The organism is Agrobacterium leguminum (assembly GCF_015704895.1).
Lineage (GTDB): Bacteria > Pseudomonadota > Alphaproteobacteria > Rhizobiales > Rhizobiaceae > Agrobacterium > Agrobacterium leguminum.
In genome coordinates this window covers 57,672-281,845 of the sequence record NZ_JADQWB010000001.1, presented here as the reverse complement: position 1 = coordinate 281,845, position 224,174 = coordinate 57,672, and the positions used below count along the sequence as shown (strand labels likewise).

The 224,174-nt window shown below is 59.9% G+C and carries 223 protein-coding genes, 6 tRNA genes and 1 pseudogene (1 of these 230 only partly in view); 88 read left to right on the top strand and 142 right to left on the bottom strand.

Annotated elements, in window-relative coordinates:
• From I3J13_RS01410 to I3J13_RS01370, 9 genes are all read right to left on the bottom strand, one after another.
• Positions 1-56, bottom strand: the beginning of a protein-coding gene (locus tag I3J13_RS01410; protein WP_003502598.1) for an FtsB family cell division protein. It extends 262 nt beyond the left edge of the window; the window shows 56 of its 318 coding nt (coding positions 1-56); it begins with the start codon at positions 54-56; its stop codon lies beyond the left edge, outside the window.
• A 313-nt stretch (positions 57-369) separates the two neighbouring features.
• Complete coding sequence (gene eno / locus I3J13_RS01405; RefSeq protein WP_003521367.1) at positions 370-1,644, bottom strand: phosphopyruvate hydratase; 1,275 nt, start codon at positions 1,642-1,644, stop codon at positions 370-372.
• Positions 1,645-1,784: 140 nt separating this feature from the next.
• Positions 1,785-2,630 (bottom strand): 3-deoxy-8-phosphooctulonate synthase, encoded by an 846-nt coding sequence (gene kdsA / locus I3J13_RS01400; RefSeq protein ID WP_196377777.1) that lies wholly within the window; start codon positions 2,628-2,630, stop codon positions 1,785-1,787.
• Positions 2,630-3,499, bottom strand: a complete 870-nt coding sequence (locus I3J13_RS01395; protein WP_196377776.1) for a VOC family protein — start codon at positions 3,497-3,499, stop codon at positions 2,630-2,632. The genes kdsA and I3J13_RS01395 overlap by 1 nt, the downstream gene beginning before the upstream one ends.
• A gap of 126 nt (positions 3,500-3,625) precedes the next feature.
• Positions 3,626-4,063, bottom strand: a complete 438-nt coding sequence (gene derI, locus I3J13_RS01390; RefSeq protein WP_003521371.1) for a D-erythrulose-4-phosphate isomerase — start codon at positions 4,061-4,063, stop codon at positions 3,626-3,628.
• A 61-nt stretch (positions 4,064-4,124) separates the two neighbouring features.
• Positions 4,125-4,769 carry a dihydroxyacetone kinase subunit DhaL gene (gene dhaL / locus I3J13_RS01385; protein WP_196377775.1) on the bottom strand — a complete coding sequence of 215 codons (645 nt, stop codon included), beginning with the start codon at positions 4,767-4,769 and terminating at the stop codon, positions 4,125-4,127.
• 11 nt (positions 4,770-4,780) lie between these two features.
• Positions 4,781-5,773 (bottom strand): dihydroxyacetone kinase subunit DhaK, encoded by a 993-nt coding sequence (locus I3J13_RS01380; protein ID WP_142779128.1) that lies wholly within the window; start codon positions 5,771-5,773, stop codon positions 4,781-4,783.
• A 69-nt stretch (positions 5,774-5,842) separates the two neighbouring features.
• The gene (locus tag I3J13_RS01375; RefSeq protein ID WP_196377774.1) at positions 5,843-6,718 is read right to left on the bottom strand and encodes a sugar phosphate isomerase/epimerase family protein; all 876 of its coding nucleotides are present in this window, start codon (positions 6,716-6,718) and stop codon (positions 5,843-5,845) included.
• Positions 6,719-6,869: 151 nt separating this feature from the next.
• A complete protein-coding gene (locus tag I3J13_RS01370) occupies positions 6,870-7,757 on the bottom strand; it encodes a LysR substrate-binding domain-containing protein (protein WP_196377773.1) in 888 nt (295 codons plus the stop codon).
• Positions 7,758-7,926: 169 nt separating this feature from the next.
• Here I3J13_RS01370 and I3J13_RS01365 point away from each other — a divergent pair, with 169 nt between their 5' ends.
• The 8 genes from I3J13_RS01365 to I3J13_RS01330 all read left to right on the top strand — a co-directional run bounded on the left by I3J13_RS01365 (position 7,927) and on the right by I3J13_RS01330 (position 15,606).
• A complete protein-coding gene (locus I3J13_RS01365) occupies positions 7,927-8,688 on the top strand; it encodes an SDR family NAD(P)-dependent oxidoreductase (protein ID WP_035262426.1) in 762 nt (253 codons plus the stop codon).
• A 60-nt stretch (positions 8,689-8,748) separates the two neighbouring features.
• Positions 8,749-9,621, top strand: a complete 873-nt coding sequence (locus I3J13_RS01360; protein WP_196377772.1) for a transketolase — start codon at positions 8,749-8,751, stop codon at positions 9,619-9,621.
• Positions 9,618-10,649 (top strand): transketolase family protein, encoded by a 1,032-nt coding sequence (locus I3J13_RS01355; protein ID WP_196377771.1) that lies wholly within the window; start codon positions 9,618-9,620, stop codon positions 10,647-10,649. The genes I3J13_RS01360 and I3J13_RS01355 overlap by 4 nt, the downstream gene beginning before the upstream one ends.
• A gap of 121 nt (positions 10,650-10,770) precedes the next feature.
• Positions 10,771-11,778, top strand: a complete 1,008-nt coding sequence (locus I3J13_RS01350) for a TRAP transporter substrate-binding protein (protein WP_196377770.1) — start codon at positions 10,771-10,773, stop codon at positions 11,776-11,778.
• Positions 11,779-11,898: 120 nt separating this feature from the next.
• Positions 11,899-12,432, top strand: coding sequence for a TRAP transporter small permease (locus I3J13_RS01345; protein ID WP_196377769.1), 534 nt, complete (start codon positions 11,899-11,901; stop codon positions 12,430-12,432).
• Entirely contained in the window at positions 12,429-13,688 is a 1,260-nt protein-coding gene (locus I3J13_RS01340) for a TRAP transporter large permease subunit (RefSeq protein WP_196377768.1), read from the top strand. Before I3J13_RS01345 ends, I3J13_RS01340 begins: the two co-directional genes overlap by 4 nt.
• A 248-nt stretch (positions 13,689-13,936) precedes the next feature.
• Positions 13,937-14,659, top strand: a complete 723-nt coding sequence (gene lexA, locus I3J13_RS01335; RefSeq protein ID WP_196377767.1) for a transcriptional repressor LexA — start codon at positions 13,937-13,939, stop codon at positions 14,657-14,659.
• 269 nt (positions 14,660-14,928) lie between these two features.
• The gene (locus I3J13_RS01330; RefSeq protein ID WP_196377766.1) at positions 14,929-15,606 is read left to right on the top strand and encodes a glutathione S-transferase family protein; all 678 of its coding nucleotides are present in this window, start codon (positions 14,929-14,931) and stop codon (positions 15,604-15,606) included.
• A gap of 20 nt (positions 15,607-15,626) precedes the next feature.
• Here the strand turns inward: I3J13_RS01330 and I3J13_RS01325 are convergent, their stop codons facing one another.
• The gene (locus tag I3J13_RS01325) at positions 15,627-18,056 is read right to left on the bottom strand and encodes a ComEC/Rec2 family competence protein (protein ID WP_196377968.1); all 2,430 of its coding nucleotides are present in this window, start codon (positions 18,054-18,056) and stop codon (positions 15,627-15,629) included.
• A 307-nt stretch (positions 18,057-18,363) separates the two neighbouring features.
• Between I3J13_RS01325 and gltA the strand changes: the two genes are divergently transcribed.
• Entirely contained in the window at positions 18,364-19,653 is a 1,290-nt protein-coding gene (gene gltA / locus I3J13_RS01320) for a citrate synthase (RefSeq protein WP_003502585.1), read from the top strand.
• 75 nt (positions 19,654-19,728) lie between these two features.
• Here the strand turns inward: gltA and I3J13_RS01315 are convergent, their stop codons facing one another.
• From I3J13_RS01315 to I3J13_RS01225, 19 genes are all read right to left on the bottom strand, one after another.
• Positions 19,729-20,463, bottom strand: a complete 735-nt coding sequence (locus I3J13_RS01315) for an amino acid ABC transporter ATP-binding protein (protein ID WP_196377765.1) — start codon at positions 20,461-20,463, stop codon at positions 19,729-19,731.
• Positions 20,441-21,100, bottom strand: a complete 660-nt coding sequence (locus I3J13_RS01310; protein WP_080817113.1) for an amino acid ABC transporter permease — start codon at positions 21,098-21,100, stop codon at positions 20,441-20,443. The genes I3J13_RS01315 and I3J13_RS01310 overlap by 23 nt, the downstream gene beginning before the upstream one ends.
• Positions 21,097-21,768: an ABC transporter permease subunit gene (locus tag I3J13_RS01305; RefSeq protein WP_196377764.1), complete on the bottom strand. Its 672-nt coding sequence runs from the start codon at positions 21,766-21,768 to the stop codon at positions 21,097-21,099. The genes I3J13_RS01310 and I3J13_RS01305 overlap by 4 nt, the downstream gene beginning before the upstream one ends.
• Before the next feature lie 82 nt (positions 21,769-21,850).
• Positions 21,851-22,636: a transporter substrate-binding domain-containing protein gene (locus I3J13_RS01300; RefSeq protein ID WP_035261717.1), complete on the bottom strand. Its 786-nt coding sequence runs from the start codon at positions 22,634-22,636 to the stop codon at positions 21,851-21,853.
• A 6-nt stretch (positions 22,637-22,642) separates the two neighbouring features.
• Complete coding sequence (locus I3J13_RS01295; RefSeq protein ID WP_065653922.1) at positions 22,643-23,353, bottom strand: GntR family transcriptional regulator; 711 nt, start codon at positions 23,351-23,353, stop codon at positions 22,643-22,645.
• A 163-nt stretch (positions 23,354-23,516) separates the two neighbouring features.
• A complete protein-coding gene (lpxB, locus tag I3J13_RS01290; RefSeq protein ID WP_196377763.1) occupies positions 23,517-24,701 on the bottom strand; it encodes a lipid-A-disaccharide synthase in 1,185 nt (394 codons plus the stop codon).
• Positions 24,698-25,564 (bottom strand): LpxI family protein, encoded by an 867-nt coding sequence (locus I3J13_RS01285; protein WP_174024916.1) that lies wholly within the window; start codon positions 25,562-25,564, stop codon positions 24,698-24,700. The genes lpxB and I3J13_RS01285 overlap by 4 nt, the downstream gene beginning before the upstream one ends.
• 3 nt (positions 25,565-25,567) lie before the next feature.
• Positions 25,568-26,383, bottom strand: coding sequence for an acyl-ACP--UDP-N-acetylglucosamine O-acyltransferase (gene lpxA / locus I3J13_RS01280; RefSeq protein ID WP_174056725.1), 816 nt, complete (start codon positions 26,381-26,383; stop codon positions 25,568-25,570).
• Positions 26,380-26,847: a 3-hydroxyacyl-ACP dehydratase FabZ gene (gene fabZ, locus I3J13_RS01275; RefSeq protein WP_003521400.1), complete on the bottom strand. Its 468-nt coding sequence runs from the start codon at positions 26,845-26,847 to the stop codon at positions 26,380-26,382. The genes lpxA and fabZ overlap by 4 nt, the downstream gene beginning before the upstream one ends.
• Complete coding sequence (lpxD, locus tag I3J13_RS01270; RefSeq protein WP_196377762.1) at positions 26,840-27,907, bottom strand: UDP-3-O-(3-hydroxymyristoyl)glucosamine N-acyltransferase; 1,068 nt, start codon at positions 27,905-27,907, stop codon at positions 26,840-26,842. Before lpxD ends, fabZ begins: the two co-directional genes overlap by 8 nt.
• Before the next feature lie 49 nt (positions 27,908-27,956).
• A complete protein-coding gene (gene bamA, locus I3J13_RS01265) occupies positions 27,957-30,281 on the bottom strand; it encodes an outer membrane protein assembly factor BamA (protein ID WP_196377761.1) in 2,325 nt (774 codons plus the stop codon).
• 199 nt (positions 30,282-30,480) lie between these two features.
• Positions 30,481-31,602: an RIP metalloprotease RseP gene (gene rseP, locus I3J13_RS01260; RefSeq protein ID WP_003521404.1), complete on the bottom strand. Its 1,122-nt coding sequence runs from the start codon at positions 31,600-31,602 to the stop codon at positions 30,481-30,483.
• A 49-nt stretch (positions 31,603-31,651) separates the two neighbouring features.
• Entirely contained in the window at positions 31,652-32,485 is an 834-nt protein-coding gene (locus I3J13_RS01255) for a phosphatidate cytidylyltransferase (protein WP_003521405.1), read from the bottom strand.
• Positions 32,485-33,228 (bottom strand): isoprenyl transferase, encoded by a 744-nt coding sequence (locus I3J13_RS01250; RefSeq protein ID WP_059752791.1) that lies wholly within the window; start codon positions 33,226-33,228, stop codon positions 32,485-32,487. The genes I3J13_RS01255 and I3J13_RS01250 overlap by 1 nt, the downstream gene beginning before the upstream one ends.
• A 65-nt stretch (positions 33,229-33,293) precedes the next feature.
• Positions 33,294-33,851 (bottom strand): ribosome recycling factor, encoded by a 558-nt coding sequence (gene frr, locus I3J13_RS01245; RefSeq protein ID WP_003521407.1) that lies wholly within the window; start codon positions 33,849-33,851, stop codon positions 33,294-33,296.
• Between the two features lie 63 nt (positions 33,852-33,914).
• Positions 33,915-34,637 carry a UMP kinase gene (pyrH, locus tag I3J13_RS01240; protein ID WP_003502561.1) on the bottom strand — a complete coding sequence of 241 codons (723 nt, stop codon included), beginning with the start codon at positions 34,635-34,637 and terminating at the stop codon, positions 33,915-33,917.
• A gap of 97 nt (positions 34,638-34,734) precedes the next feature.
• The gene (gene tsf, locus I3J13_RS01235; RefSeq protein ID WP_003521408.1) at positions 34,735-35,661 is read right to left on the bottom strand and encodes a translation elongation factor Ts; all 927 of its coding nucleotides are present in this window, start codon (positions 35,659-35,661) and stop codon (positions 34,735-34,737) included.
• Between the two features lie 358 nt (positions 35,662-36,019).
• Positions 36,020-36,787, bottom strand: coding sequence for a 30S ribosomal protein S2 (rpsB, locus tag I3J13_RS01230; RefSeq protein ID WP_035262376.1), 768 nt, complete (start codon positions 36,785-36,787; stop codon positions 36,020-36,022).
• Between the two features lie 192 nt (positions 36,788-36,979).
• Positions 36,980-37,822 carry a cell envelope integrity EipB family protein gene (locus I3J13_RS01225; protein ID WP_125146970.1) on the bottom strand — a complete coding sequence of 281 codons (843 nt, stop codon included), beginning with the start codon at positions 37,820-37,822 and terminating at the stop codon, positions 36,980-36,982.
• 116 nt (positions 37,823-37,938) lie between these two features.
• Here I3J13_RS01225 and I3J13_RS01220 point away from each other — a divergent pair, with 116 nt between their 5' ends.
• From I3J13_RS01220 to I3J13_RS01205, 4 genes are read left to right on the top strand one after another with little or no spacing between them, the layout of a single operon-like run.
• The gene (locus I3J13_RS01220; RefSeq protein WP_003521410.1) at positions 37,939-38,409 is read left to right on the top strand and encodes a RidA family protein; all 471 of its coding nucleotides are present in this window, start codon (positions 37,939-37,941) and stop codon (positions 38,407-38,409) included.
• Positions 38,406-39,146 (top strand): glycerophosphodiester phosphodiesterase, encoded by a 741-nt coding sequence (locus I3J13_RS01215; RefSeq protein WP_162935879.1) that lies wholly within the window; start codon positions 38,406-38,408, stop codon positions 39,144-39,146. Before I3J13_RS01220 ends, I3J13_RS01215 begins: the two co-directional genes overlap by 4 nt.
• The gene (locus tag I3J13_RS01210; protein ID WP_196377760.1) at positions 39,143-40,336 is read left to right on the top strand and encodes a GNAT family N-acetyltransferase; all 1,194 of its coding nucleotides are present in this window, start codon (positions 39,143-39,145) and stop codon (positions 40,334-40,336) included. The genes I3J13_RS01215 and I3J13_RS01210 overlap by 4 nt, the downstream gene beginning before the upstream one ends.
• Positions 40,337-40,358: 22 nt before the next feature.
• The gene (locus I3J13_RS01205) at positions 40,359-40,790 is read left to right on the top strand and encodes an HIT family protein (protein ID WP_003496252.1); all 432 of its coding nucleotides are present in this window, start codon (positions 40,359-40,361) and stop codon (positions 40,788-40,790) included.
• 177 nt (positions 40,791-40,967) lie between these two features.
• Here the strand turns inward: I3J13_RS01205 and I3J13_RS01200 are convergent, their stop codons facing one another.
• The gene (locus I3J13_RS01200) at positions 40,968-41,819 is read right to left on the bottom strand and encodes an urea carboxylase-associated family protein (protein WP_196377759.1); all 852 of its coding nucleotides are present in this window, start codon (positions 41,817-41,819) and stop codon (positions 40,968-40,970) included.
• 110 nt (positions 41,820-41,929) lie between these two features.
• Between I3J13_RS01200 and I3J13_RS01195 the strand changes: the two genes are divergently transcribed.
• Entirely contained in the window at positions 41,930-42,793 is an 864-nt protein-coding gene (locus I3J13_RS01195) for a LysR substrate-binding domain-containing protein (RefSeq protein WP_196377758.1), read from the top strand.
• 17 nt (positions 42,794-42,810) lie between these two features.
• Here the strand turns inward: I3J13_RS01195 and I3J13_RS01190 are convergent, their stop codons facing one another.
• The 6 genes from I3J13_RS01190 to I3J13_RS01165 all read right to left on the bottom strand — a co-directional run bounded on the left by I3J13_RS01190 (position 42,811) and on the right by I3J13_RS01165 (position 50,282).
• Positions 42,811-43,155 carry an AzlD domain-containing protein gene (locus tag I3J13_RS01190; protein ID WP_020810566.1) on the bottom strand — a complete coding sequence of 115 codons (345 nt, stop codon included), beginning with the start codon at positions 43,153-43,155 and terminating at the stop codon, positions 42,811-42,813.
• Entirely contained in the window at positions 43,152-43,910 is a 759-nt protein-coding gene (locus I3J13_RS01185) for an AzlC family ABC transporter permease (RefSeq protein WP_020810567.1), read from the bottom strand. Before I3J13_RS01185 ends, I3J13_RS01190 begins: the two co-directional genes overlap by 4 nt.
• Positions 43,911-44,079: 169 nt before the next feature.
• On the bottom strand, positions 44,080-46,593 hold the full coding sequence (gene clpA / locus I3J13_RS01180; RefSeq protein WP_003521419.1) for an ATP-dependent Clp protease ATP-binding subunit ClpA: 2,514 nt from the start codon (positions 46,591-46,593) through the stop codon (positions 44,080-44,082).
• Positions 46,594-46,603: 10 nt separating this feature from the next.
• The gene (clpS, locus tag I3J13_RS01175; RefSeq protein WP_196377757.1) at positions 46,604-46,960 is read right to left on the bottom strand and encodes an ATP-dependent Clp protease adapter ClpS; all 357 of its coding nucleotides are present in this window, start codon (positions 46,958-46,960) and stop codon (positions 46,604-46,606) included.
• Between the two features lie 283 nt (positions 46,961-47,243).
• On the bottom strand, positions 47,244-49,829 hold the full coding sequence (cckA, locus tag I3J13_RS01170; RefSeq protein ID WP_196377756.1) for a cell cycle histidine kinase CckA: 2,586 nt from the start codon (positions 49,827-49,829) through the stop codon (positions 47,244-47,246).
• Between the two features lie 174 nt (positions 49,830-50,003).
• Positions 50,004-50,282, bottom strand: a complete 279-nt coding sequence (locus I3J13_RS01165; RefSeq protein ID WP_196377755.1) for a hypothetical protein — start codon at positions 50,280-50,282, stop codon at positions 50,004-50,006.
• Between the two features lie 234 nt (positions 50,283-50,516).
• On the opposite strand from I3J13_RS01165, the gene I3J13_RS01160 reads away from it, so the two are divergent.
• Positions 50,517-51,767: a flagellar biosynthetic protein FliO gene (locus I3J13_RS01160; RefSeq protein ID WP_196377754.1), complete on the top strand. Its 1,251-nt coding sequence runs from the start codon at positions 50,517-50,519 to the stop codon at positions 51,765-51,767.
• A 109-nt stretch (positions 51,768-51,876) separates the two neighbouring features.
• On the opposite strand, the gene dksA is transcribed toward I3J13_RS01160, so the two are convergent.
• Positions 51,877-52,296: an RNA polymerase-binding protein DksA gene (dksA, locus tag I3J13_RS01155; protein WP_003496274.1), complete on the bottom strand. Its 420-nt coding sequence runs from the start codon at positions 52,294-52,296 to the stop codon at positions 51,877-51,879.
• Positions 52,297-52,598: 302 nt separating this feature from the next.
• On the opposite strand from dksA, the gene I3J13_RS01150 reads away from it, so the two are divergent.
• The 4 genes from I3J13_RS01150 (at position 52,599) to I3J13_RS01135 (ending at position 56,449) form a co-directional block, all read left to right on the top strand.
• Positions 52,599-53,075, top strand: a complete 477-nt coding sequence (locus I3J13_RS01150) for a SixA phosphatase family protein (RefSeq protein ID WP_236000799.1) — start codon at positions 52,599-52,601, stop codon at positions 53,073-53,075.
• A gap of 129 nt (positions 53,076-53,204) precedes the next feature.
• Complete coding sequence (locus tag I3J13_RS01145) at positions 53,205-54,683, top strand: YcjX family GTP-binding protein (RefSeq protein WP_059752773.1); 1,479 nt, start codon at positions 53,205-53,207, stop codon at positions 54,681-54,683.
• Positions 54,680-55,759: a YcjF family protein gene (locus I3J13_RS01140; RefSeq protein WP_020810822.1), complete on the top strand. Its 1,080-nt coding sequence runs from the start codon at positions 54,680-54,682 to the stop codon at positions 55,757-55,759. Before I3J13_RS01145 ends, I3J13_RS01140 begins: the two co-directional genes overlap by 4 nt.
• Positions 55,760-55,888: 129 nt before the next feature.
• Positions 55,889-56,449 (top strand): hypothetical protein, encoded by a 561-nt coding sequence (locus tag I3J13_RS01135; protein ID WP_003521427.1) that lies wholly within the window; start codon positions 55,889-55,891, stop codon positions 56,447-56,449.
• A 14-nt stretch (positions 56,450-56,463) separates the two neighbouring features.
• Here the strand turns inward: I3J13_RS01135 and folK are convergent, their stop codons facing one another.
• The 3 genes from folK to folP all read right to left on the bottom strand — a co-directional run bounded on the left by folK (position 56,464) and on the right by folP (position 58,213).
• Positions 56,464-56,979, bottom strand: coding sequence for a 2-amino-4-hydroxy-6-hydroxymethyldihydropteridine diphosphokinase (gene folK, locus I3J13_RS01130; RefSeq protein ID WP_196377967.1), 516 nt, complete (start codon positions 56,977-56,979; stop codon positions 56,464-56,466).
• A gap of 4 nt (positions 56,980-56,983) precedes the next feature.
• Complete coding sequence (gene folB, locus I3J13_RS01125) at positions 56,984-57,349, bottom strand: dihydroneopterin aldolase (protein ID WP_003502532.1); 366 nt, start codon at positions 57,347-57,349, stop codon at positions 56,984-56,986.
• A gap of 78 nt (positions 57,350-57,427) precedes the next feature.
• Positions 57,428-58,213, bottom strand: a complete 786-nt coding sequence (gene folP, locus I3J13_RS01120) for a dihydropteroate synthase (protein ID WP_196377752.1) — start codon at positions 58,211-58,213, stop codon at positions 57,428-57,430.
• Positions 58,214-58,392: 179 nt separating this feature from the next.
• Between folP and I3J13_RS01115 the strand changes: the two genes are divergently transcribed.
• Positions 58,393-59,019, top strand: a complete 627-nt coding sequence (locus I3J13_RS01115) for a DUF922 domain-containing Zn-dependent protease (RefSeq protein ID WP_196377751.1) — start codon at positions 58,393-58,395, stop codon at positions 59,017-59,019.
• Between the two features lie 310 nt (positions 59,020-59,329).
• Here I3J13_RS01115 and I3J13_RS01110 read toward each other — a convergent pair whose 3' ends face one another.
• Both I3J13_RS01110 and I3J13_RS01105 read right to left on the bottom strand, forming a co-directional pair.
• Positions 59,330-59,650 carry a 2Fe-2S iron-sulfur cluster-binding protein gene (locus tag I3J13_RS01110; RefSeq protein ID WP_059752764.1) on the bottom strand — a complete coding sequence of 107 codons (321 nt, stop codon included), beginning with the start codon at positions 59,648-59,650 and terminating at the stop codon, positions 59,330-59,332.
• Between the two features lie 130 nt (positions 59,651-59,780).
• Entirely contained in the window at positions 59,781-60,149 is a 369-nt protein-coding gene (locus I3J13_RS01105) for an Hpt domain-containing protein (protein ID WP_196377750.1), read from the bottom strand.
• Between the two features lie 479 nt (positions 60,150-60,628).
• Between I3J13_RS01105 and I3J13_RS01100 the strand changes: the two genes are divergently transcribed.
• Entirely contained in the window at positions 60,629-66,979 is a 6,351-nt protein-coding gene (locus I3J13_RS01100; RefSeq protein WP_196377749.1) for an apolipoprotein A-IV repeat region-like domain-containing protein, read from the top strand.
• A gap of 113 nt (positions 66,980-67,092) precedes the next feature.
• Here the strand turns inward: I3J13_RS01100 and I3J13_RS01095 are convergent, their stop codons facing one another.
• Complete coding sequence (locus I3J13_RS01095; protein ID WP_196377748.1) at positions 67,093-68,010, bottom strand: PhzF family phenazine biosynthesis isomerase; 918 nt, start codon at positions 68,008-68,010, stop codon at positions 67,093-67,095.
• A 303-nt stretch (positions 68,011-68,313) separates the two neighbouring features.
• On the opposite strand from I3J13_RS01095, the gene I3J13_RS01090 reads away from it, so the two are divergent.
• Both I3J13_RS01090 and I3J13_RS01085 read left to right on the top strand, forming a co-directional pair.
• Entirely contained in the window at positions 68,314-69,087 is a 774-nt protein-coding gene (locus I3J13_RS01090) for an NAD kinase (RefSeq protein WP_003521437.1), read from the top strand.
• Between the two features lie 21 nt (positions 69,088-69,108).
• Positions 69,109-69,609: a hypothetical protein gene (locus I3J13_RS01085; RefSeq protein ID WP_196377747.1), complete on the top strand. Its 501-nt coding sequence runs from the start codon at positions 69,109-69,111 to the stop codon at positions 69,607-69,609.
• A gap of 27 nt (positions 69,610-69,636) precedes the next feature.
• Here I3J13_RS01085 and I3J13_RS01080 read toward each other — a convergent pair whose 3' ends face one another.
• From I3J13_RS01080 to I3J13_RS01065, 4 genes are all read right to left on the bottom strand, one after another.
• Entirely contained in the window at positions 69,637-70,107 is a 471-nt protein-coding gene (locus tag I3J13_RS01080; protein WP_196377746.1) for a cysteine hydrolase family protein, read from the bottom strand.
• 75 nt (positions 70,108-70,182) lie between these two features.
• Positions 70,183-71,314, bottom strand: a protein-coding gene (gene prfB / locus I3J13_RS01075) for a peptide chain release factor 2 (protein WP_161987956.1) whose coding sequence is annotated in 2 segments (ribosomal slippage) — positions 70,183-71,244 and positions 71,246-71,314 — 1,131 coding nt in all. Because the reading frame shifts where the segments join, the coding sequence is not laid out codon by codon here.
• Between the two features lie 98 nt (positions 71,315-71,412).
• Positions 71,413-73,860: a penicillin-binding protein 1A gene (locus tag I3J13_RS01070; protein WP_196377745.1), complete on the bottom strand. Its 2,448-nt coding sequence runs from the start codon at positions 73,858-73,860 to the stop codon at positions 71,413-71,415.
• A 328-nt stretch (positions 73,861-74,188) separates the two neighbouring features.
• Positions 74,189-75,448, bottom strand: a complete 1,260-nt coding sequence (locus tag I3J13_RS01065) for an N-acetylmuramoyl-L-alanine amidase (protein ID WP_196377966.1) — start codon at positions 75,446-75,448, stop codon at positions 74,189-74,191.
• 645 nt (positions 75,449-76,093) lie between these two features.
• Here I3J13_RS01065 and I3J13_RS01060 point away from each other — a divergent pair.
• Complete coding sequence (locus I3J13_RS01060; RefSeq protein ID WP_196377744.1) at positions 76,094-78,988, top strand: Rne/Rng family ribonuclease; 2,895 nt, start codon at positions 76,094-76,096, stop codon at positions 78,986-78,988.
• Between the two features lie 148 nt (positions 78,989-79,136).
• On the opposite strand, the gene I3J13_RS01055 is transcribed toward I3J13_RS01060, so the two are convergent.
• The 3 genes from I3J13_RS01055 to I3J13_RS01045 all read right to left on the bottom strand — a co-directional run bounded on the left by I3J13_RS01055 (position 79,137) and on the right by I3J13_RS01045 (position 80,657).
• Positions 79,137-79,841: an SDR family oxidoreductase gene (locus I3J13_RS01055; protein WP_196377743.1), complete on the bottom strand. Its 705-nt coding sequence runs from the start codon at positions 79,839-79,841 to the stop codon at positions 79,137-79,139.
• A 127-nt stretch (positions 79,842-79,968) separates the two neighbouring features.
• Positions 79,969-80,334 (bottom strand): antibiotic biosynthesis monooxygenase family protein, encoded by a 366-nt coding sequence (locus I3J13_RS01050; RefSeq protein WP_196377742.1) that lies wholly within the window; start codon positions 80,332-80,334, stop codon positions 79,969-79,971.
• Positions 80,331-80,657, bottom strand: coding sequence for an NIPSNAP family protein (locus I3J13_RS01045; RefSeq protein ID WP_196377741.1), 327 nt, complete (start codon positions 80,655-80,657; stop codon positions 80,331-80,333). The genes I3J13_RS01050 and I3J13_RS01045 overlap by 4 nt, the downstream gene beginning before the upstream one ends.
• Positions 80,658-80,731: 74 nt before the next feature.
• Here I3J13_RS01045 and I3J13_RS01040 point away from each other — a divergent pair, with 74 nt between their 5' ends.
• The gene (locus tag I3J13_RS01040) at positions 80,732-81,415 is read left to right on the top strand and encodes an ArsR/SmtB family transcription factor (RefSeq protein ID WP_196377740.1); all 684 of its coding nucleotides are present in this window, start codon (positions 80,732-80,734) and stop codon (positions 81,413-81,415) included.
• 28 nt (positions 81,416-81,443) lie between these two features.
• Here I3J13_RS01040 and I3J13_RS01035 read toward each other — a convergent pair whose 3' ends face one another.
• On the bottom strand, positions 81,444-82,601 hold the full coding sequence (locus I3J13_RS01035) for a pyridoxal phosphate-dependent aminotransferase (RefSeq protein ID WP_003521454.1): 1,158 nt from the start codon (positions 82,599-82,601) through the stop codon (positions 81,444-81,446).
• 173 nt (positions 82,602-82,774) lie between these two features.
• Here I3J13_RS01035 and I3J13_RS01030 point away from each other — a divergent pair, with 173 nt between their 5' ends.
• The 6 genes from I3J13_RS01030 to I3J13_RS01005 all read left to right on the top strand — a co-directional run bounded on the left by I3J13_RS01030 (position 82,775) and on the right by I3J13_RS01005 (position 87,155).
• Positions 82,775-83,542, top strand: coding sequence for a DsbA family protein (locus I3J13_RS01030; RefSeq protein WP_003521455.1), 768 nt, complete (start codon positions 82,775-82,777; stop codon positions 83,540-83,542).
• A gap of 125 nt (positions 83,543-83,667) precedes the next feature.
• Positions 83,668-84,105: a type II 3-dehydroquinate dehydratase gene (gene aroQ / locus I3J13_RS01025; RefSeq protein ID WP_077982408.1), complete on the top strand. Its 438-nt coding sequence runs from the start codon at positions 83,668-83,670 to the stop codon at positions 84,103-84,105.
• A gap of 25 nt (positions 84,106-84,130) precedes the next feature.
• A complete protein-coding gene (accB, locus tag I3J13_RS01020; protein ID WP_059752742.1) occupies positions 84,131-84,622 on the top strand; it encodes an acetyl-CoA carboxylase biotin carboxyl carrier protein in 492 nt (163 codons plus the stop codon).
• Positions 84,623-84,634: 12 nt separating this feature from the next.
• Positions 84,635-85,981, top strand: coding sequence for an acetyl-CoA carboxylase biotin carboxylase subunit (gene accC, locus I3J13_RS01015; RefSeq protein ID WP_080817145.1), 1,347 nt, complete (start codon positions 84,635-84,637; stop codon positions 85,979-85,981).
• A 6-nt stretch (positions 85,982-85,987) separates the two neighbouring features.
• The gene (gene aat, locus I3J13_RS01010; RefSeq protein WP_196377739.1) at positions 85,988-86,632 is read left to right on the top strand and encodes a leucyl/phenylalanyl-tRNA--protein transferase; all 645 of its coding nucleotides are present in this window, start codon (positions 85,988-85,990) and stop codon (positions 86,630-86,632) included.
• A 79-nt stretch (positions 86,633-86,711) separates the two neighbouring features.
• The gene (locus tag I3J13_RS01005) at positions 86,712-87,155 is read left to right on the top strand and encodes a hypothetical protein (protein WP_236000791.1); all 444 of its coding nucleotides are present in this window, start codon (positions 86,712-86,714) and stop codon (positions 87,153-87,155) included.
• 17 nt (positions 87,156-87,172) lie between these two features.
• Here the strand turns inward: I3J13_RS01005 and I3J13_RS01000 are convergent, their stop codons facing one another.
• The 5 genes from I3J13_RS01000 to gatB all read right to left on the bottom strand — a co-directional run bounded on the left by I3J13_RS01000 (position 87,173) and on the right by gatB (position 90,935).
• A complete protein-coding gene (locus I3J13_RS01000) occupies positions 87,173-87,610 on the bottom strand; it encodes a DUF2155 domain-containing protein (protein ID WP_003521462.1) in 438 nt (145 codons plus the stop codon).
• A gap of 132 nt (positions 87,611-87,742) precedes the next feature.
• Positions 87,743-88,141, bottom strand: a complete 399-nt coding sequence (locus I3J13_RS00995) for an NADH:ubiquinone oxidoreductase subunit NDUFA12 (RefSeq protein ID WP_003521463.1) — start codon at positions 88,139-88,141, stop codon at positions 87,743-87,745.
• A 109-nt stretch (positions 88,142-88,250) separates the two neighbouring features.
• Entirely contained in the window at positions 88,251-88,724 is a 474-nt protein-coding gene (locus I3J13_RS00990; RefSeq protein ID WP_196377737.1) for a GNAT family N-acetyltransferase, read from the bottom strand.
• Positions 88,721-89,218 carry a GNAT family N-acetyltransferase gene (locus I3J13_RS00985; protein WP_196377736.1) on the bottom strand — a complete coding sequence of 166 codons (498 nt, stop codon included), beginning with the start codon at positions 89,216-89,218 and terminating at the stop codon, positions 88,721-88,723. The genes I3J13_RS00990 and I3J13_RS00985 overlap by 4 nt, the downstream gene beginning before the upstream one ends.
• Before the next feature lie 211 nt (positions 89,219-89,429).
• Positions 89,430-90,935 (bottom strand): Asp-tRNA(Asn)/Glu-tRNA(Gln) amidotransferase subunit GatB, encoded by a 1,506-nt coding sequence (gatB, locus tag I3J13_RS00980; RefSeq protein WP_196377735.1) that lies wholly within the window; start codon positions 90,933-90,935, stop codon positions 89,430-89,432.
• 151 nt (positions 90,936-91,086) lie between these two features.
• On the opposite strand from gatB, the gene I3J13_RS00975 reads away from it, so the two are divergent.
• Complete coding sequence (locus tag I3J13_RS00975) at positions 91,087-91,419, top strand: DUF1294 domain-containing protein (RefSeq protein WP_196377734.1); 333 nt, start codon at positions 91,087-91,089, stop codon at positions 91,417-91,419.
• On the opposite strand, the gene I3J13_RS00970 is transcribed toward I3J13_RS00975, so the two are convergent.
• Positions 91,401-91,910, bottom strand: coding sequence for a GNAT family N-acetyltransferase (locus I3J13_RS00970; protein ID WP_196377965.1), 510 nt, complete (start codon positions 91,908-91,910; stop codon positions 91,401-91,403). The genes I3J13_RS00975 and I3J13_RS00970 overlap by 19 nt on opposite strands.
• Before the next feature lie 274 nt (positions 91,911-92,184).
• Here I3J13_RS00970 and I3J13_RS00965 point away from each other — a divergent pair, with 274 nt between their 5' ends.
• Positions 92,185-92,442: a YjhX family toxin gene (locus I3J13_RS00965; protein WP_003521470.1), complete on the top strand. Its 258-nt coding sequence runs from the start codon at positions 92,185-92,187 to the stop codon at positions 92,440-92,442.
• Between the two features lie 69 nt (positions 92,443-92,511).
• Here I3J13_RS00965 and I3J13_RS00960 read toward each other — a convergent pair whose 3' ends face one another.
• From I3J13_RS00960 to I3J13_RS00945, 4 genes are all read right to left on the bottom strand, one after another.
• Positions 92,512-92,979, bottom strand: a complete 468-nt coding sequence (locus tag I3J13_RS00960) for a GNAT family N-acetyltransferase (RefSeq protein WP_196377733.1) — start codon at positions 92,977-92,979, stop codon at positions 92,512-92,514.
• Between the two features lie 20 nt (positions 92,980-92,999).
• A complete protein-coding gene (gene gatA, locus I3J13_RS00955; RefSeq protein ID WP_196377732.1) occupies positions 93,000-94,481 on the bottom strand; it encodes an Asp-tRNA(Asn)/Glu-tRNA(Gln) amidotransferase subunit GatA in 1,482 nt (493 codons plus the stop codon).
• A gap of 53 nt (positions 94,482-94,534) precedes the next feature.
• Complete coding sequence (gatC, locus tag I3J13_RS00950) at positions 94,535-94,822, bottom strand: Asp-tRNA(Asn)/Glu-tRNA(Gln) amidotransferase subunit GatC (protein WP_003496362.1); 288 nt, start codon at positions 94,820-94,822, stop codon at positions 94,535-94,537.
• A 127-nt stretch (positions 94,823-94,949) separates the two neighbouring features.
• A complete protein-coding gene (locus I3J13_RS00945) occupies positions 94,950-95,654 on the bottom strand; it encodes a metal-dependent hydrolase (RefSeq protein WP_196377731.1) in 705 nt (234 codons plus the stop codon).
• Between the two features lie 84 nt (positions 95,655-95,738).
• Here I3J13_RS00945 and I3J13_RS00940 point away from each other — a divergent pair, with 84 nt between their 5' ends.
• Complete coding sequence (locus tag I3J13_RS00940; protein WP_196377964.1) at positions 95,739-96,041, top strand: alkylphosphonate utilization protein; 303 nt, start codon at positions 95,739-95,741, stop codon at positions 96,039-96,041.
• Between the two features lie 14 nt (positions 96,042-96,055).
• Positions 96,056-96,535 carry a Holliday junction resolvase RuvX gene (ruvX, locus tag I3J13_RS00935; protein ID WP_003521476.1) on the top strand — a complete coding sequence of 160 codons (480 nt, stop codon included), beginning with the start codon at positions 96,056-96,058 and terminating at the stop codon, positions 96,533-96,535.
• Here the strand turns inward: ruvX and I3J13_RS00930 are convergent.
• From I3J13_RS00930 to I3J13_RS00905, 7 genes are all read right to left on the bottom strand, one after another.
• On the bottom strand, positions 96,487-96,804 hold the full coding sequence (locus tag I3J13_RS00930) for a DUF6105 family protein (RefSeq protein WP_003521478.1): 318 nt from the start codon (positions 96,802-96,804) through the stop codon (positions 96,487-96,489). The genes ruvX and I3J13_RS00930 overlap by 49 nt on opposite strands.
• Positions 96,801-96,962 carry a hypothetical protein gene (locus I3J13_RS25650; RefSeq protein ID WP_020808936.1) on the bottom strand — a complete coding sequence of 54 codons (162 nt, stop codon included), beginning with the start codon at positions 96,960-96,962 and terminating at the stop codon, positions 96,801-96,803. Before I3J13_RS25650 ends, I3J13_RS00930 begins: the two co-directional genes overlap by 4 nt.
• Before the next feature lie 248 nt (positions 96,963-97,210).
• Positions 97,211-97,855, bottom strand: a complete 645-nt coding sequence (locus I3J13_RS00925; protein ID WP_003521480.1) for a TetR/AcrR family transcriptional regulator — start codon at positions 97,853-97,855, stop codon at positions 97,211-97,213.
• Positions 97,856-98,009: 154 nt separating this feature from the next.
• Entirely contained in the window at positions 98,010-98,384 is a 375-nt protein-coding gene (locus I3J13_RS00920; protein ID WP_020808935.1) for a type II toxin-antitoxin system RelE/ParE family toxin, read from the bottom strand.
• Positions 98,381-98,677 carry a type II toxin-antitoxin system ParD family antitoxin gene (locus I3J13_RS00915; RefSeq protein ID WP_020808934.1) on the bottom strand — a complete coding sequence of 99 codons (297 nt, stop codon included), beginning with the start codon at positions 98,675-98,677 and terminating at the stop codon, positions 98,381-98,383. The genes I3J13_RS00920 and I3J13_RS00915 overlap by 4 nt, the downstream gene beginning before the upstream one ends.
• Before the next feature lie 165 nt (positions 98,678-98,842).
• Positions 98,843-99,454 carry a GNAT family N-acetyltransferase gene (locus I3J13_RS00910; protein ID WP_196377730.1) on the bottom strand — a complete coding sequence of 204 codons (612 nt, stop codon included), beginning with the start codon at positions 99,452-99,454 and terminating at the stop codon, positions 98,843-98,845.
• Between the two features lie 137 nt (positions 99,455-99,591).
• Positions 99,592-101,244, bottom strand: coding sequence for an acyl-CoA dehydrogenase family protein (locus I3J13_RS00905; RefSeq protein WP_142844892.1), 1,653 nt, complete (start codon positions 101,242-101,244; stop codon positions 99,592-99,594).
• Positions 101,245-101,567: 323 nt separating this feature from the next.
• On the opposite strand from I3J13_RS00905, the gene I3J13_RS00900 reads away from it, so the two are divergent.
• The 5 genes from I3J13_RS00900 to dprA all read left to right on the top strand — a co-directional run bounded on the left by I3J13_RS00900 (position 101,568) and on the right by dprA (position 106,297).
• The gene (locus tag I3J13_RS00900) at positions 101,568-101,999 is read left to right on the top strand and encodes a DUF6841 family protein (RefSeq protein ID WP_196377729.1); all 432 of its coding nucleotides are present in this window, start codon (positions 101,568-101,570) and stop codon (positions 101,997-101,999) included.
• Positions 102,000-102,237: 238 nt separating this feature from the next.
• Entirely contained in the window at positions 102,238-103,179 is a 942-nt protein-coding gene (locus I3J13_RS00895; protein ID WP_003521487.1) for an aspartate carbamoyltransferase catalytic subunit, read from the top strand.
• Complete coding sequence (locus I3J13_RS00890) at positions 103,176-104,468, top strand: dihydroorotase (protein WP_196377728.1); 1,293 nt, start codon at positions 103,176-103,178, stop codon at positions 104,466-104,468. The genes I3J13_RS00895 and I3J13_RS00890 overlap by 4 nt, the downstream gene beginning before the upstream one ends.
• 48 nt (positions 104,469-104,516) lie before the next feature.
• Positions 104,517-105,134 carry a glycerol-3-phosphate 1-O-acyltransferase PlsY gene (gene plsY, locus I3J13_RS00885; protein ID WP_020808929.1) on the top strand — a complete coding sequence of 206 codons (618 nt, stop codon included), beginning with the start codon at positions 104,517-104,519 and terminating at the stop codon, positions 105,132-105,134.
• A 20-nt stretch (positions 105,135-105,154) separates the two neighbouring features.
• A complete protein-coding gene (gene dprA, locus I3J13_RS00880; protein ID WP_196377727.1) occupies positions 105,155-106,297 on the top strand; it encodes a DNA-processing protein DprA in 1,143 nt (380 codons plus the stop codon).
• Here the strand turns inward: dprA and I3J13_RS00875 are convergent.
• Complete coding sequence (locus tag I3J13_RS00875) at positions 106,250-106,483, bottom strand: hypothetical protein (RefSeq protein WP_003521491.1); 234 nt, start codon at positions 106,481-106,483, stop codon at positions 106,250-106,252. The two genes, dprA and I3J13_RS00875, sit on opposite strands and share 48 nt — an antisense overlap.
• A 258-nt stretch (positions 106,484-106,741) precedes the next feature.
• Here I3J13_RS00875 and topA point away from each other — a divergent pair, with 258 nt between their 5' ends.
• The 6 genes from topA (at position 106,742) to rpmG (ending at position 114,395) form a co-directional block, all read left to right on the top strand.
• The gene (gene topA, locus I3J13_RS00870; protein ID WP_196377726.1) at positions 106,742-109,426 is read left to right on the top strand and encodes a type I DNA topoisomerase; all 2,685 of its coding nucleotides are present in this window, start codon (positions 106,742-106,744) and stop codon (positions 109,424-109,426) included.
• Positions 109,423-111,777 (top strand): ribonuclease R, encoded by a 2,355-nt coding sequence (rnr, locus tag I3J13_RS00865; protein ID WP_196377725.1) that lies wholly within the window; start codon positions 109,423-109,425, stop codon positions 111,775-111,777. The genes topA and rnr overlap by 4 nt, the downstream gene beginning before the upstream one ends.
• 44 nt (positions 111,778-111,821) lie before the next feature.
• The gene (locus I3J13_RS00860; protein ID WP_059752697.1) at positions 111,822-112,265 is read left to right on the top strand and encodes a DUF983 domain-containing protein; all 444 of its coding nucleotides are present in this window, start codon (positions 111,822-111,824) and stop codon (positions 112,263-112,265) included.
• 62 nt (positions 112,266-112,327) lie between these two features.
• On the top strand, positions 112,328-112,954 hold the full coding sequence (locus I3J13_RS00855; RefSeq protein ID WP_003521495.1) for an NUDIX hydrolase: 627 nt from the start codon (positions 112,328-112,330) through the stop codon (positions 112,952-112,954).
• Positions 112,955-112,971: 17 nt separating this feature from the next.
• A complete protein-coding gene (locus I3J13_RS00850) occupies positions 112,972-114,138 on the top strand; it encodes an MFS transporter (protein WP_196377963.1) in 1,167 nt (388 codons plus the stop codon).
• Between the two features lie 89 nt (positions 114,139-114,227).
• Entirely contained in the window at positions 114,228-114,395 is a 168-nt protein-coding gene (rpmG, locus tag I3J13_RS00845) for a 50S ribosomal protein L33 (RefSeq protein WP_003496403.1), read from the top strand.
• Between the two features lie 897 nt (positions 114,396-115,292).
• Here rpmG and I3J13_RS00840 read toward each other — a convergent pair.
• Both I3J13_RS00840 and I3J13_RS00835 read right to left on the bottom strand, forming a co-directional pair.
• Positions 115,293-116,663, bottom strand: coding sequence for a PleD family two-component system response regulator (locus I3J13_RS00840; RefSeq protein WP_020810655.1), 1,371 nt, complete (start codon positions 116,661-116,663; stop codon positions 115,293-115,295).
• Between the two features lie 18 nt (positions 116,664-116,681).
• Entirely contained in the window at positions 116,682-117,053 is a 372-nt protein-coding gene (locus I3J13_RS00835; RefSeq protein WP_003521498.1) for a response regulator, read from the bottom strand.
• Positions 117,054-117,184: 131 nt separating this feature from the next.
• On the opposite strand from I3J13_RS00835, the gene I3J13_RS00830 reads away from it, so the two are divergent.
• The gene (locus I3J13_RS00830; RefSeq protein WP_003521499.1) at positions 117,185-117,493 is read left to right on the top strand and encodes a DUF3572 domain-containing protein; all 309 of its coding nucleotides are present in this window, start codon (positions 117,185-117,187) and stop codon (positions 117,491-117,493) included.
• Between the two features lie 21 nt (positions 117,494-117,514).
• Here I3J13_RS00830 and I3J13_RS00825 read toward each other — a convergent pair whose 3' ends face one another.
• Positions 117,515-117,775, bottom strand: coding sequence for a BrnA antitoxin family protein (locus I3J13_RS00825; RefSeq protein ID WP_003502419.1), 261 nt, complete (start codon positions 117,773-117,775; stop codon positions 117,515-117,517).
• A complete protein-coding gene (locus I3J13_RS00820) occupies positions 117,741-118,028 on the bottom strand; it encodes a BrnT family toxin (protein ID WP_196377724.1) in 288 nt (95 codons plus the stop codon). Before I3J13_RS00820 ends, I3J13_RS00825 begins: the two co-directional genes overlap by 35 nt.
• Positions 118,029-118,207: 179 nt before the next feature.
• On the opposite strand from I3J13_RS00820, the gene I3J13_RS00815 reads away from it, so the two are divergent.
• Both I3J13_RS00815 and I3J13_RS00810 read left to right on the top strand, forming a co-directional pair.
• Positions 118,208-119,491 carry a DNA polymerase IV gene (locus I3J13_RS00815; RefSeq protein ID WP_196377723.1) on the top strand — a complete coding sequence of 428 codons (1,284 nt, stop codon included), beginning with the start codon at positions 118,208-118,210 and terminating at the stop codon, positions 119,489-119,491.
• A 169-nt stretch (positions 119,492-119,660) separates the two neighbouring features.
• Positions 119,661-120,899, top strand: a complete 1,239-nt coding sequence (locus tag I3J13_RS00810; protein ID WP_196377722.1) for a L,D-transpeptidase family protein — start codon at positions 119,661-119,663, stop codon at positions 120,897-120,899.
• A gap of 22 nt (positions 120,900-120,921) precedes the next feature.
• Here I3J13_RS00810 and dnaE read toward each other — a convergent pair whose 3' ends face one another.
• The 26 genes from dnaE to I3J13_RS00680 form a co-directional block, all read right to left on the bottom strand.
• Positions 120,922-124,422 (bottom strand): DNA polymerase III subunit alpha, encoded by a 3,501-nt coding sequence (gene dnaE / locus I3J13_RS00805; protein WP_142779077.1) that lies wholly within the window; start codon positions 124,420-124,422, stop codon positions 120,922-120,924.
• Between the two features lie 540 nt (positions 124,423-124,962).
• A complete protein-coding gene (locus tag I3J13_RS00800; protein ID WP_003521506.1) occupies positions 124,963-125,646 on the bottom strand; it encodes an ABC transporter ATP-binding protein in 684 nt (227 codons plus the stop codon).
• A 15-nt stretch (positions 125,647-125,661) separates the two neighbouring features.
• Positions 125,662-126,969 carry a lipoprotein-releasing ABC transporter permease subunit gene (locus I3J13_RS00795; RefSeq protein WP_003521507.1) on the bottom strand — a complete coding sequence of 436 codons (1,308 nt, stop codon included), beginning with the start codon at positions 126,967-126,969 and terminating at the stop codon, positions 125,662-125,664.
• A 124-nt stretch (positions 126,970-127,093) separates the two neighbouring features.
• Positions 127,094-128,416 carry a proline--tRNA ligase gene (gene proS, locus I3J13_RS00790; protein WP_196377721.1) on the bottom strand — a complete coding sequence of 441 codons (1,323 nt, stop codon included), beginning with the start codon at positions 128,414-128,416 and terminating at the stop codon, positions 127,094-127,096.
• Between the two features lie 655 nt (positions 128,417-129,071).
• Entirely contained in the window at positions 129,072-129,377 is a 306-nt protein-coding gene (locus I3J13_RS00785; protein WP_035262821.1) for a DUF1467 family protein, read from the bottom strand.
• Positions 129,378-129,510: 133 nt separating this feature from the next.
• Positions 129,511-131,178 (bottom strand): ribonuclease J, encoded by a 1,668-nt coding sequence (locus I3J13_RS00780; protein WP_174039075.1) that lies wholly within the window; start codon positions 131,176-131,178, stop codon positions 129,511-129,513.
• Between the two features lie 203 nt (positions 131,179-131,381).
• Positions 131,382-132,122: a biotin--[acetyl-CoA-carboxylase] ligase gene (locus I3J13_RS00775; RefSeq protein ID WP_196377720.1), complete on the bottom strand. Its 741-nt coding sequence runs from the start codon at positions 132,120-132,122 to the stop codon at positions 131,382-131,384.
• A 26-nt stretch (positions 132,123-132,148) separates the two neighbouring features.
• Positions 132,149-133,591 carry an NADH-quinone oxidoreductase subunit NuoN gene (gene nuoN / locus I3J13_RS00770; RefSeq protein ID WP_003521512.1) on the bottom strand — a complete coding sequence of 481 codons (1,443 nt, stop codon included), beginning with the start codon at positions 133,589-133,591 and terminating at the stop codon, positions 132,149-132,151.
• A gap of 18 nt (positions 133,592-133,609) precedes the next feature.
• A complete protein-coding gene (locus tag I3J13_RS00765) occupies positions 133,610-135,121 on the bottom strand; it encodes an NADH-quinone oxidoreductase subunit M (protein ID WP_196377719.1) in 1,512 nt (503 codons plus the stop codon).
• On the bottom strand, positions 135,121-137,118 hold the full coding sequence (gene nuoL, locus I3J13_RS00760) for an NADH-quinone oxidoreductase subunit L (RefSeq protein WP_196377718.1): 1,998 nt from the start codon (positions 137,116-137,118) through the stop codon (positions 135,121-135,123). Before nuoL ends, I3J13_RS00765 begins: the two co-directional genes overlap by 1 nt.
• Before the next feature lie 7 nt (positions 137,119-137,125).
• On the bottom strand, positions 137,126-137,434 hold the full coding sequence (gene nuoK, locus I3J13_RS00755) for an NADH-quinone oxidoreductase subunit NuoK (protein ID WP_003521516.1): 309 nt from the start codon (positions 137,432-137,434) through the stop codon (positions 137,126-137,128).
• Between the two features lie 28 nt (positions 137,435-137,462).
• Positions 137,463-138,077: an NADH-quinone oxidoreductase subunit J gene (locus tag I3J13_RS00750; RefSeq protein ID WP_003521517.1), complete on the bottom strand. Its 615-nt coding sequence runs from the start codon at positions 138,075-138,077 to the stop codon at positions 137,463-137,465.
• A 136-nt stretch (positions 138,078-138,213) separates the two neighbouring features.
• Positions 138,214-138,705, bottom strand: coding sequence for an NADH-quinone oxidoreductase subunit NuoI (nuoI, locus tag I3J13_RS00745; RefSeq protein ID WP_003496449.1), 492 nt, complete (start codon positions 138,703-138,705; stop codon positions 138,214-138,216).
• A 36-nt stretch (positions 138,706-138,741) separates the two neighbouring features.
• The gene (gene nuoH / locus I3J13_RS00740) at positions 138,742-139,788 is read right to left on the bottom strand and encodes an NADH-quinone oxidoreductase subunit NuoH (RefSeq protein ID WP_003521518.1); all 1,047 of its coding nucleotides are present in this window, start codon (positions 139,786-139,788) and stop codon (positions 138,742-138,744) included.
• 13 nt (positions 139,789-139,801) lie between these two features.
• Positions 139,802-141,883 carry an NADH-quinone oxidoreductase subunit NuoG gene (nuoG, locus tag I3J13_RS00735; protein ID WP_196377717.1) on the bottom strand — a complete coding sequence of 694 codons (2,082 nt, stop codon included), beginning with the start codon at positions 141,881-141,883 and terminating at the stop codon, positions 139,802-139,804.
• A 149-nt stretch (positions 141,884-142,032) separates the two neighbouring features.
• Entirely contained in the window at positions 142,033-143,337 is a 1,305-nt protein-coding gene (gene nuoF / locus I3J13_RS00730) for an NADH-quinone oxidoreductase subunit NuoF (RefSeq protein WP_020012329.1), read from the bottom strand.
• Between the two features lie 10 nt (positions 143,338-143,347).
• On the bottom strand, positions 143,348-144,445 hold the full coding sequence (locus tag I3J13_RS00725; RefSeq protein WP_196377716.1) for an NADH-quinone oxidoreductase subunit E: 1,098 nt from the start codon (positions 144,443-144,445) through the stop codon (positions 143,348-143,350).
• 16 nt (positions 144,446-144,461) lie between these two features.
• Positions 144,462-144,722, bottom strand: coding sequence for a hypothetical protein (locus I3J13_RS00720; RefSeq protein WP_003521522.1), 261 nt, complete (start codon positions 144,720-144,722; stop codon positions 144,462-144,464).
• The gene (locus tag I3J13_RS00715) at positions 144,722-145,912 is read right to left on the bottom strand and encodes an NADH-quinone oxidoreductase subunit D (protein WP_003496461.1); all 1,191 of its coding nucleotides are present in this window, start codon (positions 145,910-145,912) and stop codon (positions 144,722-144,724) included. Before I3J13_RS00715 ends, I3J13_RS00720 begins: the two co-directional genes overlap by 1 nt.
• A 1-nt stretch (position 145,913) precedes the next feature.
• Positions 145,914-146,342: a GFA family protein gene (locus I3J13_RS00710; RefSeq protein WP_035217672.1), complete on the bottom strand. Its 429-nt coding sequence runs from the start codon at positions 146,340-146,342 to the stop codon at positions 145,914-145,916.
• A complete protein-coding gene (locus tag I3J13_RS00705) occupies positions 146,339-146,941 on the bottom strand; it encodes an NADH-quinone oxidoreductase subunit C (protein WP_020810740.1) in 603 nt (200 codons plus the stop codon). Before I3J13_RS00705 ends, I3J13_RS00710 begins: the two co-directional genes overlap by 4 nt.
• Before the next feature lie 20 nt (positions 146,942-146,961).
• The gene (locus tag I3J13_RS00700; protein ID WP_003521524.1) at positions 146,962-147,546 is read right to left on the bottom strand and encodes a NuoB/complex I 20 kDa subunit family protein; all 585 of its coding nucleotides are present in this window, start codon (positions 147,544-147,546) and stop codon (positions 146,962-146,964) included.
• Positions 147,537-147,902, bottom strand: coding sequence for an NADH-quinone oxidoreductase subunit A (locus tag I3J13_RS00695; protein WP_035259670.1), 366 nt, complete (start codon positions 147,900-147,902; stop codon positions 147,537-147,539). The genes I3J13_RS00700 and I3J13_RS00695 overlap by 10 nt, the downstream gene beginning before the upstream one ends.
• Positions 147,903-148,338: 436 nt before the next feature.
• Positions 148,339-148,415 (bottom strand) — tRNA-Asp (locus I3J13_RS00690).
• A 39-nt stretch (positions 148,416-148,454) separates the two neighbouring features.
• Positions 148,455-148,531 (bottom strand) — tRNA-Asp (locus I3J13_RS00685).
• A gap of 98 nt (positions 148,532-148,629) precedes the next feature.
• The gene (locus I3J13_RS00680; protein WP_196377715.1) at positions 148,630-148,959 is read right to left on the bottom strand and encodes a hypothetical protein; all 330 of its coding nucleotides are present in this window, start codon (positions 148,957-148,959) and stop codon (positions 148,630-148,632) included.
• A gap of 17 nt (positions 148,960-148,976) precedes the next feature.
• Between I3J13_RS00680 and I3J13_RS00675 the strand changes: the two genes are divergently transcribed.
• Together I3J13_RS00675 and I3J13_RS25925 are read left to right on the top strand one after the other, a co-directional pair.
• Positions 148,977-149,052: transfer RNA gene (locus I3J13_RS00675), tRNA-Val, on the top strand.
• A gap of 330 nt (positions 149,053-149,382) precedes the next feature.
• Entirely contained in the window at positions 149,383-149,508 is a 126-nt protein-coding gene (locus tag I3J13_RS25925; protein WP_256364472.1) for a hypothetical protein, read from the top strand.
• Between the two features lie 205 nt (positions 149,509-149,713).
• Here the strand turns inward: I3J13_RS25925 and I3J13_RS00665 are convergent, their stop codons facing one another.
• The 5 genes from I3J13_RS00665 to clpP form a co-directional block, all read right to left on the bottom strand.
• Positions 149,714-151,912, bottom strand: coding sequence for an esterase-like activity of phytase family protein (locus I3J13_RS00665; protein ID WP_196377714.1), 2,199 nt, complete (start codon positions 151,910-151,912; stop codon positions 149,714-149,716).
• 353 nt (positions 151,913-152,265) lie between these two features.
• On the bottom strand, positions 152,266-152,541 hold the full coding sequence (gene hupB / locus I3J13_RS00660; RefSeq protein WP_006312721.1) for a DNA-binding protein HupB: 276 nt from the start codon (positions 152,539-152,541) through the stop codon (positions 152,266-152,268).
• 288 nt (positions 152,542-152,829) lie between these two features.
• Positions 152,830-155,247 carry an endopeptidase La gene (lon, locus tag I3J13_RS00655; RefSeq protein ID WP_059752644.1) on the bottom strand — a complete coding sequence of 806 codons (2,418 nt, stop codon included), beginning with the start codon at positions 155,245-155,247 and terminating at the stop codon, positions 152,830-152,832.
• A gap of 415 nt (positions 155,248-155,662) precedes the next feature.
• Positions 155,663-156,940, bottom strand: a complete 1,278-nt coding sequence (gene clpX, locus I3J13_RS00650; protein ID WP_059752638.1) for an ATP-dependent Clp protease ATP-binding subunit ClpX — start codon at positions 156,938-156,940, stop codon at positions 155,663-155,665.
• Between the two features lie 293 nt (positions 156,941-157,233).
• The gene (gene clpP, locus I3J13_RS00645; protein WP_003521529.1) at positions 157,234-157,866 is read right to left on the bottom strand and encodes an ATP-dependent Clp endopeptidase proteolytic subunit ClpP; all 633 of its coding nucleotides are present in this window, start codon (positions 157,864-157,866) and stop codon (positions 157,234-157,236) included.
• A gap of 452 nt (positions 157,867-158,318) precedes the next feature.
• Between clpP and I3J13_RS00640 the strand changes: the two genes are divergently transcribed.
• The 4 genes from I3J13_RS00640 (at position 158,319) to I3J13_RS00625 (ending at position 161,603) form a co-directional block, all read left to right on the top strand.
• Positions 158,319-159,566 (top strand): GGDEF domain-containing protein, encoded by a 1,248-nt coding sequence (locus I3J13_RS00640; RefSeq protein ID WP_196377713.1) that lies wholly within the window; start codon positions 158,319-158,321, stop codon positions 159,564-159,566.
• An 83-nt stretch (positions 159,567-159,649) separates the two neighbouring features.
• Positions 159,650-160,903: a cytochrome P450 gene (locus I3J13_RS00635; RefSeq protein ID WP_196377712.1), complete on the top strand. Its 1,254-nt coding sequence runs from the start codon at positions 159,650-159,652 to the stop codon at positions 160,901-160,903.
• 29 nt (positions 160,904-160,932) lie between these two features.
• Positions 160,933-161,220 (top strand): hypothetical protein, encoded by a 288-nt coding sequence (locus tag I3J13_RS00630; protein ID WP_206696061.1) that lies wholly within the window; start codon positions 160,933-160,935, stop codon positions 161,218-161,220.
• Complete coding sequence (locus I3J13_RS00625) at positions 161,217-161,603, top strand: type II toxin-antitoxin system VapC family toxin (RefSeq protein WP_059752628.1); 387 nt, start codon at positions 161,217-161,219, stop codon at positions 161,601-161,603. Before I3J13_RS00630 ends, I3J13_RS00625 begins: the two co-directional genes overlap by 4 nt.
• 7 nt (positions 161,604-161,610) lie before the next feature.
• Here the strand turns inward: I3J13_RS00625 and I3J13_RS00620 are convergent, their stop codons facing one another.
• From I3J13_RS00620 to I3J13_RS00610, 3 genes are all read right to left on the bottom strand, one after another.
• On the bottom strand, positions 161,611-161,952 hold the full coding sequence (locus I3J13_RS00620; RefSeq protein ID WP_196377710.1) for a cupin domain-containing protein: 342 nt from the start codon (positions 161,950-161,952) through the stop codon (positions 161,611-161,613).
• A gap of 114 nt (positions 161,953-162,066) precedes the next feature.
• The gene (locus I3J13_RS00615) at positions 162,067-162,579 is read right to left on the bottom strand and encodes a hypothetical protein (RefSeq protein ID WP_196377709.1); all 513 of its coding nucleotides are present in this window, start codon (positions 162,577-162,579) and stop codon (positions 162,067-162,069) included.
• A 154-nt stretch (positions 162,580-162,733) separates the two neighbouring features.
• A complete protein-coding gene (locus I3J13_RS00610; RefSeq protein ID WP_196377708.1) occupies positions 162,734-163,198 on the bottom strand; it encodes a hypothetical protein in 465 nt (154 codons plus the stop codon).
• 268 nt (positions 163,199-163,466) lie between these two features.
• On the opposite strand from I3J13_RS00610, the gene I3J13_RS00605 reads away from it, so the two are divergent.
• Positions 163,467-163,823 carry a MarR family winged helix-turn-helix transcriptional regulator gene (locus tag I3J13_RS00605; protein WP_236000790.1) on the top strand — a complete coding sequence of 119 codons (357 nt, stop codon included), beginning with the start codon at positions 163,467-163,469 and terminating at the stop codon, positions 163,821-163,823.
• Positions 163,824-163,974: 151 nt separating this feature from the next.
• Here the strand turns inward: I3J13_RS00605 and I3J13_RS00600 are convergent, their stop codons facing one another.
• On the bottom strand, positions 163,975-165,258 hold the full coding sequence (locus I3J13_RS00600) for an O-acetylhomoserine aminocarboxypropyltransferase (RefSeq protein ID WP_196377706.1): 1,284 nt from the start codon (positions 165,256-165,258) through the stop codon (positions 163,975-163,977).
• Between the two features lie 74 nt (positions 165,259-165,332).
• Positions 165,333-165,767, bottom strand: a complete 435-nt coding sequence (locus tag I3J13_RS00595) for a CoA-binding protein (RefSeq protein WP_020810502.1) — start codon at positions 165,765-165,767, stop codon at positions 165,333-165,335.
• 906 nt (positions 165,768-166,673) lie between these two features.
• Here I3J13_RS00595 and I3J13_RS00590 point away from each other — a divergent pair.
• From I3J13_RS00590 to I3J13_RS00555, 8 genes are all read left to right on the top strand, one after another.
• Complete coding sequence (locus I3J13_RS00590; RefSeq protein WP_196377705.1) at positions 166,674-167,510, top strand: EamA family transporter; 837 nt, start codon at positions 166,674-166,676, stop codon at positions 167,508-167,510.
• Between the two features lie 253 nt (positions 167,511-167,763).
• Positions 167,764-168,228 carry a 50S ribosomal protein L13 gene (gene rplM / locus I3J13_RS00585; RefSeq protein WP_003502335.1) on the top strand — a complete coding sequence of 155 codons (465 nt, stop codon included), beginning with the start codon at positions 167,764-167,766 and terminating at the stop codon, positions 168,226-168,228.
• A gap of 2 nt (positions 168,229-168,230) precedes the next feature.
• Positions 168,231-168,698 carry a 30S ribosomal protein S9 gene (rpsI, locus tag I3J13_RS00580; protein ID WP_003521540.1) on the top strand — a complete coding sequence of 156 codons (468 nt, stop codon included), beginning with the start codon at positions 168,231-168,233 and terminating at the stop codon, positions 168,696-168,698.
• A gap of 116 nt (positions 168,699-168,814) precedes the next feature.
• On the top strand, positions 168,815-169,180 hold the full coding sequence (locus I3J13_RS00575; RefSeq protein WP_196377704.1) for a type II toxin-antitoxin system RelE/ParE family toxin: 366 nt from the start codon (positions 168,815-168,817) through the stop codon (positions 169,178-169,180).
• 28 nt (positions 169,181-169,208) lie between these two features.
• Positions 169,209-169,502 carry an XRE family transcriptional regulator gene (locus I3J13_RS00570; RefSeq protein ID WP_236000789.1) on the top strand — a complete coding sequence of 98 codons (294 nt, stop codon included), beginning with the start codon at positions 169,209-169,211 and terminating at the stop codon, positions 169,500-169,502.
• Positions 169,502-170,455, top strand: coding sequence for an agmatinase (gene speB / locus I3J13_RS00565; protein ID WP_196377703.1), 954 nt, complete (start codon positions 169,502-169,504; stop codon positions 170,453-170,455). The genes I3J13_RS00570 and speB overlap by 1 nt, the downstream gene beginning before the upstream one ends.
• Before the next feature lie 70 nt (positions 170,456-170,525).
• Positions 170,526-171,458, top strand: coding sequence for an N-acetyl-gamma-glutamyl-phosphate reductase (gene argC / locus I3J13_RS00560; protein ID WP_035217708.1), 933 nt, complete (start codon positions 170,526-170,528; stop codon positions 171,456-171,458).
• A 10-nt stretch (positions 171,459-171,468) separates the two neighbouring features.
• Positions 171,469-172,314 carry an aminoglycoside phosphotransferase family protein gene (locus I3J13_RS00555; protein ID WP_196377702.1) on the top strand — a complete coding sequence of 282 codons (846 nt, stop codon included), beginning with the start codon at positions 171,469-171,471 and terminating at the stop codon, positions 172,312-172,314.
• A gap of 6 nt (positions 172,315-172,320) precedes the next feature.
• Here I3J13_RS00555 and I3J13_RS00550 read toward each other — a convergent pair whose 3' ends face one another.
• A complete protein-coding gene (locus tag I3J13_RS00550) occupies positions 172,321-173,424 on the bottom strand; it encodes a COX15/CtaA family protein (RefSeq protein WP_196377962.1) in 1,104 nt (367 codons plus the stop codon).
• 143 nt (positions 173,425-173,567) lie between these two features.
• Between I3J13_RS00550 and I3J13_RS00545 the strand changes: the two genes are divergently transcribed.
• Both I3J13_RS00545 and uppA read left to right on the top strand, forming a co-directional pair.
• Complete coding sequence (locus I3J13_RS00545; protein WP_020811154.1) at positions 173,568-173,780, top strand: DUF2842 domain-containing protein; 213 nt, start codon at positions 173,568-173,570, stop codon at positions 173,778-173,780.
• A gap of 97 nt (positions 173,781-173,877) precedes the next feature.
• Positions 173,878-175,104: a polysaccharide biosynthesis GNAT family N-acetyltransferase UppA gene (gene uppA, locus I3J13_RS00540; protein WP_196377701.1), complete on the top strand. Its 1,227-nt coding sequence runs from the start codon at positions 173,878-173,880 to the stop codon at positions 175,102-175,104.
• 18 nt (positions 175,105-175,122) lie between these two features.
• Here uppA and uppB read toward each other — a convergent pair whose 3' ends face one another.
• Entirely contained in the window at positions 175,123-177,393 is a 2,271-nt protein-coding gene (uppB, locus tag I3J13_RS00535; RefSeq protein WP_196377700.1) for a polysaccharide biosynthesis protein UppB, read from the bottom strand.
• A gap of 210 nt (positions 177,394-177,603) precedes the next feature.
• On the opposite strand from uppB, the gene uppC reads away from it, so the two are divergent.
• From uppC to I3J13_RS00505, 6 genes are all read left to right on the top strand, one after another.
• Complete coding sequence (gene uppC, locus I3J13_RS00530; protein ID WP_003521548.1) at positions 177,604-178,176, top strand: polysaccharide export protein UppC; 573 nt, start codon at positions 177,604-177,606, stop codon at positions 178,174-178,176.
• A gap of 16 nt (positions 178,177-178,192) precedes the next feature.
• Positions 178,193-179,335, top strand: coding sequence for a polysaccharide biosynthesis type 4 glycosyltransferase UppD (gene uppD / locus I3J13_RS00525; RefSeq protein WP_196377699.1), 1,143 nt, complete (start codon positions 178,193-178,195; stop codon positions 179,333-179,335).
• 223 nt (positions 179,336-179,558) lie between these two features.
• Positions 179,559-181,112 carry a polysaccharide biosynthesis glycosyltransferase UppE gene (gene uppE / locus I3J13_RS00520; RefSeq protein WP_080852228.1) on the top strand — a complete coding sequence of 518 codons (1,554 nt, stop codon included), beginning with the start codon at positions 179,559-179,561 and terminating at the stop codon, positions 181,110-181,112.
• A complete protein-coding gene (uppF, locus tag I3J13_RS00515) occupies positions 181,109-182,350 on the top strand; it encodes a polysaccharide biosynthesis O-antigen ligase family protein UppF (RefSeq protein ID WP_059752598.1) in 1,242 nt (413 codons plus the stop codon). The genes uppE and uppF overlap by 4 nt, the downstream gene beginning before the upstream one ends.
• 79 nt (positions 182,351-182,429) lie before the next feature.
• Positions 182,430-182,579 (top strand): hypothetical protein, encoded by a 150-nt coding sequence (locus I3J13_RS00510; protein WP_003521552.1) that lies wholly within the window; start codon positions 182,430-182,432, stop codon positions 182,577-182,579.
• 172 nt (positions 182,580-182,751) lie between these two features.
• A complete protein-coding gene (locus tag I3J13_RS00505; protein WP_196377698.1) occupies positions 182,752-183,402 on the top strand; it encodes a hypothetical protein in 651 nt (216 codons plus the stop codon).
• A 71-nt stretch (positions 183,403-183,473) separates the two neighbouring features.
• On the opposite strand, the gene I3J13_RS00500 is transcribed toward I3J13_RS00505, so the two are convergent.
• Positions 183,474-184,010 carry a DUF1269 domain-containing protein gene (locus I3J13_RS00500; protein ID WP_003521556.1) on the bottom strand — a complete coding sequence of 179 codons (537 nt, stop codon included), beginning with the start codon at positions 184,008-184,010 and terminating at the stop codon, positions 183,474-183,476.
• A 218-nt stretch (positions 184,011-184,228) separates the two neighbouring features.
• Here I3J13_RS00500 and I3J13_RS00495 point away from each other — a divergent pair.
• The 3 genes from I3J13_RS00495 to I3J13_RS00485 all read left to right on the top strand — a co-directional run bounded on the left by I3J13_RS00495 (position 184,229) and on the right by I3J13_RS00485 (position 185,011).
• Positions 184,229-184,305: transfer RNA gene (locus tag I3J13_RS00495), tRNA-Pro, on the top strand.
• A gap of 138 nt (positions 184,306-184,443) precedes the next feature.
• On the top strand, positions 184,444-184,704 hold the full coding sequence (locus I3J13_RS00490; RefSeq protein ID WP_196377697.1) for a hypothetical protein: 261 nt from the start codon (positions 184,444-184,446) through the stop codon (positions 184,702-184,704).
• Between the two features lie 103 nt (positions 184,705-184,807).
• Positions 184,808-185,011: a hypothetical protein gene (locus I3J13_RS00485; RefSeq protein ID WP_196377696.1), complete on the top strand. Its 204-nt coding sequence runs from the start codon at positions 184,808-184,810 to the stop codon at positions 185,009-185,011.
• A 212-nt stretch (positions 185,012-185,223) separates the two neighbouring features.
• Here I3J13_RS00485 and I3J13_RS00480 read toward each other — a convergent pair whose 3' ends face one another.
• Both I3J13_RS00480 and I3J13_RS00475 read right to left on the bottom strand, forming a co-directional pair.
• Positions 185,224-185,778: a dual specificity protein phosphatase family protein gene (locus I3J13_RS00480; protein ID WP_196377695.1), complete on the bottom strand. Its 555-nt coding sequence runs from the start codon at positions 185,776-185,778 to the stop codon at positions 185,224-185,226.
• A gap of 138 nt (positions 185,779-185,916) precedes the next feature.
• Complete coding sequence (locus tag I3J13_RS00475) at positions 185,917-186,504, bottom strand: YqaA family protein (protein ID WP_059752579.1); 588 nt, start codon at positions 186,502-186,504, stop codon at positions 185,917-185,919.
• Between the two features lie 510 nt (positions 186,505-187,014).
• Here I3J13_RS00475 and I3J13_RS00470 point away from each other — a divergent pair.
• On the top strand, positions 187,015-187,659 hold the full coding sequence (locus I3J13_RS00470; protein WP_003521567.1) for an exopolysaccharide biosynthesis protein: 645 nt from the start codon (positions 187,015-187,017) through the stop codon (positions 187,657-187,659).
• 3 nt (positions 187,660-187,662) lie between these two features.
• On the opposite strand, the gene I3J13_RS00465 is transcribed toward I3J13_RS00470, so the two are convergent.
• Entirely contained in the window at positions 187,663-187,941 is a 279-nt protein-coding gene (locus I3J13_RS00465; RefSeq protein WP_020811139.1) for a hypothetical protein, read from the bottom strand.
• Positions 187,942-188,117: 176 nt separating this feature from the next.
• On the opposite strand from I3J13_RS00465, the gene I3J13_RS00460 reads away from it, so the two are divergent.
• Positions 188,118-188,192: transfer RNA gene (locus I3J13_RS00460), tRNA-Asn, on the top strand.
• An 85-nt stretch (positions 188,193-188,277) separates the two neighbouring features.
• Here the strand turns inward: I3J13_RS00460 and I3J13_RS00455 are convergent.
• Positions 188,278-188,637: a DUF2934 domain-containing protein gene (locus tag I3J13_RS00455; protein ID WP_059752573.1), complete on the bottom strand. Its 360-nt coding sequence runs from the start codon at positions 188,635-188,637 to the stop codon at positions 188,278-188,280.
• A gap of 168 nt (positions 188,638-188,805) precedes the next feature.
• Here I3J13_RS00455 and I3J13_RS00450 point away from each other — a divergent pair, with 168 nt between their 5' ends.
• Positions 188,806-189,045, top strand: a complete 240-nt coding sequence (locus I3J13_RS00450; RefSeq protein WP_196377694.1) for a hypothetical protein — start codon at positions 188,806-188,808, stop codon at positions 189,043-189,045.
• Positions 189,046-189,114: 69 nt separating this feature from the next.
• Here I3J13_RS00450 and I3J13_RS00445 read toward each other — a convergent pair whose 3' ends face one another.
• The 3 genes from I3J13_RS00445 to I3J13_RS00435 form a co-directional block, all read right to left on the bottom strand.
• The gene (locus I3J13_RS00445) at positions 189,115-189,558 is read right to left on the bottom strand and encodes a TIGR02594 family protein (RefSeq protein WP_080817213.1); all 444 of its coding nucleotides are present in this window, start codon (positions 189,556-189,558) and stop codon (positions 189,115-189,117) included.
• Between the two features lie 113 nt (positions 189,559-189,671).
• Positions 189,672-190,229 carry a methylated-DNA--[protein]-cysteine S-methyltransferase gene (locus tag I3J13_RS00440; RefSeq protein WP_196377693.1) on the bottom strand — a complete coding sequence of 186 codons (558 nt, stop codon included), beginning with the start codon at positions 190,227-190,229 and terminating at the stop codon, positions 189,672-189,674.
• Positions 190,230-190,366: 137 nt separating this feature from the next.
• A complete protein-coding gene (locus tag I3J13_RS00435; RefSeq protein WP_003521573.1) occupies positions 190,367-190,636 on the bottom strand; it encodes a DUF982 domain-containing protein in 270 nt (89 codons plus the stop codon).
• A gap of 189 nt (positions 190,637-190,825) precedes the next feature.
• Between I3J13_RS00435 and I3J13_RS00430 the strand changes: the two genes are divergently transcribed.
• The 4 genes from I3J13_RS00430 to sseA all read left to right on the top strand — a co-directional run bounded on the left by I3J13_RS00430 (position 190,826) and on the right by sseA (position 195,613).
• Positions 190,826-192,265 (top strand): cryptochrome/photolyase family protein, encoded by a 1,440-nt coding sequence (locus I3J13_RS00430; RefSeq protein ID WP_196377692.1) that lies wholly within the window; start codon positions 190,826-190,828, stop codon positions 192,263-192,265.
• A gap of 122 nt (positions 192,266-192,387) precedes the next feature.
• On the top strand, positions 192,388-193,425 hold the full coding sequence (locus I3J13_RS00425) for a cysteine synthase A (RefSeq protein WP_035217756.1): 1,038 nt from the start codon (positions 192,388-192,390) through the stop codon (positions 193,423-193,425).
• Positions 193,426-193,437: 12 nt separating this feature from the next.
• On the top strand, positions 193,438-194,175 hold the full coding sequence (locus I3J13_RS00420; RefSeq protein WP_196377691.1) for an alanyl-tRNA editing protein: 738 nt from the start codon (positions 193,438-193,440) through the stop codon (positions 194,173-194,175).
• A 16-nt stretch (positions 194,176-194,191) separates the two neighbouring features.
• The gene (gene sseA / locus I3J13_RS00415) at positions 194,192-195,613 is read left to right on the top strand and encodes a 3-mercaptopyruvate sulfurtransferase (RefSeq protein WP_142779048.1); all 1,422 of its coding nucleotides are present in this window, start codon (positions 194,192-194,194) and stop codon (positions 195,611-195,613) included.
• A gap of 163 nt (positions 195,614-195,776) precedes the next feature.
• Here sseA and I3J13_RS00410 read toward each other — a convergent pair.
• Both I3J13_RS00410 and I3J13_RS00405 read right to left on the bottom strand, forming a co-directional pair.
• Positions 195,777-195,890 (bottom strand): annotated as a pseudogene (locus tag I3J13_RS00410) (DNA-binding protein); the annotation flags it as partial.
• A gap of 54 nt (positions 195,891-195,944) precedes the next feature.
• Positions 195,945-196,832, bottom strand: coding sequence for a DUF4344 domain-containing metallopeptidase (locus I3J13_RS00405; RefSeq protein WP_196377690.1), 888 nt, complete (start codon positions 196,830-196,832; stop codon positions 195,945-195,947).
• 164 nt (positions 196,833-196,996) lie between these two features.
• Here I3J13_RS00405 and I3J13_RS00400 point away from each other — a divergent pair, with 164 nt between their 5' ends.
• From I3J13_RS00400 to I3J13_RS00390, 3 genes are all read left to right on the top strand, one after another.
• Positions 196,997-197,464, top strand: a complete 468-nt coding sequence (locus I3J13_RS00400) for a DUF1203 domain-containing protein (protein ID WP_196377689.1) — start codon at positions 196,997-196,999, stop codon at positions 197,462-197,464.
• Positions 197,465-197,561: 97 nt separating this feature from the next.
• Positions 197,562-197,897: a PilZ domain-containing protein gene (locus tag I3J13_RS00395; protein ID WP_003502271.1), complete on the top strand. Its 336-nt coding sequence runs from the start codon at positions 197,562-197,564 to the stop codon at positions 197,895-197,897.
• A 207-nt stretch (positions 197,898-198,104) separates the two neighbouring features.
• Entirely contained in the window at positions 198,105-200,093 is a 1,989-nt protein-coding gene (locus I3J13_RS00390) for a bifunctional 2',3'-cyclic-nucleotide 2'-phosphodiesterase/3'-nucleotidase (protein ID WP_059752563.1), read from the top strand.
• Between the two features lie 44 nt (positions 200,094-200,137).
• On the opposite strand, the gene I3J13_RS00385 is transcribed toward I3J13_RS00390, so the two are convergent.
• The gene (locus I3J13_RS00385) at positions 200,138-200,680 is read right to left on the bottom strand and encodes a DUF2087 domain-containing protein (protein WP_196377688.1); all 543 of its coding nucleotides are present in this window, start codon (positions 200,678-200,680) and stop codon (positions 200,138-200,140) included.
• Positions 200,681-200,952: 272 nt separating this feature from the next.
• Positions 200,953-201,921: a LysR family transcriptional regulator gene (locus tag I3J13_RS00380; RefSeq protein ID WP_174024997.1), complete on the bottom strand. Its 969-nt coding sequence runs from the start codon at positions 201,919-201,921 to the stop codon at positions 200,953-200,955.
• 149 nt (positions 201,922-202,070) lie between these two features.
• On the opposite strand from I3J13_RS00380, the gene I3J13_RS00375 reads away from it, so the two are divergent.
• Complete coding sequence (locus I3J13_RS00375; protein WP_080856228.1) at positions 202,071-202,688, top strand: FMN-dependent NADH-azoreductase; 618 nt, start codon at positions 202,071-202,073, stop codon at positions 202,686-202,688.
• 42 nt (positions 202,689-202,730) lie between these two features.
• Here the strand turns inward: I3J13_RS00375 and I3J13_RS00370 are convergent, their stop codons facing one another.
• From I3J13_RS00370 to ilvA, 3 genes are all read right to left on the bottom strand, one after another.
• Complete coding sequence (locus tag I3J13_RS00370; RefSeq protein ID WP_020811124.1) at positions 202,731-203,996, bottom strand: GGDEF domain-containing protein; 1,266 nt, start codon at positions 203,994-203,996, stop codon at positions 202,731-202,733.
• Between the two features lie 117 nt (positions 203,997-204,113).
• Positions 204,114-204,425 carry an HlyU family transcriptional regulator gene (locus I3J13_RS00365; RefSeq protein WP_020811123.1) on the bottom strand — a complete coding sequence of 104 codons (312 nt, stop codon included), beginning with the start codon at positions 204,423-204,425 and terminating at the stop codon, positions 204,114-204,116.
• 75 nt (positions 204,426-204,500) lie between these two features.
• Positions 204,501-205,775 (bottom strand): threonine ammonia-lyase, encoded by a 1,275-nt coding sequence (ilvA, locus tag I3J13_RS00360; RefSeq protein WP_196377687.1) that lies wholly within the window; start codon positions 205,773-205,775, stop codon positions 204,501-204,503.
• Positions 205,776-205,855: 80 nt separating this feature from the next.
• On the opposite strand from ilvA, the gene I3J13_RS00355 reads away from it, so the two are divergent.
• Complete coding sequence (locus I3J13_RS00355) at positions 205,856-207,313, top strand: TrkH family potassium uptake protein (protein ID WP_196377686.1); 1,458 nt, start codon at positions 205,856-205,858, stop codon at positions 207,311-207,313.
• A gap of 106 nt (positions 207,314-207,419) precedes the next feature.
• Positions 207,420-207,674 (top strand): heavy-metal-associated domain-containing protein, encoded by a 255-nt coding sequence (locus I3J13_RS00350; protein ID WP_003521591.1) that lies wholly within the window; start codon positions 207,420-207,422, stop codon positions 207,672-207,674.
• Positions 207,675-208,067: 393 nt separating this feature from the next.
• Here I3J13_RS00350 and I3J13_RS00345 read toward each other — a convergent pair whose 3' ends face one another.
• The 16 genes from I3J13_RS00345 to I3J13_RS00270 all read right to left on the bottom strand — a co-directional run bounded on the left by I3J13_RS00345 (position 208,068) and on the right by I3J13_RS00270 (position 223,982).
• Entirely contained in the window at positions 208,068-209,561 is a 1,494-nt protein-coding gene (locus tag I3J13_RS00345; protein ID WP_196377685.1) for an ABC transporter substrate-binding protein, read from the bottom strand.
• 230 nt (positions 209,562-209,791) lie between these two features.
• Positions 209,792-210,802, bottom strand: coding sequence for an ABC transporter ATP-binding protein (locus tag I3J13_RS00340; RefSeq protein ID WP_196377684.1), 1,011 nt, complete (start codon positions 210,800-210,802; stop codon positions 209,792-209,794).
• Positions 210,803-210,814: 12 nt separating this feature from the next.
• Complete coding sequence (locus I3J13_RS00335) at positions 210,815-211,897, bottom strand: ABC transporter ATP-binding protein (protein ID WP_196377683.1); 1,083 nt, start codon at positions 211,895-211,897, stop codon at positions 210,815-210,817.
• Between the two features lie 139 nt (positions 211,898-212,036).
• A complete protein-coding gene (locus tag I3J13_RS00330; RefSeq protein WP_196377682.1) occupies positions 212,037-212,942 on the bottom strand; it encodes an ABC transporter permease in 906 nt (301 codons plus the stop codon).
• Entirely contained in the window at positions 212,932-213,876 is a 945-nt protein-coding gene (locus I3J13_RS00325) for an ABC transporter permease (RefSeq protein WP_020810438.1), read from the bottom strand. Before I3J13_RS00325 ends, I3J13_RS00330 begins: the two co-directional genes overlap by 11 nt.
• Positions 213,877-213,948: 72 nt before the next feature.
• On the bottom strand, positions 213,949-214,437 hold the full coding sequence (cueR, locus tag I3J13_RS00320; RefSeq protein WP_003520818.1) for a Cu(I)-responsive transcriptional regulator: 489 nt from the start codon (positions 214,435-214,437) through the stop codon (positions 213,949-213,951).
• A gap of 11 nt (positions 214,438-214,448) precedes the next feature.
• Entirely contained in the window at positions 214,449-215,459 is a 1,011-nt protein-coding gene (locus I3J13_RS00315) for a 2Fe-2S iron-sulfur cluster-binding protein (RefSeq protein ID WP_196377961.1), read from the bottom strand.
• Positions 215,460-215,471: 12 nt separating this feature from the next.
• Positions 215,472-217,976 (bottom strand): heavy metal translocating P-type ATPase, encoded by a 2,505-nt coding sequence (locus tag I3J13_RS00310; protein WP_196377681.1) that lies wholly within the window; start codon positions 217,974-217,976, stop codon positions 215,472-215,474.
• A gap of 154 nt (positions 217,977-218,130) precedes the next feature.
• Positions 218,131-218,216: transfer RNA gene (locus I3J13_RS00305), tRNA-Leu, on the bottom strand.
• 235 nt (positions 218,217-218,451) lie between these two features.
• Entirely contained in the window at positions 218,452-219,180 is a 729-nt protein-coding gene (locus tag I3J13_RS00300; RefSeq protein WP_196377680.1) for a nuclease, read from the bottom strand.
• Between the two features lie 163 nt (positions 219,181-219,343).
• On the bottom strand, positions 219,344-219,877 hold the full coding sequence (locus I3J13_RS00295) for a MerR family transcriptional regulator (protein ID WP_003520813.1): 534 nt from the start codon (positions 219,875-219,877) through the stop codon (positions 219,344-219,346).
• A gap of 274 nt (positions 219,878-220,151) precedes the next feature.
• Entirely contained in the window at positions 220,152-220,490 is a 339-nt protein-coding gene (locus I3J13_RS00290; RefSeq protein WP_035260182.1) for an integration host factor subunit alpha, read from the bottom strand.
• Positions 220,491-220,734: 244 nt separating this feature from the next.
• Positions 220,735-221,706, bottom strand: a complete 972-nt coding sequence (locus I3J13_RS00285) for a beta-ketoacyl-ACP synthase III (RefSeq protein WP_196377679.1) — start codon at positions 221,704-221,706, stop codon at positions 220,735-220,737.
• Between the two features lie 4 nt (positions 221,707-221,710).
• On the bottom strand, positions 221,711-222,772 hold the full coding sequence (gene plsX, locus I3J13_RS00280) for a phosphate acyltransferase PlsX (RefSeq protein WP_035261625.1): 1,062 nt from the start codon (positions 222,770-222,772) through the stop codon (positions 221,711-221,713).
• Positions 222,773-222,870: 98 nt separating this feature from the next.
• Complete coding sequence (locus tag I3J13_RS00275) at positions 222,871-223,434, bottom strand: YceD family protein (RefSeq protein WP_080857003.1); 564 nt, start codon at positions 223,432-223,434, stop codon at positions 222,871-222,873.
• 8 nt (positions 223,435-223,442) lie between these two features.
• Positions 223,443-223,982 (bottom strand): ubiquinol-cytochrome C chaperone family protein, encoded by a 540-nt coding sequence (locus I3J13_RS00270; RefSeq protein ID WP_080856221.1) that lies wholly within the window; start codon positions 223,980-223,982, stop codon positions 223,443-223,445.
• Positions 223,983-224,174: the final 192 nt, after the last annotated feature.

Sequence of the window (224,174 nt, the reverse complement as noted above, 5' to 3'; positions counted from 1 at the left end):
ATGGCCGGAACGATCAAACGGCCGAATCGTCTCTTTTTATGATGTCTGGTCCACATGCCGCAGAGAAGCCTTAAAACGCATAACGTGAGTCTCGAGACTAAGGCGGATTGTTTAACTATCCGTTGACCTTAAATTGTCTTTGGCGAATAGGCGCAAAAAAGCCCGCCGGAGGGCGGGCTAAGAATGGCAGCGACGTCAAAAGAACCCTCGTCATGCCGGACTTGATCCGGCATCCAGCCACAGCGCGTCTGCGCTGTGGGGAGAGTCTTTCGCGATCAAGTCCGGGGTGACGAAATGCGGATGCTACCGCTCGTCCCTGAATGAGCCCGCCAAGGCGGCGGGCCGCATCACAAACCAATACTGCCGGAATTACCCGCGCAGGATCGAACGACCGGCGTAAGCGGCCTGCGGGCCCAGCATTTCCTCGATGCGGATCAGCTGGTTGTACTTTGCGAGCCGGTCGGAACGGGCGAGCGAGCCGGTCTTGATCTGACCGCAGTTCGTCGCAACAGCGAGATCGGCGATGGTGGAATCTTCGGTTTCGCCTGAACGGTGCGACATGACGGCGGTGTAACCAGCCTTGTGTGCGGTCTCAACCGCATCCAGGGTCTCGGAGAGCGAGCCGATCTGGTTGACCTTGACGAGGATGGAGTTTGCAACGCCCATCTTGATGCCGTCGCGAAGACGCGCGGAGTTGGTGACGAAGAGATCGTCGCCGACGAGCTGGCACTTGTTGCCGATGAGATCGGTCAGCGTCTTCCAGCCTTCCCAGTCGTCTTCGGCCATGCCGTCTTCGATGGAAATGATCGGGTACTTGGCGACGAGTTCCGCCAGATATTCCGCCATCGCGCCCGATTCCAGCGTGCGGCCTTCGCCTTCGAGAACGTATTTTCCATCCTTGAAGAATTCGGTCGAGGCACAGTCGAGACCGACGAACATGTCGTCGCCCGGACGGTAGCCGGCCTTTTCAATCGACTTCATGATGAAATCGAGCGCGGCCGGTGCGCTTTCGAGACCCGGTGCGAAACCGCCCTCGTCGCCGACATTGGTGTTGTGGCCCTGTGCCGCCAGTTCTTTCTTCAGCGTATGGAACACTTCAGAACCCATGCGCACGGCTTCGCGGATGTTTTCCGCGCCGACCGGCAGGATCATGAATTCCTGGAAGTCGATGGGGTTATCGGCATGCGCGCCGCCATTGATGATGTTCATCATCGGAACCGGCAGCAGATGCGCGTTCGGACCGCCGACATAACGGTAAAGCGGCAGGCCGGAAGCTTCGGCGGCAGCCTTGGCGACGGCAAGCGATACGCCGAGGATGGCGTTCGCGCCGATGCGCGACTTGTTCGGCGTGCCGTCGAGCACGATCATCGTCTGGTCGATCTGGATCTGGTTTTCAGCGTCGAAACCGCCGATGGCGTCGAAGATTTCCGTATTGACAGCTTCGACCGCCTTTTCCACGCCCTTGCCGAGATAACGCTTGCCGCCATCGCGCAGCTCAACCGCCTCATGCGCGCCGGTGGAGGCGCCCGAAGGAACGGCGGCGCGGCCCATGGAGCCGTCTTCGAGGTAAACATCGACTTCAACGGTCGGGTTGCCGCGGCTGTCGAGGATTTCGCGCGCGATGATATCGGTAATGGCAGTCATGGTCTCTCCCTTGGGAATGGAACAGATATTTTCCGTCGCCTGTCTTAGACGATGGCGAAGAAATTACAATGACGACGGGCGGCAGAAACGGCCCGCCCGCCATTAAAATCGATTGGCACAGACAGTGCCCGCCTCGCCGCTCAGGCCTTGGTGATGGCGTCGAAGGCGAGCAGCTTTTCCAGCAGTTTCGGCATGTCCTTCAGATGGACCATGTTGGGGCCGTCGGACGGTGCATTGTCCGGGTCCTCATGGGTCTCGATGAAGAGGCCTGCGACGCCGACAGCAACCGCCGCCCGCGCCAGAGTCTCGACGAATTCGCGCTGGCCGCCCGTGGAACCGCCCTGCCCGCCCGGCTGCTGAACCGAATGGGTGGCGTCAAAGACAACAGGCGCGCCGAGCGAAGCCATGATCGGCAGCGAGCGCATGTCGGAAACAAGCGTGTTGTAACCGAAGGAGGCGCCGCGCTCGCACAGAAGCACATTCGGATTGCCGCTCTCGTTGAGCTTGGCCAGCACATTCTTCATGTCCCAGGGGGCGAGGAACTGGCCCTTCTTGACGTTGATGACGCGGCCGGTTTTCGCAGCGGCGACGAGAAGATCGGTCTGGCGGCTAAGAAAGGCCGGAATCTGCAACACATCCACCACTTCGGACACGATGGCGCATTGTTCTTCGGTGTGAATATCGGTCAAAACAGGAAAGCCGAATTCCTTCTTGAGATCGGCGAAAACCTGCATGGCGTTCTCAAGGCCGATGCCGCGCTTGCCGGAAAGCGAAGTACGGTTCGCCTTGTCGAAGGACGACTTATAAACGAGGCCGATCCCCAGCTTGTCGCAAAGCTCCTTCAGGACGCCCGCCACCATGAAGGCGTGCTCCCGGCTTTCCATCTGGCATGGGCCGGCGATCAGGGAAAATCGCTCTGTATTGGAAAAGGAAACCGAATTGGCGCCGTCGCCGGCGGTGACTTTGAGATTGTTCGTAACGCTCATCATTTTTCCTCGAAGGCGAATGCAACGCCCTGACCGGGCGCAGCGGACACCACCAGACGGCCGCCCGCTTCTGCGCTGGAGACGCCATTAGCAGCAAGCACCGCTTCTGTCACGGCAAGATCGTCAACGGAAAAGACGATGCCTGCGCCGTGCAGTCCATTGGGAGGATTGAGCAGGCTTTCGCTGAAGGCCCGTTTTTGGTTCAGCCTGATGCGCGCATTGCCGGTCGCAAAAAGAATATCTCCATCTGGAGACATCTCCTCCTCACAGGCAAATACCGTTTCGATCAGACGTACAGCGTTGGGATCGCCGCCGGAAAACAGAACGATCTCGCTGAGACCGGAAGCACCATTGGCGTGACGCTCCAGCGCCGCCCGGTCACTCGGCAAAGCCTGCAATCGCTGGCAACTGAACAGAAAGAAATCCGAAGCCGCGCCGCTCGCTGCGAATGCCAGCCGGAATGCCGCCTCACTCTGTGAGCCGTCCGGCATCCGCACGGGCCGTGAAAATTCAAAGATATCGCCTGCCGAGAAGCCGGACTCGGAAAACCTGTCATGATCGGCAATGGCGCTTTCGCTTCTTGCCACCAGGGCTGAAAAACCGTCCTCGCCATGACGCTGCCGAAAGGCCCGATCCCTACCGGTGAACACGTCGCGCCTGTTCACCGAGTCATTATATTTAGCCGGATCAGCAATGGCGAGCGGTTCCAGATAGGTGCCGTCCGCGAAGAAAACGCAGGCATTCTGCGTGCCGAAGGGATGGAGGGCCTCCGGCGCGACGGTGAAGCCGAGAAGCTCAAGGCGGTCTTTCGCCACGGCAAGAGACTGTACCGGCAAAACGAGATGATCGACACTATTTCGGTTCGCCATTTTCGAGCCCCTGTTCTGCGCGGCAGGGCGTCAAGCCGAGCCGGTTTGTGCGTGACCAAAGCACAAATGACGCCAGCAATGCAAACGATCAGCTTCGCCGGGCCGGCCTAGCCACGCACCTATGGCTTACCGGCATGCATCGAGACGGTTGATGGCCTCCACATTTTTCGCCGAAGATCCTTTCGGATCGAAATCCGATGCCAGCCAGGTGTCGACGATGGCTTTCGCCAGTTCCGGGCCGATCACGCGGGCGCCCATGGTGATGATCTGGGCGTTGTTGGATTTCGCCGCTCGTTCGGCGGAATAGGTATCATGGGTCAAGGCGGCTCGGATGCCAGGCACCTTGTTGGCGGAAATGCAGACGCCGATGCCGGTTCCGCAAAACAAGAGGCCGCGATCGAATTCGCCGGCGATGATGCTGCCGGCCACGGCTTCGGCCAGATCGGCATAAAATCCGTCCTGACTTCGATCCACGACGGTCAGCCCTTGCCTGCCGGAAAGATGGGCGAGCACCGCATCCAGCAGGGGTTTTCCGGCGCTGTCGGCGCCCGCGACAATTCTCATTTCCAAATCTCCCGTTAGTCGCGCGTAAGCCCCGACGGGCTGCGGCCGCTATCTTCTGTTTTCAAGATTGCAATCTGGCCTGTGCGCCTTCGGCCAGGCTGCGCAGGATGAGCGCGCAGGAGGTGGCGCCGGCATCGAGAACACCGAGCGAGCGTTCGCCGAGACGGCTGGCGCGGCCGATCTTCGCCACGAGATTGATGGTCGAATCCCTGCCGGTTTCGGCGGCGGCCACAAGGGCTGCGGCAGCATCGTGGAATGACGCGCCCGAGGCGGTGGCGGTGTCGAATGCCGTAACGGCCGGCACCAGCGTATCAAGCAGCGTCTTGTCGCCCACCTTGGCCGAACCGATGGAACTGACGCCTTCGAGGCCGGCATGCAGCATTCTGCTGAAGGACGGTGCATCAATAACGTCGGCATTTTCGATTTTCTCGGCGAATTCCGTAAACATCACCCCATAAAGAGGCCCCATGGAGCCGCCGATTTCCGTCATCAGGATCGTGCCGAGCGTATCGAGTGCCTTGGCAAGCGAGGCGTCCTGCCCTCTCAGCCGGTCTGCGGCCATGCCGAATCCCTTGGCCATGTTCACGCCATGGTCGCCATCGCCGATCTTGCCGTCGATCTCGCTGAGATAGGCGCGGTTTTCGATGATCCTTTCGGCCATGGAGAGAACGATGTCGCCGGACTTGGCGTTCTGAAAAGACTGCATGAATTTTCTCCTCACAGCATAACGGTGCAAAGCGCCTCGGCATCGAGCAGCGGTTTCAGCTCGTCATCCAGCGCCATCACGGTCAAAGTCGCGCCCACCATCTCAAGCGACGTGAAATAGTTGCCGATATAGGTTTTGTGGATTTTCAGGCCACGCGCCGAAATCTCGGATTCTATCGTGTCGTTGAGGATGTAGAGTTCGTTGACGGGCGTCGCACCAAGCCCGGAGACCAGCACCGCCACCTCGCTGCCGGCCGGCAGGTTGTGATCGTCGAGCACGATCTTGCACATGTCCTTCGCCACCTCAGCAGCGGATTTCAGCTTCTCAACGCGAACGCCGGGTTCGCCATGGTGGCCTATTCCCACTTCCATCGCGCCCGGTTCGATCTGGAAGTTGGGATGGCCGACCGCCGGCAGGGTGCAGGGGCCGAGACCGACGCCGATGGAGCGGCAATTGTCGATAGCCTTCTGGGCGGTGGCCCGCACCTCCTCCAGCGAAGCGCCGCTTGCCGCCTTGGCGCCGCCGATCTTCCACATGAAGATTTCGCCGGCGACGCCGCGGCGTTTCTCACGCTCCTCGGGGGCAGCGGAACACACATCGTCATTGGCGACGACGGTAGCGATCTCGATGCCGTCTTTGGCGGCGAGCTTTGTCGCCATCTTCACATTCATATTGTCGCCGGCATAATTGCCGTAGAGCACGATCACACCCCTGCCGCCATTGGCCTCGCGGATGGCGTCGTGAAAGCTCTTGGCCGTGGGTGATGAAAACAATTCGCCGACGGCGACGGCATCCAGCATGTTGCGGCCGGTGTAACCGATAAAGGCCGGCTCATGTCCGGAGCCGCCGCCCGTGACCACGCCGACCTTGCCGGCGACCGGCGCGCCCCTGGCAACGACGACACGCGGATTTTCGGCAAGTCGCACGATGTCGCGATGGGCCTTGACGAAGCCCTTCACCGTATCCTCGACCACCTCGTCGGGGTTATTCACAAATCTCTGCATTACTCTCCTCCTTTATGCCGTCTACGCGCCAGCCCCTACCGCTTCTCGGGCCGCTTCTCGGGCCGCCTCTCAGGCGACAGCGGCCGAGCTTTCGGCTCCGCCCCCGGCCAATCCTCTTTTGACCGCGTCAAGCGAAACCGTCAGCGCCTGCTCTATTTCCCGAAGCGATGCGGGGCTGATACGCCTTACCGGCTGGGCATCCGCGCGACGGTGAAGGCGCGCTGGAAACTCGATGCTGATCGGCATCTCCGGCTTTTTGGCAATCTCACCGAGCAACTTGCGGCAATCGATATTGCCCTCGCCCACCGGCACGAAAAACCAGCCTTCCGGTGTGCGTTTCACATCCTTGATATGGGCGTGAACCGAGGCGGGCAGCGCCGCCACCGCGTCATCGGCAAAATTTTTGAGTTGCGGACGATGGGACGCGGTGTTGGCAGCGTCATAATTCAGCCCCAGCCATGGGGAACCGAAACGACGCGTGAGCGCGACGCCCTCCTGCGCGATGTTGAAAAGGTTGTCGCTGCCATCGCCGGGATTTTCCAGCCCGATCACGATGCCGAAGGCCTCGGCACGGCGCAGAAGCACCTCGATATTGCGCAGGAACCGGTCTTCGCGCTGTCGAGCCGATGCATTGGTGGCGATTACCTTCGCGCCGATTCCCGCCGCAAAAGCCATTCTACCGGTGAAAATTTCTACGGAATCGTCCAGTCCAAGATCGATATGCGACGACATGGCATGGCAACCGAGCCCGGCATCGCTCAGCGAGCGGCGCCATGAGGCCATTTCAGCCGGCAGGAACGCGCTTTCGTCGAATGGTTCGGTGTAACCGACGATAAAGGCTGGCTCCACATGGCGAAAACCGATCCTGGCGATGCTCTCCAGCATCTCCTCGCGCCCATAGCCGTCATATGGCGCGCCGGACGCCGATATGATGCGATCTTTCATGCAATCCTCCCCTTGAGCCGCAGCCGAAGGGACGATGCCGATCACGCTGCAACCTCATTATTCCGACCGGAAAATGACGGAGAGGTCCGCTCGTGAGCAAGCGGAAAAAATTAACGCGCCAGTGAATTCAATTCACGTAACAACCGCATTCCTATTCAAATGCAGGATCCTGCAGGTCTTCGATCAGCCAGTCGGCAAACCGTCTTGCCAGCCTGCGCTGGCTGCCGGATTTGGGATAAGCGAGATAATGGCCGACATAGTGGAGGTCCTGCGTCGCGCCGCTCAAGGGTGCGACCAGCCGCCCGGATTTTATCTCGCGATGGGCAAGCCGTGTCGATTCCAGCGCCACGCCGACGCCATTGGCGGCGGCATCGATCGCCAGAAAACTGCGGTCGAAACTCATGGCCTGAATGGGCGGCTTGCCCAGCCCATTGGCCTCGAACCAGTCCGGCCATTGCAGACGTTTGTTGTCGCTTCGAATAAGCAATTGCCGGTTCAAATCCCGGGGTGTCCTGATCTCGTCCGCAAGCGCCGGCGAGCATAGCGGCGTGACACGCTCTCTGCCCAGCGGAATGATGATGAGATCGTCTCCCTGCGGTTCGCCATAGATGATATCGGCATCGAATTCACCATCGACGAAACGCACATAGGCGGTGCTGGCCGCCAGCCGCACCTCGATCCCCGGATTGGCGTTCAAGAATTGCGGCAGGCGCGGAGACAATACCTGCGCCGCATAGCTGGGCGCGCAATGCAGGCGCAGAAGATGCGAGCGGTTGGAGGACACCACCTCGATGCCCTGCCGCAACTCCTCGAAGGCGTTCGATGCATGTGTCAGAAGCGTCTGCCCCGCCGCCGTCAGGCGCACGGTTCGCGTGGTGCGCTCGAAAAGCGGCGTACCGAGCACCCTTTCGAGCTTGACTATGGCGTGGCTGACGGCGCTCGCCGACAGGTTGAGCTCATCGGCAGCGGCCCGGAATGAGCCGAGCCGGGCGGCGGATTCAAAGGCGCGGATGGAGGTGAGTGAAATGCCGTTCAACATTCGATTACTGAAGCAGATTCATGAGATGATGTAAACTTCGCGTTTGAAGCGCCCTCTGCCCATCTGCAATATCGAGGCTGCATTCGTCGCAGGACTGGATGCGGCGGCAGGTCGGGAGCACCGCCGTCAAGCGTATGGAGCCGGCCCGCCCGGCTGGGGAGGATTGCTTATGTTGTTGAATGGGAAGACCGCGGTTATTTCAGGCGCCGCCAGCAAGCGTGGCATCGGCCGCGCCACGGCGGAACTTTTCGCCCGCCACGGCGCCCGCGTCGCCATCGTGGATCTGGATGAAGCCGGCAGCATCGAAGCCGCGGCCTCGCTTGAGAAAGTGGATGGCGGCGAGCATCTCGGCGTCGGCGGCAATGTGGCGGACCGCGCCTCCTGCGAGGCGGCCGCGCAAAAAGTCATCGCCGCTTTCGGCAAGATCGATATCCTCATCAATAATGCCGGCATTACCCAGCCGGTGAAGACGCTCGACATTACCGGCGCAGACTGGCAGCGCATCGTCGATGTCAACATGACCGGTGTGCTGAATTTCAGTCAGGCCTTCATTCCCAATATGCGCGACAATGGCGGCGGCTCGATTGCCTGCATGTCGTCGGTCTCCGCACAACGTGGCGGCGGCATTTTCGGCGGGCCGCATTATTCGGCGGCCAAGGCAGGCGTTCTCGGTCTCGCAAAGGCCATGGCGCGCGAATTCGGTCCTGACGGCATTCGCGTCAATTCCGTCACTCCCGGCCTGATCCAGACCGACATTACCGGCGGCAAGCTGACCGACGACATGCGCCGCGACATTCTCAAGGGCATTCCGCTCAACCGTCTCGGCGATGCCATCGATGTCGCCAATATCTATCTTTTCCTTGCCTCGGATCTCTCGTCCTACGTCACCGGCGCGGTTGTCGACGTGAATGGCGGAATGCTCATTCACTGACAGCGCCCCATTCGAAGCCGGGAAGCCGGCTTCGATTTTTCTGACCGGGAGGAGGAAACCATGGCTCAGGGATATCGGCACGCAGATGCAACGAAGGAAGCGGCGCTGGCGAATGTATCGCTGGCGGAACGCGCCTGGCGCATCCGGCGCAACGCCCTTTTGATGGGTGAGGTGCAGGGACAGGGTTATGTCGGCCAGGCGCTCGGCATTGCCGATGTTCTGGCGGTGGCCTGGTTTCACACCATGCGTTACCGGGCGGACGATCCGCACTGGGAAGGCCGCGACCGGTTTCTGCTCTCCATCGGCCATTATGCGATTGCGCTTTACGCAGCGCTCATCGAGGCGGGCGTCATACCGGAAGACGAGCTGGAGACCTATGGCTGCGACGGGTCGCGCCTGCCCATGTCCGGCATGGCCTCCTATACGCCGGGCATGGAAATCACCGGCGGATCGCTCGGCCATGGGCTTGGCATTGCGGTGGGCATGGCTCTCGGCCTCAAGCGCAAGAATTCCGACCGATTCATCATCAACCTGATGTCGGATGGCGAGTTAGGCGAAGGTTCGACCTGGGAGGCCGCCATGGGCGCATCCCATCACAGGCTCGGCAATCTCATCAATCTCGTGGATTTCAACAATCAGCAGGCGGACGGCCCTTCCCGCGAGACGCTGTCCTCCGAACCTGTGGACGCCAAATTCGCGGCCTTCGGCTGGCACGTGCAGCGCGTGGACGGCAACGATATCGACAAGGTTCGCGAGGCCTTCGATATCGCCATGTCACTTGCCGATGACAGGCCGCGCGCCATCATTTTCGATACCCGGATGGGCCGCGGCGTGCCCTTTCTCGAAAACCGTGAAATCACCCATTTCATTCGCGTGGAAGCGCATGAATGGAAACTGGCGCTCGACGCTCTTGAGGAAGGACGGCCGCAATGAGTGCAGCAGCCCCCCAGAAGCGCCTCACCACATCGGCGATGATCGCCTCCATCGCCGCCGAAGGCCAGCCGACACGGCCTGCTCCCTTCGGTCACGCTCTTGTTCAGCTGGCGAAGGAACGCGAGAATATTGTCGGCCTCACCGCCGATCTCGGCAAATATACCGACCTGCATATTTTCGCCAAAGCCTTTCCCGAGCGCTTTTATCAGATGGGCATGGCCGAGCAGCTTTTGATGAGCACCGCCGCCGGTCTGGCGCGCGAAGGTTTCGTACCCTTCGCGACCACCTATGCGGTCTTTGCCGCCCGCCGCGCCTATGATTTCATCGCGATGGCGATTGCCGAGGAAAACCTGCCGGTGAAGATCGTCTGCGCCCTGCCCGGCCTGACGACGGGTTACGGCCCCAGCCATCAGGCAACCGACGATCTGGCGATTTTTCGCGCGCTGCCGAACATGACCATCGTAGATCCCTGCGATGCGACCGACATAGAAGGCGCTGTGCCGGCGATTACGGATTATAACGGCCCCGTTTATATGCGCCTGCTGCGCGGCCAGGTGCCGGTGGTGCTCGAAGAATATGGCTATCGGTTCGAACTCGGCAAGGCGAAGCTTATCCGCGATGGTGCGCAGGTCCTTTTCATATCGTCCGGCATATTGACGATGCGGGTTCTCGAAGCGGCTGCCCTGCTTGAAAAGGAGGGCGTCGGCTGTGCCGTGCTGCATTCCCCCACCATCAAGCCGCTCGATACCGCCTCGATCTTCGCGGAAGTGGACCGGGCTGATCGTCTGGTCATCGTGGCGGAAAACCACAGCGAAATCGGCGGGCTTGGAGAGGCCGTGGCAATGGCGCTGATGAAAAGCGGCCGTGCGCCGCGCCTGCGGCAGATCGCCCTGCCCGATGCTTTTCTGGATGCGGGTGCGTTGCCCACCCTGCATGACCGCTACGGCATCTCGACGGCGATGATCGTGGCGCGCGCAAGGGCGTGGCTGGAGAATGAAAGTTTTGAAGTACCGCGCGGTTCGGTCTAAAGGCTGAAGCTGAAACATGGTGCGGAATCAGCCGGAGGGAGCCGGCGGTTTCAAGGGAGTGGAGCGCGTTATCCGCGTGTTCGGACAACGCCGAGGGTATTTAAATCCAGGGAGGAGAAAAATGAGTATTTCCATCAACAGGCGTATGTTCCTGACCGGTACCGGACTGGCACTGGCGGCGCCGGCCATTCTGACGACGGCCCGCAACGCCCGGGCCGCCACAACGTTGACGCTCGGCCACGGGGCTGCGCCGGGCAATCCGCGTACGCTCGCGGCCGCGAAATTCGCGGAACTCGTTGCCCAGAAAACCGAAGGCCGCGTGGCGATCAATGTCGCCGGTTCGGAAACGCTTGGCAGCGACGCCGCCATGCTGACCAGCCTGCGCACCGGGGCGCTGGATTTCACCGCCAACAGCCAGGGTCCAGTTTCGAGCGTTGTTCCTGAACTTGCGGCACTCGGCCTGCCCTTCCTGTTCAGCAACGCCGATCAGGCGATCAAGGTGCTCGAGGGCGATGTCGGCGCATCGCTCGATGCGCGCTTCCAGAAGGTCGGCATCGTGCCGCTCGACTGGTGGGACAACGGCATCCGCCATGTCTCCAACTCCAAACACGCCATCACCAAGCCGCAGGACGTCGCGGGCCTGAAAATCCGTACCCCCGCCGACCCGATGACCATGGATATTTTCAAGGCGCTCGATGCGGCGACGGTTCAGATCGCGTTTGGCGAACTCTACATCGCGCTTCAGCAGGGCGTCGTCGACGGGCAGGAAAATCCGCTGGTGAATATCGAAAGCTCCAAGCTTTACGAGGTCAACAAGCATATCAGCCTCACCGCCCATAAATGGGAGTCTACCCCGTTCCTGATGTCCAAATTCGCCGAGGGGCGGCTGGGCAAGGATTTCGAGGCGGTCAAGGCGGCTGCGAAGGAGGCAGGCGCGCTTCAGCGCAAACTCTCGGCTGAAAAGGCAAGCGCGTCTCTGGCCGCCTTCAAGGCCAATGCCGCCATCAAGGTGGTGGAAGACATCGACCACGCCGCTTTCGCGAAGGCCACCGCGCAGGTGCTGGAGACATGGAAGCAGAAGCCCTTCGGCGATTTCGTCGCCGAGCTGGAAAAGGCCGCCAAGGGCTGACGATCAGGATGCCGGGCCGGTTCATGCCGCCCGGCCTCACCTTCATGTCCACCGACAGGATCGGCGGGAGCCTCGCTCACGCCGACATTCATACGGTTTCAGTTTTCAGGAGATGCGCCAATGCTCGAAGGAGCCTTGTCCGCCGCCAATCGCGTTGACAGTTTCATCGCCATCCTCTGCCGCATCATCATCGTGGCAACCGGCATTCTGCTCACGCTCATCATGACCGCAAACGTCATCGTCCGTTATCTATCGACATCCGGCGGGCTGGATTTTGCGGAAGAATTGCCGACCATGCTGTTTCCATGGTTCATCGTCGCCGGCATTACCCTTGCCGCGCAGAGCGGCGCGCACATGGCGGTTGAATGGATTTATGACAAATTCGACGAACGCGGCAAGGTGGCGGTTCTGCTGTTCGCCAATCTCGTGACGGTCGCAAGCTTCGTCATTCTCGCGCAGCAGGCGCTTGTCGTCGCCGAGATCGCCGGCGCGGAAATCAGCCCTGTGCTGCAGCTGCCCAACAGCATCGGATATTATTCCATCGCCTTCGGCGCGGCGCTGGTCTCGGTCACGACCGCAACCGCGAGCCTGCGCATTCTCTCCGGCGGCTGGCATGCCCGCCCGCACGGTGCAACCGAGGAGATGCCGCTATGACCATCGTGATGATCATCGCATTTTGTATTCTCATGATGATTGCGGTTCCGGTCGGCTATGCGCTGATCATCTCTGCCGGCGTCGCCGTGCTGTGGAACGGTTATGTGCCGCTTTCGATCGTGGCGCAGCAGGTTTACGACCAGACGCAGTCTTTCCCGATGCTGGCGCTGCCGTTCTTCATGCTCGCGGGAACGCTAATGCTCGGCGGCAAACTTGGAACCCAGCTTCTCGAACTCGCCTCCAAGGCCATGCAGCGCTGGCGCGGCGGCCCGCTTTCCACCACCGTCATTTCGTCGGTCGTGTTCGGCGGCGTTTCCGGCTCGGCGGTCGCCAATGCGAGCGCGCTCGGTTCGGTGCTCATTCCATGGCAGAAGCGCCAGGGCTACCCCGCTCCCCTCTGTGCGGCCAACAATGCCACCTCGGCCGTCATCGACGTGCTCATTCCGCCGTCGATCCCGATGATCCTCTATTCGCTGGTCAGCGGCGTCAGCATCGCCAATCTGTTCATCGCCGGCATTCTGCCGGGCCTGCTCATGGCCGTCGGCTTCATCTTCGTCTGCTGGGCCATTGCCGTGCGGCGGGGCTATGCGGTGCGTGACGAAAGCATCCGCAAGCGCGATCTGGCGATGCTTGCATTCCGCAGCCTGCCGGCGATCCTCCTGCCGATCCTCATCATCCTCGGCCTGCGCTTCGGCTTTGCGACGCCGACCGAAGTGGCTGTTCTTTCCGTCGTTTATTCGCTCGTGCTCAGCATCTTCTTCTACCGCGATCTGACGTGGAAGCGTTTCTGCGACAATTTCGTCGAGGCAGGCTCTGCAACCGGCGTCGTCATGCTGGTCATCATGGGCAGTGCGGCGGTGGGCTGGGTGCTTACCTTCGACCAGGCGCCCCAGCATTTCGCCACTTGGGTGGCCGAGAATATCTCCAACCCGATCCTGATCATTCTCATGATGAACATCCTGATGCTGATCATCGGCATGCCGCTCGATCTGCCGCCGTCGATCCTGCTGCTCGGACCGATCTTCGTGCCGCTCGCTGACATGATCGGGCTCGACCGGGTGCAGCTCGGCATGATGATGGTGATCAATCTCGGTATCGGGCTCTATACACCGCCCATCGGCACCACACTCTTCATCTCGTCCTCCATCGCCAGAGCGCCGCTCGGCGCGACGACGAGGGAATTGTGGCCGTTCTTCACCATGGCGATGCTGCTCCTTATCGCGGTCAGCTTCATTCCTGCGCTCACGATCTACTGACGTTCGGCGCGTAGCAAATCGGCAGCCAGAAACCACCGGCCGGGTCTCCCCGGTCGGTGGTTTTAGTATTCAAGATGTGCCGCTTACATCGTTCAATCTGCTTTGTTCATGGTTTCGACGATCAAATCACGATCTGCGATGCACCCTTCACGAAATTTTAGGGGATTGCGGAACACATATGGAACATATAGTGTTCGTTCTGTATTTGTTTCGCGACTTCAACGACGATTCTCAAGGGTGTTTTCCTCATGCTCACGCGCAAACAGCAGGAATTGCTTCTCTTCATTCATGAAAGAATGAAAGAGTCCGGCGTGCCGCCCTCCTTCGATGAAATGAAGGACGCACTCGATCTTGCCTCCAAATCCGGCATCCACCGGCTGATCACCGCACTCGAGGAGCGCGGCTTCATTCGCCGGCTACCTAACAGGGCGCGGGCGCTGGAAGTGATCAAATTGCCTGAGGCCTATGCGCCGGGTGCAAGGCCGCAGCGCGGCTTCTCGCCGAGCGTCATTGAAGGCAGCCTTGGCAAGCCGAAGACGCCGGATCCGGCCCCGGCCCCCAAGGCGCCCGCCAATGATCTCAGCGGCGCCGTCACCGTGCCGGTCATGGGCCGCATCGCCGCCGGTGTGCCGATTTCCGCCATCCAGAACAACACCCATGATGTGGCTGTGCCGGTAGACATGCTCGGTTCGGGCGAACATTACGCTCTTGAGGTCAAGGGCGACTCGATGATCGAGGCCGGCATTTTTGATGGCGATACCGTCATCATCCGTAACGGCAATACGGCCAATCCGGGCGATATCGTCGTAGCACTGGTGGATGATGAAGAAGCGACCCTGAAGCGTTTCCGCCGCAAGGGAGCCTCCATCGCTCTGGAAGCGGCCAATCCCGCCTATGAGACCCGCATTTTCGGACCGGACCGGGTGAAAATCCAGGGCAAGCTGGTTGGACTGATCCGCCGTTACCATTAATTGGCAACCCGCCTTTTTTCGCTAGGGGCGTCATCGAGATGATGGCGCTCCCTTTGAGGCATATTGGCTTGTTCCCTGGAACAATGCGGCCCTGCGGAAGTAAAGGGGGTGTTTCTCCTCATCTCCGGGCGGTGACTTGGATATGCCTCCTTCTCCCTGCCCTCAACTTCCCATTCATCAACGCGGCTTATGGGAGCCATGGATTATTTGCAATATTCCAAGGCCCATCCGCCAGTATAGAAATGCGCGTCATATCGGGGAAACACGTCATGTACGATCTTTATATCGCCAACAAGAACTATTCCTCATGGTCGCTGCGGCCCTGGGTATTGATGCGCACGCTCGGCATCGCCTTCGATGAAAAACTCGTTCCCTTCGGCGAAGGCGTTTCCTTCTCCACCTTCTCGCCGACCGGCAAGGTGCCCTGCCTTGTCGATGAGGGCGTGACAGTTTGGGAATCGCTGTCGATCGCCGAATATCTGGCGGAAAGACATCAGGGCGTCTGGGCGAGCGACAAGCAGGCAAGGGCCTGGTCACGGTCGGCGGCGAGCGAAATGCATGCGGGCTTTTCCTCGCTGCGCAATCTCTACCCCATGTCGGTCGGCATTCGCGTAAGACCGAAGGGTGGCGATGCCGGGCTTGCGGCCGATATAAAGCGCATCGATACGCTGTGGAGCGAAGGCCTCGCGAAATTCGGCGGGCCTTTTCTTGCCGGCCAGAAATTTACGGCGGTCGATGCCTTCTTCTGCCCGGTGGCATTTCGTTTCCAGACTTATGGCGCGGAACTTTCCCCTGCGGCGAAAGCCTATTGCGACCGGCTGCTAGCCCTTCCCGCCATGCGCGAATGGTACGAGGCCGGGCTGAAGGAAGTCTGGCGCGACGCGGCACATGAAGAGGAAATTAGCGGGATCGGCGAATTGACCGCGGATCTGCGCATCAAGACCTGACGACCCATGCTGGCGGCACTTTATTGCGATGCCGCCAGCAACCGCATGATGGCATCGGGCACGTCGCGATCGAAACGGCCGCTTTTCCAGTCGTAATAGCGATGTTCGCTCCAGGGCCTGTCCATTCCGACGATTGCGGCGCGCAGCCTGCCGACTACCCCTGCCTGATCGCTGCCGGCGAAGTCCATTTCCAGCGAACCGATCCGCCGCAGAATATCGCGGTTCAGCAGAAGTGCGCCCGAGCGGCATTGGGAGAAGGACGTTCTGCGGGAGACGATAACGATATCGGCAATATCGCAAGCCTTTCCGGCAAAGCGGCCATCTTCCAGGACGATGATCCATTCGCCGCTTCCCGCGCGCGCAGCGCACCATGTGCCTTTGCTGCAAGTGAAAACACCGGGCTCGGCGTCTTTCAGGGCCGCCGTCATCTGCCGTGCAATTGCGCTCATCTCTTGCGGATCAAGCTTCGCCTTAGGGGCCAAAGCCACGGTTTTTGCCATGGCCTCGGTCTTGAGAAAGACCGGCGGCACAGGCTGTTCCGGCAAAAGCAGCGCCCTTTGCCACTGGCCATAAACGAAACCCTGCGGCTGAGCCTTCGTCGTGTAGGCTTTGCCGTCCTCCAGCAGCGCCACCAGTTCGCCATCCTCATGAACAAGCAAATCGGGCGGATCGCGATAGGCCGTGGCGGACGACAGGCTGAAGGCGAGGAACAGAAGCGGCATGCCCAGAAGCGCAAGCCGGCTGCGCAGCAAAGTCAGCAGCAGAAAACCAGCCGAGGCGAGCCCCAGAAACCACCCGTGCGGCCGGCCCGTCGCAGCGCTTCCGCCCCAGGACGCCACCTCCTGCGCAACCTCGATGACGAGGGCCATGCCGTATCCCATGACCTTCAGGAATGGTGCGTCTAGCCCGAAAGGCATCAGCAGCATGGCGACAAGGCCGAAAGGCATGACGATCAGCGACATCAGCGGCATGGCGGCCAGATTGGCGAAAAGTCCATAGGTGGTGACACGCTGAAAATGCTCGACCGAATAGATCGCCGTCGAAAGACCACCGATCAGCGACGTCGTGATGACACCGCCGATAATGGCGCCCGCCGTTTGCGCCACCGTCATCCATGCCGGTTTGCGTCCGATGAACAGACGCTCGCGATCGATACGCCAGCGGCTCCAGGCGGCGTAGGAGGCGACGAGCGCGATGGTCGCGGCAAAAGACATCTGAAAGCTTGGGCCCATGATTTCCGAGGGCGAAAAAGCGAGAATGACCAAAGCGGAAAGCGCGACATTCCTGAGGCTGAGCGAGGGTTGATCGAACAGCACCGCGATCAGCATCACCGACATCATCAGCCAGGCGCGTTCGGCGGAAACGGCGAAACCTGAAATCAGATAATAGGCGAGTGTCATCAAGAGTGCGGCGAAAGCCGAAATCTTCTTCACGGGCCAGCGCTGCGCAAATGCCGGAAAAAGGCTGAAGGCAAGCCTCAGCCCCACGAAGAATATGCCCGACGCCAGCGCCATGTTGAGCCCGGATATGGCGACGATATGGGCAAGGCCGGAAAGCCGTAACGCTTCCATCGTTTCGGCGGATATGGCCTGTCTCTCATCGGTGACGATGGAGGCGGCAAAGGCGCCGGCATCGCCGCCGATGGTGTTGCGGATGCGCTCGGCAATGGCGGTGCGAAGGCCATAGAGCCGCATGTCGGCCCACTCCAGCCAGTCGGTCTTCGCGTCGATGCCGGGTGGAGTGAGCGTCTGTGGCGGCTTATAGAAGAATCCGGTCGCGCCTATGCCCCTGAAATAGGAGGCGAAGGCGAAATCATTGAGCCCCGGCAAGGCCGGGCCGGATGGTGGCGAAAGCCGCGCCTTGCCACGAATGGTCGCGCCGAGTGCGGCGGGCTCGCCTCCCCCGCGTGACAGGAGCGAGACCTTGCCCGGCGGCCGCGACAATGCCGGCGCTTCCGTCGTGGTGAGTTGCACCACATATCGCCAGTCCCCGCGCGCATCCACCTCCCGGCGGGTCACCGTGCCGGTAATGGTGGTGGTGACGGGCGTATCCAGCACGACCGTTCCCGCACGCCACGTTTCGACCCCGGCGAAAAGCATGCCCAGCAAAAGCAGCGCGAAAAGGCCGCAGGCCGTCGCTGCGAAGCCCGAGCGATATTTCGCGAATAAAGCCAGACCGGCGGCGATGAGACATGTAATCGCCAGAACGGAGAATGAAGGCGAGGTATTGAGGGAAAACCAGAGGATCGCACCGCAGCCGATGAAAACCGGGACGAAAAGAAAATCGTGGCCGAATGCGCGCTCCTCGGCGACGCATGCGGCGATTTTTTGAGAGGCGACAGCTCGCAGGTTCGGCTTGCTGACAAGGGCGGGCGTATCATATGTCGCGACATCGCCGGTTCTGCGAAGCGGATAAAGGATTTCCGCCGTGCCGGGCAAATCGCCCTGCATCGTTTCGGCATATCTGAAATGCTGTTTTTCCCCTTGACCGAGCAATCCGCGCCGCGCCCCTGCCGCACCGGGAACAGGTTTGCAGGCGGATGCGAGGGATTGCAATCCTTTCCTTTAACCCTGCGTTGACTGAGATTGAATTGCCATCACCGGGAAAGACGGAAGCAGAGCAATTGCGTTTGCCGCAATGCACAATTTGACCTTTGGATAGCTTGGCATCTGCGCAAGGATCATATAGCTAATCGGTAGACGCTTAACCGCGGGGCGTGTCTCAACGCCCCCACCCGCATGTTTTCGGAGGATCAGTATGACGGAAAAAAGCGCTACAGTGACACTTGGCGAAAAGCAGGTCGAACTCCCGGTCAGGGAAGGCACGATTGGACCAAGCGTCGTCGATATCGCCACGCTGTACAAGCACACGGGCTCTTTCACTTATGACCCGGGTTTCACGTCGACGGCCTCCTGCGAATCCAAGATCACCTATATCGACGGTGACGAGGGCGTTCTCCTGCATCGTGGTTTCCCCATCGAGCAGCTCGCCGAACAGGGCGACTTCCTGGAAACCTGCTATCTGCTGCTTTACGGCGAACTGCCGACTGCGGCTCAGAAGAAGGACTTCGACACCCGCGTCACGCGCCACACCATGGTGCATGAGCAGATGAGCCGATTCTTCACCGGCTATCGCCGCGACGCGCATCCGATGGCCGTCATGTGCGGTACGGTCGGCGCTCTTTCGGCCTTCTATCACGACTCGACCGACATTACCGATCCGCACCAGCGCATGGTCGCTTCGCTGCGCATGATCGCCAAGATGCCGACGATCGCCGCCATGGCTTACAAGTACCATATCGGCCAGCCCTTCGTTTACCCGAAGAACGACCTCGACTACGCCTCCAACTTCCTGCACATGTGCTTTGCTGTGCCCTGCGAGGATTACAAGGTCGATCCGGTTCTGGCCCGCGCCATGGACCGCATCTTCATCCTGCATGCCGATCACGAGCAGAACGCTTCCACCTCCACGGTGCGGCTTGCCGGTTCTTCGGGTGCGAACCCGTTCGCCTGTATCGCGGCTGGCATTGCCTGCCTCTGGGGCCCGGCTCATGGCGGCGCCAACGAAGCGGCGCTCAACATGCTCAACGAAATCGGCACGGTTGACCGCATTCCGGAATATATCGCCCGCGCCAAGGACAAGAACGACCCGTTCCGCCTGATGGGCTTTGGTCACCGCGTCTACAAGAACTACGATCCGCGCGCCAAGATCATGCAGAAGACGATGTACGAAGTGCTGGAAGCCACCGGCAATTCCGACGATCCGATCATGCAGGTCGCGCTGGAACTGGAAAAGATCGCCCTTTCCGACCCATACTTCGTCGAAAAGAAGCTTTACCCGAATGTCGACTTCTATTCGGGCATCACGCTGAAGGCGCTCGGCTTCCCCACGACCATGTTCACCGTTCTCTTCGCTCTTGCCCGCACCGTCGGCTGGATCGCACAGTGGAACGAAATGATCGAAGATCCGCAGCAGCGCATCGGCCGTCCGCGCCAGCTCTATACGGGCGCCGGCAAGCGCGACTACGTTCCGGTTTCCAAGCGCTAAGCCGCGAAACCCCATAAATCAAAGGCCGGCAGGTTTTCACCCGCCGGCCTTTTTTGTTGGGCATCCGAACAGTCCTCAGTGGCGTGCAGCAACGCCCAGGAACTGCTTGAGTTCGGCTGTTGCGGGATTGGAGAACACCTCTTCCGGCGGGCCTATTTCATGCACCCTGCCCTCATGCATGAAGACGACGCGGGAGCAGACGTCGCGCGCAAATTTCATTTCATGCGTCACCATCAGCAGCGTCATGCCTTCAGCGGCAAGTTCACGTACCACGGCCAGCACTTCCGCGACGAGTTCGGGATCGAGCGCCGAGGTGATTTCGTCGCATAGCAGCGCGATGGGCTGCATGGCGAGCGCGCGAGCAATGGCGACGCGCTGTTGCTGGCCGCCGGACAATTCATCGGGATAGGCATCGAACTTGTGCGCCAGCCCGACACGTTCCAGCATCTTGCGGGCAACGGCTTCGGCTTCCGGTTTCGGCGTCTTCTTCACCACGGTCTGCGACAGCATGACGTTACCGCCAACGGTCTGGTGCGGGAAGAGATTGAACTGCTGGAAGATCATGCCGACCTTCAGCCGCAGGGCTTTCAGATGCAGATCGTCTTCGAGAAGCTGCGCGCCGGCGACCGATATGGAACCGGCCGAAATCGTCTCCAGCCCGTTGATGCAGCGAAGCAGGGTCGATTTGCCCGATCCGCTCTTGCCGATGATGGCGATGACCTCACCGGGCTCGACATCGAGGTTGATGCCCTTCAGAACCTCGTTGCTGCCATAGCTTTTGCGGACTTCAGTGATTTCGATGAGCGACATTGAGCTTCCTTTCGAGTATCTGGCTGCTCTTCGACAGAGGCCAGCACAGCGCGAAATAGATGAGGGCGACGAGGCCATAAACGGTAAAGGGCTGGAAGGTGGCGTTGGTGACAACCGTGCCGGCCTTGGACAATTCCACGAAGCCGATGATCGAGGTCACGGCCGTTCCCTTGATGACCTGCACGAAGAAACCGACGGTTGGCGGAATGGCGACCCGCATGGCCTGTGGCAGGATGACATAACGCATCTGCTGCAGGCGTCCCATGGCAAGGCTTGCCGATGCCTCCCATTGGCCCTTGGCGACGGATTCAACGCAGCCGCGCCAGATTTCGGTGAGGAAGGCAGCTGCCCACAGGATCAGCGTCAGACCTGCCGCCAGCCAGGCCGGCACATCGATGCCGAACAGGCCGAGGCCGAAAAAGGCGATGAAGAGCTGCATCAAAAGCGGCGTGCCCTGAAAAAGCTCGACATAATAGCGTGCGAAAGCCCGCATCGATTTTTTCCGGGAAATGCGCATGAACAGCAGAAGCAGCGCCACCATGCCGCCGCCGGCAAAGGAGACAAGCGAGAGCAACACCGTCCAGCGCGTGGCGAGCAGCAGGTTTCTGAGAATATCCCAGGTGGAGAATTCGATCATCGGACACTCCTGCGCGGAAAGATGAGGTTGCCGCCCATCACCAGCACCTGCCGGAGAAGGATGGCCAGCACGAGATAAATGACGGTGGAGACCATATAGGCTTCGAAGGCGCGGAAGGTGCGCGACTGGATGAAATTGGCCGCGAAGGTCAGATCCTCGGCGGCGATCTGCGAGACGACCGACGAGCCGAGCATGACGATCACCACCTGCGATGAAAGCGCCGGCCAGATGCGTTGCAGCGAGGGCACCAGCACCACATGCCGGAAGGTTTCGAAACGGGTCATGGCAAGGCTTGCCTCCGCCTCGAACTGTCCCTTCGGCGTCGCCTGAATACCGGCACGGATGATTTCACAGCTATAGGCCCCGAGATTGACCACCATGGCGATGTTGGCGGCGGTCAGTTCCGACAATTGCAGGCCAAGCGATGGCAGGCCGAAAAAGATAAAAAACAATTGTATGAGGAATGGCGTGTTGCGAATGAGCTCCACATAGGTCGCGACCGGCGGCCGCAGCCATTTGGGCCCGAGCGCACGCACCCAGGCGCAGACGATGCCGAGGGCGATGCCGAGAACGCCGCCGATGGCAATCAATTCCAGCGTAACGGCGATGCCTTTGGCGATCTGCGGATAATAGTCGAGAAGCCATCCAAAATCGAATGTGTATTTCACCCGATGCTTCCTTTCGGCGAGGACAAACCATGCGCCGGTCCCGCCTCAAAGCGAGGCCGACGCATGCATTTTGCCGGGTTGCTCAGAGATCCTTGGGCAGGTCGGTTTTCAGCCATTTCTGCGCGATCGTGTTCAGCGAACCATCGGTCTTTGCGGTGGCGATGATGGCGTTGACCTTCTCCAGTAGCGCTGGCTGTTCCTTGTTCAGGCCGATATAGCAGGGTGAATTCTTGATCAGGAACTTCAGCTCGGGACGCTTTGGCGGGTTCTTGGCGAGAATGGCGGCCGCCACGACATTGCCCGTGGCCACGGCTTCCACCTGGCCGGCGAGGAAGGCGGAGATCGTGCCGTTATTGTCCTCATAACGCTTGATGGTCGTATCGGCAGGCGCCACCTTCGTCAGCTCCAGATCCTCGACAGCGCCACGGGTGACACCGATGGTCTTGCCGGACAAATCTTCCGCCTTGGTGACGGCAACAGAATCCGGAGCGAACACGCCGTTGAAGAAAGGCGCATAGGCGGTGGAGAAGTCGATGACCTTTTCACGGTCCGGATTCTTGCCGAGGCTCGAAATGACGAGATCGACCTTGTTGGTCTGGAGATAGGGAACGCGGTTTGCGCTGGTGACCGGCACGAGTTCAACCTTCACGCCCAGTTTCTCGCCGATCAGATTGGCGACGTCGATATCATAGCCCTGCGGGGCCATATCCGTGCCGACACTGCCGAAGGGCGGGAAATCCTGCGGAACGGCAACGCGGATCGTGCCGCGGGAGGTGATATCACCGAGCGCATCGGCAAAGGCTGCGGGCGAAAAACCAAGCGTTGCGGAAATCGCGGCAATGGCAAGCAATGAACGTCTGGAAATCATTGGGAATTACTCCTTGGGGCTTGAGGAAAGAGGCTGAAGTGAAAGGGAATTGCGAAGCTCGTAGAGCGGGTCCGGCCTGCGGGTGAGATCGAGACCGGTTTCGACTTCGTCGAGATGGCGGATGGCGAGTTCGGCGGCGCCATGAAAATCGGCAGCCTTGATCGCTTCGAAGATACGGCAATGTCCGTCATGCGATTGCTGCGCATGGAAATCGGACTGATAGAGCATGGAGATGAGGATGGTTCTGGCCGTCAGGTCGCGCAGCGTTTCGACGATGATGTCGTTGCCGGCGATTTCAGCGATGCGAATGTGAAAGTCGCCCATCAGGCAGGTCAGGCGCTGGCGGTCGCCTTTGGCAATCGCCGCCTTCTCCTCATCGAGATGATCGGCGAGGATGGCGATGCCTTCCGGGCTGACGCCGGAAAGATTGCGCAAGAGCCCATATTCGATGATGCGCCGTGCTTCATAGACCTTGATGGATTCTTCGGCGGAAGGCTCCACCACGAACCAGCCCCGGCGCGGGCTGACGGTGACGATGCCGCGCGTCTCCAGCCTCATCATCGCTTCGCGAATGCGCGTGCGCGACACGCTGAAGAGGCTGGCGAGCTGGTTTTCGCTGAGGCGGGTGCCCGGACGGATACGCGCGGAAAGAATGCCGGAGATGATGGCGTCTTCTACCGCGCTCTGGGCGCTTTCTGATGTATGGCTATCTTGCATACAAGATTGAAAGCAAGAGGTGTGCCAGACGGAAGTTTATGGGCCGGGAGCCATCCGATGGTCAGCCGTTTGCCGCCATAACGATCAAATGCAGTAAAATCGCGCCCTCGCCTGCCTGCATCGGCAGCAGGACGGCAGCCCGTGGGAGCGAGAGCCTATATGATTATTGTGAGGGACGAGCCTTGCTCTTCAGGACATCGAGAAGAATGCGCGCGCCGGTTTCGCCCGGAGGCACATCCGTATGCAAACGCTGCTGCACGAGTGCATAACCTTCGAGCATCGCCCGCCGCTCGGTGGTGCCGGAAGACAGACGCTCTGCCCAGCGCAGCATCGAACCTGCCCTTACCACCTCGTTGAAATATTCCGGCACGACGGCGTAATCGGCAATCAGGTTCGGCAGAGCCCCTGTCCAGGTCTTCACCCGCTTGCTCAGCATGGTGAAAATCCAATCGGTCTTGTAGACCGAGATCGTCGGTACGCCCGCTAGCGCGAGTTCCAGAATGACCGTGCCGGAAGCGGCAATCGCCGCATCGGCTTCAGCAAATGCATTCCATTTGAAAGCGGAATCGATACCTATTTCGGGCCTGATATCCTCCGGCCATGACGCCGCCAGTTCGCGGATGCGTTTTTCCTGACGCGGCACGGTGGGCAACAGAAACCGCGTCGGACCGTTGCGCTCAACAAAAGCTCTTGCCGCCGCCTGAAACGGCTCCATCAGCCGCGTCGTCTCCGTGGAACGCGACCCTGGCAGGAGGAGAATGGTCTTCGGTTCGCCATCTGCCGGCAGAGAACGTTCCGCCCGCTTCTGGCGCACTGCCAGCACATCGGGGTCGACGCTGAGGCGATGACCGACAAAAGTTGTCGGCGGACCGCCGAGACGGCGCATGGCTTCCGGCTCGAAGGGCAGCAGAGCCAGCACGTGATCGACATAGGAGAGCATCGCGGTGGCGCGATATTCCTTCCACGCCCAGACGCTGGGGCAGACATAATTGACGACCGGCAGATGCGGCAATTGCTGCCGGACTTTTTTCGCGACGCGATGGGTGAAATCCGGGCTGTCGATGATCAGCAGAATATCGGGCTTTGCGGCGGCGATTGCCTGAGCGGTCTGGTTGATCCGCGCAATCAGCTTCGGCAGTTTTTTCAGAACCTGCGTGAAGCCCATGATGGAGAGTTCGGAATAGTCGAACAGGGAAACCAGTCCCTGCGCTTCCAGCGCCTCGCCGCCGACCCCGACCAGCTCGACAGACCCCGTATATTGGGCCTTAAGCGAGCGGATCAGATCCGCACCCAGAAGATCTCCGGATACTTCCCCGGCTATGACCGCCACTTTTAATGCCGCCGTCATCCGATCATGTCTCCGCCAAGTGACGTATCGATGCCGCAGACGAATATGCCCGCCTCATCGGCCGCTTTCAACATCGCCTCGCGATCGAGTACCAGCGCCCGCCCGGCTTCGACGGCGATACCCGCCAGCCCGGCTTTTCGCGCATTCTCCACCGTTTCCACACCGATTGTCGGCAGGTCGGCGCGCACATCCTGCTGCGGCTTGCAGAGCTTTACGAGCACCCCCCTGCGGCGCGGGGATATCCGTCCTTCGGCGCGCAATGCCGCAACGCGCGCCAGCATGGCATCCGTGCCCTCAACGCCTTCCAGCGCGACGATACGGCCGCCGACGGCGACCGCGCCCTGCCCCACATCGAGCTTGCCGAGTGCAAGCGCGGCCTCAGCCGCCTTACGTATATCGCGCAGATCATCCTCGGCAGGTTTTTGCGCACCGAAAGGGCCTATAGCGGCCAGCAGGCCGGGGGCGATCTCGTGAGCGCCGATGACTTTTGCACCGAGCGTACCGATGATTTTGATGACCATCTGCAGAACGGCGTCGTCGCCGCTCGACAGCAGCGTCCTGACAATCGAAGGCAATTTGAGCAGTATGCCGACTGTAGGGCGGATTTCGCGCCATTCCGGCCGCCGCGCCACACCACCGGATAGCACGACGCGGTCTACCCGGTTTTCGCGCAGCAGACGGCCAAGCCCGGCGACATCGCCGACACTGATGACGGCATTGTCGAAACCGCTCCAGTCGAAACGGGAATCATCGCGCAACCGCACGATGAAAGGGTTCTCGCCCATCTCACGGGCGGCGGCCGCCACATAAAGCGGCAGCTGGCCGCTTCCGGCCACAATGGCGAGACGCCCGCCGCCTGTCACGGCTCACTTGCCCCGGTTGGGCGAAGAGATCGCGCGGTCGCTATCCGCACCGATGAAATCGATGACTTCAAGCGCCTGCGGGCAATCCAGATAGTCGTTACGGTCGATGGCCGCCGCATTGCCGCGGATCGTGCCCTCAGCCTCGAAAATCGCCTTGTAGACGCGTCTGACCTTATGGATATCGGCGCGCTCGATGCCGGCACGGGTCATGCCGACGACGTTCAGGCCGCCGAGGATGCCGGGATTGCCATTCAGCATGCCATAGGGAATGACATCGTAATTGACCGCCGAAAGTCCGCCGATAAAGGCCTGGCGGCCGATGCGGGTGAACTGGTGCACGGCGCAGCCACCGCCGAGAATAGCGCGGTCCTCAATGGTGACATGGCCCGCCAGCATGACATTGTTGGACAGCACGATGTGGCTGCCGAGGCGGCAATCATGCGCCACATGCGAATTGGCGAGGAAGAGATTATCGTTACCGATAACGGTCTTGCTGCTGCCATCGGAACTGCCGGCGTTCATCGTTACGCCTTCACGCATGATGCAGCGTTCACCGATTTCGAGGGTCGTTTCCGAACCGTCGTGGCGAATTGCCTGCGGCGTCCCGCCGATGACCGCCATGGGATGGACAACCGAACCACGGCCGATGACGGTCAGGCCGGAAACAACGGCGTGATTGTGCAGCTGGACATCGTCATGCAGCGTGACTTTCGCGCCGACATAGCTCAGCGCACCGATGACGACGTTTTCACCGATCACCGCGCCGTCTTCGATCACGGCGCTCGGGTGAATTCTGGCCGAGGCGGCAATCGTGCTCATTGCTGATCCTCGGGGATCATCATGGCGCCGACATCGGCCTCCGCCACCAGCGCGCCGTCCACCTTCGCTTCGCAATGGAATTTAAAGACATTGCCGCGCTGGCGCTGCTTGACGACATGGATTTCCAGACGATCGCCAGGGATCACGGGTTTGCGAAACCGCGCATTGTCGATTGTCATGAAGTAGACCAGGTGACCGCCCTCACCCTGGCTGCGAGCGCAGATCGCACCCGCCGTCTGGGCCATGGCCTCGACGATCAGAACGCCCGGCATGATCGGCCGGTCCGGGAAGTGACCGGTGAAATGCGGTTCATTGACCGTCACGTTCTTGATGCCAATCGCCGAGTTGTTACCGTCGATCTCGATGATCTTGTCGATCAGCAGGAATGGGTAACGATGCGGCAGAAGCTTCATGACTTCCAGAATGTCAGCCGCGCCCAGCGCCGTCTTCGTTTCTTCAGTCATTGTTTTTCTCTCCTGTTTTTTTATCACGCCCTTCAGCGCGCGCCAGAATTTCCGCCATGTCGCGCAGGAAATATTTCATCGGACGCGCGGGCGTGCCGCCATAACGGGCGCCTGCCGGAACGTCCGCCACAACGCCGCTCATCGCCGCGATCTGTACGCCGTCGCCAATGTTGATATGGCCATTGATGCCGGCCGCGCCGCCAATCATCACACCGTCGCCGATACGGGTGCTGCCCGCAATGCCGACCTTGCTGACGATGCCGCAATGGCGGCCGATGCGCACGTTGTGGCCGATCTGGACCTGATTGTCGATCTTGGTGCCTTCGCCGATGACCGTGTCATCCATGGTGCCGCGATCGATCGTGGTGTTGGCGCCAATCTCGACATTGTCCTGAATGATGACCCGGCCGATCTGCACGATCTTCAACATGCCGCGCGGACCGGGAGCATAACCGAAACCGTCCTGACCGATGCGCGCGCCGTTATGGATAATCACATTATTACCGATGAGGGCCGCAAGAACGCTTGCGCCGCCGGCAATGGTGCAATCGCGTCCGATCTGCACATCCTGCCCGATGATGACGCCGGGACCGATGCGTGTACCAGCGCCGATATGGGCGCCAGCTCCAATCACGGCGAGCGACTCGACGATGACGCCCGCCTCCAGCTTTGCGGATGGATCGACATGCGCAGCATGGGAAATTTCAGCCTCCATTCGCGCAATCGGACCCGGACGCATGGCGGAAGGATGCAGCAAGGCACCAACCTGCGCAAAAAGCGTGTGCGGGTTTTTCGATATCAGCGCAGGGGTGTGAGACGGAAGCATGTCGACAAATGCGGCGTCACAAATGACGGCGCCAGCGTCGCAGGTCTGCAACTCATCGCGGTTCTTGCGCGAAAGAATATAGCAGAGCTGATCGGGTTTTGCCCGGTAGACCGGCGCAACGGACCGAATGATCCGCTCTCCCGCTGCATCATCAGACAGTTCCGCCCCAAAACGGTCCGCGATATCTTTCAATCGCAGTCCCTCGTGGGGCGGAAAAAAGGCGTTGTATTCCATCAGCCGGAAACTCCAGAACGTTCAAAGTTGCAGTTCTGGACTGCCGATATCAGAAAGTGTTGGACATGCCAAACCGGAAACGCTGTTCCTCGTCGTAGTCTTCCTTGGCAATCGGCACGGCGTAGTCGACGCGGATCGGACCGAAGGGCGACGCCCACATCACGCCGATACCGGCGGATGCACGGATGGAGTTGTCGTCCTTCACACCTGCACTGTTGGCGACCTTGTTGCCATACAGCGTGCCGGCATCCACAAAACCAGCGAGACGCAGGCCGAAATCTTCCGGAACGCCAGGCATCGGAGCCGTGACTTCAGCAGAAGCGGCGAAATAGGTCGTGCCGCCGATGGAGTCGGAACCGATGCGCGGACCGATACCATCGTTCTTGAAGCCGCGAACCTGACGGCCGCCGAACTTGAACTGATCGAATACCAGCAGATTGTCGCCCGTCGGCATCACGTGGCCCGCCTGACCGGTGATCGAACCAATGACATCGTACTCGTCAGACAGCGTGTAGAAGAAGCGAGCCTTGGCGTAAATCTTGTAATATTCGGAATCGCCGCCGAGACCTGCAAATTCGTTCGTCAGAGCAGCCTGCCAGCCTTCGCGCGGCATGTTGCGGTCGTCGAGCGTATTGTAGTTCAGCGTGTTCGAAATGATGGACTGCGTCCAGTCACCGCCACGGATCAAGTCCTTGTAGGGCTCGGCAAGGTTGCTACCGGTTTCCCAGTCGCCCTCACCGTCATAATTGATCTGCTTGTAGGTGTACTTGAACGTCGTCGAGAGGTCTTCGGTGATCGGCGCGGTCACGCGCAGCGAGAAGCCCTGCTCGTCGTAGTCATAATAGTCTTCGCTGCGGCTCTGGCTCTTGAACAGGTCGAAACCTGCGGCAAGACGGTAGCCGAGGAAATAGGGTTCCGTGAAGGACAGCGTATAGCTGCGCGCATCATCTTCACCCGCACCGGCGGCGAGACGGATGTACTGGCCGCGGCCGAGGAAGTTCTTCTCCTCGATGGAGGCTTCGAGCAGCACACCGTCGTTCTGCGAATAGCCGGCGCCGATACCGAACGAACCCGTCGACTGATCTTCTACGTCGACAACGATGACGACGCGGTCAGGCGCGCTGCCGCCGGCGGTCGAAATATTGACCTTCGAGAAATAGCCGAGCGCTTCGAGACGGCGCTTTGCAGCCGTGATGACCGTCTGGTTGAACGCATCGCCTTCGGAAATATCGAACTCGCGACGAATGACATAGTCACGCGTACGGGTGTTTCCGCGGATTTCGATACGCTCGACATAGGCGCGCTCGCCCTGGTCGACGATATAGGTTACACCGATGGTGTTACCAGCCATGTCGCGGTCGCCGCGCGGCGTTACGCGGGCGAAGGGATAACCTTCGCCGGCCACGCGCTTGGAAATCGCTTCCATGCTCTGCTGAACTTCCTTGGCGCTGTAGCTTCCGCCCTGGTGGGTTTCCACGAGGCCCTGCAGCTCCGAACCGTCGACGCCCGGAACGGTCGATTCGACCGCAACGTTACCGAAGTTGTAACGCTGACCTTCATCGACCGTGATGGAGATGGTGTATTCGTTCTTGGACTCGTCCAGCACAGCCTCGGAGGACACGACACGGAAGTCGGCATAACCGCGGTTGTAGTAGAACTGGCGCAGCGCCTCTTCGTCGGCGCGCAGCTTGTCCTCGTTATAGACGTCCTTACGCGTCAGGAACGACAGCATGTTGGACTTCTTGGTATTTATGACGGCGGCCAGACGGCCATCGCTATAGGCATTGTTGCCGACGAAATCGATACGGCCGATCTTCGTGCGCTCGCCTTCATTGATGACGAAAGCAATGTTCACACGGCCCTGACCGACGGAAACGGTCTGCGTGGTGACTTCAACATCGCTACGGCCGATGGCGGCGTAGGCTTCCTTGATGCGGGCAATATCCGCCGTCACGATGGCCTGATTGAACGGGCCGAGGGACTGGGTCTGCACGACGCCGGCGAGCTTGTCGTCCTTGATCTTGCGGTTACCGTTGAAGACCACCTGGTTGACGAGCTGGTTCTCATTGACGGTCACGACCAGCGTGCTGCCGGAAACGCGCATGGAAACATTCGAGAAGTAACCGGTGGCGTAAAGACGCTTCACCGATTCATCGATGTCCGAATTGGAAAAGTTCTTACCCGGCGCAATGGTGATGTTGGAACGCACGGAGTCCGCACCGGACCTGTCGGCCCCGCGAACATCGATCCTGCTGATGACGGCCGCATTTGCAGCGCCAGCAGAGGCAAGCACGCCAAGGCCCGCAACCGAAGCAACACCGGCAGACAGAGCAACCGCCGACACAGCGTTCAAAAATCTTGAACCAGCCTTCATTTCAATTCTTACCTTTTTACGTTGTCCCTCAGCGGGCGGAACCCGACTCCGGCCATGTGCGTCGTTTTACCTGCTTTTCCCCTACAAGCAAGCGCGAACGTTAAATTCTGTTTACTTCGTGCTCCAGAGTGGCTCATTCGCCACTTCGGCATAAAAACAAGGTAAACAAATAACTAACAAAACCGTTAAAACACAATCCTCAGCCGATCAAGCTGCTGATATCATTCCATGTTGCAAAAACCATAAGACCCAAAATCATCATCATCCCGATACGGAACGCGACTTCCTGCGCGCCCGCGCCGAGCGGCCTGCCGCGAATGGCCTCGATGGCGTAGAACACCAGATGCCCGCCGTCCAGAACCGGCACAGGCATCAGGTTCAAAAGACCGATGGATACGGAAAGAACGGCGGCAAGCTGGATAACGGCGGAAATGCCGAGCGTCGCCATCTGGCCGGAGGCCTGCGCCACACGCACCGGACCGCCAAGCTGATCGGCATTCATGCGCCCTGTCACGAGATTGCCGATATAGTTGAATGTGCCGGTGATGACGTGACCTGTTTCGCGCACGCCTTCGACCAGCGCCTCGGACGGCGAATATTCGATATGGCGGAAATTGCCGCTGGTCTGGTCGGTGACGATGCCGATAATGCCCATTTCCAGCTTGTTGCCGAACTGGTCGGTGGTTTCGGTGCGGGTCGGGACCATCGGCAGCTTAAGCTCCTCGCCTGCCCTTTCAACAGTCACCGTGATCGGTGTGCCCGGCCGGATGCCGACGTAACGGCGGACATCCTCGAAGGTCATCACTTTTTCGCCATCGATCGCGATGAGCCGGTCGCCGGGCTGCACGCCCGCGGCGGCAGCCGCGCTGTTTTCACGGACTTCCGCCACGACCGGATCGGCGATCATCCGGCCGTAGATGCCGAAGAGCACCGCGAAGATGAGAATGGCGAGAATGAAATTGGCGATCGGGCCCGCGGCAACCGTGGCCGCTCTTTTCCACAGCTTTGCACCGGAAAGCGTCTGCGCCCTCTCCTCCAGCGACATATGCGACAGGCCGGAACTATCCGGCTTGCTCGCCGCATCCTCATCGCCGAAGAACTTGACGTAACCGCCGAGCGGGATCGCGGAAATCTTCCACCGCGTGCCGCGTTTGTCGGTGAAACCGATCAGCTCCGGGCCGAAGCCGATGGAGAATGCGGTGGAGCGGATGCCGCACCAGCGACCGACCAGATAATGGCCCATTTCATGGACAAAAACGAGCAGCGACAGCACCAGGATGAAGGGCACGATATAGCCGGTCAGAAAGCCGGTCGCCGCCATTACTGTGTTCATGACAATCTGCCCTTTGTGTCGTGACCTTTCGCGCCGCTCAGAAACCCGGCAACAGACCGCCGCCCGATCCGGGCACGTCGCCGGTTGCCGCCGCATGCACGAAAGCAATGAGGAATACCGTAAAGCAGGCGAAAACAAGACCGTCGACACGGTCCATGAAGCCACCATGGCCCGGAATGAGATGACTGGAATCCTTGACCTGGAAACGCCGTTTCACGAAGGATTCGAAGAGATCGCCGATCTGGCTGAACACCGAGAGGATAAGGGCGAGCCCCAGCACCAGCACGCTGATCCTGCCGTGATAGGCCATGGACACCGCGCCGCCGCCGATCACGGCCGCCACCGCCCCGCCGATGGCGCCGGACCAAGTCTTGCCGGGCGAGATCGAAGGCGCAAGCTTCGGCCCGCCAATGGCGCGTCCGACGAAATAGGCGAGAATATCCGTCGACCAGACGACGGCGAAGATAAACAGGATGGACACGAAGCCCGTCAGCTCGTCACCACGAATGGCTGCCAGCGATATGCCGCTCAGGCCCGCATAAAAAATGCCGCCCACCAGCCACCAGTTCCTGCCGCGCAAAATTGGAAACAGCGCCGCCGTCAGCGTGAAACCGGATAAGAGCGGCAGATCGAGCGAGGATTCTCCGAATATCGTATTGCCGGCGATGACGGCGACCGCGAACCAGCCCCAGGCATTGCCCGTCGAATTGGTCTCCGACAGCCGGGTAATCGTCGACCATTCATAATAGATGAGGATCGCCAGAAGGCCCGCGACGATGCGGAACAGAATGCCGCCATACCAGGTCGCGGCCAGAATGACCGCCGCCATGACGATTGCGGACACGATCCGCAGTCTGAGTTCACGGCTCATCAGGCGCCTGCCACGGCAACCTGCTCGGTGAGTGCACCGAAGCGGCGGTCACGCGTTGCATATTGCTCGATTGCGGAGAAGAATCGCTGGCGGTCGAAATCCGGCCAATATTCGGGAACGAACAGGAACTCGGAATAAGCGGCCTGCCAGAGCAGGAAGTTCGACAGGCGCTCTTCGCCGCTGGTGCGGATGATGAGATCCGGATCGGGCATCCCCGACGTGTCGAGTCTGGCCGAAATCATCTCCGGCGTAATGGATTCGGCATTAATCCTGCCTTCGGCGACATCGCGCGCAATCGCCGCTGTCGCACGCGCAATCTCGTCGCGGCTTCCGTAGTTGAAGGCGATCACCAGCGTCAGCTTGGTATTGTCCGCCGTCATCTGCTCCGCCTCTTCGAGGAGAGAACGTATGTCGTGCTTCAGCCCCTGCCGGTCGCCGATGATCCGCACGCGAACATTTTCGCGGTGCAGTTCCGCAAGGTCACGCCGGATGAAGGCCTTCAAAAGCCCCATCAGATCGCTCACCTCGGATTCGGGTCTGCGCCAGTTTTCCGACGAGAAGGCAAAGAGCGTGAGATAGCGTATTCCGCAATCGCCGGCCGCGCGCACGGTCTCGCGCACGGCCTCCACACCGCGGCGATGCCCCATCACGCGCGGAAGACCGCGCTGCTTTGCCCAGCGTCCATTGCCATCCATGATGATGGCGACGTGCTCGGGTATGGAGGAACGTGTCGTCGTCGGCATATCGATCCAGTAACAGGGCAGCGCGGAATTAAAACGAATAAAATACAGGTCTATCGCGAACGATATCAGACCTGCATGATTTCCTTTTCCTTCTCGGCAAGCAAGCGGTCAATTTCCGAAATCGTGTCATCGGTCATTTTCTGAACCTTTTCCGACTGTCCACGGCTTTCGTCCTGACCGATGTCACCGTCCTTTTCGGCTTTTTTCAGACCATCCATGCCATCGCGGCGCACATGGCGAATCGCCACCTTGGACTTTTCGGCGTAATCATGGGCGACCTTGACGAGCGATTTGCGGCGCTCTTCGTTCAGTTCAGGCAGCGGGATACGCAGGTTCTGGCCGTCGACGATGGGGTTGAGGCCGAGATTGGATTCGCGGATCGCACGGTCGACGGCGTTGACCATCGACTTGTCCCAGATGTTGACGCCGAGCATGCGCGGCTCCGGAACCGTGATATTCGCAACCTGGTTCAGCGGTACGCGCGAGCCATAAGCCTCGATGGTGACCGGATCGAGAATATTGGCCGAAGCGCGGCCGGTGCGAAGCGATGCGATATCGCTCTTGAATGCATTGATGGCGCCGTCCATACGGCGCTTGATATCGTTGAGGTCAACACCACTCATCTTGATACTCCATCTTGTCGGCCAAGTCGGCCGTAATCGCCCCTTGAGGCGGCATCGTTTTGATTATTTGTCGTGCACGATGGTCTTGCGGCCGCCGCCGGTCAATATCTGCGCAAAACCGCCCTTCTCGTGGATCGAGAAAACAATGATCGGGATGTGGTTTTCGCGGGCAAGTGCGACAGCTGCGATATCCATGACCGCAAGGCCCTTGCCGAGCACCTCGCTATGGGTCAGCTCGTCGAAACGGGTCGCCGTCGGGTCCTTCTTCGGGTCGGCGGAATAGATACCGTCCACCTGGGTGCCCTTGAAGATGGCTTCGGCGCCCATTTCCGCAGCGCGCAAGGCCGCGGCAGAATCAGTGGTGAAGAAGGGGTTGCCCGTACCGCCAGCGAAAATCACCACACGCCCCTGCGCGAGATGATGGAGCGCCGCACGCTGCGAGAAGCTCTCACAGATTTCAGGCATGGCGATTGCGGACAGAACGACGGTGTCGATGCTGAGCTTGCGCAGCGAGGTTGCGAGCGCCAGCGCGTTGATGACGGTCGCCAGCATGCCCATATGGTCGCCGGTAACGCGGTCGCCGCCTTTGGAGGCCACGGCAACGCCGCGGAAAATATTGCCGCCGCCGACGACAACGCCGACTTCGACGCCCATCGCCCTCGCCTCGGCGATATCGGAAGCGATGCGGTCAGCCACCGCCACATCGATACCGAAACCCTGATCGCCCATGAGGGCTTCGCCGGAAGCCTTGAGAAGAACGCGTTTGTAGATCGGCTTGGAAGACATCATGACTCCTCGGAAATGTAACCGAAACGCGGATACACGAAGGGCACCGCGTTGTCACGCGATGCCCTCCCGTTTTCCCAAGATTGGGTAAATATAATCAGCCCTTGGCGACGGCTGCGACTTCGGCTGCGAAATCGCTTTCTTCCTTCTCGACGCCATCGCCGAGCAGCAGGCGAACCATGCCCGTCACTTCGATGGAAGCGCCGGCTTCCTTTTCGGCTTCCTTGACGGCAGCGCCGACGGTCAGGTCCGGGTTGATGACGAAAGCCTGCGACAGAAGGGCGACTTCTTCGAAGAACTTGCGCATACGGCCATCGACCATCTTTTCGATGATGGCTTCCGGCTTGCCGGATTCGCGGGCCTGTTCGATGAAGACGTTGCGCTCGCGCTCGGCAACGGCGGCGTCGACTTCTTCAGCGCGGATGGCGAGCGGGTTGGTCGCAGCGATGTGCATGGCAACCTGACGGCCGATGGAGTTCAGGACAGCCTTGTCGCCTTCCGACTTCAGGGCAACGAGAACGCCGAGCTTGCCGATGCCGTCGCCGGCAGCGTTGTGGATGTAGGTCGCAACAACGCCGTGCGGAACTTCGAGCGCTGCCGAGCGGCGGAGCGTCATGTTCTCACCGATGGTGGCAATCGCGTCCTTGATGCTGTCGGCAACGGACTTGCCGGTTGCCGGATAGGTGGCAGCGGAAACAGCGTCAACGGTGCCGTTGGTGGTGAGGGCAACCTGGGCGATACCGCGGATGAGGTCCTGGAACGCATCGTTACGGGCAACGAAGTCGGTTTCGGAGTTCAGCTCAACGACGACAGCCTTGTGACCCATGGTGGCAACGCCGACCAGACCTTCGGCAGCAGTACGGCCGGACTTCTTGTCGGCCTTTGCGATGCCCTTGGCGCGCAGCCAGTCGATCGCCGCTTCCATGTCGCCATTGGTCTCAGCAAGAGCCTTCTTGCAGTCCATCATGCCTGCGCCAGACTTTTCGCGCAGTTCCTTCACCATTGCGGCTGTGATTTCGGTCATTGTTTGCCTCTTATCGGTTCGATCGGTCAGCCGGCGGAATTTGCCGTGCCGAAGTTCTGGGTGATGACTGTACCCGGCCGCACACCCTTTGAAACCGGAGAGGATTTCAGGAAAGGGGCATGCGCATTCCCAAGTGCTGCGGCGTCTCCATGCATCGAGATGATGGGTGCCGCTGAAGTATGACAGCGTTATGAAGACTGCCTTCCGTTTCAACCGCATCGGACGCCAGCGATTTCATAAAAACGTGGCGGAGCGCTTGAAACGAACAAGGCCGTCAACCCATTGAAGGTCTTTGACGGCCTTGTCATATCCTGGTCGAGGAGACGGCGACCGAGATCGCCGCCAGACAGGGCCTATATCAGGCGCCAGCCTCGTCTTCGAGAGCGGGCTCGATCGGAGCTTCTTCCGAAGCGCCGATGTCGCGGCCGGAAGCGCCCTGCTGACGGGCGATACCGTCGATGGCAGCGCGGGCGATCAGGTCGCAGTAAAGCGAGATGGCGCGCGAAGCATCGTCGTTACCCGGGATCGGGAAGTCGATGTGGTCCGGATCGCAGTTGCTGTCGATGATCGCAACGACCGGAATGCCAAGACGCTTGGCTTCTTCGATCGCGATCTTTTCCTTGTTGGTGTCGATGATGAACATCAGGTCCGGAACGCCGCCCATATCGCGGATACCGCCGAGAGCCTTTTCAAGCTTTTCGCGTTCGCGCTCGAGGTTCAGGCGTTCCTTCTTGGAGTAGCCGGACGCTTCCGAGTTCAGGATCTCGTCGACCTTGCGCAGGCGCTGGATCGAGTTGGAGATGGTCTTCCAGTTGGTCATCATGCCGCCGAGCCAGCGGGAGTTGACGTAATACTGGGCCGAACGCTTTGCGCTGTCGGCGATGATTTCCGACGCCTGGCGCTTGGTGCCGACGAACAGAACGCGGCCGCCGCGAGCGACGGTGTCGGACACGACCTGAAGGGCGCGCGACAGCATCGGAACGGTCTGAGCCAGGTCGATGATGTGGATGTTGTTACGGTCGCCGAAGATGTACGGCTTCATCTTCGGGTTCCAGCGGTGCGTCTGGTGGCCGAAGTGAACACCAGCTTCCAGAAGCTGGCGCATAGAAAAATCGGGCAATGCCATGCCTTGTTACTCCTTTTCCGGTTTAACCCCCGCGAAGCGAACAGCACCGATTTTCATCGATACCACCGGGCGGAACGGACCGGATTTCTCCCGGAACATCCCAAGCTTCGCGTGTGGAATGGTGAGCCGCATACAGTCGCCCGCATGAAAATGCAAGCATTTATGCGAAAAAACCGCAGAAACAGCCGCGTTTCAGCGGACAGGCTTGTTTTCGCAGGTTTCGGGCTTGAGAATATCGAGCTTCGCAAGCTTTCCCGTCAGAACGAAATCGCCGTAATCCATCGTCAGATCGCGGGTGATTCCGTTTTCGTAAAGCTTGAACGACATGCGGTAGATCGGCAAAGCGTCCGTGCCGGTCTTGTCGTTGTAATAGGCGATCGTTACCGGCCAGAATGCCGCCTTGGCGAATTCGCCCGCCTTGCCGGCGTCGGCATCGCCATCCTTCGGCATCTGCGACTTGCCGACAAGGGTGGAGGTGATCAGACTTTCATCGCCATCGTCCGAACCGTCGAATATGCGGGATTCGAAGATACGCTTTCCCTGTTTCGCATGTTCGATGACCTGAAACATATGCTGCGTCGGGAATTCGCTGGCGACGAGACTGACCTGACGGGCATCCGGGCGGGTCAGATCGACCTTCACGCCATCGGTGCCGTCGGTCGCAGCGCCCTGCACTTCCTTGTCCAGCTTGTCGTCGGTGTAGGACTTGGTTTCGAAGGTGAATTTCTTGGCCGTCAGATCCTCGAAGGTTGTGGTCTGCTGGTCGGTCATGCGCACGGCATCGCCGGTGTTGATCTGCGTCACGAAACGGAAATCCGTCTTGTAACCCTGACAGGCCGAGCCGGTGAACTCATAGACCATGCGGCCCGTCATGCCCTCGATTCCGGATCGATCGGACGCATCCTTGAGTTCGAGATCGTAGACGGCGCGGTGGGCGACGAGATCGGGAACCGTGACCGGCAAGGCATTGGCAGCGTTTGACAGGCCGGTCATAAGCCCTGTTGCGGCAGCGAAACCAAGCGTCCTGACAAACATGCAATATCTCCTGTTGGACTCGCCGCTCATATTGTACAAGCAACCGCCCGGCTTTTGGATCAACATCTTCTGAATGCCGGATTCTTGAAGGATTTACAACAAAACCGGAGACGAAAATGTCGGACGTCATCGAAGGCCGCCTCAAGGAACTTGGCTTTACGCTCCCCGTAGCCGCAGCACCAGCCGCAAACTACGTTCCATTCACCATCAGCGGCAATCTGCTTTATGTATCGGGTCAACTGCCGATGGAATCGGGCAAGATTGCGGTGACGGGCCTCGTTGGCCGCGATGTCGACGTGCCAGGCGCCCAGCGCGCGGCCGAACTTTGCGCCGTCAACATTCTCGCACAGGTCAAGGCCGCTTTGAATGGCGATCTCTCGAAAATCCGCCGCGTCATCAAGCTGAATGGCTTTGTTGCGTCGGTTCCGGAGTTCGTGGAACAGCACCTCGTCATCAACGGTGCTTCCAATCTCATTGCCAATGTTCTCGGTGAGCCCGGCAAGCATGCCCGCGCCGCCGTCGGCATGGCCTGCCTGCCCTTCAATGCCGCCGTCGAAATCGACGCCATCGTGGAAATCGACGTATGACGCTGAAACTCTCCTGGCTGACGGCTCAGCCCGTCGCCCATCGCGGTTATCACGATCTCAATAAAGCGGTCTGGGAAAACACGCTTTCCGCCTTTTCCCGCGCCATCGAGGCCGGTTTCGCCATCGAATGCGACGTGCAGCTGGCGGCCGACAGTGTGCCGGTGATTTTTCACGACGACGACATGGCCCGCCTGACCGGCATCAAGGGCGATGTGCGCGAACGCACATCGGCCGAGCTGTCGCTTCTTGCCGTCGGCCAGACCGGGGACCGGGTCCCTACCCTCAAGCAGCTTCTCACGCTCTGCGCCGGCAAGGTGCCGCTGGTCATCGAGCTGAAAGGCCGCGCCGGTGAAGGCGTCGACGACGGTTTTGCCGAGGCGGTGCTGGAAGACCTCGAAGGCTATAAGGGCCATGTGGCGCTGATGAGCTTCGACCACCATCTGCTGAAGGATCTGAAGGCGGCCGGCTCGCCGTGGCCGCTGGGTCTCACCGCCGAAGGCGACAAGCCGGAAGACTTCTTCAAACATGACGAAGCGATGCAGATGGGTCTCGATTTTATCTCCTATCATTGGGGTCATCTGCCCAACAGCTTCATCGAGGCGCAAAGAAAACTTGGCCTTCCGGTGATTACCTGGACGGTCAGGGATGAAAATGCGCGCGAGACTACCTATAAATATGCGGATCAGATGACATTCGAAGGTTTCGACCCGAGAGAGAACCCGTCCGCCACGGCATGACAGAAGACTATTCCATCAGCATTGCGCAATCCTTCAGGGATATCGATCCGGAAAGCTGGAAACGGCTTTCCGGAACCTCGCGCAATATGTCAGGAAAAATATACAACCCATTTATTTCCCATGAATTTTTATCATCCATGGAAGAATCGGGGTCGGCGACAGCCAAAACCGGCTGGCTCGGGCACCATCTGCTTCTCGAAAATGCCTCCGGCGCTCTCGTCGGCGCGGTGCCGGCCTATCTGAAGAACCACAGCAAGGGCGAATATGTTTTCGACCATGGCTGGGCGGATGCTTTCGAACGGGCTGGTGGTCATTATTATCCGAAACTGCAATGCTCGGTCCCTTTCACGCCGGCAACCGGACCACGGTTGCTCGTCTGCGAAAACGAGGACGAGACACGTTTCAAGGCGCTACTGGCCTCCGGTCTCGCACAGGTGACGGAAAAGATCGGCGTCTCCTCGGCACATGTCACATTTCTGGAAGAGAACGATCTTTCCGCCCTTCTGCCCCGCGATTTCCTGCACAGGACCGACCAGCAGTTCCACTTCATCAATGACGGTTATCGTGACCACGATGATTTTCTTGACGCCCTTTCCTCGCGCAAGCGCAAGGGGCTGAAAAAGGAACGCCGCGCGGCGCTGGAAAACGGCATCGAGATCGACTGGCTGACCGGAAGCGACCTGACCGAGGATATCTGGGACCAGTTCTTCGTTTTCTACATGGATACCGGCGGCCGCAAATGGGGCAGGCCCTATCTGACGCGGGAATTTTATTCGCTGATCGGCGAGCGCATGGCCGATGACGTGCTGCTAGTGATGGCGAAACGCGAGGGGCGCTATATTGCCGGTGCGATCAATTTCATCGGCTCGGATGCGCTTTATGGCCGCCACTGGGGCTGCATCGAGGATCATCCCTTTCTGCATTTCGAGGTCTGCTATCATCAGGCGATCGATTTCGCGCTTTCCAGGGGACTGAAACGGGTGGAAGCCGGCGCTCAGGGCGAACACAAGCTGGCGCGCGGTTACATGCCCGTCACCACCCATTCGGCGCATTTCATTGTCCATTCGGGCCTGCGCCGCGCCATTGCCGATTATCTTCAGCGCGAGCGCGAGGAAGTCGAGCATATCGGCGATTATCTTGATGAACACACGCCCTTCCGCAAGGGCGAGAGACAGGAACCGGACGTATAGTCCGCCATGAGGAGAGATCACGATGACGGCCAGCGCCTATGACGACAACAATATCTTCGCAAAAATCCTGCGCGGCGAAATTCCGAGCCACAAGCTTTACGAAGACGAGCATACGCTTGCTTTCATGGATGTGATGCCGCAGGCGCCCGGCCATCTGCTCGTGGTTCCCAAGACCGGCTCCCGCAACCTGCTCGATGCCGACCCGGAAGTGCTGGCGCGGACCATTCCCGTCGTGCAGAAACTCGCCGTGGCGGCCAAGGAAGCCTTCGATGCCGATGGCGTCTTCATCGCGCAGTTCAACGAGCCGGCGGCTGGCCAGACCGTTTTCCACCTGCATTTCCACGTCATTCCGCGCAAGGAAGGTGAGCCGCTGAAGCCGCATTCCGGCGTGATGGCCGATGGCGAGGTGTTGAAGGCCCATGCGGAGAAGATAAAGGCCGCACTTGCTTCGTGATGGTTGCGTAGCAGGCGCGTATCCTGCAAAGCCGTAGCACATCTCCACGCAATCACCCCGGACTTGGTCCGGGGTCCAGTGCAATCAAGTCATTGATCGCGAGAGAGTCATCTTACGGCACAGACGGGCCGTGGCTGGATGCCGGATCCAGTCCGGCATAACGAAAATGGTGTTTTTTCACTCCACAGGCCGATACGCATTCCGTTCCGGCCAAGGCCAGCTTTCAAGCACCGCCATATCGGGCCGGAATATTTCCACCTTCAGCGGATAACAGGCCGCCGTATCGCTCGAATGCGTGGCGCTGCAGTCACCGCCCGGGCAGGCGGAAAGCGCGCCGATAAGATCGATCTCGGCAAAAAGCTCCAGATAATCACCCGGCCGCACCGGGCTCGCCTTCATGAAATATTGGTGTGTGTCGCGGGTGAAACCCGTGCACATGAAGACGTTGAGGACGTCATGCACATGCGGCTCCGCCTGCCGGAATGACAGGCTCTTGGCGGAGGCCAGCGCATTGGTCAGATTGGAATGGCAGCAATGGTGGTAGTCGCCGCCACTCAGGAGCTTGTTGGTGTAGGGATCGCAGCGTGTACCGATCACGTCATGCACACCGCCGCCGTCTTCGTCGAAGCCATACCATGACAGCGTGTCGTGCGTGATCGTCGCCATCGGCCGCAGGGACGGCAGGTTGCTCCACAGCCGGTTGCCGACCGAAACATGGGTGGCGTGCAGGGCGCGAGTCTTGCCGCTGAAAAACCGCTCGGTCAGATCATGGGCGTTCCAGAGGTTCAGGTCTCCGACCTGCGGACCTTCAACGCTTACGATGCGAAAGAAATGCCCCTTCGGCACATGAAAGGTGCGGCCGTCACGCGGCGGCACGATGACCTCATCGATCTTTTCCATGCTTCGTTTGGCTTCTTCCAGACGCGCGAGGTCTGGCATTTCAAGCGTCCCGTTCGGATAAACGACAACAGGACGGATGGCGCGGCGTTCAGCGGCGTCGACGGGTTCGGCGGCGGGCATGGGGGTCATGAAATCCTCGGGCAATCAAAATCTCGAGGCGAAATTGCGCCATGTGTGCCCACCTGACAAGACGGGTTTTTCTTGCGCTCAGGCCAAGTCTTACTTACCCTTGAGACACCATGAAATTACCGCCGCTCACCACCCTCCGCGCATTCGAAGCCGCAGCCAGAAGAACGAGTTTTTCTCTGGCTGCGCAGGAACTCGGCATGACGGCAACCGCCGTCAGCCAGCATGTGCGCAATCTGGAGGCCTGGCTTGGCGTTGCCCTGTTCGAGCGGCATGCAAGGGGTGTGAGGCTTACCCCGTCCGGAAAGGAATTCGGCACGACGGTTTCGACTGCCTTACGGCAGATTGCCTCAGGCGCCGCCCGGATCCGTCAGGGCCATGACCGCATGACCGTCCGCCTTGCCAGCCTGCCCTCTGTCGTGGCGCATTTTCTGACGCCCCGCCTGCCCCGCTTTCGGGCGCTTTACCCCGATATACAGGTATCCATCAGCTATTCCGGCGCGCATCATGCAATACCGGCCGATCTCACCATAGGACATGGCATCGCCTCCGGGGAAAATGCGGTTGCGCTTTTCAGCGCGGAGACGCGGCCGACATGCGCGCCGGGCTATGTCGCTAAATTCGGTCCTTTCGACAATGTTGACAGCCTGTTACGAGCGGAATTGCTGCATGACGACACCGAGGCGGCTTGGCAGAACTGGTTCGCAGCCGGGGGAATATCCCTGCCCGATAACGCCGGTCCGGTTTTTGCGGATTTCAATCTGCTCGTGACCGCTCTCAAAGCCGGTCAAGGCATCGGCCTCTGCCCGACAGCGCTTCTTCACGACGAGATCGCCGAAGGTCGACTGACCGTGCTCTTCGACCGGGCGGCCGATACGGAGAAATATTACTGGCTGGTGGAAGGAGACGAGATGACCGCACCGGCTCGACTTCTTGCGGATTGGCTTGTTGCGGAAGCCCGAGAGAGCGGTCTCTGAGGTCGAATAAACCAGTCTCAGAAACCGAGCGCGAACAACCCACCCGCCAGAAGCAGGATCGGCACCGCCACGCCGACGATGACGCGCTGGCCTGCCATCAGAAAAGCGATGAAACCGAGCGCGGCAGCGCCGATGCGCAGCCACAGGGGGGATGCTTCCAGCGTTCCGGTTGGAAAGACGATCAGCTTGGCGGTGACGGCCATGACGAGTGCGGTGGCGACTGCCCTTACCCAGTGCAGCGCTTCGGAATCCTCCTTCAGGCGGTTACCGGCGAGAACGCCGAGCCAGCGCCAGAGATCGGTCGCCAGCCAGCCGGCAATCGCGATGAAGAGATAGGGCGCCCACCAATGTTCGGTCATCATGGTTCGCTCTCCGGTGAGACGGGTTTTATCCGGCGGCGGAACACGAGACGGTCGATCAGATAGGCCGCCGTGCCCCCGCCGATCCCGGCATAGAGAATATCGAATTCCGGTGCGATGACCGCAAAGGCAGGCCCGGCGATAACGCCGATGACGAAGGCGACCTTGACGACGGAATGCCGGGCCGAAGCCCATATCGATGCCACGAAATAGACCGGCGTGAGAAAAAACAGCACGCCGGCGACGAGTGGCGGAAAGGCGGCGACAACGCCGTAACACAGGCCGACGATGATGGCATTGACCACGGTGAGCGTCATGCCAAAACCGGCGAACCAAGCGGCGCGGGCTTCACGCGGTACCCTGGAAAGATTCTGCGTGGCAAAGACCCAGGCGGTGATTGCGACGAAATGCGAGAGAAACAGCAAAATCCATGTCGGGGTCTTCGCGCCGCGCATTTCCGGAACGATGGAGGCGACCATCGGCATCATCCGGACCGAGGACAGCGTCACCGCCAGAAAGCAGGCGGCAAGATTGGCGCCGCCGACCATGGAGCCGATCAGGATCATCTTGGCCGGCAGGGCCCAGATCATCAGCGTCATGAACACGGCTTCACCGCGCGCGACGCCCGATTCCAGCGCGAAGGCGCTGAAACCGACGAAAGATGTCATCAGAATGAGCGAGGGCAGCGAAAATATGCCCCGCATTCCCCGGAAAAACCAGCCGCTCAGGGGGATGGTATCGCTGTCGGCAGTCTGCATTGCTGACCCACTTGTGCATGTCACCCGAAATGTGCCGCAGCTTCGGGGTAACGTCATGCATAAAACAAAAAACAAAACGCGCCGGAGGTATCAGGGAAAACGCGGCGCGCTTCATACATGAAAATGCCGGGCTTTCGCCCGGCATCGGTTTATCGGTCGAAGACCTTGATCATTTCTTCTTCGGCACTTTCGGCACCGCATTGGTCTTGCGCCGCGGCTTGCTGTCCTCATCCGACTTGTCGGCCTCGGCAACAAGGACATCCGCCTCTTCATTGGCCTTCGCCGCCTTGGAAGCAGGTTTCGTCTTGGCCTTTGCCTTGCCGGGCGATTTGGCCGCCTTCAGTTCGGCCTCCGGCTGTGGCTTCACGGGTGCCGTCTCCGGCAGGACCTCGAGTATGAGACCTTCGGAGCCGTCGTCCTTCTTGCCGACGGTGACGCTGACGACGCCGCCCTTCTTGAGCTTGCCGAACAGGATTTCGTTGGCGAGCGGCTTCTTGATGTTTTCCTGGATCACGCGCGACAGCGGGCGGGCGCCCATCTTCTCGTCGTAACCCTTTTCCGCCAGCCAGGAAATCGCGTCTTCATGCAGATCGAAGGTGACGTTGCGCTCAGACAGCTGGGTTTCCAGCTGCATGACGAACTTCTGCACCACCTTGTGGATAACGGCAGTCGGCAGCGGCGAGAACGGAATGATCGCATCCAGACGGTTGCGGAATTCCGGGGTGAACAGGCGGTTGATCGCCTCTTCATCCTCGCCCGTGCGCCGCGAAGAACCAAAACCGATGGCGGATTTCGCCATTTCGGATGCACCCGCATTGGTCGTCATGATGAGGATGACGTTGCGGAAGTCGATCTTCTTGCCGTTATGGTCGGTCAGCGAGCCATGGTCCATCACCTGCAACAGAATGTTGTAGATGTCGGGATGCGCCTTTTCGATTTCGTCCAGCAGCACCACGGAATGCGGGTGCTGGTCGACGCCGTCGGTCAGCAGACCGCCCTGATCGAAGCCGACATAACCGGGAGGTGCGCCGAGCAGACGCGACACGGTATGGCGTTCCATGTATTCCGACATGTCGAAGCGCAGCATCTCGACGCCGAGCGAGGCGGCAAGCTGCTTGGCCACTTCCGTCTTGCCCACGCCCGTCGGGCCGGAGAAGACATAGGAGCCGATCGGCTTGTTCGGTTCGCGCAGGCCGGCGCGGGCCAGCTTGATGGCGGTGGCAAGCGCCTCGATGGCGATGTCCTGACCGTAAACGACCGAGCGCAGTTCCTTTTCGAGGTTGGCGAGAACCATCTCGTCATCCTTGGAGACCGTCTTCGGGGGAATGCGGGCCATGGTCGCGATGGTTGCCTCGATTTCCCGTTCGGTGATCAGCTTGCGGCGCTTGGAGGCCGGCAGCAGCATCTGCGCGGCACCGGTCTCGTCGATCACATCGATCGCCTTGTCCGGCAGCTTACGGTCGGAAATGTAGCGGGCAGACAGTTCGACGGCAGCCTTGATCGCCTCGTTGGAATATCTGAGGTGATGATAATCCTCGAAGTAAGGCTTCAGCCCCTTCATGATCGCAATGGCGTCATCGATGGAAGGCTCGTTGACGTCGATCTTCTGGAACCGGCGCACGAGTGCACGGTCCTTTTCGAAGAACTGCCGATATTCCTTGTACGTGGTGGAACCGATGCAGCGGATCGCGCCCGACGACAGGGCCGGCTTCAGCAGGTTCGATGCATCCATCGCGCCACCGGAGGTCGCGCCCGCACCGATGACGGTATGGATTTCATCGATGAACAGAACCGCGCCCGGATATTCCTCAAGCTCCTTGACGACCTGCTTCAGCCGCTCTTCGAAATCGCCGCGATAGCGGGTCCCGGCCAGCAGCGTGCCCATGTCGAGCGAAAAGATGGTGTCATTGGCGAGCGCTTCCGGCACCTTGCCTTCGACGATGCGCTTGGCGAGACCTTCGGCAATCGCCGTCTTGCCCACGCCCGGATCCCCCACATAAAGCGGGTTGTTCTTGGAGCGGCGGCAGAGGATCTGGATCGTGCGGTTGACCTCGTCGTGACGGCCGATCAGCGGATCGATCTTGCCGTTTTTCGCCTTTTCATTGAGGTTGATGCAATAGGCCTTCAGCGCATCCTGCTGCTTCTTGGCGGACGATCCGTCTTCCTCGGGATTGCTGCGGCTCGCCTTGTTTTCGCTTTCCGGTTCATCGGCACCGCGCGGCGTGCGCGTCTGCGACGTGCCGGGGCGCTTACCGATACCGTGGGAGATGTAGTTGACCGCGTCGTAACGGGTCATCTCCTGTTCCTGCAGGAAATAGGCGGCATGGCTTTCGCGCTCGGCGAAAATGGCCACAAGCACGTTCGCGCCGGTCACTTCCTCGCGGCCGGACGATTGAACATGGATGACGGCCCGCTGGATGACCCGCTGGAAGCCGGATGTGGGTTTGGAATCCTCGTCATAACCCGTGACGAGGTTCGTCAGTTCATTGTCGACGTAATCGCTGACAGTCTTGCGAAGCGCATCGAGATCGACATTGCAGGCGCCCATCACGGCGGCGGCATCCGCGTCGTCGATCAGCGCCAGAAGGAGATGTTCCAGCGTCGCATATTCGTGGTGACGCTCATTTGCAAAGGTCAGTGCCTGGTGCAGCGCCTTCTCGAGACTTGGGGAAAAAGTTGGCACGTTGCGATCCTCATTTCTTTTCCATGACGCATTGCAGCGGATGCTGGTGCTGTCGGGCGAAATCCATGACCTGGCTTACTTTCGTCTCTGCGACCTCATATGTAAACACCCCGCATTCGCCCACGCCGTGCTGGTGCACGTGCAGCATGATGCGGGTTGCCGCTTCGCGATCCTTCTGGAAAAAACGCTCCAGAATGTGGATGACGAATTCCATGGGAGTGTAGTCGTCATTCAGTAAAAGAACACGGTACAAATTCGGTCTTTTTGTTTTTGGCTTGACGCGGGTGATAACAGACGTTCCGCGGTTGGTGCCGCTGCCGTCTTCCCCTTCGCCCTCGCCCTGCATGTAGATCGGCCTAGCGATCATCTTTCATCATTCTCCAAACCGTTCTCAAACCGACAGTTCTTTGCCAGGAGGGAGAACTTCGCCTCTTCATATCTAGGTCGTTAAGACGCGATTTTAAGCCCCTTGCGAAACGGTGCAATCACTATTGCGTTTGCGAAGAGGCAAACCTCGGGAAAAGTGCGGATATGGGGGCAGCCAGGGCGCAAGAAGACACGAACCCGCAGCAGCGGCGCATTTTTCAGGCCGGATGCAAATGGATGCGACAGGTCGCGGCGCAGCCGAGTCCGGTTCGCCGCCTCAGGCCTTATTCCTTGTCGTCGAGCATTTCGCGAACGGCGATGGCGAGCTGTTTGAGCGAGAAGGGTTTCGGCAGGAAACCGAACTTGGCGTCCGCCGGCAGGTTCTTTGCGAAGGCATCCTCGGCATAACCCGAAACGAAGATGAATTTCAGGTCCGGATAGGATTTGCGCAGTTCTCTCAGCAGTGACGGACCGTCCATTTCCGGCATCACGACGTCGGAAACGACGATGTCGACCTTGCCTTCCAGTTCCTCCATCACCTCCAGAGCTTCGGTGCCCGAGCCGGCCTCATGCACGGTGTAGCCTCGGGTTTCCAGCATGCGCTTGCCGCCGCGCCGCACCGCTTCCTCGTCCTCCACCAGAAGCACGACGGCGGATTTGCCGGTGAGGTCCAGCGGCTCTTCCTTCACCGGCTCGGCTGCGATGACCGGAGCAAGCGCCGCCTCTCCGGGCTGCCCGTTGCTCTGAAAGGCCTCAACCACATGGCGCGGCAGATAAATGCGGAAGGCGGTGCCCTTGCCCACTTCCGATTCGGGATAGATATAACCGCCCGACTGCTTGACGATGCCATAGACCATCGACAGGCCAAGGCCGGTGCCCTTACCGACTTCCTTGGTGGTGAAGAAGGGCTCGAAAATCTTGTCCATGATCTCGGGCGGAATACCCGTGCCGTTATCGGCAACTTCCACCATCACCATGTCCTCGGCCGGGAATTCCGGACGGCCAAGCGCTGCGATTTCCTTCGCGTCGACGTTGCGCGTCCTGATGGTGATCTTGCCGCCGTCGGGCATGGCGTCGCGTGCATTGACGCAGAGATTGATGAGCACCTGCTCGAATTGCGACAGATCCGTCTTCACCGGCCACAGATCGCGGCCATAATCGACCTCCAGCTTGACATTGGTGCCGGAAATAAGCCTGTCCACCAGCATGCGCAGATCGCCGATCACATCCGTCAGGTTGAGGATGGCCGGACGCATGGTCTGCTTGCGCGAGAACGCCAGAAGCTGGCGCACCAGCACGGCCGCGCGGTTGGCGTTGCGCTTGATCTCCATGAGATCGGCGAAGCTCGGATCGGCAGGCCGCGCCTGTAGCAGAAGATGGTCCGACGACAGCAGGATGGCGGTCAACACGTTGTTGAAATCGTGGGCGATACCGCCTGCGAGGGTGCCAACGGCATTCATCTTCTGCGTCTGCGCCATCTGGGTCTCGAGCGCCTTCTGCTCGGTCACCTCTATGGCATAGACGATAGCCACCTCTTCCGGCGCTTCATCGTCCTGATCGATGACGGCGTTGACGTAGAAGCGGAAATGCCGGCCCTCATCGCTCGGGTGGCGAGAATCGAAAGGCGCGATATCGCCCTGACGGTCCTTGGCTTCAGCCAGCGCCTGTTCGAGCCGTGGTTTTTCATTGTCATGGATGACCGTCTCAAGCGCCACGCCGCGATCGATATCGTCACGACCGACAACGCCGGAGAACAATTTCAGGAAGGGCGCGTTGATCCGCAGGATGCGGCCTTCGCCATCGAGCGAGGCAATCGCCATCGGCGTGTTGTTGAAAAAGCGGGTGAAACGCATGGCGGAGGAGGATTCCGTATCCTCCTGCCCCTTTGGGCGCATCAGGACGATGGTGCGGCTCTCGCCGGGCGCGCCATCTTTCGAGGTGACCTGATGCACGAGGCGGGCCGGCATGCTCTGGCCGTTCACCCGTCGCATGTCGAGATCGAGGATTTCAGTGCGCTTCGCCGTGCCCTGCGGATGCACCGATTCGATCAGCGCCATGCCCTCGCCGGCGACGATATCGGAAACCGTCATCGAACCGGGCGAAAACTGCGCCAGATCGATGCCGAGCCATTCCGACAGGGTGGCGTTCAGATAAACGATCTCGCCCTTGCGCCCGGCGGAAAAGAAACCGGCCGGGGCGTGATCGAGGTAATCGATGGCATTCTGCAATTCGCGGAAGAAGCGCTCCTGATCCTCGCGCTCAGGTGTGATATCGGCGATCTGGAAGACGTGCAGCCCCTCGCCGCCCGCATCCTTCAGCACGCGGCCCTTCAGCCTGTACCAGTGCGGCCCGGTGTTAGAGTCCTCACCCAGCGGTTTGAGCAAGCGGAATTCTTCGTAACCGTCGCGGCCTTCGCGCAGCACGTTGATGAGCCGGTAAAGCGCTTCGGTCGATTCCCGGCTGCGCGACAGGAGCGTTTCGAGACTCTGGATATCGCTCGCCTTGGTGGTGCCGCTCATCCGGCAATAGGTAGCGTTGGCGTAGACCATATGCCCCTTGGCGTCGGTAATCAGCGTGCCTTCGGGATGGGCCGAGAGAAAGCGGCGGGCAAGCCCGTCCGATTGCGACTGCGGCATGACCTCGATGAAACCGATGATCGACGAGACCAGAAAGAAGATGCCCATCATGGCCAGCACGCCGAGAATGCCGAGCACGATTTCGTTTTCGAGCGAATCCTTGAAATAGACGAAGGCGGCGGCGGCGGCGATCAGAACCAGCGCCAGAAGCAGAATGCGCAAGACCGTGCCGGAACGGGCGCGCCTGTCCACCAGCGGAAGGTCGTTGTCGCTTGTCTCGCGCACCCGTGTCATCTTGGCCTCGCAGTCGTGCAGGTCGTCATTCGGTCAGCCCCATTTCCCTGACGGAATCGGGCAGTAAAATTTCTTGTAGCAACTCGCTTGACCGGCAAAAAGCTCCGCCAGGACACAAAGGCTTAAAAACGCACAGCGAAAACGGCCTGAAAGGTGTATAAAAGCCTTAAAGGACTACGGCCTGGTACAGGTCAGCGCCTTCACCTGACATTGAATGCGCGGCGCGGAACAGACGATCTTGCCGTCAGCGACGGTGCAAACCGAGCATCCATCCGTGAAGTCGACGCAGGAAGGGTTGTCGCGCACGAATTCCGCCATGGTCGCGGCGTTGTCCGGCACCTTGTCTTCGGCCCACGCCATCGAATTTGGAAACGCGAAAAACGGTGGCAATAGCAAAACAACACGCATCAAATGCCGTGCGAGGGAGCCGTTAATGCGCAATGACTGGGACATTCCGGAACGCTCCTTCGGCAAAGAATTGCAACTTTCACTGTCTTTCAGCATTGAAGGACGAGATATGGCGCTTCGGTGGCGTCGTTACGGTTAAGGCGGCAATCCTGTGGGGCGAAATGAATAAACCTTGTATCGCGCCCAAAAAAATCGTCTTTTCCTGCTTGACGTTCACTTTATAAGAACCGCGGCAATATTAATTGCCCAAGAAACGAAAAAGCCAAAAAATCTGAAGGGATGATCTCCATGATGGAAGATTTTATCGGCGCTTATGGAAACCGTCTCATCGTCGCCGTCGTCGGTGTGGGTGTGGCCCTGCTTGTTCTGGCGATTGCGCTGTGGCTTCTGCGCAGGCGCAGCGGTTCTGCCCCTTTCATCCGGGGCGGGCGCAACCGGCAGCCGCGACTGCAGGTTCTCGATGCAACGGCCGTGGACGCACGCCGCCGTCTGGTGCTGGTGCGCCGCGACAATGTCGAGCATCTCGTCATGATCGGCGGTCCGACGGATATCGTCATCGAAAGCGGTATAGGCGCGATCCCCATTGTCAGGGACGTGCAGGAGCCGGAATTGAGGGCGCTGCCGCGCCAGGAAAGCGAGCAGAAGAGAGCCGAGCCGGCGATCCAGCAGGAGCGTCGCCCCGCCCTGCCGCAACAGCAGCCCGTTGCGGCTGCGGCTCCCGTTTCCGCGCCTGAAGAACCCGTGAAGCAAGCACAGCGGCCGGAGCCGCCGGCACCTGTGCCCTCGCCGCGTCCAGCACCCGTTGCGGCGGCCGCCGCTCAGGTTCCGCCACGCCCTTCGACCCCGCCGCAACCCGTACCCACGCCTGTATCGGCGCGCGAAACCGCGCCGCCGGCAAGACAGGCGGCACCCGAGCGGGAGACAGCGCGCCCCACCCCGCCGCCAATACCGGTTGCAACGGCTCCGGTCGCTGCCGTCTTGCCGATGGCGGCTGCGTCGCTCGACATGGCTGCGGCCCGAACGGAACCCAGGCGTGCCGAGCCCGTCGTGCCGGCTCCGGCACCGGTCGCACCGCCGATCCCTGCACAGGCGCCCGTCGAGGCAAAGGCGGAAGAACGGACTGCGGAATTCGCCCCGCCGGTCTTTGCCGCGCGCGAGCCGGTGATCGATCAATCCATCGCCGCCGATTTTCTCGACGCTGCACGGGAGCGCGTTCTTCCCGACCTGAAGCCGGGACAGACAACGCCGCCCGCGCCTTTCCCGCCCAAGCCTGAAAATCCGGCTGTGGCTTCGAACGACGCCGAGCCGAAATTTTCCGATGAGCTCGCCAGCGATTTCGAAAGCTTCCTCGAGGCGGAAATCGCCAAGAGCAAGGAGGCGGATAACGAACCGTCCGTCGTCCCTGTCGCGGAAAAGCAGATCAAGCCGCAGCCAGCTTCCCCGCCTGTCACCGGCGCTTCACCGGATGGAGACATGCAGAAGGAAATGGCGCGTATCTTCGGAGAGCTTTCCGTCACCCGCGACCGCTGACGGGCGCGTGTCTTCCGACCAGGAATTCGAAATAGAAAAAGGGCACGGAAGCGATTTCCGTGCCCTTATTATTTGTCATGCGATTTGCCGACCTGCCGGCCGCAGCGCCTTATTCGTCGCGATAGACTTTTTCGCGACGCTCGTGGCGCTCCTGCGCCTCGATGGAAAGCGTTGCAATCGGGCGGGCGTCCAGACGCTTGAGGCCGATAGGCTCACCCGTTTCCTCACAGTAACCGTAAGTGCCGTCTTCGATCCGCTGAAGAGCTGCATCGATCTTTGAAATCAGCTTGCGCTGACGGTCGCGGGCGCGAAGTTCGATCGCCCGGTCCGTTTCGGAGGAAGCCCGATCGGCGAGATCGGGGTGGTTGGCGCTTTCTTCGGCGAGATGTCCGAGGGTCTCGCGCGCTTCTCTCAGGATGTCATTTTTCCAGGCGACCAGCTTCGCGCGGAAGTAAGCCCGCTGGCTGGCATTCATGAACTCATCGTCTTCCGAGAGCACATATTTGCTAAGATCGATCTTCTCACTCAACGCGATTCTCCTCGAAGAACATCTCAATGCGGCGGTGTATACTCCAATGATAGTGGCCGATTCAAGTCTGCAGATCAGTTTTCAGGCATTTTTAAAACTGACACAAAAATCATCTAAATGACTAATTTTTATCCTTTATTCGTATTGAAGCGAACTCTTCTTCAATCACTTCAACGCGACTTACCAACAGGAAAGAGGACTTGCGGTCCTGCAACCCTATCCTGTAGCATTCAACCCGTGCCCTGACATTCGAACGCCGGTCCCCGCCCTTGACAGCATCTTCCCCGAGCCGAGTTTATCTTCTGCGCCACGCCAAGGCCGCCTGGGCGGCGCCGGGAGAACGGGATTTCGACCGGGGATTGAACGAAGCCGGTTTTGCCGAGGCGGAAGTCATCGCCGACCTTGCCGCCGACCGGCATTACCGCCCCGATCTGCTTCTGTCATCCACCGCCGCGCGTTGCCGGCAGACCACGCAGGCCTGGCAGCGTGCCTTCAACGAGGGCATAGACATCTTCTACGTCGATGAGATGTATAATGCCCGCAGCGAAACCTACCTCTCCCTCATCGCCGCGCAGGCGCAGGCGCAGTCGGTGATGCTGGTGGGCCACAACCCCACCATGGAGGCGACGCTGGAAGCGATGATCGGCGAGGATTTGCTGCATGCCGCCCTGCCATCGGGCTTTCCGACATCGGGCCTTGCGGTTCTCGACCATGATGACATCGCCGCAAACGGTAAAAACAGCTGGCGGCTGGTCGATTTTCTCGCGCCGGGCAAGTAACCGCTGCGGTGTGCCAAAAAAATTCTGTAGAGAAGCCCTGCTGAAAATCCGCTGGAGCGCTTCTTTTTTGGGCAGCCATACCTTCCTATATTGCAGCCGTGACCGTTAAACACAGCCAGGAAACTGCCATTGCCGCCTTCTCTTACGTCCCTGACAGACAGCGCGCTTATCGCATTCGATAATCTGGCCGACCGTGCGAGCAACCTCACCCACCCGACATTGCGGCTTGGCGTCACCGGCCTTTCGCGGGCGGGCAAGACGGTTTTCATCTCTTCCCTCGTCCACAATCTCCTGAATGGCGGCCGGCTGCCGCTGTTCGAGGCCATGCGGTCCGGACGCGTCTCGAATGTGCGGCTGGAGCCGCAGCCGGATGACGCCATTCCCCGTTTTCAGTATGAGGATCATATTCAGGCGCTGGTGCGTGACCGGCTGTGGCCGGATTCGACACGGGCGATCTCGGAACTCAGGATAACGCTGGATTATCAGAGCGCCAGCGGCTGGGGCCGATGGTTTTCGGCCGGCAAGCTTTCCATCGATATCGTTGATTATCCCGGCGAATGGCTGCTCGACCTGCCGCTTCTGTCGCAGGACTATAAACAGTTCAGCGACGCGACCGTCGCCCTTGCCGGAAGCGGCATCCGCGCCGAACTGGCGCAGGAATGGCTGGCGATCGCCTCTTCGCTCGACATCAACGCACCGGCCGACGAGATGACGGCCCGGCGTTTGGCCGAAAGTTTCGCGGCCTATCTGAAGGCCTGCAAATCCGACGAGAGGTCACTCTCGACCCTGCCGCCCGGCCGCTTCCTGATGCCCGGCGATCTCGAAGGATCGCCCGCGCTGACCTTCGCGCCCCTTCCCGGCTTGACGGATGAGAAAGCGCCGAAAGGCTCGCTGCGCGCCATGATGGAACGGCGCTATGACGCCTACAAGTCGATTGTGGTCAAACCCTTCTTCCGCGAGCATTTCGCCCGCCTCGACCGGCAGATCGTTCTGATCGACACGCTGCAGGCGGTCAATCGCGGTCCTGAAGCCGTGCAGGATCTGGAGCGGGCGCTGGGCGATGTGCTTGCCTGTTTCCGCCCCGGCACCAACAGCCTGCTGTCGTCGCTGATCGGCCGGCGCATAGACAAGGTGCTGATCGCCGCCACCAAGGCCGATCACCTGCATCACGAAAGCCACGACCGGCTGGAGCGGCTGACCCGCCGTCTGGTGGACCGCGCCATCACCACCATCGGCATGAATGGCGCCGGCATCGAGGTCATGGCGCTCGCTTCCGTGCGCGCCACCAGAGAGGCAAGCGTGCGCCAGGACGGCCACGAGCTGCCCGTTATCGTCGGCACGCCCATGGCCGGTGAAACAATCAATGGCGAGACCTTCGACGGCAATCGCAAGACGGCGATCTTTCCCGGCGATCTGCCCGAGGATCCCGAGCCGCTTTTCCGCAGCATCGACAGGGATGGCGACAAGGCGTCGCTGCCGGACGTCAATGTCGTGCGCTTCCGCCCGCCGAATATAGACGAGCCGGGCAGCGGCGGCATCCGTCTTTCCGTTCCCCACATCAGGCTCGACCGCGCCATGCAGTTCCTGTTCGGAGACAAGCTCGCATGAAGCTTCCCACACAAAACGATCCGCAGGCGCGCCGCCCGGCCGCTTTCACGCTCGAAACAGAAGAGACGGCACGACCGTCCGCCGCACAGAAACGCGCGCCGCGCAGCTTCGACGCCGAGATTTCGCTGACGCCCGACGAGGACGATCCGTTTCTGGCGCCTGAGGAGATCGATGCCGCCGCGCTGCCGGTGGCGTCTCCGAAGAAAAGCCGCTTCTCCTTCGGCAAGCTTGCGCTCGGCGCGCTTGGCGTCTTGTTCTCGCTCGCCTTCGGGCTCTGGGCGGATCAGCTCATCCGCAACCTGTTCTCCCGTTCCGACTGGCTGGGTTACACGGCCACTACCGCTCTTATTGTGGCGCTTTTCGCCGTTCTCGTTCTCGTCGGCCGGGAAGTCTTCGGCATCATGCGGCTTAATGCCGTGCAATCCTTGAAGGCCGATGCCGAGACGGCGAGCCTCGACAAGAGCCCGAAACCCGCACGCGCCATCGTCACCCGCCTGAATGCCGTTCTCTCCCACCGGGCCGAAACGGCCAAGGGGCGTGCGGCGCTGAAGGAAACGGAAAACGATGTGATCGACGGCCCGCATCTGATCGAGCTTGCCGAACGCGAGTTGCTCGTTCCGCTCGACCGGCAGGCCCGCGCCCTCATTCTCAATTCGTCCAAGCGCGTCTCCGTCGTCACCGCCGTCAGCCCGCGCGCGGTGGTCGATCTCGCTTATGTGCTGTTTGAAGTGACGCGTCTGGTGCGCGCCATGGCGGAGCTTTATGGCGGCCGTCCCGGCACACTCGGTATGCTGAAGCTCCTGCGCGATGTCGTCGCCCATCTTGCCGTCACAGGCTCGATCGCCGTTGGCGACGGGCTCGCCCAGCAGGTTCTCGGCCACGGTCTTGCCTCGAAACTCTCGGCGCGACTCGGCGAAGGCGTCATCAACGGCCTGATGACGGCGCGAATCGGCATTGCCGCGATGGATCTGTGCCGTCCGCTGCCGTTCAGGGCGGTGAAGCGGCCGGGGATCGGCGATTTCATGTCCGACCTCACACCCGATTTAAGCGGTGGAAAAACCGGTGAAAAAGCCTGATTGCCCGGGCTTGGACGGTTCAAAAGGTTACGAACGAAGCCGCAAATGAGAGCGAAATAAACCAAGCATTAACCATTCCGCCGGTAGATTGCAGCCTATCGAACAGGCATCTTCGCCGGGGAAAGTATCATGTATTCGCGCTTCTTTTCGCTTGTGGGCGGGCTTGCCGCCATATTGTCCGTCAGCGGCGGTTTCGGCATGTCTGACGTCCATGCGGCATCGCGCGATCGCGACGACGTGTTCTTCCGCTCCGTGGCCGGTGTCTGGAAAGGCCCGGGCGAAATCGTCGCCGGCAAATACAAGGGCACGAAGTTCACCTGCGATCTGACGGGCGAACCGCTCGACGACAAGCAGACCGGCATCAAGCTCGGCGGCACCTGCCGCGTCGGCGTCTTCAGCCAGCCCATGTCTGCCGTCATCAGCCAGAAGGGCAACTCTTACGAGGGCAAATTCCTCGACGGCGCCGAAGGCAAGGGGCTGGACATCACCTCCGGACAGGTCAGCGGCGACAAGGTCGTCGTCGGCATCAACCGCGCCAAGCTCAACGGTGCGATGGTCGCCCGCGTCTCGAACGACAATTCGATGAACATCACCATTTCGGTCAAGGTCGCCGACCAGATGATCCCGGTCATCGGCGTGACGCTGGCGCGCGATATCGACCAGCTCGCCGTCGGTTCGATCAAGCCGTAAAAGCCATACTCTTCTCAGCCATCGCCAAGCGGGAGTGTCCACCACTCCCGTTTTTCGTTTGCGCTGACAATGCCGGTCTTGTCCGCCTGCTGAAGCCATTCCCACACGGGCTTGCCCTTTACCTCAAGGTCGGGCGCGATATCGGCAAGCGGCATCAGCACGAAAGCGCGCTCCGTCATGCGAGGATGCGGCACCTCGATGCTTTCCGTAACAAGAGAATCATTCCCATAGGTCAGCACATCGATATCGATGGTGCGCGGGCCCCAACGCTCCGTGCGCACCCGCTTCATGCCCTTTTCGATATCGAGGCATAATTGCAGCAGCGCGGGCGCTGAAAGCGAGGTTTCGACCAACGCACAGCAATTGAAGAAATCCGCCTGATCCGTCTTGCCCCAGGGCGGCGTGCGGTAAAGGTCTGAAACGGCCAGCAGGCGGCAATCGTCACGCGCATCGAGTTCGCGCAGCGCCCTTGCCATGGCGGCGGCAGGATCGCCGATATTGCCGCCGAGCCCCAAGGCGGCGACGGTCATCTTTTCAGGCACGGTGTTCAACGCTCACCTGCGCATAATCGAGAATGCCGGGGACCGGCGCCGAGGGTTTGCGCACCGTGATCCTGAGCCAGACGATCTGCGGATAACGGGCGCGCAGCGCCTTGGCGATGTCGTTCGCCAGCGCCTCGATGAGATAACGGCGCTGGCCGACGACGATTTTTTCGATGACGGCGAAAGCCACGCCATAATCGACGGTGTTTTCGATGTCGTCGGTTTCCAGCGCATCACCCGCCTCGACTTCCATCTCGGCATCGACGAAAAAGCGCTGGCCCAGCACCTCCTCCTGCTCGAGAAGACCATGACGGGCGAAAAAGGAACAGTTTTTCAGGATGATGGTATAGCGGCTCATCGCATCGCCTCCATGGCAGGACTGTTTCGCCAGAAAGCCGCACCATCTTCGGGACGCGGCGTTCCGGCACTTGTTGATCTACGCATCGGCCTTTGCCGACGTTTTGGCAAGAACCGCATCGGCGATTGCCAGCGCATCGCGGGTTGCGGCGACATTGTGCACGCGAAAAATCGAAGCGCCGGCAAGCCTCAGGATCGCGGTGGTCGCAGCCGTTCCGATATCGCGTTCATGGGCCGCATCCCGGCCCGTCAGCGACCCGATGAAACGCTTGCGCGACGTACCGGCCAGAACCGGCAGGCCGAAAGCGGCAAGTTCGCCGAAACGCGCCATCAGCGCGACATTTTCGCTCTCGTCCTTGGCGAAACCGAAACCGGGATCTAGCACGATGGCGTCGCGGCCAATACCCGCATCCTCGGCGATCTCCAGCGAGCGATTGAGGAATTCGAACTGGTCGGCGATGACATCGCCAAGCTTCTGCCGGTCGCGGCCGGTATGCATGATGCACACGCCGGCGCGGGTAGCGGCGACCACGCCCGCCATCTCCGCGTCTTTCTGCAGGCCGAAGACATCATTGACGATATGTGCGCCCGCCCCGACCGCCAGCCGCGCTGTCGAGGCGCGATAGGTATCGACGGAAATCAGCACATCCGTCTCGCGGCGCAATTTTTCGATGACGGGAAGCACCCGGTCCTGTTCCTCGGCTTCCGTTACTGCGGCCGCACCCGGCCGGGTGGATTCACCGCCGATATCGATGATGTCAGCGCCCTCTTCCACACAGGTCAGCGCATGGGAAAAAGCCGCATCGACGGCGAGATAACGGCCGCCATCGGAAAAGGAATCGGGCGTTGCATTGACGATGGCCATAATACGGCCACGCCCATCAAGTTTCAGGGAGCGGCCATGGGCCGCTTGCCACGCGTTGCTGCCGGCTGTTATCACGTAACACGCGCCTTTCGGGAATAACGGAGTGTTATGCCAATTCTTATAAGTTCCGCTCCGCCTATGCAGCAAACCTTTTTCAAGTTCAACCGGAAGGCCGGGTCATGACCAAATCATCACGTGCTCTTTGCGCCGCTTTAGCGGCCGCAGTGGCACTTTCCCTACCCGGATCGGCTTTTTCCGAAACCATCGTCCGCAAGACCTATTCCTATTTTTCAATCAACGGCAAAACCGCCGCCGACCTCGACCAGCAGCTTTCCAGGCACGGCCCGCTGACGCGCAATACCGGCGCGCGCCATCCCGGCGCCACCGAAATCAAATTCGGCGGCGAGCTCACCTATGTCGAGAAAAACGGCCTTTGCAGCGTCGGAACGGCCAAAGTGGTGCTGAATACCCGCATTCTCCTGCCGCAATGGAAAAACCGCCGCCGCACCACGGCGGAACTGGCCTTCATCTGGGATACGCTGCTTGCCGATATCAAGCGCCACGAGGAGCGCCACGCGGAAATCGCCCGCACCCATGCCCGCTCGCTTGAAAGACAGCTGACGTCGCTTCGCCCGCAGAAAAGCTGCGAGACGCTGCAGGAAATGGTCGGCAAGATCACCCAGACGGTGATGGACGAACACGACCGCGATCAGTTGCGCTTCGATGTGGTGGAATCGAAAAATTTCGATGCCCGCATGACACGGCTTTTGAAGAACCGGCTCGAGCAGGGCCAGAACCGCCGCTGACGGTCGCTGGACGTACCTCCCCCAAATCCAAACGAACAACACGGGACATGACGTAACGTCATGTCCGATATCACCCGTGAATTCTCGTCATGGTGCGGCCGGCAAGACTCATTGTAGCTTGTTCATACGGTTTGAAATGGTTGCGGCCCACGGCGGGTCCGACGGTTGCAACCGTCTCCGGTTCTCCCGGTGCGCGCTTGAGGGCTCGCAGGTGTTTCCTCCCTCGCCTGCATGCTGCGTACCCGCCTCGCCCCGCTCCCCGCTACCAGGTGAGCGGGGCTTTTTCTGCGTTTAGCAATGACGAAAGATTTCAGCCCTGACGTTCGGGAACATGAACGACGAGACCATCGAGCTCGTCGTTCATCTTGATCTGACAGGAAAGGCGCGAGGTGGGGCGCACGTCGAAGGCGAAGTCCAGCATGTCCTCTTCCATCGGCTCCGGTCCGCCGACACGCTCCGACCAGGCGTCGTCGACATAGACATGACAGGTCGCACAGGCACAGGCGCCGCCGCATTCCGCATCGATGCCGGGAATGGAGTTGCGCACCGCATTCTCCATGACGGTGGAGCCATTGCTCACGTCGAGTTCATGGGGCGTGCCGTCAAAGGCAACGATGGTCAGTTTTGTCATGCCGGAAATCCAAAATGTGATCTAAGAACTGTTCTAAACACATAGAAAGGCCGGTCCGCCTTGGCAACCCGCTTCAAGGGCGCGCAGACACAACCGGCCTTGCAAAATGACAAATTTGATGTGTTAAGCCTCAGCGGCAGAGCTTGAGGATGAAATTTTCGGCCTCGACAATGGTCGCCGCGAGTTTTGCGATCGCCGAGCTGTCATTGCCCTTGTCCTCCACCACGGCTGCGGCCGCGGAAACGGCCGAGGCGCCGACGGCCTGCGCAGACCCCTTCAAACGATGGGCCGTCGCCATGACGGCCTTGTCGTCGGCGCCCGCCATTTCATGCAGGGCGGCGCGGGCGTTGCGGCTGAAGAGTTGCAGCACTTCGATCTCCAGATCCTTGTCGCCCATCGTCTGCCGGGCGAGATGATCGAAATCGATCGGTTTTTTACCGGCGGCGGGGGCACCGCCGCAATTGTCGGGAGCTTCGAAAGCAATACTGACCGCTGCCATGGCTGAAATTCCTGTCTCGCCGTTTCCTGTTTCGTGTCACATCTGTGTCGTATTCACGCATCCGGGCCGCTGCTATCGGCTTAAATTACGGCGTGACGCGGGCGAAAATCTTCTGCTATGGTTAATTTATGTTAAACTTATGCGAAACAAGGCGTTCAGCGTGAAACTCAGGTTTAAAAACTGTTAAAAAGCCGACACTTCGCCACCGCCGCAAATCCGCATTAATTGTTTCGAACACCTAAATGTGTCACTACGGTACTGCCGTTCCCACGAGGCTTAAGCTCAAGCTTTGTTATTGCGGCACAGTGATGTAATTTCGCCCGAAAGCTGGACCACCAGCAATTCGGGATTTGGTAAATGGCGGAATTGTTCTCTCTTCAAGGGATAATGTTCCGCTGGCATGATGGCGGCAGTCCGCTTGCGGAACGCAAGTGGTCAACGGCATGAAGCCGGGCGTATGTGTAACGAGGCGTAACCGCATGGCGAATAACAAGATCAGCGACTCTGTCGACGAGACTGCATTTCAGGCGTTGGAAGACGCCCTGCAGCTTGGTGCTTTCGAAGAAAAGCCGGAGACGCGGAAAACTGCAGCGCCGAAGCAGCCGGAGGCCAGATTGAAGGAAGCAAGCAGACAGACCCCTGCTCCCGAGGCCGCCCGCGCGCCCGCAGAACAGACGCCCAGATCGCCCAATCTCGAAGCGGCCAATGACGGCTCCAAGCGCAGCCCGGCCATGATCCTGAAATCGCTGGAAGGCGGCTCCATCGGCGGCGCGCTGCGCAACGCCACGATCATGTCGGTCATCTGGGCGCTCGGCGGTCTTGGCATCGCACATCTTCTTTATGGCAACGCGCTGTGGAACATCGCCTCGCTGGCCGATCTCACCGCGATCCCCGGCCTGATGGCTATCGTCGTCGGCATCCTTGTTCCCATCATGCTGTTCTTCGCCTTTGCGATCATGATGGCGCGTGCCCGCGATCTGCGCAACGCCGCCCGCTCCATGGCCGAAGTCGCCCTTCGTCTTGCCGAGCCGGAAACGGTCGCGTCCGACCGCATCATGTCCGTAGGCCAGGCGGTTCGCCGTGAAGTCTCGGCCATGAATGACGGTATCGAGCGCACAATCGCCCGCGCGACGGAACTCGAGACCCTCGTTCATTCCGAAGTCAACGCGCTTGAGCGCAGCTATGCCGACAATGAACTGCGCGTGCGCAGCCTCGTGCAGGAACTGACCGCCGAGCGTGACGCCATCGTCAATCACGCAGAGCGTATCCGCTCCTCCATCGTCGGCGCGCAGGAACAGATCAAGGAAGAGCTTTCCATCGTCGGTGAAGAGCTTTCGATGCGGATCGCCACGACCGGCGAAGCTTTCGCCTCAATGATCGACACCCGCTCGGCCGCGCTTTTGGAAAAATCGCGCGCCTCGACCGAAGCGATGGGCAGCCTGATCGCCGCCAAGACCGAAAACCTGCTTCAGGCGCTGAATTCCTCCGGCGCGACGCTGTCCAACGAATTCGACATGCGCCTGCACAACCTCACCTCGACGCTGGATGAGCGCGGTGAAGTCCTGCTCGAGCGTTTTGCAATCCATGCCTCGACGCTGGATAGCGGTGCGGAAAGCCTCAACAGCGCGCTTGAAGAGCGCACGCGCCAGCTCAACGAAACGCTGTCCACGCGCACGCTCGAACTCAACCGCAATATCGATCGCGGCCAGCAGATCATCGGCGGTTCGCTGGATACCGTTCTCGACAAGCTGTCCACGACGCTTGAGGAAAAGGGTCTCTCCTTCCGCCAGAGCCTGCAGAGCACGGCGGACGATGCGATCATGGATCTCGATCTTCGCTCCGGCCTCTACGAAGAGCGGATGCAGGCGACGGTCGGCCAGGTCAACTCTGCCTTCGACGAGCATGTCGCGCAGTTCGCCAGCGCCTTCGACCAGCGTGCCGGCAGCCTCGACAGCAAGCTGATGGAAAGCCTCGCCCGCATCAACGAGACCGTTGCCGGCGGCTCCGAAGCGCTCGACACCATGCTGAGCGCCGGTCTGGAGCGCATCGGCACCACCATGACCGATCAATCGCTGGCGCTCGCAACCGCGCTCGGCACGGGTCAGGAAATGCTGGAAAGCGCCCTTGAAAGCCGGACACAGGCCTTCAGCGACGCAATCGGCCAGCGTACCGCCGAAATCACCGATGCCTTCACCAGTTCGCACGAGAAGATCGACGCCGTGCTGGCGGAACGCAGCAATGCCCTGTTCGGCGCGCTTTCGGCCAGCCAGAACCGTTTCGACGAAGCGCTCGCCAGCCGTTCGATGGCGATTACCGGCTCCGTCTCCGGCACGGCCGAACGTCTCGCCGCCATGCTCGACGAACGTGCCGCCGCGATCAACAACGTCGTCGCCGATGTCGAGCGCCGTCTTGCCGAAACGCTCGAAACCCGGGCAGCAGCCATCACCGGCGCGGTTTCCGGCATCGAGGACCGCATTTCCGACACGCTGGAAAGCCGCACGGCTGCCCTGCATGACGTCGTCTCCGGCGCGGAGAGCCGTATCGCCGATACGCTTGACGGCCGCACAGCCGCTCTTTCCAGCGCCATTTCCGGCGTCGAGGAACGCATTGCCGACACGATGGACAGCCGCACGCTGTCGCTCGACATGACCTTTGCCAATGTCGAGGAAAGACTTTCCGAGACGCTCGACAACCGCACTTCTGCCCTTACCGGCATTGTCGCAAGTGCTGAAGAAAAGATTGCCGGCGCGCTCGACAGCCGCACGGCCACCTTCGGAGACGTGGTCGCCGGTGCTGAAACCCGTATCGCGGAAACGCTGGACGGCCGCACCGCAGCCCTCAACGCCGTTGTCTCCGGTGCGGAAGAACGCATTGCCGATGCGCTCGACAGCCGTACCATGGCGCTCGACATGGCATTCTCCGGCGCGGAAGAAAAAATCACCGAAGCGCTCGACACCCGCACCGCAGCCCTTGGCGAACTGGTGGCCGGCGCCGAGACCCGTATTGCCGGGGCGCTCGACAGCCGAACCGAGTCGCTGAAGACCGTCGTTTCCGGCGCCGAAGAGCGGATCACCGATGTGCTCGACAGCCGCACCATGGCGCTCGATATGAGCTTCTCCGGTGTCGAGGAAAAGATCGCCGATATTCTCGACGGTCGCACCACAGCGTTGCATAATGCGGTTTCCGGCGTCGAAGAGCGCATTGCCGGCGCGCTCGACAGCCGTACTGCGGCACTCTCGGGCATCGTCTCCGGTGCGGAGGAGCGCATCGCGGATGCGCTCGACAGCCGCACCATGGCGCTCGACATGGCGATTTCCGGCGTCGAGGACCGTATTGCCGAGGCAATGGATGCCAGAGCATCGTCGCTTTCGCTTGCGGCGGCCGGCGTCGGCCAGCGTCTCGAAGCCACCGCATTCACGCTTGAAAACGCGCTTGCCAGCGGCCATGAGCGGCTCGAAACCATGCTCGGTTCGCAGGCTGAACGCATTGCCGGATCGCTGGAGCGCAATAGCGGCCTGATCGAGCAGAGCGTCTCGGGTGCGGCCAACCGCATCGAAAGTGTCGTTGAAGACGGCAGCACCCGTTTTGCCCAGACGGTGGAAGAAGGCGTGTCCCGCCTCGAAAGCAATCTGTCGCAATCGCATGAGGATATTCGCACCGCGCTCGATCAGCGCCAGGCAGATCTTGCCGCGACGCTCAGCTCCGCCACGACCCAGATGGGCGACATGCTCTCCGAACAGGCGATGATGATCGGCACCACGGTCGCCTCCAGCGCCAGCATGCTCGAACTGTCTCTCGAAACCCAGCAGGAAACGCTGCAGAAGACAATCGACGGCAGCGCGCAAACGCTGGAAGAGCGCCTGCGCAACAGCGCCGGCGACATCGCCGTCAAGATCGGCGAAGCCGCCCGCGAAATCGGCGGCGCGACGGATGCCCTGTCCTCGAAAATCGAGACCTCTATCGGCAATGTCACCACCCGTCTCGACGAGACCGGTGCCCGTATCGAGACCTCGCTCGATACGCTGCAGGCACGCGTCGGCGGCGATCTCGCCAATGTAAACACCTCTATCGAAGATGCCGGCCGCCGCTTTGCCGAAGCGCTGGAAGACAAGACGGCTGTGTTCGCCCGCGCCAGCGACGAGGCAGCCGAGCGTATCACCGGCATTCTGGACGAGCAGACCACGCGTGTCGCGGACACGTTCGAAAACCGTACCAGCCGCCTGACGGAGACCTTCGATACCGGTACGGCCCGCATCGATGAACGCCTTGGCACCATGGACCGGGCGTTGACCATCGGTCTTGAAAACGTCAACCGCACCATTGAAGGCAAGGCGAGCGATCTCGCTGTCAGCCTGCGCGGCGCGGTCACCTCCGCGACCCAGAGCATCGGCGAAGAAGCCGTGCGCTCCACCTCCCTTCTCGCCAAGTCCGGTTCGGAATTCGCCGAACAAGTGCAGGCGCAGAACGAGGCCTTCACCAAGGCCATCGAGGAACGCTCCGGCGAGATCGTCAACCGCATTTCGGATGCCCAGACCCGCCTTTCCGGTCAGGCCGCCGCCGTGGCCCAGACCTTCTCCGAGGCAGGCAACATCATCGTCAACAAGGTTGCCGAGGCTGAAGCCGTCGTCCGCTCTCAGGTCGGCGTGATCTCCGAGACGCTCACCGGTGTCGAATCCGCCCTCGACGCCCGCGGCGAATCCATTCGCTCGGCGCTGGACAACCGCACCCGCGAACTCAACTCGATGCTGGCCAGCCGCTCCGCCGAGCTTTCGCGCCTGATCGAGGAGAAAGCCAAGCCTGTCGTCGACGAATACGCCACCATCGGCCGCGAAGCCGCCGAAAAGATCGTTTCCGCTGCCCAGCAGAGCGCAGATCTTCTGTCGCAGAGCAACAGCGGCATGGTCGGCATGGTGGAACAGGCGATCAGCGATTATGCCGCTGCCGGAACGGATGCGGCAAGCAAGCTCGTCGCAGCCACCCGCCAGAGCACCGACATGCTGTCGGAAACGCATACGGCCATGGCCGACGCCGTCGAACAGGGCATCGACAAATATGCCCGCGCCGGCAGCGATGCGGCCAACAAGCTGGTCGCCGCCACACGCCAGAGCACGGATATGCTGTCGCAGACCCATAACAGCATGGCGGAAATCGTCGAACAGTCGGCAACCAACTTCAACTCTGCCGTCGAGCGCGCCGCACAGGGCTTCGGCGCGGCAGACGAGGCATTGAACGCCTCGGCGACCCGTTTCTCCGAATCCGCCTCGCAGGCCGCCGACATGGTGTCCAGCTCCAGCCGTCTGCTCGAAGGAAAGATCGACCGCCTGTCGAATATTTCCGGCCAGACACTGGCGCAGGTTGCCGGCATCGTCGGCCGTTTCGAGGAACATTCGAAGGTGCTGAGCCAGGCTTCCGAGCTCCTCAATGCCGCACAGTCGAGCCTCGTCGGCACGCTGGAGGAGCGCCAGGACGCGCTGCGCAGCCTGTCGGTCGGCCTCGTCAAGCGTTCCGAGGAAATCGAAAGCGCCATGCGCAACGTCATCGGCGTGGTGGAAACCACGCTCAACGAGGCCGAGGAGCGTTCGCAGAACGTTGCCGGCAATCTGCGCGACAATCTGCAGGCGTCCTTCTCCGATATCGGCCGTTCGCTCGATGAGACCGAACAGCGCGCCCGCTCGGCGGCACAGACCATGCGGGGCGCCCTGCTCTCCGCCGGTCAGGATGCCAGCCGCTCGATTGAAAGCACGCTGTCCGACGCGCAGAAATATTCCGACGAGCTGGTCAACCGCCTGCGCGGCGGTGTCGAATCTTCGCTTTCGGAAGTCGACAATCTTCTCGGCAGCGCCTCGGAAAAATCGAACGCCGCCGCAGCCAGCCTCAAGGAGACGCTGCGTCAGGCCGTGGAAGAAGCCGTCAGCCGCTTCGCCGGCGCGACGGACGAAATCCGCCGCTCGAGCCACGACATCCGCCGCGAACTGGATGCGACCCGTGCGGAACTGAAGCGCGGCGCCTTCGACCTGCCGGAAGAAGCCAAGGAAAGCGCTGCCGCCATGCGTCGCGCCGTTTCCGAACAGATCAAGGCCCTGCAGGATATTTCCCAGCTCGTTGGTCGTTCGACCCACCAGATGGAAGTCTCCGAACCGGTTGCCCGCGCCATCGCCGCAACCCAGCCGGCAGCCGAGCGCCGTGTCGAGACGCGTCCGCAGCCGGCAGCTCCGGCTCCGGTTCAGCAGCGCCCGGCCCAGCCGCAGCCTGCTCCCGCGCCGGCCGCATTGCGCGGCACCCTGCCGCTTGAGAACCGTCAGGTCGAGAACCGTCAGGCGCCTGCCCCGGCCCAGCCGGGTGCTCCGGCCGGACGCCGCGAAGAAGGCGGCGGCTGGATCAGCGATTTGCTGCGCGGCGCCTCACAGGAAACGCCAGCGGCGTCCGCACCACGCGCCAGCGCGGAACAGCAGCCGACCCGTGCGGCCGATACCCGCAATCCGCGCCACATGGTGGAATCGCTGAACTCGCTTTCGGTCGACATCGCCCGCGCCATCGATCACGATGCCTCCGTGGAGCTGTGGCGTCGCTACCAGCGCGGCGAGCGCGACGTCTTCACCCGTCGCCTCTATACGCTGAAGGGTCAGACGACCTTCGACGAAATCAAGCGCAAATATGAGCGGGAAGCTGAATTCCGCACCGCCGTGGACCGCTACATTACCGATTTCGAGAAGCTGCTTGCCGACGTGGCCCGCACTGACCGCGACCGGACCGTGACACAGTCCTATCTCACCTCCGATACCGGCAAGGTCTATACGATGCTTGCCCATGCGGCCGGCCGGTTCAACTGAGCCGATTGACGCTAAAATGACAAAACCCCGGTCAGGACCGGGGTTTTTCTTTTGGCTCTGCTCGCAGTTTCATCGCTCTTCGACGACATCGAACTGAGCGGGTGACGCTGAAATCAAATCTCGAACGTGCCCGAAGCAACACGCACCGCGTGGCCGCCGATGCGGGCGCGGGCTATTTCGCCGTCCTTGATGTCCATGCGCAGGTGGATATGGGACGGTCGCTCCATCTCCACGCCCTGCTCGATGAGCAGCGGATAATGCCCGTCGGTCAGGCCGTCGAAATGATGGATGGCGCCGGAAAGGGCAGCGGCGGCGGAACCGGTGGCGGGGTCTTCCGAAATGCCCATATCCGGAGAGAACATGCGGGCGTGGAACTTCGCCGCGTGATTGATGCCGCCGCGACAGTAGATATAGGCCGCCGCCAGACGTCCTTCGACCAGCGGCGCGGTGCGCAGCCACAGATTGGCGTCAAAATCCATATCCCTGATGGCGGCAATATTGTGCAGCGGTACGATAAGGAACGGCACCCCGGCCGTCCAGATCGACGGTACATGGTTTTCAAAGCCGAGATGCGCCTCGCTGACGCCCAACGCATCGGCAAGCGCGGTGTGATCGAGCGGCAGCTCGACGCGGGACGATTTGCGCGGCAGGTCGAATTCCGCGAAGCTGACCGCGCCAGCACGCATCTTCACCGCGCAACGCACCGGGCCCACCTGTTCTTCCAGCACGCAGACCATATCGATATCGTCATCGCCCTCGCCGCGATTTCGTTCGGCAATGGCCACCGCCGCGCCGACTGTCGGATGGCCGGCGAAGGGCAATTCACCCGATGGCGTGAAGATGCGCAGCGAAGCAGCATGGGCCGGATTGCTGGACCGGTTGACGAAAACCGTCTCGGAGAGGTTCATTTCCCGCGCGATCGCCTGCATCGTGGCCTGGGGAAGATCATCGGCGTCATACATGACCGCCAGCGGGTTTCCCGCCATTTTCGTCTCGGTAAAGACATCGTAGATATCGTAGTTCAGCACCACATCCGTCTCCTGCCACTCGTCATTCCGACTGCCTTGGCAAACTGCATCAGGCCGTCCCGCATCGCAACCCTTGTCGGCGGGCGCAAATCAAGAAGCTGTGGACCGGAGCGGTGCGGTCCGCCGTCAGGGAACGCCTGCGTCTTCGAAAGGCCTTGTCGCCAGCCGCCGTCTTCATGTACCAAGGGTGCGTCTGGCGGCTTGTTATCGACCTCCCTGTCGAGGTTTCAAGATTTCGAGCCGCTTCAACGGGTTACAGCGCCTTGCGTGGACGGGTTCCGGTCTGCGCGTTGTCGAGGGAAGCGGATGTCGCATTCTACCTATTCACTGTCCTTCGTCGCCTCCGCAACCGAGGAGGCGCAGACGGCGCTGAAAGAGCTGAAAGGCATGTACGGCGATACGCCGTTCGAAGAGGCGGAAGTGATCGTCGCGCTCGGCGGCGACGGCTTCATGCTGCAGATTCTCAACGAGACGATGAATTCCGGCAAGCGGGTCTATGGCATGAACCGGGGGTCCGTCGGCTTCCTGATGAATGACTACCGGGTGGACGGCCTGCTGGAGCGCATCGCGGTGGCGAGCGGCAATGATTTCCATCCCCTGCGCATGACGACGACGGATTCCGACGGCGACGAATTCACGGCACTCGCCATGAACGAGGTCAGCCTGTTTCGCCAGTCGCATCAGGCCGCCAAGCTTCGTGTGGAGGTGGACGGCAAGGTGCGGCTGGAAGAATTGATCTGCGACGGCATGATGGTGGCGACGCCGGCAGGGTCGACAGCCTACAATTTCTCCGCCCATGGACCCATCCTGCCGCTGGAATCGCCGCTGCTTGCGCTCACCCCGGTCAGCGCTTTCCGGCCGCGGCGCTGGCGCGGCGCGCTTTTGCCGAATAAGGTAACGGTCGATATTCATGTTCTCGAACGCGACAAGCGCCCTGTGAATGCGGTGGCCGACCACACCGAGGTGAAATCCGTTCGTCACGTTCGGATCGCACAATCGCAGGACAGGACGGCCAGAATTCTCTCGGATCCGGATCGCTCATGGTCGGACCGGGTTCTCGCCGAACAGTTCAACAATTGACGCCTACAATCGACAATGGCCATGCAACTGACAAGACCTATCCTCGCTGCCTTTCTTTTCGCCGCCGCCATGCTTCCCGCGCGGGCGCAGACGGAAGCGATTGACGCGCTGCCGGTCTCGGCAATCTTCGTCGTCAGCAGCGGCATGTGGGAAGATCGCAATCTTGAGCCGGTGAAAGGCCCCGACGGGCAGTTGCGGCCGCCGCCTGCCTCGCCCACGCGCGGCTATTACAAGGTCATCGCCATCCGCCAGGGCGACGGCACGGCGAAAATCTACCTACAACGCATCGTCTTTACCGCCGAAGGGCCGAATCTCCTGGAAAACATCGAGCTGGAAGAATTCAGCCAGATGAAATCCTATGTCACGGATATTCGTCCCGAAAGCTCGAATGGCGCCCCCGCCTCGCCCGGCCTCTTCGTGACCGTCTACCTGAAGACGGACCCGATAGCCAAGGAAGCGGAAAGCTGGACGATCCTGATCGACGAGCTGGGCGAGATGAAGATCGAGAAAGCGTCCAACTGATCGGCCCGATGCGCGCGCCGGGCAAGGTTACGCTTGCAGTGCCTCCGGCCCGGCAAGAACCGCACCGAAATGATGTTTCCACAATCTCGCCCCGAGTTCACCACTGCGGTCGAGACTGGAGCCCACCGTAAGCCACGGCAACAAGGTGGGATGCAACCCCGCATCGAAGAGGGCAAAGCCGGCGGCGAGCACGCAGGTATCGGCCTGAATGCCGCAGACCAGCACCCTGTCGAGTTTCAGCGACAGAAGATGGTCGATGACCTCCCGGGGTGGCGCATAACCGTGTTTGATGAAAACGCGATCTGCCACAACAAGCGACTCATCATCCCTGCCCGGTTTCCAGCCGAGTTGCCGCTCGAAGGGTGTCACGCTTTCATCATGGCGCTCGACGGTGGCGATGCTGGGCATCGTCAGGGCGAGAGCGGATATTTCCGCCACCAGCGCAGCCGGCGGATTGAAGCTTGGCTGGACGTCGACGATATAGAGCGCCTGTTTCATGCTTGTCCTCCAACGAAAAACCCCTCGCAATGGGTTTGCGAGGGGTAATCTTTTTCAATCGACGCAATTGGCGCGTCAGTCGATATCCGCGACTTCCACATCCGCGCCGCCGCTGATGCGATGCGCGAGGGCCGCTTCCATGAACTCGTTCAGGTCGCCATCCAGCACGTTGCCGGGTGCGGTGCTTTCCACGCCCGTGCGCAGGTCCTTGACCAGCTGGTAAGGCTGCAGAACATAGGAACGGATCTGGTGGCCCCAGCCGATATCGGTCTTAGAGGCAGCCTGGGCGTTTGCCGCCTCTTCCCGCTTCTGCAGTTCCACCTCGTAGAGGCGGGCGCGCAGCATGTCCCACGCCTTGGCGCGGTTCTTGTGCTGGGAACGCTCCTGCTGGCAGGCAACGGCAATACCGGTCGGAATATGCGTGATACGCACGGCCGAGTCGGTGGTGTTGACGTGCTGGCCGCCCGCGCCGGACGAACGATAGGTATCGATGCGGCAATCGCTCTCGTTGATGTCGATCTGGATCGAATCGTCGACGACGGGGTAAACCCAGACGGAAGAGAACGATGTGTGGCGACGCGCATTGCTGTCATAGGGCGAAATACGAACAAGGCGATGCACGCCCGATTCCGTCTTCAGCCAGCCGAAGGCATTGTGGCCCTTGACGAGGATCGTCGCGGACTTGATGCCGGCTTCTTCGCCGTCGTGAACTTCGAGCACCTCGACCTTGAAACCTTCGCGGTCGGCCCAGCGGGTGTACATGCGCAGAAGCATGTTCGCCCAGTCCTGGCTTTCGGTACCGCCGGCGCCAGAATGCACTTCGAGATAGGTATCGTTGGTATCGGCTTCGCCTGAAAGCATGGCTTCCACCTGACGGCGGTTCGCCTCGCTCTTCAACGCTTTCAATGCGTCTTCGGCGTCCTTGACGATCTCGTCATCGCCTTCCATCTCGCCGAGTTCGATCAGCTCGATATTGTCCTTGAGCTGCTGCTCGAGCGCCTTGACGCCATTGATGCTGTCATCCAGCTGCTGGCGTTCGCGCATCAGCTTCTGGGCTTCAGTGGCATCGTTCCAGAGGGTCGGGTCCTCTGCCTTGTTATTCAACCAGTCCAGTCGTCTTATCGCCTGGTCCCAGTCAAAGATGCCTCCTCAGCAGGCTTATGGCCTGCTTGATTTCGTCGACTACGTTCACGATTTCATTGCGCATTTCGCTGGTTCTTCACCTTCATTGAAACTCGTTGCTCAAATAAATGCGGGGGGCGCGGATGTAAAGACCCGCCCCCCCGCCAAACGTCAGGAGTGATATCAATAAAGACCGCCGCCACCGCCGGTGATGGCCTGCTGCGCCTGCGGCGAGGTCTTCAGAATGTCTTCCTGCGACATGTATCCGTCATCGCCGATGACAGAGAAGGTGGAAGCAGGACCCGTGCCGGGCTTGAAGGCTTCCATGATGGTGTCGGGCTCGCCCTCGACCGCCGCCATGCCGGTCTTGCGGTTGACGGCGACGAAGTTCATGCCGCTCGGTACGATGAACTTGCTCGGCTCCATGTGCTTGGCCGCATCGGAGATGAACTCGCCGAATATAGGCGCGGACAGCGAGCCACCCGTGCCGCCGCGACCGAGAGGTGCGGGCGAATCGAAACCGATATAGAGGCCGGCGACCATGTCCGGTGTATAACCGACGAACCAGGCGTCCTTTTCATCGTTGGTTGTGCCCGTCTTGCCGGCAACCGGCAGATCGACCTTGATCTTGCCCGCCGCCGTGCCGCGCTGCACGACGCCTTCCAGCATCGAGGTCGTCTGATAGGCGGTCATCGGGTCGAGAACCTGCTCGCGATTGTCGACGATGACAGGCTCATCCTGGTTCTGCCAGCTCGTCGCGTTGCAGCCTTCGCAGGCGCGCTCCTCATGCCGGAAGATCGTCTTGCCGTAGCGGTCCTGAATACGGTCGATCAGCGTCGGCTTGATCTGCTTGCCGCCATTGGCGATGACCGAATAGGCCGAGACCATACGCATCACGGTCGTTTCACCCGAACCGAGCGACATGGACAGAAGCGGCGGCATCTTGTCGTAGATGCCGAAGCGTTCGGCATATTCCGCGACCAGATTCATGCCCATGTCCTGCGCCAGACGCACCGTCATGAGGTTACGGGATTTCTCGATACCGAGACGCAGGGTCGACGGGCCGGCGGAACCGCCGCCGTAATTCTGCGGCTTCCAGACCTGATTGCCGGAAACAACCTCGATCGGCGCATCGAGAATGACCGACGCCGGCGTATAGCCGTTATCGAGCGCCGCCGCGTAGATGAACGGCTTGAAGGAGGAGCCCGGCTGGCGCATCGCCTGTGTCGAGCGGTTGAATTCCGACTGCGCATAGGAGAAGCCGCCGACCATGGCCAGAACACGGCCGGTATGCGGGTCCATCACCACCATGCCGCCCTGCACTTTCGGCGGCTGGCGCAGGCGATATTCATTGCCGGAATTGGAAAGCGGCTGTGCATAGATCACATCGCCTGCCGCCACGACACCGACCGGCGACTTGGCGGTCGCCTTCTTGCCAGTCGCATCGCGGAAAGCCCAGCGCATGTTTTCAGCGGAGATATGGCCGCGCGTGCGCTTGTCGCCATCTTCCGTTTCAGTGTCCGGCTGCACCCCGATGTCGACGCCATCGGCAGCGACGGCAAGCACCACAGCGACCTTCCATTCCGGAACGTCGCGCAGGCCCTTGACCTTGGCGAGCGCCGCCGTCCAGTCACCCGCAGTCTCGATCTTTTCGACGGGTCCGCGGAAACCGCGACGCTCATCATATTGCACCAGACCGTCCTGAAGCGCCTTGCGTGCTTCCATCTGGATCTGCGGATCGAAAGAGGTGCGGACCGAGAGCCCGCCTTCGAGAAGCGCTTCCTCGCCGTATTTTTCGACGATCTGGCGGCGGACTTCCTCCGCGAAATAATCGGATGCGAAGATATGCGCGCCACCGCGACGCAGATTGACGCCAAGCGGCTGCTTTTTGGCGTCCGTGGCGTCGGCGACCGTGATGTAGCCGTTTTCGGCCATGCGGTCGATCACCCAGTCGCGACGCTCAAGAGCCGCCTTTTCGCGACGGATGGGATGGTAATTGGCCGGACCCTTCGGCAGCGATGCGAGATAGGCGGTTTCCGCAATCGTCAGCTCCGTCACCGATTTATTGAAATAGGTGAGCGCCGCGCCGGCAATGCCGTAGGAATTCAGGCCGAAGAAAATCTCGTTGAGATAAAGCTCGAGAATCTTGTCCTTGGAATAGGTCTGCTCGATGCGGAAGGACAGAATGGCTTCCTTGAGCTTGCGGTCGATGGTCTGGTCGTTGGTCAGAAGGAAGTTCTTCGCTACCTGCTGGGTGATGGTGGACGCGCCGACCGGACGGCGACCGGAGCCGAGATTCTGGATATTGACGAGAATGGCGCGGCCGAGGCCGAAGACATCCACACCCGGATGGTTGTAGAAATTCTTGTCTTCAGCCGAAAGGAAAGCAGCCTTCACGCGGTCGGGAATGGCCTGGATCGGCAGGAACAGGCGTTTTTCATGCGCATATTCCGCCATCAGCGCACCGTTGCCGGCATGCACGCGGGTCGTCACCGGCGGCTCATAGGTGCTCAAAACTGCGTAATCCGGCAGGTCTTTCGTCACGCCGTGCAAATAAATCGCACCGACGGCGGCGGCGCACAGGAAGAGCACGCTGGCCAAGCCGAAAAAATATCCAATCAGTCTGATCATACCAAGCTACCGATAATTCGAATCGTAACCATCAACGCCCGACGATATACGGGCGCATCCTTGCATATCGCGTGCCGTTTTGCACACCATACCTTCGATGACAAGCCGGATACGGCAGCATTCGCTGATATGTTACCGGGCGGCAGGCCCGCAATCGCGCTGCGGACGCTTTGCGGATCGCCACCGAATCCGCTTTCCGAGTAACGCGGCGAATGTGAGTAAAATAGGGCTTCGCCTTCGTAATCGTCCGCAAGACCCAAGAATTGAACAGCTTTTCGACGGTCAATGGCAGAGCGGCAACAGCATTGCCGCTCCGCCGGCTGGCCTCTCAGCCGCCATTTGCCATGGCCTTGGCGCGGTATCGCCCAACGGCGGTTGCCAGCGTATCGGCCACCTTCTTGCGCCATTCCCCATCGAGAAGCAGCTTTTCGTCTTCCGGATTGGAGAGGAAACCGAGTTCCAGCAGCACCGACGGCACATCATGGGCGCGCAGCACCATGAAACCGGCGTAACGGTGCGGATTGTTGATGAGCCCCACCTGCCCCTCAAAGGAGGAGACGATGTTTTCAGCCAGCGTCACCGAAAAGGCCTGCGTTTCACGGCGGGTGAAATCGAGAAGAATATCGGCCACTTCCGGCGGCTCGCTGGAGGCAGCGACGCCCGCGATCTGGTCGGACTTGTTTTCGCGTTCCGCCAGTTCCTGCGCCTGCCGGTCCGATGCCCGGTCCGACAAGGTATAGACGGTCGCGCCCCGGATGCCCTTTTGCTTCAACGTATCCGCATGAAGAGAGATAAAGAGGTTGGCATTATTCTGGCGGGCGATGGTCACCCGTTCCGACAAGGCGAGAAACGTATCGGAATCACGCGTCAGGAAAGCCTTGATACCGGGTTCGCGGTTCAGCCGCTCGGCAAGTTCCTTGGCGAAAGTCAGCGTAATGACCTTTTCCTCGGTGCCGGTGGTGCCGCCGGTGGCGCCGGCATCGATGCCGCCATGGCCGGCATCGACCGCGATGACGAATTCCGCTGGCCGCGACGTCTTGTCATCCGGCGTGATCGCGGCAGTCGTCACCGGGGCCGGCGCCTGCCACTGCTGATCCTTCACCAGTTCCGCGAACTTGCCCTTGGTGGTGATTTCCGTATCGAGCACGAAATGGAAAGATTGGCCATTATCGGTCTTTTTGGTTTCGGCAACCGCCACCTGAACCGGCTTTTTCGCCGTCAGCACGATGCGGGCGCTGTTCTGCCCCATGCTGCCGAAACGGATATCCGAAAAAAGACCGGTCGGCTTCAGGTCGGATGCGGGAAAGCTGAAATTCACCGCCGGAAAGTCCACAACGATGCGGGCAGGCGAATCGAGATAGTGAACGTCGAATTCCGGCTCTTCGGCGAAGTCGAGAACGATGCGCGTGCGCGCCTCATCGCCGATGATCCGCGCCTGATGGACGACCAGCGGCTCCACGGCATGGGCTGCCGGCGCGGCGGAAACAGAGGCCGCGACGGAAAATGCCAGAGCCGTCGCAAGCCGCGCGATTCGCGCGCCAAGCCGCCCTCTCCCACCGAATATCGCTGCGTTGCGCGTGAAATTCATGGTCTTCAAGAAATTCCGTATTTCAGTCATTTTCGATAAACGGCGAGGAAAAACGCCGGCAACAGTGCCGTTTCAACCACGCCGTACGATAGTTTGCGCGTTTGCGCCCCACAATCGCAGGCCTTGGTGAACCAATTGTTAACCCGGAAATTCCACCAATAATATGGCATATTTAGCCAGCCTATTGCTATTATGACAGAGAAAACATACAACACGGATGAGGGTTAAAAGTGTTGACGGGATAGATGCCCGCCGGCTGCCAATCGAAAAAGACGCTGGCGCTGCAAATCGGGCAATCATCTGCCGTCGTTACATTTATCCTGAAACTCGATCAATTCCGGCCGTGGCCGGAGACCTACCCGGTGGCGCTGCCACCGCCGCTCTGAGGAGAGCAAATTCATCGGATCCCAAGGGGTCTATATATTATTGTCGTTCCGCCTGGCCAATGATGTCGCAGCAGTTTTCACATGAACCGGATACCAGGAGCAGGCCAAGCGCCTCGCCGTCGGTCCGGATGCTGCCAGTTTACAGACGCCCGGCAGGAGACTTCATTTCCGGCACATCCTTGCACTCATATGAAAGGCTCGTCCGTGTGGCGGGCCTGTTCTCGTATAAAACAAGGCTGCGCCGAGGAGCACAGCTTACATGGCAGACAAAATGCTTATCGACGCCTCCCACGAAGAGGAGACACGCGTAGTCGTTGTCCGTGGGAACCGGATCGAAGAATTCGATTTCGAATCGGAGCACAAGAAACAGATCCGCGGCAATATCTACCTTGCCAAGGTCACGCGGGTTGAACCCTCGCTTCAGGCGGCCTTCGTCGATTACGGTGGAAATCGCCACGGCTTTCTCGCTTTTGCGGAAATCCATCCGGACTATTACCAGATTCCACTCGCCGACCGTCAGGCCCTCCTGAAAGCGGAAGCCGAGGATCATCGCCGCAGCGACGATTTCGAATCCGCTGATGCACCCGAGCCCGGCGCCCCCATGATCGACCTTTCGCAGGTGGATCAGCCGGATGTCGGCATTGTTTCCGCAAGCGAAACCACTGAAACGGTCGTCGTGGAAGAAACCGCGACCGTCGCGGAAGAGGTTTCCGGGGAAACGGCCGTCGAGGCCGTAGCCGAAGAAGCGCCCACCGAGGAAGAAAAGCCGAAGAAGCGCACCCGTCGCCCCCGCGCCAAGAAGAAGACGGCGGAAGAAGAAGCCGCAGCGGCCGAGGCCGTCGAAGCGTCTTCCGAAGACGATGGCAGCGCCGGCGGTGAAATGGCCGCCATGGTCGATACCGACACGATTTCCGAGGAAGTCGAGGGTCTTCGCCGCGGCAATGACGATGATGACGACGACGATGACGATCACCACGAAAAGGAAGTGATCGAATCCGTCGGCGCCGAAGACGCCATGGAAGAGGTTCCGGACCGCGTCGCCCGCAAGCCGCGCAAGCAGTATCGCATTCAGGAAGTCATCAAGCGCCGCCAGATCCTTCTGGTGCAGGTGGCCAAGGAAGAGCGCGGCAACAAGGGCGCGGCGCTGACCACTTACCTGTCGCTCGCCGGCCGTTATTCCGTTCTGATGCCGAATACGGCGCGTGGCGGCGGTATTTCCCGCAAGATCACCCAGCCGGCCGACCGCAAGCGCCTGAAGGAAATCGCGCGCGATCTGGAAGTGCCGCAGGGCATGGGCGTCATTCTGCGCACCGCCGGCGCCAACCGTACCCGCGTCGAAATCAAGCGCGACTTCGAATATCTGATGCGCCTGTGGGAAAATGTCCGCACGCTGACGCTGAACTCCACCGCCCCCTGCCTCGTTTACGAGGAAGGCTCGCTCATCAAGCGTTCGATCCGCGATCTTTACAACAAGGATATCGGCGAGATCATCGTTTCGGGCGAAGACGGCTATCGTGAAGCCAAAGACTTCATGAAGATGCTGATGCCGAGCCACGCCAAGGTGGTTCAGCCTTACCGCGATATTCACCCGATCTTCTCGCGCTCCGGCATCGAAGCCCAGCTCGACCGGATGCTGCAGCCGCAGGTGACGCTGAAGTCCGGCGGTTACCTCATCATCAATCAAACGGAAGCGCTGGTTTCCATCGACGTCAACTCCGGCCGTTCGACCCGCGAGCATTCCATCGAGGAAACCGCGCTGACGACGAACCTCGAGGCGGCGGAAGAAGTTGCGCGCCAGCTTCGCCTGCGCGACCTTGCCGGCCTTGTCGTCATCGACTTCATCGACATGGAAGAAAAGCGCAACAACCGCGCTGTCGAGAAGAAGCTCAAGGATTGCCTGAAGAACGACCGCGCCCGTATTCAGGTCGGCCGCATCTCGCATTTCGGCCTGCTGGAAATGTCGCGCCAGCGCATCCGCGCTTCAGTGCTGGAATCGACCACGCAGGTCTGCCAGCATTGTGGCGGCACGGGCCATGTTCGCTCGGAATCCTCCATCGCCCTGCATGTCCTGCGCGGCATCGAGGAATATCTGCTGCGCAACACCACGCATAACATCACGGTGCGCAGCACGCCGGAAACGGCGCTCTACCTGCTCAACCACAAGCGCGGCACGATTGTCGATTATGAAGGCCGCTTCGGCGTGTCGATCATCATCGCCGCCGATTCCGGCGTCGGTGCGCAGCATTTCGCCATCGATCGCGGTGAAGCCGTCGAAAATCCGGTGAAGATCGAAAGCCTCATCCAGATGCTGCCGAACTTCGTGGAAGAGGAAGACGATTTCGTCGCCGAGGTGGAAGAGGACGAAGACGAGGAAGAAATCGTCAAGGCGCAGACCTCCGAGCCACGCCAGCAGCAGCAGGGCGACAATGGCGAGGAAGGCAAGCGCAAGCGCAAGCGCCGCCGCCGCCGTCGCGGCAAGGGCGGTCAGGGCGAGCAGAATGGCGCGCTCGACGCCCAGTCCGGCGATGGAGAAGGCGATGATGCCGAAGGTGACGACGATGGCGTCGAAACCGATGAAGCCGATGCTGAAACCGAAAACGGTGCAGCGGAAGCGGTAACCTCCGAAGAGGACGGCAAGCGCAAGCGCCGCCGTCGCGGCAAGCGCGGCGGACGTCGCAACCGTGCGGAAGACGAGGCTCTCGATGCCGCCGGCTCGGAAGCCGAGGGTGAAAGCGAAGAGGCTTCCGCCGAAGCATCCGTAACCGAAGAGCCGACCGCCGCCGAGGTGGTGGAAGGTGCGGTCGCCGAGGTCGCGGAAGAGGACGTGCCGAAAAAGCCGCGCCGCACCCGCAAGGCAAAGGCCAAGACTGAAACCGAAGAAGCGCCGAAGGCCGAAGCCGTTGAAACGGTGGAGCCGGTGATCGTCGAGGAAACCGTGGTGAACGTCGCGATTGAAGAAGTGGGTGAGGCTTCGGCCGATCTGGCTTCGGAAGCGGAAGCCCCGGCCACGGAAGAAAAGGTCCGCGCGAACCGGGGCAGCAATGTCTCGAGCTCGGAGCCGGTGGTCACCTCTTCCGGTTCCTCCACGCCCGCCGATGGCGACGAGCCGAAGCCCCGCAAGGGCGGCTGGTGGCAGCGCAAGGGCTTCTTCTGAGAGAAGCCACATCCTGAATAAAAGACGCCCGCAACGATGTTGCGGGCGTTTTCTTTTGTCGATGCAAAGAGCGGGTGTTTTTTGAGCCGCTGACATTTCCTCATTCCTGCGCTTGTCACAGGAATGAGGAGTGGGAAAGGCCAACCCGTCAAACAGACCGCGTTAGCCCGCCATCAACGCGGATATTCTGACCGGTAATATACCCGGCCCCCTCAGATGCGAGAAATGCCACGGTGGCGGCGATTTCCTCGCTCTTGCCGTAACGCTGCATCGGCACGCTCTCGCGGCGTTCCTCCGTCGCCGGCAGGCTGTCGATCCAGCCGGGCAGAACATTGTTCATGCGCACATTGTCGGCCGCATAGGTATCGGCGAAAATCTTGCTGTAGGAGGCAAGTCCGGCGCGGAAAACGGCGGATGTCGGGAACATGCTGCTCGGTTCGAAAGCCCAGGCGGTCGAGATGTTGACGATGGCGCCCGCCTTCTGTTTCACCATGACGGGCGCGACGATCCGCGTTGGGCGGATGACGTTCATCAGATAGACATCGAGGCCGGTGTGCCATTGCTCGTCGGTAATATCGAGAATGGAGGCGCGCGGGCCATGGCCGGCGCTGTTGACCAGCACATCGATGCGGCCGAATTTTTCGAGCGTCAAATCCGTGAGCCGCTGGAGATCGTCATTGGACTGGTTGGAGCCGGTAACGCCGATGCCGCCCAGCTCCTGCGCCAGCGCCTCTCCCTTGCCGGAAGAGGACAGGATCGCGAGTTTGTAGCCATCCGCGGCCAGACGTTTCGCCACGGCAGCCCCCATGCCGCTGCCGCCTGCCGTTACAATCGCTACTTTTTCTGCCGACATCGCTTTTCTCCTTGTCCTAACCTTAAGGGTGTCCCGCACCACATTGGCCCATCTATAACGGGTTTCAAAGACGAGTTCGAACCAGAAAGCCTTGCAACGGCATGCAGAAAAACTGATGCTGGAAATGTCAGCCCAAGCCATCTCCCTCTGCCGGATGGGCTTTCCGGCTGTCGGCTGGCGCTTCCTCCCTCTCCTCCAAGCCATAGTCGCGGATCACCTGCGCGATACGCAGCCGGTAATCGGAAAAAACACCGGACCGGCCCAGCGACTGCGCGGCGCGATGCGGCAGGGTATTGCGCCATGCCCTCACCGCCTCCTCATCCCGGAAAAAGGACAGAGACAGCATCTTGTCCGGATTGCCGATGCTTTGAAACCGCTCGACGGACAGGAAGCCGTCGATGGTTTCCAGTTCAGCCCGCAGGCCTGCCGCGATGTCGAGGTAATGCTGCTTCTCGCCTTCAGCCGGCCAGACCTCGAAGATAACGGCGATCATCGTCCGCCTCCGGCGTGCGGAGCGGAGGCGAGACGCAGGAAAAGCCGGTCCTCACGGCGAATGAACTGTTCGCGGCGGGCGAATTCGTAATTTTCCCGCCCCGCAGGATCGGCGGCGAGCCGTGCCCTGTAGGCTTCGTAAGCGGCAAGACTTTCGATGTTGTAGACACCGTAGGCAATGGTGCTCGATCCCTCCTTCGGCGCATAATAACCAATCAGATCGGCCCCGCAGCGCGGTATCGCCTCACCCCATGTGCGGGCATATCGCTCAAAGGCATCGACCCTGAAAGGATCGATCTCGTAGCGGATGAAACAGGTCAGCATCGTTTGTCTCCTCGTGTTTTGCCTTTCTCTTTTACGCCATTGCTTTGCATCAATGCTTCGGCTACCATCGAAGCATGAAAGACGGACCTCTGATCGCCAATGTCGCCGCACTGATCGGCGACCCTGCCCGCGCCAACATCCTGACGGCGCTGATGGACGGACGCGCGCTGACCGCAAGCGAGCTTGCCGAAGCCGCCGGCGTGACCCTGCAGACCGCCAGCGGGCATCTGTCGAAGCTCTCCGAGGCGCAACTCCTGAAAGCGGAAAAACAGGGGCGTCACCGCTATTTCCGTCTTTCCGACGAGGATGTGGCGCATGTTCTGGAAGCGTTGATGGGTCTTGCCCAGCGCACGGGCGCAGTCCGCGTCCGCACGGGACCGAAGGACAAGGCGCTGCGGGAAGCGCGCATCTGCTACGATCATCTGGCCGGGGAGAGCGGCGTGGCGCTGCTTGCCGCCATTACCGCAAAAGGGCTCGTGACGTCAGGTGACGATCCTGCCCTGACGGAGAGCGGACGCGACTTCTTCTCAAGCTTCGGCATCGACCTTTCGTCACTCGAAAAGGCCCGTCGCCCGGTCTGCCTGCATTGCCTCGACTGGAGCGAACGCCGCCATCATCTCGGCGGCGGGCTTGGCGCATCGCTTCTCGAAGCCATGCAGCAGCGGGACTGGCTGCGGCGCGGAAACGGCCGTGTGCTGACCTTCACTGCAAAGGGCGAAAAGGCGTTCAACAGCACCTTCGGCTGCACGCCCGCCTGATCTCCCTAATCGGATGATCCCGGCTTACTTACTTCAGCCAGCCGGCAATACGTCCAACGGCCTCGGCGATATCCGACACGGAACCCGCATAGGAAATGCGCAGCGCCCTGTGGCCTTCCTCGGGGTCGAAATCCATGCCGGGCGTCGCCGCCACATCGATTTCCGCCAGCATGCGCTTGGCAAAATCCATGCTGTCATTGGAAAAGCGGCTGGTATCGACATAGGCATAAAAAGCGCCATCCATCGGGGATGCCAGCGGCAGGCCGATCTCCGGCAGGCGCGCCATCAGGAAATCGCGGTTGGTGCGATAGCTTTCCCGGTAGACATCCAGCTCCTCCGCCGCCGAAAAGGCCGCTGTCGCCGCAAGCTGCGACAGTTCGGGCGCGGAAATATAAAGGCTCTGGGCGAGACACTCGACGGGGCGGACAAGGTTCTCGGGCAGCACCATCCAGCCGATGCGCCAGCCGGTCATGCAATAATATTTCGAGAAGGAATTGATGATCACGGCATTGTCGGTGATTTCGAGCGCGCTCGTCTCTTCGCCGACAAAGGTGAGGCCGTGATAAATCTCGTCCGAAATGAAAGCCATGTCGCGGCTTTCGCAATAGCTCGCCAGCCGCTTCAGCGCCTCGCGGCCGGTAACCGTGCCGGTTGGATTGGCCGGGCTTGCCAGAAGCACGCCCTTCAGCTTGCAGCCTGCCTTTGTCTCCGCTCGCTCCAGACTTGCCGGTGTCAGCGTATAACCGGTTTCAGCCGTGACCGGCACTTCCACGACATTGAGGCCGAGCGCCTTCAGAATATTGCGATAGGCAGGATAACCGGGCCTTGCGATGGCGACATAATCGCCCGCATCGAAAAGACTCAAAAAGGCGAGGTTGAAGGCGGCAGATGAACCCGTGGTCACGGCGATGCGGGCCGGATCGATGGCGACCTGGTGGCGCAGCCGGTAATGACCGGCAATCGCCTCGCGCAGCTCGCGCAGACCCAGTGCGTCGGTGTAACCGATGCGCCCATGTTTCAGCGCCGCCTCAGCCGCCGCAAGCGAGGCTTTCGGCGCGGGATGCGAGGGCTGGCCGACCGCCATGGAAATGACGGGGCGGCCCGCCTGCCTGCGCCGATTCGCTTCCGCCAGAATATCCATGGCGTGAAAGGGTTCGACTGCGCTCCGCTTCGACATCGTAATCAAGGGCATGCTCTTTCCTGAACCGTATTTCAGAGACTTGCCGCAGAATCACAATCTTCACAATCATGCGATCATAATGCGGACAAGTATTTTTGCCGTATGGCATTTGGCTTAAAGTAAGGTAATTGCCTTCATCAGATTTCAAGAGGCTCCGGCCGCACAGAATGAGGACCGATATGGCGCATTTTCTCCGTTCCACCCTTCTCGCCAGCGTGACGGCCCTTTCGACGGTATTCGCCTCCCTGCCCGCCCATGCGCTCGACGAGCAGCAGAAGAAGGAAATGGGCGAGTTCATCAAGCAATATCTGATCGAGAACCCGGAGATCATGCTTGAGGTTCAGGATGCGCTTGAGCGCAAGCAATATGCCGCGCGCAATGCCAAGGCGGCGGAAGCCGTCGCCGATAACAAGAAGGCCATCTTCGAATCGAAATTCGATCTGGCGCTCGGCAACCCGGATGGCGACGTCACGCTGGTCGAGTTCTTCGACTACAATTGCGGTTATTGCAAACGCGCCATGGGCGACATGGACAATATCCTGAAGAGCGACAAGAAGGTGCGCGTCGTCCTCAAGGAATTTCCGATCCTCGGACCGGAATCGGTTGCGGCCCACCGCGTTTCCAACGCCGTGAAGCTGCTTGCACCGGCCAAGTATCCCGAATTCCAGCGCACGCTCCTCGGCGGCCGCGGACGGGCGAATGAGGACAGCGCCATGGAAGTCGCGACCTCGCTCGGCCTCAAGGAAGCCGACATCCGCAAATCGATGGCGGAGAACCCCAATGACGAGCAGGTGCAGGAGACTTACAAGCTGGCAACCAGCCTCGGCATCACCGGAACGCCGTCCTATATCGTCGGCGACGAGGCGGTTTTCGGTGCGGTCGGCGCCGACCCGCTGAAGGAAAAAATCGCCAATATGCGCAGCTGTGGAAAAGCCACCTGCTCCTGATTGCTAAAAAAGCCACTGCATTCCCTGTGAGATGCCTGCCAAGCGGCCGGTTTAGGGCTTGCGGGGGCTTTTCCTTGACGGCTGCGCAGTCTATAGGTGTCGCTGATTTTCTTATGGAAACGTGAATGAGCAACATCATCATCGTCATCAACGGCCCCAATCTCAACATGCTGGGAAAAAGGGAACCGGGTATCTATGGTGGCAAGACGCTGAAGGACATCGAGAATGATTGCCTTCAAGCCGGTGCCGATCTCGGTTTCGCAGTGGAATTCCGCCAGTCCAACCACGAAGGCGTGCTGGTGGACTGGTTGCAGGAGGCGGGCGAGCGGGCGGCAGGCGTCGTCATCAATCCCGGCGCCTACAGCCACACATCCATCGCGTTGCATGACGCCATTCGCGCGATTTCCACGCCCGTCGTGGAAGTGCACATTTCCAACATCCACGCCCGCGAAGAGTTCCGTCACAAATCGATGGTATCACCCGCGGCAAAGGGCATGGTCTGCGGTTTCGGACCATATGGATACATCATGGCGCTTCACGCGCTGAAAAACATCACGGCATAAAAAGAAACAAAGAATAGGGTTTGTCATGTCTGAAAAGAAACAGGGTATCGACAAGGAACTGATCCGCGAACTCGCGAATATCCTCAACGATACCGACCTTTCGGAAATCGAAGTGGAGCAGGACGACCTGCGCATCCGCGTTTCCCGCGCCGCTCCCGCCGCCACGGTCTATGCCGCAGCGCCTGCTGCCTATGCGCCCGCACCGGCAGCAGCCCCCGTTGCTGCACCGGCCGCAGCCGCGCCGGCCGCCCCTGCGGCCTCCGCAGCGCCTGCCCGCAACCCGGCCAACACCGTGTCGTCGCCGATGGTCGGTACGGTCTATCTGTCGCCTGCCCCGGGCGCACGTCCCTTCATCGAAGTGGGTGCAACCGTCAAGGAAGGCCAGACCATCCTCATCGTCGAAGCCATGAAGACCATGAACCAGATCCCGGCTCCCAAGTCCGGCAAGGTCGTGGAAATCGTCGTCAACGACGCTCAGCCCGTGGAGTATGGCGAAGCCCTCGTGGTCATCGAATAAAGGCGGTTCAGCATGGTTTCGAAGATCCTCATAGCCAACCGCGGCGAGATCGCGCTACGCGTCCTGCGCGCCGCCAAGGAGCTTGGCATTCCGACGGTGGCCGTGCATTCCACGGCCGACGCGGACGCCATGCATGTGCGCCTTGCCGACGAAAGCGTGTGCATCGGCCCGCCGCCCTCGCGTGACAGCTACCTCAACATCCACCAGATCGTCGCGGCCTGCGAAATCACCGGTGCGGACGCCGTTCACCCCGGTTACGGCTTCCTGTCGGAAAATGCCAAGTTCGCAGACATTCTCGACGCGCACGGCATCACCTTCATCGGACCGACCGCCGAACATATCCGCATCATGGGCGACAAGATCACCGCCAAGCAGACGGCGCAGGAACTCGGCATTCCCGTGGTTCCCGGTTCCGATGGCGAAGTGAAGCCTGAAAACGCGCTCGAAATCGCCCGGACGATCGGCTTCCCGGTCCTCATCAAGGCGACGGCGGGCGGCGGCGGTCGCGGCATGAAGGTGGCGAAGACCGAAGCCGATCTGGAAGAGGCCGTTGCGACGGCCCGCTCCGAAGCGGCAGCAGCCTTCGGCAACGACGCCGTCTACATGGAAAAGTACCTCGGCAAGCCGCGCCATATCGAAGTGCAGGTTTTCGGCGATGGCGAAGGCAATGCCGTTCACCTCGGCGAACGCGATTGCTCGTTGCAGCGCCGTCACCAGAAGGTGCTGGAAGAAGCCAATTCGCCGGCCCTCACCGTCGAACAGCGCATGAAGATCGGCGAGATCTGCGCGAGCGCCATGCGCAAGCTGAAATATCGCGGCGCCGGCACCATCGAGTTCCTTTATGAAAACGGCGAGTTCTATTTCATCGAAATGAACACCCGTCTGCAGGTGGAGCATCCGGTGACGGAAGCCATCACCGGCATGGATCTCGTGCAGGAACAGATCAGGGTCGCTTCCGGCCAGGGCCTGTCGGTCACGCAGGCGGATATCGAATTCCATGGCCATGCCATCGAATGCCGTATCAATGCCGAGGACCCGCGCACCTTCGTTCCCTCACCGGGCACGCTGACCTATTTCCATACGCCGGGCGGCCTTGGCGTGCGCGTCGATTCAGGCGCCTATCAGGGCTACAAAATCCCGCCCTATTACGACAGCATGATCGGCAAGCTGATCGTTCACGGCCGCGACCGTGACGAGTGCATTCGCCGCCTGCGTCGGGCGCTGGATGAGTTCGTCGTCGACGGCATCAAGACCACGCTGCCGCTTTTCCAGGACCTCCTCGAAAACGAGGATATCCTGAACGGCGATTACGACATTCACTGGCTGGAAAAATATCTGGCCGGTGACGCGTCTCACTAAGACGATATGGTTGGGCGGCGCAGCAGAAATAACGGCATAACGGTCGATATCCTGCTGCGCGCCTATTCCGCCGGCCTGTTCCCAATGGCCGATTCGGCTGACGATCCCGAGCTTTTCTGGGTCGAGCCGGAAATTCGTGGAATCATCCCACTCAATGGTTTTCACGTTTCCAAAAGCCTCGCCAAGGCGATGCGCAGGAAGCCGTTCGAGATTCGCTTCAACACCGCCTTCGAAGCGGTGATGGCCGGATGCGCGGCGGAAGCGCCGGACAGGCCGAGCACCTGGATCAACGCCACCATCCGCAGGCTCTATACCGAGTTGCACCAGATCGGCCACGCCCATAGTGTCGAGGCGTGGGAGGGCGAGGAACTTGTCGGCGGGCTCTACGGTGTCTCGCTCGGTGCCGCCTTCTTCGGTGAGAGCATGTTTTCCCGCCGCACCAATGCATCGAAGATTTGCCTCGTGCATCTGGTCGAGCGTTTGCGGCAGCAGGGATTTACGCTGCTCGACACGCAATTTACGACCGAACATCTGAAGACATTCGGGGCAATCGATATTCCAAAGTCGGAATATGCCACGATACTTGAAGCGGCTGTCGACAGGCCGGATGTGCCCTTCGAAAAATTGTCTGCGCAAGAAAATCCACGCTGAAAACAACCTGAGATTTTGCTTGCAACCCTCAAAAACATGACCTATCCGATCATGATATATGGTTCACCGGGGGATTGTCATGCGCTGGATTGCGGCCTTGTTATTGATGTTGGCGCCGGCGGCGAATGTCACCGCTGCCGAACAGCGCCCGAACCCTCAGGCCGCCTGGCGAAGCGAAATTTCCCGAGCCTTGACGGGCGTAACCGGCCGCCCGGAATTCAAGGTTGTGCGGACGAACAAGAAGCAGGTGCTCCTTGTTACTTTCCGTGTTGACCCGACGGGAAAGATGCAGGCTGTTCAGGTCAAAAACATAAGGGATAGCACCTATCAGACAAGAACGGCCGTGAAGAGGGCATTTTCTGAAATCAGGTTCCCCTCGCCTCCCGCCAGCGATCAGCCCAATAAGTTCACCGTTCCGATCGTGATCGAGCCCGAACTGACGCGGGAGGAAATGATCGAACAACTGGAAAGCAAAAGCAAAGCCCTGGCCGATTTGGCCGAGAAGCTCAGACGCCAGAAATAGGCGGGGTCGTGGGTTAATTACTTGCTTGCCGTAGAGGGAGCGGGAACTTCCGAGTCCTGCTTGCAGCCCGTCAGCCACACGTCGTAGATCGGGTGTTCCACGGCGTTGAGGCCGGGGCTGTCGGCGAACATCCAGCCCGTGAAAATCCGCTTGATCTTGCGGTCGAGCGTGATCTCATCGACCTCGACAAAAGCGTCGATCTTCTGGGTTTCCGTCTGGTCGCGGGAATAACAGACTTTCGGCGTCACCTGAAGCGCGCCGAACTGCACTGTCTCGTCGATATAAACATCGAAGGAGGTGATGCGGCCGGTGATCTTGTCGATGCCGGAAAACACCGCCACGCGGTTTTCGAGACGAGCAGCAGAAACGGGCGAAATGAGGATGACAGCAGAGACCGCTGCAAACAGCGAGACTGTCAGCGCACGCAAAGAACGATCCCGCGTGAATTTCCTCATACGATATGTCTCCAAATATTTGCCTGTGTCGAACCGCCGACCGGATCAACGCCTAAGGGCGGAATGTGGCAAAAACCGGTGAGGCCGGATGCAAGCGCGGCGTTTTGCACAACACCGCGCATCACAAGATGCTTAGTTGCCGGGGGTCCAGGCGTCGTAGTCGCCGGTCACGCGCGGGCGCTCGCCGGCCACGGCCAGCGATCCCTGCGGGCGATAGGCCTTGGACGAACCGGTGAGGTTCGGCTGGTGCGGCTTCTGCCAGTCGCGCGCAACGTAGCTTTCCTGGCTCGGCGGCACGTCGGTGCGGTAATGCATCCAGCCATGCCAGCCGGGCGGAATGGCCGACGCTTCGGCATAACCGTTATAGATCACCCAGCGGCGCGGCATGCCCCAGGAGGTGGTGCCGCCTTCGTAATAGGTGTTGCCCAACTCGTCCTGTCCTACCTTCTTGCCGAAACGCCAGGTATGAAACCGCGTTCCGATCGTCTGGCCGTTCCACCAGGTGAAGATTTGCGTCAGGAGAGTCTTCATTCTACGTTCCTCGGGCTTGAATGCGCCGCAGCGATTTTCCGTGCACGGCACAAGACATGCTTATGCCGCCCCTCACGGCAATTGTCCAGCATTTCGAGATATATCCGCGCTATTTCAGCTTCATCCTGAAGCCTAAATGCCGCTTCTCGAAACCCAGCCGCTCATAGAAGCGGTGAGCGTCCAGCCGCGCCATGTTGGACGTCAGCTGCGCGGCGTTCAGGCCCTGACGGCGAGCTTCTTCCAGGCAATGATTGATCATCACCGCGCCGATGCCGCGACCGCGCATGTCGGCGCGCGTCTGCACCGCCTCAATCACCATGGACTTTGCCCCTCGCCCGACGAGCTTGGTCAGGATCGCCGTCTGGAAGGTGCCGACCACCTCGCCATCCAGTTCGGCCACATAGAGCGTTTCGCTCGGCGATGCCTCGATGGCGCGGAAAGCGGCGAGATAATCCGGCTGCGCCGATTCTTCTGCCGTATCCCCGTGGCCGCCGATCTCGTCAGCGGCAAAAATGGCGGCGAGCGCCGGAAGATCGTCTTCGCGCGCCGTGCGGATGATCAGCTTCTGCAATGTCTCATTCATCGGGTCAGGCTCTTTTCCATAACGATGCCGGGCAACCCCTCGATGCCCGCCATGCGCTCGATTCGGTCCACCTCGACAAATCCGACGCCTTCATAAAAGGCGATTGCGACAGTATTTTTAGGTTCGACTTCCAGCCGCATGATTTCCGCATCCGGAAAGCAGGTTTCCAGTTCGGCGAAGAGATCGCGGCCGATGCCCTGCCGCTGGAGGTCGGGCGCGACATAGAGCTGGTGCAGCAGGGCCGTCTTCGCCATTTTGGTGGACATGGAGCCATAGGCCATGCCGCCGATCCGCTTGCCGTCGTCAGCCACCAGAAACTCGCCGCCCTTTTTCTCGATGCGGTCCTTCATGGCCCGCGGCGAATGCCATGCAAGGATCAGCTGGTTCACCTTGTCCACGCCGTAGAGCGCATCATAGGTCGCGTGCCACGTCGTCGCGAGCAGGGTGCGCACCGGCTCGATGTCACGCAGGCTTGCCGTGCGGATGAAGAACATGATTTGGCTCCGTCTTGAAACAGAAATGCCGGGCGTTGATCCCGGCAGAAGTGATGTCGGTCCCTCGTACTTCACGTCATCCTCGGGCTTGTTCCGAGGATATGAGCACGTTGGACCTGGTGCGTCGTTAGATCCTCGGGTCAAGCCCGAGGATGACGGATGAGAGCTTTCTGCCTCAATGCCTCTTTCGGGGCCACGAGGCAAACTCCGCTTACTCTTCCTCGATACCGAGCTTGGCCTTCACCAGCGCCTGCACCGCCTGCGGGTTGGCCTTGCCGCCCGTTGCTTTCATGACCTGACCGACGAACCAGCCGGCGAGCGTCGGCTTTGCCTTGACCTTCTCGACCTGATCCGGGTTCGCGGCGATGATCTCGTCCACGGCCTTTTCGATGGCGCCGGTATCGGTCACCTGCTTCATGCCGCGCGCCTCGACGATTTCCGCCGGGTTGCCGCCCTCGTTCCAGACGATCTCGAACAGGTCCTTGGCGATCTTGCCGGAAATGGTCTCGGCCTTGATGAGATCGATGATGCCACCGAGCTGTTCTGGCGAAACCGGCGTCGTCTCGATGTCCTTGCCGAACTTGTTGAGCGCGCCGAGCAGATCGTTGATGACCCAGTTGGCGGCAGCCTTCGCATCGCGACCGGCGGCGACGGCCTCGTAATAATCGGCAATCGCCTTTTCCGAAACGAGGATCGAAGCGTCATAGACCGACAGGCCAAGATCGGCCACGAAACGGGCCTTCTTGTCGTCAGGCAGTTCCGGCAGGTCGACCTTCAGCGCTTCGACGAAAGCATCGTCGAATTCGAGCGGCAAGAGGTCCGGATCGGGGAAATAGCGGTAATCATGCGCATCTTCCTTGGAGCGCATGGAGCGCGTCTCGCCCTTGCCGGGATCGAACAGGCGGGTTTCCTGATCGATCACGCCGCCATCTTCCAGAATTGCGACTTGGCGGCGCGCCTCATATTCGATAGCCTGACCGACGAAGCGGATGGAGTTGACATTCTTGATTTCGCAGCGCGTGCCGAAACCTTCGCCCGGACGGCGCACGGAGACGTTGACGTCGGCGCGCATCGAGCCTTCATCCATGTTGCCGTCGCAGGTGCCGAGGTAACGCACGATGGAACGCAGCTTGGTGAGATAGGCCTTGGCTTCGTCCGACGAGCGCATGTCCGGCTTGGAGACGATTTCCATCAGCGCCACGCCCGAACGGTTCAGATCCACGAAGGACATGGTCGGGTGCTGGTCATGCATGGACTTGCCGGCGTCCTGCTCCAGATGCAGACGCTCGATGCCGATCTCGATATCTTCGAAATTGCCCTGGCGGTCCGGGCCGAGCGAAATGGTGATGGTGCCCTCACCAATGATCGGGTCCTTGAACTGCGAAATCTGGTAGCCCTGCGGCAGGTCCGGATAGAAGTAGTTCTTACGGTCGAAGATCGAGCGATGGTTGATCTTCGCCTTCAGGCCGAGACCGGTGCGCACCGCCTGCTTCACGCATTCCTCGTTGATGACGGGCAGCATGCCGGGCATGGCGGCATCCACCAGCGACACGTTGGAATTCGGCGCATTGCCGAAAGTGGTCGAAGCACCGGAAAACAGCTTGGAATTGGAGAGAACCTGCGCATGCACCTCCATGCCGATCACGATTTCCCAATCGCCGGTGGCGCCGGGAATGAAGCGTTTCGGGTCGGGGGTGCGCACGTCTACAAGGGTCATCTGAAGCTCACGATATACGGGTTCTTTGGCCTTGGTGGGTAGAACAAATGGAGCGCGGGCGCAAGACATCTTGCACCCTCTCACGCCAGGCCCGGGATTTTCGCCGATACAGGATACGCGTTTTTTACGCTTCCCGGTTTCAATTCACGTCATGGTGACGATCGCTCTCTGTTTCATAACCTATATCGCCTTCAATCTTTTCGTCTTTCTTGTCTATTGGTGGGACAAGGAAGCGGCGAGAAATGGCGCATGGCGCATCCGGGAAAGCACACTCTTATCGCTTGCGCTCATCGGCGGCAGCCTGGGCGCGATCTCGGCACAACGGCTGCTTCGGCATAAAACGCGCAAGGAACCGTTCCGCAGCATCCTGATATCGATCGTGATATTGCAGGCAGGCCTTGTCGTATCGCTCGCGATCATGCCGGACTGGCCGATGCGGCTGGTGGGGGCTCTGCAAACTCTGTCTCAGAAAGCCGGCCCATAAAGACCGCTCTCGACCTCGGCCAATTGCTTCTGCAGGCCTACCGACTGCACTTCGCGGTCGAGTTTCGGCGCATAGGAGACGGAGAGCCAGCGGACGCTATAGCCATGGTGGCGAAAAAAGGCGACGGCCGGCTCATTCTGGGCATGGGTTTCAAGCCGGATGGTCTCGAACCCCCTGTCCTCTATCAGCCTTTCGACATCGCCCAACAGGTGGGTGCCGACCCGCCGGCGCTGAAAATCAGGATCGATCCAGAAATCGGAAATCGTCTCGTCGAAATGCTCCCGCGCCGCCCAACCCGCAACCGAGCCGCCACACTCCGCCACCCTGATCGCCAGCCATGACGAGCGGGTAAAATTGGAAAAGGCGCTGGCCGCATTGTCATAAAGGGTCGGGGTGATGCCGAGAGCCGCGGTTGCCTGCCGCCATGCCCTGAGGCCGATGGCCGCCAGAACCTCCGCTTCCTGCTCATGCGCATTGCGAATGACGATCAAGCCGCGCCCTCCATGGCCGTTGAAATTAAACCATTGCCAGGGCGATTCGACCAGCATGGTTTTCTCGCGCCTGGCGGGACTTGACCGCCTTGGCTTTGCCCGCTACCCAAAAGGAGCAAGAACGGAGTTTTTATGTTCGCTCAATCGGAGTCCCGGTAAAGGCCCTGCCCGCAAGTTTATTGCGCGCCGGGCCATGCTGAAACCGAGCCGGATGCCTTAACCGCACCCGGATTTGCTTTCACGCGTCTATATGACGCCGACCGGACTTCCAAAAATGGACATTTCCCGCGCCGAACAGCGCATTCTTCACCTGCTCGCCCAGGGCGGCAGAATTGAACTCGTTCGAGACGACGCCCACAAAATCGAAAAACTCGCGCTCTACACGCGTGACGGCTGGATTTTCAGCGGCCTCGATCTCCTCACCTTCCGCAAGCTGAAACGGAAGAGAGCCATCGCCTCTTCCGGCGGCAAGCCCTACCGCATCACCACGCGCGGGCTGGAACTCGTGCGGGGCGAGCTGGACAATAGATAAATCAACCGGGCGGCGGCAGCGCTGTCGCCCGGCATTTCGCCGAGAAGCCGCTGCGGCCGTAAGAGCGGGTTATGGCGAGAGCCTGCGCTCTAGCTTCACCTTCTCGAGTTCGACTTTCATGATGTCGGACCATTCCATGCCGTGCCAGACGATCTCAAATCCGCAACGCTCGTAAAGACCGATGGCTGCGCGGTTTCTGGCGTGGGTGTCGATGGTGGCAAGCGGCAGGCCTTGCGCGCGCATCCTGTCGAGAAAATGAAGGATCAGGGCTTTGCCGATCCCCTTGCCCTGCCAGTTCGGGTCCACCCAGAGATCGGAAATGTGATGCGGTGCCTTATCGCACGCTCCCCAGCCGGCAACAACGCCGTCCATTTCAGCGACGACAATATCACCGGTCGGAGACTTGGCGAAACTCTCGAATTCGCACCTCACCCGCTCGATGACATCAGGATCGAGATAGCTGTCGTCGAAGGCGTCACCGGAACGCCATGCCGCAAAACCGACGAAGCCGACCGCACCGCGGTCGGCTTCGTTCATGTCTCGTAGCTTTAGGCTTTTCACCACCATTTGGCGGGGGTGAACTTGCCGGCTGCCTGCTCGATGGCATGCGCCGTCTTGAACAGCGTTTCTTCCTCGAAAGGCTTGCCGATGAGCTGCAGGCCGAGCGGCAGGCCCCTGCCGTCGAGACCGGCCGGAACCGAAAGGCCCGGAAGACCGGCCATGTTGACGGTGATGGTGAAAACGTCCTGCAGGTACATCTTCACCGGATCGGAGGCGAGTTCCTCGTCGCCGACTGCAAAGGCGGAAGACGGTGTGATGGGGGCGAGAATGGCGTCGACGCCCTCGTGGAAGACGTTTTCGAAGTCGCGCTTGATGAGGGTGCGGACCTTCTGCGCCTTCAGGTAATAGGCGTCGTAATAACCGGCCGACAGCACATAGGTGCCAACCATGATGCGGCGCTGCACTTCCTTGCCGAAACCGGCGGCGCGGCTCTTTTCGTACATGTCGGCAATGTCCTTGCCGTCGACGCGCAGGCCGTAACGGACGCCGTCATAACGGGCAAGGTTGGACGAGGCTTCCGCCGGCGCGACGATGTAATAGGCAGGCAGCGCGTATTTGGTGTGTGGCAGCGAGATATCGACGACCTCGGCACCGGCATCGCGCAGCCACTCGACGCCCTTGGCCCAGAGCTTTTCGATTTCTTCCGGCATGCCGTCGACGCGATATTCCTTCGGAATACCGATCTTCAGGCCCTTGAGCGACTGACCGATGGCCTTTTCGTAGTCCGGCACCGGCAGGTCGACGGAGGTCGTATCCTTGGCGTCGACGCTCGCCATGGTCTTCAGCAGGATCGCGGCATCGCGCACGTCACGGGCAATCGGGCCTGCCTGATCGAGCGAAGAGGCATAAGCGACGATGCCGAAGCGCGAGCAGCGGCCATAGGTCGGCTTGATACCGACGGTGCCGGTGAAGGCCGCCGGCTGGCGGATGGAGCCGCCGGTATCGGTCGCGGTGGCGCCGGCGCAGAGATGCGCGGCCACGGCTGCGGCCGAACCGCCGGAGGAGCCGCCGGGCACCAGCTTCTGGTCGGAGCCATTGGCGCGCCACGGGTTGATGGCCGGGCCGTACCAGGAGCTTTCATTGGACGAGCCCATGGCGAATTCGTCCATGTTGAGCTTACCGAGCATGACGGCGCCCTGATCCCAGAGGTTCTGGGTGACGGTGGATTCATATTTCGGCTTGAAGCCATCGAGAACATGCGAACACGCCTGGGTGTGCACGTCGCGGGTGGCGAAAAGGTCCTTCACGCCAAGCGGAACGCCCTCCAGCTCGCCAGCCTTGCCGGCGGCGATGCGTTCGTCGGAGGCTTTCGCCATATCGCGCGCCTTTTCAGGCGTCAGCGCGACATAGGCGTTCAGCGCGCCGTTCGCCGCATCGATGGCGGAGAGATAGGCGTCGGTCAGCTCGAGGGCGGAAAATTCTTTGGCCTTCAGCTTTTCGCGGGCTTCGGCAATGGTCAGGCTCGTCAGGTCGGTCATGGTCGGCAACGGCTTTCGAAATCTTGGAAAAATCGGGCGGCAGAGGCGGTCGCTTATTCGACCACTTTCGGGACCATGAAGAAGTCCCGGTCGGTCGCGGGCGCATTGGCGACAATGTCTTCCGCCTTGTTGCCGTCGGTCACCACGTCGGCGCGTTTTTTCATCTCCACCGGGGTCACCGAGGTCATCGGCTCAACGCCGTCGACATTCACTTCCGAAAGCTGCTCCACGAAACCGAGAATGCCGTTCAGCTGGCCGAGCATATTCTGTGCTTCTTCTTCGCTGACTGCGATACGGGCAAGGCGCGCAACGCGCTTTACGGTGGCGAGATCGACGGACATGGTTCTACTCCGGTCAGAATTTTCCTACCCGCTATAATCACCATGTCCGCCATTCGCAACGGTAGAAAGCATGTCGCATCAAACTGTGTAACGGTTTTGCCGTCACGACATGCGTAAAAGCGAAAGGTCAGAAGGACAGCGCATCGCCCGGCTTGGGCGTGTGGACGCGTGCTTCCGATCCTTCCATGCCTGCCACGAACTTATCCGGGGTCTGGTCGATGATCGGGAAGGAACCGTAATGGCAGGGAATGACATTGCCGAAATTGAAGAAGCGCTGGCAGGCGAGCGCGGCGACGGCTCCGCCCATGGTGAAGCGGTCACCGATCGGCACGAGGCCGATATCCGGCTGATGCAGTTCATTGATGAGCTTCATGTCGGAAAAGATGTCGGTGTCGCCCATGTGATAGACGGCAGGGCCGTCTTCGAAATGCAGCATCAGACCGTTGGCATTGCCGAGCGAATGGGAGACGCCGTCTTCGGTGATCTGGGCGGAAGAATGCAGCGCATTGGTGAAGGTGACGGAAAAACTGTCGAAATGCACCGTGCCGCCGGTATTGCCCATATCGACCTTCGCGACGCCCTTGGCGGAAAGCCAGGCGGCAAGATCGGCATTGGCAAGAACCGTCGCGCCGGTTTCGCGGGCAAGCTGCACAGTATCGCCGACATGGTCGCCATGGCCGTGGGTCAGGAGAATATGGGTGATGCCTTCGGCCGCCGTCTTTCCGTCCTGCCCGGCAAAACCGGGGTTGCCTGTGAAGAACGGATCGATGAGGATCTTCGCGCTGCCGTTTTCGAGGCGGAAGGCGGAATGGCCGAGCCAGGTGATTTTCATGGGAAGTTCTCCTTTGTATTGCCGGTATATTATGACATAGGACGGCCTGAACAACCGCACTACCAATATTTAAGAGAGGCGACCATGGCCGCAAATGATGACGAGTACGTGTATGACGAGGCGACCGGTGAATGGCGACCGGCCTCCGAGCTGGCTGCAGAAGCGGCGCGCGCAAATGAAGTGCGCGATGCGGCGGGCAATGTGCTGACGGATGGCGATTCCGTCACCCTGATCAAGGATTTGAAGGTCAAGGGCACCAGCACGGTCATCAAGCAGGGCACAGTCATCAAGTCGATCCGCCTGACCGATAATCCGGAAGAGATTGATTGCAAACATGATGCGGTGAAGGGTCTGGTGCTGCGCACCGAATTCGTCCGCAAACGATAAAGGCAACTCGCGACATGGCAACACTCACCATTGAGGAACTGGCGCAGGCGCTTCAGCCGGGACAGGCGATTGCCGGCCTCGACCTTGGCACGAAGACGATCGGACTTGCCATGTCGGACCTGTCGCGGCGTTTCGCAACGCCGCGCCCCGTCATCAAACGGGTGAAATTCACGCAGGATGCGGAAGTGCTGCTGGCCTTCGCCGAAAAGGAAAAAGTTTTCGCCTTCATCATCGGTCTGCCGATGAACATGGATGGTTCGGCCGGTCCCCGCGTTCAGGCGACGCGCGCCTTCGTGCGCACCATGGGCGAAAAAACCGCCCTGCCCTTCATTTTCTGGGATGAGCGGCTTTCGACGGTCGCGGCCGAGCGCGCATTGCTGGAAATGGACGTCTCACGCGCAAAGCGCGCCGAACGGATCGATTCGGCAGCCGCAAGCTTCATTCTTCAGGGCGCGCTGGACAGGCTTTCCGCACTCACCCGCGCGGCCGACTGACGGCCCTGCCACCACGCCGCAATCTGCTTTCTCTTGCGGAAGGCGAGAATCGCAAAAACGATCAGGCTGTCGACGGCGATGGCGCGCGCCACCAGCGGCGGCAGGCTTTCCGGCGGCAGGCCGAGAATATTGCCGTAAATCTCGAACACCAGATCATGGGTCTGGCGTGTGAGCATGTAGAAGCCGAAGCTCATGTCGTAATAGGAAAGCCAGTACCAGCTGCCCAGCAGCGCGACGGGACCGGCCCAGAGGATCAGAAACCACTTCATGCCGCCTGCCCCCGCACAAACATCGTATCGGGAACGCCGGCAAGCACCGCCCAGCGCACCACGGCCATAAGGCAGAGGTTCAGCGCCGGCGCGTCGATATCCAACGGCAGCATCACAAAAAACGTCATCATGACGCCTAAAGCTGTCCAGCGGCTCACTTGCGGCTCCCTTATGCGCAATCATTGCGCATGGTTAACATTTCGTTAATCCACACTGGACCGGCAGCCATGGCGAGGCAAATGAAAGCTGTCATTATGGTTAACGACGGGCGGCCGGCATGTGGAAAAGAACGTGATCGCGTGAACGGCCGGATGCGCCGGGCGGTTGCCGGCCCGGTGAAAACATGACTGATTTTTCTTTAATGCGCAGGCCCGAGCGCGACTGCTTTCCACCTGCGGAAACCGGTTCAGCCGTAAACGCCGCGCACCAGCCTTTTGACGGCAGTGGCGATCTTGTCCCAGTCCCGGTCCGATTTGAGCGGTACGCCAGCGAACTGACCGCTGGTGGCAGCGGAAATGACGAGGTGCTGAATGGCGGCGAACAATACGGCGTTGACCGCCGCTGTATCCACCCCCTTCGGCGCCGCCAGCGAACCGCGCATACGCTCCAGCCATTTGCCCAGCGACTTGGCGCGGGCTTCGGCCAATTGGCGCACCTGCGGCGAACCGTCAGACACTTCCCAGGCGATGATCTTGCAGACGAGAGGATCGCTGCGCAGCGCATCCATGAAATAAAGCGCGAGCTTTTCCATGAGGTCGCCATAGGTCAAAAGGAACATGCCGCCGGTATCTTCCGGAATGCGATCCTTCACCCAGGAACCGAGGTCCTCGCCGATCGCCTCGATCAGGCCATCGAGGCCGCCGAAATAACGGTAGATGAGCTGCTTGTCGCAGCCGGCGCGGCGGGCAACGGCATTGATGCCAAAACCCTGAAATCCCTCTTCGGCAAGCAGCGACCGCGCCGCATTAAAAATCGCCTTCTCGGTCTGAGCGCGATCCTTAATGCGCTTTTCCGGTCTGTCGGCTGAAATCGCCTCTGCGGTCGCCAGCATGATTCCCTACCCGTTTTCTGAAAGGCCTTCCTCAACGGGTTAACAAAGCATGAAGGGAAGAACAACGTGGCAGGGCGGATGAGGAGAAGGTTCTTGTGGATGAAGGGTACGCCATGCCGTTTCCGGCACGCGCCGGAAAAGCATCCACGCATTTTCAGGCGCTGACATCTCCATAGTCAACCGGGAGATGCCGCTCGATCTCCATGGAATCATGAAGAATGCGACCGATGCCCACCAAATCGGGATTCAACACACGATAAAGCAGCAGATGCCTCGGATATTTAACCAGGCCGGTTTCACTTCTCGCCCGCTCCCGGCTGTAACGGAGATGGTAGCTGCGCACATCGTCTGCCACTTCCGGGCGGAGACTTGTTCCGGAGCGAAACGGATCCCGCGCAACATCACGCAGCGCCGTGACAAGCAATTTTTCGTAGCGTTTTCTCGCTGCGACCCCAAATGTCGCGTGGGTCCATCCAAGAATTTCAATAATGTCCGATTGCGCGGCTTCGGACAGACGATACTTCGTCATGCCTTATCAGATTTGGCAAGGCGCGCTTCAGCGTCGCGTCCGAGAGCGGAAATGAAGTCGTCGAGATCATCATCCGCGACATCCGTAAAACGGCCTTGATCCAGGTCGGCGAAGCCCTGTTGCGCCGCCACCCTCAAGGCTTCCAATCTGGTCACCTCAAGGCGCTCGCGCCTTTCGATCAATCGTAAGCCCTCGCGCAGCACTTCGCTGGCATTTTGATAGCGGCCAGATTTAACGAGTTCGTCTATGATCTCTTCGTGATGCTGTGTCAGAACGACGTTACGCGTTGGCATCGGAGCCTCCACCAGACACTAGAATTTTTCCGCTTTTCTTCGAATCGCGAAAACACTCTAACTCTTTATTTTTGCGCATTTCCGGACGGAAAACCGGGATCCACTTTTCCTGGAAATGCTCTAGCGACGTCCAACAATACCATCGATTGGCATAATCTGCCAATATTACTCCAACGCCATGCCGAACCAGACGCTGCCCGGCGTTTCGTGGCTTTCGAGGCGTTTGAACCCGCGGGTTTCCCAGAAGCGCATGCCCGCATGGTTGCGTTCGCTGGCGCCGAGGTGGATGCCGTAGACGTTGTTCTGTCTCGCCATATCGAGCCAGCGCGACAGCAGCCGGGTGCCGCCGCCCTTGCCCTGCGTGCGCGGCAAGAGGTTCATGTGGATATGGGCCGGAAACGGATCGGTGAGCCAGGCGGGTGTGCGGCGCGGATGGTGGATGAACTGGGCGCGCCGCTGGTCGGCGTCCCATGTCTGCTGGTCGCCGCCGGGATCGGGGTAAAGGCTGCGCAGATGCGGCCACCATTCCCGCTCCAGCCGCTCTTCGTGCAGCGCCGTATCGAGAGCGCCGACGATATACCCGCACACACCCTCTTCATCCTCCGCCACGAAAACGGCATCGGGCCAGAGATGCAGATAGGGCACGGAATAAATATGCCCGACCATGCGGCCATCATTGTAAAGGGCGGTGGCGTCCTGTCCGGCATCGCCGGTGGCAAGGCTTATGGCGTAGAGCGCGTCTTCATCCTCGGCGCGGGCGGAACGGAAGGTCAGCATTGGCAGCCACCTTCCCTTGCCGCGCATCGATGCGCGAAAATGTCACGACAGATCAGAACACGCTTTACGCCATTGCTGTTTTTCAAATCCGAGACCCCTCCCGCCGGGACTGCAAAACCTTCATCCGCAAGCACCGGTCAAGATGCAGGCGGATAAAGAAGATCGATTATATAATTCGGATCGAAGCGGGAATCGAGCATGCCGTAAGTATGCCGCCAGCCGCCCGCAAGGCGGGTCTCGAGGAAGGCATCGGCGATCTTGCCGGCGCCGAGACGGCAAAGCTCGGCGGCAGCGGCCGCAAGCGCGAACTGCTCCACCAGCAGGCGGGCCGCTCCCTCGTCACGTTCGGCAAGGGCGATTGCGGCGCGCAGCACGTCGGTGGTCTTTTTGCCGGCTGCACCCAGATCACGCTCCAGCGTCTGGAAGACGAGATCGAACAGATCCTTGCCGCGCTGGAGAACCCGCAGCACATCCAGCGCCATGACGTTGCCGGAGCCTTCCCAGATGGCGTTGACGGGGGCTTCGCGGTAGTGGCGGGCGATCGGCCGCTCTTCCACGTAGCCGTTGCCGCCAAGGCACTCCATGGCCTCATAGATAAGCGCCGGCGCGATCTTGCAGCACCAGTATTTCACGATGGGCGTCATCACCCGCGCATAGGCAGCTTCGGCCGGATTGTTGCGCGCGGCGTCGAATGCGGTCGCCAGCCGGAAGGAGAGCGCAGTGGCCGCCGCCACATCCAGCGCCATGTCGGCGAGAACGCGCGTCATGATCGGTTGCGTGACCAGCATCTTGCCGAAAACAGAACGGCCGCGGGCATAGTGCACGGCTTCGGCAAGCGAGGCGCGCATCATGCCGGCGGAGGCAAGCGCGCAATCCAGCCGCGTCAGCGTCACCATGTCGAGAATGGTGCGGATGCCGCTGCCGGGATCGCCCAGCAGATAACCGAAAGCGTCGGTGAATTCGACTTCGGCGGATGCGTTGGAGCGGTTGCCGAGCTTGTCCTTGAGGCGCTGGAAATGCAGGCCGTTCTTCGAGCCATCCTCCAGATAACGCGGCACGAGGAAGCAGCCCATGCCGTCGCCCATCTGGGCGAGCATGACGAAACCGTCGCTCATCGGCGCGGAGAGGAACCACTTGTGACCGGACAGGCGATAGATGCCCTCGCCCACCCGCTCGGCCGTGGTGCGGTTGGCGCGCACATCCGTGCCGCCCTGTTTTTCCGTCATGCCCATGCCAATGGTGACGGCGGTTTTCTGCAGGGCCGGTTTCTGCGAGGAATCATATTTGCGCGAGAGAATCTTCGGCGCCCATTCCTTCTGCACGCGCGGCGAAGCCATGATGGCGGCAACGGAGGCGCTGGTCATGGTCAGCGGGCAAAGATGCCCGGCCTCAAGTTGCGAGGTCAGGTAGAATTTGGTGGCGCGGGCCTTGTGCTCATTGCCGCGCGTATCAGGAGAATTTTCCCAAACGCTGGAATGCAGGCCTGACAACATGGAACGGCGCATCAGCGCGTGCCAGGCGGGGTGGAATTCCACCTGATCCAGACGCTCGCCACGCGGGCCGTGGGTATGCAGCTGCGGCACGCCCTGATTGGCCATGCGCGCCAGTTCCTGCGCCTCATGCGACGTGACGTAGCGGCCGAGCTGGTCGAACTCATCCCTTAGATTGCGCGACAGTCCGGAAGTGAGGTCGACGATCAGCGGATCGGAACGATAGGCGTTGATACCGGACCAGAGGCTTGGCTGGTTCAGTTCGGCGAGCGTTTCTTCTGTCCGGGAATTCTGGGTCATCCGCTGCTTCTAGCTGTTTTGTACTGGCGTTGCATAGTGGGGTGATATTGCATAATTCCACCCGCAGGAAGCGATTGAGGCGATTAAACCGCCGCTTTCAGCATTTTTAGGGAATGTCCCTGATTTAGATATCCGGCCCGGCGAATGCCAAACACGTTTCCGGCAAGATCAACGACAGTCCCCAAAAAGCCGCGCAGAAGTTGCGGCAACAACCGGCGGGCATGCGGATAAACGCATTCTCCATAATCTGCGGCCTGACGTGGAACCTGCGGCAGGCTTTTTCGGTTGGCGACTTTGCTGAACGGCTGCACAGGGAGGAGACCATGGAGGCCAGCGTAAGAAAGCTCTTCGAGCGATATGAGCGATTTTTCAATAAGTCTCTCAAGGGTGACATGGATATGGAGGAGATCGCCTCCCTCTACGCCTCCGACTTCATCGCCGCCTCCCCCGCCGGGGTGATGACCGGAAAGAACGATGACCACTTGAAGCAGGTCATGATGAAGGGTTACGAGCGCTACCGGACGATCGGAACGAAGGAGATGCGGATACGCGACATCCGTATCTCGCCCATCGATGAACACCATTGCCTTGCCCATGTTGCCTGGACGGCGACCTTTGATCGCAAGCGGCAACCGGATGTCGCAATCGATTTCGATGTTCATTACTTCGTCCAGAGGCTGGATGGGGCGCCGAAAGTTTTCGGCTGGGCGTCAGGCGACGAACAGGCGCTTTTGAAGGAGCACGGCATCGTCTGATGCCTGCGCCTTCCATCGTCAGGCCGTTTGTCCTCGAGGGTTGGGGAAACATCGGCATGTTTTCATTTCAGGAGTTGCGAGCGCTTGCCCCGCGACCATGCAGTCTCTATAGAGCGCAGGACCGAATTCCGCCGCACTCCTGAGGCGTGTTCACAGCGAATGGGAGCGCGCGGATCAGCATTCGGGCGTTCCGGGCATTTTCACGGGAAAATGCGGCGCCCGTCAGGAGGCAAACCGCATGGTCTTCTTCCCCCATCGCCATCTCCTCGGCATCAAGGGGCTTTCCCATCAGGATATTACCCTGCTTCTCGACAAGGCCGACGAGGCGGTGAAAATCAGCCGCCAGCGCGAGAAAAAGACCTCGACGCTTCGGGGCCTGACGCAGATCAACCTGTTCTTCGAAGCCTCGACGCGCACGCAATCCTCCTTCGAACTTGCCGGAAAGCGTCTCGGCGCAGACGTGATGAACATGTCGGTCGGCAATTCCTCGGTGAAGAAGGGCGAAACGCTGATCGATACGGCGATGACGCTGAACGCCATGCGCCCGGATGTGCTGGTCGTGCGCCATTCCTCCGCCGGCGCCGCCGCGCTGCTGGCGCAAAAGGTCGCCTGCTCCGTCGTCAATGCCGGCGACGGCCAGCATGAGCACCCGACGCAGGCGCTGCTCGATGCGCTGACCATCCGCCGCGCCAAGGGCGAACTGTCCGGCATCACGGTGGCAATCTGCGGCGACGTGCTGCATTCGCGCGTTGCCCGCTCCAATATCATCCTGCTCAACCAGATGGGTGCGCGCGTTCGCGTCGTCGCGCCAGCCACGCTGCTGCCCTCCGGTATCCGCGACATGAGCGTCGAAGTCTTCCACGACATGAAGGAAGGGCTGAAGAACGCCGATGTGGTGATGATGCTGCGCCTGCAGCGCGAGCGCATGTCCGGCTCCTTCGTGCCTTCAGTGCGCGAATATTTCCATTATTACGGCCTCGATGCCGAAAAGCTGAAGGCGGCGAAGGAAGATGCGCTGGTCATGCATCCCGGCCCGATGAACCGCGGCGTGGAAATCGCCTCCGACGTGGCCGACGGTCCGCAGAGCGTGATCGAAAGCCAGGTCGAAATGGGGGTTGCCGTGCGCATGGCGGTCATGGAAACCCTGCTTGTCTCGCAAAATCAGGGTGAGCGCGTATGAGTGCCGTTACCGTTCTCAACAATCTCCGCATCGTCGATCCGTCCCGTGATCTCGACGAGACCGGCAGCATCGTTATCGGTGCCGACGGCACCATTCTCGCGGCCGGCAAGGACGCACATAATCAGGGCGCTCCCGAAGGGGCGACCGTTCGCCACTGCAAGGGTCTGCTGGCCGTTCCCGGTCTGGTGGACGCCCGTGTTTTCGTGGGTGAGCCGGGTGCCGAACACCGCGAAACCATCGAATCCGCCTCGCGCGCGGCAGCGGCCGGCGGTGTCACCAGCATCATCGTCATGCCCGATACCGATCCCGTCATCGATGACATCGCACTAGTCGAATATGTGAAGAAGACGGCACGCGACAAGGCGCTCGTCAATGTGCATCCCGCAGCAGCACTCACCAAGGGTCTGAACGGCGAGGAAATGACCGAATTCGGCATGTTGAAGGAAGCCGGCGCAGTCGCCTTCACCAATGGCCGCAAGGCGCTTTCCGATACGCTGGTGCTGCGCCGCGCCATGACCTATGCGCGCGAACTGGGCGCAGTGATCGCGCTCGAGACGCGCGACAAATATATCGGCGGCGGCGACATGAACGAGGGGCTTTTCGCAAGCTGGCTCGGGCTGTCGGGCGTTCCGAAGGAAGCCGAGATCATTCCGCTGGAGCGCGACCTGCGCATTGCCGGGCTGACACAGGCGATCTACCACGCCGCCAAGATTTCCGTGCCCGAATCGGCAGAAGCGATCCGCGTTGCGCGGCAGCGGGGCGTCAAAGCCACCTGCGGCATCTCGATCAACCATCTGACGCTCAACGAGAACGATATCGGCGAATACCGCACCTTCTTCAAGCTTTCGCCGCCGCTGCGCGCCGAAGACGACCGAAAGGCCATGGTGGAAGCACTGAAGGACGGCACGATCGACATTATTGTCTCCTCACACGACCCGCAGGATGTCGACACCAAACGCCTGCCGTTCTCGGATGCGGCGAGCGGCGCGGTCGGGCTCGAAACCCTGCTGGCGGCGGCGCTGCGCCTGCACCATAGCGGCGAAGTTCCGCTGATGCGGCTGATCGATGCGCTCTCCACCCGCCCGGCGAAGATTTTCGGACTGGATGCCGGAACGCTGAAGGTGGGCGCGAAGGCCGATATCACGCTGATCGACCTCGACGAGCCGTGGCTCGTGGCAAAGGAGCAGCTGGTCTCGAAATCCAAGAACACCCCGTTCGAGGATGCCCGTTTCAGCGGCCGCGCGGTTGCCACTTATGTGGCTGGCAAAGCCGTTCATTCCTTGGCATAAGATCACCAACACAGATCACGCGGCCAGCGCGACAGAGGGGACGTTTGAATGAGTGCTTTGACTGACTGGCAGACGGCGCCTGCCCTTCTCGCGCTTTCGGCGCTGATCGGCTATCTGTTCGGTTCCATCCCTTTCGGCCTCATTCTTACCCGCATGGCGGGGCTGGGCGACGTGCGCAAGATCGGCTCCGGCAATATCGGCGCGACCAATGTGCTGCGCACCGGCAACAAGAAGCTCGCCGCCGCAACCCTGCTGCTGGACGCGCTGAAGGGCACGGCGGCGGTGCTGGTCGCCAATGCGCTCTGGGGTTACGAAGCGTCGCTGGTCGCCGGTTTCTTCGCCTTCCTCGGCCACCTGTTTCCGGTGTGGCTCGGCTTCAAGGGCGGCAAGGGTGTGGCGACCTATATCGGCGTGCTCTTGGGTGCCGCACCGCTGATGATGCTGGCCTTTGCGCTCATCTGGCTCGCAACCGCCTTCATCACCCGTTATTCCTCGCTGTCGGCGCTTTTGGCCATGCTGGTCATTCCCGTGGCTCTCTGGGTGCTCGGACCTGAAAAGACGGCGTTGCTGGTCACGCTGTTGAGTGCGATTTCATGGTGGAAGCACCGCGAGAACATCGCGCGCCTGCTGGCGGGCACTGAAAGCAGGATCGGGCAAAAGGGCTGAGACCCATTTAAGGATATGCCATGCCGCATGAGGAAACGACACGGCAGGGCATAGAGCTTTCCGCGCGGCAACGGGTCGCGTGGCTGAGGCTCATCCGCAGCGACAATATCGGTCCCGTCACCTTCCGCGAACTCATCAATCATTTCGGCAGCGCCGAAAAGGCGCTCGACGCCCTGCCCGAGCTTTCAAGGCGCGGTGGCTCGTCGCGCAGCCCACGCATCGCCACGCATGCGGAGGCAGAAGGTGAGATCGAAACGGCCGAAAAATTCGGCGCGCGTTTCGTCGGCATCGGTGAGCCGGATTACCCACCTGCCCTGCGGCAGCTGGATGGCGCGCCGCCGCTGATCGCCATGAAAGGATCGGCAGCGACCGCGACAAGACCGAGCATCGGCATCGTCGGCTCCCGCAACGCCTCCATCAACGGCGCGAAATTCGCCGCCATGCTGGCGCGCGATTGCGGCCGCGCCGGCTATACGATCGCTTCGGGGCTGGCGCGCGGCATCGATGCGGCCGCACACCGGGCAAGCCTTGCGACGGGCACGGTCGCCATGCTGGCCGGCGGTCTCGACCGGCCTTATCCGCAGGAAAATTTCGGGCTCTTGCAGGAGATATACGATCAGGGCGGCGCGACGATCAGCGAAATGCCCTTTGGCTGGGAACCGCGCGCCCGCGATTTTCCCCGCCGCAACCGATTGATCGCCGGTGTCTCCCTCGGTGTCGTCATCGTCGAGGCAGCGGAACGCTCCGGTTCGCTGATAACGGCAAGGCTTGCCGGAGAAGCGGGGCGGCTCGTTTTCGCCGTACCCGGCTCCCCGCTCGATGCACGCTGCGAGGGCACCAACCGGCTGATCAAGGAAGGCGCGATGCTGACCACGGGCGCGGCCGATATTCTGGAAGCGCTGCGGCCGCTGATGGAGCCGCAATTGCCCTATGAACGCAAGATCGAGGAACCGAGATCCGACACCGAGATGTCACCACCAGGGGACGACGAGCGCAGCATCATCGCCGCCGCTCTCGGTCCCTCGCCCGTGGAAACGGACGATATCATCCGTCACACAGGTTTTTCCGCTGCAACCGTTCATCTGGTGCTGCTGGAGCTTGATATTGCCGGACGTCTAAACCGGCATGCCGGGGGGCGTGTGTCGCTCTTCATCGCGGATTGACAGCTTGCGCCGTCCGCTCTGGATATCGCCGACTTCGACATAGGCCATCTCGATCAGATAACACAGCATGTCGGCCCCCTCGCGGCTTGCGACCTGCCGCAGTTCCGCGAGCATCTGGCGAATGTAAGCCAAGTTCTCTCTGGTCCCTTCATTATCGGCATTATTGTTTGTTGCGTTGGGGACCATATATCTATCCTGCAAAATTTGCCTGAAACGAAGAGCAATAAGTCGATTCAAATGATGTTGCCCATCATAACCAATTTACCAAAGATTGCAATACAACAATAGATTATCCATAGGTTGCAATCACCTTGAAGCGATAAAATCGGCCTTGCCTCTTGACCCGCGCGCATTACCTGTCCATGTCGAAATATAAAGAAGGCGAATTGCGGCATTGCGCCGTGACCCGGCCACGTTAACGGACCAGTTCCAGAGAAAAACAATATGAATGTCGTCGTCGTAGAATCTCCTGCCAAAGCCAAGACGATCAACAAGTATCTTGGCTCGGGCTACAAGGTTCTTGCATCCTTTGGCCACGTCAGAGACCTTCCTGCCAAGGACGGATCGGTGCTGCCCGACCAGGATTTCGAAATGTCCTGGGAGGTCGACAGCGCATCCGCCAAGCGCATGAAGGATATTGCCGATGCGGTAAAATCCTCCGACGGCCTCATTCTCGCAACCGACCCGGATCGCGAAGGCGAGGCCATCTCCTGGCACGTTCTCGATCTTTTGAAGAAGAAGCGCGTCCTCGGCGACAAGCCGGTAAAACGCGTGGTCTTCAACGCCATCACCAAAAAGGCCGTGCTGGACGCCATGGCGAACCCGCGCGACATCGATGTGCCGCTGGTCGACGCCTATCTCGCCCGCCGCGCGCTGGATTATCTCGTCGGCTTCAATCTATCGCCCGTGCTGTGGCGCAAGCTGCCCGGCGCGCGTTCCGCCGGCCGCGTTCAGTCGGTTGCGCTGCGCCTCGTCTGCGACCGCGAATCCGAGATCGAGCGTTTCGTCTCCGAGGAATACTGGAACATCAGCGCGCTTCTGAAGACACCGCGCGGTGACGAGTTCGAAGCCAAGCTGGTTTCGGCCGATGGCAAGCGCCTGCAAAGCCGCTCGATCAAGACCGGAGACGATGCGAACCGGCTGAAGGCGCTGCTCGAAGGTGCGAGCTATGTGGTCGAAAGCGTCGAGGCGAAACCGGTCAAGCGCAATCCCGGCCCGCCCTTCACCACTTCGACGCTGCAGCAGGCGGCCTCCTCGCGCATGGGCTTTTCCGCCTCGCGCACCATGCAGGTGGCGCAGAAGCTTTACGAAGGCATCGACATCGGCGGCGAGACCGTCGGTCTGATCACCTATATGCGTACCGACGGCGTACAGATGGCCCCGGAAGCGATCGATGCCGCCCGCCGCGCCATTGGCGAGCAGTTCGGCGGCCGTTACGTGCCGGAAAAGGCGCGTTTCTATTCGACCAAGGCCAAGAACGCCCAGGAAGCGCACGAAGCTATCCGCCCGACCGATTTCAATCGCACGCCGGATCAGGTGAAGCGTTACCTCGATCCCGATCAGCTGCGTCTTTATGACCTGATCTGGAAGCGCGGCATAGCGAGCCAGATGGCCTCGGCGGAAATCGAGCGGACCACGGTGGAAATCCTTGCCAGCAATGGCGGCGAAAAGGCAGGCCTGCGCGCCGTCGGTTCGGTGATCCGCTTCGACGGTTTCATCGCCGCCTATACCGACCAGAAGGAAGATGGCGAACAGAGCGATGACGGTGACGACGAAGGCCGTCTGCCGCCGATCAACGAGCGCGAGAACCTCGCCAAGCAGAAGATCAACGCCAGCCAGCACTTCACCGAACCGCCGCCGCGTTATTCCGAAGCCTCGCTGATCAAGAAGATGGAAGAACTCGGCATCGGCCGTCCTTCCACCTATGCGGCGACGCTGAAGACGCTGAGCGACCGTGAATATATCGTCGTCGACAAGCGCAAGCTGATCCCGCATTCGCGCGGCCGGCTGGTGACGGCTTTCCTCGAAAGCTTCTTCACCAAGTACGTCGAATACGACTTCACCGCCGCGCTTGAAGAAAAGCTCGACCGGATTTCCGCCGGCGAACTGGACTGGAAGCAGGTTCTGCGCGATTTCTGGAAGGATTTCTTCGCCCAGATCGAAGACACCAAAGAACTGCGTGTCACCAACGTTCTGGATGCGCTGAACGAGGTTCTGGCGCCGCTGGTCTTCCCCAAGCGCGAGGATGGTTCCGATCCGCGCATCTGTCAGGTTTGCGGCACCGGCAATCTTTCGCTGAAGCTCGGCAAATACGGCGCTTTCGTCGGTTGCTCCAACTATCCGGAATGCAACTACACCCGCCAGTTGACCTCGGACGGTTCGGAAGCCGAAGCTGCCGCATCGAACGAGCCGAAGGCGCTGGGTGCCGATCCTATGACCGGCGAGGAGCTGACGCTGCGCTCCGGCCGTTTCGGGCCCTATATCCAGCGTGGCGACGGCAAGGAGGCCAAGCGCTCCTCGCTGCCCAAGGGCTGGAAGCCTGAAGATATCGACCACGAAAAGGCGCTGGCGCTCATCAACCTGCCGCGCGATATCGGCAAACATCCGGAAACCGGCAAGATGATTTCCGCCGGCCTCGGCCGCTACGGGCCGTTCCTGCTGCATGACGGTTCCTATGCGAACCTTGAAAGCATCGAGGACGTGTTCTCTATCGGCCTCAACCGCGCCGTGACCGTGATTGCCGAAAAGCAGAGCAAGGGACCGGGTCGCGGCCGCAGCGGCACGCCGGCGGCGCTGAAGGAGCTGGGCGACCACCCCGATGGCGGCTCGATCACCGTTCGTGATGGGCGTTACGGCGCTTACGTCAACTGGGGCAAGGTCAACGCCACCATTCCGAAGGGTCAGGACCCGGCTTCGGTGACGCTGGACGAGGCGCTGGTGCTGATTGCCGAGCGCATCGCCAAGACCGGCACCGGCGGCAAGCCTGCCAAGGGCAGGAAGACGGCTGCCAAGAAGGCCGATGGTGACGCCGCAGCTAAGCCGAAGGCGACCAAGGCCAAGGCGGCAACGAAGAGCAAGACGGCCGCCAAGCCGAAGGCAGCGGCCAAACCCAAGAAGGCAGCAGAGTGAGCAAAGCGCCGCGTCAGAGACAGGGTTCAGCCAGCGACGGTTTCGGACGCACCGGGCGCGGCAAGCGGGTCAGTGAAGGTGAAGGCATCATCCATGGCGAGGTGCCTCCCCGCGACGTGCTGCTGAAATTCATCGCCGACCATCCGCAACAGGCCTCCAAGCGGGAAATCGCCAAGGCTTTCGGGCTGAAAGGCGAGAACCGCGTCATTCTCAAAGCGCTGCTGAAAGAGCTTGAAGCCGACGGCATGGTGCAGAAGAGCCGCAAGTCGTTGACGCGGCCGGGCGGCCTGCCGCCGGTCACGGTTCTCGATATCACCACCCGCGACAAGGACGGCGAATTGATCGGCCGCCCGGCGGAATGGCCGGAGGATCAGGGCGCGGCACCGGCCGTGCTCATCCGCCAGTCATCGCAGGATCGCGGCAAGAAGGCCCCGGCGGCGGGTCTTGGCGACCGCATTCTGGCGAAAATCTTCCCCTCCAAGGAAAGCTCCGGCCCGGCCTATACGGCCCGCGTCGTCAAGCTGATCGACCGCCGCCAGAACGCGCTGCTCGGCGTGTTCAAGGAGACGGCCGGCGGCGGCGGACGGCTGATGCCGATCGACCGGCGCGGCGAAGAAATGGTCATCGACCCCGATGGCGTCGGCGATGCGAAAGACGGCGACCTGATCGAGGTGGAAACCTCGCGCAACAGCGGCCGTTACGGGCTGACGCGCGCCAAGGTCCTGTCGGTCATCGGCTCCGTTGCCTCGGAAAAGGCGATCTCGATGATCGCGATCCATTCCCACGGCATTCCGCATATCTTCCCCTCGAACGTTCTGGCCGAGGCGGATGCCGCCAAGGCGGCCAGCATGTCGCACCGCGAGGACTGGCGCGACCTGCCGCTTATCACCATCGATCCGGCCGACGCCAAGGACCATGACGATGCGGTCTATGCCGAGCCCGACACATCGCCCGACAATCCTGACGGTGTCATCGTCACCGTCGCCATTGCCGATGTCTCCTGGTATGTGCGTTCCGGCTCGCCGCTGGACCGCGAAGCGCTGAAACGCGGCAACTCCGTCTATTTCCCGGATCGCGTCGTGCCGATGCTGCCGGAGCGCATTTCCAACGATCTCTGCTCGCTGAAGGAAGGCGTCGATCGCCCTGCCCTTGCGGTGCGGATGATCTTTTCGAAGGAAGGCCGCAAGGCCGGCCACACCTTCCACCGCATCATGATGAAGAGCGCTGCCAAGCTCTCCTACCAGCAGGCTCAGGCGGCCATCGACGGACGGCCGGATGACAAGACCGGCCCGCTGCTGGAACCCATCCTGAAGCCGCTATGGCACGCCTATGCGGTGATGAAGCGTGGCCGCGACCGTCGCCAGCCGCTGGAACTCGATATGCCGGAACGCAAGATCCTGCTTCGGCCCGACGGTACGGTGGACAAGGTCGTCATTCCTGAACGCCTCGACGCGCATAAGCTGATCGAGGAAATGATGATCCAGGCGAATGTCGCCGCCGCCGAGACGCTGGAAAAGAAGAAGCAGCCGCTGGTCTATCGCGTCCATGATGCGCCCACGCTTTCCAAGCAGGAAGTGCTGCGCGAATTCCTCGGCACCATCGGCATTTCCATGGCCAAGGGTGCGGCCATGCGTGCCAATTCCTTCAACGGCATTCTGGCCCGCGCGCTCGATACGCCGCACCAGATCATGGTCAACGAGATGGTGCTGCGCAGCCAGAGCCAGGCGATCTACAGCCCGGAAAATATCGGCCATTTCGGCCTCAACCTGATGAAATATGCGCATTTCACCTCGCCGATCCGCCGTTATGCCGACCTCATCGTGCATCGCGCGCTGGTGGGGTCGCTTGGCCTCGGCGAAGGCGGCATCACACCGCAGGAAGAGGCGACACTGGACGATATCGCCGCCGAAATCTCGACCTTCGAGCGCCGCGCCATGGCTGCCGAACGCGACACCATCAACCGGCTGATCGCGCATCATCTCTCCGAACGGGTGGGCGAAGAATTCGAGGGCCGCGTTTCCGGTGTCACCAAGGCGGGACTTTTTGTCGCGCTTCCGCAATTTGGCGCGGACGGCTTTGTTCCTATATCTACACTCGGAACCGACTATTTCCTTTACGATGAGGCCCATCAGGCCCTGACAGGAGAGAAGACGGGCCTCGGATACCAGCTTGGCGACACGGTTCAGGTGCGGCTTGCAGAAGCGGTGCCTTTGGCAGGCGCGCTTCGTTTCGATATGCTGAGCCCGGGGCGCAAGATGCCGGTCGGCTCGCGGTCGTTCCACAAGGCAGGCCGGCGGACATCGCGTCCTGCCGCAAAGCCCGGGACGCGGCCGCCCAGAAGGCGACGATAACAAGGCCGCTTCAGGCGGTTGAAAAACGGGAGAAGGACTTAAGGATGAGTGCACATCAGGGCTCGGAAACAGTCACCTTCGGAGACGATAGCGCGGAACGGCCGCTTGGCCGCTCGATCATGCGGGGAATGGCCAATCGCTGTCCTGCGTGCGGCAGCGGACGCCTGTTCCGGGCCTTTCTGAAGCCGGTGGACGCCTGTGCCGCCTGCGGCGAAGAAATGCACCACCACCGGTCCGATGACCTGCCGCCTTATATTTCCATCGTCATCATCGGCCATATCGCTGTCGGCGGTTTCATGATGACCGATATGGTGTTTTCCGTTCCCATGTGGGTGCATTTCGCCATCTGGGTACCGATAACCATTCTCGCCGCGCTTTTGACGCTGCAACCCATCAAGGGCGGTGTCATTGGCCTGCAATGGGCGCTGAAGATGCACGGCTTCGACCGAAAACAGCAAAAAGCGCAGATCGACGGCTCATCGCACTGACGGCGGGCGGGACCTTGCAGGTGACTCAGCTTCCCCGGCGTGCCGAAACGGCGAGCGCGCCCATGCGGCCGCGCGACGCCGCCTCCATCATTCTGTTCGACCGCTCCGGCTCGCAGCTCAGGGTGCTGATGGGCCAGCGCAGCAGCGCCCATGTCTTCATGCCCGGCGCCTATGTGTTTCCCGGCGGCAAACGCGATCCGCGCGACCATGCGCTGCCCTTTTCGGGCGATCTGCATCCCGCCGTCCTCCACAGCCTCACCGCCTCCGCAGCGCGGCGGCTGAGCGCTGCCGGCGCGAGAGCTCTGGCGCTCGCCGCCGCGCGCGAGCTTTTTGAGGAAACCGGCGTGGATCTCGGCTTGAGCACCAGGGGTCCCGATCTTTCCCGTTTCCGATATGTGGCCCGCGCCATCACCCCACCCGGCAATGTGCGGCGCTACGACACACGATTCTTCTGCTGTTATGCCGACGAATTGCGGCTGGATACCCGGCTAACCCGTGATTCCGACGAGTTGCACAATGTGCAATGGCTTGACATGACAGACCTTTCCGGTCTGAACATGCCGAAAATCACGCGTACGGTTCTCGAAGATGTCACAAAACTCATGATAGGTGATCCCTCATTGCCCTTTGAAAGCCCCGCGCGGCTCTATGTCACGCGCCACGGCCGGTTCATTCGAGACTTTGTATAAAGGCCGTCATGTCACAAATGAAATGCGAAGAAGCGGACGCCATTCACTGGCCCTCACTGATCGCCGCCATTTCCGCCATCAGCGCGGTCGGTGTCGCCATCGGCCTTGGCCTTCCGCTCCTGTCGATCATCCTTGAGAAGCGCGGCATCTCTTCCACCATGATTGGGGTGAATTCGGCCATGGCCGGCGTCGCAGCGATGATGGCGGCCCCCGTGACCACCAAGATCGCCCATGATTTCGGCGTGGCGCGAACCATGCTGTTCGCGGTCGTCGTTTCGGCGCTGAGCGCGCTCGGTTTTTATTTCGCCGAAGCCTTCTGGATGTGGTTTCCGCTGCGAATCGTTTTCCACGGCGCCACCACCACGCTTTTCATTCTCTCCGAATACTGGATCAACATGACCGCGCCGCCCAGGAAGCGGGGCATGGTTCTCGGCATCTACGCCACCGGCCTTGCGGTCGGCTTCGCGGTCGGTCCGCTGCTGTTTTCCGTGGTCGGCAGCGAAGGCATATTGCCGTTTCTGGTCGGCGCGGCGATCATCCTGCTCGCCGCGATCCCGATCTTCATGGCGCGCGGCGAAAGCCCGGAGCTGGACGAGCGGCCCAACCACCATTTCGTCCGTTATGTCTGGCTGGTTCCCATGGCGTCCGCGGCTGCCTTCGTCTTCGGTTCGGTGCAGGCCGGCGGCCTTTCGCTGTTTCCGATCTATGCGACGCGGGAAGGCTTCAACGAATCGCAGGCAGCGCTTCTCCTTACCGTGATGGGCATCGGCAATATGGTCTTCCAGATACCGATCGGCCTGCTTTCGGACCGGATGAAGGACCGGAGGACGATGCTGGGGCTGATGGCCTTTGCCGGCGTCTGCGGCACGCTGGCGCTGCCTTTCCTGGTGGAAAGCTGGTTTCTGGTGGCGGCCCTGCTGCTGTTCTGGGGCGGGCTGGTCTCGGGCATGTATACTGTCGGCCTCACCCATCTCGGATCGCGCCTGAAAGGCGCCGATCTGGTCGCCGCCAATGCCGCCTTCATCTTCTGTTACGCCATGGGCACGATTGCGGGGCCGCAGGCCGTGGGCATTTCCATGGACCTTGCCGGAACCGACGGCTTTGCCTGGTCGCTGGCGGTATTTTTCGGGCTTTACGTGGTGCTTTATATCGTCCGTTTTGTTTTCCGGGCAAAACAGGCTTGACTTTTCAGGCGCGATACGTAGTTTCGCGCCAGATTTAGCCGAGGTGAGAAGCGCCTGCGGCTTCTCTTTTGTTTAAAGGCAGGACGACCATGGCGAAAGCTACAACAATCAAGATCAAGCTGCTGTCGACAGCCGACACCGGTACCTTCTACGTCACCACCAAGAACAGCCGTACGTTCACGGACAAGATGACGAAGACTAAGTACGACCCGGTTGTACGCAAGCACGTTGAATTCAAGGAAACCAAGATCAAGTAATTTCTTGATCGGGTCTCCGACAAAAGCGCGCCCAACGGGCGCGTTTTTTGTTTGTGCCGAAGGAAGAGGCTGCCACCAGCCTTGTCGCGCCCAGAGGCTTTGCAGGCGGCCAATAAGGCCCGCCTCCCCCGCTGCCCCGGAAATTGCCGCCGTTACTGGCAAAGCGCGCGAGCAGCCATGGGTAAGTCCGACCATATGGTCTGACGCCCACCCGCCGCCGCAATCATTCAGATGCTCGGAAGAAGTATCCCAAGGGCTACGGCCATCCGCCCCTGCCCCGTATCACGACCTCGCACATGACGTGAACGAAGACGACCGCACAAGCCGCTACGCTGCGACACGCACAAAACGAACAGGCAATTTCCGGGAAGAAGGCGGTCGGCCAACGATGCGATTACGGCACGAGGAACCGATTCGGACATCGTCAGCCGACCGACCCCACGATTCAGGAGATGCGGCGGACCTGAGCATCATGGGGCATTCAAACTACGCAATACCAGCCCCTGACGAGCGAAATCGCGACGGCTAAAGCCGCTATCATTCATCATCACAAGACGGATAAACCGCCGGAAGAACTGTTACTCTCAATAGGGAGTGTGCGCAGAAGTAAAATAAAAATCAACAAATTCTTAAGCCAGAGATACATCACCTGGGAAACATGGTTAAGTATACAAAGCTGGCACACTATAGTTGCCGGAGAGATTGAATTCAACGTATTTTTCAACTTGAACTCTATTTATATCGCTAATCTGCATCTTTTCATTGCAAAGCGATAAAATACATCCAAGGTCAATGGCTTGCAGTCTCGCGACGCCCGCCCCGTATCCCCGAATAACTATTTCGCCGGGATATGACGGAGAGATTGCGCAATATTCTTAGTCAATCCGCCGCTGACGCTCAGGCAGCGGCAGCAACAACGCGGTTGCGGCCGGCGTGTTTCGCCTCGTAGAGCGCCTTGTCCGCCTGCTTCAGGATTTCGTCCGGCGCGCCGAAGGCGCCGCTGCTGGTGGCGATGCCGAGGGAGGCGGTAATGCTCAATTCCCGGTCGATGGAACGAACATAAAAAGGCTTGTCCTCGACTATCGCCCGCAGGCGCTCGGCGACGCTTGCCGCAAGTTCCATCGGCGTATCGGGCATGACGACGACGAACTCCTCCCCGCCATAACGGCAGGCGAGATCCGCGCCGCGCACCGTGCTGCGAATGCGTGCTGCAAATTCCCGCAGCACCTCATCGCCGACATCGTGACCATAGGTATCGTTGACCAGCTTGAAGCGGTCGATATCGGTCATGCAGATGGAGATCGGACGGCCGCGAACGGCAGCACGGTCGAAGAGTATCTTCAGGTGGTTGTCGAGGTAACGGCGATTGTTGAGGCCGGTCAGCCCGTCGACAATGGCGAGTTCCATCGTGTGCTGGAGATTGAGCCGCAGATGCTCGTTGTAACGCTTGCGCCTGATCTGCGTCAGCGAGCGGGCGACGAGTTCGTTCGGATCGATCGGGCGGAGAATGTAATCATTCACGCCAAGATCGAGCGCCCGCGCCACCATATCGTCCGCCCCCTGCTCCGCCACTAGAAGCAGCGGCAGGAAACGGGTGCGTTCCAGTGAGCGAAGCTGCGAGCACAGCCTCAGCGGATCGTAATTCTCGAAATTGGAATTGACGATGACGAGCTCGAACGGATTGCCCGCAGCCTTGAGCAAGGCCGCCTGCGGCTCCGTGACGGCATCGACCTCGGCAACCGGCTTCAGCGCCCGCACGATACGTTCCTGCGAGCTGGCGCGGCCATCCGCAACAAGCACGCGACCGGGTGTCTGCATCAGGCCATCGCTGCGCAGCATTTCCTCGATGCCGATCTGCCGTGCGGTTTCGGCGCGCAGCCGCAATTCGTCGCTGACGGCCTTGAGGCGCACGAGGCTTTTGACACGGGCGATGAGCTGAAGGTCATTGACCGGCTTGGTGAGAAAATCGTCGGCGCCGGCCTTGAGGCCGCGCACGCGGTCTGACGGCTGATCGAGTGCCGTGACCATCACCACCGGAATATGTGCGGTATTCGGATTGGCCTTCAGCCTTTCGCAGACCTCGAAACCATCCATGCCCGGCATCATGATATCGAGCAGGATGATATCGACCTGCTCTTCGTCGCAGATCGCCAGCGCCTTGAAACCATCCTCGGCGGTGACGACATCGAAATATTCCGCCAGAAGACGGGCTTCGAGAAGCTTCACATTGGCCGGAATATCGTCAACAACCAGAACTCTCGCCGTCATAACCGTTCCCCAGTCGCCTCACGCATCGCCCAGATAAGTCTTGATGACTTCGATGAACTTCGGAACGGAAATCGGCTTCGACACATAGGCCTCGCATCCGCCCTGACGAATGCGTTCCTCGTCGCCCTTCATGGCGAAAGCCGTGACCGCGATGACCGGAATGACATGCAGCTCGTCATCTTCCTTCAGCCACTTCGTCACCTCCAGCCCCGAGACTTCCGGAAGCTGGATATCCATGAGGATGAGGTCCGGGCGGTGCTTGCGGGCGAGATCGAGCGCTTCCATGCCGTTGCGCGTCTGGATGGTCGTATAACCGGACGCCTCTATCAGGTCGCGAAAGAGCTTCATGTTCAGCTCGTTGTCTTCGACTATCATGACCTGCTTGGGCATGGTGAGCAGTCCCCGTTTCGCTTTGAAACCTTCATCCAGACATATAAGTTGCCAGAGAACCGATTCCATCGTCCATTTGTTGCGCAAGGCTAGAGGGATTTGGTTTCAAAATAGGTAACTTCGGGGAAGAAATGCTGCGCGATACGAAAAACAAAGGCAATGCCGGCCAGGATCCGCAAGAAACGGCAGCCGCCATACTTGGCTGGCTGGCAAACGAACCGGAAATGCTGGCGCGTTTTCTGGCGCTGAGCGGGTTGCAGGCCAATATGCTGCGCCAGGCCGTCAACGATCCCGGCTTTCTTGCGGGCCTCACCGATTTTCTGATGAGCCATGAACCGGACCTGATGGCGTTTTGCGCCGCGACCGATACTTCCCCCGAAACAGTGGCGGCCGCCTGGCATCACTTTTCCGGGCCGGGGCTGGATTCAGGCGTGTATTGACGGGTCGCCAGCCGGAAGCGGTCAGCGTTTCAGCAATGTGCGGGCATAGGATTCCAGCACCGCATTCATGCGCGTCTGGTATCCCTTGCCGGTGGATTTATAAGCCTCGACGACGGACTTCTTGACCCTCAGCGTGATCTGCTGCGTCCCTTCCGGCTCCACGAGTTTTGCGTTCGCCCAGAAGCGCTCATCCAGTTCGGGTATATCGCTGTAGTCAATCTTCTCGTCAGGCAAGGCTGCCAGCTCTTCAAGACTCAGTTCTTTTTCGTATTTCTTCGTCATAACGTTTCCTTTCGCGGCGGTTTGCCGGCCGGGCGGAGATGATGCGGGTTTTACCGGCACGATCGGTATGGATGACCGCCAGAAATACTATTCCTTCGATCTGCCCTATGCTGTGATAGCGCGTCTCTCCATAGCCCCCGCGCTCATCGACCCATGAAAGAACCGCACCCTCGAAGATTCGAATCGCCGCCTGAAATCCGACGCCATGCTTTCGGATGTTGGACCTGTTTTTCTCTTCATCCCATTCGAACATGCGTAAAAAATCATCTACAATTGTAACTACAAATATGGGTGAAGATCAAATATTTCTCTACGATATGCAAGTTTTCCCATGTGCCGGGGTTTTCAGATCCGGGCTTTGTCGCAAACGCCCCTTGAGCCGTTGTCACGGCCGGAGTATGGTCAGCAACGTTCTGGTTTTGTTTTCAGCCCATGTCCACGTCGCAACCCTATGATCCCGGTTTTTGCCGCGACTGTCTGGCCGGCCAGCCAGAGGGGCTGAGGCGTTGCCGCGCCTGTGGCAGCCCGCGCCTTGTTTATCATGCCGAACTCTACGATCTGAGCATCGCCCATATCGACTGCGACGCCTTTTATGCCTCCGTTGAAAAACGGGACAATCCGGAACTGGCCGACAAGCCTGTGATCGTTGGCGGCGGCAAGCGTGGGGTGGTTTCCACCGCCTGTTATATCGCCCGCATTCACGGCGTGCGTTCCGCCATGCCCATGTTCAAGGCGCTGGAAGCCTGTCCCGACGCCATCGTCATCAAGCCGGATATGGAAAAATACAGCCGTGTCGGACGCGAAATCCGGGCGATGATGCAGGAATTGACGCCGCTCGTGCAGCCGCTTTCCATAGACGAGGCGTTTCTCGATCTTTCCGGCACCGAAAAGCTGCATCACGATCCACCGGCCCGTGTGCTGGCGAAATTCGCCCGGCGCGTGGAAAAGGAAGTGGGCGTGACCGTTTCCGCCGGGCTTTCCTATTGCAAATTTCTCGCCAAGGTCGCGTCCGACCTGCAAAAGCCGCGCGGCTTTTCGGTGATCGGCGAAACGGAGGCGCTGTCCTTTCTGGCGACACGGCCGGTCACCACCATCTGGGGCGTGGGCAAGGCCTTTGCGGCGACGCTGGAGGCGGACGGTATCCGCATGATCGCGCAGTTGCAGGAAATGGAGGAAAGCGAACTGATGCGCCGCTATGGCGTGATGGGGCAACGCCTCTTCCGGCTCTCGCGCGGCATTGACGAGCGGCATGTGCACAATAACGACCCCGTCAAAAGCGTCTCTTCCGAAACCACCTTCTTCAACGATATTTCCCGCCATGAGGATCTGGTGCCGATGCTGCGCTCGCTTTCCGAAAAGGTTGCCTGGCGGCTGAAAAAGAGCGGCATTGCCGGCCAGACGGTGGTGCTGAAGATGAAGACGGCAGACTTCAAGCTCCGCACCCGCAACCGCAAGCTGGACGACCCCACGCAGCTTGCCGACCGGATTTTCCGCACCGGCCTTTCGCTGCTGGAAAAGGAAACGGACGGCACCAGGTTTCGCCTCATCGGCATCGGCGTCAGCGATCTGCGCGATGCGGGTCTCGCCGATCCGCCAGATCTCGTCGACAAACAGGCGGGGCGCCGGGCTGCGGCAGAAGCGGCGATGGACAAGCTGCGCGACAAGTTCGGCAAGGGCAGCGTCGAGACCGGCTATACGTTCGGAACGCGCAAATAACAGTTGCGGGATTGTGTGACAGGTCGCGCAATCCTGTCCTGGCCGCCTCGCGACTGATATATTTTAGATTTTACACAAATTAGTGATGTTGCGAATGAGCAGTCCTTAAACTTCATTAAACTTCGCATGATTGAGTGAGGCAAGTTTTGTACATGTGGTGTATTGCGTCATGTCCCTCCGCCTCCGTCTTATGGCTGGCATGCTGTCGGCCAGCATTCTTGCCTTTCCGGCGCTTGCCGCTGACAGCAGGTCCCTGCAGATACTGGTATCGAAAAGCGACCAGTCGCTCGCGCTTTATGATAACGGCGAAATCGTCGCCACCTCGAAAGTCTCCACCGGCAAGGCCGGGCATGAGACACCGAGCGGCATCTTCTCGATTCTGGAAAAGCGCAAATACCACGAGTCGAATATCTACTCGGCCGCGCCCATGCCCTTCATGCAGCGGCTGACATGGTCCGGCATCGCGCTACACGAAGGCAAGGTGCCGAACTATCCGGCCTCGCATGGCTGCGTGCGCCTGCCGTCCAAATTCGCGAAGTCTCTCTTCGGAGATACCCGGACCGGCGTGCATGTCATCATCACCGACCGGCCGGTCTCGCTGCGCTTTGTGCAGCATCCGGCGCTGTTTCAGCCGCGTGACGATGTCGATGACGGCAAGCTGCTTCTTTCGGACGTGGAATTGCGCCCGGCGACCTTCGATGCGGCCTTGGGAACGGTCGAGGTTGCCGTCAATGAAAAGACCCAGGCCCTCAAGCCGGTGGCGAAGACCAGGGAGCCCTCGCCCCTGCGCATTCTCATCACCCGGCGTGGCGAGCGGGAAAAGGTGATGGATATTCAGACCGTGCTGACCCGCCTCGGCTTCGATGCCGGTTCAGCCGATGGTTATGCCGGGGAAATGACGATCAGCGCCATCAATGGTTTCAAGCGCTGGAAGGGGCTGAAAACGACCGGCCCGCTTCTGACCGATGCTTTCGTGAAGGCGCTTTATGCCTCCGCCGGTGAAGACCACCCGCCGACCGGCCAGATCATGGTGCGACAGGATTTCAAGCCGCTGTTCGAGGCCGCCATCGACATCAAGGACCCGGAAGTCGCGCTCGGAACCCATTTCTTCGAAGCCGTGTCCGTGGATCGCGCCGCCGGAACCGCCGAATGGAACGGCGTGACGCTGGAAAACCATCTGCCGGCGGCGGCCCGCAAGCGGCTCGGCATCTCCGTTACCGAAGCGCCGGGCGGTTTCGATCAATTGAGCGCCGTGCTCGGCCGCCTCGAAATTCCCACGGAAATACGCAGCCGGATCGAGCAGGAGCTTTCAAGCGGCAGCTCGATTACCGTTTCCGATATCAGTCACCAGCTGGAGACAGGCACTGGAACGGACTTCATTACCGTGACCAAAGAAGGGCCGGTATGAGCGACGTGTGAGGCCTCAAGCCTCACACCAGTTCCACATCGACGACACCGGGTGCGGACCGCAGCGCAGCGGCGATTTCCGGCGAGATGCGGTATTTCTCCGTCAGCTCCACCTCGATCTCGCGGCTGCCCTCATCCTTGATGACGATGAAATAGACCGAGCCATCGCCTTTCGTATTGAGGTGGCGGGCCACCGTTTTCAGCGGACCGGAATCGCGCACATAAACACGCAACGCCTTCTGCATCTGCACGGATTTCTCTTCCAGCGACTGCGCCGTCTGGATACGCAGACCGATGCCTTCCGGACGCTCTTCCGCCTGCACGGTGATGACCAGCGATTTACCGACCTCGAGCAGATCGCGAAACTGGCCGAGCCCTTCGGAAAACAGCACCGCCTCATATTGGCCCGATGCGTCCGAGAAGGTGACGATGCCCATCTTGTTGCCGGTGCGGGTCTTACGCTCCTGCTTGCCGGTCACCGTGCCGGCCAGACGCCCGGCAGTCGCGCCCTGTTTCACCGCGGCGGAAAAATCTGCGAAATTCTGCACCCGCAGCTTTTCCAGCACGGGGCGATAGGTATCGAGCGGATGGGCGGTGAGGTAAAAACCGAGCACCTGATATTCACGCAGCAGCTTTTCGGAGGCGAGCCACGGCTGGAAGGCGGGAAGGATGAGCTTTTCCGGGCCGCTTCCACCACCGGAGCCGAACATGTCCGATTGTCCAATGGCGCGGTTGTTCTGCGCCATCTGCGCATAACCGATGATGCGGTCAAGCCCGCCGATCAGCTCGGCGCGGTCGCGGCCGAAACAATCGAAGGCGCCGGCATTGATCAGGCTTTCCAGCACACGCCGGTTGATCTGCTTGGGATCGATGCGCAGGCAGAAATCCTCAAGGCTCGTGAACGGTTTGCCGTCACGTACCTGGACGATGTGCTCCACTGCCCCCTCGCCCACGCCCTTGATGGCGGCGAGAGAATAATAGATGCGGTTCTCGCCCGTCTCGAATTGCCGGAACGACGTCTGTACCGAAGGCGCGACGACCTCGATGCCAAGGCGGCCGGCATCCTGGCGGAAATCGTTGAGCTTTTCCGTGTTCGCCATATCGAGCGTCATGGAGGCCGCCAGGAACTCCACCGGATAATGCGCCTTCATATAGGCGGTCTGGTAGGACACGATGGCGTAGGCGGCGGCGTGGCTCTTGTTGAAGCCGTAATTGGCGAATTTCGCGAGAAGGTCGAAGATGGTGTTGGCCTGCGGCTTCGAGACGCCGTTCTCGATGGCGCCGTCGACGAAACGCTCGCGCTGCTTGTCCATCTCCTCCTTGATCTTCTTGCCCATGGCGCGGCGCAGAAGATCGGCTTCGCCGAGCGAATAACCGGAGAGAACCTGGGCGATCTGCATCACCTGTTCCTGGTAGACGATAACGCCCTGCGTTTCCTTGAGCAGATGGTCGATGGTCGGATGGATCGATTCCAGCTCCTCCTCGCCATGTTTGCGGGCATTATAGACCGGGATGTTTTCCATCGGTCCCGGACGATAAAGCGCCACCAGCGCGATGATGTCCTCGATGCAGTCCGGCCGCATGCCGATCAGCGCCTTGCGCATGCCGGCGCTTTCCACCTGGAACACGCCGATGGTTTCGCCGCGCGAGAGCATCTCGTAGGTTTTGGCATCATCGAGCGGGATCGCCGCGAGATCGACCTTGATGCCGCGCTTGGCAACAAAATCGACGGCGACCTTCAGCACCGTCAGCGTCTTCAGGCCGAGGAAGTCGAATTTGACGAGACCGGCGCTTTCCACCCATTTCATGTTGAACTGGGTGACCGGCATATCCGAGCGCGGATCGCGATACATCGGCACCAGCTTCGACAGCGGGCGGTCACCGATGACGATACCGGCGGCATGGGTGGAGGCGTGGCGGTAAAGCCCCTCGATCTTCTGGGCGATATCCAGGAGGCGAGCAACCACCGGCTCCTTGTCCGCTTCTTCCTGCAGGCGCGGCTCTTCCTCGATCGCTTTCGACAGGGGTGTCGGGTTGGCCGGGTTGTTGGGCACCAGCTTGCAGATCTTGTCCACCTGCCCATAGGGCATTTCCAGCACGCGGCCGACGTCGCGCAAGGCCGCGCGCGCCTGCAGCGAACCGAAGGTGATGATCTGCGCCACCTGCTCGCGGCCATATTTGGCCTGCACGTAACGGATCACCTCTTCGCGACGATCCTGACAGAAGTCGATATCGAAGTCGGGCATCGAAACGCGTTCAGGATTGAGGAAGCGTTCGAACAGCAGCGAGAAGCGCAGAGGATCGACATCGGTAATCGTGAGCGCATAAGCGACAAGCGAGCCCGCACCCGAACCGCGGCCCGGCCCGACCGGAATATCGTGCTGCTTGGCCCATTTGATGAAGTCGGCAACGATCAGGAAGTAACCGGGGAACTTCATGCGCGAGATGACGCCGAGTTCGAAATCCAGCCTGTCGCGATAGTCCTGCTCGGTATAGCCGGCCGCCATGCCGAGCGCCGCCAGCCGCTGATCCAGCCCCTCCACCGCCTGGCGGCGAAGCTCTTCGGCTTCGGCGTGTTCCGCCGCCTCCGGGTCGTCGCTGGCGCCGGTGAAACGCGGCAGGATCGGCCCGCGCTTCTTCAGCACATAGGAGCAGCGCAGCGCGATCTCGACGGTGTTTTCCAGCGCCTCGGGAAGATCGGCAAACAGCGCCGCCATTTCCTGTCGACTTTTGAGGTAGTGATCGGGCGTGAGCCGGAACCGGCTGTCATCGGAGACGATGGCGTTATGCGCCACCGCCATCAGCGCATCATGCGCCTCGTAATCGGCCTTGGAAGGGAAAAACGCTTCGTTGGTGGCAACCAGCGGAATATCATGGTCATAAGCAAGGCCAATCATGCGCCGCTCATGGGAACGGTCATAACCGGACTGGCGCTGCAATTCGATATAAAGCCTATCACCGAAGAGTGACTTCAGCGTCAGCAGCCGTTCCTTCGCCTGAGCAGCGTGACCTTCCTTCAAGGCCATATCCACCGGACCGCCGGAGGCGCCTGTCAGCGCGATCAGGCCGGCATTGGAGGCTTCCTCCAGCCATGCACGGGTAATATGCACGGAATGGCCGCTGCCCTCGCCTTCCAGATAGGCGCGGCTGACGATATCCACCAGCCGCTCGTAACCTTCGGCATTGGCGGCAAGGAGCACTATGGCGGGAAGTTTCTGAAGGTGGCTGTTATGGTTGCGGCGGTCCTCCGCCGCATCCTGCATGTCGATCGACAGCTGGCAGCCGATGATGGGCTGCAAACCTTCATCGCGCGCCTTTTCGGAAAATTCCAGCGCGACAAAGAGGTTGTTGGTATCGGTAATGGCAATGGCCGGCTGGCCGTCCGCGACGGCCTTGGACATGATTTTCTTGAGGGGCAAGGCCCCCTCAAGCAGGGAATAGGCGGAATGAACCCGCAAATGGACGAAACCGGGAGTTTTCAGCGTTTCGCCAGAGGTTTCTCCACGCACAACCGCATCGCCCATATCATCATCCTGTCATTCTGAATCGAGGGGGCGATTTTCCGATTTCCGGCGATCAAAGTCCACCGCTTTACGGCGTCCATACAGGTTTCTGCGCCGGCGTTCCCTTCACAGGGCGGTGAGGATCACCGAAAAGCTGGCTACGAAGACAGCGATGGAGGCGAAAGCGGCAACGTCACGGATGAAATCAGTCATTGGTCTCTCCTTACTCGTTATGTTCCAATTTTGTTCTCATTTTGTTCGATTGTCAACAGGGTTTTGCTGATATTCCCCTTGCTAATGCCGCAGAATCGCCTTCGGTTCCCGCAGGGGGAACAGCAAACCCCTGACTCCAAAGCGAAAAAACCCGGAGGTAAAAACACCCCCGGGTTCGGAAAAAATTCAAATTTGGAGAACAGGCGTTCTCTGGAGAGCATCGGGCGGACCGACTCGCCAGCTTGGCGCAATCCGTCCCGGAGCCGTCATTCACCCCAATTGGCGAGAGCGATCGTTTCGAGCGCTATGAAAAAATTGGCGCACGAGGCTCGCGCCTCGCGCATCAGCTCAGAAATCGACGATCTTGCCGTCGGCCAGCGTCACACGCCGGTCCATGCGGGCGGCGAGTTCATGATTGTGGGTGGCGATCAGCGCCGCAAGGCCGGATTGGCGCACCAGCGCCTCCAGCGCGTCGAAAACATAATGCGCTGTTTCCGGATCGAGATTGCCGGTCGGCTCGTCAGCGAGCAGCAGCAGTGGCGCATTGGCGACGGCGCGGGCAATGGCGACACGCTGCTGTTCACCGCCGGAGAGTTCCGCCGGGCGGTGCTCACCGCGATGCCCCACCCGCATATAGTCGAGCAGCGCACTGGCGCGCTTGTGGGCTTCGGCCTGTGTCAGACCGGCGATGAGCTGCGGCATCATCACATTTTCCACCGCCGAGAATTCCGGCAGGAGATGATGGAACTGGTAGACAAAACCGATATCGCTGCGGCGGATCGCGGTTCGCGTTTCATCCGGCAGGTCATTGCAGGGTGCGCCGTTAATATAGACCTCGCCGGCATCTGGATGTTCGAGAAGTCCCGCCAGATGCAGCAGCGTGGATTTGCCGGTTCCCGAAGGGGCAACCAGCGCCACCATCTCGCCGCTCTTCAATTCGAAATCAGCCTTGCGCAGAATGGAAAGCGACGTCTCGCCCTGACCATAGGTTCTCTCGACGCCAGTAAGCCGCAGCACTGTTTTTTTTGCCATATTGCGAAGCGGTCCTTATTCGTAACGCAGGGCCTGCACCGGATCGAGCTTGGAAGCCCGCCATGCTGGAAAGATCGTTGCCAGGAAAGAGAGCGTCAGCGCCATGATGACAACGGAAATGGTCTCGCTGATATCCATTTCGGCCGGAAGCTGGCTCAGGAAATAAAGCTGCGGGTCAAAGAGCACCGTGCCGGATATCCAGGAGAAGAACTGCCGGATGGATTCCACATTGAGGCAGACGATGACGCCGAGCGCCACGCCGGCAAAGGTGCCGACCATGCCGATGGCCGCCCCGGTCATGAAGAAGATGCGCATCACGGAGCCGGAGCTTGCGCCCATGGTACGCAGAATGGCGATATCGCTGCCCTTGTCCTTCACCAGCATGATGAGGCCGGAAATGATGTTCAGCGCCGCCACCAGAACGATGAGGGTGAGGATCATGAACATCACGTTTCTTTCCACCTGCAGGGCGGAGAAGAAGGTCTGGTTCCGCTGTCTCCAGTCGGTGATATATATCTGCCGTTCGGCGGCCTGTTCCACCAGCGGGCGGATTCCGTCGACATCGTCGGGGCGGCTGACATAAAGCTCGATGGACTGCACGAGGCCTTCGGCATTGAAATAAAGCTGGGCTTCGGACAGCGGCATATAGATCATCGAGGCGTCATATTCCGACATGCCGATCTCGAAGACCCCGGATATCTTGTAGGATTTGACGCGCGGATTGACGCCCATCGGCGTCACGTCGCCTTCCGGGGAAATGAGGGTAATGTCGTCACCGGCCGTTACGCCGAGCTGGGCGGCGAGCCTTGAGCCGACAAGAACGCCATCTCCGGCCATGAAGCCGACCAGATCGCCGGTCTTGATGTTGGTGGCGACTTCCTTGACCTTGTCGATATCCTCCTGGCGCACGCCGCGCACCAGCGCACCGGAGCCCGCGCCGCCGCGGCCGGAGGCGAGCGTCTGGCCCTCCACCAGCGGCAGGGCCATGGTGACGCCGGGAACGGCGGCAAACTTCTTCGCCAGCTCATCATAATTATTGAAGGGCTGGTCGATAGGCTGCACGATCATATGGCCGTTGATGCCGAGAATGCGCGAAATGAGCTCGGTACGGAACCCGTTCATCACCGCCATGACGATGATGAGCGTCGCCACGCCCAGCATAATGCCGACGAAGGAGAAACCGGCGATGACGGAAATGAACGCTTCCTTGCGCCGCGACCGCAGATAACGCCAGGCCACCATGCGTTCAAAAGCGGAAAACGGCCGGGCGGTTTTTGCCCCGGCGGAAACAGCCGCACCCTTGTCAGCCTCGGCTTGTGCCATGTCGTCTCCCTGATCTCAAACTGCAAGGCCGGTCTTTTCCGAAAACCGGCCCATATTTCTGCGGCATCTGCGTTACGAAACCGGAGCGGACTTCGGGTGAAGCCGCTCCGTCTTCAGCTCGCTCTTAACCGAGCACCCTGTTCATCGCCGCCTCGATCGTCACGGTCTCCCGCTCGCCGGTCTTGCGATCCTTCACTTCGACTTCGCCATTCGCGACCGAACGCGGGCCGACGATGATCTGCAGCGGCACGCCGATCAGGTCGGCGGTGGCGAATTTCTGGCCCGCACGGTCGTCCGTGTCGTCGTAAAGAACATCCTTGTCGGCGTTGGAGAGCGAGTAATACAGCTTTTCGCAAGCCGCATCACAGGCAGCATCGCCAGCCTTCATGTTGATGATCACGACATCGAAGGGAGCGACCGAGGCCGGCCAGATGATTCCGTTCTCATCATGCGATGCTTCAATGATGGCGGGAACAAGGCGTGTCGGTCCGATACCATAGGAACCCATGTGGACAGGGTGTTCCTTGCCATCCTTACCCTGCACTTTCGCGCCCATCGGCTCGGAATATTTGGTGCCGAAATAGAAGATGTGGCCGACTTCAATGCCGCGCGCGGAAAGGCGCTCGCCATCGGGAATGGCGTTATAGGCGGCTTCGTCGTGCATTTCGGACGTGGCGGCATAGTCGGCCGTCCACTCGTCGAATACGCCCTGAAGCGCCGCGACATCGTCGAAGTCGGTGTTTTCGGCGGGAATGGCGCGATCGAGGAAGCTCTTGTGGCAGAAGACTTCGGATTCGCCGGTATCGGCCAGAATGATGAATTCATGGCTGTGATTGCCGCCGATCGGGCCGGTATCGGCACGCATCGGAATGGCGCGCAGGCCAAGGCGCTCGAACGTGCGCAGGTAAGCCACGAACATCTTGTTATAGGAATGGATCGCGTCTTCCTTGGTCAGGTCGAAGGAATAGGCATCCTTCATCAGGAACTCACGCGAACGCATGGTGCCGAAACGCGGACGCACCTCGTCGCGGAACTTGAGCTGGATGTGATAGAGGTTCAGCGGCAGGTTCTTGTAAGACTTCACATAGGACCGGAAGATGTCGGTGATCATCTCCTCATTGGTGGGGCCGTAGAGCATCTGGCGGTCCTGACGGTCCTTGATGCGCAGCATTTCCTTGCCGTAGTCATCGTAACGGCCGCTTTCCTGCCAGAGCTCGGCCGATTGCAGCGTCGGCATCAGAAGCTCGATGGCGCCCGAGCGATCCTGCTCCTGGCGGATGATCCTGTTCACCTTGTCCAGCACGCGTTTGCCGAGCGGCAGCCAGGAATAGATGCCAGCCGATTGCTGCCGGATCATGCCGGCGCGCAGCATGAGGCGGTGAGAGACGATCTCCGCTTCCTTGGGGTTTTCCTTCAGGATGGGCATGAAATAACGGCTGAGACGCATGACGGCTTCCATTGATGCGGACGACAGCGCGCAAAGGCGCGGGAATCGCCCCGAATAGAGGGATATTGGCGCCGGATATAGCCGTTTCCGGCCAAGATGAAAACCCGCCATGAAAAGAGCGTTAAAGGCGATTTTGCGGTATTTTCGCGATAGCTAATTCGCGTCAAAACGCTTTGATCGGAATATTATTCTTGATCCGGTGCGACAAATTGCACCACGGAGAATTTTTTGCCGACTGTAACAAATATGCAAAAAATGAGATGACAAGCATGGGGGTTTGAGCTAGCTTTAGCTTACAAAAGAGGCAGGAAGTTTAAATTCTTGTCATTTTCGCGGTCAGTCTTGGGAGGATCAGATCTTAGGCGCGCTCGTTCGCAGCCCCGGCAACGGTTACAGATCACGCGAAACCTGGAAAACAAGGCTGAAAGGCCTTGTTTTTTTTTGCTTCCATGCAAATAACCCCGTCCCGCCGCTATATTCCGGTAAAATTATGGCGGTGAATCAGGCACTGAGCACGTTCTTGCTGTGTGCACGAGAGATATAACATCCATATGACAGAATCCCGGTCATATCCGCCGAAAACTGCCGCGACCATGGGCTCACCGCCAGTCTGAGTGGGCAGATGTGCACGAACGGCGATCACATGCGCAGCTTTTCAATCGAAAACGGGAATAATTCTCGGCAGGTCATCGAGGCTGACGCCGAACCACCAGGTTCCGCCGTACCACAGCCCACAGATCAGGGCCGAGATCACGGTCGTCCACAAAACGATCCGCCCGCCCTTGAACCTTGATGGCGCACTGGCGACCGTGCCCAGCGCCACATCGCCCTCCTCATCCTGAGTGCGCAGGCCAATCGGCAGCACGATGAAAAGCACCGTCCACCAGACGATGAAATAAACGGCGAAGGCCGAAAGAAGCGGCATGTGATCCTCCTGCACAATGGGCTTCTTGTAACGCATTCATCCGCAGATCGGAATCACTTCTCCGCAAGAAACCCTAAAAGAAAAACAGAAGGGCCGCGCTTTGCGGCACGGCCCTGAAATTAACGGAGAAGAGGCAGACGTCCTGGCCGATTGACGGGAAGCTCCCGGCTCAGACCTTGGTTACAAAAACCGTCACGATCGGCTTCTTGCCCCAGCTCTGGTTGGCGGCGGCGCGCACGGCGCGGCGCACCGCTTCACGCAGCAGATCGAGATCCTTGCGGCGGGCACGCGGAATGCTTTCGACGGCGCCGAGCACGGCGTCATAAAGCGTGTCTTCCATCGCCTCGTCCTCGTCGTCGAATTCCGGCAGGCCGAAGGGCACGACATCGGGATCGCCGAGGAAATCGTAACGGCTATCCAGCACGACATTGACGGCAACATGGCCGGCGAAGGACAGCTTGCGGCGATTGCTGATGCCCATCTCGTCCATGTCACCGACGAGATTGCCATCCTTGAAGACGCGGCCATGCGGCACGTCGTCGATGACTTCCGCCGGACCCGGCGCAAGGCGCAGAACATTGCCGTTGCGCACCTTCGGCACCTGCGAAATGCCGGCCTGTTCGGCCAGTTCCTTCTGCGCCACCAGATGCGCCGCCTCGCCATGGACGGGCACGACGATCTGCGGCTTCGTCCATTCGTACATCCTCAGAAGTTCGTTGCGGCGCGGATGGCCCGAGACATGCACCAGCGCCTCATTGTCGGTGACGATATGGACGCCCTGCTCGATGAGGCCGTTCTTGATGTCGATGATCGCCTTCTCATTGCCGGGGATGGCGCGCGATGAGAACACCACCGTATCGCCGGAAGCCAGCGCCACATTGCGCATCTCGTCACGCGAAAGCTTGGCGAGTGCGGCGCGCGGCTCGCCCTGCGAACCGGTCAGGATCAACACCACCCGGTCGCGCGGAATATAACCATATTCATCTTCGGCGAGGAACGGCTTGATGCCTTCCATGATGCCGAGATCCTGCGAGACGTTGACGACGCGCTTCAGCGACGAGCCGAGCAGCAACACCTCGCGGCCGGCTGCTTCCGCGGCCTGCGCAATCGAGCGGATGCGACCGACATTGGAGGAGAAGGTGGTGACGGCCACACGACCCTCGGCATTTTCGATGATCTGCCGCAGGCCTTCGGAAACCTCGTGTTCGGAGGGCGATACGCCATCGCGCACCGAATTGGTGCTGTCGCACATCAGCGCCAGCACGCCCTCTTCGCCGATGGCGCGGAAACGGGCCTCATCCGTCAACGGACCGAGCGACGGGGCTTCGTCGATTTTCCAATCGCCGGTGTGGATGACATTGCCGAGCGGCGTGCGAATGACCAGCGACATCGGCTCCGGAATGGAGTGGTTGACGCCGACCGCCTCGATTTCGAACGGGCCGACATTGATGCGGTCGCCCGCCTTGAAGATCGTCACCGGAATTTCGGCGCGCGTACCTTCATAGGCGCGCTTGGCTTCCAGCATGCCGGCGGTGAAAGGTGAGGCATAGACCGGCACGTTGAGGCCGGGCCAGAGATCGTTCAGCGCGCCGTAGTGATCCTCATGGGCGTGCGTGATGATGATGCCCTTGAGGTTCTTTTTCTGCTCGGCGATATAGCTGATGTCAGGCAGCACCAGATCGACGCCCGGCAGGTCCGGGCCGGCGAAGGTTACGCCGCAATCCACCATGATCCATTGGCGCTTGCTTTCCGGCCCGTAGCCGTAAAGCGCCAGATTCATGCCGATTTCACCCACGCCGCCAAGCGGCACAAAGACCAGTTCGTCCTGTTTAGCCATTGTTTTTCTTATCCATTCACGAAAGCATGCAGGCGACGGCAATTGGCCGCGCCCGCCAGCCTATCCAGCATCGAACCTGTTGAACCATCTGATCGACCGGGCCGATGCGGAACCGGTTTGTCACCCTGCTTTTCATGAGCCGCAGGAAAGCTCCAACCCGTCGAAAGCGGTTCGGCGCCGGCCTTCGGGTCGCGCCGTTCACCTCATCCGAAAAACACGTCGCCGGCGGCAATCGAGCGCCTTGCGCCATCATCCTCATCCAGCAGCAGATAACCATTATCATCAATCCCGACGAAACGCCCGCCAATCGAACGGTCCGGAAAATTGACGGTGATATGCTCGCCGATACCGCAGGCGGCGGCACGCCAGCCAGCCATGATGCCGGCAACGCCCCTGCCCTCGTCCCAATCCCCCAGCACCTCCGCCGTCTCACGGAAAAGATGGGCGAACAATTCGTCGGGCGAGCAGGACGCCCCATGTTCGGAGAGCATGGTGACGGGGTAAAGCGGATTTTCCGGCTTATGGGCGATATTGATGCCGATGCCGATGACGATGGCGCGTCGGCCATCCGGCAGCAGCTCCGCCTCCATCAGAATGCCGCAGGTCTTGCGGCGGCCGATCAGAACGTCGTTCGGCCATTTGATTTCGAGCGGTTCACCGCCCGTCGGCAGCACTGCGCGGATGGCGCGATAAACAGCCAGAGCGAAGGCAAGCGGCAGAGACCCTATGCGATCCATCGGAGCGGGATCGATCAGAAGAAGCGAGGCGTAGAGATTGCCGGGTTCGGAGACCCATGGACGGCCGCGACGGCCGCGTCCGCCAGTCTGGCGGATGGCGGTGATCCACAGATTGCCGCCATCGCCCGCCCTTGCCTGGGCGAAACATTCCAGATTGGTCGACGGCGTTTCCGCCATCGCCTCGTGCCGGAAGTCATCGATGGACATCCGGCCCGTATGCTTGTGCGTGCTGCTCAAAAGAAGGTCTTCGCCGCAACTGTCACCGCGTTGCCGAGTGCACCGCCGAAGACGATGAAGGCGACAACGAAGAGGCCGGAAAGCGCGTAAACGACCTTGAGTTCGCCGGCGGGACGCTCGAATTTGTCCTTGGCTTCATCGAACCACATGACCTTGACGACGCGGATATAATAATAGGCGCCGACAACCGAGCCGATGACACCGATGATGGCGAGCGGATAGAGCTTCGCCTCGATGGCAGCGAGGAAGACATAATACTTGCCGAAGAAGCCGGCGAGCGGCGGGATGCCGGCAAGCGAGAACATCAGGATCGTCAGCACAACCGCCATGAAGGGGTTGGAGGAGGAAAGACCGGCCAGATCCTCGACAGTCTCGACATTGCCGATTTCCTTGCGGCGCATGGAGAGAATGCAGGCGAAGGTGCCGAGCGTCATGACCATATAAACGGTCATGTAGAGGATGACGCCGGCAACACCGGCTTCGGTGCCCGCAGCGAGACCAACCAGCGCATAACCCATGTGACCGATGGAGGAATAAGCCATCAGGCGCTTGATGTTCTTCTGGCCGATTGCGGCAAAGGAGCCGAGCAGCATGGAGGCGATGGAGATGAACACGACGATCTGCTGCCAGTCGGCGAAGACCGGCTGGAACGCCTCGATGACAATGCGAACGAGGATCGCCATGGCGCCAATCTTCGGCGCAGCCGACAGGAACGCCGTTACCGGGGTCGGCGCGCCTTCATAAACGTCCGGCGTCCACATGTGGAACGGCACGGCCGAAATCTTGAAGGCGAGACCGGCGAGAACGAAGACCAGGCCAAAGACCAGACCGAGGGAACGGGTTTCCGAGGCCAGAACCTGAGCGATTTCGGTGAAGCCGGTATTGCCGGTGAAGCCGTAGACCAGCGACATGCCGTAAAGCAGCATGCCGGAAGACAGCGCGCCGAGCACGAAATACTTCAGGCCCGCTTCCGTGGAGCGCAGGCTTTCCCGGTTGATGGCGCAGACGACGTAGAGCGCCAGCGACTGCAGTTCCAGCGCCATGTAGAGCGAGATCAGGTTGTTGGCCGAGATCATCAGCAGGATGCCGAGGGTCGCAAGAACCAGCAGCACCGGATATTCGAAACGGCCGATGGGTTCGAAACGGCCCTGACCGACGGCCAGGATCATGGCGGTGATGGAGCCGATCAGCGCCAGTACCTTCATGAAGTTGCCGAAGGCATCGGCGATGTAGACACCGCCGAAAGCCACGCCCGAAGCGGGGGCAAAGATGATCCAGAGACCGACGACGAGCAGGAGGGCAACGGCAAGGCCGGTGACCGTCGTTGTCGACTTGTCGCCCGAGAAGACGCCAATCATGAGCAGCGCCAGCGCGCCGACCGCAAGGATCAGCTCGGGCGTCGCAATGTGCAGACTGGCAAAAAGGATTTCAGCGGTCATGTCCAACGGGTCCTGTCGTCAATTCATAGAGAGCGCAACATTTTGCGCCGCCTGCAATGCAGCCGTATAGTTATTTACCAGAAGATCGACCGATGCGGCTGTCGCATCGAACACCGGCGCCGGATAGACGCCGAAGAAGATCGTCAGCACAACCAGCGGATAAAGGATGACCTTTTCGCGGGTCGACAGATCGAGCATCGACTTCAGGCTTTCCTTCTCCAGCGCACCGAAGATCACGCGGCGGTAAAGCCACAGCGCATAAGCGGCCGAGAGGATGACGCCGGTTGCCGCAAACAGCGCGACCAGCGTGTTGGCACGGAATACGCCGATCAGCGTCAGGAATTCACCGACAAAGCCTGACGTGCCGGGCAGACCGACATTGGCCATGGTGAAGATCATGAAGGCGACGGCATATTTCGGCATGTTGTTGACGAGGCCGCCATAGGCCGCGATCTCGCGGGTGTGGAGACGGTCATAGACAACGCCGACGCATAGGAAGAGCGCGCCCGAGACAATGCCGTGCGACAGCATCTGGAAGATTGCGCCCTGCACGCCCTGAACGTTGGCGGCGAAGATGCCCATGGTCACGTAACCCATGTGGGCGACGGAGGAATAGGCGATCAGCTTCTTGATATCGTCCTGCATCATCGCCACCAGCGAGGTGTAGATGATGGCGAGAACCGACAGCGTGAAAACGAAGGGGGCGAAATAATCAGAGGCCAGCGGGAACATCGACAGGGAGAAGCGGATGAAACCGTAACCGCCGAGCTTCAGCATGACGCCGGCAAGGATGACGGAACCTGCGGTCGGCGCCTGAACGTGGGCATCCGGCAGCCAGGTGTGCACCGGCCACATCGGCATCTTGACCGAGAAGGCGGCGAAACAGGCAAGCCACAGCCAGGTCTGCATGCCGGCCGGGAAGCCGTATTTCAGAAGTTCCGTCATGTCCGTCGTACCGGCCTGCCAGTACATGGCCATGATGGCGAGCATGGTCAGAACCGAGCCGAGCAGCGTGTAGAGGAAGAACTTGTAAGATGCGTAAACGCGATCCTTGCCGCCCCAGACGCCGATGATGATGAACATCGGGATCAGCGTCGCTTCGAAGAAGACGTAGAAGAGAACCGTATCCAGCGCCACGAAGACGCCGACCATGACGACTTCCAAGAGCAGGAAGGCGATCATGTATTCCTTGACGCGCTTCTCGATCGAATCCCAGCTCGCCAGCACGCAGAAAGGCATGAGGAAGGTGGTGAGGATGACGAACAGCATGGAGATGCCGTCGACACCAAGATGATAGGCAGCGATGTTGCCGAACCAGGCGTGTTTTTCCACCATCTGGAAACCGGGGTTCGAATTATCGAAACCGATCCAGATGAAGAGCGACACCAGGAAAGTGAAAACGGTCGTCAGCAGCGAGACATTGAGAATGTTACGGCGACCATAGGGGCCGTTCTCATTCGTCAGAAGCAGGAGCACCACGCCGACGAGCGGCAGAAAGGTGACCGTTGAAAGAATAGGCCAATCGGTCATCAGAGGGCACTCCCGAGCATCATCCAGGTGACAAGCGCCGCGATGCCGATCAGCATCGCAAAGGCATAATGATAGAGGTAACCGGATTGCAGGCGGACCATGCGGTTGGTCACGTCAACCACACGCGCTGCAATGCCGTTCGGTCCATAGTGGTCGATGACGGCGACGTCGCCCTTCTTCCACAGGAAGCGGCCGAGCGCCTTGGCGGAACGAACGAAGAGGAAGTCGTAGAGTTCGTCGAAGTACCACTTGTTCAAGAGGAACTGGTAGAGGCCACGATGGGTCTCGGCCAGACGCTTCGGCGTCTCCGGCGACTTGATGTACATGTACCAGGCGGTCACGAAACCAAGGGCCATGGCGAAGAACGGGCTCCACTTCACCCACAGCGGAACGTGGTGGAATTCCTCGAGGATTTCGTTTTCCGGAAGCGTAAACAGGGCGCCCTTCCAGAACTCGGCATATTCATGACCGAAGAAATAACCTTCGAAGGCCACACCGGCGAAAATCGCACCGACGGTGAGGATGAAGAGCGGGATCAACATGACCATCGGCGATTCATGCACGTGGTGCATGACATCGGCCGAAGCGCGCGGCTTGCCGAAGAAGGTCATGAAAGCCAGACGCCAGGAGTAGAAGCTGGTGAACAGGGCCGCGATGACCAGCAGCGTGAAGGCGACGCCCGAGAGAACCGAATGGGACGCGTAAGCGGATTCGATGATGACGTCCTTCGAGAAGAAACCGGCAAAACCGATCATCGTGCCCGGAATACCAACGCCGGTCAGCGCCAGCGTACCGACGGTCATGGTCCAGAAGGTGATGGGGATATGCTTGCGCAGGCCGCCCATGTACCGCATGTCCTGCTCGCCATCGACGGCATGGATGACCGAGCCGGCGCACAAGAACAGCAGGGCCTTGAAGAAGGCGTGCGTGAAGAGGTGGAACACGGCAGCGCCATAAGCGCCGACGCCGAGCGCCACGAACATGTAACCGAGCTGCGAGCAGGTCGAATAGGCGATGACGCGCTTGATGTCGTTCTGCACGAGGCCGACGGTTGCCGCGAAGAAGGCGGTGATCGCGCCGATCAGCGTCACGACGGTCAAGGCATCATGCGACAGTTCAAACAGCGGCGACATGCGGGCGACGAGGAAGACGCCGGCGGTGACCATGGTTGCGGCGTGAATGAGGGCAGACACCGGGGTCGGGCCTTCCATCGCGTCCGGCAGCCAGGTGTGCAGCAGGAACTGCGCCGATTTACCCATCGCGCCCATGAAGAGCAGCAGGCACACGCCCGTCATCGCATTGACCTTGTCCAGCTGCATGCCGAACAGGTTGATGACGGTTTCCGAAGAGGCAGCGCCTTCAGCCGGCAGATAGGTCGCAGCGGCAGCGAAGATCGTTTCGAAATTGATCGAGCCGAACAGCACGAACACGCCGCCAATGCCGAGAATGAAGCCGAAGTCACCGACGCGGTTGACGATGAAGGCCTTCATGGCGGCAGCCGATGCGGACGGCTTCTTGAACCAGAAACCGATCAGCAGATAGGACGCCAGACCCACACCTTCCCAGCCGAAGAACATCTGCAGCAGGTTGTCGGAGGTCACCAGCATCAGCATGGCGAAGGTGAAGAGCGACAGATAGGCGAAGAAACGCGGACGATGCGGATCGTGGTGCATGTATCCGATCGAATAGAGATGCACCAGCGTCGAGACCGTGTTGACCACAACGAACATGACGGCCGTCAGCGTATCGATGCGGAACGCCCATTCGACATCGATGCCGCCGGACTGGATCCAGCGCAGCACGGTGACCTTGATCACCTCACCCGGCTCGCCATGGGCGAGCGCGACGGTGAAGAACACGATCCAGGACAGGATGGCGACCACGATCATCAGACCGGTGGTGACATATTCCGAAGCCTTGGCGCCGATCGAGCGGCCGAACAGGCCGGCGATCAGGAAGCCGATCAGTGGAAGAAAGACGATAGCCTTGTAGATCATAGCCTTATCAGCCCTTCATCATATTGACGTCTTCGACGGCGATCGATCCGCGGTTGCGGTAGAAGACAACGAGTATTGCAAGACCGATGGCCGCTTCGGCGGCTGCGACGGTCAGAATGAACAAAGCGAAGACCTGACCGACGATATCGTTCAGGAAGGCCGAGAAGGCCACCATGTTGATGTTGACCGCAAGCAGGATGAGTTCGATCGACATGAGGATGACGATGACGTTCTTCCGGTTGAGGAAGATGCCGAAGACGCCGATCGTGAAGAGGATCGCGCTGACCGTCAGGTAGTGGGAAAGACCGATTTCCATGTTCTGTTTCCTTGGATCCGTTCGCGCCTCAGATGCCCTGGCCCGGCTTGACCTTGACCGTGGTAACGGCGGTCTTCGGGTCGCGGCCGACCTGCGTGGAGATATCCTGCCGCTTGATGTCGGTGCGATGACGCAGCGTCAGCACGATGGCGCCGATCATGGCCACCAGCAGCACGAGGCCGGCGAGCTGGAAGAAGTAGACGTAATTGGTATAGAGCACGTCGCCGAGGGCGGCCGTATTGGTGCGTTCGGTGACAGGCGGGATCGGCATGGTGATGGACTTGGCCGCAATCGGGTTCAGCATGCTGCCGCCGACCACGACGATCAGTTCCGCCGCCAGGATGACACCGATCAGCGCGCCGACCGGGGCATATTGCAGCACGCCCGAGCGAAGCTCTGCAAAATCCACATCCAGCATCATGACGACGAAGAGGAAGAGCACCGCCACGGCGCCGACATAAACCACCAGCAGGATCATGCCGAGGAACTCGGCGCCCGTCAGCAGGAACAGCGCGGCTGCGTTGAAGAAGGTCAAAATCAGAAACAGCACCGAATGAACAGGGTTCTTCGATGCGATGACCATGAACGCAGACGCCACGGCGACGAAAGCGAATATATAAAAGAATACAGCGTGCAGACCCATGTTGGTGCCTTCTTGTCCTCATCGGGCAAAGATGGCTCGAAGGCCCCTCACCCGTTTCGTCCCCGCCGGCGAAAACCGCGCAGGCATTTTACTTTTCATCGCTTTCCGGGGTCTCCCCCGGAAAGACGGTTGCGCCTTAACGGTAAGGCGCATCCAGTGCGAGGTTGCGTGCAATTTCACGCTCCCAGCGGTCGCCATTGTCGAGAAGCTTCTGCTTGTCGAAATAAAGCTCCTCGCGGGTTTCCGTCGCAAATTCGAAGTTCGGGCCTTCGACGATGGCGTCCACCGGGCAGGCTTCCTGGCAGAAACCGCAATAGATGCACTTCACCATGTCGATATCGTAACGCACCGTGCGGCGGGTGCCGTCATTGCGGCGCGGGCCGGCTTCGATGGTGATCGCCTGAGCGGGACAGATCGCTTCACACAGCTTGCAGGCGATGCAGCGCTCTTCACCGTTCGGATAACGGCGCAGCGCGTGCTCGCCACGGAAACGCGGAGAGACCGGGCCCTTTTCGAAAGGATAGTTTACCGTCGCCTTCTGCTTGAAGAAGTGGCGCATCGTGAGCAGGATCGCGCCCACGAACTCCTTGAGGAACAGTGAATTGACGGCTTGGGAGAGGCTTGCCATCTCAGTCTCCAGATTTCTGAGCGAGGAGTACGGACATCAACCGGCCCACCCCGTCAGCTTCAATACGAATGCAACAATAACGACCATGGCGAGCGACAGCGGCAGGAACACCTTCCAGCCGAGACGCATGAGCTGGTCATAACGGTAACGCGGAACGAAAGCCTTGGTCAGCGCGATCATGAAGAAGACCATGCAGCCCTTCAGCGCGAACCAGACAATGCCCGGAACCCAGTTCAGGAACCACACATCCACGATCGGCAGCCAGCCGCCCATGAACAGGATCGTCGTCAGGCAGCAGATCAGCACGATCGCAGCATATTCGCCGAGCATGAACATCATGTAAGGCGTGGAGCCATATTCGACCATGTGACCGGCAACCAGTTCCGATTCCGCTTCCGGAAGATCGAAGGGCGGACGGTTGGTTTCGGCAAGGCCCGAAATGAAGAACACGATGAACATCGGGAACAGCGACAGCCAGTGCCAGTCAAGGAACGAGGCAGGCAGGCCAAGCATGGTGCCGAGGCCGGTCTTCTGGGCCAGAACGATGTCCGTCAGGTTCAGCGAACCGACGCAAAGCAGAACGGTGACGATGACGAGGCCGATCGACACTTCGTAGGACACCATCTGCGCGGCAGAACGCAGCGCGCCGAGGAACGGGTACTTCGAGTTCGAGGCCCAGCCGCCCATGATGATGCCGTATACTTCAAGCGAGGAAATCGCGAAGATATAGAGGATGCCGACATTGATATTGGCGACGACCCAGCCCTCATTGAAGGGAATGACAGCATAGGTGGCGAGCGCCAGCGTCACCGCAACCAGCGGCGCCAGAAGGAAAACGGCCTTGTTGGCGCCGGCCGGAATGACAGGCTCCTTCAAGATGAACTTCAACAGGTCGGCGAAGGACTGGAAGAGACCGAAGGGACCAACGACGTTCGGACCACGACGCAGCTGCACCGCCGCCCAGACCTTGCGGTCGGCAAGCAGCAGGAACGCGATGGACACCAGAAGGCAAACGAGAAGCAGCAGGGACTGGCCGACCATGATCAGCGCGGGCCAGACGTAGCTCCAGAAAAACTGTTCCATAAATCCCCTACCCTTACTCTGCCGCAGCCTGGAAATTGTTGCGGGCCAATGCGGAGCACTCGGCCATGACAGCGGATGCGCGCGCAATCGGGTTCGTCAAATAAAAGTCTTTTACCGGCGAGGCAAACGCCGACTTGTTGAGCGAGCCGGTCTTGCCGGCCAGCGCTTCGATATCCGTGGCCGTGCCGGCGACGATCTCGTCGGTTTCCGCCAGATGCGGATGCGCGACATAGAGCTGGCCGCGGAGCGCCGGCAGCGAATCGAACGGCAGCTTCTTGCCGAGAACATCGGACAGCGCACGCAGGATCGCCCAGTCTTCGCGGGCTTCGCCCGGTGCGAAACCGGCGCGGTTGCCCACCTGCACGCGGCCTTCGGTGTTGACCCAGATACCGGATTTTTCGGTATAGGCCGCACCCGGAAGGATAACGTCGGCGTTCATCGCGCCCTGGTCGCCATGGCTACCGATATAGACGGTGAACTTGGCGCCCTTGTTGGAGAGGTCGAGTTCATCGGCGCCGAGCAGGAAGAGAACGTCCATGGACGCGACCATTTCAGCGGCGGCAACACCGCCCTCGCCCGGCACGAAGCCAATATCGAGACCACCAACGCGGGCAGCGGCGGTGTGCAGAACCGAGAAGCCGTTCCACTCTTCGGTGACAGCACCTACCGAGGTAGCGAGCTTGGCGGCGGCAGCCAGTACGGCTGCACCATCAGCGCGCGCCAGCGCACCCTGGCCGATGATGATCAGCGGGTTCTTGGCGGATTTCAGCTTGTCAACGAAGCTGTGCGAACCGTTGGCCAGATCGGACAGCGTTTCAGCGCCGGAACCGAGATATTCGTAGTTGTAGCGCAGTTCGCCGGCTTCACCGATCACGCCGATCGGGAAACCGCCGCGACGCCAGCGCTTGCGGATGCGGGCGTTGAGCACGGCCGCTTCGTAACGCGGATTGGAACCAACGATCAGCAGGGCGTCGGCCTGTTCGATACCTTCGATGGTGGAGTTGAACAGGTAGCTTGCACGGCCGAGCGACGGATCGAGTGCAGCGCCATCCTGACGGCAATCGACATTGGCCGAACCGAGCGACGCCAGAAGCGACTTCAGCGCGAACATTTCTTCAACGGAGGCCAGATCGCCGGCAATCGCGCCGATCTTTTGGCCGTTGGTCGCGGCTACCGCCTGCTTGATAGCACCGAAGGCTTCACCCCAGCTCGCGGGCTGCAGACGGCCATCCTTGCGGACGTAAGGGCGGTCGAGGCGCTGTGTCTTCAGGCCGTCCCAGATGAAGCGGCTCTTGTCGGAAATCCACTCTTCGTTGATCGCCTCGTTGACGCGCGGCATGACGCGCATGACTTCGCGGCCACGGGTGTCGACGCGGATGGCCGAACCGAGCGCGTCCATCACGTCGATGGTTTCGGTCTTGTTCAGTTCCCACGGGCGGGCGGTGAAGGCGAAAGGCTTGGAGGTGAGCGCGCCGACCGGGCAGAGATCAACGACGTTGCCCTGCAGCTCCGAGGTCATCGCCTGCTCGAGATAGGTGGTGATTTCTGCATCTTCGCCGCGGCCGATGAGGCCGAGTTCGGCAATGCCGGCCACTTCCGTGGTGAAACGGACGCAGCGCGTGCAGTGGATGCAGCGGTTCATCACAGTCTTGACGAGCGGACCGATATATTTGTCTTCAACCGCGCGCTTGTTTTCCGCGTAACGCGAACCGGCGATACCGAAGGCCATGGCCTGGTCCTGCAGGTCGCATTCGCCGCCCTGGTCGCAGATCGGGCAATCGAGTGGGTGGTTGATGAGCAGGAATTCCATCACGCCTTCGCGAGCCTTCTTGACCATCGGCGTGTTGGTGAAAACCTCAGGCAATTCGCCGTTGGGGCCGCCGCGAACGTCGCGAACGCCCATGGCGCAGGAAGCGGCAGGCTTGGGCGGTCCGCCCTTCACCTCGATGAGACACATGCGGCAGTTACCCGCGACCGACAAGCGCTCATGAAAACAAAAGCGCGGAACTTCGGCACCAGCCTCCTCGCACGCCTGCAACAGCGTGAAATGATCCGGAACCTCGATCTCTTTACCGTCAACCTTGAGCTTTGCCATGGTTCTACTTACGTCCTGTTGCCTGTTCGTCCCATGTCTCACACGGTCCGCAACAAATCCTTAATCGCGTCCGGCACTCGTATCGTCTGCCAGGCGCTTCATGGTGTCGCGAGGCCGGAAAACTCCGGCTCCGCCTGAAGCCTTAATGCTTATTCAGCGGCTTCCAGAACAGCGCCATCATCCATGGCCCTGTAGGTATATTGGTCGATGCGCTTTTCGATTTCCGGACGGAAATTGCGGATCAGCGCCTGTACCGGCCATGCGGCGGCGTCGCCGAGCGCACAGATGGTGTGGCCTTCGATCTGCTTCGTCACTTCGAACAGCATGTCGATTTCGCGCTTCTGGGCATTGCCCTTGACCATGCGCTCCAGCACGCGCCACATCCAGCCCGTGCCTTCGCGGCACGGCGTGCACTGGCCGCAGCTTTCATGCTTGAAGAAGGCCGCGATGCGGGCGATCGCCTTGATGACGTCGGTGGACTTGTCCATGACGATCATGCCGCCGGTGCCGAAGGAAGACTTCACTTCGCGCATGCCGTCGAAATCCATGATGGCGTCCTTCATGTCCTCACCGCGCACGATGGGGCAGGATGCGCCGCCGGGGATGACGCCGAGCAGATTGTCCCAGCCGCCGCGAATGCCGCCGCAATGGTGTTCGATCAGCTCGCGGAAGGAGAGGCCCAGCGCGTCTTCGAAGGTGCACGGACGCTCGACATGGCCGGAGACCATGAACAGCTTGGTGCCGACATTGTTCGGACGGCCGATGGACGAGAACCAGGCCGCGCCGCGACGCAGGATGGTCGGGGCAACGGCGATGGATTCGACGTTGTTGACGGTCGTCGGGCAGCCGTAAAGACCCATATTGGCCGGGAACGGCGGCTTCAGGCGCGGCTGGCCCTTCTTGCCTTCGAGGCTTTCGAGCAGAGCTGTCTCTTCGCCGCAGATATAGGCGCCGGCGCCGTGATGGACGTAGATGTCGAAATCCCAGCCGTTCTTGTTGTTCTTGCCGAGCAGGCCGGCATCGTAGCACTCGTCGATGGCTGCCTGCAGCGCCTCACGCTCGCGCATATATTCGCCGCGAACGTAGATATAGGCTGTATGCGCGCCCATGGCGAAACCGGCGATCACGCAGCCTTCGATCAGCGTATGCGGATCGTTGCGCAGGATTTCGCGGTCCTTGCAGGTGCCGGGCTCAGATTCGTCGGCATTGACGACGAGATAGTGCGGACGGCCGTCATTTTCCTTCGGCATGAAGGACCACTTGAGACCCGTCGGGAAGCCAGCGCCGCCGCGACCGCGAAGGCCGGAAGCCTTCATCTCGTTGATGATCCAGTCACGGCCCTTTTCGATGATCTGCTTGGTGCCATCCCAATGGCCGCGCGCTCTCACGCCCTTCAGGGACTTGTCCTTGAGGCCGTAGAGATTGGTAAAGATGCGATCCTGATCTTTTAACATGCTTCACCTCTTACCGCGGCTTCTTGCCGAAGACCTTGATATACTCGGCTTCGCCACCCTTGGCGAGCGCCTCGGCCTGCTTGATCCACTCGTCGCGTTCGATGCGGCCCTTGAAATTCAGATAACCGTCGACCCAGTCGCATTCGGCCTTTTTCCAGCCGGCGATCTGCGCATAGGTAAAGATGCCGAGCTCGTGCAGCGTGCCTTCGATCTTCGGACCGACGCCGGAAATAAGCTTCAGGTCGTCGGGCGTTGCCGGCTTTTCGATGCCTGCCGGACGATCCTTGGAATCGAGCGACGGCTTCGCAGATCCCGAAGCTTCTTTTTCGGCGGTCTTTACATTGGCTTCGGCAGCCTTCGGCGCGGTCGCCGGCGTCTTCAGCTTCGGATCGGTTTCCGGGGCGTCCGTCTTCGGCTTGGCGGCGTTGGACGGCGGAACCGGTGCGGCGTCCGCAACCACTTCGGCCGGCTTGTCGAGATTGGAACGGTCCGGCTTGATCTCTTCCGTCAGCGTCGTCAGGCCGCCGACCGGGACCGACTGGTGACGGTCGATCTGCGGGCCGGTCTTGACGGTGTCGCCCTTGCCTGCCTCGAACGTATCGATGATCTCTTCCAGACGCTCGGGCGTCAGGTCCTCATAGGCGTCCTTGAAGATGATGACCATCGGCGCGTTGACGCAGGCGCCCTGACATTCCACTTCTTCCCAGGAGAGCGTGCCGCTCTCATTGGTGTGCAGCGGATCGTGGTGGATCTTCTTGCGGCAGACATCCATCAGCGCTTCCGAGCCGCGCAGCATGCAGGGCGTGGTGCCGCAAACCTGAACGTGGGCGCGCGTGCCGACCGGCTTCAGCTGGAACTGGGTATAGAAGGTCGCCACTTCCATGACGCGGATATAGGCCATATCCAGCATGTCGGCGATTTTCTCGATGGCGGCGCGGGTAACCCAGCCGTCCTGCTCCTGCGCACGCATGAGCAGCGGGATGACCGCCGATTGCTGGCGTCCCTCGGGATATTTCTTGATCGTCTTTTCAGCCCATGCGGTATTTTCCGCATTGAAGGCAAACGCCACGGGCTGGAACTGATCTTCGGCTAGTCGACGAACGGACATACTTCCTCACGCCTTTTCAGTTTAACGTCTCACAACGCGATCTCGCCACCGTGACGAATTCGCAGGCGTAAGCCGCCTTGTCTTTCTGCATGAACACGATGAACTTGCTGCCATTGGGAACCGAGGCCTTGATCTCGTATCCCGACGACAGAAGCTGCTTGATGGTCGAAGAGCCGCCGCTCGACAGCGATATGCCGCCCTCGTCCGTCGCCGTCTGGGCGAGAGCGGGGGCAGACATCGCAGCGAGAAAAGCCGGTATGGCCAGCGGCAGACGCATCAGCGGTCGACCTCCCCGAACACGATGTCGAGGGAGCCGAGCACGGCTGTAACGTCAGCAAGCTGATGGCCCTTGCACAGGAAATCCATGGCCTGCAGGTGTGCGTAGCCCGGCGCGCGGATCTTGCAGCGATAGGGCTTGTTCGAACCGTCTGCGACCACGTAAACGCCGAACTCGCCCTTCGGCGCTTCGACGGCGGCGTAAACTTCGCCGGCCGGAACGTGGTAACCTTCGGTATAAAGCTTGAAGTGGTGGATCAGCGCTTCCATCGAACGCTTCATCTCGCCACGCTTCGGCGGAACCACCTTGCCATCGAGCGAGGAGACAGGGCCGATGCGGTGCTTGCCGGAGAGAAGATCGACGCACTGCTTCATGATCTTTACGGATTCGCGCATTTCCTGCATGCGGATCAGGTAACGATCATAGCAGTCGCCGTTCTTGCCGACGGGAATGTCGAATTCGAGATCGGAATAGCACTCATAGGGCTGCGCGCGGCGCAAATCCCAGGCAGCGCCCGAACCGCGTACCATCACGCCCGTGAAACCCCAGGCGAAGGCGTCTTCAAGCGAAACGACGCCGATATCGACGTTACGCTGCTTGTAGATGCGGTTGTCGGTCAGCAGGCCCTCGATATTGTCGAGAACGGTGAGGAACGGATCGCACCACTTGCCGATATCATCGACCAGTTCCGGCGGCAGGTCCTGATGCACGCCGCCCGGACGGACATAGGCCGAGTGCATGCGGGCGCCGCAGGCGCGCTCATAGAACACCATCAGCTTTTCGCGTTCTTCGAAGCCCCAGACCGGCGGCGTCATCGCGCCGACGTCCATGGCCTGCGTCGTCACGTTCATGATGTGCGACAGGATGCGGCCGATTTCCGAATAAAGCACGCGGATCAGCTGGCCGCGCATCGGTATTTCGAGGCCGAGCAGCTTTTCGACGGCGAGCGCGAAAGCATGTTCCTGGTTCATCGGCGCGACGTAGTCGAGGCGGTCGAAGTAAGGAACGGCCTGCAGATAGGTCTTGGTCTCGATCAGCTTTTCGGTGCCGCGATGCAGAAGACCGATATGGGGATCGACGCGCTCGACGATTTCGCCATCCAGTTCCAGAACCAGACGCAGCACGCCGTGCGCGGACGGATGTTCCGGACCGAAGTTGATCGTGAAATTGCGGACGTTATGCTCAGTCATTCTAGTGCTCCGCCGAGGTGATCATGGCGATGAATTCGGGGCCGGTCATGTTCTGTGTGGTTTCGGCGAAAGAGTAGCTCGAGGGCTTCTCATCCGTGAAAATCTGCGACGCGAACTTGAAACTGGAAGGGTTGTCGAAAGCCTGCAGCGAAACGGCAAAATGCTTGCCGTCCTTGGAACGCCACATCAGCGTGCTGCCGCAGTTCTTGCAGAAGCAGCGCTCACCCCATTCCGACGAGGAATAGACGCCGAGGTTCTCTTCGTTTTCGACGGAGATATCAGCGCATTCGACAGCCAGAAACGCACCGCCGGACCAGCGGCGGCACATGGAGCAATGGCAAACGCCGAATTCGCGGGCACCGATGACGGCGTTGAAGCCGACGGCGCCGCAAAGACATTGCGCATGCTCTGTCGCGGGGGCTTGGCTCATTGTTTGGCCTTTTCGTCGCCCGGGAGAACATATTCGGTTCCTTCCCACGGGGAGAGGAAATCGAAGTTGCGGAATTCCTGTTTCAGTTCGACCGGTTCATAAAGAACCCGTTTCAGCACGTCATCGTAACGCACTTCCACAAAGCCGGTAACCGGAAAATCCTTGCGCAGCGGATGGCCTTCGAAACCGTAGTCCGTGAGTATGCGGCGGAGATCCTTATGGCCTTCGAACGGAATGCCATACATGTCCCAGGCTTCGCGCTCGAACCATTCCGCGCCCATGTAAACGGGGGTCGAAGACGGTACGCCCTCGTCTTCCGCGACCTGCAGCTTGACGCGCACGCGCAGGTTCTGGCGCGGCGACAGCAGGTGATAGACGACATCGAAACGCTTCTCGCGCTGCGGCCAGTCGACGCCGCAAATATCGATGATGTTGACGAAACCGCACTGCACGTCGTCACGCAGGAAGGTCAAAAGCGCGATCACGCTTTCAGGCGTCGTGTTCAGCGTCAGCTCGCCATAGGCGATATCAGCCGACACCACGAGGGAACCGCGCGCTTCCTTAACGTAAGCAGCAAGATCGTTGAGAGCTTCGCTCATTCTTAATCCGTCCTTTGCCCTTAGCGCTCGATCGTACCGGTACGACGAATCTTCTTCTGCAGCAGAAGCACGCCGTAAAGCAGCGCCTCCGCCGTGGGGGGACAGCCCGGAACGTAGATATCCACCGGCACGACGCGGTCGCAGCCGCGCACCACGGCGTAGGAATAATGGTAATAGCCGCCGCCATTGGCGCAGGAGCCCATGGAGATGACGTAACGCGGCTCGGGCATCTGGTCATAGACCTTGCGCAGAGCCGGCGCCATCTTGTTGGTCAGCGTGCCGGCGACGATCATCACGTCCGACTGGCGCGGTGAGGCGCGCGGTGCGACGCCGAAGCGCTCCATGTCATAACGCGGACCGGACGCCTGCATCAGGCCTTCGACGGCGCAGCAGGCAAGACCGAACTGCATCCACATCAGGGAGCCGGTACGCGCCCAGGTGATCAGCTCGTCGGTCGAGGTGACGAGAAAGCCCTTGTCGGCCAGCTCGTCATTGATTTCCGTGAAGTAGGCGTCGTTGCTGCCAACCGGCTTGCCGGTCGAGGGATCGATGATCCCCTTCGGCTGCGGCGCAACGAGCGTGGTGTTGTTCTGGCTCATGCCCATTCCAGCGCTCCCTTCTTCCACTCATAGATAAAGCCGATGGTGAGAACGATGAGGAACACCATCATCGACCAGAAACCGAACCAGCCCATCTCGCCGAAAGACACCGCCCATGGGAACAGGAAGGCGACTTCCAGATCGAAGATAATGAACAGAATCGACACCAGATAAAAGCGGATATCGAACTTCATGCGGGCGTCGTCGAAGGCGTTGAAACCGCACTCGAAAGCGGAGAGCTTTTCCGGGTCCGGCGCCTTGTAGGCGACAGCGAAAGGCGCAATGAGAAGCGCCAGGCCGATGACGAGAGCGATACCGATGAAGATTGCGATCGGAATGTAGGAACTGAGGAGTTCAGTCATGGTCTCTTCCCTGCCCGGCCGGGTGCCGGACCTGCCTTTGTGACCCGAAGTCTCAAAGAGCGCACAAATATGTTGCAACGCCAAAGTCGTTAGCGCAGCCGCGCTCTCTCTGCAAGAGTTTAGGCACCATTTCAAGACACCTGCCGCATTGATTGGCAACAATATTGCCGGAATTGACGCAAATTTGGGCCACAATTCCGGCCTAAGCCACTCAAATACAATAATAATCGATTGAACGACGCAACCGCAAAAAAGTCACACGAATTTTACGTCCGGATGGCGGTGAAGTGACGATATTCGGGAATCGAAACTTGACTAAAAAATGCAGGAAAAATCGCGTTTAAAAAGCCCGGAATCAGGTGCCGGAATCGTCAATAGACGAGCGCGCAAATCGCGCGTCGATCTGTTTTTGAGGAGACATTTCAGGAAAAAGAAATGGCGCGAGTGACGGGGCTCGAACCCGCGACCTCCGGCGTGACAGGCCGGCACTCTAACCGACTGAGCTACACCCGCGCACCACAGACATTCATCTGCGTTTTCCGAGGGACAGGATGGCGCGAGTGACGGGGCTCGAACCCGCGACCTCCGGCGTGACAGGCCGGCACTCTAACCGACTGAGCTACACCCGCATCTCCTGACGACAGGAACCAGTCCCGCCGCTCGAACCAGCCTCGGCTGTTCGATGAGCGGCTAACTACGGCGTTCGTGCGGGGGTGTCAAGCAGGTTTCACGACAAAAGAATAAGCTTCTTCATTTTGATCGGGAAAAACCAGAAGGCCTTGGAACGCGATTGCGGCAAACGCCCTGTTTTGCGGGCTTTTCCCAACGAAAACAAAAAACTTGTCCACAGCCGCAGGCTTCCGTAACGGGATTTCCACATGGCCATCAAGGCGTCCTCGGGTCCTGTTTCAGGCAAAAAGCCCGCAGTTCCCGGCTTTTTGCCCCCGCCTCCCGGCGACGGAAAATTCTCTCGGCAAAAAAAACAAAAAAACTTCACAAAAGCCCTTGCGGTTTTTTTCCGATCCGAATACATCACGGCCACCGACGCGGCGGACATGATCCGAGACACGCGAAGGGCGATTAGCTCAGTTGGTAGAGCGCCTCGTTTACACCGAGGATGTCGGGAGTTCGAGTCTCTCATCGCCCACCATTTTCCCAGAAGATTTAAATATCATCCGTCAAACCGAGCTCCTTCGTGTCTGCTTTCGCGATGCGATAAGCTCTCGAGTATTCGGAATTATCGCCCCTGCCCTCACTGCGGTCGGTAAAGCGTCGTCATGATTCCCAACCGCTGGAATCGCTTTTCTCCAGTTACACCATGCCAAATCGGCACTGCTGTTCCATATTCCGACAGCTTGACCACCCCCTGTATCAGCCCGCAACATACCGGAAAATAAGGAAGATTCAGACTTTCTAAAGAGATTTCAGGCATTGTTTGCGCACCGTTTCATGATGAACGGTTGAACTGATGGATGAAACCATGTCGATCGACGCGTTTGTAACACTCGCGCTTATTGCGCTGCCTGTTTATATTTTTTTCCGCTGGGTCCAGCAGGACTCGGAAAAACAAGACACTCCCAAAAGCAAGAATTCCCTGGGGCGGTGATCCGTTACGATCGATCCGCAGCATTTTCCCGGATGCCCTCCAGACGAAACCCTCCACAATCCGATATCGAAGCGGCAATGCCGATTTTAACGGCTTGCATCGTGAGGTATCGTGCAAGATCGGGAAGCCCGGCCAAGAGCCCCTCGCCGTACAAAAAAGCCGGGCATAGCCCGGCTTTTCTCATTTGCGGCGCCAATCGGCTCGATCAGTTGATCGCCTTCATATTGACGGTGAAGAACAGCGTTTCGCCGGAAGAATCGTCCACGCCGTCATTGTCGGTCACGGCATAGGCCGTTCCCGCCTTGTCAAAGGCGAAGCCTTCCAGCTTGTCGACGACATAACCGTTGGTCTGGGCCTTGAGGTCGGGCAGGAAGTCATGGGCTTCCTGCTTGGCCACCAGCGGCAGTTCGCCGCCGATCTTGCCCGGCTTCAGGTCCGCGATCGCAACGCGGTAGAGCTTCTTGATCTTGGCCTTGTCGCCGATCTGGTTGTCGCGCTCGACGATATAGACATAGTCGCCCTGCGCGGCGATTTCGGAGAGGCCGACCCAGCCTGCCTCGGTCTTGTCGAGCGGGTAACGCACGGCGCCCCATTCCTTGGACTTCGGATTGTAGGAGACGAGCTTGACGAAGCCCTTCTCGTCAGTGCCCCACTCACGCTGCACAGCCATCCACAGCGTCGCGTCGTCACCCTTGCCGATCATCGTCACGCCTTCGAAACCAAAGCGGGTGTCGCCGGCGAGAAGTTCCTTCGGCAATGCGATCTCCGCCTTGATCTCGCCCTTGGCGTTGACGTTATAGAGCGCGTGGGGCACGAGCTTGGCGCTGTCGCCTTCAGAAGCCAGCCAGAAACCGCCCTTGCCGTCCAGCGTGATGCCTTCGATGTCGAGCTTCTGAGCGGCGATGCCGTCACGCTTGACGCGCAGGACGCTGGTGATGGTGGCGGGCTTTTTCGTCGCATCGATGGTGAAGATCGACGGCTGGTTGCCATAGACCGAGTCGGACACGGCGTAGAGAATGCCGGGCTTCTCGGCATCGCCGACCAGACCCGAAAGAGCGCCCCAACCGATCGGTGCGCCATCGACGGTGGCGGAAACGAGCTGCGGATAGGCTGCTTCACCTTCACCGCGCTCATAGAGCATGACATGCGAGCGGACGCCGCCGTCTTCGATCAGATCGACCTCATTGGCCGTGGCAAGGAGGTTGCGCGACGGGATGGCGACAGCGCCTTCCGGCGAAACGCCCGAAGGCAGGAGCTGCGTCAGTTCCGGCTCCTTGCCGGTGTCCTTGTAGACAGCGACGACAGAGGCACGTTCGGACAGCACGAAGAAATATTTCTGGTCGCCGAAGGTCGCCGCTTCCAGACCTTCAGGCTCGATGCCCTTGGCCTTGGAGCGTTTTTCCGGATAGTGGCCGATGGCCGCAACCGCGTGTTCGAGCGAGGAGCCGGATTCGTAGACGAGCTTGCCAGTCTTGTCGAAGATGGTGAAGCCACGCGAACCGCCCTGCCAGTCACCCTCATTGGCGATGACGATGCGGTCATTGTCCAGCCACTTCACGGCGTCCGGCTCGCGCTTGCGGCCTTCCTGCTTGTCAGTGAACTTCAACTGGCCGTCGGTCTTCGTATCGATGCCTTCAAGATCGACCTTGCCGGCGGAGAAATGCGTCTTCACCGTGCCGGTCTTGCCGTCGAGAATGACGATATGATTGTTTTCCTGAAGCGTCAGCGCGATCTCGCCATTGGCGTTGATCGACACGAATTCCGGCTCCGGATCCTCAGGGGAAATTTCGGCAAGGCCGGTGAGTTCGATCTTCTTCAGGGTCGCGCAATCGGCAACGCCGTCCTTCAGGCCGACAGTCACCAGATAACCGGCTGGCATCTGCGGCAAGGCGCCTTCATTCACCTCTTCATCGCGCTCGTTTTCAATGGCGATGGCGGCGAAGGTCTTGTCCGGGGAAACGGCGACGGAATCGGGCTGGCCGCCGAGATCACAGCTTGCTTCGATCTTCTTGGTAGCAATATCGACCGTCACCAGCTTGCCGGAGGGCTTGGCGCGGTTTTCCGACGTATTGACGCCGGCCAGAACCTTGACGCCTGCGACGGCAACCGAGGTCGGCTCGCCTTCCAGCAGCAGCGCGCCGCCGGCCTTGGGAGCCTTGGCGTCGGTGATGTCGATGAAACCGATGCCGCCAAGCGGGCTGTCCGAATAGATCAGCGTCTTGCCGTCTTCGCTGGCGGTGATGATTTCAGCCGAGGTGACGGATTTGGCGTCCTTGTCCGCGGGAAGGTTTTTCGCCACCGGGAAAGATGCGATGCGGTTGAAAACCGGCTCGGCAGCGGCCGGGATGGCTGCGGACGTGAGCAGCGCAGCGGTCAAAGCCATTTGAGAAAATCGGAACGCCATTTTAATCCCCCTTGGGTCCAGAAATACCCCAAGGCTTCTGCGTTACAGATATGACAGTGGCATGACACTTCCTGACCGCTGAATCAAAAAGCCCGGCCTAGAAGGTCGGGCTTTCGTGTTTATGCCCACATTCCGCGTAGAAAAACGCCGTGTGTCCGGATGGAAGCTACACAGGCGCTTCCCTGCTTTCATTCACATCTTGACCGGGAAAACCCGGCCTGTCCGAAAAGAGTTTTTCGAAACACCGCCCACTTTTGGCGGCGATGTGACGGCGTCAGGGCGTCAAAACATGTTTCCTCGTGAACCTGAAAAGCCACCCGCCCGCCGCCGGGCGTTGCGGCTTTCCGGAAACCTTACGAGTTGACAGCGTCCTTCAGGCCCTTGCCTGCGGAAAACTTCGGTACGTTGCGAGCCGGGATATCGACTTCAGCACCCGTGGAAGGGTTACGGCCCTTGGAGGCTTCACGACGGCTGACGGAGAAGCTGCCGAAGCCGGCCAGGCGAATGTCGCCACCGTTCTTCAGTTCGCCCTGTACAGTTTCGAATACAGCATCAACAGCGGAAGCAGCATCTGCCTTCGTGAGACCAGCCTTTTCGGCAACAGCAGAGACGAGCTCGTTCTTGTTCATGTTTCCACCCCTTTCAATGGTTTGAAACGACTCAAATTAAGCCGGCGCAGAATACGTTCGCATCCGCGCGCAGCAACCCAAAAGCGCTGGAATCGCCTGAAAAACAAGGGGTCTGCGTTTTTTTTCACAAAAAAGGCCGACATTTCTGCCGGCCTTCCACATATTCGTGCCAAATTCGCATCACTTGTGCGCAGCTTTACGCCACATGCGCCTTCAGACACCTAACACATTGAATCTATGCAGCAGCCGTCGCGAAAGGCGATTCCCGCCCCTCGCGACGATGCATTATCAATGCGCGATGGTCTGGCTGCCGTCGTCGACGCCTTCGACGGTTGCGATCACCGGCGTCTCGATGCTGCCGTCCCACTCGATGGGCTCCGGCTGGCGGATAAGGGCGTGCTTGATGACCTCGCCCATGCGCGACACCGGGATGATTTCCATCTCGTTCTTCACATTATCCGGAATCTCCGCCAGATCCTTGGCGTTTTCTTCCGGGATCAGCACCTTCTTGATGCCGCCGCGAAGGGCCGCAAGCAGCTTTTCCTTCAGGCCGCCGATCGGCAGCACGCGACCGCGAAGCGTGATCTCGCCCGTCATCGCCACATCCTTCGAGACCGGAATGCCGGTCATGATGGAGACGATGGCGGTGGCCATGGCAACGCCGGCGGACGGTCCGTCCTTCGGGGTCGCACCTTCCGGAACGTGCACGTGAATGTCGCTCTTGTCGAAGCGCGGCGGCTCGATGCCGAAGTCCACGGCGCGCGAACGGACATAGGATGCCGCCGCCGAAATGGATTCCTTCATCACTTCCTTGAGGTTGCCGGTAACCGTCATGCGGCCCTTGCCCGGCATCATCACGCCTTCGATGGTGAGCAACTCACCGCCAACTTCCGTCCAGGCAAGACCCGTGACGACGCCGACCTGATCCTCGCGCTCGGCCTCGCCATGGCGGAACCGCGGAACGCCCAGATAATCCGGCACGTTGGCAGCGGTGACTTCCACGGACTTGACCTTGCCCTTGATGATCTCGGTGACGGCCTTGCGCGCCAGCTTCATCAGCTCGCGTTCGAAGCTGCGCACGCCGGCTTCACGGGTGTACTGCTGGATGACGACCATCAGGGCGTCATCGGTAACCGAGAACTCTTCCGGACGCAGGGCATGTTCCTTGATCGCCTTCGGCAACAGGTGACGCTTGGCGATTTCGCGCTTTTCGTCTTCCGTGTAACCGGCGATGCGGATCACTTCCATACGGTCCATCAGCGGGCCAGGAATGTTCAGCGTGTTGGCCGTGGTCACGAACATCACGTCGGACAGGTCGTATTCCACTTCAAGGTAATGGTCCATGAAGGTGGAGTTCTGTTCCGGATCGAGCACCTCGAGCAGGGCCGACGACGGATCGCCACGGAAATCCATGCCCATCTTGTCGATTTCGTCGAGCAGGAAGAGCGGGTTCGCCTTCTTGGCCTTCTTCATCGACTGGACGATCTTGCCCGGCATGGAGCCGATATAGGTACGGCGGTGACCGCGGATTTCCGCCTCGTCACGCACGCCGCCAAGCGCCATGCGCACATATTCGCGGCCGGTCGCCTTGGCGATCGACTTGGCGAGCGAGGTCTTGCCGACGCCGGGAGGGCCGACGAGGCACAGGATGGGTCCGCGAATCTTCGAGGCGCGCGCCTGTACGGCGAGATACTCGACGATGCGTTCCTTGACCTTGTCGAGACCGAAATGATCCTGATCGAGGATTTTCTCGGCGGCGTTGAGGTCGGCCTTGATCTTCGACTTCTTGCCCCAGGGCAGACCGAGCAGCCAGTCCAGATAGTTGCGCACGACGGTCGCTTCCGCGGACATCGGGCTCATCTGGCGAAGCTTCTTCATTTCCGCCTCGGCCTTTTCCTTGGCCTCCTTGGAAAGCTTGGTCTTGGCGATGCGCTCTTCCAGTTCGGCCATTTCGTCACGGCCGTCCTCGCCGTCGCCGAGTTCCTTCTGGATCGCCTTCATCTGTTCGTTCAGGTAATATTCACGCTGCGTCTTCTCCATCTGGCGCTTGACGCGCGAGCGGATGCGCTTTTCGACCTGGAGCACGGAAATTTCGCCTTCCATGAAGCCGAGCGCCTTTTCAAGCCGCTGCTTCACGCTGACGGTTTCCAGCATTTCCTGCTTTTCAGTGATCTTGATCGACAGGTGCGAAGCGACCGTATCGGCCAGTTTCGAATAATCGTCGATCTGGCCGGCAGCGCCGACAACCTCGGGCGAAATCTTCTTGTTGAGCTTCACATAGCTCTCGAATTCAGACACGACCGAACGCGACAGCGCCTCGATCTCGACCGGATCTTCGGCAGGCTCCTGCAGCGGCGTCGCGGTGGCTTCATAGAAGTCTTCACGGCCGGTGTAGCTGTCGATCTGGGCGCGGCCCTTACCTTCCACCAGCACCTTCACGGTGCCGTCGGGAAGCTTCAGGAGCTGCAGGACATTGGCGACCGTGCCGACCTTGTGGATGGCCTCCGGGGCCGGATCGTCATCGCTGGCGTTGATCTGGGTGACAAGCATGATCTGCTTGTCCGAACCCATGACTTCCTCGAGCGCACGAATGGATTTTTCCCGCCCGACGAACAGGGGAACGATCATATGCGGGAAAACGACAATGTCGCGCAGGGGAAGTACCGGATAGGTACCGCCAGATGCCGCAGACGTGATGTTCGTCATATCATTTCCTTTCCATGGTCCCTTTCGGGACACTTTGCCGGACAGCTTGGGGCATCCGGCACATTCATTTCTCGAGACTGAAAGTGGAGTTTCGAAACACCGATTTCAAGTCGCCGGAACAGACGGTCCCGCTAAGCCGCAAGACCGTGAAATTCAACAAAACCCAGCGCCGGCTAGTACTCCCGACATTTCCGGTTATCCCGAAGGACATGGGAACCGGGTCGCCGACGGGAATTCACATTTCCGTCATATCGCGCTGCAAATCAGTTGTAAGACTTTATCAGCAAAGCGCAATCCGCTCCAAACGCAAAATCGGGCTTCGCCAAGTTAGGCGCAAGTTTCACACCCGGCGACAACAGAAAAGGCCCGCTCGGAGGCGGGCCTTCTAACTTCATCGAAGCACCGGACCGGCCGATCAGGCCGAAACGTTGGTCTTTTCCTCCTGACGATCCGCATAGATGTAGAGCGGGCGCGCAAGGCCGCTGACGACCTCGTCGGAAATGACCACTTCGCGCACGCCTTCCAGCGTCGGCAGTTCGAACATGGTGTCGAGCAGAATCTTTTCCATGATCGAGCGCAGGCCGCGGGCGCCGGTCTTGCGGGTGATCGCCTTGCGGGCGATTTCGCGCAGCGCGTCCTCGTGGAAGGTCAGTTCCACATCTTCCATCTCGAACAGGCGCTGATACTGCTTGACCAGCGCGTTCTTCGGTTCGGACAAGATCTGGATCAGCGCATCCTCGTCGAGGTCTTCCAGCGTCGCGAGAACCGGCAGACGGCCGATGAATTCCGGGATGAGACCGAACTTCACCAGGTCTTCGGGCTCCAGCTCGCGCAGAACCTCGCCAACGCGACGATCGTCTTCCGCCTTGACGGTCGCACCGAAGCCGATCGAGGTCTTTTCACCACGGGCCGAGATGATCTTGTCGAGGCCGGCAAAGGCGCCGCCGCAGATGAATAGGATGTTGGTCGTATCCACCTGCAGGAATTCCTGCTGCGGATGCTTGCGACCGCCCTGCGGCGGAACGGAAGCGACCGTGCCTTCCATGATCTTCAGAAGCGCCTGCTGAACGCCCTCGCCCGACACGTCGCGCGTGATGGACGGGTTGTCCGACTTGCGGGAAATCTTGTCGACTTCGTCGATATAGACGATGCCGCGCTGGGCGCGCTCGACATTGTAATCCGCAGCCTGCAACAGCTTCAGGATGATGTTTTCCACGTCCTCGCCGACATAACCGGCTTCGGTCAGCGTCGTTGCGTCCGCCATGGTGAAGGGAACGTCGATGATGCGGGCGAGCGTCTGGGCAAGATAGGTCTTGCCGCAGCCCGTCGGGCCGACGAGCATGATGTTCGACTTCGCAAGCTCGACATCGCCATTCTTGGAGGCGTGCGCGAGGCGCTTGTAGTGGTTGTGAACGGCAACAGACAGAATCTTCTTCGCCTGCTTCTGGCCGATGACGTATTCGTCGAGGATCTTGATGATATCCTGCGGGGTGGGAACACCCTCGCGCGACTTCACCATCGACGTCTTGTTCTCCTCGCGGATGATGTCCATGCACAATTCGACGCATTCATCGCAGATGAATACCGTCGGTCCGGCAATGAGTTTCCGGACTTCGTGCTGGCTCTTGCCGCAGAATGAACAATAGAGTGTATTCTTAGAGTCGCCGCCGTTGCTGCCGCTGACTTTGCTCATATCTCTTTCCTTCCAGCACGCCGCAGGTCCGCCAAACGGATCGCGGTCAACTTACCGCCCGCCGATACGGCAGCCCTTGGGGTGCATCGCCGTATCCGCCTCGTTTCCCGGGGTACTAACCGGTATCAGATACATGAGCTGACAACCGGCTGCAACGAATTCCCCATCAAACCAAAGGCCACGTCATAAAAATTCAACATAGCCTTTATATATACTAATATCGCTTTCTGTTGCGGTTGAAAGCCCCGAAATTACTTTTGCGGGTTCAAACAAACGTCAAAAAGCGGCGCGCCTCAATTCGCGGCGGCGCCTTCGATTTCCTGGCGCGAGGTCAGGATCTTGTCGATCACGCCCCAGTCCTTCGCCTCGTCTGCATCCATGAAGTGGTCGCGATCGAGGGTTTTTTCAACCTCTTCGAGCGTACGGCCGGTATGCTTCACGTAGACTTCATTGAGGCGACGCTTCATCTTGATGATGTCGCGGGCGTGGCGCTCGATGTCCGATGCCTGTCCCTGGAAACCGCCGGAAGGCTGGTGAACCATGATGCGGGCGTTCGGGGTTGCGAAACGCATTCCCTTTTCACCGGCGGCCAGAAGCAGCGAGCCCATGGATGCAGCCTGGCCGACGCAGAGCGTGGAGACCGCAGGACGGATGAACTGCATCGTATCGTAGATCGCCATGCCGGCGGTCACGACGCCACCTGGCGAATTGATGTAGAGCGCGATTTCCTTCTTCGGGTTTTCAGCCTCGAGGAAAAGCAGCTGCGCGCAGACGAGCGAAGCCATCTGGTCTTCCACCGGGCCGGTGAGGAAAATGATGCGTTCCTTGAGAAGACGGGAAAATATGTCGTAGGAGCGTTCGCCGCGATTGGTCTGCTCAACGACCATCGGCACCAGAGCCATGGCGGTATCAACTGGATTTTTCATGTCCGTCCTTTGTCAAACTCTGCCCTTCGCGAAAAACCGCTCCGGAATCACTTCTAACCTTCATACTCCCTACATAGAGTGTCCCTGCCCCGTACTTCAAGACACGAAGCCGCATATCCTTAACGGCTCAACAGCGTTTGCAGGCCTTTCGGGCCGAGGTTGACAGGGCTTTCGGACGGGGCGGCGCCAGCCGGGCCTCTTTCCCTCGCTGCCACCATTTTTTTACTATGGCAGGCGACGACGGCAAAAATCGCCCGCCATGCACAGATATAACTTCTCACCGGCAAGAACTCGTTAGTATTTGCTGCCGATACTGGCCAGCGAATTTCCGGTTCCCGTTGGGGAATGGGCCCATCCGGGCGAAATGGCAGCTCAACAATTCCAGCGGGCATAACGCACCTCGTGCGAGAGCGCCCGCTTTTACCGCATTATGGCGCAGATAGGATTTTGCAATGCTGGATGCAAAGACGAGCACGCTACTGTGGGCGGCGGAGACGCTCACCCTTGCCGTGCTTTTGGGAACGCTGTGGCTGCACCGCCCCTCCCGCCGGCATAATCTCTATTTCGCGGCCGGTTTCCTCACCACGGGCATCGGCACGGTGATGGTGGCGCTTCGCGGGGATATTTCCAGTTTTCTGTCCATCCAGGTCGGCAATACGCTCGCACTTTCCGCCTTCGGTTTCTGGCTTGCGGGCCTGCTGTGCTTCGAGCAGCGGAAAATCGGCGGCTGGGTCGCCATTCCGGCTCTGCTGTGGATCGCCGGAATGTTCCTGCCGCCCGTGCGTGAAAACATGGTGGCCCGCATCCTGCTTTATCATGCCAGCGCGGCCACCGGTTATTTCATGCTCGCCGGCGTCCTTCTGGCCAGCAAGGCGCGCGCCTCACGCAGCCGCCGGGTTCTGGCCGCGATCCTGGTCCTGCAGGCTTTTGCGGGAGCGTTCGTCGCATCCATCGTCATCCCCGCCAATGCCGCGGCCCCCAACGCAATCCCGCTGACATCGGCGCTTGCCTTTTCCGGCATGCTCGGTTTTACGGCCATCATCATGATCAGCGCCAAGATCATCATGGAAGACACGGAGATCCGTCTCCACCGGCTGGCCATGACCGATCATCTGACCGGCGTTCTCAACCGTCGCGGTCTGCTGGAGGAGTTCGAGCGTATCAAGAAAAGGTCGCCGGCCTCCAGCCGTTACGTGGCGCTGGTGCTGTTCGATATCGACCATTTCAAGAAGATCAACGACAGATACGGCCACCAGTCCGGCGATGCGGTGCTCGTGCATTTCTGTAATATCGCGCAGCGCGCAATCGGCGATCGCGGCCTTTTCGTCAGAATGGGAGGCGAGGAATTCGCGCTGGTTGCCGAAGTGGAAAGCCCTTCCAGCACGGCGACGCTTGCGGAAGCCATCCGCAGCAATCTGCGCCTTTCGAAGATCAGTTCGCGCGGTGAAGCCATCGAGGTGACCACCAGCGTCGGCATATCCGAAGCCATGATCAAGGATGCCGATCTCAACACGATGATGACGGAAGCCGACCGCGCGCTCTATGCCGCCAAAAAGGCCGGGCGCAACCGGACCGTCATCCACGTCAATTCGGCCAATGTCGTCGTGCCCGCCTCGGACCGCGACGAAAATCCTATGGATAACAATGCCGACCGCCAGGTCGCGGCGCTGAACCGGATATCCGCCATCGCCAGCCGATGACGATGCAACCACCCAGTGACAGGCATAGAGGTATCCGGAAGGGATTTCCCTCCCTTCCCAAAGCGCCGCGCGCGGAATAGACCATGGGCATGACAGCGACATTTCCCTTTCTCAAAATCGATCCCGCCACCCGCCGCGTTTCCCTTGATGCCCGCGACCCGGCTTTCTACAACGATCCGAACCCGGTCTATGCGGCCCTGCACGCTGAATGTCCCACCTTCTACTGGGAAGAACAGCGGCAATGGTTTTTCACCGGATACGACCATGTGAGCGCGCTTTTGCGCGACCGCCGCTTCGGACGGCAGATCCTGCATGTGGCAAGCCGCGAAGAGATCGGCCTGGCGGAGCCGCTCGAACATGTGAAGCATTTCGATGCTGCCGAGCAGCATTCGCTTCTGGAGCTCGAGCCGCCGGAGCACACGCGGCTGCGCACGCTCATCAACCGCGCCTTCGTGTCGCGGCACGTCGACAAGATGAAGCCGGAAATCGAGGAACTCGCCAACCGTCTGATCGACGCCTTCGAAAGCAAGGGCGAAACGGAACTGCTCTCCTCCTATGCCGATATCATTCCGGTGACGATGATCGCCCGCATGATCGGCATTCCCGAGGAAATGGGGCCGCAGCTTCTGAAATGGTCGCATGCCTATGTCGGCATGTATATGTTCAAGCGCACGCCGGAAGACGAGCTTCTGGCCGACAGGGCCGCGCATGAATTTTCAGACTATGTGCGCAGCGTGATAGCCGAAAGACGGGCGGAGCCGAAAGACGATCTGCTGAGCCACATGATCCATACGGAGCACAAGGGCCAGTATCTGACCGACGACGAGCTCGTCTCCACCACCATCGTGCTGCTGAATGCCGGGCACGAGGCAACCGTGCACCAGATCGGCAATTCCGTGCGCATCATTCTGGAAAGCGACATCTCTCCAGAGACCCTGTTTAGCGACGATGCGACCACAGAACGGACGGTGGAAGAAACCCTGCGCATCTGCGCACCGGTGCATATTTTCCAGCGCTGGGTTCTGGAACCCGTCGAAATCGACGGCATCGCGTTCAAGCGCGGCGACAAGGTCAGCCTCATTCTGGCCGCCGCCAATCTCGATCCGGCAAAATTTTCCGATCCGCTGGCCTTCCGGCCGGACCGCAACGAGGGCGCCAACGTCTCCTTCGGCGCCGGCATTCATTTCTGCATCGGCGCGCCGCTGGCGAGGCTGGAGCTCAATCTTGCCCTGCCCCTGCTTTTCAAACGCCTGCCGGGCCTGAAGATCGCCGAGCCGCCCAAGGTCAAGGATGTCTATCATTTCCATGGTCTGGAGCGGCTCGATCTGGCGTGGTGAAGTAGTTTTTTTATCATCCCCGATGCGCTATGGTATTTTCGTCCAATAGTGATGAGGCAAATGCCTTGGCAACCAAGTCGAAGAAAAAAACGGATATGACGCCGCCCCCTCCGGTCGTTTTTACCGAACTGGAGGCGCATCTTGAGAGACTATCGCGTCAATTGGATGCGGTGGGTCTTTCGGAGAGTAAATCGGGCTCTGCTCCACACGAAAAACGCCGACGCGTTCCGGGCCGTTTTAAGGGCGTGCTCGTGGTCGGACCTGAGTTCTTCGAACCACTGACGGAAGACGAACTTAAAGAGTTCGCGACCGAATGAAATATCTACTGGATACCCATGCACTGCTTTGGTGGCTGAATGACCATGACCGGCTTTCGCCGGATGCGCGCGAAATCATCAGCGACCCCAATAATGACCTCTATGTGAGCGCGGCTTCAGCATGGGAAATTGCCACGAAATTCGCACGAGGCCGTTTGCCCGGTGCGTCGCTCATACTTCCCGATTTTGCGGGTGTGATTGAACAGGAAGGCTTTCTCGAACTTCCCATCAACAGCGCTCATATGGTTCGAAGCGCCATGTTGCCAGGCGAACACCGCGATCCGTTCGATCGAATTCTTGCGGCTCAATCTATTTTGGAAAACATGGCATTGATATCTATCGACGAGAAAATTCCATCGCTCGGCGTCATGACACGCTGGTAACGCGCCATCAGAGCCGGACGACATAGTCCTTCCGCGTCGTCTCCACCACCTCCCAGGTGCCCGTAAAGCCCGGACGCAGGATAACGCGGTCGCCCGGTCTCAGATCGCGCGGCGCACCGCCGTCTTCGGTCAGGATGGAATGGCCTTCGAGAATGTTGAAATATTCCCATTCGTCATAGACCACCCGCCATTTGCCGGGCGTGGACTGCCAGATGCCGGCATAAATGCCGCCGGGCGCTTCCTCGATATTCCATGTGGTGAATTTGGGATCGCCGGAAATCAGCCTTTCCGGCGCTGGCGCACCGTATTCCAGCTCGGCAATATCATCGAAGGACAGAAAATTCGTCATGACGTCCCCTGTCCGTCAAATATGGTTGGCCATACAGCTTTGCTCAATTATGGGCGCTTCGTCAAATAGTCTTGGGTGTTCCGGTTGGGCGTTGCCGCCGAGGAAACGAGGCGCCTACTCCATCTTCGTCCAGCCGAAAACCAGCCAGGTGTATTTCGACTTCTTGTCGGGTTCGGCGGTGTACGTCATCTGTATATCGCCATCCTTCGCGTAAATATCGAGCCGGGGCGCGGTATCCAGCTTCAGCCAAAGCGAACTCTTGTCAAAAGACCATGTGCCGCACCAGACGCATGAACCTGAGGGATCGCCGGGTTGATGGAAATTGTAGCGACCGTCCGCCGTGATCTCCAGATAATCAAACGCGGAGTAAAATGTCGTCACCGTCTCCTGGAACAGTGTCGCATCCGCTTCCTGCCGGGAGGTGGGCTCAGTCTTCATGTCGCGCGGCGGGCGGCTGGTCGCACCGGTGAGCTTCCACTTTCCGACAAAATCCTGCTGCGTCGGGAAATATTCCGCCTCGGCCTTTGCCGGCGAAACCGACGCTACAACCGGTATATCAGCCGTACCCGCGACCCCGATTGCAAGGAGAAGGGTGACAATACGGAGCATTCCGGTTCGGTTTTTCATGTGGCGTATCTTTCGCGATGGGACGGCAGGGGCCTGTTCTAGGCGGATTCGGCGCTTTGAGTAAGATGGTCACGGATGAACGGAAGCAGCACGCCGTTCAGCCCGGCACCGAGGTTTTCTCCACAGGCCGGTGGGGGACTGACAGCGTACGGGCTCAGTTTCCCGCTGATTTCGCGAGCGCGATGAACAGGAGGACCACCGCAAGAAACTCGATGGGAAGCCGCCAGCGGCTCAATCGGACCCATCTGGCCGCAGCATTGGAAGCGGCCGTTGCGTCACCGGCCAATCCCGTCTCAAACCGAAGCGCCATTGGGATGAAATATGCAAAAGACCAGATCCGCGCGACAAGATGCGCGGCGAGTGCGGACCATATCCAGACGCGAATTGCCGGGTGAGCCCATGTCAGCCAGACTGCGAGGAGCAAGGCCACCTCAAACAGCCCGTGAGCGGGACCCCAGAAAAGCTTTCGGTCGATCCCGCCCCGTTCCGGCTGGATCAGCATCGGCTGCGAAGGCCACACCTTATCGACAAGAAGCGTCTCGTAGATGCCCCCACCCAGCCCGACGCTCCCAAGAACACCGGCGACGATAATCGCGTAGAAAACCAGCGGCTCGAACATCTTTCACCTCTTCCAGAAAACGCCGTGACGTCTGCGAGAGCATGTTCGGCCAGCACGCATTTTCCACTTTTCGGCCCTCACAGGCGTAAGCGGCACATTTAACGCTGGCGAAATCACATCCGGCCGATTATCTTGATTACTATCATTTCTTAATTATTGAGATATTCAAATGTCAAGAGATATCCTGGATCGCCGGTTGACCGACGTACTTCGCCAGGCCAGCGCGCAATCATTGCTCATCAGCCAGTCCATCGCGGCAAAAGCTCGGATGAACACCACCGATCTGGAGTGTCTGGACATCCTTCAGATGCAGGGCCAGGCAAGTGCGGGTGAACTTGCGAGATCGACCGGCCTGACGACCGGAGCGGTGACGGCGCTACTCGACCGGCTGGAGAAGGCCGGCTTCATAAGACGTTTGCCCGACCCTGAGGATCGTCGGCGCGTGCTGGCAACGCCTCACCCTGAAAAAATGCGGGAATTGTTTCAGATGTATGCGCCCCTTCAGGAAAAGATGGAAGCGCTCTATGGGGAATATGACGAAGAGCAATTGCAGCTCATTATTGGCTTCATGGAAAAATCATGTGCCATTTCGAAGGACTTCATTGGCACTTTGCAGAAGAAATAAGCTGAATGCAGCCGAGCGAGTGGACCTCGCCGCAACACGCAAATCCGCTGCCGCCGAAAACACATTGTCCCATGGTTTTCCGGCGGCCGCTCAATCACACTTAAATATCACTGGGGGTCACGCGGGCACCAAACTCGCGTGAGCCACGACATCAGACCTTGGCGAGCGATTGCTCGAGATCGGCGATGATGTCCTTGACGTCCTCGATGCCGACCGACAGGCGAACCACATCCGGCCCGGCGCCGGCGGCCGTCTGCTGTTCCGGCGTCAGCTGCGCATGGGTGGTGGAGGCCGGGTGGATGACGAGAGAGCGCGTGTCACCGATATTGGCGAGATGGGAGAAGAGCTGCAGCCCTTCCACCAGCGCCTTGCCGGCCGCATAACCGCCCCTAACGCCGAAGGTGAAGACGGAGCCCGCCCCCTTTGGCGAATAATGCTGCTGGATAGCGTGGTTGTCGCTGTCTTCCAGCCCCGCATAATGCACCCAGCCGACCTTGGGATGCGCCTTCAGCCATTTCGCGACGGCAAGCGCATTGTCGGAATGGCGCTGAACGCGCAGCGGCAGCGTCTCGATGCCGGTCAGGATGAGGAAAGCGTTGAAGGGCGAGATCGCCGGGCCGAGGTCACGCAAGCCCAGCACACGGCAGGCGATGGCGAAGGCGAAATTGCCGAAGGTCTGGTGCAGCACGACGCCGGAATATTCCGGCCGGGGCTGTGACAGCGCCGGATATCGGTCCGTCGCAGACCAGTCGAAGGTTCCACCGTCCACAATGATGCCGCCCATGGAGTTGCCGTGGCCGCCGAGGAATTTCGTCAGCGAATGCAGCACGATATCCGCACCGTGTTCCAGCGGCCGCAAGAGATAGGGGCTCGCCATGGTATTGTCGACGATCAGCGGCAGGCCATGCCGGTGGGCGACCTCGGCGATTGCGGCGATATCCACGAAAGTACCGCCCGGATTGGCAAGGCTTTCGATGAAGACGGCACGCGTGCGCTCATCGATCTGCGCCTCGAAGCTGGCCGGATCGGTGGCGTCGGCCCAGCGGACCTGCCAGTCGAAGCCCTTGAAGGCATGGCCGAACTGGTTGATCGAGCCGCCATAGAGCTGGCGGGCGGCGACGAAATTGTCACCGGATTGCAGCAGCGTATGGAAGACCAGCAATTGCGCGGCATGGCCGGACGCGACGGCAAGTGCGGCCGTACCGCCCTCAAGTGCTGCCACGCGCTCTTCCAGAACCGCCTGGGTGGGGTTCATGATGCGGGTGTAGATATTGCCGAACTCTTTCAGTCCGAACAGGGCGGCGGCGTGATCGGCGTCGCGGAAAGCATAGGCCGTGGTCTGATAAATGGGTGTGGCACGCGCGCCGGTGGTCGGATCCGGTTGCGCGCCCGCATGAACGGCCAGCGTCGAAAACCCGGGATTGCTGCTCGGCATGATGTTTCCTCCAATTGGAATTTCGGAGGGATCATAATGCCTTGCCGCCAAATGATAAGTCCGATCCGTACCAACTATCGCACAATATTGAGACGCGGATACTCAATTGCAGGACAACGGTCCATCACGACTTCCATACCGTAGGCTTCCGCCTTGGCGGCGGCATTGTCATCGCGAACGGAAAGCTGGCCCCAGATCACCGATGGCCGCTCCGGCAGCAATATCGCCTCCTCGACGATTGCCGACAAATATTCCGGCGCCCGGAAAACGTCGATCATGTCCACCGGCTCGGGAATATCGGCGAGTTTGGCATAGACCTTCTGCCCCAATATCTCCTTGCCTGCCTGGCCGGGATTGACCGGAAACACACGATACCCCCTGGAAAGCAGGAAGCGCATGACGCCGTGGCTCGGCCTGTCCGGATTGGGCGAAGCACCGAGCAGGGCGATGGTTTTGACATCGGTCAGAATTTTTCTGAGGTAGTCGGGCTCGTAACTATCATGCTGCATGTCAACTTATCCCTTCTGGAGCGTCGCATGGTTTGAAGAATACCAATGCAGCTGCGCCATTCGAAAGCGCCGCGAGCATAGCGTCTCCTGCATAATTCCACCGACACATCCCTGACGCTACCGGTTGCGGCCGCCCTTCCATCTAGGAAGGTTCTTCGCTCTCTTGAACCCCTGCCCGGCTGAAAAATTGCCGCTACGGCAGAAACCCCGTCGCGTAGCGGCGCGTTTTCGCCCACGCAAAATGATTTCACCAAACGCCGGAATGCCGGTTGTACTGACTATTTTTGTCCAGTTTTCAAAATGACGCGAATTGCCGCAAATAAGGGCTCAAACAACATTAGCGTGCAATTCATGCGCTCTTCGTCTCCTGTTTGTTTTCATTCCGTTCACAGGAAAATTAGAGATATCTAATTTTCAGAAAGTTATTCTGCAAATCAATCTATATACAAATCTGCAACGTTACAGTTGCCCATCCGTGAAAGATATGAAATTTCTTTTCATGCATGCCTTCGCCCGATTGATACATCTTGCGCCCGAAGCGCCACGGCGCACTGGGCACTAATATTTGACAAATTTGGTAGTATTTTTAGCGAAAATTCGTCGTGAGGCGAAACCATAAGCTGTGCGTCGGACGCTCACGCGTCCATCTGACGGATGAAATCATGAGCAGAACGTCATATCGTCCCGGCGCAAAATCATTCCCCGCCGCCATGACATGCACAAAGCATAAATTTTACGCGCGTTGCAGTATTCGCTGCGTTCACAGGCCGTTTGCGGGTGGTTCCACGGGTGCAAAACGCGTGCTCGAACAATCGGGAAAGGCTTGCTGCCCGTACCGAAAATCGATTCCGGTTTTCAAGCCGATGCTGTAGGTTGCCCAAAGTAGCCCGCGAGCGAGTCTCTATTGTGACGTTTGACATTCTTCTTCTGGTGCTCCTGGGCGCGATGCTGCATGCCGGATGGAATGCGCTGGTCAAGGCCGGATCCGACAAATCGCTGGACGCCTCGCTGATCGCGGCGGGCGCTGCGGCCTGTTCGCTGCCGTTTCTGCCTTTCCTGCCGTTTCCCGCGCCGGTCGCCATTCCCTTCCTGATCGCTTCGGCCGTTCTGCAATTCGCCTATTTCCGGCTTGTCGCCGCCGCCTATACGATCGGCGACATCGGCCTTGTCTACCCCGTCATGCGCGGCGTGGCGCCCCTGATCGTCGCGGCGACGAGCAGCCTGTTCCTGAGCGAGATTTTAAGCCCGCTGGCCCTTGCCGGCATCGCCGTCATCTCCGGCGGCATCCTGACGCTCGCTTTCGAGGCGCGGCGCGGTGGCGGAAAGGCGATCACGGTCGCCCTGCTCAACGCCTTCGTGATCGCATCCTACACCTTCGTCGACGGTGTCGGTGCAAGGCTTTCCGGCAACGCCATCTCCTATACGCTGTGGATGTCGCTTCTGCCGCCCGTGCTGCTTTTCGGCTTCGCCTTTTACCAGCGCGGTGTGGGCCCGGTCGCGGACCATGTCCGGCGCAACTGGTGGCGCGGCCTGATCGGCGGCGGCGGCTCCATTCTCTCCTATGGGCTGGCGCTCTACGCCATGACCAAGGCACCCGTCGCCGTCGTCGCGGCACTCCGGGAAACCTCCATTCTCTTTGCGCTGGTGATCTCCGTGGTGATCCTGAAAGAACGCGCCAGCATCTGGCGTTATCTTGCCGGAGGCATCATTGCAGCGGGCGTTCTGGTGATGCGACTGGGGTAAAACGGGACCGTTTGATGGGGTAAAATAATACCCCATTATCAAACCATTGTTTTTACTATCTTATTTTTACGACCTCCAGAATCCGTCATATTGACGCTTTCGCTCGCGCACCGTATAAGCGCGCCAGATCGGATTCCAGCCGGAATAGGGTCATTTGCGGTTGCCCCTAGCGGCAATCAAACCAAGCAACAAGAAACGCCCGTATGCTCTTATTTAAAAGAGGATGACGGGTCCACGTTAGAAAGTGAAATCCATGTCTACTTTCGTTCAGAAGCCCGCTGAGGTGGAGAAGAAGTGGGTCATCATCGACGCCGAAGGCCTCGTTGTTGGTCGCCTCGCCACCATCGTTGCAACCCGCCTGCGCGGCAAGCACAAGGCTACCTACACCCCCCACGTTGATGATGGCGACAACGTCATCGTTATCAACGCGGAAAAGGTTGCCTTCACCGGCAACAAGTACTCCGACAAGAAGTACTACTGGCACACCGGTCACCCGGGTGGCATCAAGGAGCGTACGGCTCGCCAGATCATCGAAGGCCGCTTCCCGGAGCGCGTCGTTGAAAAGGCCATCGAGCGCATGATCCCGCGCGGTCCGCTCGGCCGTCGCCAGATGAAGAACCTGCGCGTTTACGCCGGCTCGAACCATCCGCACGAAGCACAGCAGCCCACCGTTCTCGACGTGGCCGCGCTTAACAAGAAGAACGTAAGGAGCGCCTGATAATGGCCGATCTTTCCTCTCTGAAAGACCTCGCCCCGGCATCGGAAGCTTCGGCTCCCGTGCATGTCCGCAAGGTTGACACCCTCGGCCGCTCCTACGCGACCGGCAAGCGCAAGAACGCCGTAGCCCGCGTATGGGTCAAGGCCGGTTCTGGCAAGATCATCATCAACGGCCGCGATTTCACCACGTATTTCGCACGTCCGGTTCTGCAGATGATCCTTCAGCAGCCGATCGTCGCCGCTGCCCGCACGGGTCAGTTCGACATCATCGCCACCGTTGCCGGTGGTGGTCTGTCCGGTCAGGCCGGCGCCGTTCGTCACGGTCTGTCCAAGGCCCTCACCTACTTCGAACCGGGCCTGCGCTCCGTTCTGAAGAAGGGTGGCTTCCTGACCCGCGACAGCCGCGTTGTCGAGCGTAAGAAGTACGGTAAGGCCAAGGCCCGCCGTTCGTTCCAGTTCTCGAAGCGCTAATCGCTTCTACGAACGGTTCGTTCAGAACTTCGAAAGGCGGGGCTTCGGCTCCGCCTTTTTTTATTTTGTCCCCGACGGCATCTTGAATTATTCCCTCAAGGGAATAATATTGCCTCATGAATTATGTCGTCGAGTATACGGACGAATTCGGAACATGGTGGGAAACGCTTGAAGAAAGCGAACACATCAGCATCGACGCCCATGTTCAGAAACTGGAAGAACGCGGCCCTCGCCTGCCGTTCCCCTATTCGAGCGGCATTCATGGATCGCGTCACGCGCATATGCGCGAATTGCGAATCCAAAGTAGCGGAAAGCCGTTGCGGATTTTTTATGCCTTCGATCCCCGTCGAATGGCGATCCTCTTGATTGGCGGCGACAAGACGGGAGACAAACGGTTTTATGACCGCATGATACCGATTGCCGACGACCTTTATGACGAGCATCTGGCCGAGCTTGAAAAGGAGAAACACAATGAGCGGTAGGCACAGTTTTGCGCGGTTGCGCAACCGGATGTCGGACGACGCGCGTGTTAAGTCGAAAGCCGAAGCAGATCGTCTGGAAGAAGAAATGAACCTTGCGGATGTTCGCAGGGCGCTGAAACTCTCGCAGGACGAAATAGCGCAGGCACTGGATATCGGCCAAAGCTCCGTCGCAAAACTGGAAAAGCGCGCTGATATGTATGTTGGTACCTTACGCCGGTTCATCGAGGCGATGGGCGGCGAACTTGAAATCGTCGCGCGCTTCGACGGCCGCGCGATCAAAATTCGCAACTTCGCCGATCTTGCAGAAAAGGCGGATAAATAATGCCCAACAAAACCATCGACCATGCCTTCACCGCAACGACGCTGACATCGGCCGCCACCGACCCGACCCATGCGGGCGTCCTCTCCTTCATGCGGCGCAAATATACCAAGAACCTCAAGGGCGTATCCACGGCCATCTGGGGCATTCCCTTCGACGCGGCCACCTCCAACCGGCCGGGCGCCCGTTTCGGGCCGCAGGCGATCCGCCGCGCCTCGGCGATCTTCGACAACGATCCGCAATATCCCTTCGCGCGCGATCTTTTCGCCCATATGCCGACCATCGACTATGGTGACTGTCTGCTCGACTATGGCAATCACTGGAAAACGCCTGATACGATCGAAAAGGAAGCGCGCCGGATCATCTCCAAGACGGATTACCTGCTAACGCTCGGCGGCGATCACTTCATTACCTGGCCGCTTTTGAAGGCGCATGTGGCCAAGCATGGGCCGCTGGCGCTGGTGCAGTTCGATGCGCATCAGGACACCTGGTTCGATGACGGCAAGCGCATCGACCACGGCTCCTTCGTGGCGCGCGCCGTGCGCGATGGTCTGATCGACCCCGACCGCTCCATCCAGATCGGCATCCGCACCCACGCGCCTGACGATTTCGGCATGCGCATCCTCCACGGTTACGAGGTGGAGGAAATGCGGGCAGGCGATATCGCTTCGCTGATCGTCAAGCACACGGCCGGCATACCCGCCTATCTGACCTTCGATATCGACTGCCTCGATCCCGCCTTTGCGCCGGGAACCGGAACGCCGGTGGCCGGCGGGCCGACCAGCGCTAAAATTCTCTCCGTTCTGCGCGGGCTTGGCCAGCTCGATATTCGCGGCTCGGACGTGGTGGAAGTCGCGCCCGCATACGACCATGCCGATATTACCGCCATTGCCGGAGCCACCGTTGCAATGTATATGCTTGGCCTGCGCGCCGAACGGCTGGCCAAGGCCGGTTGATAAAGAAACCGGCGCTTGCCACACTGATTCCGATTACCCTCGCAACCCTTTGAAAAGTCAGGACAAGGACATGACAGCGAAGATCTTCATCGATGGCGAACACGGCACCACGGGTCTGCAGATCCGCACGCGCCTTGCCGGTCGCCGCGATATCGAGCTGCTGTCCATACCCGAGGCCGAGCGCCGCAATGCCGCGATGCGCGAGGATATGCTCAACAATGCCGACATTTCGATCCTCTGCCTGCCGGACGATGCTTCCCGGGAAGCGGTCTCGATGGTGGCCGGCAATAACAATGTCCGCATCATCGATACCTCGACCGCCTATCGCGTCCATCAGGACTGGGCCTATGGCTTTGCCGAAATGGACAAGGAACAGGGCGAGAAGGTTCGTTCCGCCCGTCTCGTCGCCAATCCGGGCTGCTACCCGACCGGCGCGATCGCGCTTCTGCGCCCGTTGCGCGCCGCAGGCCTGCTGCCGGACGGTTATCCGGTCAGCGTCAATGCGGTTTCCGGCTACACCGGCGGCGGCAAGCAGATGATCGCCCAGATGGAAGACCAGAGCCGCGATGACGCCATCAGCGCCAATAATTTCCTTTATGGCCTGACGCTCAAGCACAAGCATGTGCCGGAGATGACCATTCATGGCCAGCTCGACCGCGCACCGCTGTTTTCACCCTCCGTCGGGCGTTTCCCCCAGGGCATGATCGTGCAGGTGCCGCTGTTTGCCGCTGACCTGAAGGAAGGCGCGACCGTCGAAACGATCCATGCGGCGCTGACCGCCCATTATGCGGGACAGGACATCGTCAATGTGGTGCCGCTTGCCGAAAGCAAGGGGCTCGCGCGCATTGACGCCGAGGAACTGGCAGGCAAGGACACGATGAAACTCTTCGTCTTCGGTACGCCGGGCGGCGAACACATCAACCTCGTCGCGTTGCTGGACAATCTCGGCAAGGGCGCATCCGGTGCTGCTGTGCAGAACATGGAACTAATGCTCTCCGCATGAGACTTTTCTCATGAACATTGCCCCACCCTCTTTTCCGGCCTCGTGGAATATCGAGGCCGCGAAATCTATTGCCGATACGCCGGCCGGGGTGGTTTACGAGCTTACGCGCGGTGACGGTTCCCTTGCCGTCGCCAAGGTTCTGAAAAAGAAAGTATTGAAGGACAGCCTTCGCGGCGCGGATTTCATTAAATGGCGCGCCGGCATCGGCTGCGTGGAGCTGCTCGACCGCTCCGACGATATTCTGCTGATGGAACATGCCGGCACGGAGACCCTGCGCGACGTGCTGTTTCGCGACGGCAACGACGATGCCACCACGGAAATCGCCGCCGATGTCCTGCTCAAATATCATCAGCCATCGCAGCAGCAGCCGCCTTCAAGCCTGCTGACGCTGCCACTCTATTTCGAGAGCCTGTTCCGCAAGGCCGAACAGGACCGTACCGACGGCGTGGACAGCCCCTATATCGAGGCGGCCACGCTGGCGCAGGCACTGATCGACCGACAGCGGGATGTGAAGCCGCTGCACGGCGACCTGCATCACGAGAACATCATGCGCAGTGAACGCGGCTGGATCATCATCGACCCGGCAGGCCTGATCGGCGATGCGGCGCTCGATGTCGCCAATATGTTCTCCAATCCGCTCGACCGTTTCGACCTCACCCGCAGCGAGGCGCGCATCGCTTCCATGGCGGCGATCTTTGCAAAGGCTCTGCAACGGGACGAACGGCTATTGCTGCAATATGCCTTTGCCTATGGCTGCCTTTCTGCCGCGTGGCACGAAGAGGACGGCAATGCGGAGGAACGCGACAACGAGCTCGCCGTCGCGGCCACCATCAAAACGGTGCTCGGGCAGTTCTAAGCCGCCTTAGTCCCTGACTTCGACCGCAACGGGCGCCGGATATTCGCCGATGAAACCGCGCCAGTGGGCGACGGCGAAACCAAGCACGATCAGCGCCATGCCCTGATGAGCGAGCGCGACGTGAATATCCACATGCATCAAAAGCGTGGTGATGCCGAGCGCCGCCTGAATGGAGACGAGCACGAAGAACAGCACCGCGCGGCGAGCATGCGGTGTATTGGGCAAGGCGCGGGCGATAGACACCATATGCCATAGCGTGGCGGCAAACAGCGTATAGGCGCCAAGGCGGTGGACGAATTGCACCGTCTTGGGGTTCTCGAAGAGGTTGATCCACCAGGGCTGTTGCAGGAAGAGATCGCCCGGCACCAGCGAGCCGTCCATCAGTGGCCAGGTATTATAGGAAAGGCCGGCATTCAGCCCCGCCACCAATGCGCCGAGATAGATCTGGAAGAGACAGAGCACCGTCAGCAGCGCGGCAAAACCCCTGCCCGTCTTTTCGTCGGCGGCCTCGGGGGAATGATGCGACAGCCCGCGCAAAATCCACATGCAGCCCGCAAAGATGAGGCAGGCAATGGTCAGATGTGTGGCAAGGCGATATTGCGAGACATCCGTGCGGTTGACGAGGCCGGAAGAGACCATCCACCAGCCGATGAAGCCCTGAAAGCCGCCAAGCGCCAGAAGACCGACCAGTGGCAGGCGCAGGCGCTTTTCGACGCGGCCGGTGAGCCAGAAGAAGGCGAGCGGCAAAGCGAAGATGACGCCGATGGTGCGGGCAAGCAGGCGATGCGCCCATTCCCACCAGAAAATCGTCTTGAACTCGTCGAGCGACATGCCCTTGTTGATTTCCTGATATTGGGGAATGCGCTTGTAGAGCTGGAACTCCTCTTCCCATTCGGCGACGGAGAGCGGCGGAATGGCGCCGTGGATCGGCTTCCATTCGGTAATCGACAGGCCGGATTCGGTGAGCCGCGTGGCGCCGCCGACGAGGACCAGACAGAAGAGCGTGAAGAGCACGACGCGCAGCCAGATGCGCAGCAGGCGGCGGTCCTTCTCCTGTTTCTGCAGGGCAGCCTCCACCACCATTTCCGCAGAACCATTTGCCATCGTCATGCCGCTCGAACGCATCTTTCAGGTCTCCCTCATACAGTCATGTTGATTAGCCCCAACCGGCACCACAAAACAAGGCCTCAGGGTTTGCGGCATGCGGTCGCGGCGCTATAGTCCCGCGCAGATACTCAATGACGGAAGACTTCATGCACCCTCGCCTCAGATCGCTTATCGGCACCATCGTCATCATCTGCCTCGTCGTCGTTTACGCCGTGGTGGCGACGGCCATTGCATCGGCGGCGCTGGCGCAATCGCCCTGGTGGGTGCATCTCGCTTATTTTGTGCTGACCGGAATCCTGTGGGTTCTGCCGGCGATGCTGATCATCAAATGGATGGCCGGACCCAAAAAGCAGGGTTAAGCGCCGACCATTGCATGACACCCTGAGGTCGCAATTTTATAAACCGATTGTTTGCCGCTCAGCGATATAGTCCGACCGAAACAACCGGAGAGAGTGGATGGCGGCTGAGGGGCCGGTCTTTATCAGCGACGAGCAAGCGCCGACCGCCGTGCAAAACGAGCGGCGGGGTGCTGATCGTCTGTTGATCGATCTGGTCGATGACGCCTCCACCATCCGTGCCGACTGGGAGCGGCTGGAAAACGACCCGCTCAATTCACTGCATCAGGGTTTCGGCTGGTGTTCTATCTGGGCGCAGACGCAGGATAGCGCGCTCCTGACGCTTCGCGGCCGGCAGGGCGGCAAGACGATCTTTCTGCTACCGCTCGAAATCGTACTGGAAGGCGGCATCCGCAAGGCGCGTTTTCCCGGCGGCCGTTTCAACAATATCAATACGGGGCTTTTCGACCCCTCCTTTGCCGAACAGGCCGGACAGGAAATCGCAGCGGCGATTGCCCGCGAAGCGCGGAAACTGCTGCATGGTCGAGCCGATATTCTGGCGTTGCAGAACATACCGCTGACGTGGCGCGACAGGACCAATCCCCTCTCGCATCTTGCTTCCGTCGAAAACCAGAATCCGGCCTTCCAGCTTCCCCTGTTCGAAAGTTTCGAGGCCACGCTTCGACAGGTCAACGCCAAGAGGCGACGGAAGAAATTCCGCATCCAGAGCCGAAGGGCCGAGGAAATGGGCGGTTACAGCCATGTGATCGCACGGTCGCCACAGGAAAAATGCGAATTGTTGCAGGCATTTTTCCGCCAGAAGGCCGCCCGTTTCGCCTCGCAGGGCATTCCGGATGTGTTTCGGGATCAATCGGTGCGGGATTTCTTCTACGATCTGGCCAATTTTCCCGAGACGGGCACGGACAGTCTGCTGGAATTGCATGCCATTCGCCTGCATGGCGAAAGCGAGGGCGTCATCGCCGCGATAGCCGGCCTTTCGCGCAAGCAGGATCACATCATCTGCCAGTTCGGTTCGATCGATGAATCCGTTTCGGAACTCAGCCCCGGTGAATTGCTGTTCTGGTTGATGATCGAAAGGGCATGCCGCGAAAAGGCGGCAATCTTCGATTTCGGCGTCGGCGACCAGCTCTACAAACGCAGCTGGTGCCCGCTTTTCACCGTGCAGCACGATATATTCCTGCCGGTGACGCTGAAGGGTCGTGTTGCGGCCTCGGCCTATGTCGCCATCGCCCGGACCAAGAGCCTGATCAAATCCAATCCGGCGCTTTATGCGCTGATTCAGCGTTTTCGCGCCGGACGCTCGAAGATGGACACCGCCATCGACTGAGCAGGGTCTTGCAGCACCTCAGGCCGCGCTCAGATGGTCCGGCTTGCGCATGCCGGTCATCGGCAATGCCTGTTCATAGCCCTCAGCAACCAGTTCACCGAGCGTCTTTTCCAACAACTCGCTATCCTTGCCGGGAACCGAGACGATGATTTCCGCCGGCAGGTTGCGCAGCATTTTCCCGAGGCTCGAAATCTGCACCGCGCCGCATTCGACGAGGACGGTATCATAAGCGTCGGAGAGCGCGCCGAGGATCATCGTCAGACGGTCTATCGCGCGCATGGCCTCGCGCGGCTGCGCATTGCCGCGCGGCACGATATGGGCGTCGGACAGGCGGTCGCCGTGAATGGTTTCACCGAAGGCGGCCGCGCCTGCCAGAAGGTCCATGACACCGGGAAGCCCGGCTTCCGGCGCCATCAACCGCGTTGGACAGGCTGACGCCGTCATGTCGACGAGAACGACCGAACGGCCCATTTCGGACAAAGCACGCGCCAGCATGACGGACGTGGTCGAACCGCTATCACCAGCCGGAGACACGATTGCGGCGACCGGTTTGGCAAGGCGGGTGGCGAGGAAACCTGCAACGGCATCGATGGAGAAATCGTCATCGGTGTCGACTTCCTCCTCCATTGCCTCCTCTTTCGCAGCCGCGACATCCTCCACCGGCAAGGCCGGTATGGCAGTGGCAGCGGCGACGGCCGGTACATGCCGTTCTTCCTCTTCGGCAACGGGCTGATATGCCGCAACCGGCATGGCCCGCGCAGCAGGCTGCATGGTTTCATGGCGCGCCGTTACAGGCTGTTCCGGCGCATCCGTGGTCTTGTCCGGATCGGCCGGAGCACGCGAAGGAGAAGGAGGATCGGAGAGCGGCGGAGCCTGATTCCTGCCCATCGGTTTCAAAGCCCGGCCGGTGAAAAGCTCCACCAGCATGACGACGATGCAGGACAGCAGAAACGCCGCCAGCGTCACGACGATGGTGATGGCGCCGGTCTTCGGGAAATAGGGTTCGCGCGGCTCCACCGCCGTCGAGATGACGCGCGCATCGGCCGGCGTGGAATCCACCGAGCCGGCGCGTGACGTCGCTTCGCGGTAACGGGCAAGATAGGTTTCCAGAAGCTGCCTTTGCGCCGAGGCTTCCCGCTCCAGATCGTTGAGGCCGACCTGCTGTTCGCCCGCACGCACGCTTTCCGATTTCAGCATGTTCAGCTGCTGGACCAGTTGCCGTTCCCGCAGGCGCGAAACATTGGCCTCGTTTTCGAGACTTGCCAGCACCTTGCGGGTCTCTTCCTGAATCTGCCGCTGTATGCCGTCGAGCTGGTTGCGCAGCGCGCGGATGCGCGGATGGCCTTCCAGCAGCGAGGACGAGAGATCGGAAATCTGGCTGCGGATGGTCGTTTCGTTTTCCTTCAGCCTCTGGATCGTCGGGGAACCGACGACATCGGGAAAAGTATCGAGCGGGCGGCCGCTTGCAAGCGCGCTGCGCACGCCTTCCGCCCGCGCCTCCGCATTGGCGCGCTCTCCGCGGATACGGCCAAGTTCGGTGGAGATATCGCCGAGCTGACGGGTGGCGAGCGTTTCGCCCTGCCCCGCCGAGAGAAGATCGGAGGAGGCGCGGTAATCCGCGACCTTCCTGTCGGCCTCGCGCACCTTTTCGCGCAGATTGGCGATTTCCGGCTCCAGCCAGCGCGCCGCTTCCGTGCTTGTATCCAGCTTCGCGCCGCTTTGCAGGGCGATATAGGCCTTCATCATCTCATTGGGGATGGCGGCGGCAAGCTTGGGGTCCTGCGAGGAAAATTCGACCGTGATGACGCGCGAGCTTTCGACCTGATAGACCTGCAGCTTTTCCCGGAAGGCCTTCAGCACCCGCTCTTCGGGCAGCACCTGAAGCGGGTCCTTCTTGATGCCGACGGCGACCAGGAGCTGCGAGATGAGCGAAGGATGGGCCTCCGGATCGAATTCATCCAGCTCGTAGAGCTTCATGTCTTTGGCGACCTGCTTGATGAGGTCGACCGATTGCAGGATCTGCACCTGGCTGGAAACGGTCAATTCATCGAGCACGGGTTCGGCGGGTGCATTGGACTGCTGCGAGGCGCCGAAGGAGGCCGCGCGGGATTCGATGAGCACGCGCGCCTCGCCCTTATAGGCGGGCGACATCATGCTTGAGATTACGAAGGCGGCGCCTCCCGCCAGAAGCGTGATCGCCGCGATCCGGCCCTTGCGCTGCCATATGGCCGCGACAAGCTGCGCAAGATCGATATCCACATCCCTGTCGTCAATGCGATCGCCGTTCATGCGGGCTCCGTAACCGAGACAAACCTCGGGCGCTCAAATATAGATGGTCAATTTTCGCGAAGTTTAAATCTTGCCGGTAACACAACAGTTAATCCCGGCGAATCCGACGAAATAAAGCCGATATTACCACCGCTCGCGCTGCTCGTTTACCGCACATTAACCCTAACAGAACGATAAGAATGATCAAAGTTCGACTCGGAGCCAGATGAGATGCCGCTCGCCGGATCACGACATGTCACCGCACTGACGCTCGCCGTTCTGACGGCCCTTTCCGGCTGCGCGGCATATCAACCCGCTCCGAGGTCCTTCAACGAGGCCGCCCTGCAACCCTATCATGTCGATAGCGGCGACAGGCTGCGCATCAACGTGTTCGAGCAGACCGGGCTGACCAATACCTATACGGTCGATCAGGCCGGCTATGTCGCCTTCCCGCTCGTCGGCCAGGTTCCGGCACGCGGCAAGACCCTGCCGCAGCTCGAAGCCGCCATCGCCGCCAAACTGCGCCAGGGTTATCTTCGCGATCCGGACGTGACGATCGAGATCGACCGTTATCGCCCGGTCTTCATCATGGGCGAAGTCGGCCGTCCCGGCCAATATTCCTATGTGCCGGGCATGACCGTGCAAAACGCCATCGCCATTGCCGGCGGCTTCACCCCACGCGCCAATCAGGCCGATGTCGACATCACCCGCAAGATCAATGCCGAGGTGATGACCGGCCGGATCGGTATCACCGCGCCCATTCTGGCCGGCGATACCGTCTATGTGCGTGAACGCTTCTTCTGACAACGGAGTGGCGAACGTGTCGGATGACGGCCCTCCCCTGCGCATCATTCACTGCTTCCGCTCCCCGGTGGGCGGTGTTTTCCGCCATGTGCGCGACCTCATCGAAGAACATGTGAAACAGGGCCACAAGGTCGGCATCGTCTGCGACAGCTCCACCGGCGGCGCGCACGAGGAACGGCTTTTCGCACAGATCACGCCGATGCTGGAGCTTGGCCTCACCCGCCTGCCCATCCGGCGGTCCATCAGCCCCGGCGACCTCATGGCGCTGTGGAAATCCTACAAGCACATCAAAAGTTTGCGGCCGGACATTCTGCACGGGCACAGCGCCAAGGGTGGCGCTCTTGCCCGGCTGATCGGCTCACTCCTGCGGGCGAACAGGTATCGCGTAGCCCGCCTCTATTCACCGCATGGCGGCAGCCTGCACTATGCCCGAAGCAGCCTCAAAGGGCAGCTTTTCCTGCGGCTGGAGCGGTTTCAGGAGCATTTCACCGATGCGCTCTGTTTCGTCTGCAATTTCGAGCAGGCGACTTACGAAGCCAAGGTCGGCAGGCCGCGCACCCGCACTGCGATGATCTATAACGGCGTGCAGGAAAGCGAGTTCGAAACCGTACCCGCCCGCGAAGATGCCGCCCATTTTCTCTATATCGGCATGTTGCGCGACCTCAAGGGACCGGACGTCTTCATCAGGGCATTTGCAAAAATGGAACGCAGCATCGGCCAGCCGATGACCGGCGTGATCGTCGGCGACGGACCGGACAGGGACAAATATGCGGCGATGATCGACAAGGCCGGGCTTTCCCGACGGATTTCCATGCATGCGGCCATGCCCGCCAGGCAGGCCTTCGAACTGGCAACGACGGTGGTGGTGCCGTCGCGCGCCGAAGCCATGCCCTATATCGTGCTCGAAGCGCTTGCGGCGGGAAAAACGGTCATTGCCTCGCATGTCGGCGGCATTCCCGAAGTCCTTGGAAAAGACAGCGAGGCGCTCGTACCGGCCGGCGATGCCGATGCGCTGGCGCGGATCATGGTCAAGGATGCCGAGGATGCCGGCTGGGCGCAGCGGATCATGCCTCGCCCGGACAGCTTCAAGGCGAAATTTTCAACCCCGGTCATGGCGCATGAGATGATGAAACTCTATCGAGACCTGTTATCGACCTAATAGCCATTTCAAAAACACGATTTTTAATTGTATATTCCGGCCGTCCTGTAGAAACTCATCATAAACGTTTCTTAGCATGTTTCGGCTAGTTTTCTGCTCGTAGAGCGCGCGTGTCCATTCGGATGCACAAAGGGCACTCTACCACTTTGAGGTTGCGCATCGTTCCGGTCGAAAATCCAATGCGATTTTAAGGCCGATGCGCTGGAGGGTGCGGACCAAAGCAATGACCAAGACTGACAAGGACAGACTGCAATTCGATCTGGCGTCATTGCGCAAGAAACTCTCCGACCATGAAGCCGGTGGGGCTTCGGCCTCCGAAACCGTCGTTCTCAATCCGCTTGCACGGCAGATCGCCAACCAGCTTCGCGCCGGCAACCATTCACCCAACATGGTGATCGGGCAATTGCGGCTTCTGGAATTCACGATGCTCGTCGTCATCGCCGCCATCGTCAACGGCATCGCAGCCGATCGCGGTCTCGAAACCTTTCTGTCGGTTTTCGGCGGCGGCGTGCTGGGGGCGGCGCTCTGCGTGTTTCTGTTGCAGGCCGGAGACTGCTATCAGCTTCCGACGCTGCGCACGCCGCTGAAGATGTTCGCCCGCATTCAGGGCGCAGTGTGCCTCTCCTTCGTGGGAATTGCCTGTTTCCTTCTCCTCTTCTTTCCCGATGCGCTGCATTCCTGGCAGGCCTTCGGCATCTGGTATGCAACGGGTGCGGTGGCGATCTTCGCCGGGCGGCTGATCCTCGGCTTCGCCATTCGCCACTGGGGCCGCAACGGTGTCATGGAACGCCGTGCCGTCATCGTCGGCGGCGGCGATACCGCCAAGGACCTTATCCGCTCGCTGGAGCAGCAGTCCGATAACGATATCCGCATCTGCGGTATCTTCGATGACCGGAAAAGCGCCCGTTCTCCCGAGGTTGTCGCCGGCTATCCCAAGCTCGGAACCTTTGCGGAGCTGGTGGAATTTGCCCGCCTGACGAAGCTGGACATGCTGATCATCGCCCTGCCGCTCAGCGCCGAGGCGCGCATTCTCCAGCTTCTGCGCAAGCTGTGGGTGCTGCCGGTCGATATCCGCATCGCGGCGCATGCCAATAAATTGCGTTTCCGCCCCCGCGCCTATTCCCATGTCGGCAAGGTGCCGATGCTCGATGTGTTCGACAAGCCGATCCGCGACTGGGATTCGGTGGCGAAACGGGTGTTCGACATCACCTTCAGCCTCATCGGCATCGCCCTTTTATGGCCGGTGATGGTGGGCGCGGGAATTGCCGTGAAAACAACCTCGAAAGGCCCGGTCCTTTTCAAGCAGAAGCGCCACGGCTTCAACAATGAGACGATCAACGTCTGGAAGTTCCGTTCCATGTATACGGAACTCAGCGATCCGACCGCGAAAAAGGCCGTGACGAAGAACGACCCGCGCGTCACGCCCGTCGGCCGCTTCCTGCGCAAATCCTCGATGGACGAGCTGCCGCAGCTTTTCAACGTTCTTTACGGCGACCTTTCTCTCGTCGGGCCGCGTCCGCATGCCGTTCATGCCCAGACGGGCGACTTGAAATATACCGAGGTGGTGGAGCACTATTTCGCGCGCCACAAGGTCAAGCCCGGTGTTACCGGCTGGGCGCAGATCAACGGCTGGCGCGGCGAGATCGACCATGGCGACAAGATCAAGTTCCGCACCGAATACGATCTCTATTACATCGAGAACTGGTCGTTGTTCCTCGATCTGAAAATCCTGTTCCTCACGCCGATACGGCTGCTGAAATCGGAAAACGCCTATTGACCCACACCGGCTACCAGCACGCACCGGATTTCGACGCGCCGCTGGCCGCCATGCGGCTCGTCGGTTCGTTCTTCATCGCATTCGGCGTGTTCCTTTCCGGTTTCGTCATTTCCGAGCCGGCGCCCTATGAGCTGATGATGGTGGGACAGGTGGCCCTGTGGTTCCTGCTCGGCCTTCGCCTTTCGCGCACCGTCATCCTGCTTCTGTGCCTGCTGCTTGCCTTCAATGTCGGCGGTTATCTTTCGCTCACCACCATGGCCGATCTGGACGAGGGACCGCTTTATCTCGCCGTCTCGACCTTTCTGGCGCTGACCTCGGTTTTTTATGCGGCGATCATAGAGGACAAATACCAGCGGCTGCTTTTGATTTTCCGGGCCTGGCTTGCGGCGGCGCTGATTACCGCCCTGCTCGGCATCATCGGATATTTCCACGCCATTCCGGGTTTCGAGGTCTTCACCCTTTACGACCGCGCCAAGGGCGCCTTTCAGGACCCGAACGTTTTCGGTCCCTTTCTGGTGACGCCCTCGCTTTACCTCATTTACGGCCTTCTCACCGGCAAGGCGATGCATGCGCCCTGGCGGATCGCCGGGCTGCTCATCCTGTCGCTTGCTGTGTTCCTGTCGTTCTCGCGCGCGGCCTGGGGCCTGTTTCTGTTCGCCACCATCCTTCTCGTCTTCGTGATGCTGCTGAAGGAGCGGACGGCCGCGTTTCGCCTGAAGATCCTCGTGCTGTTTCTCGTCGCCGCCGGGCTGATGGTCGCGGCGGTCATCATCGCGCTGCAGTTCAAGCAGGTGGCGGACCTGTTCTCCAGCCGCGCTTCGGCGGTGCAATCTTATGACGGCGGCCATCTCGGGCGTTTTGCCCGCCACTATCTCGGCTTCCTGCTCGCCATGGAACACCCGCTCGGTATCGGCCCCATGGTGTTCGACAATATCTTTCCCGCCGCCGAACATAATATCTGGCTGAAGAGCCTGACGACGCATGGCTGGTTCGGCTTCGTGATCTATCTGGTGTTGATCTGCTGGACCATTGCCGCCGGTTTCAGGCATCTGCTGCGGCCACGGCCCTGGCAGCCTTTCCTCATCATTTCCTGGGTAACTTTCGTCGGGCATGTGATGATCGGCGCCGTCATCGATACCGATCACTGGCGACACTTCTTCCTGCTGCTCGGCATATTGTGGGGATGCATGGCGCTTGAAAAACGCGAAAGCCTGCGCCGCCGCACGCGTGCCGCCTGAAACGCTTGCCCTTACGGAACCTTACGCCATTTCATGCGTTTAGCCCCCGATTCTGATTGTCAAACGGGGAGACATCTTAATGACGCAGACCAATAATCTCTATCTCATCATCGGCGCGCTCATCGTGGTCATCGCAGGCCTCGGCATTTATGTCTGGCACGAGGAAAGCAAGCCGAAGGGGATCGAGATGAATATCGGCCCGAACGGCGTCTCCGTTCAGGAGAACTGATCCGCAAGCGTCGCGCAAAGTCCGACCATTAAGACCGGGTGCATCCCAAGCCGAACACGGCCGGGATTCGCCCGGTCTTCTTATGAGAGGAGACGAAAGGCGGGATCGATGCCCGCCGAGCCGGTTCGGTACGAATGATGCGTATCGCCCGATCAAGGAAACAGCTAGCGCAATGGTCTCCTCCATCGACCTGTCCACACGCCTCACCGCCACCAGACTGGCCCTCAAGGCCATCAAGGAGCAGGAAGACAATTCCGCCGCCACATCCTCCTCAACGCGGACATCTCTCCTCGATTCCTACGGGCTGGACACCTCCTCCTCCTCGTCTTCCACCAACACGCGGCTCACGCAGCTTCTGGCGCAATATGCCCAGACCTCGAACGAGGATGCGCAGACCGACGACACGGATACCCAGCTTTCTTCCGGCGATATTACCAAGGCCGATTTCATGAAGGAGCTGAAGGAGACGTTGGAAGACCTGATCGCGGATCCGGACAAGGCTTCGCAGGCCAAGGCCATGCTGGAGGCTTTGACGGCCGGCACGCTGACCGTCTCCGATCCCGCCGAGGGTGCGCAAATCAAGGCCTGGGATGTGGCCTCCGATACAGAAACCACCTCCAGACCGGCCTCGGATATCGCCATGACGGGATGGAGCGACTTTCTAAAAGACCATCTCAAACGCGACGGCTCGGCCTATGCGAGAAGCGAGACCGGCGCCTATGTCGATACCGTTTCCGGCGACAACGCGTTTTTCGGCAGCGTCGGCAGCCGCTATTATTATCTCACCTGGCCGCAGGCGAAAAACGGCACCTTGACCGTATAAGCCGAATTCCCCGATGCCCGAGCGGATGGCTGCGACATGGAACATGCCGCAGCCTCGCTTTCATCGTCTGCTCAGACGGCAGGTGCGGCAGCCGGTTCGGCTCCGCCGGAAAGCGCCTTTTGCAACTGCGCTTCCTGCGCCGGCGACAGCGACGTCTTGATGACCCGTCCGCGCAGGCCTTCGAATTCCGCCAGCACCTTTTCCGGCTGTACCTTGCGGATCAGCACGAACAGCGCCGAAGAACCGTTGGGGATGGTCTCGCCGAGCGATTTGATGAAATCGTCATCGATACCGAAATCCGTCAGCGAACCCGCAAGAGCGCCCGTACCGGCACCGATGGCGCCGCCGATGGCAAATCCCGCCAGCGGATTGAGGAACAGCAGGCCGACGAGGCCGCCCCAGAGGCCGCCGGACAGGAAACCGGAGCTTGCGCCGATCGCCGTCAGATTGACGCTCTGTTTCAGATGCACCTTGCCGTCTTCATCGCGAACGACAACCACGGCATCTTCCAGATCGACCAGATATTCCTTTTTCAGGCCTGCAAGCTTCAGAAGCACCCTGTCGGCCACTTCCGTTCCGTCAAAACCAACAACGACGAGTTCGGACATAGTTCGTCTCCCTGAGTTTCAATTCCGCTGCGATTGAACGCCGAAGCGGGCGGCTTGTTCCGGCAATGATGGAAAGAGGATGTGTCATGCGTTTGACGGCCGCCCATCCGGGCCGCTTCGGCCCTTCTGCGCCATCCACACCCTTTGCTCCTTTTTTTATGAAAAGACCATTTTCCGCTTGCGCCCTAACAGGCTTATATATAAACGGCTTTCAGGTTCGGAGCGTAGCGCAGCCCGGTAGCGCACTTGACTGGGGGTCAAGGGGTCGTGGGTTCGAATCCCGCCGCTCCGACCATTAAAATCAGATAGATAGCCAGTTCCCCCAGAGCTGGCTATATTTGTTTCAGCTATCTGGTAACCCGCGCCATGCGTGAATTTAAAAGCCCGGATTGGGCTATACGTTTGTCCAGGCCTGAGAATGAGGTGTGCCGAGATGGCCAAAAAAACGAAAATAGAACACTCAGAATTCTCGGGCGAGTTTGAAGACGACGGTATCACGGTTCTGGTTGATATCTACCGGCCCGCTGGCACCCAGCAGGATTGGACGCTCGAGGTCATCAGCGAGCATGACGATGTCACCACCTGGGACGAACCCTTCGCGACCGACAAAGACGCCTGGGAAGAATTCCTGGCCACGTGTGAGAAAGACGGGATTCGCAGCTTTCTGGATGGCAAGGATCCGTCGGTCCATTAACGTTCAACTCCGCAGTGCCGGACTGTAAAGGGCGACGCCCATTGCCTTGTTGACTCTCTGCTAAAATTAGAACATTTAGTGAACAAAAGAGAGGTCATCCAATATGTCCGACGCTGAAAAAATCACCCCCATACGGCCCGATGACATAGCCGGATATGTCATCCAGTGTCATGACGGCGATGCGAAGGCGGCTGTCGAAGCCCTTCTCGGCGAAATCGAGCATCTGCAGGAACAGCTTTCCCTGGCGGTCGCCATTATGGGAAGGGGATATACGCGCGGATGGACGCCGGGCGGGGGGCAGAATTAGAATTGTCTCTGCCACCGTCTTTTGGGCACCATGACACATGCCGGCAAGCCAGATGATCGATTAGGTCTTCAGGCAAAAGGCACCTCCCGCCATGTCGGCTAAAGGCTGCCAAGGCAAAGCGACAAGCTTAAGGCTGTGCAGTGGCCCGCTAGATATCCAGACAAAGGGCGACGCCGGCATCCGTTGCCTACACCGCCCGCCCGAAGCCTTGTTCAATATTCGTTGGAGGCGATGGCGAAATCGTCGACGACGGGCATCTTTTCCGCGTTTTCCCAGGTCCGGTCCATGGCGTAGGTTTCCGAGAGATAGGGAATGCCGATATGGCCGAAGCGGAAGGAAAGCTGGCTTTCCGCCTGTTCCTCATCAAGCTTTGCCACGCGGCTGAGATAGAGCGCGGTGGCAAGGCCTGTCCTGTCCGCACCGGCCTTGCAATGAATGAGAATGGGCTTCGGCGCATCGCGCATGATGGCGACCAGCTCATTGACCCTGTTCATGTCAAGCTCCTGGCTTGCCGACATGCCGAAATCGATATGATTAAGTCCCAGCTCGCGGGCGGTTTCGACCTCATCGCGATACCAGGCCTTGGATTCGTTCGCGCCGCGCAGATTGATGACCGTCCTGATACCGTGGTCTTTGGTATAGCGGACGAGCTGCTCATTGCTCGGCTGATTGGAGCGATAAAGCTGCCCCGCGACAACCTCGTGAAAATTGCCCAGGAGCTGAATGGCGTAGAGATAACCGCCTGCCGCAAGCACAGCAATACCCATGCCCCAAAAGGAGCACTTCCAGAATCTTCTCATAATAAAACGGTTCCCTCATTCGACGAGAGAACCGATACAGGCGGATTCTGACAGTAAGCTGAAAGTTATGCGACAGTATTGTAAGAGTAGAAAATTTGCGCTTGATCAACGCACGAAAACGTAAACCGCATAGACCGCGATGAGCGCGGCGGCTGCCGCTGCGGTGATGGCGCCAAGGCGTTTTTCGATGAAATGGCGCACCGATTCCCCGTATTTCTGCAGCAATCCGGCAAGGATGAAAAAGCGCGCGCCGCGCGTGACGACCGCCGAAAGAATGAACAGGCCAAGGCTGATATTGGCCGCGCCGGAAAGGATAGTCACGACCTTGATCGGCGGCAGATGCGCAAGCCCCGATGTCACCAGCAGGAGAACGATGGTTTCGTAATCCACGGAGTTCTTCAGATGCTCGAAGCTGTCGAGCTTGCCGTAGAATTCGAGAATGGGTCGGGCGATGCTTTCAAAGGCATAATGACCGAGGAACCAGCCGGCGATGCCGCCGAGAACCGAGGCGACAGTTGCCACGAGCGCATAAAACATCGCCTTTTTCGGCCTGGCCAGCACCATGGGCAGGAAAAGCACATCGGCAGGCACGACGAAGATGGAGCTTTCCACGAAAGCCACGATTGCCAGCCACCACACGGCGGTTTTGCGCGCGGCGAGCGCCATCGTCCAGGCATAGATGTTTTTCAGCATGTCGTGTCCCCGGGGAAGAGTGTTGCGGAGTGAAGGCAGGCGGGAGCCAAGGCATATCGGCGGTGATTCATGCGGTTGCCGGCGGGCCAGAGAGACCGGCCCCGAATGAGGATTAGAGACAACGCAAGAGAATGGCAAATGTTGGAAAATTTATTTTTGCATCGCAAAAAATCATAAAAACAAGCATTTCCAGCCCTCACCGCAAGCCGGTTGTTGCAATGCGAAATTTCACCCTGCGGTAGATGAACTCGCCTTTTTGCTGTAGAATAAGAGGTGGAGGAATGAGGAGGAAGTTATCATGGACTATGTAAACTTCGTTACATCGATCAATCCGGTCATACTTGTCATTCTGCTGGTGGTTCTTCTTGCAGGCGCCTACAGCAACTGGGTTTCGCACTGATCCAGCGAACCGCCCGACCAAATGTGATGAGGCTCCTTTTCTATCGGCGATAGGCATCGGGCCGGATGGATGTTATCAATCCCGAAGTTAAACAACTTCCGGGAAGCCGCATGACGAACGAATTCGCATTCACTGATACGTCTGAAAAGCTCAGCACGACGCTTGAGAAGCTGATAGGAAAGCTGCAGGGTCAGACGATCACGTTGCGCGAGTTGATGGAAGCGATCGGCGAACAGGGCCTTTTGCTTATCTGCGCAATCGCCTCCCTGCCCTTTCTCATCCCGGTTTCCATTCCCGGCGTCAGCACGGTCTTCGGTGCGGCGATCATCCTTGTCAGCCTGGCAATCACCCTCAACCGCCTGCCATGGCTGCCGGCAAAAATCCTCGACCGGCAGATGGAGACGGCAAAGCTCGTTCCAGCCCTTCAAAAAGGCGTCGCCATTGTCTCCAAGCTCGACGGTTTCATTCGCCCGCGCATTCCCGCGCTGACGACCGGCATCATCGCCAACCGCATAAACGGGCTTGCGCTGATGACGGCGGGCGTATTGCTGATGATGCCGCTCGGCTTCATTCCCTTCTCCAACACCCTTCCAGGCGTTGCGATCCTGCTTTTTTCAGCCGGGATGATTCAGAGGGATGGCGTCACCGTGCTCGGGGGCTACCTGTTTCTGGGGCTGACCGCGATTTATTTCGCGGCGCTCGCCTATGCGGCCTTCTGGGCCGGCCAGGGCATCAGCAGCTCCATCGGCGCATAAGACTTATTGCCGGCCACCATTGCGGGTGTCGCGGCGGTTCTGCCGCGATGCCCACCAGACCGCCAGCCGTCGCCGCTGGCGGCGAACCGCCGGCAGATCGTGGGAAAGCACGACGAGACCGAGCGGAATCATCCAGAAGCCGAGAACGGGCAGGAAACCCAGCGTTCCGCCCACCACCAGCGCCGAGCCGGTCGCAATCCTGCCGACGCGCGAACGCGGCATGGCAAAGCTCCATTTTCCGACATGGAGGCGGTGCGTTCTGTGGTCGATACCGAATTTCATTCCATCCTGCCCTTTTGCATCTGGCCTGTGGATAATTTTTTCACCGGCGATAAGCCCGGAAAATCGGGACTCTGGAGGGATAAAACAAGAGGAATGCGTTTTTTTTGAAAAAACCGCTTGGCAAATCGGAAAAGCATTTGTATTACCCCGCTCACACCGCGCCAAGCGGTGGACGTTCCCTGGTAGCTCAGCGGTAGAGCATTCGACTGTTAATCGACAGGTCGCCGGTTCGAATCCGGCCCGGGGAGCCATTTCTCTCAAAGCATATGACGAAGAGCGTAAGACGGCTTTCTTCCCGGCCGGATTGACGTGTCGCGCTTTCTGCGCCTGAAGGCTTCAGGCTTTCTTCGGAGCGCGTTTCGTTGCCCGCGTTGTATTGGTGAGCGCCGGTGGATCGCTTGCGGGGAAACTTTCTTCAAGGCTCTCGGTCAAATCGTCATCCTTCTCGGGATGAGATGCCTTCTGCTCTTTCTGAAGCGACTTTACGGCCGGTGACTTCGGTTTTTTGGCCGGTGCTTTGGTTGCAGGGGATTTTTTTGTGCCGCTTTTGCTGGCCGATTTCGTCTTGCCTGCGTTACTGGAGACTTCCTGCTCCGCTTCCATCCAGTGCCGTTCGTGGTGTCCCTCCGGTCTTCCTTCCTTCTCCCATATTGCGCGGGCTCTTTCCCGGATTTTGGCTTCGCGATCGTGGTCCATAACGGCCTCCCTCTTTTCGTGGCACCGACTTTATTCTGCCCATGGAAAACCCGAAAAAGCCAGAGTTTGTTCCGCCTTCGACAGCCGTAAATGCGGATTTCGCGACGAGCGAAGGAACCGCCCTTGCCGGCCGATCGTTTGCTCCCCGACAACAGCAGGAGAATTCCGATGACCGGCACCAGGCACAGAAATCCCGAACCTCTCGATATTCAACAAAAAGACGTGGCGGATTTTGAAACCGACAGCGAGCTGAAGTCCAAAGACAGTGAAATCTATCCGGATGAATCGATCAGCCTTCGGGCCCGCAGGCAGGCGGCGCGGCAGCATGAGGATGCCTTTATCGTGGCAACCGATCTGGAAGACGACGATCAGCGCGACGCAGCGCCGGGCACCAGAGAGCAACCCTAGGCCCAAAAACGGAAAAGGCGGGTCAAAGCCCGCCTTTATCGAAAAATGCCGTCAAAAATGTCAGGAGATTTATCGGCGGACCGAAACGATGGCCTTGCGGTTGAAGTTCGACACCTGCACCCGGCCGGACTGGTTGCCGCCGAGGATTTGGGCGGTCTTGCCGCTCATGCTCTTCAAAATGCCGGCATGGTAACCACGGCCGTTGCGAATGACGACGACATCGCCGGGCTTTGCCTGACTGACCGGCACGGCATAACCGAAGGATGTCCAGGACTTCGCAAATCCATAGGATTTGGGAGATTGCCGGCCGGCCTTGCTGGCGACCGCATGCAGGAAAAGGCCGCACCATGGGGTGCTGCGGGGATTTGCGCCAAGAATGTTCTTGAGGCTCTTGTTGTTCTTGGACTCATGCAGTCCGGTGTATTTTTCTGCCTGGTTCAGCATGCCGGCAGAGGCCGATGCAACGACTGTAAAAGACAAGGCAACCGATAGAATTAACGCGGATACTCTCAAACGTCTCGCCCTTATGTTAGAGGGCGCCCGTGTATTGTGACAATTTAGCGACAATTTGACGAGAAATGGGCAGAAATCAGACGCCTATTCATGTGCGCTGATCTGTCATTGCTTCAAAACAGGCTGCCCTGAGCCTCGTCAGTGCCGCTGCGACCGGCATTTTCGAGGTCCAGCATACGCAATTTGGTGGTGGTTCCGCCCGGTGCGGAGAAGCCGCCAAGCCTGCCGCCGGCGGCAAGAACCCGGTGGCAGGGAATGATCAGCGGCACCGGATTTTTCGCCATGGCCTGACCGACATCGCGGGCCTTTTCCATGCCGAGACCGAGGGTCCTTACGATGCCGCCATAGGTCGTCGTATCGCCCCAACCGATCTGCCGCGCAACGGCGTAAACATCGAGGAAAAAACGCTCCTGCCCGGCGAGATCGAGTTCGACGGCGGTAAAATCGATCTCCTCGCCGCCGAAATAACGGGTGATCATTGCAATCACCTCACGCGTGCGTGTTTCGGGAACGGCGATGGAGGCGGATGGCAGGCGCTTCTGGAGGAGTTTTTCGGTCTCGCCGGCGTCAGAGCCGGGCAATTGCAGGCGCACAATGCCCCGCCCCGCCCATGCAAGGCCGCAATGGCCGAGGGCTGTGGGAAAAACAATATAGCCGTAGTGGTTGCTCATTGCCGTCGCTCATCCGCTTTTTCGCATGCACGATGCCATATCCCGCATTCGAAACAACCCGTTTCCTGCTCCTCAACAAACAAGGCCACCCGTTTTTTTGGCGGGTGGCCTTATACGCATCAGCTCCGAAAATCCGTTCAGGACGCGATTTTGCCCGGCTCTTCCACAAGGCACTGCGCCTGCCGGCTGGCGGCAACGAAGGCCGTGCGGGCAATCTCCCCCGCCACGTCGCCCATCAGCGAGGCGCGGCACAGACGCAGCGCCTGTTCATGCACCTTGTCGCCACGCTCAGGCCATTCATGCTGGAGAAAATCGAAGGCTTCGTAAACGCCATTGAAAATCCGGGGAGCACCGTTTTCAAGGGAGATGGTAACGGGCTTTTCCCACTTAACGTCATTCAGCAACATTGATTGCACTTCCATGCTCTATTAACCCGCGACAAACGCCGGCTCCTCCAGTTGGTTCCCTTTATCAGCGGTTTCAAGGGCGAAAAAATAACCCTCGAAAAACCATGCGCCTCCATCTTTCCATTCTAGCCGATTTGCGGAACAAAGCGTTTCAACACTCGTTCAAGCGGAAGTGAACCGGGTCCTTTCATGCCGACAACAGCCTCCCCCGCCATCGTCTGGTTCCGCAAGGACCTGCGCCTTTCGGACAACCTCGCCCTGCTTGCCGCCGTGGAGCATGGCGGCCCCGTCATCCCCGTCTATATCAGGGAAAAATCATGTGGCCCGCTGGGCGGCGCACAGGAATGGTGGCTTCACCACTCCCTCACGTCCCTCGCAGCCGCACTGGAAAAAATCGGCAGTCGCCTCGTGCTTCTCAGCGGCGACGCCGGCGAGACATTGCGCCATCTGATATCCGAAACCGGTGCGGAGGCAGTATTCTGGAACCGCCGATACGATCCAGCCGGCATGGCGACGGACAAGGCGCTGAAACAGACGCTTCGGGATGACGGTCTGACGGTTCACAGCTTTTCCGGCCATCTGCTGCATGAGCCATCGCGGCTGCAGACGAAATCCGGCGGTCCCTACCGGGTCTATACGCCTTTCTGGCGGGCGCTGGAGGGCGGCGAGGAGCCGCACGCACCAGCGGATGCGCCGAAGGGTCTGAAGGCGCCGAAGACGTGGCCGAAATCGGAAAAGCCTGGCGATTGGAAACTGTTACCCACCAAGCCGGACTGGGCGAAACACTTCGGCGACATATGGTCTCCCGGCGAAAGCGGGGCGCGGGAAAAACTTGACGATTTCATCGATGGCGCTTTGAAGGGTTATGAAGAGGGCCGCGACTTTCCGGCAAAGGACGCAACCTCTTTGCTTTCCCCGCATCTGGCGTCGGGCGAAATAGCGCCTTCTACCGTCTGGCACGCGACGAAGGGGCTTTCGCAACATATCTCCTCCAACGATATCAGCCGTTTTCGCAAGGAAATCGTCTGGCGGGAATTCTGCTACCATCTGCTGTTTCACTTTCCCGAACTGGACGAAAAAAACTGGAACGACAGTTTCGACGCCTTCCGCTGGCGAGACGATGAAAAATCCTTCACGGCGTGGACCCGAGGGATGACGGGATATCCGATCGTCGATGCCGGCATGCGGCAATTGTGGAAACACGGCACCATGCACAACCGGGTGCGTATGATCGTGGCCTCCTTCCTCATTAAACATCTGCTGATCGACTGGCGGAAGGGTGAGAAATGGTTCCGCGACACGCTTGTCGATGCGGACCCGGCCTCCAACGCCGCCAACTGGCAATGGGTGGCGGGTTCAGGCGCGGACGCCTCGCCGTTTTTCCGCATATTCAACCCCATATTGCAGGGCGAAAAATTCGACGCCGATGGCGATTATGTGCGCCGTTTCGTGCCGGAGCTGGAAAAGCTCGAACGGAAATATATCCACAAGCCATTCGAAGCGCCGAAAGAGGCGCTGAAGAAGGCGGGCATCGAACTTGGCAAGACCTATCCGCTGCCGATTGTCGACCATGGAAAAGCGCGGGAAAGAGCGCTTGCGGCCTATGCCGAAGTCAAGAAGAACGCATAAAATTGGGTATCGGCAAAATTTTGCGTGGCTAAGCCAAAGCCGGGAAGATAATTTCTTGCCTTGAGGCGGTTGTAACGGGACATAACGGCACCTAATTTCCGCTCAGACAAGAAGGCTCAATCATGACCATTCATCCCTCTGCGCTCAGTGCTATCGGCAACACGCCGCTCATCCGTCTGAAAGCCGCCTCGGAAGCGACGGGGTGTGAAATCCTCGGCAAGGCGGAATTCCTCAATCCCGGTCAATCGGTGAAGGATCGCGCGGCGCTCTATATCATCCGCGACGCCGAGCGGCGCGGTCAGTTGCGACCGGGCGGCACCATTGTGGAGGGTACTGCGGGCAATACCGGCATTGGTCTGTCGCTGGTCGCCAATGCGCTGGGCTACAAGACGGTCATCGTCATTCCCGAGACGCAGAGCCAGGAAAAAAAGGACGCGCTGAAGCTTCTCGGTGCCAAGCTGGTCGAAGTTCCGGCAGCCCCCTATTCCAACCCGAACAATTACGTGAAGGTCTCCGGCCGGCTGGCAAAACAGCTTGCAGCGACGGATGAGAACGGCGCGATCTGGGCCAACCAGTTCGACAATATCGCCAACCGACAGGCCCATATCGAAACGACGGCCCCCGAAATCTGGGACCAGACGGATGGCAAGGTGGACGGCTTCATCTGCTCGGTCGGTTCCGGCGGAACGCTTGCCGGCGTGGCAGATGGCCTGCGCGATTTCAACCCCGACATCAAGATCGGCCTTGCCGATCCCGAGGGTGCGGCTCTCTACGAATTTTACAAGCACGGCGTGCTGAAATCCGAAGGCTCGTCTATCACCGAGGGCATCGGACAGGGGCGCATCACCGCCAATCTGGAAGGTTTTACGCCGGACTTCTCCTATCGCATTTCGGATGCGGAGGCGCTGCCGGTTCTGTTCGATCTGGTGACGAAGGAAGGGCTTTGCCTCGGCGGCTCCTCCGGCATCAACATTGCCGGCGCAATCCGCCTTGCCCGCGAGCTCGGTCCGGGGCATACAATCGTGACGATACTGTGCGACTACGGCAATCGTTATCAGTCGAAGCTTTTCAATCCGGATTTCCTGCGCTCCAAGGGACTTCCGATCCCGCAGTGGCTGGCGACGAAAAGCGAGATTGCGGTTCCGTACGAAACCGTTTGAGGACATGCCGAAATGCCTGTGAATGCCCTGTTCCGTGACGATTTTTATCTTTCCACCGCAGAAGCGATCGTCACGGCGGTGCATGAGGATGGCGGCATAGAGCTGGACCAGACCTGCTTTTACGCCACCTCCGGCGGCCAGCCGGGCGATAGCGGCTTTCTCGAACGGGCCGATGGGTCGCGCATCGAACTCGGTATCACCAAAAACGGTGCCGACAAGAGCGTGATCGTCCATGTGCCGCTCGAAGGTCAGCCTTCCCCTGATATCGGCGAAAAACTGACCCTGCATGTGGACTGGCCGCGTCGTTACAAGCTGATGCGGATGCACACCGCCTGCCATCTGCTCTCCGTCGTCTGCCAGTGGCCGATTACCGGTGCGGCGGTCGGCGAGGATGAATCGCGTGTCGATTTCGACATGTCGGAAACCATCGACAAGGATGAGGTGACGGCAAAGCTGATGGAGCTGGTGAAAGCCAACCATCCCGTCTTCCTGCAATGGATCACCGACGAGGAGCTGCAGGCCAATCCGGGCATCGTCAAATCCAAGAATGTGCGCCCGCCAATGGGCCTCGGCCGGGTCAGCCTCGTCTGCATCGGCGAAAATTCCAGCATCGACAGCCAGCCCTGCGGCGGCACCCATGTTTCCGAAACGCAGGAAGTGGGCGATATTCACATTGCCAAGATAGAAAAGAAGGGCAAGGAGAACAGGCGGTTCCGCATTCGTTTCGGCGCGCCTGAAGCTGTTGCCTGAGATTGGGAGAAACATCGTGAGCACGGATAAGAGCCGTTTCGTCGTTTCGGCGGACTGGGTGGAAAAGCAGCTCGGCACGGCCGGGTTTCGTGTTGTTGATGCCTCCTGGTATCTGCCGGCGCACAAGCGCAACGGCGCGGAAGAATTCGCAGCCGGCCATCTGCCCGGCGCCGTGTTCTTCGATCAGGACAAGATCGCCGATCATACCACCGGCCTGCCGCATTCCCTGCCCTCGCCGGAATTCTTCGCGGAACAGGCCGGCGCGCTCGGCCTCAGCGACACCGATACGATCGTGGTCTATGACGGCCCCGGCTTCTTTTCCGCGCCGCGCGTGTGGTGGATGCTGCGGGTGATGGGCGTGCGCAAGGCCTATGTGCTGGATGGCGGCCTCGATGGCTGGAAACGCGAAGGCCGGCCGCTCGAAACCGGTACGCCGGAAATCGAACCGGCAACCTTTACGCCTGATTTCAACGAAAAGCGCGTAACCTCGCTTGGCGCGATGCGCGGCATCGTTGACAGCGGTGAAAAGCAGATTGCCGACGCCCGTGGCGCCGGACGCTTTACGGGCGACGAGGCCGAGCCGCGTGCCGGCATGCGTTCCGGCCACATGCCCGGTGCGCGCAGCCTGCCCGCGACAGCCTTTTCCGAAAACGGCCACTTCAAGGACCTCACCGCCATCCGCAAGATGGTGACCGATGCCGGTATCGACCTTTCGAAGCCCGTCGTCACCAGTTGCGGCTCGGGCGTCACCGCCGCCGTCATTACGCTTGCGCTGGAATCGCTCGGTCACAAGGATAATTCGCTTTACGACGGCTCATGGTCGGAATGGGGCGGATTGCAGGATACGCCGGTGGTTACCGGTCCGGCGGATGCAATCCCCACATTGTCGCATGGACCGCTGAAGGCGCATGTGACGCAGCTGGAAATGACGGCGCCGCCGAAAGTCAGCCTGCCGATCCCCGTGAACATCCAGACGGCGCTGATGCGGGTCAACAATATTCCCCTGCATTTCTACCGCTATCTTTACTGGCGGGTGGGGAAACGCTGGCACTGGCAAAAGCGCATGCGCATGAGCGATGCGGAGCTTTCCGCCATCCTGCGCGATCCTAAAAACAGCGTTACGGTTCTTTATATGAACGGTGCGCCCGCCGGTTTCTTCGAACTGAACAAGGCGAGCGACGAGGTGACCGAGCTTTCCTATTTCGGGCTGCTCGAAGAGGCAATCGGTGCAGGCGTCGGCAAGTGGTTCCTGTTGCAGGCGCTTTACGCCGCCTGGCAGGACAATCCGCAACGGGTGACGGTGACCACCAACACGCTCGACCATCCGCGCGCGCTGCAGCTTTACCAGATGATGGGCTTTTCGCCCGTCGGCACCTATGAGGCCTGGGTGGAGCCGCTTGCCGATACCGAGCTTCTGGAGATATCGCTGCGCAACTGAGTAGCATCCTTGAGAGCAACGCGTGCCATTCTCCGATAAGGAGTGTCTGGTCCCCACCCCCTCATTCCTGTGCTCGTCACAGGAATCCAGTCAGCCCAAATCCTTGGGCTGAAAAGGACTCTCTCGCCACGCAGACGCGCGTCGGCTAGTTTCCTGTGACAAGCCATTGGTGCAGCTCTTCGCCGTTCACACCCAGCGGGTTCTGCAGGCTCTGATCTGGCCCCGCGCCGTATCCGTCAAGCGAGATGGCGAAATTGCGAACGACAACCTTCGGCACGGCACTCTCCTCCCATATCGGGAAGCCAGATTGCCAGCGTCCGACAATCCGGCCTCAGATTTCTCGTTCCAGATTTGCGGCGGCCGTGGGGATTTGCCCGCCGGCAGCGCCCTTGTCTTCCGTGACGGTGTTCAGCAGATGATCGGCAATCAGTTCCGCCTGGAACTTGCCGAGTTCATAGCAATAGGTGATCTCGCGCTTTTCCGCCGACCAGTAGACGTCGGGACGGCCGCAGGACTTGGCCGTCAGCTTGACGTCCCCCTTCAGGCCATAGCTGCTGAAACTGCGGCTGATGAGATCGAGAACCTTCGATTCCTTGATCATGATGGCGTAGGGTTCAAGGTCCGGGTCGCGGGGCGGCACGTAGCTGACGGAGAATCTGGAAGGCGTCTGGATGCGGTGGGGCGCGAGAAAATTCTCCCAGGCCGAAGCGACGCCCGAATAGGCGGCGGCGCATTTGTCGAATTCGGCATTGTTGAGCCCCATCATGGCGGCCAGATCGCCATAACCGTCCTTGTCGCGGCCGACCATCAGGCAGGCCATGTTGCGATCGCGGCTCCTGTCGGGCACCAGCGCGGAGAAGACCGGGGCTTCATGCTCAGGCAAAGTCTCCGCCTCACGCGCCAGATACCAGCTGTCCGTGGCATTGACGAGCGCGGTGTCGAGCCATTCCTCGTTGGCCTGGAGGATGAGCGTGCCAGCCAGTTGATCGGCCGGCGCCTGCACACTTGCAGTGTCCGCCGTTCCGAAATCCGAGATCAGCATGCGCGCGCCCTCGTGATATAGCGAGAAGATCGCGTTGCCGATGACGAAATTGACCGCCTGCTGAAGCTGTTCGTCGGACAGGCCATCGAGACCGGAGGCGACCTGCGCCTCGGCCTCAAGCGGAGCCGTCAACGAAACGAAAGCCAGCGGAACGGCGGCCAGAAAACGACGGAACATAAAATCAGACCTTCCGGGAACGAGGAGCGTCACTGATTCCCGAAGCTAACGAGTCACGCAATGGGCTGGTTGCATCGCCTGTCAAGAATCGGGTGGATAGTGATCCGTTTCGGGACCATAGCTGCAAAGAAGCAACGCCGATCCCAACCCAGGAGGTCTCCGCCATGACCGATCTCGTTTTCACTGCAATGCCGGCTAAGGAAGCCGAAGCCTACCGGTCTGGAGCCGCCGACGCCTATGGCAATCCGCCGGAGAAAGCCGTTTCTCCCGGCGGCATGCCCTGCCGCCACTGCCTTTGCCAGATCGGGGAAGGCGAAGGGATGTTGATCCTCGCCTACCGGCCCTTTCCCTCGTTGCAGCCCTATGCGGAAACGGGGCCGGTGTTTCTGCATGCCGACGCCTGTGAGCACTACCCGCAGACGCAGGCCATTCCGCCGATGCTGAACAGCCCGGATTATATCGTGCGCGGTTATGGAGCCGATGACCGCATCGTCTACGGCACCGGCGCGGTGACGGCGACAGGCGAGATCGTTTCGCGCGCGCGGCACCTTCTGGAGCGCGCGGATGTCGCTTATGTGCATGTGCGCTCCGCCCGCAATAATTGCTATCAGTGCCGTATCGACACAGCATAATCGGCAATTACATGCAATTTTAAGAGAAGAACTAAACGGCTCTCAAGTTTTCCGCGCCATGATGCAGGTATCGGAAACAATTGATTTGAGCAGCAAAATGACAAACAACCTCAATATGGCGACACGGACCGCGCCCCGCAGCAAGACCAGGATTTTTGCGACCGTGCATTATTTCAGCCAGTCGACCAGAGGGCGTGTGGTCGATCTTTCCGCCACCGGAATGGCGCTCGAGCTGGACGGGCCTTTCGCCGCCGCCAAGGGCAGCCGGGTCAAGGTGCAGAGTGAGGATCTCGGCTTCATCGAGGGCGTCGTGCAATGGCAGCACATGAACCGCCTCGGCCTGCAGCTCAAGCTTTCCACCAACACGCTGGCGCAGCTCTCCTCCTATTTCCGCTTCTTCCACGAAGAAGTGAAACCGACCCTCGCCCGCTGATCCAGGGCACGGCAATGCACAGAACGGAGGATGCGCATTCTCCGGTGCGGCGACACCTGCGCCGCACTCCCGTGATAAAAAATTTATCAAACGGTTGAAAACCGGCCCATCTGTCACGGGCCTGTCATTTTGGTGATGGACTCCTCTGCGATTGCTTCTACCCTGTCATTTTTCAAGACAGAGCAAGCTTCATCCGAAGGAGTTCCCATGTCGTCGCTTCTCGCTCTCCACCCCATTACCCGGCGTTCGCTTCTGGGCGGCATCGCAGCCTCCTCGGCGCTGGTGATGCTGCACCCTTTTGCTGCGCGTGCGGCGGCCAACCAGGCGCATCTGCGCATCATGGAAACGACCGATATCCATGTTCACGTCTTTCCCTATGATTATTACGCCGACAAGCCGAACGACACGATGGGACTGGCGCGCACCGCCTCGATCATAGACACCATCCGCGCCGAAGCCGGAAACTCGATGCTGGTGGACAATGGCGACTTCCTGCAGGGCAACCCGCTCGGCGACTATATCGCCTATGAGCGCGGCATGAAGGCCGGCGACAAGCACCCCGTGATCAACGCCATGAACGTGCTGGGTTACGATTGCGGCACGCTCGGCAACCACGAATTCAATTACGGTCTCGACTATATGTCGAACACGCTGGCGGGTGCGGGTTTCCCTTACGTCTGCGCCAACCTCACCAAGGGCCAGCTTGCTTCCGATCCGAAGAACGACGAGCTGTTCTTCAAGCCCTATGTCATTCTGGAAAAGCAGATCCGCGACGGCGGCGGCGTGACGAGCCCGGTCAAGGTCGGCATCATCGGCTTCGTGCCGCCGCAGATCATGATGTGGGATTCCAAGAACCTCGAGGGCAAGGCGCAGACGCGCGATATCGTCGAGGCGGCGAAAGCCTGGGTTCCGGTCATGAAGGAGGAAGGGGCGGATATCGTCATCGCCCTTTCCCATTCGGGTATCGACGGCAAGGGCCAGACCGAGCGCATGGAAAACGCCTCGCTTTATCTGGCAGGTGTCGAAGGCATCGACGCGATCTTCACCGGCCACCAGCATCTGGTCTTCCCAGGTCCGAAGACCTGGGACGGCATCGAGGGTGCGGATGCCGTCAAGGGCACGCTGATGGGCAAGCCGGCGGTAATGGCCGGTTTCTGGGGCTCGCATATGGGCCTCATCGACCTGCTGCTCGAAAAGGACGGCAAGAGCTGGAAGATCGTCGACTTCACCTCCGAAGCCCGGCCGATCTACCACCGCGACGAAAACCGCAAGGTCGTCGCCGATTTCACGGACAAGGCGGAAGTCCTCGCCGCCGCCAAGGCCGATCACGAGGCGGCCCTTGCCTATGTGCGCCGTCCCGTCGGCAAGACCTCCGCACCGCTCTATTCCTATTTCGCGCTGGTGGCCGACGATCCTTCCGTGCAGATCGTCTCCAATGCCCAGACCTGGTACATCAAGGACATGCTGAAGGAAGGGCAATATAAGGATCTGCCCGTGCTTTCGGCGGCAGCCCCCTTCAAGTCCGGCGGTCGCGGCGGTGCGGATTATTATACCGATGTCCCCGCCGGTGATATCGCGATCAAGAACGTCGCCGATCTTTACCTCTACCCCAACACGGTGCAGGCGGTGCTGATCAACGGCGCGCAGGTGAAGAACTGGCTGGAAATGTCGGCCGGCATGTTCAATACGGTCGAGGCCGGCGCAAAGGACGCGCCGCTGCTGAATGCGGACTTCCCGTCCTATAATTTCGATGTCATCGACGGCGTGACCTATCAGATCGACATTTCCAAACCGGCGAAATTCGACAAGGACGGCAAGGCCGTCAACCCGGACAGCAACCGCATCGTCAACCTGCAATTTGAAGGCAAGCCGATCGATCCCGAGCAGAAATTCGTGGTGGCGACCAATAATTACCGGGCCAGCGGCGGCGGCAAATTCCCCGATATCGCCGGCGACAAGGTGATCTTCGTGGCCCCCGATACCAACCGTGACGTGATCGTGCGCTATATCATCGATCAGGGCACCATCAACCCGTCTGCGGATGCCAACTGGTCCTTCGCGCCGGTGGCCGATACCACGGCGATCTTCGAAACCGGCCCCAAGGGCCGCCACTATGCGGCCGATATCAAGGGCGCAAAGATCGAGGATGCCGGCGACGGCGCGGAAGGTTTCGCGAAGTTCCGTCTGGTTCTTTAACGGTAGACGCCCTCCCACCGACTTGTCGGCGGGAGGGCATTTCCCTATTCGCGACCACCGAGCGTTCGCAGCAGAAGCGGCAGTTCCAATGGCGGTTTCTGCTCGATGCGCCGATAATCGCTGCCATCGCGGTTACGGCGGATGAGCCTCAGGCCGACCATGTCGCGCCTCAGCATGGCCGCATCCCCGAACAGGTGCAGACTATCCAGAAAGCTGCTGAATTCGCGCTCGGAAAAGCTCCGCCCGGCGGGAATTTTTGCCCATAGATACCAGAGGCACAGTTCCTGCTGGGAGCGGCGGGCCGGCCATTGCATCAGCCGGCCTGCGGCGTCGAAGACACGAACGGTCTTCAGCACCCTGCCCTCATTGGCTGCCGGCAGCATCTCTGGCCGGGATGGTCCGCTGTCATCGGATGGCTCGCGCGAGGCTCGCAAGTGCTGGAAATTTCGGAACCCGGCAGCCCGGCTCAGAAGATTGAGCATCTCCACATGGCTTGGCTTTCGGTCCAGCCTGCCGATCTGTTCGCGGACGGATTTGGCGAAAGTCGAGAGGTCGGCGATATCAATGGAAAGGATCGAACGTGGCATGACTTACCCTCAAGTGCCATTCCGAAAAGGTGTCGCTGATCGCCGGCTTCCGACATGGCACGGGATAAGTGCTGTCAAACTTTAAAAATGCAGGTTTAGCTTCCCTTGCGGGACGGCGATGCCTCGGTGAACTGCTGACCGTGGTTTAGGTATAGGCAGGCGACCCGTCCACGTCAATTGGCCTTGCTGGCATAGCGCCGAGGTTGCCGCGCGTTTCTTCTCCCCGGCGGGGAGAACGTGGCCCCGCTCGGTCCAGATATAATTAGCCAATGTCACTCAGCGGCGACAGGAATGGTCCTCTGCTTGTGCGCCGCAAGCATCCCGTTGAAATCCTTATGGTTCGGACAGGCAGAGAGGCGTTGCTGAAATGCTTCGGCAAGCCATTGGCCGGCGGGGCCGGCGGGTGAATCGACCCGCCGCAGCGCAAAGAGCGGATATTCGCCCTGTTCATAGGCCTCGAGTTCAAGCGCCTTGAGGCTGCCATTGGTGATGTCGTTACGGACGATCGATGCGGGCAGACCGCCCCAGCCCAGACCGCCCTTGATGAGCTGGTATTTCGTGGCGATGTCGCTGACCCGCCATGTCTTGTAGGAAAGCACATTGAAATCGCGGCCCTTGGTCAGGCCGGATGCATCGGTGACGACAAGCTGAACCTCCTCGCGCACATCGGCAAGTCCCAGCGGCCGCTCGATCTGCGCCAGCGGGTGATCCGACGCAACGACCGGCAACATGAAGGAATGGCCGACCTTTTCGACGACGAGTTCATCGTCCTGGCGCAGCATCGCCCCGCCAATGCCGATACCTGCCTTGCGGGAGAGCACCATCTCCATGACCATGCCCAGCTCGCCGACATTGAGGCTGAGGGTGACGGTTGGAAACTGCTGGCGAAAATCCCGCAGCACGGCCACCATGGCCTCCGCCGGCACCATGGTGCTGATGGCGACCGAAAGTTCCGCCTCAAGCCCCTGCTTCAGCCCCTTGGCGCGGGCGCGCATCTCCTGCAGGCCGGCGACGATGCGCCTTGCATCCTCCAGCATGGCGCGGCCTTCATCCGTCAGCTTCGGCTGACGCACGCCGCTGCGCTCGAACAGCGTCACTTCAAGCTGCGCCTCGAGATTGGCGATGGTGTAGCTGACCACCGACTGGGCACGATTGAGCGCCCGTGACGCGGCGGAAAAACTGCCGGTCTCGGCAACCGTCAAAAACACCTGCAATTGATCGAGCGTCGGGTTCGCGTCCATGTCCCATCCATTTCATCGATAGATTACTTCCACATTATCACAGTTTTCTTGATGGCAGTAATTTTTCATATAGAGCGCAAAGGAAGGGCATCGTGCTCTCCCGCCCTCCCAAGGCGCCCGTCAATTCATCGCATATGCAAGGAAAGACCATGTCCAACATTCTTCTCATCACCTCCAGCCCGCGTGGCGACGAATCGGTTTCCAACAAGTTTGCCGGTGAACTCGCCAGCAAGCTGAAGGCCAAGTCGGCTTCCAACACCCTTGTCCATCGCGATCTCGCTGCTGACCCGATCCCGCATCTCGACACCGTCAAGACCGCCGCCATCCGCAAGGCGCCCGACCAGCGCACCGCCGAAGAAGCGGTTGCCGCCGATTATTCCGACAAGCTGGTGACAGAGCTTCTGGCCGCCGACACCGTCGTCATCGGCACCGGCCTCATCAATTTCAACATTTATTCCGGCCTGAAGTCGTGGATCGACAATGTCGCCCGCGCCGGCCAGACCTTCAAATACACCGAAACCGGCCCGGTCGGCCTCGCCACCGGCAAGAAGGTCTATATCGTTCTGGCCGCTGCCGGCGTTTACTCCGAAGGCCCGGCGGTCTCGATGAACCATGCCGTTCCTTACCTGAAGACCGTTCTCGGCTTCATGGGCATGACGGATGTGGAAGTCATCTATGTCGAAGGCTTGGCATTCGGTCCGGAAGCCGTCGAAAAGGCTGTGGCCGCCGCTGAAGCCAAGGTTGCCGAGCTGGCTCAGGCCGCCTGAGGCCTTTGAATGTCCGGGCGATGCTGGCCAGGATTGCCGGTATCAGCCGACCCACATTCCGTAACGGCCGTGGACCTGGTCCCGGCCGTTATTTTTTGCCGCATAGAGCCGCGCATCGGCCTCCGATAGGAGCGCACGGAAAAGCTGTCCATCCTCGAAAGCGGTGGCGACGCCGATGCTGACGGTCAGCGGCGAACCGTCCGGCCGCTGCAGGTCCGCAAGGATCGCGGCCCGGAGACTGTCCGAAAATGCCAGCGCCGTTTCATGCGTCATCGCCGGCAGGAGCGCCACGAATTCCTCGCCGCCGAAGCGGTAGAGATGTCCCAGCGGCTGCACGGCACGCTTCAGGACGGCGGCGAATTCCCGCAAGATCTCATCGCCCTGCAGGTGCCCGAACGTATCGTTGACGGTCTTGAAATGATCGATATCGACAATCAGCACGCTGACCGGCCGCTTTTTCTCAAGGCATTCCACGACGACGGAGGGCGCATCGAGCTCCATGCGGGCGCGGTCCGATACGCCGGTCAGCATATCGCGTCCGGAGCGGGACAGAAGCTCCTCGTAACGTTCCCTGAAAGTGAGATCATTGAAGACATCGGCAACGCTGCGGCGTGTCAGAAAGCGGCCCTTGGCCGATGTCAGCCAGAGATAGGTGGCAAACAGCAGCGAATAGATGCCGACTGCCGCCATCTTCGCCTTCCAGCCATCGTAAAAGACATCGAGAGGTGCGTTGAACAACAATCGCAGCGCCCCATAAAAACCTGCCTGATCGAAGCTCAGGATAACGACGCCGCAGATCGCGAAGCGCAGCACGATATGGCGCTGCAGATAACGCCCCAGTTTTTCGTAAAACAGGATGATGGCGATGGCGTCGATATAGAGCAGGCTGGTTCCCCAGACCATCAGCACGCCCATCTCATCCAGAAATGCGGTGCTGACCGACTGCCCGGGAACGATCGCGACCGTCTGGTGGAAACGGATGATCTGCGCCATGGCGACGGTCACTATATTGCCGAGAAACAGGCCGTAGATCGGCTGTCGAACGACCGCCGCGTCCTCCCGCATATAGAGCATGAGGATCATCATCAGCTTGCCGGCAAAAAGGATCGAGGAGCCGGGCGACGCCACACCGAAAGGCAGCTGCACGTAAAAGACGGCCGCCAGATAGGTCTCCAGAAAATGCATGACGCCCAGCGCGGTGAGAAAAACACCGATGCCAAGAATATGCCGGTAATGAAGGAATGCCGTCATTACCGAAAAATAGACGATGGCCTCCGTCAGAAAGAGGGCCAGATTTGCCCATTGCATCGGCACATGCCCTATCGATCCATATCGCGCGGGTTGATTGGCGCGACTCCATGCCCTCTAGAGACGATAGGCCGAAGCAAACAACGGAATCTTAATATCCGCGGCAAGAATGCGTCATCATTTTCCTGGGAAAAGCGAAGCGCCGTTCTGGTCGATGATGAGCTTTGCCTTGCGGATCGTGAACTCCACCGCATCGTCCATGCTGGTGAAGACGTCGGCGCGCACGAATTCATGCACCAGCACTTCATCGCCGGCCTTTTTTTCGATGCGGCCCGCCAGACGGAACTGACCGCCTTCCTTGATCGGCGTCGCATAGATCAGATAGTCGCCATGCGCATGCGGCTCCGCCTGGGCCGTCTTCTGCGGCGCGTCGGAGGACGGCTGGCCGGAGCCGAAGGCCGAGAGGATTTTGGAAAAAAACGATGCCATGGCTTTCACTCCCTCAATCTGTGTCAGTTTTGAAGGGCGGAGGCGATCCGCCCTTCCCTGCCTTTCGCTCCCCGATCAGATGATCAGGTTCGACAGGATGTCGTTTTCGGTGATGTCCTCATAACCGAGACCGGCCGCTTCGAAGCGTTCCAGCAGGCCGGCGAAGTTTTCCTTCGCGCTCGTTTCGATGCCGATCAGGATCGAACCGAAATTGCGGGCCGATTTCTTCAGATATTCGAAACGGGCGATATCGTCATCCGGGCCGAGCAGGTTGAGGAAATCGCGCAGCGCGCCGGGGCGCTGCGGCAGGCGCAGAATGAAGTATTTCTTCACGCCCGTATAACGCATGGCGCGTTCCTTCACATCCGGAAGGCGCTCGAAATCGAAATTGCCGCCGGAAACCACGGCGATGACCGTCTTGCCTTCCAGCCTCTCGCGGCCGAGCTTTTCCAGCGCGGCAATCGCCAGTGCACCGGCCGGCTCCAGCACTACGCCTTCGAGGTTCAGCATCTCGATGATCGTCACGCAGATGGCGTTTTCCGGGATGAGCAAAACCTGCTCGGCCGGAAAATCCTTCAGGGCCTTGAAGTTCAGGTCGCCGATGCGGGCGACGGCGGCGCCGTCGACGAAATTGTCGACCTTGGTGAGCGTCACCGGTTCGCCGCGTTCAAGGCTTTTCTTCAGGCTCGGCGCCCCTTCCGGCTCGCAGAACACGAAGTTCTCCTTGCGGACCGTGCCGGCGAGAAAGCCCGAAAGACCGGCAGAAAGACCGCCGCCGCCAACCGGCATGACGACGATATCCGGCTTCGTGCCTTCCGGAAGCTGATCCATGATCTCGGCGGCGACCGTCGCCTGGCCTTCGATGATGTCCTCATGGTCGAAGGGCGGCACCATGTAGCCGTCATTGTCCTCAACATATTTGCGGGCGGCGGCATAACACTGGTCGAATATATCGCCCACCAGACGGATGCTGATGAATTCGCCGCCGAAGATGCGGGTCTTTTCGATCTTCTGCTGCGGTGTCGTCACCGGCATGAAAACAACGCCGTGAACACCGAAATGACGGCAAGCGAAAGCAAAGCCCTGCGCATGGTTGCCGGCCGAGGCACAGACGAAAACCTTGTTCTTGCCGGCCTTGGCCACCGCCTTGCGCAGGAAGTTGAATGCGCCTCTAATCTTGTAGGAACGAACCGGGGACAGATCCTCACGCTTCAGCCAAATCGACGCGCCATACCGACGGCTGAGATGTTCATTCAACTGCAACGGCGTTTCCGGGAATATTTCCCGCACTTCTCGCCGCGCTGCTTCCACAAGCTGCTTGTCCACGATAGTCAATCCATTGAAATTCATAATGGCACCCGCTATGCCATAGGAAGACGTCCGAGACAAAGACTCATTTCAGCGCGGCAACAAACTCCGGGTTTCATTTCTTGAACAGCAACCTTCTGCGCTCGGTCATATATGTGGCGTCCATCTTCGGGCTTTACATGGCGACGGCCATGTTCCTGCCGGCGCTCACCGATCTTTATTACGGCAATGACGACTGGATGGTGTTTGCGCTGTCGGGTTTCATGTGCGGGGGCTTTGCGCTTGCCTGCGCGCTGGCGACGCGCGGGCCGATTGCGGCCTTCAACAAACGTTTCGGCTTTCTGCTCGTCAACCTGCTCTGGCTGGTATTTTCCATTGTCGGCGCGGTTCCGCTTTACCTGTCCGAACTCAACCTGACGCTCGGCCAGGCGCTGTTCGAATCCGTTTCCGCCATTACGACGACGGGATCGACAGCCATTGCCGGTCTCGACAACGCGCCGCAGGGCATCCTTCTCTGGCGCTCTCTGCTGTGCTGGCTTGGCGGTATCGGTATCGTGGCGCTCGGCCTCTTCATCCTGCCGCTGCTGCGCGTCGGCGGCATGACCTTCTTCCGCATGGAATCTTCCGACACCGGCAACGACCGGCCTTTCGCGCGGCTGGCGAGCTTTACCCGGGCTTTCGTGGCCATTTACATCATCATGACGCTTGCCTGTACGATCGCTTACGATTTTGCCGGCATGTCGCATTTCGATGCGCTGAACCATGCCATGTCGACGGTCGCGACCGGCGGTTTTTCCACCCATGACGCGTCTTTCGCCTATTTCGACAATACGGCGCTGCTGTGGATCGCCACCATCTTCCTGATCTTCGGCAGCCTGCCCTTCTCGGTCATGATCCTGCTTGCGGTGCGCCGCCGGCTGGAAACGTTGCGCGACCCGCAGATCGCCGTCTTCCTCGGCTATCTCTGCGCGATTTCCATCGCTGTCGGCGTCTATCATCATCTGAGGAACGGCGTGCCGCTGGACGATGCGCTCAGCCACTCCTTCTTCAACATGACCTCCATCCTTTCGACCGGTGGCTTTGCCAGCGACGACTATACGCTCTGGGGGCCTTTCGTCATCATCGTCGCCTTTTTCGCAACCTTCATGGGCGGCTGCTCCGGCTCGACCGCGGGCGGCATCAAGGCATACCGCTTTCTCATCATGTTCAATGCGGTACGGGCGGGGCTGAAGAAGCTGATCTATCCGAACGCGGTCTATTCGGTGCGTTACGGCCAGCAGGTTGTCGATCCCGATACGATCAGGACGGTCTTCCTGTTCGTCAGCTGTTTCATCGCGCTTTGGATCGCCGGCAGCCTTGCCATAAGCCTGATGGGTTATGATTTCCTCACAGCCACATCTGCGGTGGCGACCTCGCTCGCCAATGTCGGGCCCGGCATCGGCCCGATCATCGGACCGGCGGGCAATTTCTCCACCATCAGCGATCCCGCGCTTTATCTCCTCTCGGTCCTGATGCTGCTCGGACGTCTGGAAATCCTGACGGTCCTGGTGCTGCTGATGCCGATCTTCTGGCGCAGCTGATGTCGTGGCACAGTTGTTGAGCGCCAGCGAATAAAGCGCTTGACCTTCCCACGTTGGAATAGTCCAGGCTCCTCCTGTTAGAATTCCAAACCATGGAGAACCGCCTATGTGCACCGCTCACCAGCATCACGCCGAAACCACCACGGCACCGGTTGATGCAGACCTTTCTTTTCACGTTGAAGACATGACCTGCGGTCACTGCGCCGGAGTGATCAAGGGCGCGATCGAAAAGACCGTTCCCGGCGCTGCCGTGCATGCCGATCCGGCAAGCCGCACGGTCGTGGTTGGCGGCGTCTCCGATGCGGCACGTATTGCCGAAATCATCACCGCTGCAGGCTATACGCCGGAAGCGCGCGCCTGATCCGAAGAGATACCGGCGGCGCTTCATCCCTGCGGCCGCCGGATCGCCCCACCTGCCCCGCTTCACGCTGCATTATGTGACGGGTTTTGGACGGCATCCGTCCCTCTTTCCTCCCCGATGGCGAATGCCCTCTCCCTTTCAATCAGGGATGACGGAGGAGATTTTTCCAGTTTAATAAAGCGAATCATCCACATGCCGTCACACCGGCCTTGTGAACCTGTCTGCCCCCTTCCGGTGGATCAAGGCACGATATTTATTGTATTCGTGACGTTCCCCACCTCCGTCATTCCGACTCAGGGCCGGAATGACGGAGGAGAGGTTCAAGGGCCTCATCACAAAAAAGACCCGGCTCTTGCGAGCCGGGTCTTTCTCAATCAGCACCATCACGCCAACTTACTTTGTCGCCAGATCCTTGGTCATGACAAAATAGTTCAGCGGATGCGGCTTGTAGTTTTCGAGCTTTGCCGAATAGGCGTCGAACACGGTCTCGTGGATGAGGAAGACGGAGACGGCTTCGTCATAAATCTTCTTCGCCGCTTCGCCGTAAATGGCGTAACGCTTGACGGGTTCATTGGCCGAATAGGCGGATTTGATCAGTTTGTCCGTCTCCGCATTGCAATAATGCGAGATGTTGTAGCTGCCGCCGCAGGTGTAGTCGGCATTCAGGAAACCGGCCGGTTCGGCGACATCGGTGGCGTAACCGCGAGACAGCAGCGCCATGTCGAAGTTGCCGGCCAGCATATCGGGCTCGATGGCGCTGTAATCGGCAACGCGAACATCGACCTTGATGCCGATTTCCTGCAACTGCGCCTGGATGATCGCCGCGACGTCCTTGAGTTCGGTCTTTGCGGTATAGGCAAGGAGCGTCACTTTCAGGCTGCCGGGTGCAACGCCGGCCTCTTTCAGAAGATCCTTGGCTTTTTCAACGTCATAGGCGGGTTTGGTTTCCTTTGCAGCCCACGGTTCGCCGGCAGCAAAAGGCATGGTCGCGCCCTTGACCACGCCTTCATAGATACTCTCGGCGATACCACCCGTATCGATGGCGGCCTGGATCGCCTGGCGCACCTTGATATTGTTGAAAGGCGGCTTTGAATTGTTCAGCAGCAACTCGGTGATACGCGGCGATGGGATTGGCGCGACCTTGACGCCATCGGTGGATTCGATGGTCTTGACCGTCCATGGCGGCACGAGCCGCGAAACCTGCGCTTCCCCGGTTCGGACCTGGGTGGCGCGCGTGTCGGCATCGGGCACGAAATTGACACGGCCGCCGGAAAGTTTCGGCATGCCGCCCCAATAGTCGTGATTGGCCGTCATAACCATATGCTGGCTGGGATCGACCTCGGTGATCTTGAAAGGTCCGGTGCAGGTTCCGATGGGATCGACCTTACCGTCCTTATAGGCGGATGGAGCAAGGATGGAGGTGGCGGGGCTTGCCATCTGCGCCGGCAGCAGCACAGAGGGTTCGATCGTCGTGATCTTCACCACATCATCGCCGCCAGCTTCGACGGCGGCAATCAGCTTCGGAGAGAAGGCACGGGCGGGCACGGGTGCTTTTAAGAGATTGCTGAGTGCATTGACCGCGGCCTTGGCATCGAGCGGTTCGCCGTTCTGGAACTTGACACCCTTGCGCAGCTTGAATTCCCACACCTTGGGATCAGACTGCTTCCAGGACTCGGCGAGGCTTGGCTCCAGCTTCATGTCATAACCGACACGCACCAGGCTTTCGAAACAACCCGCACGCGAGCCGAGATAGGCGTCGTCGGAAGCCATCTGCCAGCCGGTCTTCACACCGAAATTATCGTCATAGGTAATCGTGGCGGCCTCTGCCGCATGCGTTCCAAACGAAACCACAATGGCGCATGACGCCAAAAGTGCGTGCTTCATCATAGAATATTCCCCTTTTATTTTTGATGACAACGCTCACAATTTGTATATTTTCACGAAATTCCACTCAATCATTACAAAGGCAATAAGAATACCCTATGGATATCTCTCGATTATCCATTCGAATATTATCTATTTTACGTTTTGTACTCGGAATTTTATTCCGATATTAATCCGCAAACACACAATTCATCTGTTTTTACGGCAACAGAAAACTGTAACTGCGTTGTCCGTCAGCCCCATTCCCGCCAGCGATGGCAGCGCGCGAAATGCTCGCCGGAAATGCCTTCCAGAACGGGTTCCACCTCGCCGCATATCTCGGTCGCATATTTGCAGCGGGTGTGGAATTTGCAGCCGCTCGGAGGATTGAGAGGGCTCGGCAGATCGCCGTCCAGAAGCATCTCCGGTGCATATAACCCCGTCTCGTCCAGCATCGACGATGCTATGAGAGCCTTGGTATAGGGGTGCTTCGGCGCCCGGAAAAGTTCCTCCCGGTCGGCGATTTCAACGACGCGTCCGAGATACATCACGGCGATGCGATCGCAGAGATAACGCACCACACGCAGATCGTGGGAAATCATCAGAACCGTCAAACCGTGACGGCGCTTCATGTCCATCAGAAGGTTCAGGATCTGCGTGCGCATCGAGGCGTCGAGCGCCGATGTCGGCTCGTCGCAGACAAGGAAGCTCGGATTGAGAAGCAGCGCACGGCCGATGACGACGCGCTGCAACTGGCCGCCGGAACACTGACTCGGATACCGATCGTAAAAAGAGCCGTCGAGGCCGACCTCTTCCAGCATCCGAAAAACCCGGACCGTGCGCTCCTCGCGCGTGCCGATGCCATGCTGGGCAAGCGGTGCTTCCATGCTCTGGCCGATACGCATGCGCGGATCGAGTGCGGAATAAGGGTCCTGAAACACCAGTTGCACGACCCGGCGCATACGCCGAAGCGCCTCGCCCTGCATGTGCAGCATATCGTTCTGTCCGATGCTGACCTCGCCTTTCGTTGCGTGGGTCAGCCGCGTAATCAGCCCGGCAACCGTGCTTTTGCCGCATCCGGATTCACCGACGAGACCAAGCACTTCCCCCTCGCCGATCGTCAGGGAAACATCGTCGACGGATTTCACCACACGGTGACCGAAGCCCGATATGGGATAATATTTGCAGAGGTTCTTCGCGACCACGAAGGGCCGCTTGCCGTTTTCCGCCGATGGCGGGGTCTGTGTCGTCGCTGTCGCTAGCATCGTCGCCCTCCCTCAGCAGACCGTGTGGCTGGCATGATCGTGACCGGCATGATCATGGCTGGCATGGTCGTGACCGACCGCCCAGCACCGCGCCTTGCGCCCTTCGGGCAAGGCATTCAGATCCGGTTCCGAGGCCATGCAGCGGCCGCTCATGCCTGCCGAATTGGCAAGCGCGCAGCGCGGATGAAACCGGCAGCCGCAGGACATGTCATGGGCCTGCGCACTGGAGCCGGGGATCGTCAGCAACTGCCCCTCGCTGTCGGTGGTCAACAGCGAACAGCTGATGAGCGCCTTGGTATAGGGGTGCTGCGGCGCCTTGAGGATCGCCTGGGTCGGCCCCTCTTCGACGATGCGGCCGGCATACATGACCGCGATCCGGTCCGCGAAGGCGGCGACGACCGAGAGATCGTGGGTGATGAGCAGCGTGGCAAGCCGGCGCTTGCGGCGCTCATCGTCGAGCAGGCGCAGGATTTGTGCCTGGACGGTGACATCAAGCGCCGTCGTCGGTTCGTCGGCGATCAGAAGCTGCGGATTGCCGGAGAGTGCGGCCGCAATCATCACACGTTGCGCCATGCCGCCGGAAAGCTCGTGCGCAAAGCATTGCGCCCGCGCCGACGGATCGGGAATGCCGACGTCCGACAGGAGACCGACGACCCGGTTAAGTGCGGCGTGCCGGCTCATTTTACGGTGGATCCAGAGCGGCTCCGCCACCTGCGTCCTCACCCGGCTGGTCGGGTCGAGCATGGCCTGCGGCTGCTGGAACAGCATGCTGATATCGGCGCCGCGCAGCGCATCGAGTTCGGAAGATGAAAGAGCGAGAATATCGCGCCCGGCAAAGGAAATACGGCCGGAATTGATTTCCGCGCCCTGCGGCAAAAGCCGCATCAGCGACAGCGCCGTCATGCTCTTGCCCGACCCGGATTCGCCGACGAGAGCGACGACTTCTCCGGCGTTGACGGAAAGCGTCAGGCCCGAAATAACAAACTTGCGGCCATTTTGCGCCGGCACGGAAACGTGCAGGTCCTCTATCTCCAGAAGCGGTGCGCATTCAGGGGACATGGCCGTATTGGCAAGCGTTTGTCCTTCGATATTCATAAGAGTTCCCCTTATTTTTATTGAATCGGAGGCATTGCGTATTCTTCATGCGGCTTCAGACGATATTACTCTCCTTCCGGTTCCGTTGCGTCATCTATGTTTGACAATCGTCAAATCGACCATTGCCCGTTCGCAGGCGTCAATGACCGCTCGTTTTCTTCGTTTCCAGGTTCAGGCCATGGCCGATCCACGTCACGCTGAGCGCCGCCAGGAAAATCGCCAGACCCGGTGCGATGACGAGAACGGGCATCCGTTCCGCGTAAGCCTGCGCATCGGCCAGCATCAGCGCCCAGTCGGCGGCCGGCGGCTGTACGCCAAGGCCCAGAAACGACAATCCACCCACCGTGATCAGCTTGTGGCCAAAGCGCAGGAACGCCACGGCCGCGATGGGCCAGATCGTGTTGGGAATGATATGCCGGAAGATGATGAAGCGCCGTGTGCAGCCGAGCACCTCTGCCGCGCGGATATATTCGCGGGAATTGATCGAGAGCGTCAGTCCCCGCGCCAGCCGCGCAAAAGGTGTCCAGCCAACGATGGTCAGCGACGCGATCAGCGTGCCATATCCCGGACCGAAAATGGCGACAAGGAAAATCGCGATCACCACGTCCGGTATGGCGATGAGCAGGTCCACGATGCGCATCAGCACTTCGTCGAGGATGCCACGGCTGCGGCCGCTGATGATGCCGATGAAGGTTCCGATCACGACCGACAGAATGACGGTGATGGCGGCAATCGTGACCGTGAAGCGGCCGCCGATCAACAGCCGGCTCAAGACATCGCGCCCGAGATGGTCCGTCCCCAGCCAATAGGCGGCGCTCGGCGCATTCAGCCTGAGCCGAAGGCTCTGCTTTGCCGGATCATAGGGCGAAATCCACGGTGCGATCACCAGCAGCAGGATGATGACGAGAAAAATCGCCGATCCCGCATAGAAGGTCCAGTGCCGGCGGCGGATGAAATCCGTGAACCGGGCGAGGTTCGAAGGGCGCTTGGGCGTGGTCATCGGCATGGCGGCGACAGGCGCGCTCGGGAAGTGGCTAATGGTCATGGTGAGCTCGCATTGCTGGATTGATCAGGACATAAAAGCTGTCGGCCAGGGTATTGATCAGGATGGAGAGCGCCACGATGCAGATGAAACCGCCCTGCAGCATCGGAATGTCGCGATTGACCACGGCGTCGTAGAGAAGCCGGCCCATGCCGGGAATGGCGAAGATCACTTCCACGACCACCGATCCGCCAAGCAGGCCGGCAAGCCACAGGGCGAAGAAGGTGACCACCGGCAGCGAGCCGTTACGGATGCCATGGCGCATGACCGTGCCATGCATGCCGAGACCGCGGCTGCGGGCCGCCGTGATATAGGGCGCGCGCAGAACCTCGGCCATTGCCGCGCGCGTCACCTGGGTGAAATAGGCGAGCGGCCGCAGCGTCAGGGTCAGTGCGGGAAGCACCAGCGAACGCCAGCTATCCCATCCGGCCGAGGGCAACCAGCCGAGATAGAGCGCAAAGACCAGTGCCGACATCGGCGCAAACCAGTATTCGGGCGTTGCAACGAAGGTCTGGATCATCAGCGTCGCGAAATTGTCCAGCCGACCGCCGGGACGCATCGCCGCCAGGGTGCCGAGCGGCAGGGCGACGGCCACCGCGACCGCCAGCGCCGTCAGCGCCAGCGTCACCGACACCCAGAGCGATCGCAAAAGCTCGGCGGCGACCGGCTGGCTGCTGGTGAAGGAAAATCCGAGATCGCCCCGCAGCGCGCCCGACAACCATGCGAAATATTGCACATAGAGCGGGCGGTCCAGTCCGAGGCTGACCCTGAGCGCCTCGACCGCGTGAGGATCGAGCGCCGTATCGCGCATGCGCGACATGAGAATGGTGCGGGCCGGATCGCCGCCCGCCATATAGGGCAAGAGAAACGCGATGACGGACACGATCGCCAGCATCAGGCACAGAATAAGGAAGCGCTGTATTATCTGTATCCACATGGCTTGGTCTCCTTCACCACAATTGGCGTCTGCACTGCAATCCACGCCCGTTTCCCAAAGGAAAACGGCCGCTTATTTCACCGGGCGCTGTAGATCCATCACCGGACCGGAGGTGCCCTTCAACATTCCGGTGCGCTTGGGCACGATGGCCACGGTCGTAAAATCGATATCCTCGGCATGGGCGAGATCATGGATGATCGGGCAATCCGGCTCACCGTTGTCAGGGCAATAGGTTGCAAGATTTCGCAGCGTATCGGCCATCTCGCGAAGCGTATGCATCTTCGCTTCCAGATCGACGACATGTTCCATGACGATGCGTTTGACATCGCAGGAGGCGCCGCCCGGATCGCGCCAGAGCGTCATCAGCTGCCTGATCTTTTCGATGGAAAAACCGAGATCGCGTCCGCGCCGGATGAAACGCAGCGTTTCCAGATCATTGGCCGTATAGACCCTGTATCCGGACTCCGTGCGGTTTGCCGATTTGATCAGGCCTATTGTCTCGTAATGCCTGATCATCTTCGCAGAAACACCGGATGCGGTGGCGGCTGTGCCAATATTCATCGATCCTGCTCCTATCTTTCCGGGGTGAAAAACACGTCTGCATGAATGTCGGCGGTGCGCATGCCGCGCGCCAGAAGCTGCGGCACCGTCGCCTCGATCATGGCCGGCGGGCCTGCAATATAGGCTTTCCAGCCATCGAGATCGTCGAAATCATCCGCCACGGCCGCACCGACATAACCGCACCGGATATCGGCATGTTCCTCATGCGAGAGCACCGGAACGAAACTCAGATTGCCATGCCGCGCGGCAAGATCGCCGAAGCGGTCGAGCATATAGAGATCACGCTCGGCGCGCGCGCCGAAATAGACATGAACCGGTCGTTCGCGGCCCGTTGCGAGCGCCGCCTCGACAACTGCCTTGACCGGAGCGAGCCCCGAACCGCCGGCAATGCCGAGGATCGGCCCGCAATGTTTTTCCCGCAGGAACGAAGAGCCGAAAGGCCCGACTATCGTGACGGGGTCACCCACGCTTGCGAGCGAGAAGATGCGGCTGCTCGTCATGCCGCCGGGAACATGCCGGATGTGGAATTCAATCAATTCTTCATCCACCCTGCTGGCAATTGAATAATCGCGCGGCGAACAGTCGGGATAAAGCAGGCGCACATATTGTCCGGGTTTGAAGGTAAACTGCCCGCGATCGTCAAGCCGGATGCGGATGAGCTTGATATCGTGCGTCGCATCCAGCGCTTCCGCAACCACGCCCTCAAAGCGGCCGGTCGGAATATCGGCGATCTCATCCGCCCCGTCGAGCCAGCTGATCGTCATGTCGCTCAGCGGCACGGCCCGGCAGGCAAGCGTCAGGCCTTCAGCTTTTTCCTCTTCGGTCAAGGAGAAGGGCGTATGCTTGAGAAGATCGATTTCGCCGGAAATGAGGTGAGACTTGCAGGCGCCGCAGCGGCCCATGCGACAGCCATGCGGATAAGTAACCCCTGCCGCCAGTGCGGCCTGAAGCACGGTCTCACCCTGCGCCGCCATGATGCTGCGTCCGATCTGCGGCAGATAGATTGTGTTGCCAGGCGTCATCATGTCCGCCTCCTATTCGGCCGCTGCGAGCTGCATGCCGGACGATCTGTCCACCAGCGGTGCGCGGAAGCTTTTCAGGCGCAGCGCGTTCGTCAATACGAAGACGCTGGAAAGCGCCATGGCTCCGGCGGCAAGGACAGGCGACAGCAGAACGCCGTTGACAGGATACAATATTCCGGCCGCCACGGGAACGAGAGCGGCATTGTAAGCGAAGGCCCAGAACAAATTCTGGCCTATATTGCGGATCGTGGCCTTGGAGAGTGCGATGGCATTGGCCACGCCGCGCAAATCGCCAGACATCAGCACCACATCGGCGCTTTCAATGGCGACATCCGTGCCCGTGCCGATGGCTAGGCCGACATCGGCGGCGGCCAGCGCCGGCGCATCGTTGATGCCATCGCCGACAAAGGCGACACGTCGCCCGCCGGCGGCAAGCCTCTTGACGGCCTCCACCTTGCCGTCGGGCAGGACTTCCGCCACCACCTCGTCAATGCCGAGCCGACGGGCGATGGCTTCCGCGGTGCGGCGATTGTCACCCGTGATCATCGTGACCTTGAGGCCGAGCGCATGCAGCGCCGCAATCGCTTCCGGGGTCGTCTGCTTGACCGGATCGGCAACCGCGACGATCGCAGCCAGCCTGCCATCGACGGCGGCATAAAGCGGTGACTGCCCTTCCCTGCCCAGCCGCTCGGCATCGTCTGCGAACATCGCGACATCGTAACCGAGCTTGGTCATGAACCGGTCCGCGCCCGCTTCCACCCTGCGGCCGTCAACCATGGCTGCAACACCAAAACCGGGGGTCGCCTCGAAGCCTTCCGCATCGGCAAGCGTCAGGCCGCCATGTTTCGCAGCCTCGACGATCGCTTCGGCAATCGGATGTTCGGAATGGTTCTCCAGCGAGGCGACGAGGCGCAACACCTCATCCGCATCGAAGCCCTCTGTCGTGGTAAAATGCACCAGTTTCGGTTTGCCGAGCGTCAGCGTGCCGGTCTTGTCGACGGCGATCACATCGGCATCGCGGAGCGTCTGGAGCGCATCGCCGCGGCGGAACAGCACGCCCATTTCGGCGGCGCGGCCGGTGCCGACCATGATCGAGGTCGGCGTGGCAAGGCCCATGGCGCAGGGACAGGCGATGATAAGCACCGCAACCGCATTGACGAGCGCGAAGGTCAAGGCCGGATCAGGCCCGAACATGAACCAGACGATGAAGGTGGCGAGCGCTGCCAGCATCACCGCCGGCACGAACCAGTTGGTCACCTTGTCCACCAGCGCCTGAATGGGCAGCTTGTCGGCCTGCGCCTCCTCGACCATGCGGATGATCTGGGCGATCAGCGTATCGGCGCCGACCTTGGTGGCGCGGAAGGTGAAAGAACCGTTGCGGTTGACCGTGCCGCCGACGACTTCGGAACCCGTCGCCTTGGTGACCGGCACCGGTTCGCCCGTGATCATCGATTCATCGACATAAGAAGAGCCGCTGAGGACCAGCCCATCGACCGGCACTTTCTCGCCGGGGCGAACGACGATCACATCGCCGGTGCGCACATCCTGCAACGGCACATCGATGGTTTCGCCATCGCGCAGCACGCGGGCGGACTTGGCCTGCAGGCCGACAAGCCGCTTTATCGCCTCGCTGGTGCGGCCTTTGGCGCGTGCTTCGAGAAAACGTCCGAGAAGGATGAGCGTGACGATGACCGCCGCCGCCTCGTAATAGACATTGGCCGTGCCGCTCGGCAGGATTTTGGGCATGAAGGTTGCGACTACCGAAAATCCCCAGGCGGCGGCGGTGCCCAGCACGACGAGCGAATTCATGTCCGGCGCCAGCCGCAGAAGTGCGGGTATGCCCTTTTTGAAGAAACGCAGGCCGGGCCCGAACAGAACCAGCGACGTCAGCGCAAATTGCAGATACCAGCTTTCCTGCATGCCGACCGTTTCCATCACGAAATCATGGATGGCGGGCACCAGATGCGACCCCATTTCCAGCACGAAAACCGGTAGCGTCAGAACAACGGCGACGGCGAGGTTGATTTTGAGGCTGCGCAGTTCCGCCTCGCGCTTGTCCTGCTCTCCATCCGTGGCTTTGTCGGCGACAACCTCGTTCGCCTTATAGCCCGCCCGTTTGATGGCATCCGAAAGGTTGGCCGCAGAGGCGGCGTTGCCGGCGACGCGGACGGTGGCGCGCTCCGTCGCCAGATTGACGCTTGCACCGGAAACACCGGATACGGCCTTCAACGCCTTTTCGACACGTCCAACGCAGGAGGCGCAGGTCATGCCCTCAATATCGAGTTCGATGGTTTTCTCTTCGACGCTGTAACCGGCCTGCCGCACCGCCTCGATAACGGCCGGCACATCCGGCGGCCCGGAAAAGGAAATGTCGGCACGTTCCGTTGCCAGATTGACCGAAGCTTTCAGAACGCCCGGCACCTTGGCAATGGCCTTTTCCACGCGGCCGACACAGGAGGCGCATGTCATGCCATCGATCGCAATCTGATGGCTCGCCCGGATCTCCATTTGTGACATGCGTATGACCCCTCTTTTCTGTGTTAAAAAAAAGATAGGGCTTCCCATCGTGGCAAGGTCAATAGGTTCTTTTTGATGATTTTCAAGTGACGATGCCGTGCACGTGAACGGGTGTTTTACGCCGGCTCACAGACGATTAAGTAAGGGGAAAAAATGGTGCGGACGGCGGGACTTGAACCCGCAAGACCAATGGTCGGCAGATTTTAAGTCTGCTGCGTCTACCGATTTCGCCACGTCCGCATTGCCGCGCCGCGTACCGTTTCGGTCGGGGCGCTGCAAAAAATCGTCATGCTTCTGGCGCCCGGCGCTGGGGCCGGTCCCAAACACGACTGAGCCTCATCTACACAGGCCGAACCGTTTCGGTCAACGGGGCCTCGGAGCATTTCCAGGAAAAGTGGAACCCGGCTTTCCGTCCGGAAATGCGGCAAACAAAGAGCTGGAGCGTTTTCGCGATTCGAAGAAAAGCGAGAACGCTTTAGCCACACCAGGACTGATTTTTTGCAGATGCCGGATGCGCGAGCCCTTCCCGCACGAGTTGATCGGCGAAGGATACGCCCGAACGCGAAAGCCGTTTGCGTTCCGTGGCTTGCCCGCCCGCAGCAGCGGAGGACGCCACATCGAAGGCGCCGGCATTCAGCATGTCGCGAAGCCTTACCTTCGCGACGAAACCGCGTTGCCGCTCTTCCATGCAGCGCGCCCGGTCGATCTGCGGCACTTCTATGCCGGCAAGCTGCATTTTCACGCCCTTCATCCAGAAAGTGTTGCCATCGGCCACGCAATTGTTGAGGCCGGAACGACCGCAAAAGGCAAAAGTACCGCTTTTTTCACCGAGTGAGATTTTTTCGACCGAAGGACGGGTTTCCGGCAGGATAGCGGCGACCTGGCTCGGTTGCGAGGCGGACGGCATGGCGATCGGGCGCGGCGGCACCGGGCCGTTGCCGGGCAGAGCCGGCGATGCGGGGCGGATGGATGCCACTTTTTCCGGCGTGACGGAATCGCGTTTGGCCGCCGTCGCGACTTTCGAAGAACTCGTGGCCGGAGATGTCGCCTTTGCAACATGACGCTGCGGCAAAAGACTGTCGCGATGTTCGTAAGCCTGAATGCCGCCGGCAACGACGCCCAGCATCAGCACCCATGGCCAAACGCTGCCGCCACCCGATTTCTTCGCCGTGCGGCGTCGTGCTGTCGATTTTCGATTGCTCACGATCGGACTCCTTTTTACGGAGCCGCATTATCGGCCAAAGGAGTTTCCGAAAGGTTGGCATTGCCGGGCGTTTTCGTTTTTCAGAGAATCGGGAAAACGCCTTAACCCCTTGTTTTCTCGATTTCCCGGATGGAAAGCACACAAATGAGCTGTGGATAAACCGTCAGCGAACCTGATCGAGAAGGCGCTTACATTCGAGGAGATCGAACAGGGCTTCCTGCAAAAGCGCCTGATCGTCCTTGCCGATGCTCGACTTGCCGACCGATATTTCCGCATCACCGCCGCCACCGCCGAAGCCGAAAAAACGGCCGCTTGGCTTGGCCTTCGGACGACCGACGACCTCGTCCCCATCGGTATCGACGACGCGCGGTTCGGCGACTTCCTTTTCACCGCTCGCCGCCATGATGGCTTCCATGGTCGCAAGATCACCGGAGGCGATTGCCGCCACGAAGCGGTTGCCATTGGCTTTCAGCAGCTTCTGTACGCCCTTGATGGTGTAGCCATGGTCATAAAGAAGGTGACGAATGCCCTTCAGGAGATCGATATCGTCAGGGCGGTAATAACGGCGGCCCCCGCCCCGTTTCATCGGCTTGATCTGCGGAAAGCGTGTTTCCCAGAAACGCAGCACATGCTGCGGCAGGTTCAGCTCATCCGCCACTTCACTGATCGTCCGAAACGCGTCGGGGCTTTTATCCAAATTTCCACTCCCATCCGAACCGGAGCGCCATGCATCCGGCTGGACACTGAACGAGAACGCTTTTCACCCGCCGGTCAAACACCGCGCAAAGTCGGTTAAGACCCCGCGCCGACGCCATTGCGGCGAGATACAAATCACTAAAATTGATTATGATGTGAGTCGACCGGATTTCAACGGCTTGCACGTTGAAATTCAAGTATGTTCACAAGAAGAATGGGGAAAAAGGCTTGCGATACGGCAAAAAAGGCGTGTCGCTTAGACCTTGCGAGCGGGATTACGTCCCGGCCTTCTGGCCCTTCTGCTTGGCTTTGCGGGCCGTATGGGCCTTCAGAATGCGCTGCTTCAGCACGTTCGAGGCCTTGAAGGTCATGACGCGACGTGGGGAAATCGGAACTTCCTCACCCGTCTTCGGGTTGCGGCCGATACGCTCGTTCTTTTCCCGGATCTGGAATGTCGCGAAGGACGAAAGCTTGACGACTTCGCCGCGCGTGATCGCGTTGCATATTTCGTCGATGATCGTCTCGACCAGTTCGGCGGATTCGGTGCGGGACAGCCCGACTTTACGAAACACAGATTCTGCAAGATCTGCGCGTGTCACTGTCTTCCCGGCCATTTTTCCCCGCAAACCGTGTCTGAACTCTTCTCTAGGAGCCGCCGAGATTATTTCCCTTGTGGCGACCGGTCAAGGGATTGTTCCAGATTCATTTGAGGCTTTCGGCAATCAGTGCAAGGGCTTAGAGCGAGTGATACGGTTTTGACACAGGCTCGGGCCGCTCCGGCGCTTCCGATCGGGGCGTGAGCGCGAAAATCACAACCGATTTCGCGCCATCGCCCCGGCAAACGCGGAAATCAGGCCTTTACCAGCGCAGCAGCACCGCGCCCCAGGTGAAGCCGCCGCCCATGGCCTCCAGCATGACCAGATCGCCCTTCTTGATGCGTCCGTCACCGGCGGCAACGGCGAGCGCCAGCGGAATGGAAGCGGCCGAGGTATTGCCGTGCTGATCGACGGTGATCACGACCTTTTCCGGGTCGATGTTGAGCTTCTTTGCCGAACCGTCGATGATGCGCTTGTTCGCCTGGTGCGGAACGAGCCAATCGAGATCGTCGGACGTCGTGCCCGTCGCCTCGAAGGCCTGTTCGATGACGTCGGTGATCATGCCGACGGCGTGCTTGAACACTTCCCGGCCCTCCATGCGCAGATGGCCGACCGTGCCTGTGGTGGAAGGTCCGCCATCGACATAGAGCTTTTCCTTGTGCGAGCCGTCAGAGCGAAGCTGCGCCGTCAGAATGCCGCGATCGGCAGAAGTGCCCTCGCCTTCGCCGGCCTCCAGAACCAGCGCGCCGGCGCCGTCGCCGAAGAGGACGCAGGTGGTGCGGTCCTTCCAGTCGAGGATGCGCGAGAAGGTCTCGGAACCGATCACCAGAACGCGCTTGGCCATGCCGCCGCGAATATAGAGATTGGCGGTCGATACGGCATAAACGAAACCGGAGCAGACGGCCTGCATGTCGAAGGCGAAACCATGGGTCATGCCCAGCCGGTTCTGGATGTTCACCGCCGTTGCCGGAAAGGTGTTATCCGGGGTCGAGGTGGCCAGAATGATGAGGTCGATATCGTCGGGCGTCAGGCCGGCATTGTCGAGCGCGGCGCGCGCCGCCGCTTCGCCGAGGGACGCGGTGGTTTCACCTTCGCCGGCGATATAGCGCTGCTTGATGCCCGTGCGCTGCACGATCCATTCGTCGGAAGTCTCGACGACCCCTTCGATTTCGCTGTTGGTCATGACACGCTTCGGAAGCGCTGCCCCGAAACCACGGACTATAGAGCGGATCATTCCCTTATTCCTCGTCAGCCACGAGAGCTTCGGGCGCCGGGGGCGGAAGCCGTCTTGCGTGGTAAATCTTCAGATCATTTTCAATCTTGGCCGTCAGACCGTTGTGGACCATGTCGTAGCCGACATCGACGGCGGAGGCAAAACCGATGGCATCCGTGCCGCCATGGCTCTTGATGACAATGCCGTTCAGGCCGAGAAACACGCCGCCATTGACCTTGCGCGGGTCCATCTTTTCACGAAGCACATCGAAGGCGCTTTTCGCCAGGATGTAACCGATCTTGGCGAAGAAGCTGCGGGAGATCGCCTCACGCAGCAGCGTGGTGATCTGGCGGGCGGTGCCTTCGGCGGCCTTGAGCGCGATATTGCCGGTGAAACCTTCGGTCACCACCACATCCACCGTGCCCTTGCCGATATCGTCGCCTTCGACGAAACCGCGATAATCGATGGTGGCGAGATCGGCCTCGCGGATCAGCCGTCCGGCCTCGCGAACCTCTTCCTGACCCTTGACCTCCTCGACGCCGACATTGAGCAGGCCGACGGTCGGACGGTCGATATCGAAAAGCGCCCGCGCCATGGCGCCACCCATCAGGGCGAAATCCAGCAGCTGCTGGGAATCGGCGCCGATGGTCGCGCCGATGTCGAGCACGATGCTTTCGCCCTTCAGCGTCGGCCAGATGCCGGCAATTGCCGGGCGTTCCACCCGCGCCATGGTGCGCAAACAGAATTTCGCCATGGCCATCAGCGCGCCGGTATTGCCGGCGGAAACGGCGACATCCGCCTCGCCGAGCTTCACGGCCTCGATGGCGCGCCACATGCTGGAAACGTAGCGGCCACGGCGCAGCGCCTGGCTCGGCTTCTCGTCCATGCTGACCGAGACTTCACAATCGTGAAAGACCGACTTTTCCCGAAGCGCGGGATATTGTGCCAGAATGGGGTCGCATTTGCTCTTCTGCCCGTAGAGCAGAAAAGTTACATCGTTGTGCCGTTCAAGCGCCTTGGCAGCACCGGGTATGGCAACATCTGGGCCGAAATCGCCACCCATGACGTCAATTGCAATTCTGATCACTCGTCCCTTATCCTTCTTCCCGCCAAACAGCGGTTTTGCGCGAAAATACCTTTTCCGGCCTTCGTTACAATAAAATTATTTCAGCCCAACGGGGCCATTCAGTCTTTTTTCCAATCTTTGAGCACGGCAAAGGGCGACGGGCGCTTTTCTTCTTCAGGCTCTTTTTCGGCCGATTCGGCAAATTCCGCATCCGCTTTGCGCGGATAGGGATCGATCGCGAGCGCCGCAAATTCGGCAACCACCGCGCCGACATCGATGCTGTCGCCGGTGAACTGGTCGGGAATATCCGGGCCGTCGGGGTCGAGCACGATCTCGCCTTCCTCATTGGTCACCATCCGCGCCAGTTTCGAACCTTCCGGAACGAAAATCTGCTCGACGGTCTCATCGATCTTGCTCGAGACCGGCTCCAGCGTGACGACGCAGGATTGCGTTACCGCCGCATGCACTTCGCCCTTGATCTTCACGCCATCCTTCTTCCAGCGGGAAACCTGCAGCTCCGCCTTCAGATATTCGACGGAAACCACATTCCAGAATTTCGCCAGCGCCTTCAGTTCCTCGGCACTGGCTTCGAGACCAATCCTGACCGGATTGGCGGAAATATGGCCTACCTTTACGGGATAGGAAAAAGGCAGGTCGTCATTTGCAGGGTGTCGCGCGTTCATCGTGAACCTCATCGTCCAGGCAAGGGCAGCGTCAGGCTTCCGGTTGCTATTGTGTCTTCGGACTGGGCGGCAAGTTGCGTGGATGCGTCCATCATCCAGCCTGCCAGCCCCTCCATATCGGGCGCCATTTCATCTACCTGCGGATATATATTGCGCCGGAGCGCCGCGGCAAGGGCAACGCGGTCGGAAGCATCCAGCGCCGCCGCATAGGATTCGAGCCTCCCATAAAACATGCCGGCGAATTTCTTCATGCGCTTCGGCACGCCCTGATCGCCGATTCCCAGTTCGCGGATGGAATGATCGAGGTCCTGAAAAAAGGCGTCGACGATCTCCTGGGCAATTTCCTGCCCGCTGACATCGGAGGATTTGGTGCGGCGGAAATAGAGAATCATGATGACCGACAGCATCTCGAAGCGGCCCATGACCGTATCGGGAACACCGAGATCGAGATAGAAAGCGGGCGTGCGGGCAGCAGCGGTCAAAGTCGCATATTGCCGGTCGACAATGGCGCGATTGTTGTTTTTCTTCTTGAACAGCCCGAATATCATCGTTTTTTTTCCGAACGGGACGGGTGAATTCGCTTACCGCCCATCGCACTTGTTGCATGATCGTCAAAGCTGGTTTACCGAAGCATCCACGAATTGCAATGCTGTCGCGGTCACGTTCGTCTTTCGCCTGAAACAGTCGAAGAGAACCGGAGGAGTTCCAAAAGACCGGGAAAGCATTGAATTTGGGGAGTG

What these genes read in the sequence shown, in the direction of transcription:
- eno (WP_003521367.1), bottom strand. Translation starts at nt 1,644, where the DNA reads ATGACTGCCATTACCGATATCATCGCGCGCGAAATCCTCGACAGCCGC.
- kdsA (WP_196377777.1), bottom strand. Translation starts at nt 2,630, where the DNA reads ATGAGCGTTACGAACAATCTCAAAGTCACCGCCGGCGACGGCGCCAAT.
- I3J13_RS01395 (WP_196377776.1), bottom strand. Translation starts at nt 3,499, where the DNA reads ATGGCGAACCGAAATAGTGTCGATCATCTCGTTTTGCCGGTACAGTCT.
- derI (WP_003521371.1), bottom strand. Translation starts at nt 4,063, where the DNA reads ATGAGAATTGTCGCGGGCGCCGACAGCGCCGGAAAACCCCTGCTGGAT.
- dhaL (WP_196377775.1), bottom strand. Translation starts at nt 4,769, where the DNA reads ATGCAGTCTTTTCAGAACGCCAAGTCCGGCGACATCGTTCTCTCCATG.
- I3J13_RS01380 (WP_142779128.1), bottom strand. Translation starts at nt 5,773, where the DNA reads ATGCAGAGATTTGTGAATAACCCCGACGAGGTGGTCGAGGATACGGTG.
- I3J13_RS01375 (WP_196377774.1), bottom strand. Translation starts at nt 6,718, where the DNA reads ATGAAAGATCGCATCATATCGGCGTCCGGCGCGCCATATGACGGCTAT.
- I3J13_RS01370 (WP_196377773.1), bottom strand. Translation starts at nt 7,757, where the DNA reads ATGTTGAACGGCATTTCACTCACCTCCATCCGCGCCTTTGAATCCGCC.
- I3J13_RS01365 (WP_035262426.1), top strand. Translation starts at nt 7,927, where the DNA reads ATGTTGTTGAATGGGAAGACCGCGGTTATTTCAGGCGCCGCCAGCAAG.
- I3J13_RS01360 (WP_196377772.1), top strand. Translation starts at nt 8,749, where the DNA reads ATGGCTCAGGGATATCGGCACGCAGATGCAACGAAGGAAGCGGCGCTG.
- I3J13_RS01355 (WP_196377771.1), top strand. Translation starts at nt 9,618, where the DNA reads ATGAGTGCAGCAGCCCCCCAGAAGCGCCTCACCACATCGGCGATGATC.
- I3J13_RS01350 (WP_196377770.1), top strand. Translation starts at nt 10,771, where the DNA reads ATGAGTATTTCCATCAACAGGCGTATGTTCCTGACCGGTACCGGACTG.
- I3J13_RS01345 (WP_196377769.1), top strand. Translation starts at nt 11,899, where the DNA reads ATGCTCGAAGGAGCCTTGTCCGCCGCCAATCGCGTTGACAGTTTCATC.
- I3J13_RS01340 (WP_196377768.1), top strand. Translation starts at nt 12,429, where the DNA reads ATGACCATCGTGATGATCATCGCATTTTGTATTCTCATGATGATTGCG.
- lexA (WP_196377767.1), top strand. Translation starts at nt 13,937, where the DNA reads ATGCTCACGCGCAAACAGCAGGAATTGCTTCTCTTCATTCATGAAAGA.
- I3J13_RS01330 (WP_196377766.1), top strand. Translation starts at nt 14,929, where the DNA reads ATGTACGATCTTTATATCGCCAACAAGAACTATTCCTCATGGTCGCTG.
- I3J13_RS01325 (WP_196377968.1), bottom strand. Translation starts at nt 18,056, where the DNA reads ATGCAGGGCGATTTGCCCGGCACGGCGGAAATCCTTTATCCGCTTCGC.
- gltA (WP_003502585.1), top strand. Translation starts at nt 18,364, where the DNA reads ATGACGGAAAAAAGCGCTACAGTGACACTTGGCGAAAAGCAGGTCGAA.
- I3J13_RS01315 (WP_196377765.1), bottom strand. Translation starts at nt 20,463, where the DNA reads ATGTCGCTCATCGAAATCACTGAAGTCCGCAAAAGCTATGGCAGCAAC.
- I3J13_RS01310 (WP_080817113.1), bottom strand. Translation starts at nt 21,100, where the DNA reads ATGATCGAATTCTCCACCTGGGATATTCTCAGAAACCTGCTGCTCGCC.
- I3J13_RS01300 (WP_035261717.1), bottom strand. Translation starts at nt 22,636, where the DNA reads ATGATTTCCAGACGTTCATTGCTTGCCATTGCCGCGATTTCCGCAACG.
- I3J13_RS01295 (WP_065653922.1), bottom strand. Translation starts at nt 23,353, where the DNA reads ATGCAAGATAGCCATACATCAGAAAGCGCCCAGAGCGCGGTAGAAGAC.
- lpxB (WP_196377763.1), bottom strand. Translation starts at nt 24,701, where the DNA reads ATGACGGCGGCATTAAAAGTGGCGGTCATAGCCGGGGAAGTATCCGGA.
- lpxA (WP_174056725.1), bottom strand. Translation starts at nt 26,383, where the DNA reads ATGAGCACGATTGCCGCCTCGGCCAGAATTCACCCGAGCGCCGTGATC.
- fabZ (WP_003521400.1), bottom strand. Translation starts at nt 26,847, where the DNA reads ATGACTGAAGAAACGAAGACGGCGCTGGGCGCGGCTGACATTCTGGAA.
- lpxD (WP_196377762.1), bottom strand. Translation starts at nt 27,907, where the DNA reads ATGGAATACAACGCCTTTTTTCCGCCCCACGAGGGACTGCGATTGAAA.
- bamA (WP_196377761.1), bottom strand. Translation starts at nt 30,281, where the DNA reads ATGAAGGCTGGTTCAAGATTTTTGAACGCTGTGTCGGCGGTTGCTCTG.
- rseP (WP_003521404.1), bottom strand. Translation starts at nt 31,602, where the DNA reads ATGGCGGCGACCGGCTTTCTGACCGGCTATATCGTGCCCTTCATCCTG.
- I3J13_RS01255 (WP_003521405.1), bottom strand. Translation starts at nt 32,485, where the DNA reads ATGAGCCGTGAACTCAGACTGCGGATCGTGTCCGCAATCGTCATGGCG.
- I3J13_RS01250 (WP_059752791.1), bottom strand. Translation starts at nt 33,228, where the DNA reads ATGCCGACGACGACACGTTCCTCCATACCCGAGCACGTCGCCATCATC.
- frr (WP_003521407.1), bottom strand. Translation starts at nt 33,851, where the DNA reads ATGAGTGGTGTTGACCTCAACGATATCAAGCGCCGTATGGACGGCGCC.
- pyrH (WP_003502561.1), bottom strand. Translation starts at nt 34,637, where the DNA reads ATGTCTTCCAAGCCGATCTACAAACGCGTTCTTCTCAAGGCTTCCGGC.
- tsf (WP_003521408.1), bottom strand. Translation starts at nt 35,661, where the DNA reads ATGACCGAAATCACAGCCGCAATGGTGAAGGAACTGCGCGAAAAGTCT.
- rpsB (WP_035262376.1), bottom strand. Translation starts at nt 36,787, where the DNA reads ATGGCATTGCCCGATTTTTCTATGCGCCAGCTTCTGGAAGCTGGTGTT.
- I3J13_RS01225 (WP_125146970.1), bottom strand. Translation starts at nt 37,822, where the DNA reads ATGTTTGTCAGGACGCTTGGTTTCGCTGCCGCAACAGGGCTTATGACC.
- I3J13_RS01220 (WP_003521410.1), top strand. Translation starts at nt 37,939, where the DNA reads ATGTCGGACGTCATCGAAGGCCGCCTCAAGGAACTTGGCTTTACGCTC.
- I3J13_RS01215 (WP_162935879.1), top strand. Translation starts at nt 38,406, where the DNA reads ATGACGCTGAAACTCTCCTGGCTGACGGCTCAGCCCGTCGCCCATCGC.
- I3J13_RS01210 (WP_196377760.1), top strand. Translation starts at nt 39,143, where the DNA reads ATGACAGAAGACTATTCCATCAGCATTGCGCAATCCTTCAGGGATATC.
- I3J13_RS01205 (WP_003496252.1), top strand. Translation starts at nt 40,359, where the DNA reads ATGACGGCCAGCGCCTATGACGACAACAATATCTTCGCAAAAATCCTG.
- I3J13_RS01200 (WP_196377759.1), bottom strand. Translation starts at nt 41,819, where the DNA reads ATGACCCCCATGCCCGCCGCCGAACCCGTCGACGCCGCTGAACGCCGC.
- I3J13_RS01195 (WP_196377758.1), top strand. Translation starts at nt 41,930, where the DNA reads ATGAAATTACCGCCGCTCACCACCCTCCGCGCATTCGAAGCCGCAGCC.
- I3J13_RS01190 (WP_020810566.1), bottom strand. Translation starts at nt 43,155, where the DNA reads ATGATGACCGAACATTGGTGGGCGCCCTATCTCTTCATCGCGATTGCC.
- I3J13_RS01185 (WP_020810567.1), bottom strand. Translation starts at nt 43,910, where the DNA reads ATGCAGACTGCCGACAGCGATACCATCCCCCTGAGCGGCTGGTTTTTC.
- clpS (WP_196377757.1), bottom strand. Translation starts at nt 46,960, where the DNA reads ATGATCGCTAGGCCGATCTACATGCAGGGCGAGGGCGAAGGGGAAGAC.
- cckA (WP_196377756.1), bottom strand. Translation starts at nt 49,829, where the DNA reads ATGACACGGGTGCGCGAGACAAGCGACAACGACCTTCCGCTGGTGGAC.
- I3J13_RS01165 (WP_196377755.1), bottom strand. Translation starts at nt 50,282, where the DNA reads ATGTCCCAGTCATTGCGCATTAACGGCTCCCTCGCACGGCATTTGATG.
- I3J13_RS01160 (WP_196377754.1), top strand. Translation starts at nt 50,517, where the DNA reads ATGATCTCCATGATGGAAGATTTTATCGGCGCTTATGGAAACCGTCTC.
- I3J13_RS01140 (WP_020810822.1), top strand. Translation starts at nt 54,680, where the DNA reads ATGAAGCTTCCCACACAAAACGATCCGCAGGCGCGCCGCCCGGCCGCT.
- I3J13_RS01135 (WP_003521427.1), top strand. Translation starts at nt 55,889, where the DNA reads ATGTATTCGCGCTTCTTTTCGCTTGTGGGCGGGCTTGCCGCCATATTG.
- folK (WP_196377967.1), bottom strand. Translation starts at nt 56,979, where the DNA reads ATGACCGTCGCCGCCTTGGGGCTCGGCGGCAATATCGGCGATCCTGCC.
- folB (WP_003502532.1), bottom strand. Translation starts at nt 57,349, where the DNA reads ATGAGCCGCTATACCATCATCCTGAAAAACTGTTCCTTTTTCGCCCGT.
- folP (WP_196377752.1), bottom strand. Translation starts at nt 58,213, where the DNA reads ATGGCCATCGTCAATGCAACGCCCGATTCCTTTTCCGATGGCGGCCGT.
- I3J13_RS01115 (WP_196377751.1), top strand. Translation starts at nt 58,393, where the DNA reads ATGACCAAATCATCACGTGCTCTTTGCGCCGCTTTAGCGGCCGCAGTG.
- I3J13_RS01110 (WP_059752764.1), bottom strand. Translation starts at nt 59,650, where the DNA reads ATGACAAAACTGACCATCGTTGCCTTTGACGGCACGCCCCATGAACTC.
- I3J13_RS01105 (WP_196377750.1), bottom strand. Translation starts at nt 60,149, where the DNA reads ATGGCAGCGGTCAGTATTGCTTTCGAAGCTCCCGACAATTGCGGCGGT.
- I3J13_RS01100 (WP_196377749.1), top strand. Translation starts at nt 60,629, where the DNA reads ATGGCGAATAACAAGATCAGCGACTCTGTCGACGAGACTGCATTTCAG.
- I3J13_RS01090 (WP_003521437.1), top strand. Translation starts at nt 68,314, where the DNA reads ATGTCGCATTCTACCTATTCACTGTCCTTCGTCGCCTCCGCAACCGAG.
- I3J13_RS01085 (WP_196377747.1), top strand. Translation starts at nt 69,109, where the DNA reads ATGCAACTGACAAGACCTATCCTCGCTGCCTTTCTTTTCGCCGCCGCC.
- I3J13_RS01080 (WP_196377746.1), bottom strand. Translation starts at nt 70,107, where the DNA reads ATGAAACAGGCGCTCTATATCGTCGACGTCCAGCCAAGCTTCAATCCG.
- I3J13_RS01070 (WP_196377745.1), bottom strand. Translation starts at nt 73,860, where the DNA reads ATGATCAGACTGATTGGATATTTTTTCGGCTTGGCCAGCGTGCTCTTC.
- I3J13_RS01065 (WP_196377966.1), bottom strand. Translation starts at nt 75,448, where the DNA reads ATGAATTTCACGCGCAACGCAGCGATATTCGGTGGGAGAGGGCGGCTT.
- I3J13_RS01060 (WP_196377744.1), top strand. Translation starts at nt 76,094, where the DNA reads ATGGCAGACAAAATGCTTATCGACGCCTCCCACGAAGAGGAGACACGC.
- I3J13_RS01055 (WP_196377743.1), bottom strand. Translation starts at nt 79,841, where the DNA reads ATGTCGGCAGAAAAAGTAGCGATTGTAACGGCAGGCGGCAGCGGCATG.
- I3J13_RS01050 (WP_196377742.1), bottom strand. Translation starts at nt 80,334, where the DNA reads ATGATCGCCGTTATCTTCGAGGTCTGGCCGGCTGAAGGCGAGAAGCAG.
- I3J13_RS01045 (WP_196377741.1), bottom strand. Translation starts at nt 80,657, where the DNA reads ATGCTGACCTGTTTCATCCGCTACGAGATCGATCCTTTCAGGGTCGAT.
- I3J13_RS01040 (WP_196377740.1), top strand. Translation starts at nt 80,732, where the DNA reads ATGAAAGACGGACCTCTGATCGCCAATGTCGCCGCACTGATCGGCGAC.
- I3J13_RS01030 (WP_003521455.1), top strand. Translation starts at nt 82,775, where the DNA reads ATGGCGCATTTTCTCCGTTCCACCCTTCTCGCCAGCGTGACGGCCCTT.
- aroQ (WP_077982408.1), top strand. Translation starts at nt 83,668, where the DNA reads ATGAGCAACATCATCATCGTCATCAACGGCCCCAATCTCAACATGCTG.
- accB (WP_059752742.1), top strand. Translation starts at nt 84,131, where the DNA reads ATGTCTGAAAAGAAACAGGGTATCGACAAGGAACTGATCCGCGAACTC.
- accC (WP_080817145.1), top strand. Translation starts at nt 84,635, where the DNA reads ATGGTTTCGAAGATCCTCATAGCCAACCGCGGCGAGATCGCGCTACGC.
- aat (WP_196377739.1), top strand. Translation starts at nt 85,988, where the DNA reads ATGGTTGGGCGGCGCAGCAGAAATAACGGCATAACGGTCGATATCCTG.
- I3J13_RS01005 (WP_236000791.1), top strand. Translation starts at nt 86,712, where the DNA reads ATGCGCTGGATTGCGGCCTTGTTATTGATGTTGGCGCCGGCGGCGAAT.
- I3J13_RS01000 (WP_003521462.1), bottom strand. Translation starts at nt 87,610, where the DNA reads ATGAGGAAATTCACGCGGGATCGTTCTTTGCGTGCGCTGACAGTCTCG.
- I3J13_RS00995 (WP_003521463.1), bottom strand. Translation starts at nt 88,141, where the DNA reads ATGAAGACTCTCCTGACGCAAATCTTCACCTGGTGGAACGGCCAGACG.
- I3J13_RS00990 (WP_196377737.1), bottom strand. Translation starts at nt 88,724, where the DNA reads ATGAATGAGACATTGCAGAAGCTGATCATCCGCACGGCGCGCGAAGAC.
- I3J13_RS00985 (WP_196377736.1), bottom strand. Translation starts at nt 89,218, where the DNA reads ATGTTCTTCATCCGCACGGCAAGCCTGCGTGACATCGAGCCGGTGCGC.
- gatB (WP_196377735.1), bottom strand. Translation starts at nt 90,935, where the DNA reads ATGACCCTTGTAGACGTGCGCACCCCCGACCCGAAACGCTTCATTCCC.
- I3J13_RS00975 (WP_196377734.1), top strand. Translation starts at nt 91,087, where the DNA reads ATGGTGACGATCGCTCTCTGTTTCATAACCTATATCGCCTTCAATCTT.
- I3J13_RS00965 (WP_003521470.1), top strand. Translation starts at nt 92,185, where the DNA reads ATGGACATTTCCCGCGCCGAACAGCGCATTCTTCACCTGCTCGCCCAG.
- I3J13_RS00960 (WP_196377733.1), bottom strand. Translation starts at nt 92,979, where the DNA reads ATGAACGAAGCCGACCGCGGTGCGGTCGGCTTCGTCGGTTTTGCGGCA.
- gatA (WP_196377732.1), bottom strand. Translation starts at nt 94,481, where the DNA reads ATGACCGACCTGACGAGCCTGACCATTGCCGAAGCCCGCGAAAAGCTG.
- gatC (WP_003496362.1), bottom strand. Translation starts at nt 94,822, where the DNA reads ATGTCCGTCGATCTCGCCACCGTAAAGCGCGTTGCGCGCCTTGCCCGT.
- I3J13_RS00945 (WP_196377731.1), bottom strand. Translation starts at nt 95,654, where the DNA reads ATGAAAATCACCTGGCTCGGCCATTCCGCCTTCCGCCTCGAAAACGGC.
- I3J13_RS00940 (WP_196377964.1), top strand. Translation starts at nt 95,739, where the DNA reads ATGGCCGCAAATGATGACGAGTACGTGTATGACGAGGCGACCGGTGAA.
- ruvX (WP_003521476.1), top strand. Translation starts at nt 96,056, where the DNA reads ATGGCAACACTCACCATTGAGGAACTGGCGCAGGCGCTTCAGCCGGGA.
- I3J13_RS00930 (WP_003521478.1), bottom strand. Translation starts at nt 96,804, where the DNA reads ATGAAGTGGTTTCTGATCCTCTGGGCCGGTCCCGTCGCGCTGCTGGGC.
- I3J13_RS00925 (WP_003521480.1), bottom strand. Translation starts at nt 97,855, where the DNA reads ATGCTGGCGACCGCAGAGGCGATTTCAGCCGACAGACCGGAAAAGCGC.
- I3J13_RS00920 (WP_020808935.1), bottom strand. Translation starts at nt 98,384, where the DNA reads ATGACGAAGTATCGTCTGTCCGAAGCCGCGCAATCGGACATTATTGAA.
- I3J13_RS00915 (WP_020808934.1), bottom strand. Translation starts at nt 98,677, where the DNA reads ATGCCAACGCGTAACGTCGTTCTGACACAGCATCACGAAGAGATCATA.
- I3J13_RS00910 (WP_196377730.1), bottom strand. Translation starts at nt 99,454, where the DNA reads ATGCTGACCTTCCGTTCCGCCCGCGCCGAGGATGAAGACGCGCTCTAC.
- I3J13_RS00905 (WP_142844892.1), bottom strand. Translation starts at nt 101,244, where the DNA reads ATGACCCAGAATTCCCGGACAGAAGAAACGCTCGCCGAACTGAACCAG.
- I3J13_RS00900 (WP_196377729.1), top strand. Translation starts at nt 101,568, where the DNA reads ATGGAGGCCAGCGTAAGAAAGCTCTTCGAGCGATATGAGCGATTTTTC.
- I3J13_RS00895 (WP_003521487.1), top strand. Translation starts at nt 102,238, where the DNA reads ATGGTCTTCTTCCCCCATCGCCATCTCCTCGGCATCAAGGGGCTTTCC.
- I3J13_RS00890 (WP_196377728.1), top strand. Translation starts at nt 103,176, where the DNA reads ATGAGTGCCGTTACCGTTCTCAACAATCTCCGCATCGTCGATCCGTCC.
- plsY (WP_020808929.1), top strand. Translation starts at nt 104,517, where the DNA reads ATGAGTGCTTTGACTGACTGGCAGACGGCGCCTGCCCTTCTCGCGCTT.
- dprA (WP_196377727.1), top strand. Translation starts at nt 105,155, where the DNA reads ATGCCGCATGAGGAAACGACACGGCAGGGCATAGAGCTTTCCGCGCGG.
- I3J13_RS00875 (WP_003521491.1), bottom strand. Translation starts at nt 106,483, where the DNA reads ATGGTCCCCAACGCAACAAACAATAATGCCGATAATGAAGGGACCAGA.
- topA (WP_196377726.1), top strand. Translation starts at nt 106,742, where the DNA reads ATGAATGTCGTCGTCGTAGAATCTCCTGCCAAAGCCAAGACGATCAAC.
- I3J13_RS00860 (WP_059752697.1), top strand. Translation starts at nt 111,822, where the DNA reads ATGAGTGCACATCAGGGCTCGGAAACAGTCACCTTCGGAGACGATAGC.
- I3J13_RS00855 (WP_003521495.1), top strand. Translation starts at nt 112,328, where the DNA reads ATGCGGCCGCGCGACGCCGCCTCCATCATTCTGTTCGACCGCTCCGGC.
- I3J13_RS00850 (WP_196377963.1), top strand. Translation starts at nt 112,972, where the DNA reads ATGAAATGCGAAGAAGCGGACGCCATTCACTGGCCCTCACTGATCGCC.
- rpmG (WP_003496403.1), top strand. Translation starts at nt 114,228, where the DNA reads ATGGCGAAAGCTACAACAATCAAGATCAAGCTGCTGTCGACAGCCGAC.
- I3J13_RS00840 (WP_020810655.1), bottom strand. Translation starts at nt 116,663, where the DNA reads ATGACGGCGAGAGTTCTGGTTGTTGACGATATTCCGGCCAATGTGAAG.
- I3J13_RS00835 (WP_003521498.1), bottom strand. Translation starts at nt 117,053, where the DNA reads ATGCCCAAGCAGGTCATGATAGTCGAAGACAACGAGCTGAACATGAAG.
- I3J13_RS00830 (WP_003521499.1), top strand. Translation starts at nt 117,185, where the DNA reads ATGCTGCGCGATACGAAAAACAAAGGCAATGCCGGCCAGGATCCGCAA.
- I3J13_RS00825 (WP_003502419.1), bottom strand. Translation starts at nt 117,775, where the DNA reads ATGACGAAGAAATACGAAAAAGAACTGAGTCTTGAAGAGCTGGCAGCC.
- I3J13_RS00820 (WP_196377724.1), bottom strand. Translation starts at nt 118,028, where the DNA reads ATGTTCGAATGGGATGAAGAGAAAAACAGGTCCAACATCCGAAAGCAT.
- I3J13_RS00815 (WP_196377723.1), top strand. Translation starts at nt 118,208, where the DNA reads ATGTCCACGTCGCAACCCTATGATCCCGGTTTTTGCCGCGACTGTCTG.
- I3J13_RS00810 (WP_196377722.1), top strand. Translation starts at nt 119,661, where the DNA reads ATGTCCCTCCGCCTCCGTCTTATGGCTGGCATGCTGTCGGCCAGCATT.
- dnaE (WP_142779077.1), bottom strand. Translation starts at nt 124,422, where the DNA reads ATGGGCGATGCGGTTGTGCGTGGAGAAACCTCTGGCGAAACGCTGAAA.
- I3J13_RS00800 (WP_003521506.1), bottom strand. Translation starts at nt 125,646, where the DNA reads ATGGCAAAAAAAACAGTGCTGCGGCTTACTGGCGTCGAGAGAACCTAT.
- I3J13_RS00795 (WP_003521507.1), bottom strand. Translation starts at nt 126,969, where the DNA reads ATGGCACAAGCCGAGGCTGACAAGGGTGCGGCTGTTTCCGCCGGGGCA.
- proS (WP_196377721.1), bottom strand. Translation starts at nt 128,416, where the DNA reads ATGCGTCTCAGCCGTTATTTCATGCCCATCCTGAAGGAAAACCCCAAG.
- I3J13_RS00785 (WP_035262821.1), bottom strand. Translation starts at nt 129,377, where the DNA reads ATGCGTTACAAGAAGCCCATTGTGCAGGAGGATCACATGCCGCTTCTT.
- I3J13_RS00780 (WP_174039075.1), bottom strand. Translation starts at nt 131,178, where the DNA reads ATGGCTAAACAGGACGAACTGGTCTTTGTGCCGCTTGGCGGCGTGGGT.
- I3J13_RS00775 (WP_196377720.1), bottom strand. Translation starts at nt 132,122, where the DNA reads ATGTCCATCGATGACTTCCGGCACGAGGCGATGGCGGAAACGCCGTCG.
- nuoN (WP_003521512.1), bottom strand. Translation starts at nt 133,591, where the DNA reads ATGACCGCTGAAATCCTTTTTGCCAGTCTGCACATTGCGACGCCCGAG.
- I3J13_RS00765 (WP_196377719.1), bottom strand. Translation starts at nt 135,121, where the DNA reads ATGACCGATTGGCCTATTCTTTCAACGGTCACCTTTCTGCCGCTCGTC.
- nuoL (WP_196377718.1), bottom strand. Translation starts at nt 137,118, where the DNA reads ATGATCTACAAGGCTATCGTCTTTCTTCCACTGATCGGCTTCCTGATC.
- nuoK (WP_003521516.1), bottom strand. Translation starts at nt 137,434, where the DNA reads ATGGAAATCGGTCTTTCCCACTACCTGACGGTCAGCGCGATCCTCTTC.
- I3J13_RS00750 (WP_003521517.1), bottom strand. Translation starts at nt 138,077, where the DNA reads ATGGGTCTGCACGCTGTATTCTTTTATATATTCGCTTTCGTCGCCGTG.
- nuoI (WP_003496449.1), bottom strand. Translation starts at nt 138,705, where the DNA reads ATGGCAAGCCTCTCCCAAGCCGTCAATTCACTGTTCCTCAAGGAGTTC.
- nuoH (WP_003521518.1), bottom strand. Translation starts at nt 139,788, where the DNA reads ATGGAACAGTTTTTCTGGAGCTACGTCTGGCCCGCGCTGATCATGGTC.
- nuoG (WP_196377717.1), bottom strand. Translation starts at nt 141,883, where the DNA reads ATGGCAAAGCTCAAGGTTGACGGTAAAGAGATCGAGGTTCCGGATCAT.
- nuoF (WP_020012329.1), bottom strand. Translation starts at nt 143,337, where the DNA reads ATGTTAAAAGATCAGGATCGCATCTTTACCAATCTCTACGGCCTCAAG.
- I3J13_RS00725 (WP_196377716.1), bottom strand. Translation starts at nt 144,445, where the DNA reads ATGTCCGTTCGTCGACTAGCCGAAGATCAGTTCCAGCCCGTGGCGTTT.
- I3J13_RS00720 (WP_003521522.1), bottom strand. Translation starts at nt 144,722, where the DNA reads ATGCGTCTGCCGCTGGCCATACCGGCTTTTCTCGCTGCGATGTCTGCC.
- I3J13_RS00715 (WP_003496461.1), bottom strand. Translation starts at nt 145,912, where the DNA reads ATGACTGAGCATAACGTCCGCAATTTCACGATCAACTTCGGTCCGGAA.
- I3J13_RS00710 (WP_035217672.1), bottom strand. Translation starts at nt 146,342, where the DNA reads ATGAGCCAAGCCCCCGCGACAGAGCATGCGCAATGTCTTTGCGGCGCC.
- I3J13_RS00705 (WP_020810740.1), bottom strand. Translation starts at nt 146,941, where the DNA reads ATGAGCGAAGCTCTCAACGATCTTGCTGCTTACGTTAAGGAAGCGCGC.
- I3J13_RS00700 (WP_003521524.1), bottom strand. Translation starts at nt 147,546, where the DNA reads ATGGGCATGAGCCAGAACAACACCACGCTCGTTGCGCCGCAGCCGAAG.
- I3J13_RS00695 (WP_035259670.1), bottom strand. Translation starts at nt 147,902, where the DNA reads ATGACTGAACTCCTCAGTTCCTACATTCCGATCGCAATCTTCATCGGT.
- I3J13_RS00680 (WP_196377715.1), bottom strand. Translation starts at nt 148,959, where the DNA reads ATGTCCGCCGCGTCGGTGGCCGTGATGTATTCGGATCGGAAAAAAACC.
- I3J13_RS25925 (WP_256364472.1), top strand. Translation starts at nt 149,383, where the DNA reads ATGTCGATCGACGCGTTTGTAACACTCGCGCTTATTGCGCTGCCTGTT.
- I3J13_RS00665 (WP_196377714.1), bottom strand. Translation starts at nt 151,912, where the DNA reads ATGGCGTTCCGATTTTCTCAAATGGCTTTGACCGCTGCGCTGCTCACG.
- hupB (WP_006312721.1), bottom strand. Translation starts at nt 152,541, where the DNA reads ATGAACAAGAACGAGCTCGTCTCTGCTGTTGCCGAAAAGGCTGGTCTC.
- lon (WP_059752644.1), bottom strand. Translation starts at nt 155,247, where the DNA reads ATGACGAACATCACGTCTGCGGCATCTGGCGGTACCTATCCGGTACTT.
- clpX (WP_059752638.1), bottom strand. Translation starts at nt 156,940, where the DNA reads ATGAGCAAAGTCAGCGGCAGCAACGGCGGCGACTCTAAGAATACACTC.
- clpP (WP_003521529.1), bottom strand. Translation starts at nt 157,866, where the DNA reads ATGAAAAATCCAGTTGATACCGCCATGGCTCTGGTGCCGATGGTCGTT.
- I3J13_RS00640 (WP_196377713.1), top strand. Translation starts at nt 158,319, where the DNA reads ATGCTGGATGCAAAGACGAGCACGCTACTGTGGGCGGCGGAGACGCTC.
- I3J13_RS00635 (WP_196377712.1), top strand. Translation starts at nt 159,650, where the DNA reads ATGGGCATGACAGCGACATTTCCCTTTCTCAAAATCGATCCCGCCACC.
- I3J13_RS00630 (WP_206696061.1), top strand. Translation starts at nt 160,933, where the DNA reads ATGGTATTTTCGTCCAATAGTGATGAGGCAAATGCCTTGGCAACCAAG.
- I3J13_RS00625 (WP_059752628.1), top strand. Translation starts at nt 161,217, where the DNA reads ATGAAATATCTACTGGATACCCATGCACTGCTTTGGTGGCTGAATGAC.
- I3J13_RS00620 (WP_196377710.1), bottom strand. Translation starts at nt 161,952, where the DNA reads ATGACGAATTTTCTGTCCTTCGATGATATTGCCGAGCTGGAATACGGT.
- I3J13_RS00615 (WP_196377709.1), bottom strand. Translation starts at nt 162,579, where the DNA reads ATGAAAAACCGAACCGGAATGCTCCGTATTGTCACCCTTCTCCTTGCA.
- I3J13_RS00610 (WP_196377708.1), bottom strand. Translation starts at nt 163,198, where the DNA reads ATGTTCGAGCCGCTGGTTTTCTACGCGATTATCGTCGCCGGTGTTCTT.
- I3J13_RS00605 (WP_236000790.1), top strand. Translation starts at nt 163,467, where the DNA reads ATGAACACCACCGATCTGGAGTGTCTGGACATCCTTCAGATGCAGGGC.
- I3J13_RS00600 (WP_196377706.1), bottom strand. Translation starts at nt 165,258, where the DNA reads ATGCCGAGCAGCAATCCCGGGTTTTCGACGCTGGCCGTTCATGCGGGC.
- I3J13_RS00595 (WP_020810502.1), bottom strand. Translation starts at nt 165,767, where the DNA reads ATGCAGCATGATAGTTACGAGCCCGACTACCTCAGAAAAATTCTGACC.
- rplM (WP_003502335.1), top strand. Translation starts at nt 167,764, where the DNA reads ATGTCTACTTTCGTTCAGAAGCCCGCTGAGGTGGAGAAGAAGTGGGTC.
- rpsI (WP_003521540.1), top strand. Translation starts at nt 168,231, where the DNA reads ATGGCCGATCTTTCCTCTCTGAAAGACCTCGCCCCGGCATCGGAAGCT.
- I3J13_RS00575 (WP_196377704.1), top strand. Translation starts at nt 168,815, where the DNA reads ATGAATTATGTCGTCGAGTATACGGACGAATTCGGAACATGGTGGGAA.
- I3J13_RS00570 (WP_236000789.1), top strand. Translation starts at nt 169,209, where the DNA reads ATGTCGGACGACGCGCGTGTTAAGTCGAAAGCCGAAGCAGATCGTCTG.
- speB (WP_196377703.1), top strand. Translation starts at nt 169,502, where the DNA reads ATGCCCAACAAAACCATCGACCATGCCTTCACCGCAACGACGCTGACA.
- argC (WP_035217708.1), top strand. Translation starts at nt 170,526, where the DNA reads ATGACAGCGAAGATCTTCATCGATGGCGAACACGGCACCACGGGTCTG.
- I3J13_RS00555 (WP_196377702.1), top strand. Translation starts at nt 171,469, where the DNA reads ATGAACATTGCCCCACCCTCTTTTCCGGCCTCGTGGAATATCGAGGCC.
- I3J13_RS00550 (WP_196377962.1), bottom strand. Translation starts at nt 173,424, where the DNA reads ATGACGATGGCAAATGGTTCTGCGGAAATGGTGGTGGAGGCTGCCCTG.
- I3J13_RS00545 (WP_020811154.1), top strand. Translation starts at nt 173,568, where the DNA reads ATGCACCCTCGCCTCAGATCGCTTATCGGCACCATCGTCATCATCTGC.
- uppA (WP_196377701.1), top strand. Translation starts at nt 173,878, where the DNA reads ATGGCGGCTGAGGGGCCGGTCTTTATCAGCGACGAGCAAGCGCCGACC.
- uppB (WP_196377700.1), bottom strand. Translation starts at nt 177,393, where the DNA reads ATGAACGGCGATCGCATTGACGACAGGGATGTGGATATCGATCTTGCG.
- uppC (WP_003521548.1), top strand. Translation starts at nt 177,604, where the DNA reads ATGCCGCTCGCCGGATCACGACATGTCACCGCACTGACGCTCGCCGTT.
- uppE (WP_080852228.1), top strand. Translation starts at nt 179,559, where the DNA reads ATGACCAAGACTGACAAGGACAGACTGCAATTCGATCTGGCGTCATTG.
- I3J13_RS00510 (WP_003521552.1), top strand. Translation starts at nt 182,430, where the DNA reads ATGACGCAGACCAATAATCTCTATCTCATCATCGGCGCGCTCATCGTG.
- I3J13_RS00505 (WP_196377698.1), top strand. Translation starts at nt 182,752, where the DNA reads ATGGTCTCCTCCATCGACCTGTCCACACGCCTCACCGCCACCAGACTG.
- I3J13_RS00500 (WP_003521556.1), bottom strand. Translation starts at nt 184,010, where the DNA reads ATGTCCGAACTCGTCGTTGTTGGTTTTGACGGAACGGAAGTGGCCGAC.
- I3J13_RS00490 (WP_196377697.1), top strand. Translation starts at nt 184,444, where the DNA reads ATGGCCAAAAAAACGAAAATAGAACACTCAGAATTCTCGGGCGAGTTT.
- I3J13_RS00485 (WP_196377696.1), top strand. Translation starts at nt 184,808, where the DNA reads ATGTCCGACGCTGAAAAAATCACCCCCATACGGCCCGATGACATAGCC.
- I3J13_RS00480 (WP_196377695.1), bottom strand. Translation starts at nt 185,778, where the DNA reads ATGGGTATTGCTGTGCTTGCGGCAGGCGGTTATCTCTACGCCATTCAG.
- I3J13_RS00475 (WP_059752579.1), bottom strand. Translation starts at nt 186,504, where the DNA reads ATGCTGAAAAACATCTATGCCTGGACGATGGCGCTCGCCGCGCGCAAA.
- I3J13_RS00470 (WP_003521567.1), top strand. Translation starts at nt 187,015, where the DNA reads ATGACGAACGAATTCGCATTCACTGATACGTCTGAAAAGCTCAGCACG.
- I3J13_RS00465 (WP_020811139.1), bottom strand. Translation starts at nt 187,941, where the DNA reads ATGAAATTCGGTATCGACCACAGAACGCACCGCCTCCATGTCGGAAAA.
- I3J13_RS00455 (WP_059752573.1), bottom strand. Translation starts at nt 188,637, where the DNA reads ATGGACCACGATCGCGAAGCCAAAATCCGGGAAAGAGCCCGCGCAATA.
- I3J13_RS00450 (WP_196377694.1), top strand. Translation starts at nt 188,806, where the DNA reads ATGACCGGCACCAGGCACAGAAATCCCGAACCTCTCGATATTCAACAA.
- I3J13_RS00440 (WP_196377693.1), bottom strand. Translation starts at nt 190,229, where the DNA reads ATGAGCAACCACTACGGCTATATTGTTTTTCCCACAGCCCTCGGCCAT.
- I3J13_RS00435 (WP_003521573.1), bottom strand. Translation starts at nt 190,636, where the DNA reads ATGTTGCTGAATGACGTTAAGTGGGAAAAGCCCGTTACCATCTCCCTT.
- I3J13_RS00430 (WP_196377692.1), top strand. Translation starts at nt 190,826, where the DNA reads ATGCCGACAACAGCCTCCCCCGCCATCGTCTGGTTCCGCAAGGACCTG.
- I3J13_RS00425 (WP_035217756.1), top strand. Translation starts at nt 192,388, where the DNA reads ATGACCATTCATCCCTCTGCGCTCAGTGCTATCGGCAACACGCCGCTC.
- I3J13_RS00420 (WP_196377691.1), top strand. Translation starts at nt 193,438, where the DNA reads ATGCCTGTGAATGCCCTGTTCCGTGACGATTTTTATCTTTCCACCGCA.
- I3J13_RS00405 (WP_196377690.1), bottom strand. Translation starts at nt 196,832, where the DNA reads ATGTTCCGTCGTTTTCTGGCCGCCGTTCCGCTGGCTTTCGTTTCGTTG.
- I3J13_RS00400 (WP_196377689.1), top strand. Translation starts at nt 196,997, where the DNA reads ATGACCGATCTCGTTTTCACTGCAATGCCGGCTAAGGAAGCCGAAGCC.
- I3J13_RS00395 (WP_003502271.1), top strand. Translation starts at nt 197,562, where the DNA reads ATGACAAACAACCTCAATATGGCGACACGGACCGCGCCCCGCAGCAAG.
- I3J13_RS00390 (WP_059752563.1), top strand. Translation starts at nt 198,105, where the DNA reads ATGTCGTCGCTTCTCGCTCTCCACCCCATTACCCGGCGTTCGCTTCTG.
- I3J13_RS00385 (WP_196377688.1), bottom strand. Translation starts at nt 200,680, where the DNA reads ATGCCACGTTCGATCCTTTCCATTGATATCGCCGACCTCTCGACTTTC.
- I3J13_RS00380 (WP_174024997.1), bottom strand. Translation starts at nt 201,921, where the DNA reads ATGGACGCGAACCCGACGCTCGATCAATTGCAGGTGTTTTTGACGGTT.
- I3J13_RS00375 (WP_080856228.1), top strand. Translation starts at nt 202,071, where the DNA reads ATGTCCAACATTCTTCTCATCACCTCCAGCCCGCGTGGCGACGAATCG.
- I3J13_RS00370 (WP_020811124.1), bottom strand. Translation starts at nt 203,996, where the DNA reads ATGCAATGGGCAAATCTGGCCCTCTTTCTGACGGAGGCCATCGTCTAT.
- I3J13_RS00365 (WP_020811123.1), bottom strand. Translation starts at nt 204,425, where the DNA reads ATGGCATCGTTTTTTTCCAAAATCCTCTCGGCCTTCGGCTCCGGCCAG.
- ilvA (WP_196377687.1), bottom strand. Translation starts at nt 205,775, where the DNA reads ATGAATTTCAATGGATTGACTATCGTGGACAAGCAGCTTGTGGAAGCA.
- I3J13_RS00350 (WP_003521591.1), top strand. Translation starts at nt 207,420, where the DNA reads ATGTGCACCGCTCACCAGCATCACGCCGAAACCACCACGGCACCGGTT.
- I3J13_RS00345 (WP_196377685.1), bottom strand. Translation starts at nt 209,561, where the DNA reads ATGATGAAGCACGCACTTTTGGCGTCATGCGCCATTGTGGTTTCGTTT.
- I3J13_RS00340 (WP_196377684.1), bottom strand. Translation starts at nt 210,802, where the DNA reads ATGCTAGCGACAGCGACGACACAGACCCCGCCATCGGCGGAAAACGGC.
- I3J13_RS00335 (WP_196377683.1), bottom strand. Translation starts at nt 211,897, where the DNA reads ATGAATATCGAAGGACAAACGCTTGCCAATACGGCCATGTCCCCTGAA.
- I3J13_RS00330 (WP_196377682.1), bottom strand. Translation starts at nt 212,942, where the DNA reads ATGACCATTAGCCACTTCCCGAGCGCGCCTGTCGCCGCCATGCCGATG.
- I3J13_RS00325 (WP_020810438.1), bottom strand. Translation starts at nt 213,876, where the DNA reads ATGTGGATACAGATAATACAGCGCTTCCTTATTCTGTGCCTGATGCTG.
- cueR (WP_003520818.1), bottom strand. Translation starts at nt 214,437, where the DNA reads ATGAATATTGGCACAGCCGCCACCGCATCCGGTGTTTCTGCGAAGATG.
- I3J13_RS00315 (WP_196377961.1), bottom strand. Translation starts at nt 215,459, where the DNA reads ATGACGCCTGGCAACACAATCTATCTGCCGCAGATCGGACGCAGCATC.
- I3J13_RS00310 (WP_196377681.1), bottom strand. Translation starts at nt 217,976, where the DNA reads ATGTCACAAATGGAGATCCGGGCGAGCCATCAGATTGCGATCGATGGC.
- I3J13_RS00290 (WP_035260182.1), bottom strand. Translation starts at nt 220,490, where the DNA reads ATGGCCGGGAAGACAGTGACACGCGCAGATCTTGCAGAATCTGTGTTT.
- I3J13_RS00285 (WP_196377679.1), bottom strand. Translation starts at nt 221,706, where the DNA reads ATGATCCGCTCTATAGTCCGTGGTTTCGGGGCAGCGCTTCCGAAGCGT.
- I3J13_RS00275 (WP_080857003.1), bottom strand. Translation starts at nt 223,434, where the DNA reads ATGAACGCGCGACACCCTGCAAATGACGACCTGCCTTTTTCCTATCCC.
- I3J13_RS00270 (WP_080856221.1), bottom strand. Translation starts at nt 223,982, where the DNA reads ATGATATTCGGGCTGTTCAAGAAGAAAAACAACAATCGCGCCATTGTC.